Source organism: Streptomyces sp. NPDC001920 (assembly GCF_053594495.1).
Genome location: NZ_JBSFEP010000005.1, coordinates 110451 through 334548 on the forward strand (window position 1 = coordinate 110451; position 224098 = coordinate 334548).

General features: G+C 72.3%; 202 protein-coding genes and 4 pseudogenes (2 of these 206 only partly in view). 89 read left to right on the top strand and 117 right to left on the bottom strand.

Annotated elements, in window-relative coordinates:
- The 3 genes from ACWCPI_RS10100 to ACWCPI_RS10110 form a co-directional block, all read right to left on the bottom strand.
- A protein-coding gene (locus ACWCPI_RS10100) for a thiolase domain-containing protein (protein ID WP_451037674.1) crosses the window boundary here: on the bottom strand, positions 1 to 838 show its 5' portion. 212 nt of this gene lie to the left of the window's left edge; only the first 838 of its 1050 coding nucleotides appear in the window; the start codon lies at positions 836 to 838; the stop codon falls past the left edge of the window.
- Entirely contained in the window at positions 835 to 1815 is a 981-nt protein-coding gene (locus ACWCPI_RS10105) for a Zn-ribbon domain-containing OB-fold protein (RefSeq protein ID WP_451037675.1), read from the bottom strand. The genes ACWCPI_RS10100 and ACWCPI_RS10105 overlap by 4 nt, the downstream gene beginning before the upstream one ends.
- A gap of 189 nt (positions 1816 to 2004) precedes the next feature.
- Positions 2005 to 2805 (bottom strand): crotonase/enoyl-CoA hydratase family protein, encoded by an 801-nt coding sequence (locus ACWCPI_RS10110; RefSeq protein WP_451037676.1) that lies wholly within the window; start codon positions 2803 to 2805, stop codon positions 2005 to 2007.
- Between the two features lie 177 nt (positions 2806 to 2982).
- Between ACWCPI_RS10110 and ACWCPI_RS10115 the strand changes: the two genes are divergently transcribed.
- Together ACWCPI_RS10115 and ACWCPI_RS10120 are read left to right on the top strand one after the other, a co-directional pair.
- A complete protein-coding gene (locus ACWCPI_RS10115) occupies positions 2983 to 4611 on the top strand; it encodes an acyl-CoA synthetase (RefSeq protein WP_451037677.1) in 1629 nt (542 codons plus the stop codon).
- 116 nt (positions 4612 to 4727) lie between these two features.
- Complete coding sequence (locus ACWCPI_RS10120) at positions 4728 to 6878, top strand: sulfatase (protein ID WP_451037678.1); 2151 nt, start codon at positions 4728 to 4730, stop codon at positions 6876 to 6878.
- A gap of 283 nt (positions 6879 to 7161) precedes the next feature.
- On the opposite strand, the gene ACWCPI_RS10125 is transcribed toward ACWCPI_RS10120, so the two are convergent.
- The 3 genes from ACWCPI_RS10125 to ACWCPI_RS10135 form a co-directional block, all read right to left on the bottom strand.
- Complete coding sequence (locus ACWCPI_RS10125; protein ID WP_451037679.1) at positions 7162 to 8436, bottom strand: cation:proton antiporter; 1275 nt, start codon at positions 8434 to 8436, stop codon at positions 7162 to 7164.
- Positions 8437 to 8442: 6 nt separating this feature from the next.
- Positions 8443 to 8928: a cation:proton antiporter regulatory subunit gene (locus tag ACWCPI_RS10130; RefSeq protein WP_451037680.1), complete on the bottom strand. Its 486-nt coding sequence runs from the start codon at positions 8926 to 8928 to the stop codon at positions 8443 to 8445.
- Positions 8929 to 9060: 132 nt separating this feature from the next.
- On the bottom strand, positions 9061 to 9918 hold the full coding sequence (locus ACWCPI_RS10135) for an alpha/beta fold hydrolase (RefSeq protein WP_451037681.1): 858 nt from the start codon (positions 9916 to 9918) through the stop codon (positions 9061 to 9063).
- Between the two features lie 198 nt (positions 9919 to 10116).
- On the opposite strand from ACWCPI_RS10135, the gene paaK reads away from it, so the two are divergent.
- A complete protein-coding gene (paaK, locus tag ACWCPI_RS10140; RefSeq protein ID WP_451037682.1) occupies positions 10117 to 11457 on the top strand; it encodes a phenylacetate--CoA ligase PaaK in 1341 nt (446 codons plus the stop codon).
- Between the two features lie 210 nt (positions 11458 to 11667).
- Here paaK and ACWCPI_RS10145 read toward each other — a convergent pair whose 3' ends face one another.
- Positions 11668 to 13167 carry an acyl-CoA synthetase gene (locus ACWCPI_RS10145; protein ID WP_451037683.1) on the bottom strand — a complete coding sequence of 500 codons (1500 nt, stop codon included), beginning with the start codon at positions 13165 to 13167 and terminating at the stop codon, positions 11668 to 11670.
- A 445-nt stretch (positions 13168 to 13612) separates the two neighbouring features.
- Here ACWCPI_RS10145 and ACWCPI_RS10150 point away from each other — a divergent pair, with 445 nt between their 5' ends.
- From ACWCPI_RS10150 to ACWCPI_RS10160, 3 genes are all read left to right on the top strand, one after another.
- The gene (locus ACWCPI_RS10150; RefSeq protein ID WP_451037684.1) at positions 13613 to 15052 is read left to right on the top strand and encodes a cytochrome P450; all 1440 of its coding nucleotides are present in this window, start codon (positions 13613 to 13615) and stop codon (positions 15050 to 15052) included.
- Positions 15036 to 16079 carry a (-)-alpha-amorphene synthase gene (locus ACWCPI_RS10155; protein ID WP_451037685.1) on the top strand — a complete coding sequence of 348 codons (1044 nt, stop codon included), beginning with the start codon at positions 15036 to 15038 and terminating at the stop codon, positions 16077 to 16079. Before ACWCPI_RS10150 ends, ACWCPI_RS10155 begins: the two co-directional genes overlap by 17 nt.
- A gap of 187 nt (positions 16080 to 16266) precedes the next feature.
- Positions 16267 to 19176, top strand: a complete 2910-nt coding sequence (locus tag ACWCPI_RS10160; RefSeq protein WP_451037686.1) for a helix-turn-helix transcriptional regulator — start codon at positions 16267 to 16269, stop codon at positions 19174 to 19176.
- A 48-nt stretch (positions 19177 to 19224) separates the two neighbouring features.
- Here the strand turns inward: ACWCPI_RS10160 and ACWCPI_RS10165 are convergent, their stop codons facing one another.
- Both ACWCPI_RS10165 and ACWCPI_RS10170 read right to left on the bottom strand, forming a co-directional pair.
- Positions 19225 to 20778 (bottom strand): acyl-CoA synthetase, encoded by a 1554-nt coding sequence (locus ACWCPI_RS10165; protein WP_451037687.1) that lies wholly within the window; start codon positions 20776 to 20778, stop codon positions 19225 to 19227.
- Positions 20775 to 21884: a nitronate monooxygenase gene (locus ACWCPI_RS10170; protein WP_451037688.1), complete on the bottom strand. Its 1110-nt coding sequence runs from the start codon at positions 21882 to 21884 to the stop codon at positions 20775 to 20777. Before ACWCPI_RS10170 ends, ACWCPI_RS10165 begins: the two co-directional genes overlap by 4 nt.
- Before the next feature lie 166 nt (positions 21885 to 22050).
- Between ACWCPI_RS10170 and ACWCPI_RS10175 the strand changes: the two genes are divergently transcribed.
- The gene (locus tag ACWCPI_RS10175) at positions 22051 to 23820 is read left to right on the top strand and encodes a serine hydrolase (RefSeq protein WP_451037689.1); all 1770 of its coding nucleotides are present in this window, start codon (positions 22051 to 22053) and stop codon (positions 23818 to 23820) included.
- 76 nt (positions 23821 to 23896) lie between these two features.
- On the opposite strand, the gene ACWCPI_RS10180 is transcribed toward ACWCPI_RS10175, so the two are convergent.
- The 4 genes from ACWCPI_RS10180 to ACWCPI_RS10195 all read right to left on the bottom strand — a co-directional run bounded on the left by ACWCPI_RS10180 (position 23897) and on the right by ACWCPI_RS10195 (position 30085).
- On the bottom strand, positions 23897 to 25471 hold the full coding sequence (locus ACWCPI_RS10180; RefSeq protein ID WP_451037690.1) for a phytoene desaturase family protein: 1575 nt from the start codon (positions 25469 to 25471) through the stop codon (positions 23897 to 23899).
- Between the two features lie 78 nt (positions 25472 to 25549).
- Positions 25550 to 27790, bottom strand: coding sequence for a tetratricopeptide repeat protein (locus ACWCPI_RS10185; protein ID WP_451037691.1), 2241 nt, complete (start codon positions 27788 to 27790; stop codon positions 25550 to 25552).
- Positions 27791 to 27853: 63 nt separating this feature from the next.
- Positions 27854 to 28651: an oxygenase MpaB family protein gene (locus ACWCPI_RS10190; protein WP_451037919.1), complete on the bottom strand. Its 798-nt coding sequence runs from the start codon at positions 28649 to 28651 to the stop codon at positions 27854 to 27856.
- 264 nt (positions 28652 to 28915) lie between these two features.
- Positions 28916 to 30085 carry a PucR family transcriptional regulator gene (locus ACWCPI_RS10195; protein WP_451037920.1) on the bottom strand — a complete coding sequence of 390 codons (1170 nt, stop codon included), beginning with the start codon at positions 30083 to 30085 and terminating at the stop codon, positions 28916 to 28918.
- A 165-nt stretch (positions 30086 to 30250) separates the two neighbouring features.
- Between ACWCPI_RS10195 and ACWCPI_RS10200 the strand changes: the two genes are divergently transcribed.
- Positions 30251 to 31774 carry a long-chain-fatty-acid--CoA ligase gene (locus ACWCPI_RS10200; RefSeq protein ID WP_451037692.1) on the top strand — a complete coding sequence of 508 codons (1524 nt, stop codon included), beginning with the start codon at positions 30251 to 30253 and terminating at the stop codon, positions 31772 to 31774.
- 456 nt (positions 31775 to 32230) lie between these two features.
- On the opposite strand, the gene ACWCPI_RS10205 is transcribed toward ACWCPI_RS10200, so the two are convergent.
- Positions 32231 to 33313, bottom strand: coding sequence for an acetate/propionate family kinase (locus tag ACWCPI_RS10205; RefSeq protein WP_451037693.1), 1083 nt, complete (start codon positions 33311 to 33313; stop codon positions 32231 to 32233).
- Positions 33314 to 33903: 590 nt separating this feature from the next.
- Between ACWCPI_RS10205 and ACWCPI_RS10210 the strand changes: the two genes are divergently transcribed.
- A complete protein-coding gene (locus ACWCPI_RS10210) occupies positions 33904 to 34440 on the top strand; it encodes a phosphate-starvation-inducible PsiE family protein (RefSeq protein WP_451037694.1) in 537 nt (178 codons plus the stop codon).
- On the opposite strand, the gene ACWCPI_RS10215 is transcribed toward ACWCPI_RS10210, so the two are convergent.
- Positions 34414 to 36588, bottom strand: a complete 2175-nt coding sequence (locus ACWCPI_RS10215; RefSeq protein WP_451037695.1) for an FUSC family protein — start codon at positions 36586 to 36588, stop codon at positions 34414 to 34416. The genes ACWCPI_RS10210 and ACWCPI_RS10215 overlap by 27 nt on opposite strands.
- A gap of 334 nt (positions 36589 to 36922) precedes the next feature.
- Positions 36923 to 38098: a glutathione-independent formaldehyde dehydrogenase gene (locus ACWCPI_RS10220; protein ID WP_451037696.1), complete on the bottom strand. Its 1176-nt coding sequence runs from the start codon at positions 38096 to 38098 to the stop codon at positions 36923 to 36925.
- A 796-nt stretch (positions 38099 to 38894) separates the two neighbouring features.
- Here ACWCPI_RS10220 and ACWCPI_RS10225 point away from each other — a divergent pair.
- Positions 38895 to 39995: an NAD(P)/FAD-dependent oxidoreductase gene (locus tag ACWCPI_RS10225; RefSeq protein WP_451037697.1), complete on the top strand. Its 1101-nt coding sequence runs from the start codon at positions 38895 to 38897 to the stop codon at positions 39993 to 39995.
- 80 nt (positions 39996 to 40075) lie between these two features.
- Here ACWCPI_RS10225 and ACWCPI_RS10230 read toward each other — a convergent pair whose 3' ends face one another.
- Positions 40076 to 41197, bottom strand: coding sequence for a hypothetical protein (locus tag ACWCPI_RS10230; RefSeq protein ID WP_451037698.1), 1122 nt, complete (start codon positions 41195 to 41197; stop codon positions 40076 to 40078).
- Between the two features lie 109 nt (positions 41198 to 41306).
- The gene (locus ACWCPI_RS10235; protein WP_451037699.1) at positions 41307 to 41468 is read right to left on the bottom strand and encodes a hypothetical protein; all 162 of its coding nucleotides are present in this window, start codon (positions 41466 to 41468) and stop codon (positions 41307 to 41309) included.
- Positions 41469 to 41667: 199 nt separating this feature from the next.
- On the opposite strand from ACWCPI_RS10235, the gene ACWCPI_RS10240 reads away from it, so the two are divergent.
- Positions 41668 to 42117 carry a DUF1931 family protein gene (locus tag ACWCPI_RS10240; protein ID WP_451037921.1) on the top strand — a complete coding sequence of 150 codons (450 nt, stop codon included), beginning with the start codon at positions 41668 to 41670 and terminating at the stop codon, positions 42115 to 42117.
- Positions 42118 to 42587: 470 nt separating this feature from the next.
- On the opposite strand, the gene ACWCPI_RS10245 is transcribed toward ACWCPI_RS10240, so the two are convergent.
- The 11 genes from ACWCPI_RS10245 to ACWCPI_RS10295 all read right to left on the bottom strand — a co-directional run bounded on the left by ACWCPI_RS10245 (position 42588) and on the right by ACWCPI_RS10295 (position 53220).
- Positions 42588 to 42980, bottom strand: coding sequence for a DUF2267 domain-containing protein (locus ACWCPI_RS10245; RefSeq protein ID WP_451037700.1), 393 nt, complete (start codon positions 42978 to 42980; stop codon positions 42588 to 42590).
- 439 nt (positions 42981 to 43419) lie between these two features.
- Complete coding sequence (locus ACWCPI_RS10250) at positions 43420 to 43599, bottom strand: hypothetical protein (RefSeq protein ID WP_451037701.1); 180 nt, start codon at positions 43597 to 43599, stop codon at positions 43420 to 43422.
- Between the two features lie 46 nt (positions 43600 to 43645).
- Positions 43646 to 45427: an FAD-dependent oxidoreductase gene (locus ACWCPI_RS10255; protein WP_451037702.1), complete on the bottom strand. Its 1782-nt coding sequence runs from the start codon at positions 45425 to 45427 to the stop codon at positions 43646 to 43648.
- Positions 45427 to 45690: a UBP-type zinc finger domain-containing protein gene (locus tag ACWCPI_RS10260; RefSeq protein ID WP_184907154.1), complete on the bottom strand. Its 264-nt coding sequence runs from the start codon at positions 45688 to 45690 to the stop codon at positions 45427 to 45429. Before ACWCPI_RS10260 ends, ACWCPI_RS10255 begins: the two co-directional genes overlap by 1 nt.
- A 6-nt stretch (positions 45691 to 45696) precedes the next feature.
- Positions 45697 to 46155, bottom strand: coding sequence for a thioredoxin (trxA, locus tag ACWCPI_RS10265; RefSeq protein WP_451037703.1), 459 nt, complete (start codon positions 46153 to 46155; stop codon positions 45697 to 45699).
- On the bottom strand, positions 46152 to 48791 hold the full coding sequence (gene clpB / locus ACWCPI_RS10270) for an ATP-dependent chaperone ClpB (protein WP_451037704.1): 2640 nt from the start codon (positions 48789 to 48791) through the stop codon (positions 46152 to 46154). The genes trxA and clpB overlap by 4 nt, the downstream gene beginning before the upstream one ends.
- Positions 48782 to 49189, bottom strand: a complete 408-nt coding sequence (locus ACWCPI_RS10275) for a chaperone modulator CbpM (protein ID WP_451037705.1) — start codon at positions 49187 to 49189, stop codon at positions 48782 to 48784. Before ACWCPI_RS10275 ends, clpB begins: the two co-directional genes overlap by 10 nt.
- The gene (locus ACWCPI_RS10280) at positions 49186 to 50136 is read right to left on the bottom strand and encodes a DnaJ C-terminal domain-containing protein (protein ID WP_451037706.1); all 951 of its coding nucleotides are present in this window, start codon (positions 50134 to 50136) and stop codon (positions 49186 to 49188) included. Before ACWCPI_RS10280 ends, ACWCPI_RS10275 begins: the two co-directional genes overlap by 4 nt.
- A 6-nt stretch (positions 50137 to 50142) precedes the next feature.
- The gene (locus tag ACWCPI_RS10285; RefSeq protein ID WP_451037707.1) at positions 50143 to 50760 is read right to left on the bottom strand and encodes a nucleotide exchange factor GrpE; all 618 of its coding nucleotides are present in this window, start codon (positions 50758 to 50760) and stop codon (positions 50143 to 50145) included.
- Positions 50761 to 50769: 9 nt separating this feature from the next.
- Positions 50770 to 52680 carry a molecular chaperone DnaK gene (gene dnaK / locus ACWCPI_RS10290; protein ID WP_451037708.1) on the bottom strand — a complete coding sequence of 637 codons (1911 nt, stop codon included), beginning with the start codon at positions 52678 to 52680 and terminating at the stop codon, positions 50770 to 50772.
- Positions 52681 to 52731: 51 nt separating this feature from the next.
- A complete protein-coding gene (locus ACWCPI_RS10295) occupies positions 52732 to 53220 on the bottom strand; it encodes a general stress protein (protein ID WP_451037709.1) in 489 nt (162 codons plus the stop codon).
- A gap of 659 nt (positions 53221 to 53879) precedes the next feature.
- Between ACWCPI_RS10295 and ACWCPI_RS10300 the strand changes: the two genes are divergently transcribed.
- Positions 53880 to 55217, top strand: coding sequence for a PucR family transcriptional regulator (locus ACWCPI_RS10300; protein WP_451037710.1), 1338 nt, complete (start codon positions 53880 to 53882; stop codon positions 55215 to 55217).
- A 308-nt stretch (positions 55218 to 55525) separates the two neighbouring features.
- Here the strand turns inward: ACWCPI_RS10300 and ACWCPI_RS10305 are convergent, their stop codons facing one another.
- Both ACWCPI_RS10305 and ACWCPI_RS10310 read right to left on the bottom strand, forming a co-directional pair.
- Positions 55526 to 56737 (bottom strand): acyl-CoA dehydrogenase family protein, encoded by a 1212-nt coding sequence (locus ACWCPI_RS10305; RefSeq protein ID WP_451037711.1) that lies wholly within the window; start codon positions 56735 to 56737, stop codon positions 55526 to 55528.
- A 124-nt stretch (positions 56738 to 56861) separates the two neighbouring features.
- The gene (locus ACWCPI_RS10310; protein ID WP_451037712.1) at positions 56862 to 57236 is read right to left on the bottom strand and encodes a four-helix bundle copper-binding protein; all 375 of its coding nucleotides are present in this window, start codon (positions 57234 to 57236) and stop codon (positions 56862 to 56864) included.
- A 127-nt stretch (positions 57237 to 57363) separates the two neighbouring features.
- Between ACWCPI_RS10310 and ACWCPI_RS10315 the strand changes: the two genes are divergently transcribed.
- The 3 genes from ACWCPI_RS10315 to ACWCPI_RS10325 all read left to right on the top strand — a co-directional run bounded on the left by ACWCPI_RS10315 (position 57364) and on the right by ACWCPI_RS10325 (position 58618).
- Complete coding sequence (locus ACWCPI_RS10315; protein ID WP_451037713.1) at positions 57364 to 57768, top strand: ChaB family protein; 405 nt, start codon at positions 57364 to 57366, stop codon at positions 57766 to 57768.
- Between the two features lie 38 nt (positions 57769 to 57806).
- Positions 57807 to 58163, top strand: a complete 357-nt coding sequence (locus ACWCPI_RS10320) for a DUF6479 family protein (RefSeq protein WP_451037714.1) — start codon at positions 57807 to 57809, stop codon at positions 58161 to 58163.
- Positions 58164 to 58267: 104 nt separating this feature from the next.
- Complete coding sequence (locus tag ACWCPI_RS10325) at positions 58268 to 58618, top strand: hypothetical protein (protein WP_388795674.1); 351 nt, start codon at positions 58268 to 58270, stop codon at positions 58616 to 58618.
- 402 nt (positions 58619 to 59020) lie between these two features.
- On the opposite strand, the gene ACWCPI_RS10330 is transcribed toward ACWCPI_RS10325, so the two are convergent.
- Positions 59021 to 61405, bottom strand: a complete 2385-nt coding sequence (locus ACWCPI_RS10330) for a phosphoketolase family protein (RefSeq protein ID WP_451037715.1) — start codon at positions 61403 to 61405, stop codon at positions 59021 to 59023.
- 61 nt (positions 61406 to 61466) lie between these two features.
- Between ACWCPI_RS10330 and ppk2 the strand changes: the two genes are divergently transcribed.
- Positions 61467 to 62270, top strand: coding sequence for a polyphosphate kinase 2 (gene ppk2 / locus ACWCPI_RS10335; protein ID WP_451037716.1), 804 nt, complete (start codon positions 61467 to 61469; stop codon positions 62268 to 62270).
- A gap of 14 nt (positions 62271 to 62284) precedes the next feature.
- Here ppk2 and ACWCPI_RS10340 read toward each other — a convergent pair whose 3' ends face one another.
- From ACWCPI_RS10340 to ACWCPI_RS10355, 4 genes and pseudogenes are all read right to left on the bottom strand, one after another.
- Entirely contained in the window at positions 62285 to 63145 is an 861-nt protein-coding gene (locus ACWCPI_RS10340) for a universal stress protein (protein WP_451037717.1), read from the bottom strand.
- 146 nt (positions 63146 to 63291) lie between these two features.
- A pseudogene (locus ACWCPI_RS10345) lies at positions 63292 to 63495 on the bottom strand (alcohol dehydrogenase catalytic domain-containing protein); the annotation flags it as partial.
- Between the two features lie 25 nt (positions 63496 to 63520).
- Positions 63521 to 64426 carry a universal stress protein gene (locus ACWCPI_RS10350; protein ID WP_451037718.1) on the bottom strand — a complete coding sequence of 302 codons (906 nt, stop codon included), beginning with the start codon at positions 64424 to 64426 and terminating at the stop codon, positions 63521 to 63523.
- A gap of 322 nt (positions 64427 to 64748) precedes the next feature.
- Entirely contained in the window at positions 64749 to 65681 is a 933-nt protein-coding gene (locus ACWCPI_RS10355) for a carbamate kinase (RefSeq protein ID WP_451037719.1), read from the bottom strand.
- A 191-nt stretch (positions 65682 to 65872) separates the two neighbouring features.
- Between ACWCPI_RS10355 and ACWCPI_RS10360 the strand changes: the two genes are divergently transcribed.
- Together ACWCPI_RS10360 and ACWCPI_RS10365 are read left to right on the top strand one after the other, a co-directional pair.
- Positions 65873 to 66337 (top strand): cyclic nucleotide-binding domain-containing protein, encoded by a 465-nt coding sequence (locus ACWCPI_RS10360; protein WP_451037720.1) that lies wholly within the window; start codon positions 65873 to 65875, stop codon positions 66335 to 66337.
- Positions 66338 to 66386: 49 nt separating this feature from the next.
- Entirely contained in the window at positions 66387 to 67046 is a 660-nt protein-coding gene (locus ACWCPI_RS10365) for a CBS domain-containing protein (RefSeq protein ID WP_451037721.1), read from the top strand.
- 154 nt (positions 67047 to 67200) lie between these two features.
- Here the strand turns inward: ACWCPI_RS10365 and ACWCPI_RS10370 are convergent, their stop codons facing one another.
- The 4 genes from ACWCPI_RS10370 to ACWCPI_RS10385 all read right to left on the bottom strand — a co-directional run bounded on the left by ACWCPI_RS10370 (position 67201) and on the right by ACWCPI_RS10385 (position 72420).
- The gene (locus ACWCPI_RS10370) at positions 67201 to 68079 is read right to left on the bottom strand and encodes a universal stress protein (RefSeq protein ID WP_451037722.1); all 879 of its coding nucleotides are present in this window, start codon (positions 68077 to 68079) and stop codon (positions 67201 to 67203) included.
- Positions 68080 to 68402: 323 nt separating this feature from the next.
- Positions 68403 to 70772 carry a glycoside hydrolase family 65 protein gene (locus ACWCPI_RS10375; RefSeq protein WP_451037723.1) on the bottom strand — a complete coding sequence of 790 codons (2370 nt, stop codon included), beginning with the start codon at positions 70770 to 70772 and terminating at the stop codon, positions 68403 to 68405.
- A gap of 11 nt (positions 70773 to 70783) precedes the next feature.
- The gene (locus ACWCPI_RS10380; RefSeq protein ID WP_451037724.1) at positions 70784 to 71542 is read right to left on the bottom strand and encodes an HAD family hydrolase; all 759 of its coding nucleotides are present in this window, start codon (positions 71540 to 71542) and stop codon (positions 70784 to 70786) included.
- 2 nt (positions 71543 to 71544) lie between these two features.
- Positions 71545 to 72420, bottom strand: coding sequence for a universal stress protein (locus ACWCPI_RS10385; protein WP_451037922.1), 876 nt, complete (start codon positions 72418 to 72420; stop codon positions 71545 to 71547).
- 763 nt (positions 72421 to 73183) lie between these two features.
- Between ACWCPI_RS10385 and ACWCPI_RS10390 the strand changes: the two genes are divergently transcribed.
- From ACWCPI_RS10390 to ACWCPI_RS10420, 7 genes are all read left to right on the top strand, one after another.
- The gene (locus tag ACWCPI_RS10390) at positions 73184 to 74353 is read left to right on the top strand and encodes an NAD(P)/FAD-dependent oxidoreductase (protein WP_451037923.1); all 1170 of its coding nucleotides are present in this window, start codon (positions 73184 to 73186) and stop codon (positions 74351 to 74353) included.
- A 151-nt stretch (positions 74354 to 74504) separates the two neighbouring features.
- The gene (locus tag ACWCPI_RS10395; protein ID WP_451037725.1) at positions 74505 to 75890 is read left to right on the top strand and encodes a rhodanese-like domain-containing protein; all 1386 of its coding nucleotides are present in this window, start codon (positions 74505 to 74507) and stop codon (positions 75888 to 75890) included.
- A 92-nt stretch (positions 75891 to 75982) separates the two neighbouring features.
- On the top strand, positions 75983 to 76174 hold the full coding sequence (locus ACWCPI_RS10400) for a hypothetical protein (protein ID WP_451037726.1): 192 nt from the start codon (positions 75983 to 75985) through the stop codon (positions 76172 to 76174).
- The gene (locus ACWCPI_RS10405) at positions 76171 to 77127 is read left to right on the top strand and encodes a sulfite exporter TauE/SafE family protein (protein ID WP_451037727.1); all 957 of its coding nucleotides are present in this window, start codon (positions 76171 to 76173) and stop codon (positions 77125 to 77127) included. The genes ACWCPI_RS10400 and ACWCPI_RS10405 overlap by 4 nt, the downstream gene beginning before the upstream one ends.
- Positions 77128 to 77379: 252 nt before the next feature.
- A complete protein-coding gene (locus ACWCPI_RS10410) occupies positions 77380 to 77670 on the top strand; it encodes a hypothetical protein (protein WP_451037728.1) in 291 nt (96 codons plus the stop codon).
- A gap of 124 nt (positions 77671 to 77794) precedes the next feature.
- The gene (locus tag ACWCPI_RS10415; RefSeq protein ID WP_388795632.1) at positions 77795 to 78082 is read left to right on the top strand and encodes a metal-sensitive transcriptional regulator; all 288 of its coding nucleotides are present in this window, start codon (positions 77795 to 77797) and stop codon (positions 78080 to 78082) included.
- A gap of 284 nt (positions 78083 to 78366) precedes the next feature.
- Positions 78367 to 79392: a 6-phosphofructokinase gene (locus tag ACWCPI_RS10420; RefSeq protein ID WP_451037729.1), complete on the top strand. Its 1026-nt coding sequence runs from the start codon at positions 78367 to 78369 to the stop codon at positions 79390 to 79392.
- A gap of 10 nt (positions 79393 to 79402) precedes the next feature.
- Here the strand turns inward: ACWCPI_RS10420 and ACWCPI_RS10425 are convergent, their stop codons facing one another.
- From ACWCPI_RS10425 to ACWCPI_RS10435, 3 genes are all read right to left on the bottom strand, one after another.
- Positions 79403 to 80293: a universal stress protein gene (locus ACWCPI_RS10425; protein ID WP_451037730.1), complete on the bottom strand. Its 891-nt coding sequence runs from the start codon at positions 80291 to 80293 to the stop codon at positions 79403 to 79405.
- Positions 80294 to 81134: 841 nt separating this feature from the next.
- A complete protein-coding gene (locus ACWCPI_RS10430) occupies positions 81135 to 81575 on the bottom strand; it encodes a pyridoxamine 5'-phosphate oxidase family protein (RefSeq protein ID WP_451037731.1) in 441 nt (146 codons plus the stop codon).
- Positions 81576 to 81768: 193 nt separating this feature from the next.
- Entirely contained in the window at positions 81769 to 82839 is a 1071-nt protein-coding gene (locus ACWCPI_RS10435) for a zinc-dependent alcohol dehydrogenase family protein (RefSeq protein ID WP_451037924.1), read from the bottom strand.
- 259 nt (positions 82840 to 83098) lie between these two features.
- On the opposite strand from ACWCPI_RS10435, the gene ACWCPI_RS10440 reads away from it, so the two are divergent.
- From ACWCPI_RS10440 to meaB, 4 genes are all read left to right on the top strand, one after another.
- Positions 83099 to 83449, top strand: coding sequence for an STAS domain-containing protein (locus ACWCPI_RS10440; RefSeq protein WP_451037732.1), 351 nt, complete (start codon positions 83099 to 83101; stop codon positions 83447 to 83449).
- A 435-nt stretch (positions 83450 to 83884) separates the two neighbouring features.
- Positions 83885 to 85696, top strand: coding sequence for a methylmalonyl-CoA mutase family protein (locus ACWCPI_RS10445; RefSeq protein ID WP_451037733.1), 1812 nt, complete (start codon positions 83885 to 83887; stop codon positions 85694 to 85696).
- Positions 85693 to 87885: a methylmalonyl-CoA mutase gene (gene scpA / locus ACWCPI_RS10450; RefSeq protein WP_451037734.1), complete on the top strand. Its 2193-nt coding sequence runs from the start codon at positions 85693 to 85695 to the stop codon at positions 87883 to 87885. Before ACWCPI_RS10445 ends, scpA begins: the two co-directional genes overlap by 4 nt.
- A complete protein-coding gene (gene meaB / locus ACWCPI_RS10455) occupies positions 87882 to 88880 on the top strand; it encodes a methylmalonyl Co-A mutase-associated GTPase MeaB (RefSeq protein WP_451037735.1) in 999 nt (332 codons plus the stop codon). Before scpA ends, meaB begins: the two co-directional genes overlap by 4 nt.
- 460 nt (positions 88881 to 89340) lie before the next feature.
- On the opposite strand, the gene ACWCPI_RS10460 is transcribed toward meaB, so the two are convergent.
- Positions 89341 to 90885, bottom strand: coding sequence for a carboxylesterase/lipase family protein (locus tag ACWCPI_RS10460; protein WP_451037736.1), 1545 nt, complete (start codon positions 90883 to 90885; stop codon positions 89341 to 89343).
- A gap of 742 nt (positions 90886 to 91627) precedes the next feature.
- On the opposite strand from ACWCPI_RS10460, the gene dhaK reads away from it, so the two are divergent.
- Genes dhaK through ACWCPI_RS10475 form a run of 3 tightly spaced genes read left to right on the top strand, consistent with a single transcriptional unit; the run spans position 91628 to position 93696 of the window.
- Positions 91628 to 92620, top strand: a complete 993-nt coding sequence (gene dhaK, locus ACWCPI_RS10465; RefSeq protein ID WP_451037737.1) for a dihydroxyacetone kinase subunit DhaK — start codon at positions 91628 to 91630, stop codon at positions 92618 to 92620.
- Between the two features lie 55 nt (positions 92621 to 92675).
- On the top strand, positions 92676 to 93278 hold the full coding sequence (dhaL, locus tag ACWCPI_RS10470) for a dihydroxyacetone kinase subunit DhaL (protein WP_451037738.1): 603 nt from the start codon (positions 92676 to 92678) through the stop codon (positions 93276 to 93278).
- Between the two features lie 7 nt (positions 93279 to 93285).
- On the top strand, positions 93286 to 93696 hold the full coding sequence (locus tag ACWCPI_RS10475) for a PTS-dependent dihydroxyacetone kinase phosphotransferase subunit DhaM (RefSeq protein WP_451037925.1): 411 nt from the start codon (positions 93286 to 93288) through the stop codon (positions 93694 to 93696).
- A 248-nt stretch (positions 93697 to 93944) separates the two neighbouring features.
- Here the strand turns inward: ACWCPI_RS10475 and ACWCPI_RS10480 are convergent, their stop codons facing one another.
- Positions 93945 to 94640 (bottom strand): glycoside hydrolase family 75 protein, encoded by a 696-nt coding sequence (locus tag ACWCPI_RS10480; protein ID WP_451037739.1) that lies wholly within the window; start codon positions 94638 to 94640, stop codon positions 93945 to 93947.
- A 412-nt stretch (positions 94641 to 95052) separates the two neighbouring features.
- Here ACWCPI_RS10480 and ACWCPI_RS10485 point away from each other — a divergent pair, with 412 nt between their 5' ends.
- Complete coding sequence (locus ACWCPI_RS10485; RefSeq protein WP_451037740.1) at positions 95053 to 96030, top strand: fibronectin type III domain-containing protein; 978 nt, start codon at positions 95053 to 95055, stop codon at positions 96028 to 96030.
- A gap of 168 nt (positions 96031 to 96198) precedes the next feature.
- Positions 96199 to 96735 carry a hypothetical protein gene (locus tag ACWCPI_RS10490; protein WP_451037741.1) on the top strand — a complete coding sequence of 179 codons (537 nt, stop codon included), beginning with the start codon at positions 96199 to 96201 and terminating at the stop codon, positions 96733 to 96735.
- Between the two features lie 9 nt (positions 96736 to 96744).
- Here ACWCPI_RS10490 and ACWCPI_RS10495 read toward each other — a convergent pair whose 3' ends face one another.
- Both ACWCPI_RS10495 and ACWCPI_RS10500 read right to left on the bottom strand, forming a co-directional pair.
- Positions 96745 to 97296 carry a PadR family transcriptional regulator gene (locus tag ACWCPI_RS10495; RefSeq protein WP_451037742.1) on the bottom strand — a complete coding sequence of 184 codons (552 nt, stop codon included), beginning with the start codon at positions 97294 to 97296 and terminating at the stop codon, positions 96745 to 96747.
- 31 nt (positions 97297 to 97327) lie between these two features.
- Positions 97328 to 99343 (bottom strand): oxidoreductase, encoded by a 2016-nt coding sequence (locus tag ACWCPI_RS10500; RefSeq protein WP_451037743.1) that lies wholly within the window; start codon positions 99341 to 99343, stop codon positions 97328 to 97330.
- A gap of 162 nt (positions 99344 to 99505) precedes the next feature.
- On the opposite strand from ACWCPI_RS10500, the gene ACWCPI_RS10505 reads away from it, so the two are divergent.
- On the top strand, positions 99506 to 100666 hold the full coding sequence (locus ACWCPI_RS10505) for a M20 family metallopeptidase (protein ID WP_451037744.1): 1161 nt from the start codon (positions 99506 to 99508) through the stop codon (positions 100664 to 100666).
- Between the two features lie 14 nt (positions 100667 to 100680).
- On the opposite strand, the gene ACWCPI_RS10510 is transcribed toward ACWCPI_RS10505, so the two are convergent.
- Both ACWCPI_RS10510 and ACWCPI_RS10515 read right to left on the bottom strand, forming a co-directional pair.
- Complete coding sequence (locus ACWCPI_RS10510; protein ID WP_451037745.1) at positions 100681 to 101058, bottom strand: hypothetical protein; 378 nt, start codon at positions 101056 to 101058, stop codon at positions 100681 to 100683.
- 127 nt (positions 101059 to 101185) lie between these two features.
- Positions 101186 to 102058 (bottom strand): hypothetical protein, encoded by an 873-nt coding sequence (locus ACWCPI_RS10515; protein ID WP_451037746.1) that lies wholly within the window; start codon positions 102056 to 102058, stop codon positions 101186 to 101188.
- A gap of 277 nt (positions 102059 to 102335) precedes the next feature.
- On the opposite strand from ACWCPI_RS10515, the gene ACWCPI_RS10520 reads away from it, so the two are divergent.
- Positions 102336 to 104417 carry a SpoIIE family protein phosphatase gene (locus ACWCPI_RS10520; protein ID WP_451037747.1) on the top strand — a complete coding sequence of 694 codons (2082 nt, stop codon included), beginning with the start codon at positions 102336 to 102338 and terminating at the stop codon, positions 104415 to 104417.
- A 199-nt stretch (positions 104418 to 104616) separates the two neighbouring features.
- Here ACWCPI_RS10520 and ACWCPI_RS10525 read toward each other — a convergent pair whose 3' ends face one another.
- Positions 104617 to 105444, bottom strand: coding sequence for a putative protein N(5)-glutamine methyltransferase (locus ACWCPI_RS10525; RefSeq protein ID WP_451037748.1), 828 nt, complete (start codon positions 105442 to 105444; stop codon positions 104617 to 104619).
- A 346-nt stretch (positions 105445 to 105790) separates the two neighbouring features.
- On the opposite strand from ACWCPI_RS10525, the gene ACWCPI_RS10530 reads away from it, so the two are divergent.
- From ACWCPI_RS10530 to ACWCPI_RS10555, 6 genes are all read left to right on the top strand, one after another.
- Positions 105791 to 106429, top strand: coding sequence for a sulfite oxidase-like oxidoreductase (locus ACWCPI_RS10530; RefSeq protein ID WP_451037749.1), 639 nt, complete (start codon positions 105791 to 105793; stop codon positions 106427 to 106429).
- A gap of 10 nt (positions 106430 to 106439) precedes the next feature.
- On the top strand, positions 106440 to 107222 hold the full coding sequence (locus tag ACWCPI_RS10535) for a ferredoxin reductase (protein ID WP_451037750.1): 783 nt from the start codon (positions 106440 to 106442) through the stop codon (positions 107220 to 107222).
- Between the two features lie 84 nt (positions 107223 to 107306).
- Positions 107307 to 107891 (top strand): Rv1733c family protein, encoded by a 585-nt coding sequence (locus ACWCPI_RS10540; RefSeq protein ID WP_451037926.1) that lies wholly within the window; start codon positions 107307 to 107309, stop codon positions 107889 to 107891.
- Between the two features lie 301 nt (positions 107892 to 108192).
- Positions 108193 to 109161 (top strand): acetylxylan esterase, encoded by a 969-nt coding sequence (locus ACWCPI_RS10545; protein ID WP_451037751.1) that lies wholly within the window; start codon positions 108193 to 108195, stop codon positions 109159 to 109161.
- A gap of 142 nt (positions 109162 to 109303) precedes the next feature.
- Positions 109304 to 110470 (top strand): serine hydrolase domain-containing protein, encoded by a 1167-nt coding sequence (locus tag ACWCPI_RS10550; RefSeq protein WP_451037752.1) that lies wholly within the window; start codon positions 109304 to 109306, stop codon positions 110468 to 110470.
- A gap of 129 nt (positions 110471 to 110599) precedes the next feature.
- Complete coding sequence (locus tag ACWCPI_RS10555) at positions 110600 to 111343, top strand: GntR family transcriptional regulator (protein ID WP_451037753.1); 744 nt, start codon at positions 110600 to 110602, stop codon at positions 111341 to 111343.
- A gap of 9 nt (positions 111344 to 111352) precedes the next feature.
- On the opposite strand, the gene ACWCPI_RS10560 is transcribed toward ACWCPI_RS10555, so the two are convergent.
- Both ACWCPI_RS10560 and ACWCPI_RS10565 read right to left on the bottom strand, forming a co-directional pair.
- Positions 111353 to 112084, bottom strand: a complete 732-nt coding sequence (locus ACWCPI_RS10560; protein ID WP_451037754.1) for a class I SAM-dependent methyltransferase — start codon at positions 112082 to 112084, stop codon at positions 111353 to 111355.
- Between the two features lie 5 nt (positions 112085 to 112089).
- Positions 112090 to 112647 carry a PadR family transcriptional regulator gene (locus ACWCPI_RS10565; protein ID WP_451037755.1) on the bottom strand — a complete coding sequence of 186 codons (558 nt, stop codon included), beginning with the start codon at positions 112645 to 112647 and terminating at the stop codon, positions 112090 to 112092.
- 70 nt (positions 112648 to 112717) lie between these two features.
- Between ACWCPI_RS10565 and ACWCPI_RS10570 the strand changes: the two genes are divergently transcribed.
- From ACWCPI_RS10570 to ACWCPI_RS10585, 4 genes and pseudogenes are all read left to right on the top strand, one after another.
- On the top strand, positions 112718 to 113116 hold the full coding sequence (locus ACWCPI_RS10570) for a nuclear transport factor 2 family protein (RefSeq protein ID WP_451037756.1): 399 nt from the start codon (positions 112718 to 112720) through the stop codon (positions 113114 to 113116).
- 71 nt (positions 113117 to 113187) lie between these two features.
- Complete coding sequence (locus ACWCPI_RS10575; protein WP_451037757.1) at positions 113188 to 114015, top strand: class I SAM-dependent methyltransferase; 828 nt, start codon at positions 113188 to 113190, stop codon at positions 114013 to 114015.
- A 247-nt stretch (positions 114016 to 114262) separates the two neighbouring features.
- On the top strand, positions 114263 to 115399 hold the full coding sequence (gene rho, locus ACWCPI_RS10580; protein ID WP_451037758.1) for a transcription termination factor Rho: 1137 nt from the start codon (positions 114263 to 114265) through the stop codon (positions 115397 to 115399).
- Between the two features lie 92 nt (positions 115400 to 115491).
- Positions 115492 to 116325: pseudogene (locus tag ACWCPI_RS10585) on the top strand (D-alanyl-D-alanine carboxypeptidase family protein); the annotation flags it as partial.
- Positions 116326 to 116411: 86 nt separating this feature from the next.
- Here ACWCPI_RS10585 and ACWCPI_RS10590 read toward each other — a convergent pair.
- The 12 genes from ACWCPI_RS10590 to ACWCPI_RS10645 all read right to left on the bottom strand — a co-directional run bounded on the left by ACWCPI_RS10590 (position 116412) and on the right by ACWCPI_RS10645 (position 128034).
- A complete protein-coding gene (locus tag ACWCPI_RS10590) occupies positions 116412 to 117782 on the bottom strand; it encodes a glycosyltransferase 87 family protein (RefSeq protein ID WP_451037759.1) in 1371 nt (456 codons plus the stop codon).
- Positions 117779 to 119173 (bottom strand): polyprenol phosphomannose-dependent alpha 1,6 mannosyltransferase MptB, encoded by a 1395-nt coding sequence (mptB, locus tag ACWCPI_RS10595; RefSeq protein ID WP_451037760.1) that lies wholly within the window; start codon positions 119171 to 119173, stop codon positions 117779 to 117781. The genes ACWCPI_RS10590 and mptB overlap by 4 nt, the downstream gene beginning before the upstream one ends.
- Positions 119174 to 119385: 212 nt before the next feature.
- The gene (locus ACWCPI_RS10600) at positions 119386 to 120327 is read right to left on the bottom strand and encodes a glutaminase (RefSeq protein WP_388795533.1); all 942 of its coding nucleotides are present in this window, start codon (positions 120325 to 120327) and stop codon (positions 119386 to 119388) included.
- 46 nt (positions 120328 to 120373) lie between these two features.
- Positions 120374 to 121786, bottom strand: coding sequence for an aspartate ammonia-lyase (gene aspA, locus ACWCPI_RS10605; protein WP_451037761.1), 1413 nt, complete (start codon positions 121784 to 121786; stop codon positions 120374 to 120376).
- A gap of 164 nt (positions 121787 to 121950) precedes the next feature.
- Positions 121951 to 122967: an asparaginase gene (locus ACWCPI_RS10610; RefSeq protein ID WP_451037762.1), complete on the bottom strand. Its 1017-nt coding sequence runs from the start codon at positions 122965 to 122967 to the stop codon at positions 121951 to 121953.
- A gap of 47 nt (positions 122968 to 123014) precedes the next feature.
- Positions 123015 to 124454 carry an amino acid permease gene (locus ACWCPI_RS10615; protein ID WP_451037763.1) on the bottom strand — a complete coding sequence of 480 codons (1440 nt, stop codon included), beginning with the start codon at positions 124452 to 124454 and terminating at the stop codon, positions 123015 to 123017.
- A complete protein-coding gene (locus ACWCPI_RS10620) occupies positions 124451 to 125128 on the bottom strand; it encodes a FadR/GntR family transcriptional regulator (protein WP_451037927.1) in 678 nt (225 codons plus the stop codon). The genes ACWCPI_RS10615 and ACWCPI_RS10620 overlap by 4 nt, the downstream gene beginning before the upstream one ends.
- A 274-nt stretch (positions 125129 to 125402) precedes the next feature.
- Positions 125403 to 125777, bottom strand: coding sequence for a fluoride efflux transporter CrcB (crcB, locus tag ACWCPI_RS10625; protein ID WP_451037764.1), 375 nt, complete (start codon positions 125775 to 125777; stop codon positions 125403 to 125405).
- Entirely contained in the window at positions 125774 to 126154 is a 381-nt protein-coding gene (locus ACWCPI_RS10630; protein WP_451037765.1) for a DUF190 domain-containing protein, read from the bottom strand. The genes crcB (ACWCPI_RS10625) and ACWCPI_RS10630 overlap by 4 nt, the downstream gene beginning before the upstream one ends.
- The gene (crcB, locus tag ACWCPI_RS10635) at positions 126151 to 126612 is read right to left on the bottom strand and encodes a fluoride efflux transporter CrcB (RefSeq protein ID WP_451037766.1); all 462 of its coding nucleotides are present in this window, start codon (positions 126610 to 126612) and stop codon (positions 126151 to 126153) included. The genes ACWCPI_RS10630 and crcB (ACWCPI_RS10635) overlap by 4 nt, the downstream gene beginning before the upstream one ends.
- 162 nt (positions 126613 to 126774) lie before the next feature.
- A complete protein-coding gene (locus ACWCPI_RS10640; RefSeq protein WP_451037767.1) occupies positions 126775 to 127737 on the bottom strand; it encodes an SMP-30/gluconolactonase/LRE family protein in 963 nt (320 codons plus the stop codon).
- 9 nt (positions 127738 to 127746) lie between these two features.
- Complete coding sequence (locus ACWCPI_RS10645; protein WP_451037768.1) at positions 127747 to 128034, bottom strand: ArsR family transcriptional regulator; 288 nt, start codon at positions 128032 to 128034, stop codon at positions 127747 to 127749.
- Positions 128035 to 128236: 202 nt separating this feature from the next.
- Between ACWCPI_RS10645 and ACWCPI_RS10650 the strand changes: the two are divergent.
- Together ACWCPI_RS10650 and ACWCPI_RS10655 are read left to right on the top strand one after the other, a co-directional pair.
- A pseudogene (locus ACWCPI_RS10650) lies at positions 128237 to 128588 on the top strand (substrate-binding domain-containing protein); the annotation flags it as partial.
- A gap of 115 nt (positions 128589 to 128703) precedes the next feature.
- On the top strand, positions 128704 to 129093 hold the full coding sequence (locus ACWCPI_RS10655) for a MarR family winged helix-turn-helix transcriptional regulator (protein ID WP_388795488.1): 390 nt from the start codon (positions 128704 to 128706) through the stop codon (positions 129091 to 129093).
- 107 nt (positions 129094 to 129200) lie between these two features.
- On the opposite strand, the gene ACWCPI_RS10660 is transcribed toward ACWCPI_RS10655, so the two are convergent.
- Positions 129201 to 129602, bottom strand: a complete 402-nt coding sequence (locus tag ACWCPI_RS10660; protein WP_451037769.1) for an SseB family protein — start codon at positions 129600 to 129602, stop codon at positions 129201 to 129203.
- A 388-nt stretch (positions 129603 to 129990) separates the two neighbouring features.
- Here ACWCPI_RS10660 and ACWCPI_RS10665 point away from each other — a divergent pair, with 388 nt between their 5' ends.
- The gene (locus tag ACWCPI_RS10665) at positions 129991 to 131310 is read left to right on the top strand and encodes a phosphoribosyltransferase family protein (RefSeq protein WP_451037770.1); all 1320 of its coding nucleotides are present in this window, start codon (positions 129991 to 129993) and stop codon (positions 131308 to 131310) included.
- Positions 131311 to 131428: 118 nt separating this feature from the next.
- Entirely contained in the window at positions 131429 to 132340 is a 912-nt protein-coding gene (locus tag ACWCPI_RS10670; protein ID WP_451037771.1) for a peptidoglycan-binding protein, read from the top strand.
- Positions 132341 to 132344: 4 nt separating this feature from the next.
- On the opposite strand, the gene ACWCPI_RS10675 is transcribed toward ACWCPI_RS10670, so the two are convergent.
- From ACWCPI_RS10675 to ACWCPI_RS10695, 5 genes are all read right to left on the bottom strand, one after another.
- A complete protein-coding gene (locus ACWCPI_RS10675) occupies positions 132345 to 133106 on the bottom strand; it encodes a Type 1 glutamine amidotransferase-like domain-containing protein (protein WP_451037928.1) in 762 nt (253 codons plus the stop codon).
- On the bottom strand, positions 133085 to 133633 hold the full coding sequence (locus tag ACWCPI_RS10680; protein WP_451037772.1) for a cysteine hydrolase family protein: 549 nt from the start codon (positions 133631 to 133633) through the stop codon (positions 133085 to 133087). Before ACWCPI_RS10680 ends, ACWCPI_RS10675 begins: the two co-directional genes overlap by 22 nt.
- On the bottom strand, positions 133630 to 135078 hold the full coding sequence (locus tag ACWCPI_RS10685; RefSeq protein WP_451037929.1) for a purine-cytosine permease family protein: 1449 nt from the start codon (positions 135076 to 135078) through the stop codon (positions 133630 to 133632). The genes ACWCPI_RS10680 and ACWCPI_RS10685 overlap by 4 nt, the downstream gene beginning before the upstream one ends.
- Before the next feature lie 244 nt (positions 135079 to 135322).
- Positions 135323 to 137245 carry a collagenase gene (locus ACWCPI_RS10690; protein WP_451037773.1) on the bottom strand — a complete coding sequence of 641 codons (1923 nt, stop codon included), beginning with the start codon at positions 137243 to 137245 and terminating at the stop codon, positions 135323 to 135325.
- Positions 137246 to 137432: 187 nt separating this feature from the next.
- Entirely contained in the window at positions 137433 to 138392 is a 960-nt protein-coding gene (locus tag ACWCPI_RS10695) for a LysR family transcriptional regulator (RefSeq protein ID WP_451037774.1), read from the bottom strand.
- 158 nt (positions 138393 to 138550) lie between these two features.
- On the opposite strand from ACWCPI_RS10695, the gene ACWCPI_RS10700 reads away from it, so the two are divergent.
- The 4 genes from ACWCPI_RS10700 (at position 138551) to ACWCPI_RS10715 (ending at position 142588) form a co-directional block, all read left to right on the top strand.
- On the top strand, positions 138551 to 139996 hold the full coding sequence (locus ACWCPI_RS10700) for a glyceraldehyde-3-phosphate dehydrogenase (RefSeq protein ID WP_451037775.1): 1446 nt from the start codon (positions 138551 to 138553) through the stop codon (positions 139994 to 139996).
- A 239-nt stretch (positions 139997 to 140235) separates the two neighbouring features.
- Complete coding sequence (locus ACWCPI_RS10705) at positions 140236 to 140493, top strand: hypothetical protein (RefSeq protein ID WP_451037776.1); 258 nt, start codon at positions 140236 to 140238, stop codon at positions 140491 to 140493.
- A 38-nt stretch (positions 140494 to 140531) separates the two neighbouring features.
- Positions 140532 to 142163: a cellulase family glycosylhydrolase gene (locus ACWCPI_RS10710; RefSeq protein WP_451037777.1), complete on the top strand. Its 1632-nt coding sequence runs from the start codon at positions 140532 to 140534 to the stop codon at positions 142161 to 142163.
- A 170-nt stretch (positions 142164 to 142333) separates the two neighbouring features.
- A complete protein-coding gene (locus ACWCPI_RS10715; RefSeq protein ID WP_388795458.1) occupies positions 142334 to 142588 on the top strand; it encodes an EF-hand domain-containing protein in 255 nt (84 codons plus the stop codon).
- A 380-nt stretch (positions 142589 to 142968) separates the two neighbouring features.
- Here ACWCPI_RS10715 and ACWCPI_RS10720 read toward each other — a convergent pair whose 3' ends face one another.
- The 3 genes from ACWCPI_RS10720 to ACWCPI_RS10730 all read right to left on the bottom strand — a co-directional run bounded on the left by ACWCPI_RS10720 (position 142969) and on the right by ACWCPI_RS10730 (position 146032).
- The gene (locus tag ACWCPI_RS10720; protein WP_451037778.1) at positions 142969 to 144153 is read right to left on the bottom strand and encodes a hypothetical protein; all 1185 of its coding nucleotides are present in this window, start codon (positions 144151 to 144153) and stop codon (positions 142969 to 142971) included.
- 320 nt (positions 144154 to 144473) lie between these two features.
- On the bottom strand, positions 144474 to 145355 hold the full coding sequence (locus tag ACWCPI_RS10725; protein ID WP_451037779.1) for a PhzF family phenazine biosynthesis protein: 882 nt from the start codon (positions 145353 to 145355) through the stop codon (positions 144474 to 144476).
- A gap of 80 nt (positions 145356 to 145435) precedes the next feature.
- A complete protein-coding gene (locus ACWCPI_RS10730; RefSeq protein ID WP_451037780.1) occupies positions 145436 to 146032 on the bottom strand; it encodes a TetR/AcrR family transcriptional regulator in 597 nt (198 codons plus the stop codon).
- Positions 146033 to 146181: 149 nt separating this feature from the next.
- On the opposite strand from ACWCPI_RS10730, the gene ACWCPI_RS10735 reads away from it, so the two are divergent.
- The 5 genes from ACWCPI_RS10735 (at position 146182) to ACWCPI_RS10755 (ending at position 150049) form a co-directional block, all read left to right on the top strand.
- The gene (locus tag ACWCPI_RS10735; protein WP_451037781.1) at positions 146182 to 147090 is read left to right on the top strand and encodes an NAD(P)-dependent oxidoreductase; all 909 of its coding nucleotides are present in this window, start codon (positions 146182 to 146184) and stop codon (positions 147088 to 147090) included.
- Between the two features lie 120 nt (positions 147091 to 147210).
- Positions 147211 to 148137: a helix-turn-helix transcriptional regulator gene (locus ACWCPI_RS10740; RefSeq protein WP_451037782.1), complete on the top strand. Its 927-nt coding sequence runs from the start codon at positions 147211 to 147213 to the stop codon at positions 148135 to 148137.
- Between the two features lie 249 nt (positions 148138 to 148386).
- Positions 148387 to 148788 carry a hypothetical protein gene (locus ACWCPI_RS10745; protein ID WP_451037783.1) on the top strand — a complete coding sequence of 134 codons (402 nt, stop codon included), beginning with the start codon at positions 148387 to 148389 and terminating at the stop codon, positions 148786 to 148788.
- 58 nt (positions 148789 to 148846) lie between these two features.
- The gene (locus ACWCPI_RS10750) at positions 148847 to 149257 is read left to right on the top strand and encodes a hypothetical protein (RefSeq protein ID WP_451037784.1); all 411 of its coding nucleotides are present in this window, start codon (positions 148847 to 148849) and stop codon (positions 149255 to 149257) included.
- Positions 149258 to 149533: 276 nt separating this feature from the next.
- Entirely contained in the window at positions 149534 to 150049 is a 516-nt protein-coding gene (locus ACWCPI_RS10755) for a MarR family winged helix-turn-helix transcriptional regulator (RefSeq protein ID WP_451037785.1), read from the top strand.
- Between the two features lie 9 nt (positions 150050 to 150058).
- Here ACWCPI_RS10755 and ACWCPI_RS10760 read toward each other — a convergent pair whose 3' ends face one another.
- The 6 genes from ACWCPI_RS10760 to ACWCPI_RS10785 all read right to left on the bottom strand — a co-directional run bounded on the left by ACWCPI_RS10760 (position 150059) and on the right by ACWCPI_RS10785 (position 155864).
- The gene (locus ACWCPI_RS10760; RefSeq protein ID WP_451037786.1) at positions 150059 to 151801 is read right to left on the bottom strand and encodes a PP2C family protein-serine/threonine phosphatase; all 1743 of its coding nucleotides are present in this window, start codon (positions 151799 to 151801) and stop codon (positions 150059 to 150061) included.
- Positions 151798 to 152871 (bottom strand): SpoIIE family protein phosphatase, encoded by a 1074-nt coding sequence (locus tag ACWCPI_RS10765; RefSeq protein WP_451037930.1) that lies wholly within the window; start codon positions 152869 to 152871, stop codon positions 151798 to 151800. Before ACWCPI_RS10765 ends, ACWCPI_RS10760 begins: the two co-directional genes overlap by 4 nt.
- Positions 152871 to 153317 carry an anti-sigma regulatory factor gene (locus tag ACWCPI_RS10770; RefSeq protein ID WP_451037787.1) on the bottom strand — a complete coding sequence of 149 codons (447 nt, stop codon included), beginning with the start codon at positions 153315 to 153317 and terminating at the stop codon, positions 152871 to 152873. Before ACWCPI_RS10770 ends, ACWCPI_RS10765 begins: the two co-directional genes overlap by 1 nt.
- The gene (locus ACWCPI_RS10775; protein ID WP_451037788.1) at positions 153314 to 153727 is read right to left on the bottom strand and encodes an STAS domain-containing protein; all 414 of its coding nucleotides are present in this window, start codon (positions 153725 to 153727) and stop codon (positions 153314 to 153316) included. The genes ACWCPI_RS10770 and ACWCPI_RS10775 overlap by 4 nt, the downstream gene beginning before the upstream one ends.
- Positions 153728 to 153732: 5 nt before the next feature.
- Entirely contained in the window at positions 153733 to 154632 is a 900-nt protein-coding gene (locus tag ACWCPI_RS10780; protein ID WP_451037789.1) for an STAS domain-containing protein, read from the bottom strand.
- A 62-nt stretch (positions 154633 to 154694) separates the two neighbouring features.
- Positions 154695 to 155864 (bottom strand): PP2C family protein-serine/threonine phosphatase, encoded by a 1170-nt coding sequence (locus ACWCPI_RS10785; protein WP_451037790.1) that lies wholly within the window; start codon positions 155862 to 155864, stop codon positions 154695 to 154697.
- A 156-nt stretch (positions 155865 to 156020) separates the two neighbouring features.
- Here ACWCPI_RS10785 and ACWCPI_RS10790 point away from each other — a divergent pair, with 156 nt between their 5' ends.
- On the top strand, positions 156021 to 156500 hold the full coding sequence (locus tag ACWCPI_RS10790; protein ID WP_388795400.1) for a MarR family winged helix-turn-helix transcriptional regulator: 480 nt from the start codon (positions 156021 to 156023) through the stop codon (positions 156498 to 156500).
- A 216-nt stretch (positions 156501 to 156716) separates the two neighbouring features.
- On the opposite strand, the gene ACWCPI_RS10795 is transcribed toward ACWCPI_RS10790, so the two are convergent.
- Positions 156717 to 157118 carry an STAS domain-containing protein gene (locus tag ACWCPI_RS10795; protein ID WP_451037791.1) on the bottom strand — a complete coding sequence of 134 codons (402 nt, stop codon included), beginning with the start codon at positions 157116 to 157118 and terminating at the stop codon, positions 156717 to 156719.
- 346 nt (positions 157119 to 157464) lie between these two features.
- Here ACWCPI_RS10795 and ACWCPI_RS10800 point away from each other — a divergent pair, with 346 nt between their 5' ends.
- Entirely contained in the window at positions 157465 to 157935 is a 471-nt protein-coding gene (locus tag ACWCPI_RS10800; protein ID WP_451037792.1) for an ATP-binding protein, read from the top strand.
- Between the two features lie 84 nt (positions 157936 to 158019).
- On the opposite strand, the gene ACWCPI_RS10805 is transcribed toward ACWCPI_RS10800, so the two are convergent.
- The gene (locus tag ACWCPI_RS10805) at positions 158020 to 158895 is read right to left on the bottom strand and encodes an RNA polymerase sigma factor SigF (protein ID WP_451037793.1); all 876 of its coding nucleotides are present in this window, start codon (positions 158893 to 158895) and stop codon (positions 158020 to 158022) included.
- A 350-nt stretch (positions 158896 to 159245) separates the two neighbouring features.
- Between ACWCPI_RS10805 and ACWCPI_RS10810 the strand changes: the two genes are divergently transcribed.
- The 4 genes from ACWCPI_RS10810 (at position 159246) to ACWCPI_RS10825 (ending at position 161514) form a co-directional block, all read left to right on the top strand.
- Complete coding sequence (locus ACWCPI_RS10810) at positions 159246 to 160109, top strand: SigB/SigF/SigG family RNA polymerase sigma factor (protein ID WP_451037794.1); 864 nt, start codon at positions 159246 to 159248, stop codon at positions 160107 to 160109.
- A gap of 88 nt (positions 160110 to 160197) precedes the next feature.
- Positions 160198 to 160485, top strand: a complete 288-nt coding sequence (locus ACWCPI_RS10815) for a DUF5133 domain-containing protein (RefSeq protein WP_451037795.1) — start codon at positions 160198 to 160200, stop codon at positions 160483 to 160485.
- A 56-nt stretch (positions 160486 to 160541) separates the two neighbouring features.
- The gene (locus ACWCPI_RS10820) at positions 160542 to 160913 is read left to right on the top strand and encodes a PRC-barrel domain containing protein (protein ID WP_451037796.1); all 372 of its coding nucleotides are present in this window, start codon (positions 160542 to 160544) and stop codon (positions 160911 to 160913) included.
- Between the two features lie 160 nt (positions 160914 to 161073).
- Positions 161074 to 161514: an ATP-binding protein gene (locus ACWCPI_RS10825; protein WP_451037797.1), complete on the top strand. Its 441-nt coding sequence runs from the start codon at positions 161074 to 161076 to the stop codon at positions 161512 to 161514.
- Between the two features lie 8 nt (positions 161515 to 161522).
- On the opposite strand, the gene ACWCPI_RS10830 is transcribed toward ACWCPI_RS10825, so the two are convergent.
- Positions 161523 to 161960, bottom strand: coding sequence for an ATP-binding protein (locus ACWCPI_RS10830; protein WP_388795373.1), 438 nt, complete (start codon positions 161958 to 161960; stop codon positions 161523 to 161525).
- 445 nt (positions 161961 to 162405) lie between these two features.
- A complete protein-coding gene (locus tag ACWCPI_RS10835) occupies positions 162406 to 163008 on the bottom strand; it encodes a DUF2867 domain-containing protein (RefSeq protein ID WP_451037798.1) in 603 nt (200 codons plus the stop codon).
- 95 nt (positions 163009 to 163103) lie between these two features.
- Here ACWCPI_RS10835 and ACWCPI_RS10840 point away from each other — a divergent pair, with 95 nt between their 5' ends.
- A complete protein-coding gene (locus tag ACWCPI_RS10840; protein WP_451037799.1) occupies positions 163104 to 163664 on the top strand; it encodes a TetR/AcrR family transcriptional regulator in 561 nt (186 codons plus the stop codon).
- 78 nt (positions 163665 to 163742) lie between these two features.
- On the opposite strand, the gene ACWCPI_RS10845 is transcribed toward ACWCPI_RS10840, so the two are convergent.
- From ACWCPI_RS10845 to ACWCPI_RS10860, 4 genes are all read right to left on the bottom strand, one after another.
- Positions 163743 to 164465: a maleylpyruvate isomerase family mycothiol-dependent enzyme gene (locus tag ACWCPI_RS10845; RefSeq protein ID WP_451037800.1), complete on the bottom strand. Its 723-nt coding sequence runs from the start codon at positions 164463 to 164465 to the stop codon at positions 163743 to 163745.
- Between the two features lie 78 nt (positions 164466 to 164543).
- Complete coding sequence (locus ACWCPI_RS10850; protein WP_451037801.1) at positions 164544 to 165533, bottom strand: acyl-CoA dehydrogenase family protein; 990 nt, start codon at positions 165531 to 165533, stop codon at positions 164544 to 164546.
- On the bottom strand, positions 165533 to 166699 hold the full coding sequence (locus ACWCPI_RS10855; RefSeq protein WP_451037802.1) for an acyl-CoA dehydrogenase family protein: 1167 nt from the start codon (positions 166697 to 166699) through the stop codon (positions 165533 to 165535). The genes ACWCPI_RS10850 and ACWCPI_RS10855 overlap by 1 nt, the downstream gene beginning before the upstream one ends.
- On the bottom strand, positions 166699 to 167556 hold the full coding sequence (locus tag ACWCPI_RS10860; protein ID WP_451037803.1) for an enoyl-CoA hydratase: 858 nt from the start codon (positions 167554 to 167556) through the stop codon (positions 166699 to 166701). The genes ACWCPI_RS10855 and ACWCPI_RS10860 overlap by 1 nt, the downstream gene beginning before the upstream one ends.
- A gap of 110 nt (positions 167557 to 167666) precedes the next feature.
- Here ACWCPI_RS10860 and ACWCPI_RS10865 point away from each other — a divergent pair, with 110 nt between their 5' ends.
- Genes ACWCPI_RS10865 through ACWCPI_RS10875 form a run of 3 tightly spaced genes read left to right on the top strand, consistent with a single transcriptional unit; the run spans position 167667 to position 170279 of the window.
- Entirely contained in the window at positions 167667 to 168458 is a 792-nt protein-coding gene (locus ACWCPI_RS10865) for an SDR family oxidoreductase (protein WP_451037804.1), read from the top strand.
- Positions 168459 to 168509: 51 nt separating this feature from the next.
- Positions 168510 to 169097, top strand: a complete 588-nt coding sequence (locus ACWCPI_RS10870; RefSeq protein ID WP_451037931.1) for a TetR/AcrR family transcriptional regulator — start codon at positions 168510 to 168512, stop codon at positions 169095 to 169097.
- A 24-nt stretch (positions 169098 to 169121) separates the two neighbouring features.
- Positions 169122 to 170279, top strand: coding sequence for an acetyl-CoA C-acetyltransferase (locus tag ACWCPI_RS10875; RefSeq protein WP_451037805.1), 1158 nt, complete (start codon positions 169122 to 169124; stop codon positions 170277 to 170279).
- Positions 170280 to 170340: 61 nt separating this feature from the next.
- Here ACWCPI_RS10875 and ACWCPI_RS10880 read toward each other — a convergent pair whose 3' ends face one another.
- The 5 genes from ACWCPI_RS10880 to ACWCPI_RS10900 all read right to left on the bottom strand — a co-directional run bounded on the left by ACWCPI_RS10880 (position 170341) and on the right by ACWCPI_RS10900 (position 174763).
- Positions 170341 to 171177, bottom strand: coding sequence for an NAD(P)H-binding protein (locus ACWCPI_RS10880; protein ID WP_451037932.1), 837 nt, complete (start codon positions 171175 to 171177; stop codon positions 170341 to 170343).
- Between the two features lie 106 nt (positions 171178 to 171283).
- Positions 171284 to 172348 carry an NAD(P)H-dependent flavin oxidoreductase gene (locus ACWCPI_RS10885; protein WP_451037806.1) on the bottom strand — a complete coding sequence of 355 codons (1065 nt, stop codon included), beginning with the start codon at positions 172346 to 172348 and terminating at the stop codon, positions 171284 to 171286.
- Entirely contained in the window at positions 172345 to 173100 is a 756-nt protein-coding gene (locus tag ACWCPI_RS10890; protein ID WP_451037807.1) for a CoA-transferase subunit beta, read from the bottom strand. Before ACWCPI_RS10890 ends, ACWCPI_RS10885 begins: the two co-directional genes overlap by 4 nt.
- Positions 173097 to 173972, bottom strand: coding sequence for a CoA transferase subunit A (locus tag ACWCPI_RS10895; RefSeq protein ID WP_451037933.1), 876 nt, complete (start codon positions 173970 to 173972; stop codon positions 173097 to 173099). The genes ACWCPI_RS10890 and ACWCPI_RS10895 overlap by 4 nt, the downstream gene beginning before the upstream one ends.
- A gap of 14 nt (positions 173973 to 173986) precedes the next feature.
- The gene (locus ACWCPI_RS10900; protein ID WP_451037808.1) at positions 173987 to 174763 is read right to left on the bottom strand and encodes an enoyl-CoA hydratase family protein; all 777 of its coding nucleotides are present in this window, start codon (positions 174761 to 174763) and stop codon (positions 173987 to 173989) included.
- Between the two features lie 78 nt (positions 174764 to 174841).
- On the opposite strand from ACWCPI_RS10900, the gene ACWCPI_RS10905 reads away from it, so the two are divergent.
- Both ACWCPI_RS10905 and ACWCPI_RS10910 read left to right on the top strand, forming a co-directional pair.
- Positions 174842 to 175684 (top strand): SDR family oxidoreductase, encoded by an 843-nt coding sequence (locus ACWCPI_RS10905; protein WP_451037809.1) that lies wholly within the window; start codon positions 174842 to 174844, stop codon positions 175682 to 175684.
- Entirely contained in the window at positions 175681 to 176592 is a 912-nt protein-coding gene (locus tag ACWCPI_RS10910) for an SDR family oxidoreductase (protein ID WP_451037810.1), read from the top strand. Before ACWCPI_RS10905 ends, ACWCPI_RS10910 begins: the two co-directional genes overlap by 4 nt.
- 374 nt (positions 176593 to 176966) lie before the next feature.
- Here the strand turns inward: ACWCPI_RS10910 and ACWCPI_RS10915 are convergent, their stop codons facing one another.
- The gene (locus tag ACWCPI_RS10915; RefSeq protein ID WP_451037811.1) at positions 176967 to 177359 is read right to left on the bottom strand and encodes a VOC family protein; all 393 of its coding nucleotides are present in this window, start codon (positions 177357 to 177359) and stop codon (positions 176967 to 176969) included.
- Positions 177360 to 177641: 282 nt separating this feature from the next.
- Here ACWCPI_RS10915 and ACWCPI_RS10920 point away from each other — a divergent pair, with 282 nt between their 5' ends.
- The 9 genes from ACWCPI_RS10920 (at position 177642) to hypE (ending at position 186332) form a co-directional block, all read left to right on the top strand.
- The gene (locus tag ACWCPI_RS10920; protein WP_388795325.1) at positions 177642 to 177935 is read left to right on the top strand and encodes an ArsR/SmtB family transcription factor; all 294 of its coding nucleotides are present in this window, start codon (positions 177642 to 177644) and stop codon (positions 177933 to 177935) included.
- The gene (locus ACWCPI_RS10925; protein ID WP_451037812.1) at positions 177932 to 178318 is read left to right on the top strand and encodes a VOC family protein; all 387 of its coding nucleotides are present in this window, start codon (positions 177932 to 177934) and stop codon (positions 178316 to 178318) included. The genes ACWCPI_RS10920 and ACWCPI_RS10925 overlap by 4 nt, the downstream gene beginning before the upstream one ends.
- Before the next feature lie 124 nt (positions 178319 to 178442).
- On the top strand, positions 178443 to 180152 hold the full coding sequence (locus ACWCPI_RS10930; RefSeq protein WP_451037813.1) for an enoyl-CoA hydratase-related protein: 1710 nt from the start codon (positions 178443 to 178445) through the stop codon (positions 180150 to 180152).
- Positions 180149 to 180736, top strand: coding sequence for a hydrogenase maturation protease (locus ACWCPI_RS10935; protein WP_451037814.1), 588 nt, complete (start codon positions 180149 to 180151; stop codon positions 180734 to 180736). The genes ACWCPI_RS10930 and ACWCPI_RS10935 overlap by 4 nt, the downstream gene beginning before the upstream one ends.
- Positions 180737 to 180786: 50 nt before the next feature.
- Complete coding sequence (hypB, locus tag ACWCPI_RS10940; RefSeq protein ID WP_451037815.1) at positions 180787 to 181515, top strand: hydrogenase nickel incorporation protein HypB; 729 nt, start codon at positions 180787 to 180789, stop codon at positions 181513 to 181515.
- Positions 181512 to 183845 (top strand): carbamoyltransferase HypF, encoded by a 2334-nt coding sequence (gene hypF, locus ACWCPI_RS10945; RefSeq protein ID WP_451037816.1) that lies wholly within the window; start codon positions 181512 to 181514, stop codon positions 183843 to 183845. The genes hypB and hypF overlap by 4 nt, the downstream gene beginning before the upstream one ends.
- Before the next feature lie 3 nt (positions 183846 to 183848).
- Positions 183849 to 184130 carry a HypC/HybG/HupF family hydrogenase formation chaperone gene (locus ACWCPI_RS10950; protein WP_451037817.1) on the top strand — a complete coding sequence of 94 codons (282 nt, stop codon included), beginning with the start codon at positions 183849 to 183851 and terminating at the stop codon, positions 184128 to 184130.
- Entirely contained in the window at positions 184127 to 185269 is a 1143-nt protein-coding gene (gene hypD, locus ACWCPI_RS10955; RefSeq protein ID WP_451037818.1) for a hydrogenase formation protein HypD, read from the top strand. Before ACWCPI_RS10950 ends, hypD begins: the two co-directional genes overlap by 4 nt.
- Positions 185262 to 186332 (top strand): hydrogenase expression/formation protein HypE, encoded by a 1071-nt coding sequence (gene hypE / locus ACWCPI_RS10960; protein ID WP_451037819.1) that lies wholly within the window; start codon positions 185262 to 185264, stop codon positions 186330 to 186332. The genes hypD and hypE overlap by 8 nt, the downstream gene beginning before the upstream one ends.
- Positions 186333 to 186386: 54 nt before the next feature.
- Here the strand turns inward: hypE and hypA are convergent, their stop codons facing one another.
- The 10 genes from hypA to ACWCPI_RS11010 all read right to left on the bottom strand — a co-directional run bounded on the left by hypA (position 186387) and on the right by ACWCPI_RS11010 (position 197337).
- Positions 186387 to 186737, bottom strand: coding sequence for a hydrogenase maturation nickel metallochaperone HypA (gene hypA, locus ACWCPI_RS10965; protein WP_388795298.1), 351 nt, complete (start codon positions 186735 to 186737; stop codon positions 186387 to 186389).
- Positions 186738 to 186744: 7 nt separating this feature from the next.
- The gene (locus ACWCPI_RS10970) at positions 186745 to 186894 is read right to left on the bottom strand and encodes a hypothetical protein (RefSeq protein ID WP_388795295.1); all 150 of its coding nucleotides are present in this window, start codon (positions 186892 to 186894) and stop codon (positions 186745 to 186747) included.
- 73 nt (positions 186895 to 186967) lie between these two features.
- Positions 186968 to 187174 carry a hypothetical protein gene (locus tag ACWCPI_RS10975; RefSeq protein WP_388795292.1) on the bottom strand — a complete coding sequence of 69 codons (207 nt, stop codon included), beginning with the start codon at positions 187172 to 187174 and terminating at the stop codon, positions 186968 to 186970.
- Between the two features lie 39 nt (positions 187175 to 187213).
- Complete coding sequence (locus ACWCPI_RS10980) at positions 187214 to 187810, bottom strand: DUF5947 family protein (protein ID WP_451037820.1); 597 nt, start codon at positions 187808 to 187810, stop codon at positions 187214 to 187216.
- Positions 187807 to 188370 (bottom strand): NifU family protein, encoded by a 564-nt coding sequence (locus ACWCPI_RS10985; RefSeq protein ID WP_451037821.1) that lies wholly within the window; start codon positions 188368 to 188370, stop codon positions 187807 to 187809. Before ACWCPI_RS10985 ends, ACWCPI_RS10980 begins: the two co-directional genes overlap by 4 nt.
- Positions 188363 to 190156 (bottom strand): nickel-dependent hydrogenase large subunit, encoded by a 1794-nt coding sequence (locus ACWCPI_RS10990; RefSeq protein WP_451037822.1) that lies wholly within the window; start codon positions 190154 to 190156, stop codon positions 188363 to 188365. The genes ACWCPI_RS10985 and ACWCPI_RS10990 overlap by 8 nt, the downstream gene beginning before the upstream one ends.
- Before the next feature lie 69 nt (positions 190157 to 190225).
- Entirely contained in the window at positions 190226 to 191314 is a 1089-nt protein-coding gene (locus tag ACWCPI_RS10995) for an NADH-quinone oxidoreductase subunit B family protein (protein ID WP_451037823.1), read from the bottom strand.
- 1 nt (position 191315) lies between these two features.
- Positions 191316 to 192842 (bottom strand): hypothetical protein, encoded by a 1527-nt coding sequence (locus ACWCPI_RS11000; protein WP_451037824.1) that lies wholly within the window; start codon positions 192840 to 192842, stop codon positions 191316 to 191318.
- A 147-nt stretch (positions 192843 to 192989) separates the two neighbouring features.
- On the bottom strand, positions 192990 to 193796 hold the full coding sequence (locus tag ACWCPI_RS11005; RefSeq protein ID WP_451037825.1) for an aminoglycoside adenylyltransferase domain-containing protein: 807 nt from the start codon (positions 193794 to 193796) through the stop codon (positions 192990 to 192992).
- Between the two features lie 166 nt (positions 193797 to 193962).
- Positions 193963 to 197337 carry a pyruvate carboxylase gene (locus ACWCPI_RS11010; RefSeq protein ID WP_451037826.1) on the bottom strand — a complete coding sequence of 1125 codons (3375 nt, stop codon included), beginning with the start codon at positions 197335 to 197337 and terminating at the stop codon, positions 193963 to 193965.
- 140 nt (positions 197338 to 197477) lie between these two features.
- Between ACWCPI_RS11010 and ACWCPI_RS11015 the strand changes: the two genes are divergently transcribed.
- The 4 genes from ACWCPI_RS11015 (at position 197478) to ACWCPI_RS11030 (ending at position 205374) form a co-directional block, all read left to right on the top strand.
- Positions 197478 to 199553 (top strand): SpoIIE family protein phosphatase, encoded by a 2076-nt coding sequence (locus tag ACWCPI_RS11015; protein ID WP_451037827.1) that lies wholly within the window; start codon positions 197478 to 197480, stop codon positions 199551 to 199553.
- A gap of 167 nt (positions 199554 to 199720) precedes the next feature.
- Entirely contained in the window at positions 199721 to 202195 is a 2475-nt protein-coding gene (locus tag ACWCPI_RS11020; protein WP_451037828.1) for a SpoIIE family protein phosphatase, read from the top strand.
- Positions 202196 to 202525: 330 nt separating this feature from the next.
- On the top strand, positions 202526 to 203581 hold the full coding sequence (locus ACWCPI_RS11025) for a DUF1611 domain-containing protein (protein ID WP_451037829.1): 1056 nt from the start codon (positions 202526 to 202528) through the stop codon (positions 203579 to 203581).
- Positions 203578 to 205374 (top strand): ATP-binding cassette domain-containing protein, encoded by a 1797-nt coding sequence (locus tag ACWCPI_RS11030; RefSeq protein ID WP_451037830.1) that lies wholly within the window; start codon positions 203578 to 203580, stop codon positions 205372 to 205374. Before ACWCPI_RS11025 ends, ACWCPI_RS11030 begins: the two co-directional genes overlap by 4 nt.
- A gap of 130 nt (positions 205375 to 205504) precedes the next feature.
- On the opposite strand, the gene ACWCPI_RS11035 is transcribed toward ACWCPI_RS11030, so the two are convergent.
- The gene (locus ACWCPI_RS11035; protein ID WP_451037831.1) at positions 205505 to 205798 is read right to left on the bottom strand and encodes a hypothetical protein; all 294 of its coding nucleotides are present in this window, start codon (positions 205796 to 205798) and stop codon (positions 205505 to 205507) included.
- A 173-nt stretch (positions 205799 to 205971) separates the two neighbouring features.
- Here ACWCPI_RS11035 and ACWCPI_RS11040 point away from each other — a divergent pair, with 173 nt between their 5' ends.
- The gene (locus ACWCPI_RS11040) at positions 205972 to 206595 is read left to right on the top strand and encodes a glyoxalase (protein ID WP_451037832.1); all 624 of its coding nucleotides are present in this window, start codon (positions 205972 to 205974) and stop codon (positions 206593 to 206595) included.
- A 23-nt stretch (positions 206596 to 206618) separates the two neighbouring features.
- Here the strand turns inward: ACWCPI_RS11040 and ACWCPI_RS11045 are convergent, their stop codons facing one another.
- The 13 genes and pseudogenes from ACWCPI_RS11045 to ACWCPI_RS11105 all read right to left on the bottom strand — a co-directional run bounded on the left by ACWCPI_RS11045 (position 206619) and on the right by ACWCPI_RS11105 (position 221367).
- Entirely contained in the window at positions 206619 to 207005 is a 387-nt protein-coding gene (locus tag ACWCPI_RS11045; protein WP_451037833.1) for a hypothetical protein, read from the bottom strand.
- Positions 207006 to 207009: 4 nt separating this feature from the next.
- Positions 207010 to 208440 carry a hypothetical protein gene (locus ACWCPI_RS11050; RefSeq protein WP_451037834.1) on the bottom strand — a complete coding sequence of 477 codons (1431 nt, stop codon included), beginning with the start codon at positions 208438 to 208440 and terminating at the stop codon, positions 207010 to 207012.
- 402 nt (positions 208441 to 208842) lie between these two features.
- A complete protein-coding gene (locus ACWCPI_RS11055) occupies positions 208843 to 210603 on the bottom strand; it encodes an ABC transporter ATP-binding protein (protein ID WP_451037835.1) in 1761 nt (586 codons plus the stop codon).
- Positions 210600 to 212339, bottom strand: coding sequence for an ABC transporter ATP-binding protein/permease (locus tag ACWCPI_RS11060; protein WP_451037836.1), 1740 nt, complete (start codon positions 212337 to 212339; stop codon positions 210600 to 210602). Before ACWCPI_RS11060 ends, ACWCPI_RS11055 begins: the two co-directional genes overlap by 4 nt.
- On the bottom strand, positions 212336 to 213553 hold the full coding sequence (locus tag ACWCPI_RS11065; protein WP_451037837.1) for a SagB/ThcOx family dehydrogenase: 1218 nt from the start codon (positions 213551 to 213553) through the stop codon (positions 212336 to 212338). The genes ACWCPI_RS11060 and ACWCPI_RS11065 overlap by 4 nt, the downstream gene beginning before the upstream one ends.
- Positions 213554 to 213562: 9 nt before the next feature.
- The gene (locus ACWCPI_RS11070) at positions 213563 to 214942 is read right to left on the bottom strand and encodes a YcaO-like family protein (protein ID WP_451037838.1); all 1380 of its coding nucleotides are present in this window, start codon (positions 214940 to 214942) and stop codon (positions 213563 to 213565) included.
- Complete coding sequence (locus tag ACWCPI_RS11075) at positions 214939 to 216420, bottom strand: CocE/NonD family hydrolase (RefSeq protein ID WP_451037839.1); 1482 nt, start codon at positions 216418 to 216420, stop codon at positions 214939 to 214941. The genes ACWCPI_RS11070 and ACWCPI_RS11075 overlap by 4 nt, the downstream gene beginning before the upstream one ends.
- Positions 216417 to 217238, bottom strand: a complete 822-nt coding sequence (locus ACWCPI_RS11080) for a hypothetical protein (RefSeq protein WP_451037840.1) — start codon at positions 217236 to 217238, stop codon at positions 216417 to 216419. The genes ACWCPI_RS11075 and ACWCPI_RS11080 overlap by 4 nt, the downstream gene beginning before the upstream one ends.
- Positions 217239 to 217335: 97 nt before the next feature.
- Positions 217336 to 217449, bottom strand: a complete 114-nt coding sequence (amiA, locus tag ACWCPI_RS11085) for a streptamidine family RiPP (protein WP_451037841.1) — start codon at positions 217447 to 217449, stop codon at positions 217336 to 217338.
- A gap of 59 nt (positions 217450 to 217508) precedes the next feature.
- A pseudogene (locus ACWCPI_RS11090) lies at positions 217509 to 218328 on the bottom strand (ABC transporter ATP-binding protein).
- A 17-nt stretch (positions 218329 to 218345) separates the two neighbouring features.
- Positions 218346 to 219353 (bottom strand): FecCD family ABC transporter permease, encoded by a 1008-nt coding sequence (locus ACWCPI_RS11095; protein ID WP_451037842.1) that lies wholly within the window; start codon positions 219351 to 219353, stop codon positions 218346 to 218348.
- Entirely contained in the window at positions 219350 to 220441 is a 1092-nt protein-coding gene (locus ACWCPI_RS11100; protein ID WP_451037934.1) for a FecCD family ABC transporter permease, read from the bottom strand. The genes ACWCPI_RS11095 and ACWCPI_RS11100 overlap by 4 nt, the downstream gene beginning before the upstream one ends.
- A gap of 80 nt (positions 220442 to 220521) precedes the next feature.
- Entirely contained in the window at positions 220522 to 221367 is an 846-nt protein-coding gene (locus ACWCPI_RS11105) for an ABC transporter substrate-binding protein (protein WP_451037843.1), read from the bottom strand.
- Between ACWCPI_RS11105 and ACWCPI_RS11110 the strand changes: the two genes are divergently transcribed.
- The 4 genes from ACWCPI_RS11110 to ACWCPI_RS11125 all read left to right on the top strand — a co-directional run.
- The gene (locus tag ACWCPI_RS11110; protein ID WP_451037844.1) at positions 221351 to 221554 is read left to right on the top strand and encodes a hypothetical protein; all 204 of its coding nucleotides are present in this window, start codon (positions 221351 to 221353) and stop codon (positions 221552 to 221554) included. The genes ACWCPI_RS11105 and ACWCPI_RS11110 overlap by 17 nt on opposite strands.
- A gap of 43 nt (positions 221555 to 221597) precedes the next feature.
- A complete protein-coding gene (locus ACWCPI_RS11115; RefSeq protein ID WP_451037845.1) occupies positions 221598 to 222797 on the top strand; it encodes a hypothetical protein in 1200 nt (399 codons plus the stop codon).
- 54 nt (positions 222798 to 222851) lie between these two features.
- Positions 222852 to 223277, top strand: coding sequence for a Fur family transcriptional regulator (locus ACWCPI_RS11120; RefSeq protein WP_451037846.1), 426 nt, complete (start codon positions 222852 to 222854; stop codon positions 223275 to 223277).
- Positions 223278 to 223722: 445 nt separating this feature from the next.
- On the top strand, positions 223723 to 224098 hold the 5' portion of the coding sequence (locus ACWCPI_RS11125) for a hypothetical protein (protein WP_451037847.1). 1082 nt of this gene lie beyond the right edge of the window; the window shows 376 of its 1458 coding nt (coding positions 1-376); it begins with the start codon at positions 223723 to 223725; the stop codon falls past the right edge of the window.

A 224098-nucleotide genomic window follows, 5' to 3' on the forward strand; every position in this document is an offset into this window, starting at 1 on the left:
GCAGGACGACCTCCTGGGACGTGAACGGCGCGTGCAACTCGGCGGTGTCGACGGGCTGTTCGAAGACCCCGGCGTTCTCGGCGGCCAGGCGCGTCGAGGGCGAGTCGGTCAGGTCACGGACGCCCAGGCCGTGAGCCTCGATGCGGTGGTCGATGCCGCGGATCCAGGCGGGCCGTGCGCACAGCTCGCGGGCCCGCTGCCCCGCCGCGAGGATCACCGCGGCGGCTCCGTCACCGATCGGTGGGCAGTCTCCGGTGCGAAGCGGCCGTACGACGTACTCCCCCTGCGGCACCGGACCTCGTAGTTGGGCATGGGGGTTGGTGGTGGCGTCGGCGCGGCTGCGGGCGGCGACCGCCGCGAGCGCGGGCTCGTCCGTGTCGCCCGCGTCGACGAGGGCGCGCGCCTGGAGGGCGGCCAGGGCGACGGAGTCGGGCCAGAGGGGGGCCACGTAGTAGGGGTCGAGCTGGCGGGTGAGGACGTCTCGGAGGGGGCCGGGTGACGACTTGCCGTAGGAGTAGACCAGTGCCGTGTCGGCGTCCCCCGTCAGCAGCTTGGTCCATGCCTCGTACAGTGCCCAGGCTCCGTCCATCTCCACGTGCGACTCGGAGATCGGCGGCCAGGCGCCGACGCCGTCGAGGGCCAGGGTGAAGGAGAAGGCGCGGCCGGCGAGGTAGTCGCTGGAGCCGGAGCAGGTGAAGCCGATGTCGGCGGTCTTCAGGCCGGTCTGCGCGAGCACGTCGTGCAGAACGGGCATGAGCATCTCGACCTCGGAGAGCTCCTCGCTGGTGCGCCGGTGGTCGGTCTGCGCGAAGGCGACGACGGCGATCTCACGGCTCACAGCAGCTCCCGGTAGGTGTCGTAGTCCGCGTCCGGCTCGCCCGTGGGCCGGTAGTGGTCGGGGTAGCGGGCGCCTTCCGTCCACACGGGCTCGACCCGCAGACCCATGCGCACCTGGTCGTAGGGGATGCCGCCGATCCGGCCGTGCAGGGCGAGGTCGGCGCCGTCGAGAGCGATGTGGGCGTAGACGTAGGGGACTTCGATGTCGAGGTTCTTCGCTTTGATGTTGACGATGCAGAAGGTGGTGACCGTGCCGTGAGGACCCACCTCGACCTGTTCCGATGTGGGGACCCCACATGTGGGGCACGCACCCCTCGGCGGGACGTACACCTTTCGGCAGGACGGGCAGCGTTCGCCGACGTTGCGGTTCTCGGCGAGGGCGTTGATGTAGGCGGACTGGGCACGGCCGGGTGAATAGGTGTAGTCGAGGCGGGCGGGGGCGACCGTCCCGGTGACCGGGTCGTCGAACTCGTCGGTGTGCGGCATCGCTTCGGCCCGGCCGCCGTCGCCGGGACCGTCGCTGCCGGGGTCGCCGGGGGCGTCCTGGTACGGCTCGAAGCAGGCGATGTCCGTGATGGCACCGGTGCGTTCCGCGGCCCAGCGGACGCGTACGCGCATGCCGGTGCGGACGGCGTCGGGGCCGGGGGCGTCGAGGGCGTGCAGGAGGGCGGTGTCGGCGCCGTCGAGGCGGACGAGGACCCAGGCGAAGGGCGTGTCGAGGGGCTGGTCGCGGCGGGGGGCGGGGTTCCAGGCCCAGGTGGTGACGGTGCCCGTGGGGGCCACCTCGACCAGGTCGTGGATCTCCTCGGCGGTGACGGGGTCGTACTCGACGGGCGGGACGAGCGTGCGGCCGTCGCCGGTGCGCACCCCGAGGACGACACGCTCGCGCAGGCCGGTGAGGAAGGCGCTCTGGACGGGGCCGAGGGAACGGGTGAAGGGGAACTCGACGACGAGCGGCGCTTTGAGGACTTCGGGCATCGCGGGCTTGCCTCCTGCGAAGGTCAGGGTGCGTGGGGTGGACGGCAACCGAGCGGAATCGGTACGGCGCGCCCCCTGCGGTCGCCCGTGGGCGGGCGGGCTTCGCGGACGGGCCAGGAGCGGAGGGTCTGCGCCACCGGCCGCGAGACGGCACGCGGTTTTTTGAACCGGACCCGGCCGGCGCAGCGCCTACGCACGCTTGTAGACCGGCGGCCGCTTCTCCGCGAAGGCGCGGGCGCCTTCCTTGGCGTCGGCGGTGTCGAAGACCGGCCACCCGCGTTCGAGTTCGGCGGCGAGCCCGTCGGTCTCGGTCATCTCGGCGGCCTCGTAGACGGACGCCTTGACGGCCTCTACGGCCAGCGGACCACAGGCGTTGATCTGTTCGGCGATCTCCAGGGCCTTGGCCAACGCTGTGCCGTCGGGGACGACATGCCCGATCAGGCCGATGCCGGCGGCCTCCCGGGCGCTGTAGGGGCGGCCGGTGAGCAGCATCTCCAGAGCGTGGGTGCGGGGGATCTGGCGCTGGAGGCGGACCGTGGAGCCGCCGATCGGGAAGAGCCCGCGTCTGACCTCGAACAGGCCGAAGGTGGCGGACTCGCCGGCGACGCGGATGTCGGTGCCCTGGAGCATCTCGGTGCCGCCCGCGACGCAGTACCCCTCGACGGCGGCGATCACCGGCTTGCGCGGGCGGTGGTGGCGCAGCATGGCCTTCCAGTGCAGGTCCGGATCGGCCTTGAGGCGGTCGCGGTACCGCTCCCCGGCCATGCCGTCGCCCGCGAGTGCCTTGAGGTCCATTCCGGCGCAGAAGCAGCCGCCCGCGCCGGTGAAGACGATCGAGCGGATCGAGTCGTCGGCGTCGGCCTCGACCCAGCCGTCGTACAGACCGACCAGCATCGGCAACGAGAGCGCGTTCTTCGCCTGCGGCCTGTTGAGCGTGAGCACCAGCGTGGCGCCCTCGCGCCGCACCGTGAGGTGTTCCGTCCCACCCATGAGCCGTCTCCCCTCTGACAGAACGAGAACAGGTTGCAGTAGGCGGGAGAGCACTTCAAGGGTTTTCTGACAGGCAGTCAGATTCTTTTGCGCAGAGCCTTCACAGTTGTGCCGCCCTTTGCTCTGATGACCGGCGAACCGTCAAGGAGCCAGGCCCTGCCGAGGTCAGGAGGAGCGGTGGAGTACAACCTTGCCGACCTGTTCGAGTCGGTGGTCGACGCGGTTCCCGGCCGTGAGGCGCTCGTGTACGTCGACCACCCCGGCACGGGCGCGGAGCGCCGGCTGACGTACGCGGAGCTGGACGAGGCCGCCAACCGCATCGGCCACCACCTGATCGACAGCGGGATACGCCCCGGCGAGCACCTCGGACTCCACCTCTACAACGGCGTCGAGTACCTGCAGACGGTGCTGGCCTGCCTCAAGGCGCGGATCGTTCCGGTCAACGTCAACTACCGCTACGTCGAGGAGGAGTTGGTGTACCTCTACCGGGACGCCGATCTGGTGGCCCTGGTCTTCGACACCGAGTTCACGGACCGGGTGGCGGCGGCGCTGCCCCGGGTGGAGGGGCTGCGGCATCTGGTGCGGGTGGGCGCCGCGGCGACGGACGCCCCGGATGCCCCGTCCGTGCCCGCCGTCGCGTTCGAGGACGCCGAGGCCGGCGGGTCGCCCGAGCGGGGGTTCCCGGCCCGGTCGGGCGACGACCAGTTCATCATCTACACCGGCGGCACCACCGGGATGCCCAAGGGCGTGATGTGGCGCCAGGAGGACCTGTTCTTCTCGGGGCTGGGCGGCGGTGCCCCCACCGGGGAGCCGGTGAAGAGGCCGGAGGAACTGGCCGAGCGGGTGGCCGCGGGCGGCGACGGGATCACCTTCTTCCCCACCGCCCCGCTGATGCACGGGACGTCCACGCTGACGGCCTTCATCGGCTTCAACTTCGGCCAGCGCGTCGTGATCCACCGCAAGTTCGCGCCGCATGAGGTCCTGCGCACGGTCGAGAAGGAGAAGGTCACCAGCATGTCGCTGGTCGGCGACGCGATGCTGCGACCGCTGGTCGACGCCCTGAACGGGGCCATGAAGGGCACGGACTGCTCGTCGATGTTCAGCGTGTCGTCGTCCGGGGCGATCATGTCGGACACGGTGCGCCGGCAGTTCCAGGAACTGGTTCCGAACGTAGTGCTGCTGAACAACTTCGGCTCGTCGGAGTCCGGTTTCAACGGCACCGCCACCGAGGACTCCGGCCCTGAGCGCGGCTTCCGTATACGCGTCAACTCCCGTACGCAGGTCGTGGACCCGGCCACGCACGAGCCGGTCGCGGTGGGTGAGGTGGGGCGGGTCGCGCAGTGCGGTCACGTTCCGCTCGGCTACTACAACGACCCTCGGAAGACCTCCGAGACGTTCTTCGAGAAGGACGGCGAGCGCTGGGTGCTCCTCGGTGACATGGCCACCGTCGACGAGGACGGTGTCGTCACCGTGCTGGGCCGGGGCTCACAGTGCATCAACACCGGGGGCGAGAAGGTGTACCCGGAAGAGGTCGAGCAGGCGCTCAAGTCCCACCCCGACGTGTACGACGCGCTGGTGGCGGGGGTGCCGGACGCCACGTGGGGCCACCACGTGGCGGCCGTGGTGCAGTTGCGCGCCGGTGCGCTACGGCCGTCCCTGGAGGACATCCAGTCACACTGCCGCTCCCATCTCGCGGGGTACAAGATCCCGCGCCAGCTGGTGATCACGGACTCGATCCGGCGCTCCCCCAGCGGCAAGGCGGACTACCGCTGGGCGCGGAAGGTGGCGGTGGCGGCGGACCGGTGAATTCCGGTCAGCCCCGATTGAACCTAAGGTGACGTGCGGACGTACCTGTGGTGGCAGGCCCGCTCGACGGGCGCTGTTCGCCATGCCATCGCAAGACCGCACAGGAGGACCTCCGGGTGTCGCAGGAGGCAACGCAGCACGCAACGCAGTCGTCGCAAGGAGCGAGGCCGACAGGGGCGGCCGACGGGGCCGACGCCGGGGCGGTCGAGGCGGGCGACACGACAGCGGCGGCCGAGGCCGGCGACACGGGCGAGGTGCGTGAGGGGCCCGGCAGCGGGGCTGCGGTCCGGGCGGACGATCCCGGGGACAGGGGCGGCGCGGCGGTCCCGGGCGGCGCGGGCGGCACGGGCGGCGCGGCGGTCCCGGGCGGGGCGGGCGGCACGGGCGGTGGTGCCGATGCCGCCGCCGATGGCGGTGAGGCGGCTGGGACAGACGGCCCCCGCAAGGAGAGCGAAGGCGCCGACGGCGGCCGGCCGGCCGTCGGGGCGGTCGACGCAGACCGCCCCGGCAAGGCGGTGGAGCCGGACGACGCCGCCGCGGCCCCGGAGACCTCCGGTCACGCCGAGACGGCCGAGGCCACCGGCGGCTCCGAGGCGGCCCCACCCGCGGAGCGGTCCGGCTGGTTCGGCTGGCGGCGCCGTCACCCCCGTACCGCCCGCGGCGTCACCGTCGGCACGACGGTCCTGGCCGGTGCGCTCCTGCTCTTCGCGCTCCTCGTACCCAACCGCCTCGAACGGCTCGGCCCCGAGGCGTTCTTCCGTCTGCCGGCCGAAGGGATCCTGCTGGCGGGCCTGCTGCTGGCGCTGCCCGCGCGAGCACGGCGCCCGGTGGCGGTGGTCGCCGGGGCGCTCCTCGGGCTCCTCACCGTTGTGAAGTTCGTCGACATGGGCTTCTACCAGGTGCTCGCCCGCCCCTTCGACCTCGTCCTGGACTGGATCCTGCTCGACGACGCGGCGGAGTTCGTCCGGGAGTCCTTCGGGCGGACCGGTCAGGTCCTCGCGGTGGTCGGGGTGATCGTCCTGATGGCCGCCGTACTCGTCCTGATGACGCTGGCGATGGTGCGGGTGACGAACCTGATGGTCCGGCACCGCGCCGTCGCCACCCGCACCACGTTGATCGCCGGCACCGCCTGGATCACCTGCATGACCCTGGGCATCCAGATCACCGGCGTGCCGCTGGCCACCAAGGGCAACGCCGAGTTGGTCGACAACCGTGTCGAACAGGTGCGCGCGGGCCTGGAGGACGGACGCGTCTTCCAGAAGCAGGCGGCCGTGGACGCCTTCGCCAAGACACCGCCGGACCAGTTGCTGACGGGGCTGCGCGGCAAGGACGTGCTGTTCACGTTCATCGAGAGCTACGGTCGTGTCGCGATCGACGACCCGGCGATGGCCCCGCAGATCGACGCGGCGCTCAAAGAGGGCACCAGCAACCTCAAGGCCGCCGGGTTCCAGTCACGCAGCGCGTGGCTGCGGTCCCCGGTCACCGGGGCCGGCAGCTGGCTGGCGCACTCCACCTTCCTGTCCGGTCTCTGGATCAAGAACCAGCAGCGGTACCGGAGCCTGACCACGAGCGACCGCGCCACGCTGAACAGCTATTTCCGCAAGACCGGCGCGTGGCGCACGGTCGGCATCGTGCCGGGCGTGCGACGGGCGTGGCCGGAGGGGAAGTACTTCGCCCTGGACCACATCTACGACTCCGAGCATCTGGGCTACCACGGCCCGTACTTCAGCTGGACGCCCGTGCCGGACCAGTTCAGCCTGGAGGCCTTCCAGCGTCTGGAGCACGGCAAGAAGAACCGCGAGCCGATCATGGCGGAGATCATCCTGGCCTCCAGCCACAACCCCTGGTCCCCCATCGCCAGGATGATCGACTGGGACGACCTCGGTGACGGGTCGGTCTTCCACCAGATCAAGAAGGAGGGAACGAACCCCGCCGAGGTCTGGAAGGACCCCGAGCGGGTTCGCACCGAGTACCGCCGGGCCATCGAGTACTCACTGCACAGCCTCACCGAATGGGTCGAGCGCTACGGCACCGACGACACGGTCCTCGTCTTCCTCGGCGACCACCAGCCCGTCCCGACCGTCACCGCGGGCAGCACGAGCAAGGACGTTCCCGTCACCATCGTCGCTCGGGACCAGAAGGTTCTGGACAGGATCGCCGACTGGAACTGGACCGACGGTCTCAAGCCCGCCCAGAACGCCCCGACCTGGGGCATGGACCGCTTCCGCGACCGCTTCATGACGGCGTACGGACCAGCGACGGGTTGAGCCGGGTGTCGCGGAGCCCGCGGACCGTCGTCGCCGCGGTACGAGCGTCGCCGCGGTATGAGCGTCGCGCGGTATGAGCGTCGCGCGGTTTGAGCGGCGCCGCGGTTTGAGCGGCGCCGCGCACGGCTCTGTCCGCCGCGCGCCACGACCACCACTGGTGCCACTCCCCACCCGCCTGTTCCGGCGGACAGCCGGGGAGACGACGCGACGCACACCCGGCTGTCCGTTCGCCACGTACCCGACGGCCTGTCCGACTCGGAGCGAAGCGGAAGCGACGGCCCTGTCAGGGCCTGCCGACCACGCCCTGGCCCTCCACCGCTTCGTGCGGCGGGTCCACCGGCAGCGCGACCTCGGGCTCGCCTCCCTCCCCCACCGTCCGGTCCGTCGGCGCGGGCTTGCGCAGACGATGCGTCAGACGCATCGCCACAGGCTCCGTGTAGCGGGCGGTCAGCGGGCCGAGGATCACCAGGACGAGGACGTAGGCCGTGGCCAGGGGACCCAGTGACGGCTCGATGCCGGCGGTGACGGCCAGCCCGGCGATGACGATGGAGAACTCGCCGCGGGCCACCAACGTGCCGCCCGCGCGCCAGCGTCCCTTCACGGAGATCCCGGCGCGCCGGGCGGCCCAGTAGCCGGTGGCGATCTTCGTCATGGCGGTGACCACACCCAGGGCGAGCGCGGGCAGCAGCACGGGCGGGATGCTCGCGGGGTCGGTGTGCAGTCCGAAGAAGACGAAGAAGACCGCGGCGAACAGATCCCGCAGCGGCGCAAGGAGGTTGTAGGCGCCCTCCGCCACCTCGCCGGACAGGGCGATGCCGACGAGGAAGGCCCCTACGGCGGCGGAGACCTGGAGTTGCTGCGCGAGCCCGGCCACGACCAGGGTGAGGCCGAGTACGACCAGCAGCAGCTTCTCGGGGTCGTCGCTGGAGACGAAGCGGGAGATGTGCCGGCCGAAGCGCACCGCGAGCAGCAGGACGAGTCCGGCGACGCCGAGCGCGATGGCGAGGGTGGCACTGCCCGCGGCGAGACCGGCACCGGCGAGCAGGGCGGTGACGATCGGCAGGTAGACGGCCATGGACAGGTCTTCGAGGACCAGGATGCTCAGTACGACCGGGGTCTCGCGGTTCCCGAGCCGCCCGAGGTCGCCGAGGACCTTGGCGATGACGCCGGAGGACGAGATCCAGGTGACGCCGGCCAGGACGACGGCGGCGACCGGGCCCCAGCCGAGCAGCAGGGCCATGGCGGCACCCGGCAGCGCGTTCAGCGTGGCGTCGACGAGCCCGGCCGGGTACTGGGACTTGAGGTTGGAGACGAGGTCGCTCGCCGTGTACTCGAGGCCGAGCATCAGCAGGAGCAGGATCACCCCGATCTCGGCCCCGATGGCGACGAACTCCTCGCTGGCGCCGAGGGGAAGCAGCCCGCCCTTGCCGAAGGCGAGCCCGGCCAGCAGGTACAGGGGGATCGGAGAGAACCGGAACCGCGCGGCGAAGCGGCCGAGCAGGCCCAGGCCGAGGATGATCGCGCCGAATTCGATGAGGAAGACCGCGGAGGAGTGCATCGTGGCTCACTCCCGCCCGAGTATCGCGGCGGCGGACTCCACGCCCTCGCGGGTGCCGATCACGATGAGGGTGTCGCCGCCGGCCAGCCGGAAGTCGGGCGTCGGTGAGGGGATGGCCTCGGCGCGGCGCAGCACGGCCACGATGGACACGCCGGTCTCGGTGCGCATGCGGGTCTCGCCCAGCAGCCGTCCGTTCCAGTGCGAGGTGGCGGAGAGCTCGATCCGCTCGGCCACGAGGCCCAGTTCGGTGGTGGACAGCAGGTTGGGGCTGTGGTGAGCCGGCATCAGCGCGTCGATCAGGGTCGCCGCCTCACCCGAGCTGAGCCGTACCGACAGCGCGCACGCGTCCGGGTCGTCCTTCCGGTAGGCGCTGAGCGTCCGCGTTCCGTCCCGGTGGGCGACCACGGAAAGGCGGCGCTGTTCGCGTGTGGTGAGGTCGTAGCGGACTCCGATGCCGGGCAATGGTGTGCTGCTCAGGCGTGGCGCGCTCACGGTCGTCCCCTGTCTCGTTCAGGTGTCCGGTTCCGCTCCGAACCCTAACCATCCGCCGGGGAACCGGACGAACGCGGGCCTTGGGGGATGCTTCGCAACATTCCCTGGAGGATCGCACCCGTCGATCCCGGTTCACCGCCCCGGCTTCGAACGCTCTCCGCCCAGGAACCCGACGACACACCGGACGAACCACTCGGCGTCGTCCAGCCAGGGATGGTGCCCGGCGCCGGGCTGCACGGCCAGTTCGGCGTTCGGGAAGACGTCGGCGGTGCGGCGGGCGAGGTCCGGGCTCGGGCCCCCGTCGAGCGCACCGGCCAGGACGAGGACCGGTGCGCCGAGCCGGGCGAGCGCGTCGCGGGTGGCGGGCGGGTCGTAGGCGCCGCCGGAGCCGTAGATGCCGGCGGCCTCGTCGTTGTACTCGTGGTCGCCACGTGCGTCGTGGTCCCGCGCCACGTCGTCCCACCGTCCGTAGAAGAAGGGTGCGAGGGAAGCTGTGAAGTCGCCCGTCCCGTTCAGCCATGCCTCGAACGCCGGGAACACCTGCGCGAACCACGGCTCGCCCTCCCTGAGCCGAGCGGCGGTCAGCCGGTCCTCAGCGGTGGCGGGCATCCCCAGTGCCCAGGGGATGGCGGTGACCAGCGCCAGCCGTGACACCCGCCGTGGGTACCGGGCGGCGTACAGCATGGCCAGGCTCCCGCCCGCGGAGTGCGCCAACAGGTCCATGTGTGTCAAACCCATGTGGTGCCGCAACATCTCCACGTCGTCCACCAGGTGGTCGCAGCGGTACGTCGCCGGGTCCGCGGGCACGGCCGAGTCCCCGGTGCCCCGCAGGTCGAGCAGCACCAGCTGCCGGTGTGCGGTGAGCCCTCCCAGGTCCCCGAGGTAGGCGGAGGCCCGCATCGGGCCCCCGGGCAGCACCACAAGTGGTGCGCCGCGCCCCCGGAGGCGGTAGGCGATCTCGGTCCCGTCGGCGGCGGTGAAGGTCGGCATGGCGTCGATCTTGGCCACCCCGCCGCCGCCATGGCAACGGGGTTCCGGACGCCGGGACGGACGAGCCGGAGTTCTCGGTGAGTGAAAGTGCAGGCCACCCTCTTGCCTGATCAACTCCCACCTGGATTACTGATCCCGGACACCCTGACCGAATGATCGGTCGTCCGGATTGGTGCGGTCGGCGAGGGAGAAGCCCCCATGGCGGATGCGACGGAGCTGCTGGACGCGGGGGAACGGCTCACCCCAAAAGCCCTGCGGGCACTGCAGTTGGAGCGGCTGCGCACGTCGCTGCGGCACGCCTATGACAACGTGCCCTTCTACCGGGAATCCTTCGACAAGGCCGGCGTACGGCCCGAGGACTGCCGTTCACTCACCGACCTGGCCCGTTTCCCGTTCACCACGAAGGCCGACCTGCGCGAGAACTACCCGTACGGCATGTTCGCCGTACCCCAGGACCGTATTCGCCGCATCCATGCCTCCAGCGGCACCACCGGACGTCCCACGGTCGTCGGCTACACGGACGCCGACCTGTCCGTGTGGTCGGACATGGTGGCGCGCTCCATCCGGGCGGCGGGCGGCCGTCCCGGGGACAGGGTGCATGTGGCTTACGGCTATGGGCTGTTCACCGGTGGGCTCGGCGCACACTACGGGGCGGAGCGGCTGGGCTGCACGGTCATCCCCGCGTCCGGTGGCATGACCGCCCGTCAGGTCCAGCTGATCCAGGATCTCGGGCCCGAGGTCATCATGGTGACGCCGTCGTACATGCTCACGATCCTCGACGAGTTCGAGCGGCAGGGCGTCGATCCGCGCAGCACGTCCCTGCGTGTCGGCATCTTCGGCGCCGAGCCCTGGACGGAGCGGATGCGTCAGGAGATCGAGGAACGCTTCGCGATCGACGCCGTCGACATATACGGGTTGTCCGAGGTGATCGGGCCGGGGGTCGCGCAGGAGTGCGTGGAGAGCAAGGACGGGCTCCATGTGTGGGAGGACCACTTCTTTCCGGAGGTCGTCGATCCGATCAGCGGTGAGGTGCTGCCCGACGGCGAGGAGGGGGAACTGGTCTTCACCTCGCTCACCAAGGAGGCGATGCCGATCGTGCGGTACCGGACCCGGGACCTGACGCGGCTGCTGCCGGGCACGGCGCGGGTGTTCCGACGGATGGAGAAGGTGACCGGCCGCAGCGACGACATGGTGATCCTGCGCGGGGTGAACCTCTTCCCGACGCAGATCGAGGAGATCGTGCTGCGCACTCCGGGAGTCGCGCCCCACTTCCAGCTGCGCCTCACCCGCGAGGGCCGGCTCGACGCCCTGACCGTACGGGCGGAAGCCCGCCCCGACGCGACACCCGAGACCCGGGACGCGGCCGCGCGGGCCATCACGGCCGCGGTCAAGGACGGCATCGGGGTGTCGGTCGCCGTGGAGATCGTCGAGCCGGAGTCCCTGGAGCGTTCCGTGGGAAAGATCCGACGGATCGAGGACCTGCGGCCGCGCGGGACCGACCGTGGCCGGCACAGCTCGGGTCCGTCCAGGACGGTCTAGGTGTGCTGTTCGCGGCAGTCCCGTGCGGTGCCGAGCCGCGGTGCCTGCGGTGTCCGGTGCGTGCCCTCGGCGTGCCGGACGAAGACCCTCGTACCGGATGTGCTCGGGTCTTCGCCCGGTGCGGCCGGTGGGGGCACCTCCCACGCCCTTCAGGCAGCGGGGGAGCGTGCCGGGCGCCGCGGGTGCTGAGCGGGACTTTCGCAGCACCCCCTAGCCGCCTGCGAACCGGTCCCGCAGTTCCCTCTTGAGGATCTTCCCGCTCGCGTTGCGGGGGAGCTCGTCCACGAACACCACCCGCTTCGGCGCCTTGAAGTGGGCGAGCTTCTTTCTGGCGTGGTCGATCAGTTCGGGCCCGGTCACCTCACCGCGCGCGACGACGACCGCCGTGACGGTCTCGATCCACCGCTCGTCGGGCAGCGCGATCACGGCGGCCTCGGCGACGCCCGGGTGCGTGTACAAGGCGTCCTCGACCTCGCGCGAGGCGACCAGGACGCCACCGGAGTTGATGACGTCCTTCACCCGGTCGACGATGGTGAAGTAGCCGTGCGCGTCCCGCACGGCGAGGTCGCCGGAGTGGAACCAGCCGTCCCGGAACGCCTCGGCGGTCTCCTCGGGCTTGTCCCAGTAGCCCTCGCACAGTTGCGGGGAGCGGTACACGATCTCACCCGGTGTGCCGTCGGGTACCTCTTGGCCGTTCTCGTCGACCACCCGGGCGTCCACGAAGAGGACGGTACGGCCGCAGGAGTCCATGCGGCCCTTGTGCTCGTCGGGGGCCAGAACCGTGGCGAGCGGGCCGACCTCGCTCTGGCCGAAGCAGTTGTAGAAGGCCAGCTTCGGCCACCGCTCACGCAGCCGCTCCAGGACCGGCACCGGCATGATCGAGGCGCCGTAGTACGCCTTGCGCAGCCCGTCGAGGTCGCGGCTCGCGAAGTCGGGCCGGCCCGCGAGCCCGATCCACACCGTCGGCGGGGCGAACAGGCTGTCCACGCGGCCCGTCTCGATCAGGTCGAAGAGCCGGTCGCCGTCGGGAGCGTCCAGGATGGTGTTCGTCGCACCCACTGCCAGGTACGGCATGAGGAACACGTGCATCTGGGCCGAGTGGTACAGCGGCAGTGCGTGGACGGGGCGGTCGCCGGCGCTCAGGTCGAGGGCGGTGATCGCGCTCAGGTACTCGTGGACCAGGGCTCGGTGGGTCATCATCGCGCCCTTGGGCAGGGCCGTCGTGCCCGAGGTGTAGAGCAGTTGCACCAGATCCTCGCCGCGCGGCTCCGGGCCGTCGTGCACGGGGGCCGTGACCTGCCGCGCCAGCAGTGAGTCGTCGGCGTCGCGCAACGGCAGCGCGGGGACTCCGTCCGGGAGCCGGTCCGACAGATCCGGGTCGGCGAGGATCAGGGAGCTGCCGGACTGGCCGACGATGTAGGCGAGATCGTCGCCGGTGAGGTTCTGGTTGACGGGGACGTGGACCAGTCCCGCGCGGGCGCAGGCGAGAAAGGCGATCAGGTAGGCGTCCGAGTTGTGGCCGTAGGCGCCGATCCGGTCGCCCGGGGCGAGCCCCTGGTCGAGCAGGACGCTCGCCGCACGCGAGACGGCCTCGTCGAGTTCCTCGTAGGTCCAAGAGCGGTCGCGGTAGTCGAGCGCGACGCGCGCCGGGGTGCGACGGGCGGTGCGGCGCAGCACCCCGTCGACCGTGCTGCCGTGTGCAGGCGTCATGGCACATGATCCTCGGTGCGGCGCCGGGGACAGGTCAAGCACGACGCAGGACACCACGGCGGTGGCTCGGGCGGGACCGCATGGGGCGCGACCACATGGGGTCGGGCCACATGGGGTCGGGCCACATAGGTTCGGGCCACATGGAGCGCAGCCACCTGGAGGCGGGCGACATGAGGGCGGGCGACATGGGCTTGTGCCACATGAGGCGGAATCACATGTGAGCGGTGAACGGCGATCACTGTCAACTCACGTGGCGACCGAGCCCGTTCGTCGAATGCTCCATCCTGCTTCTTCTTGCCGATTTCGCTTCGCCGTGCTCCCTTGCGCCCCTCTGGAGAAAGGTCTCCCGAAACCGAGCGCCGCTTGAACTGGGCAGGACTGTCTCAAGCGTCAAGTCCGTGACACGCCCCGCCCTTTCACGTGTCACGTCCGGCAGGAGGTTCCCATGAGTCGTGCTGTGCCTGAACAAGAGCGAGCGTGGAGGACAGGTACTGCTCCCGGCATATTCCCATTCCTCGGCCACGGTATCGCTTTGTTCCGTCAACCGCTGACGTTTCTCAATTCTTTGCGCGCGTACGGAGATCTGGTCGAGATACGACTCGGCCCACAACGCGCCTGGATGGTGTGCCATCCGGAGCTGACCCATGAGGTGCTCAGGAATTCACGCACCTTCGACAAGGGGGGCCCGCTCTTCGACCGGCTCGGGACGCTGATGGGCGACGGTCTCGTCACCTGCCCGCACCAGACGCACCGGGACAAGCGCAGGCTGCTGCAACCGAGCTTCCGTCCCTCCCGTGCCGCCGCTCACACTGAGCTGATCACCGAGGAGGCGGAGTCGGCGTGCCGTGCCTGGACGCCCGGGCAGGAGGTACCCGTCAGTGAGGCGATGATGGCGCTGACGACACGGGTGATCAGCCGCGTCCTCCTCTCCGGCTCGCTCGACGACGCGACCTGCGCCGAGGTGCGGGACTGTCTCACCGTCATCGTCCGCGGCCTGTTCGTCCGCACGGTCGTACCGATCGACGCCCCGTTCCGGCTCCCCACCCGGGCCAACCGCCGCTATCGGCGAGCCGTGGCCCGCGTGCACGCCGTCATCGACGCAGCGATCGCGCAGCGGCGCCTAGACGGCTCCTCCCACGACGACGTGCTGGAGGTCCTGCTCGCGGCCACGCGCGGCGAGGCCGGGGAGGCGGCGATCACCGACCAGGAGGTTCACGACCACCTGATCACGTTGCTGCTCACGGGCGTCGAGGCCCCGGCGCTCTGTCTGGCCGACGCCTTCAGCCTGCTGGCCCGCCATCCGCAGGCGGAGCGCCGTCTGCACGCCGAACTCGACGCCGTACTCCCCGGCGGCCGGCGGCCCGGTCCCGAGGATCTGCCCGCGCTCGTGTACACCCGCTGCGTCGTCTCCGAGACGCTGCGCCACACGTCACCGGGCTGGCTCTTCACCCGCGTCACCACCAGGGAGACGGAACTCGCCGGGTGCCGCCTGCCGCGCGGGGCAACCGTGCTCTACAGCCCCTACCTCCTGCACCACGATCCGTCGTCGTTCCCCGAACCCGAACGGTTCCTCCCCGAGCGCTGGCTGCCGGATCAGGTCACCGCCGAGCAGCGGCGCGCGATGATGCCGTTCTCCGCGGGCAGCCGCAAATGCCTCGGCGACGAGTTCGCCATGGTGGAGGCCACCCTGGCGCTCGCGACGATCGCCGGCCGTGTGCGGCTGCGCCATCTGCCGGGCCATGTCGACGACACGCCGCGACCCACGATCACCCTCGGGCCGCGTTCCCTCGTCATGAGCTGCGAACGGCGTTCGCCCCTGCGGACAGCCGCACTTCACGCACCGGATCTTCGGACGGCAGGTGACAACGGTGTCGACGACGCATGAGGACATCCCGGTCGGCGTACGGGTCGGCGTACCGGCCGGCCCACGGGACGACGTACCGGGCGGCACCCCGCCGTCGACTCTCAAGGAGCTGATCGACACCCGACTGCACATGCCCTTCCCGGCCCGCCGCAATCCCCACGAGCCCGCGGCGGCGGCCGGTGTGCAGGCATGGCTGACCGCGTGGGGACTGACCGACGAACCGGGGGTGGCCGCGATGATCGCCCGGACCCGCCCCGCCGAGCTGGCGTCCCGCACCAGCCCCGCCGTCGATCAGGGGCTCCTCCAGATCGTGGCCAATCAGATCGCTTACCAGTTCGTCTTCGACGACCGGGCGGAGGACGTCGGCCGGCGTTCTCCGGGCGCGCTGCTGCCCATGCTGTGCGAGAGCGTCTCCGTCCTGCGGGACGGCACCCCGCCCAGCACACCCCTCGGAGCGTCGCTGGCCGACCTCTACCGCCAGGTCAGGGAACGCTGCACGCCCGCGCAGGCCGCGCGCTGGGCGGGGAAGAGCCGTGAGTACGTGCACGGTCTGCTGTACGAGGCGGTGGCCCAGGCCCGTTCCGGTGCGCTGCGGACCGCGGACTGCACCTCGATACGGTCGCTGACCGCGGGCGTCGAGCCGTTCTTCCCGCTGTACGAGGCCGCCCAGCCTCAGGAGGTGCCCGACGCCGAACTCCACCATCCCGTCGTACGGCGCCTGAGCGGGCTCTCGGCGAACGCCGCGGTGTGGACGGCCGACCTGTTCTCCGCGGTGAAGGAGCAGCGCGCGGGCGAAATGATCAACCTGGCGCTCGCGCACCAGCGGGAGCGCCGGTGCTCCCTTCAGACGGCCGTCGTCCTGGCCATCGAGGAGATCAACGACACCATCGAGGAGGTCCGCAAGCTCCACGCCGAGATCGAACCGGAGCTGAGTCCCGCGGGCGCCGGCTACGCGCGGGGCGTGATCAGCTGGATCCGCGGGTGCTACGACTGGTCCCGTACCGTGCCCCGCTATGCGGATGTGACGTCCGTGCCGGCGGTTCCCTGATGACGCCCGGCGTGCTCGTGCGGCAGGGCCACCGGCAGGTGTCCATCCGGACCTCCTACCCGCGGGACGGCCCTTCTCCCACCGGAAGTTCATGATTCACCCTTTGGTGCCCGATCCGCCCTGCGACAGGTCCACGCGGCGTACGCTCGGCCCACCCGAGGCCGAACGACAGGAAGCGGTACGGCGCATGGCGATGGAGCCGCGGCACCCGATCACCGAACAACGGACGTTGATCGAGCGCCGACGGGAACTTCAGGCCCTCGACGCCGCGTTCAAGGAGTTGCGACGCACCACGGACGGTGTGCCGCGGGCGCGGCGCAGGGGGCTGCTCGCCTTCACCGGGTCGGCCGGACTGGGCAAGACCGCGCTCATCACGGAGGCACGTGTCCGCGCCGCGGCACACCGGTTCACGGTGCTTTCCGCGAGGGGTGGGGAGAAGCAGCAGGGGTTGGCGTTCCGTGTGGTGCGCCAGCTGGTCCAGCCCTCGCTGGCACGGATGGACGAGGCGCAACGGCGGGCCTTCCTGGGCAGTTGGTACGACATCGTGGCCGCGGTGCTCGGTCTGGAGGCGCGGGGGCCGGCCCCCGCGCCGGACCCGACCGGTGTCCGTGAGGGTCTGGACTGGGTCATGACGCGCCTGACGGTGGAGAAGGCTCCGGTCGTCCTGCTCCTGGACGACCTGCACTGGGCCGACGCCGAGTCCCTGACCTGGCTCACCTCCTTCGCGCCGCGGGTCGACGACCTTCCGCTGCTGATCGTGGTCGCCTACCGGCCCGGCGAGCTGCCGCCCGAGGCGGACGAACTCGGCGGGCTTCTCGGGCGTCACGGGGGCCGCCCCCATGAGCTGGCGCGGCTCTCCGCCGACGGCGTGGCGCGGATCGTCAGGGACGAGGTCGGGCAGGACGCCGAGGAGCGGTTCTGCAAGGAATGCTGGGCTGCCACCGGTGGCAGCCCCTTCGAAGCGGTGGAGCTCGCCATCGGGTTGGGCGAGCGGCGGCTCGCAGGCACCGAGGAGGACCTGCCGGCGATGCGTGAGCTCGCCGCGGCGGTGAAGGGCCCGGGACTCATCGAGCGTCTGGAAGGGCTCGATCCGGCGACCGTCCGTTTCGCGCACACGGCGTCCGTGCTGGGGTCGCCCTTCTCACCGCAGCTGGCCGCGGCCATCGCGGTGCTCGGCGACGAGGCGGTCGCCGAGGCGACCCAGGAGTTGCGGGGCGCCCGGATCCTGGCCGAGGGCCAGGTGGCCGGCGGTGAGTTCGAGTTCGTCCACCCGCTGATCGCGACGACGATCTACCGTTCCCTCCCGAAGGCGTTCCGCGCCGGTCTGCACAACGCCGCCGCGGTGGCCCTCCTGGAGGCGGGGTACGGCCCCACCGCGGCCGCCCGGCATCTGCTGGAGGTCCCCTGCGAGGGCAACCCCGAGACCGTCGACTGCCTGCGCGAGGCCGCCCGCGAGTATCTCCGGGCCGGGGCGACGGAGGCCGCCCGGCGGCTGCTGACCCGCGCTCTGCACGAACCGCCCCTGCCCGAGGACCGCGCCGTGGTCCTGCACGAACTCGCGTGCTCCACGTTCCTGATCGAGCCCACGGCCACGGTGCGGTATCTCCGCCAGGCACTCGCCGAACCGGACGTCGATCCCGATCTGCGCGCGTCCATCGTCTATCGGCTGACGACGGCGCTGGCCCACACCGATCAGCTGGCCGAAGCCGTGGCGGTGGCCGCGCAGGAGGCGAGGCAGGCCACGAACCCGCGCGTCAAACTGCGGATGCAGGCCGATCAGTTCGTCTGGAGCATGGTCCGCGCCGAGGACTCCGACTCCGCGGCCCGTTCCCGGACGCTGGCGCGGCTGGCCGAGCAGTTGCCCGGACGCAGTCTGGAGGAGCGCTACATCCTGGGGCTGCGGGCCTGGGACGCCGTCAAGCGCGGAGAGCCGCGGAAGACCGCCCTCGCCCATGCCGACAGGGCGCTGCGCGGCGGTATGAGCTGGAGCGACGAGAACCGGGGCTTCGAGGTACCTCTGTCGGTCGCCCTCGTCTACATGTACGGCGATCAGCCCCGGCGGGCCGAGGAGTTGTTCCACAGGGGCATCGCCGACTGCGCGGCCAAGGGCTGGCGGGGCTCCCACCTGGCCTTCGGGCAGACCATCGCCGCCTACATCCGCTACCGTCGCGGCTGTCTCGCCGAGGCCGAGGACTTCGTACGGGAGGGCCTGCGCATCGCCGACAAGGTGGAGGGGGTGGTGGCCGCCCGGTGGTTCGGCGTCGCCATCCTCATCGAGATCCTGCTGGCCCGTGGGCGGATCACCGAGGCGCGTGCACTCGCCGACGAACACCACTTCGGTGAGACGGTCCCGAGCGCGGTCGTCTATCCCGACCCGCGCACCGTGTACGCGGAACTGCTCCTGGCGGAGGGACGGCACGCCGAGGCGGTGCCGGTGCTGTCCGCGGTCGGCGACTGGCTGGACGAACGAGCCTGGCGCAACCCGGCCTGGTGCCCGTGGCAGCTGCGGCTCGCCTCCGCGCTCGCCCCGACCGCCCCGGACGAGGCGGTCCGCCATGCCCGGGACGCCGTCGAGCGCGCCCGGGGCTTCGGCGCCGCCTCCGCCCTGGGGCAGGCCCTTCACACCCTCGCCGAGGTGACCGGCGGACCGGCGGCGCTCGACCTCTACGCGCAGGCCGTCGACCAGCTGGAGCAGTCGCCCTCGTCGTACGAGCTCGCCCGCGCCCTGGTCGGCCACGGCGCCGCGCTGTCCCGCAACGGGCAGCTCCAGGAGGCCGCCGACCGGCTCTACCGGGGCCTGGAGGGCGCGGTCCACTGCGGGGCCGAGGCGCTGGCCGGGAGGGCCAGGGAGGAGCTCTCGGCGGCCGGACTGCGCCCGCTGCCGCTGCGCTACGCCCCGGCCGAAACGCTGACCGCCCAGGAGCACCGTACGGCCGAACTGACCGTTCGGGGCCACCCGGTGGCGGTGATCGCCAAGGACCTGCACCTCACCGAGCAGGGTGTGCGGTCGCTGCTGTCCAGTGTGTACCGCAAGATCGGCACCGATGCGACCGGCCTGGCCAGTGCCCTGGAGGCCCTTCCTCGCCTGCGTCCCTGAAGCCGTCGGTCACCTCGGGCCGCCGCCGCTGCCGTCACCGGGCGGGGGTCACAGCGCTCGGTCTCGCCCCTCCCAGTAGGGGTCCCGCAGCCGCCGCTTGTACAGCTTGCCGTTGGGATCGCGCGGCATCTCGGCGGTGAAGTCCACGCTCCTCGGCCGTTTGTACCCGGCGAGCCGCTCGGCGCAGTGATCGAGGACGGTCGCGGCGAGCGCGGGGCCGGGCTCGTGGCCGGGGGCCGGTTCGACGACGGCCTTGACCTCCTCGCCCCAGTCGTCGTGCGGGATGCCGAAGACCGCGGCGTCCGCCACGGCCGGGTGCGACAGGAGCACGGACTCTATCTCGGCCGGGTAGATGTTCACCCCACCAGAGATGATCATGTCGATCTTGCGGTCGCGGAGGAAGAGGTAGCCGTCCTCGTCCAGGTAGCCGAGGTCGCCGACGGTGAAGAAGTCACCGATGCGGTTCTTGCGGGTCTTGGCCTCGTCCTTGTGGTAGGCGAATCCGCCGGTGTTCATCTTCATGTACACGGTGCCCAGTTCGCCCGGCGGGAGCCGGTTGCCGTCGTCGTCGAAGACGGCCAGTTCACTGATCGGCCAGGCCTTGCCGACGGTGCCGGGCTTCTTCAGCCAGTCCTCGGCGGTGGCGAACGCGCCGCCGCCCTCGCTGGCCGCGTAGTACTCCTCCACGCACGGCCCCCACCAGTCGAGCATCGCCCGCTTCACATGGTCGGGGCAGGGCGCGGCGCCGTGGATGGCGTGCCGCATCGAGGACACGTCGTAACGCGCCCGCACCTCCTCGGGAAGTGCCAGCAGCCGGTGGAACTGGGTGGGGACCATATGGGTGTGGGTGCACCGGTGGGTGTCGATGAGACGGAGCATCTCCTGCGGTGTCCACTTGTCCATGAGGACCAGCCGGTGACCAATGTGCAGGGACGCGCCCGCGAACTGCAGGACGGCGGTGTGGTACAGCGGTGAGCAGACGAGGTGCACGTTGTCGTCGAACGGGCGGATGCCGAAGATGCCGAGGAAACCGCCGAGGTACGCCTCCTCGGGGGCCTTGCCCGGCAGGGGGCGCCGGATGCCGCGGGGGCGTCCGGTGGTGCCCGAGGTGTAGTTCATGACCCAGCCGAGGGTCCGGTCGCCGGGCGCCGACTCCGGTTGCCCGTCGAGGAGTTCGGCGTACGGCCGGAAGCCCTCGACCGTGCCGATCGCGTACCGGTGGCTGCCGGGCAGGCCGGCTTCGTCGGCGGCGTGGCGTGCGGGGGCGGCGAAGCGTTCGTGGGCGAGGAGCACCTTGGCGCCGGAGTCGGCCACGATCCAGGCGATCTCGGGGCCGACGAAGTGGTGGTTGATCGGCACCAGGTAGAACCCGGCCTGGGCGGCGGCGAGGTAGGCGGTGAAGAACTCGGCGCTGTTGGGCAGGACGACCGCGAAGGCGTCCCCGCGCTCCATACCGGCCGTGCGCAGGCCGTGGACGAGGCGGTTGGCGTCGGCGTGCAGCCGTCCGGCGGTCCACGCCTCGCCGTCGGGGGCGACGAGGACCGTGCGGTGGGGGTCGGCCGCGGCCTGGGCCCAGAAGCCCACGGGCGGTGTGTTCGTCACTGGCCGCTCCTTCCGGCGATGCGGTTGATGCGGTCGACGGCTCGTTCGAAGCCGCTGGTGAGGTCGTCGAAGACGGCCTGGACGCTGCGCTCGGCGGTCATCCGGCCGACGATCTGCCCGACGGGGGTGCCGAGCAGCGGCTCGACCTCGTACTTCTGGATGCGCGAGACGGCGTCGGCGACGAGCAGACCCTGCAGGGGCATGGGGAGGGTTCCGGGCCCGTGCGCGTCGTCCCAGGCGTCGGTCCACTCGGTACGCAGCTGGCGTGCGGGCTTGCCGGTCAGGGCGCGGGAGCGGACCGTGTCGCCGGAGCCGGCGGCGAGCAGTTTGCGGGTCAGGGCCGGTGAGTGGAGGTCGGCCTCCGTGGTGGTCAGCCACAGGGAGCCCAGCCACACCCCCTGGGCGCCGAGGGCGAGCGCGGCAGCCACCTGCCGGCCGCTTCCGATGCCGCCGGCCGCCAGCACGGGCAGCGGGTCGACCGCCTCCACGACCTCGGGTGTGAGCACCATGGAGGCGATGTCGCCGGTGTGGCCGCCCGCCTCGTACCCCTGGGCGACGACGATGTCGATGCCGGCCGCCTTGTGCTTCTTCGCGTGTCGGGCGCTGCCCGCGAGGGCGGCGACGAGGACGCCCTGGTCATGGGCGCGCTCCACCACGTCCGCGGGCGGTGAGCCGAGAGCGTTGGCGAGCAGCTTGATCGGGTAGTCGAAGGCGACGTCGAGCTGGGTGCGGGCGACCTGCTCCATCCATCCGGTGATGCGCCAGCCGGACGCCTCCCCCTCGGCGAGTTCGGGCACGCCGTACTTGGCGAGGGTGTCCTTGACGAACTGCCGGTGTCCCTCGGGGATCATCGCCTCGACGTCGGCCTCGGTGACGCCTTCCACCTTCTTGGCGGGCATGACCACGTCCAGGCCGTAGGGCCTGCCCTCGACATGGGCCTCGATCCAGTCGAGGTCGCGTGCGAGGTCGTCGGGGGCGGTGTAGCGGACCGCGCCGAGCACTCCGAAGCCCCCGGCCCGGCTGATGGCCGCGGCGACGGCGGGGAACGGCGTGAAGCCGAAGACGGCGTGCTCGACTCCCAGTTTCTTGCTCAGCTCCGTCTGCATGGGCGCAGGATGCCGCAGTCCTCCGGACGACGGAAGGGCTTTTCTGATACACCGTCAGATCAGTTGTGACGCACGCCCGTTGACACCGTCCACACCTGACACGAAAGTTTCACCACGCAAGGTGATCCCGGAAAGATTCTTTCAGGCGGAGCCACGGGAGGCCTCGATGACCGACGACCGAAGCGGACTGACCCGGCGGCACCTGGGCAGAGCCACCATGGCCCTGGGTGGCGCCCTGGCCCTCGCGCCCTGCCCCGCCGGTCCGGCCCGGGCGACCGCGTCCCTGGGCCGCAGCACACTGCGCCACGGCTCCCCCGAGCGGGCCGGTCTCCTCGCCGCCCACCTGGGCCGCCTGGTCACCGACGCCGAGGCGTTCCTCGGCCCCTCCCCCACGCACCCCTGGTACGCGGGCGCCGTCCTTCTCGCCGGGCGCGGCCACATCGTGGCCCTGCACCAGCCCATCGGGATGGCGGTGCGCTATCAGGCGTACGACGAACGGACCGGCACGGGCGTCGAGTTCCCGGCGAAGAGGCAGATCGCGACGGCCGAGGACACGGTCTTCGATCTGGCATCGGTGTCCAAGCTGTTCACCTCCGTCCTCGCCGTCCAGCAGATCGAGCGGGGTGCGCTCGCGCTGGAGTCGACGGTCGCCTCGCACCTCCCGGACTTCGGCCGCGCGGGCAAGCAGGACATCACGATCCGTCAGCTCCTGACGCACACCTCCGGGTTCCGCGCGTGGATCCCGCTGTACAACGCGCCGACGTACGAGGCCAAGCTCCAGCTCATCTGGAACGAGGCCCCGCTGAACCCTCCGGGCACCGCCTACCTCTACTCGGACCTGAACCTCATCTCCCTCCAGCTCGTCCTGGAGAAGGTCACCGGCCGCACGCTCGACACCCTCCTGCGCGAGGAGATCACCGCCCCGCTGGGCATGCACCGCACCCGCTACAACCCGCCGGCCGCCTGGAAGCCGATGATCGCGGCCACCGAGGACGCCCGCAGGCCCTGGTCCGGCCTGGACCGTGGGCTGGTGTGGGGAGAGGTGCACGACGAGAACGCCTTCAGCCTCGGCGGCGTCGCGGGCCACGCGGGCGTGTTCTCCAACGCCTGGGACCTCGCGATCCTCGGCCGCACACTCCTCGACGGCGGCGCCTACGGCAGGGCCCGCATCCTTCGGCCGGAGTCGGTGGAGCTGATGTTCACCGACTTCAACACCGCCTTCCCCGGCGACGAGCACGGCCTCGGTTTCGAGCTCCACCAGCACTGGTACATGGGTGCGATGGCCACCCCGCGCACCGCGGGCCACACCGGCTTCACCGGCACCTCGCTGGTCCTCGACCCGACGACCGACTCCTTTCTGGTGATCCTCGGCAACTCGGTCCACCCGGTGCGCAGTTGGCGCTCCGGCTCGGCGCCCAGGGTGGCCGCCGCCAACCACCTGGCCCGCTCCGTCCCGGTCCGCCCGCGGCACGGCCGTACCGCCTGGTTCTCCGGCATGGCGAGCGCCACGGCCGCCACCCTCACGCTGCCCCCGCTGGACACGTCCGTGGGCGGCACCCGGTTGCACTGCGCCCTGTGGTGGGACACCGAACCACGGACGGACGTCCTCGCGCTGGAGGCGACGACCGACGGGGGCGCCACCTGGCAGCCGCTCCCCTTCGCCACGGCACGTCGCCGTGAGCCGTCGCAGGACCACCCGACCGGTACCGTCACGGGCTGGTCGGGCCGCGTCTGGCACCGGCTCACGGCCCGGCTGCCCACGCATCGGCAGCTGCAGCTCCGCTGGCGATACACGACCGATCGGCTGTACGTGGGCCGTGGGGCCTACGTCGACGGACTGCGCGTGGACGCGGCGGACACCGTCCTCTTCGACGAGGCCCGGCCGGCGGACGCGGCGCGGATCACGGCGACCGGCTGGAGCCGCTCCTCGGACTGATTCCCCGGGCCCTCACATCGGTGTCAGGCGGGCCGCGCACGGCTCCGGCCGTGCTCGCGCACAGTGGACCTGGGAATCATGCGTCTGCTTGAAGGACGGCCATCGCCGCGTTGTGCCCCGGCACTCCGCTCACCCCTCCCCCGCGCACCGCACCGGCGCCGCACAACAGCACGTTCGGGTGCGGTGTCTCGACGCCCCAGCGCCCGGTGCCCTCCTGGGCGTACGGCCAGGCCAGCTCGCGGTGGAAGATGTTGCCGCCGGGCAGGCGCAGGTCGCGCTCCAGGTCCAGCGGGGTCTTCGCCTCGATGCAGGGACGGCCTTCGGCGTCGGTCGCCAGACAGTCGGCGAGCGGCTCGGCGAGCTGGGCGTCCAGCTGGGCGAGGGTCGACTTCAGCAGCTCCTCGCGGACGGCGTCGTTGTCCCGCGCGAAGAGGCGGGCCGGGGTGTGCAGTCCGAAGAGGGTGAGGGTCTGATAGCCCTTCTCGACGAGCTCGGGGCCGAGGATGGTCGGGTCCGTCAGCGAGTGGCAGTAGATCTCCGACGGCGGCGCGGCGGGGAGTTCCCCCGCCGCGGCCTGGGCGTGGGCGGTGGCCAACTGGTCGTAGCCCTCGGCGATGTGGAAGGTGCCGGAGAACGCCTCGCGGGGGTCGACGGAGCTGTCCCGCAGCCGGGGCAGGCGCTTGAGCAGCATGTTCACCTTGAGCTGGGCACCCTCGGCGGGGTCCGGGGGCGTGTCCCCGGTGAGCGCGGCCAGGTCCTGCGGGGAGGCGTTCACCAGGACGTGCCGGGCGGCGGTGACGCCCTCGCCGTCGGCCGTCCGGTAGGTGATCTCCGCCGTACGTCCGTCGGTGCGGATGCCTACCGCCTCGTGCCCGGTGGCGAGGACCGCGCCGGCCGCGCGTGCCGCCGCGGCCAGGGCGTCGGTGAGCGCGCCCATCCCGCCGACGGGGACGTCCCAGTCGCCGGTGCCGCCGCCGATGACGTGGTAGAGGAAGCAGCGGTTCTGCTTGAGCGACGGATCGTGGGCGTCGGCGAAGGTACCGATCAGGGCGTCCGTGAGGACGACGCCCCGGACCAGGTCGTCCGCGAACCGGTCCTCGATCGCCACGCCGATGGGCTCCTCGAAGAGGGTCCGCCAGGCCTCCTCGTCGTCCACCCGGCGGCGCAGTTCCGCACGGCTCGGCAGGGGTTCGGTGAGGGTCGGGAACACCTTCTTGGCGACCTTGCCGGTCATGCCGTAGAAGCGCCGCCAGGCGGCGTACTCGTGCTCGCCGCCGGTCAGCCGGGCGAACGCCTCCCGGGTGCGCCGCTCGCCGCCGCCGACGAGCAGTCCGGTCGGCCGACCGTCGCGCTCCACGGGGGTGTACGAGGAGACGTTGCGCGTGCGGACCCGGAAGTCCAGGCCGAGATCGCGGACGATCTTCCTGGGCAGCAGGCTGACCAGGTACGAGTAGCGGGAGAGCCGAGCGTCGACACCGGCGAACGGCCGGGTGGACACGGCGGCGCCCCCGGTCCGGTCCAGCCGCTCCAGCACCAGCACGGACCGGCCGGCGCGGGCCAGGTAGGCGGCGGCGACCAGGCCGTTGTGGCCGCCACCGACGATGACGGCGTCGTACGTACGGTGTCCCGGGTGTCCCTCGTGTGCACGCATGGTTCTTCGTAACACGTGATGATCTAGGTCGGCCATAGGTGGGGCGCGCCCGGGTCACGGGCCAGGGACGCGCCCGCTTCACCGCCCGCCGGTGCTCCCGCGCTGCCGCAGCGCCGCCACCCTCCGGTACAGCTCGGCCGCCTCGGTGCCGCGTCCGAGTTGCTGAAGGCAGTGGGCCTCGTCGTTGCGGCTGGCCAGGGTGTCGGGGTGGGCGGGGCCCAGGACGTGTTCGCGGGCGGCGGCGACACGGCGGTACTCGGTGAGCGCGTCGGGCCAGCGGCCCAGCCAGCCGAGGCTCACGGCGACCTCGCGGCGGCTGACCAGGGTGTCCGGGTGATCCGGGCCCAGGACGCGCTCGCGGATCGCGCACACGTCACGGGACTCGGCGAGGGCCTCCTCCCAGCGGCCGAGGCGGCCGAGGTTGACGCCGAACCCGTGGCGAGCGCGGAGGGTCTCGGGATGGGCGGGACCGTGCACGCGGGTGCGGTCCTCGATGAGGTCGCGGTAGAGCCGGAGGGCTTCCGCGCTGCGGCCGAGGCGGCCGAGGCTGATGCCCACCTCGTAGCGGGCGGCCAGGGTGTCCGGGTGGTCGGGGCCGAGGGCCTGGGCGCGGGCCTCGGCGACCTCCCGGTAGGTCCGCAGGGCTTCCTCCCAGCGGCCCAACTGGCCGAGGGCGTACGCCACCTCGTAGCGGGTGACCAGGGTGTCGGGGTGGTGCGGGCCGAGGACGCGGGCGCGGGCGACGGCGACCTCGGCGGCCATGCGGTAGGAGTCCTCCAGACGGCCGAGTCTGCTGAGGTTGAAGGCGAGGTTGTGGCGGCAGCGCAGGGTGTCGGGGTGGTCGGCGCCCATGGCGTGCTCACGGGCGGTGAGTACGGACAGGTAGACCTGGTGCGCGTCGAAGTGGCGGCCCAACTGACCGAGTACGTAGGCCATTTCCTGCCGGGCGGCGAGGGTGTCGGGGTGATCCGGGCCGAGGGCGAGGCTGCGGACGCGGGCGACGTGCTTGTACTCGCGCAGGGCGTCGGCGGCGCGGCCGGTGCGGCTGAGGGTGAAGGCGACCTCGTAGCGGCTGGCGAGGGTGTCCGGGTGGTCGGGGCCGAGCAGGTGCTCGCGCTCGGCGGCGACGGCCCGGTGCACCTCACCGGCTTCCGCCCAGCGACCCAGCCGGCCGAGGCTGAGGCCCGCGTTGTGCCGTCCCGCCAGCGCGGAGAGCGTAGCGGCGGACGGGGCGGGCGGTTCGTGGGGGGCCGCGGTCTCCTCGGGCCGGCCGGTGGCCGGCCGGGGGATCCACTCGCCGGTGAGGCCGGCGGCGGCGTCGGGGGGCGTGGTGCGCAGTCCGGCGCCGGTGGCCTTGTGACCGGTGGTCATACCGCGGGTCCAGGACGGCAGGCGGGGCTCCCGGGCCACGGGCTCGGGGGGCCGCAGGTCGGGTCGCGGGCTCACCACGGTGGGCACGTACGCCGGTGTGGTACGGCCCAGATCGATCCGGCGGCCCAACTCGCGTCCGTCGTGGGGGCGTTCCTCGGGTCGCTTCGCCAGCAGGTCGAGGATGATCTTCTCGAAGTACTCGGGCAGCTCGGCCCGGTGGACGCGGGGCGGCCGGGGCGGGGTGTCCCGGTGGCCGACGAGGATCGCCCAGGGGTCGTCGAGGTCGAACGGCGGTACGCCGGTGGCGATCTCGTACAGCACGCATCCCAGCGAGTACAGGTCGCTGCGCTGGTCCACCTCCTCCCCGCCGATCTGCTCCGGCGACATGTAGTGCGGGGTGCCCATGGCGATGCCGGTGCCGGTCAGCCGGGACGTGAAGCCGATGTCATGGCCGAGGCGGGCTATGCCGAAGTCGCAGATCTTCACCGTGCCGTCGGCGAGCCGCATGATGTTCGCGGGCTTCAGATCGCGGTGCACGATGCCCTGCTGATGGGTGTAGGCGAGGGCGGCGGCGACCTGGTCGGCGATCTCGACGACGTCGGGGACGGGCAGCGGATGCTGCTTGTTGTCCTCCAGCAGCTGGCTGAGGTTGCGGCCCTGAAGCAGTTCCATGACGAGGAACAGGACGCCGTCGGACTCGCCGAAGTCGTGCACGACGGTCACCCCGCGGTGCTGGAGCGCGGCGGCGACCCGGGCCTCGCGGCGGAACCGCTCCCGCAGGACGCGGGTGAAGGACTGGTCGTGGTGCGGTCCCAGCGGCTTGAGGCACTTCACGGCGACCTGCCGGCCCAGCGACTCGTCGCGGGCGCGCCACACCTCGCCCATGCCGCCGCGCCCGATCGGTTCCAGCAGCCGGTACCGGCCCTGGATCAGCCTGCTGTCCCCCATCTCCCGCGATCGCCCCCCGTGACGGTCCGCCCCACCCTCCCCCGGCCCGTCCAGTATGGCGGGCTATCGCCCTGGTTTGTACGGCGCCGGGCGGGTCCCCGGGCCGAGCCGGGCCATGGCGCGCAGGATGTGTTTGGGCGGGAGTTGCCAGCGCAGACGTGCGGGAACGCAGCGCAGCAGGGTGCCCGTGGCACGCAACTGGCGGGTGACGGTGGTGGGTTCGGGCGCCGGTCTGCCGTACAGCTCGTGGGCGTACGGCGGCAGAGCGGCGTACGCCAGGTTGGCCACGCGCCGCCAGAGGGCCTCGCGCGCCGGGACGAGCAGGGGGTGGGTCGGTGGACGGAGCAGGAAGTCGTCCACCGCGCGTGCCTCGGGTCCGCAGGCGAGCTCGGGCCGCACCTTGTCGAAGTAGGCGGCCATCTCCTCCTGGTTCGCCGGTACGGCGTCCGGGTCGAGGCCCACCAGGCGGGCGCTGACCCGGTGTTCGGCGATGTAGCGGTCCGCCTGGGCTTCGGTGAGGCGAAAGCCCGAGCGCCGCGCGACCCGCAGATACGAGTCGATCTCGGCGCAGTGCACCCACAGCAGCAGTCCGGGCTCGTCCACGCCGTACCGCTCCCCCGTGTCCGGGTCGGTGGCCCGCAGCCTGCGGTGGATCCCGCGCACCCGGGCGGCCGCCTTCTCGGCGGCCTCGGTGGTGCCGTACGTCGTGGTCCCGACGAAGTCGGCCGTCCGCAGCAGCCGGCCCCAGGCGTCCCGCCGGAAGTCGGAGTTCTGCATGACACCGCGTACGGCACGCGGGTGCAGGGCCTGGAGGTAGAGCGCGCGGATGCCCGCGACCCACATCATCGGGTCGCCGTGCATCTGCCAGGTCACGGAACGGGGCCCGAACAGACCGGGGTCACCTCTGTGTATGGCGTCCACCTCAGCAGTGTGACCAGGATCGCTGGTTGGCACCAGGCAACGTTCATGACCTCTGCTGTTGTCGACCAGGTGAAGCGGCTGAAGGTACGGAGTCACAGAGACCGGTGGCGCTGTGGTTCAGCGCAGGTCGCGAGGTGTACGGGCGCCCGCGCGGCCCGGGGCGCCGAGCCTCACCGCACGCCGTGTGCGCAGTGCGCAGCCGAGTCACTGAATGACGTCGCTGAACGACGCGCTCGCCCGGCGTGCCGCCAGGAGCGCGACGCGGATGTCCGCCGCCGCCCGTGGATCGGACAGCGAGCGGGCCGTGAGCTCCTCGACCCGCCGCAGCCGGTAGCGGACGGTGTTGGGGTGGACGAACAGGCTGCGCGCCGCGTCCGCGGCGGAGCCGGCGGCGGCGTACCAGTGCTCCATGGTCTCCAGGAGCCGGGCGCGCTCGGCGGCCGGGAGATCGAGCAGGGGCTGGAGGACCACCTCCACCAGGTGCGCTGCCTCGGTCGGGGCGGCGGCAACCACCATCGCCAGCGGGTCGTCGTCGAACCGCGCGACGCCGGGGCCGGTGCCCGGCAGGCCGGCCAGAGCAAGCCGGGCGAAGCGCAGAGCCCGTGGGGTGTCCCGCAGCGAGTCGAAGCACGGGCTGACGCCTACGCGGGCGCCCGCGCGACGCAGGATGCGCAGGCAGGTGTCCTCCGCGGCCGCGGTGGGCAGGGCGGCCAGACCGATCTGCTGGTCGGGCAGCAGTCGCCAGGCGAAGCGGACCTGGGCCTGACGCAACGCCGTCTCCGTTCCCGCCAGCGGCTCCTCGCCGGGAGCGTCGGCCGCCGCCGCGGCGACCACGTAGGGCCCGCGGTCGGGCAGTCCCAGCTCGCGGGCGGCCTCCCACAGCGTGCGGTCGGCGATGGCGCCGGTGAACAGCGCCTCCACCAGTGCCGAGCGGCGGGCCTGACGCCGCGAGGTCAGTTCGGCGGTGGTCTCCCGGTACGCCGCCGCCACCGCCTCCGCGTAGCGGCCGAACAGCGCCCAGATCTCGGCCGACTGGGACACCAGTCGGGCGTCGGAGACCTCGGGATGGGTGCGTGCCTCCATGAGGATCTCGGTCCACACGAGCTCGAAGCCGATCCGGTACGCGTGCAGGGTGTCCGCCAGTGGCACGCCCTGCTCGGCGCGGATGCGGCCGGTGTCCCGGGCCGGGCTCGGGTCCTGCTCGCCCGCGCGGCCGAGCTGCTTCAGGAGCAGGTCCGCGTTGGCGGTGCACGAGCGGCGCAGCGAGTCGAAGGGGATCAGCGACTCGTCCCTGTAGGCATCGACGTCCGAGCGAATGCGCTGCGCCATCCGCTCGCCCAGTTCCGGCAGCCTCGCATGAAGCGCCGAGACCACCCCCGAGATGTCCATTCCAGCAGCTTAATGCCCGTGTTTTGTCATCGGGAACAATCCTGCAGGGCACGCGCTGTCCCACCGCACATAGGCCGTCGGCGCGGACATCAGCACCATGTCGTCAACGTGAACAACGGATTTCAACGGTGACGTTCGTGGAGGCGGGGCATGGCCAATCTGGCTCATTTTCTGGTGGAGACGGCACGGCGGCAGCCGGATCGCCCCGCGCTGCGACTCGGGGACCAGGTCATCAGCTACGCGGAGCTCGACGGGCGTAGCGCCCGCGCCGCCGCGCTGCTTCGGGCCGAGGGCGTACGACCGGGAGACCGGGTCGCCCTGATGCTGCCCAACGTTCCCGAGTTCGTCGTCCTTTACTACGGCGCGCTGCGCGCCGGCGCGGTCGTCGTCCCGATGAACCCGCTGCTGAAGACCCGGGAGACCGAGTACCACCTGAGCGACTCCGGCGCGGTCATGCTCTTCGAGTGGCACCAGGCGCCGGGCGAGGGCGCGCGGGGCGCGGCCGCCGCCGGTGTGCGGCACATGGCCGTCGAGCCCGCCGCCTTCGCGGAGCTGCTGGCCGGTCACGAGCCGCTGCCGGAGGTTAGCGAGCCGGACGGCGAGGACGTGGCCGTGCTGCTGTACACCTCCGGTACGACCGGCCGCCCCAAGGGAGCGACGCTCACCCACGCCGGGCTGCGGCACAACACCGACGTCAACGCGGTCCACGTGCAGCAGGTGACGCCGGACGACGTGGTGGTGGGCTGTCTGCCGCTGTTCCACATCTTCGGCCAGATCTGCACGATGAGCGTGACCCTCCGCGCCGGTGCCTCCCTCACCCTGATCCCCCGCTTCGACCCGCAGAGCGTGCTGGACGCCATCGCCCGTGACCGGGCGACGATCTTCGAGGGCGTGCCGACCATGTACGCGGCGCTGCTCCAGCACCCCTCGGAGGCGGACGTGTCGAGCTTGCGGATGTGCGTCTCCGGCGGGGCCTCGCTGCCGGTGGAGGTCCTGCACGGCTTCGAGCGCCGCTTCGGCTGTGTGGTGCTGGAGGGTTTCGGCATGTCCGAGACCAGTCCGGTGGTCACGTTCAACCACCCCGACCGGCCGCGGAAGGCCGGGTCCATCGGCACCCCGATCAAGGACGTGGAGGTGCGGCTCCTCGACGCCAAGGGCCAGGACGTGGCCCAGGGCGAGATCGGCGAACTGGCCGTCCGCGGGCCGAACGTGATGAAGGGGTACTGGAAACGCCCGGAGGAGACGGCGGCCACCATCCAGGACGGCTGGCTGCGCTCGGGCGACCTCGCGCGCCAGGACGAGGACGGCTACCTGTACATCGTCGACCGCAAGAAGGACATGATCATCCGCGGCGGCTACAACGTCTACCCGCGCGAGATCGAGGAGGTCCTCCACGAGCACCCGGCCGTCGCACTGGCCGCGGTGGTGGGCGTGGCCGACGCGCATCTGGGCGAGGAGATCGCGGCCGCGGTGGTGCTGCGCCCGAAGGCGCAGGCCACACCCGACGAGCTCCAGCAGTTCGTCAAGGAGCGCGTGGCGGCGTACAAGTACCCGCGCCGGGTGTGGCTCGTGGACACACTGCCCACGGGCCCCAGCGGCAAGATCCTGAAAAGGGAGATCACCGCGCCGGCCCACCGGGAGGACTCCGTCACGTCGAGCGACCGGGTGGGATGAGCTGCTGGGGCCGTCGGCCCCATCTTGCTCCGGGGCCGCGGCAGGCTCGCTCACTCTCCCGCGCCCCGGGAGGCCGGTCGCGGCTCCTGGCTTCCGCGACCGGCCCGGGGCGTGCCCATCGGGACGTCCGTCAGCTGGTCTTCCACTTCTGGTTGCCGCCGCCCCAGCAGATTCGGACACGTCGACGGCGGACCGCCGGACAAGCACATGAAGCCTTTGGCGGAGACGGATTTCAGGGCCTGGGCCAAGTCGCCGCCGCTTGCGGCCCCCGCCCGCCCGGCCGCCGAGGTCAACCGGTGGCTGGCACTCGCCGACGTTCCCTTGCACCGGTGTCCGAGTGACCCCAGCGGGAGGCGGCCAGGGGCTGCAAGCCGTGGCCCTGGTCAACGCCAACCGACGCCGCAGAACGGCAGGTTGAAGTACGGGCGACAGCCACTGGCGCCGCCCTGGTGACAGCTACCGCGTCTCGTCAGCAGCGCCGAGCAACCGTCGGGTCTCGGCGGCGATCTGCTGTATCTCGCCGGTGCTGACCACGAGGACCGGGACACCTCTCACCGCCTGATCGATGCGTCGGAGGCCTTCCCGCATCAGATCTTCCAGTTCGGGAACGAGCAGCCCGCCTCGTACACCGAGAACAGTCAGGGCCGAGCAGATCTCCTCGCGTACCTCGGGTTGATCCTCGCCGATCTCCCCGGTGAAGACCAGCGCGTCCAGCCGGTCCAGCGAGGCGGCCATCGAGGCGATGCCCCTGCGGCAGCTGAGGGTGAACGTCGCCAGCGCCAACGCGGCCGCGGCGTCGCCCTCCGCACGGGCGCGCACCAGGTCCCGGGTGTCTCCCGAGGTACCGGAAAGGCCGAGCAGACCGGAATGCCGGTGGAGTGTGTCATCCAATTCTTCCGTGCTCAGACCGTGCCGCCGCTGCAGCCACAGCAGCGCGCCGGGGTCGAGGCTGCCGCTGCGCCGGCTCATCACCAGGCCTTCCAGCGGAGTGAGGCCCATGGTGGTGTCCACGCTGCGTCCGTTCCGGACGGCGCAGGCCGAGCAGCCGCCGCCCAGGTGCACGAGCACGACCTGGAGGTGGTCGACGGGTCGGCCCAGGGCGTGCGCCGTCCTCTGCAGTGCCCACGAGTAGGAAAGCCCGTGGAAACCGTACCGGCGCAGCCCGTATTCGGCTCGCCATCGCTCCGGCACGGCGTACGTGCGCGCTTGTGCCGGCAGATCCTTGTGAAACACGGTGTCGAAGCAGGCGACATGAGGAACGTCGGGCAGGAGTTCTCGTGCGGCATCGACCATGTGCAGGGCAGGGGTCACATGCAGCGGCGCGAGACCGGCGACGTCCGCCAGCAGAGCCCGTACGCGCGCGTCGATCAGCGTATGTCCCGTCAGGTGCGGACCGCTGTGGACGATGCGGTGACCGACCGCAGCAGGAGCGGGCACCTCGCTGAGGAGGTCCCGCAGTTCCGCCACCGCAGCGGGCCCCGGGGGCTGTGAGGCGCCTCGATCCGCCACCCGTTCACCGTCCGCCGCGAACAGAGCCATATGAAGGCTCGAAGAGCCGGCGTCGAGGACCAGTACGTGACCATCACGGCTTCCGAGGGAGCGGTCGGTACTCATCACACACCTCCAGTGCACCTGCGTCCTCCGGCACGGTGCGCCCGCCACGGAGTGCGACCCGGTGCTCAGGGTCGGCCTCGGCGCGGACGGGTTGCGCTCCGCCCGGCTCGGCAGGTCGATGAGGAAGACACTGATGTCCCGGTCGCCGTCCTCCGGGCGGGTGCCGACGTCGCGGCCACGTCGGACTTCGACCTGTTTCGTTGGCCGCCAGGGGCGCCGTCGGTGTCCGTCTGCCAGGGGATGCCCCTGGTGGTGCGGTGGCGCGGTTCCTCCCGCTGGCTGGAGACGAGGTCCCGGGCCGTCTCGGGGGCAGACCCCAGGTCGGCGCCAGGACGGGCCGCAGGTTCCTGCCGTTCGTGTCCGCGTCGGGCTGCCTCATGACCCCTGTCCTGCCGCCTGGTAGGCCTCGGTGATGTCGCGCCTCGCCGCTTCCCCCAGGCTGCCACCACAGGGAGGGATCCGCTTGTCCACCCGTTCGGCAGCACGCCGCGCCTGCGGGCCGGGGCACCCCTAGCATGCTGAATGTGCGACCCATTCTCCCGAAGATCGAGGGCGGCCGGGTACAGGGCCTCCTGCAGCTCATCGAGGACGGCATCCACCTCGTCGTCGCGGCCCTCCTCGTACTGCTCGCGGGAATCCTGACCGTCGGGGTCGTCCATGACGTCATCCGGTCGGTCCAGGGGCCGTACCGCGAGGAGACGGTCGTTCTCTCCGCCCTGGACAGCAGCCTGGTGCTGTTCATCGTGGCCGAACTGCTCCACACCGTCCGCCTCACCATCAGGAACCGGACCCTCGACGCGGAGCCCTTCCTCGTCGTCGGCCTGATTGCCGGCATCCGCAAGGTGCTCATCGTGACGGCCGAGGCGGAGAAGTCCTTCCGGTGGAACGTCGAGGGGATCGAACTGCTCATCCTGGCGGGGCTGATCCTCGTGATGGCGACAGCTGTGTACGTGTGGCGGCGCTCGACGCGGCCGGGAGACTACTTCCCGCTCCAGGAGGCACGGCGCTCCCGGTCGCCGGAGCCGTCACCCACCCCGATGCGCGGGTCCTGATCCGTCACCTGCAGCTGCGGCCGCCCGCACCCGTTGCTCCTCGCGAGCGGAGCTGACGTCCCGTTCCAAGGGCGTGCGGCTCACAGCTGCCGCGAGGTCCTCCAGGGCCCGCTTCTGCAGTTCCGCCCCGCGTCGTAGCAGCGGGCTCCGGTCCCCGGCGGCGCCCTCCCACGCGTTGAGCGCCTCCTCCACACGTCGTCCCCAGCCCGGATTCCTGTGCTCGCGCACATCGTCTGCCGCCTGCGCGGTGTCCGCCTCCAGGGCCTCGGCGAGCCGCTCCGCCTCTGGGACGAGGGGGCTGTCGGCCCGCGGGACGTGACTCTCCATGAGCATCGCCGCCCGGTCAAGTCCCTTGAGCGCCTCCTGCGCCTCCTGCGCCTCACGCGATGTCAGACCTCTGGGGCCGACCGGTTCCTGCTTCGCCCGGTCATAGGCCTCCTGCCAGGCGGCACGTGCCTCCCTGCTCTCCAGCAGTGCCCTGCGCATGTCGGCGCGATGCTCCCGGTTCGGTTCGGCGTAGCCGCGGAGCACCGCGGCCGCGTAGCGGCCGTCGGCGGCGAGCCAGTCCGCCAGCCGGCCCGGCAGCCGGGGGGTCTCCCATGCGGGGAACACGAGGTACGCCAGCATGGCCAGGGCCCCGCCGAGCAGGGTGAGCACCACCCGTTCCGGGACCGTCTGCTCCCACGTCTGGCCGCCCATGCCGAGCAGGAAGACGACGTACGCGGCAGTGAAGCACTGGGAGTAGGCGTAGCCGGTACGGAGCAGCGTGTACGACAGGGCCGCCGAGACCACAGCCAGAGCGCCGAACACCGGGGCGTCCGGGCCCAGGGCCCGCACCATCCCGGTGGCGAGCGCGACCCCCGCCAGGGTCCCGGCGAGACGACCCACCGCACGCGCGTACGTCTGGTGGAAGTCCGGCCGCATCACCATCACCGAGGCGATGGGCGCCCAGTAGCCGTGTTCCAGGGGTAGCCGGGAAGCGATCAGATAGCCGAGCGTGGCCACCGCCGCCAGGCGGACGGCGTGGCGGAACACGGGCGAGTCCCGGCGGAGTTCACGGCGGACCGCCCGGAGGACGACCGGAAGCAGCCTGAACATGGTCGGGCGCACCAAGAACTGGGCGCTCGTGTGGCCTGGCGGCGTAGGCGTCCTGTTGCGCGCCCCGCCGCTCCGGGCGATCTCCAACGCCTCGGCGAGCAGTTCCACGAGCCGTTCGGCGGCCTGCCGGGCGGGCCCCTCCAGCACCTCGCCCTCCTCGTCGACGCGCAGGACGCCCGCGCTCCGGGGCGGTATCTCGGCGGGAGTGCCGCGGCGGATCGAACGGGCGGCCGCGTCCAGGACGTCGGCGGCCGCGCCGAGCAACTCCCGTGCGCGGTCCCGCCCGGGTCCCTCCGCCGGGGCGCCGACGTCCGGATCGGCGAGCCCGGCGACGACCGGCAGAATGCGCTCGGCGAGGCCCCGGGGGCCGTGGAGGACGGGCGGCCGGGTGCGGGCCTGTGAGGGCGTCACGGCGGCCGCGTCCCGGGCCGTCATCAGTGGCTCCGGGTCGAACGGCGCGGTCGGGTCGTGCCGCAGCCGGCGGGCGTGGTCAGCCACGGCGGCCAGAGCGTCGGCCAGCGCGTCACGATGCGCCCCCCAGCGGCGAATCGGGAACAGCAGGATCAGCACAGCCTGCGCCACGCCTCCGAGCGCGATGACCCCCGCGTGTTCCAGAGCTCGCCCCGCGCTCGTGGGCAGGGTGACGGTCACCAGCATGCTGCCGACCGTCGTCGCTGCGACGATCCCAGCGGTCGATCCGAGGGCCCACGCCATCCCCGCGGCAAAGGCCCATCCGGCCAGCAGCGGGAGGAACGTCACGAGTCGCCCTGCCGCCAGGTAGCCCACGTAGGTGCTGAGGGCCAGACCCACGCCCGCGCCGAGCGCGACCACCTTGCGCGGACGCCAGCTGCGCTGGAAGGTGGCCGCACCCGCAGAATAGGCACCGAGGGCAGCGGACGCGGCGTACGCAGGGGAGACCAGCCATAGCGCCGGCCCGATGACGAGCGCCACCCCAGCGGCCGTGCGCAGCGCGAGCAGGGGCTCCAGCCGCGTCTCCTCGATCGTGAGCCCGGAGCGCACGACCTCCCCGAAGGTCCGCAGCCACTTCACGGTGTGAGCCCGGTCGGAACGCGCTGCCGGGTCGCGGCGGCCTGGTCGAGGTGCGGCCGCCGGGCGAGGAGGCCTCCCGCTGGGCCCAAGAGCTGAGCTTCGGTGCATTCGCGACACATCAGCATGCGACCTCACCGGTCCCAGGGTCTGCCTCGCACCGTATGTCCGGCGGGGTCTTCGCCTCCGGCTTGGCGAGCACGCGGGGGCCGCGGTCCGTCCTACCGGGCCGAACTCCGGTGATCGCCGCTGGTTCAGCCCCTGCCGGAATCAGGGTGACTGCCACCCGTCACCCGGACTGGTCCGGGGAGGCAGACAGGCGGCGATCCCTGGGTTCCTATCGCTTGTGGCCGTTGCCGTGTCCGTTGGGATGCAGGACCACCTTGGTCCAGCCCTCGTCACGGGCGTCGAAGTGCTCGTAGGCGGTGGGGGCGTCGTCCAGGCTGAGTTCGTGGGAGACGACGAAGCTCGGCTTCGCCTTCTCACCGGCGATCAGATCCCGCAGAGCCCGGTTGTACCTCTTCACCGGCGCCTGCCCGGTGCCCATGCGCTGGCCCTTGAACCACATCATCCCGAAGTCGATCGGCACCTTGCCCTGTGCCTCCAGCTCGCCCTGCGCCTCTTCGCCGCCGGGGTCCTGGGGCAGGAAGACGCCCACCACGCCGATGTCGCCCGTGAACCTGACCGAGTCGATCAGGCCGTTGAGCGTGAGGCTGGCGTCCTCGTGGCCCTCATGGTCGTGGGCCTGGTAGCCGACGCATTCGCACCCGTTGTCGGCGCCCAGACCGAGGGTGGCTTCCTTGACGATCTCCGCCGGGTCCTGCTCGGCGGTGTTGATCGGGATGGCCCCGATCTCCTCCGCCTTGCGCAGCCGGTCGGGCTGGTGGTCGGCCACCCAGACGCGGCCGGCGCCCTTGAGCACGGCGGAGTAGGCCGCCATCAGCCCGACGGGACCGGCCCCGAAGACGATCGTCTGGTCGCCCGGTTTGACGTCGGCCATCTCGGTGGCGTGGTAGCCGGTGGGGAAGATGTCGGCGAGCATCACGTAATCCGTCTGCCGCTCGGCGGCGTCCTCGCCCAGGCGCAGCGCGTTGAAGTCCCCGTAGGGCACACGCAACAGCTCTGCCTGGCCGCCTTGGTAGGGGCCCATGTCGGCGAATCCGTAAGCGGCACCGGCGAGGGCCGGCTCCGGCTGCATGGTCAGGCAGTAGTTGGTCAGCCCCCGCTCGCACTGCTTGCAGAAACCGCAGGCGATGTTGAAGGGCAGGACCACATACTCGCCCACCTGGACCTTGCCGACGGCCGGGCCGACCTCCACGACCTGGCCCATGTTCTCGTGCCCCAGCGTGCGGCCGGACTCGAACGAGGTGCGGCCCTCGTACATGTGCAGGTCCGAACCGCAGATGTTGGTGGTGGTGATCTTGACGATGATGTCGCAGGGGTGCTCGATCCTCGCGTCCGGTACGTCCTTCACCGTGACCGTTCGCGGGCCTTCGTATACCGCTGCCTTCATGATTGATTCCCTGGATGTCGCGGCACGACCGCACCACGGCGGTGATGGAGACGGCGCGAAAGGCCTCACTCCCGGGCGTTGAACGAGGGGGGTGCGGGACGCGGTCCGTGGCTCCGGCGTGCCTCTACGGGTCGCTCACCCGGATCAGGTGCAACGGCGCGGCCGGCGGCTCGCGATGCGGAGTACCCGCGGCGTGCCGCCCGGGTCCCCGTCGGCCCTCGACGCGAAACGAGCACGCGCGCATCAATCAGGAAAATCTTGATGCCGGCCAGGACGAGTGAGCCGATAGGGAGTACACCGGCCGGGCATGTGTCGAAGAGGGGCCGTCCCTGGTGCCGATCAGGAGCGGCCGGTCGCAGTGTCACGCGGGCCGGACGAGAAACAGGGCGCGGTCGTAGGGGTCAGCGGCGTCCATGCCGACGCTTTGGCGGGCTGTCTCGGTGAGGCTGTGCAGGCCGGTGTCGAGGGTTCTGCTCGTTGTTCGATCAGGCAGTTCTGCTGAAAACCAGTGGATGGGACAACAGGATCTCGGCAAGGTCCCCCCCCCCCGCACGAAAATGAGGCCAGGGCGTCCGCCCCCGCGACTCTCCGGCGGTCGGTCAGGGCCGCCGTCCAGGTGGCCGCTTGACATATCTCAGACCGGTGTGACGCTGGAGAAGAGGCAGTTCCGCCGCTGTATCGCGTAGAGCCTGGCAGTGCCGTCCATCGGGTTCAGTCACCCACCAGTTCGCGGCGCAGCTGACCTGACCCCTGCCCCGTACGGGGAAGTCCCCGGGACACGAAGTGAGGCGATCGAATGGACCGGGTTCCCGACGTCGCCGTGGTAGGAGCCGGCATCGTCGGACTCAGCACCGCCTATGCACTGGCCGAACGCGGAACGACGGCGCGGGTCTACGAAAGCGGCCTTCCAGGCAACGGGCAATCCGGTGGCGAGTCCCGCATATTCCGTCACGCGCACGACGACGCGCGCCTGGTTGAATTCACCCGGCAGGGCCGCGCAGTCTGGGACGAGTGGGCCGACCGGTTGGGCGCCGAACTGATCTCCCAGGATGGAGTGGTCGCCCTGGGCGGTCCCGTTCCTGGGAGACTTCGCATTCTGCAGGATGTCGGCGGCATACCGGTCCGGACCGTGGACAGCGACGAGCTTCAGGCCAGCATGCCGCTGCTCGCGGACTACCGCGGCCCCGCGATGCTCGATGAGGACGGCGGTGCCATCCGCACGCGTGTGGCGGTCGAGTGCCTGGCCGGTGCACTGGGTGACTCTGTGGTCAACGACGAGGTCCTCTCGCTGCATCCCACGGGCCGCGGCACGGTGGAGGTGCTCAGCACCGTCGGCCGCGAAGAGTACTCAAGCGTCGTGGTATGCGCGGGCTTGGGCACCGCGCGGCTGGCGCGCAACGTGGGGCTTTCGCTCCCCATACGGTCGGCTGCCCACGTTCGCCTCACCTTCCAGGTCAGGGGAGCGCCCCCAAAACGGGTCGCCTGTCTGCAGGACAGCAGCGGCGACTTCGGGGAGGTTGGCGTCTACGCAGCCCCCTACCCGGGCAACAGCCGATATGCGGTGGGCCTCAGCCAAGCGGTCGAGGTGCGGGAGGACGGCAGCGTCGTGGACCCCGAAGCACTGGCGGCACTCAGCGACCGCGCCCGCGCGTACGTGTCCCGCGCATTGCCCCGTCTCGACGCCGAGCCCGTCGAGTACCTGCACTGCTGGGTGACAAGCCTGCCGTGGAGCGAAGACGGCATAGCGGTCTGGGAAGCCGACAGAATCTTTTTCGCTGCCGGGCACAACCTCTTCAAACAGGCACCTCGACTGGGACGGGCATTGGCCGGCGCGGCCATGGCCGAAGAACTCGAGGAGAACCTGCGTCCGGCGGCAGCACTCGGCCGGCCCCGCTGACTCCCCAACAGTTGGGGCCATGTCGATGGACGCCCTGCAGTACTCATTTGGCTGGCCGCCCGCGACTTCCAAATCACGGCCTAGTCATCGTGGCCGTTCTGAAGCTTGCGGCGGCGTTCCTGTTCGCGCTTGGAGTATGCGGCCGCCCGGATCGCCTCGTCGCTCTCCAAGCCTGATCCCAATGCGCCGCCCACGGTGGCGACCGAGGCGACGAACCAGGCCAGCGTCAAGTACTCCTCGGCGTGCAGCGGGGTTCGCGTCATGGATGCGAACACTTGGTCGTTGAGGATGAACAGCGCCCACACCCAGTTGATGAGCATCAAGCCCACGTAGCAGACGAGTACCCCGATACCCACGGTCGCGACCGTCGAGGCGTTGTAGAGCCGCGCCCTCTGCCTCGCTTCCGGCGAGCTCTCTGCTGATCGATGCCACAGCTCCGCGTCTATGATCAGCCAGCCGATCATGATCGCGACGGATCCGACGGTGGCGATCACAAGGCGTGGCGTGCCGAGGGACGCGGCCAGGCTCCAGACGGTGGAGTTCACGGTGGCGACTGCCCCCGTGGCGAGCGCGGCCGCCAGGGCTTTCGACAAGCCCGGCACCAACCGCCACGGCCGGTTGGCGCGGACCATTCCGGCGAGCACTCGCAGGTAGCCGCGCGGCCCGCTGACGACGTACCAAAGATCGTCGGTCTCCTTCTCGCCGGGTCGGCCCGGATGAACAGGCGCGAGACGATTGACGGAGGGCCCCGGAAGCGGCTGACTTCGTGGAGGTCCTTCAGCACCAGTGGTTTGCGGACCCGCCATGTCAAGCACGGCTTCTTCGACGGCCCGCCGGGCCCTCGTCTGCAGCCGCAGGCCTCCCAGTGAAGGAAGAGAGAGCAGAGCCAAGCCGTGCTCGTGATTCAGATTCACGGCGAGCCTGCGCCCGTGTGAGTGCAGCGGAAGGTCGGTGAGGGCCACGACGATGTCCCAGTTCTCCGCACTCCCACGGTCCTTGATCCGGCGCATCAAAGTGGGCGGGTCTTCCGCCCCCGCCGTGAAGGGCTCACTGACCACCTCGACGTCGAACCGTCGACCCTGGCCCGACTTGTCGGCGAGCCGAGCAGAAAGTGTCCGGGCCATGCGCTGCGCGATCTCCGTCGGCGCGTCCGGATCCGCCAGGAGAGCCACGACAGTAACGCCCTGAGAGGACACCTGCATGGCTGGACCCTCCTCACCGGCTGCCCCGCCGATCCCGAGTGCCCACAGACGCCGCCGAGGTAACGTCGACACCGCGTGACACGCCGACCCCACCTCCAGGTGGAGGCGGTCACACGGCCTGCTCCCACCGGTCCACGAGCGCGTCCGCCACCGCGAAGACCCGCTCCGGCATCACCCCGGCACGCACCGCACGCCGCGCCACCGACCGCCCCGCTCCGTGTCCGCCCTGGAGCCGGAGTCCGTGCGTCAACCGGCCCGGGCTGCTGCTCACCTGCCTCTCCCGAGAGCTCTCTGGCCCTCCGTCGGTCCGCACGCCCATCCAACGCCCCGGGCCCTAGGCCTGGCAGGGCAAGACCGAGAGGCCAATTGGGCCCGACATGGGCATGCGTTCGCGCGTCCGCGTCGGCCAGGCTGACTGGGAAGCCAGTGGGCCGGGAGCCACCCGGCTCCCGCAGCCGGAGGTTGCCACCATGACCGTGATGTCCATCGCCAGGTTCGAGAAGTTCTTCCGTGCGGCCGCAGGACTGGACGTCGACAAGAACGATCTCAAGCGATACAGCGACTTCGTCGACGCCAAGCTCTACGATCTGCTGACCGTCGCCCAGGCCACGGCCAAGGCCAACGGACGCGACGTCATCCGGACCTGTGACCTACCGATCACAAAAGGCCTGCAAGAGAGCATTCACCATTTCCGGAAGATCGACCAGGAAGTAGAACTCAAGCCGATCCTGGAACAGCTCGCCACCCATCCCGCTCTGGACCGTACGCCCGACGAGGAGACCGAGGCGGCCTATACGGACATCATCGGCGGACTCAGCCTGGCCCTTGCCCAGAGTTTCAAGATCCTCCACCCCGACCTGAAGAATCCCCAGACTCAGCACTGGGACGAGGCTCGAGCCGTCTTCGACCTCCTGCTGTGACCGGCGACTGTACCAAGGGGCGCAGGCCATGGGCAGGGCAAGCCCGCCAGCCGGGCTGACCTGCCACCGGTTCGAGTGTCGGAGAGCTCAGATCCGAACCGGTCAGGGCGGCCCAGCTGGCCTCACTGCGGAACCGTCCATGGTCCACCGGCATACCGAGGCCATGGGCTTGGGCAGGGCGTTGTCCATCTGGTCGCATCCAGCAAAAACTGCTGGTGCCGTTCGCCTGGTGCCGTTCGCCGAAGGCGAGCCGGAACTGGGGCTCGACGCGTCGCTGGTCGGCGGATGTTTTCGGTCGGCTTCCGGCCAGACGCCTCTGACGGGGCGAGGGTCTCGGCAGTTGAGCGCCGAACTGTACGGCCGTCTCAACCGGGAGACCCGAAGCGGCTGCAGCCCGACCCGCGCTGCCGCGTACGCCTGCTCACGCCGTTTCTTTGGGCCACTCGAAAGCCTCCTCGATGTCCCCGAGCTCAGTCCGCGAGGTCGGTCTTGCCGAACAGGACCGCGTAACTGGAGGGGAGTTGACTGATGATCTGATTCAGTTCTCCGCCGGTGACAGCGTCGGCCACGGTGGTCAGGACCGCGCTGGCGTCCCACTGCGCCGTTCGCGGCCGGGCATTGGTGCGCTCGGCGACCCGGCGGTAGAACTCTTCGATCCCGAAGCTCTGCGCGCGCTGCGGCGTGGCATGGTCCAGAACCTGTCCCAGCGGGCCGGGCAGCTGGGATGCGAGGTCCTTGACCTCTCCCGGGCTGATCCGTTGGGCCAGCACCTCCAGCACGGCGTTGGTGACGTCCGCGGCTTCATCCTGGTCGTTGTACTCGCCTCGCTCCCGTACACGGGCGAGGAATCCGTCGTATTTCATCGCTGTCTCCTTCTGCCGCGGTCACCGCTGGTCACGGGGTCGCCCGATGCGCTGTCGGGTCAGCCGTGTCCGTCCGTCGGCGCGCAACGGCCGCTGGCAGTGCTCTTGGCCCTGAACTCCCGTTCGGACTCACGCAAGGCACGGCGGAATCGACGGTGGTGGTCAAGCCAGGCCTCCTCGTTCAGGACCATGGGGCTGTTGTCAGGGGGCCATAACAGGTCGGCATGAGCCGTGTCCTCATCCTCCATGAGGGCGACAGTGCTCTGGCGCCGCGCGCGTGGGTGCGGAGCAGAGGAAGGCAGGCGTCAAGCACGGGCCTTCGACCGCGAAGACCAGGTGGGGGATGGGCCGGCGAGCACCGCTGGGGCTCTGCTCACCCTTCGGCTGCTGCGCGCCGGGCGGCTGCGGCGCCGCAGGGAAACCACCCAGCGTTCGCGTGTCAGCCGCTGCTCCCGGTGCTTTCACACGCGACCGCGGTCGCCGCGCCTCCCACCGTGGATTCGATCAGCCCGCTCATCTCGCTCAGCAGTTGGTCGAACTCCGTCAGCGGATTGCGCGCCCAGCCGAGCGGCCTGGCCGGCATTGCGGCACCCCGTTGGTGCCGGACGGGCGTGGTCATTCCCATCGCCTCCTTCTCCTTCTCGTGATCTCGTCGCTCTCTGGGGTCATGCGAGCCAAGCGGACTCCTTCGGACGGGTGTGCGGAGAGCTTTCGGTGCCGCCGGGCGCGGCCGTGTGGCCCAGGTAGCGGTGCACGAAGTGGATGCTCATCGCGCCTTCGCCGACCGCGGAGGCCACGCGCTTCACCGAGCCGCTGCGGACGTCGCCGGCGGCGAAGACGCCAGGCAGGCTGGTCTCCAGCGTCAGGCAGTCGCGGCCCTGGCTCTGCCAGACTTCGGGAACGGAGCGGGCCTGCGCCTCCGCGCCGGTGAGCAGGAAGCCGCGCGCGTCGAGGGCGAGCGCGTCGGACAGCCACTCGGTGTGGGGCTCGGCGCCGGTGAAGACGAACAGAGCCCGCACCGCGAGCTGCCGATGCTCGCCCGTGCGGTGGTCGACCACGGTGACCGCCTCCAGCACCTTGTCGCCGAGTGCCTCGGTCACCTCGGTGCGCAGCAGCACCCGCACCCGTGGGTGGCGCTCGACCTGATCGATCAGGTAGCGGGACATGCGGGCCTCAAGACTCGGCCCACGGACGAGCAGATACACCCGCGGTGCGTACCCGGCCAGGAAGAGTACGGCCTGGCCCGCGGAGTTGCCGCCCCCGACGACGGCCACCGGGTCGGTGCGGCACTGCTGGGCCTCGTGGAGGGTCGCCGAGTAGTGGACGCTCGTTCCCTCCAGGCGTTCGATGCCGGGCACGTGGAGGCGGCGGTAGCGGGCGCCGGTGGCCAGGACGACGGTGCGGGCGGTGATCTGGCTGCCGTCGGCGAACCCGACGGCGTAGTGGCCGTCCCGCGGTTCGAGGCGGGCCGCCTCCGCCGGGACGCTGATCCGGGCGCCGAACTTTCCGGCCTGGAGCACGGCGCGGTCGGTGAGTTCGGCGCCGGAGATGCCGGAGGGGAAGCCGAGCAGATTCTCGATGCGGGACGACGTCCCGGCCTGGCCGCCGGTGGCCATCGCCTCGACCAGGGTCGTACCGAGCCCCTCCGAGGCGGCGTTCACCGCGGCGGCGAGGCCGGCGGGTCCGGAGCCGACGATCAGGAGATCGCCGTGACGGTTTCCCGCGGGCAGCGAGGGCAGGCCCACGAGCCGGGCCAGTTCCGCGTTGCTGGGGTTGCGCAGCAGAGTGGTGTCCCGCCAGATGACGAGCGGTGTCTCCTCCGGGCCGACGCCGAAGCGGCGCAGCAGCGCCTCGGCCTCCTCGTCCGTCTCCAGATCGATCCAGCGGTACGGCAGCCGGTTGCGGGCGGCGAACTCACGCAGGCGCCGGGTGTCGGGCGAATAGTGCGAGCCGACGATGCGGAAACCGGCGCCCTGCCCGACGAGCAGGGCACGGCGGCCCAGGCAGGCGCGCAGCACCAGATCGCCAAGGACGGAGTCCCGGGTCACCAGGTCACGCAGCTGGTCCATGGACAGGGCGAGGACCTCACCGGGGTCCCTGACCGTAGCGGTGTAGAAGGCCACCTGCCCGTTCAGGAGGCCGAGTTCGCCGATGAAGCGGCCGGGACCGTGCACACGCAGCAGGCGTTCGTCGGGCGTGCCGTAGCCCTCGACGACGGCGACCGAGCCGCTGAGGACGACGTAGAACGTCTCGCACCGCTCCCCCTCCCGGATCAGCACATCGCCGGCGTCGACTTCGCGCCGCCGGCCACGCTGCGCCAGGCGGTCGATCTGGTCCTCCGGCAGGCGGGGATAGGCGCCGTAGATGTCGGCGGTCTCGAAGGGGACGCTCTCCTGCGTCTCGTCCGGCACCTGCGCCGCGCTGGGCCGTGTCCCGTCGCCGGACATCACACGAACGCCTCGTGGACGAAGCACCACCGCCAGTCCTCGCCGGGCTCCAGCGACGCCGCGATCGGATGGCCGTCGGCGGCGGCGTGACGGCGCGCGTGCCGGTTCGGCGAGGAATCGCAGCAGCCGACGTGGCCGCAGGTCAGGCAGAGCCTCAGGTGGACCCACGGGGAGCCGAGCAGCAGACACTCTTGGCACCCTTCGGGGGTCAGTGGCTGGACCGGCCGGACGAGCGCGAGGTGGGGGTCGGTTCGTACGGTCATGGCTGATCACTCTTTCCCGGCCGGTCCGCGGCCCGCGATCGACTGCTCCACCCACCGCCGCAGGGCCGGGGCGGGTGCGGCACCCGCCTGCCGGGCGATGGTCTGTCCTTTGTCGAGGACCAACAGTGTCGGTACCGCCTGGACCTCGAACCGCTGCGCCAGGTGCGGGTTCTTGTCGATGTCGACCTTGACCAGCTTGATCTTTCCTGCGAGATCGGTGGCGACCTTCTCCAGCGCGGGGCTCACCATGCGGCAGGGGCCGCACCAGGTGGCCCACAGGTCGACGACGACGGGGACGGTGGCCTGCTCGACGACCTCGGTGAAGTCGTCGTCGCCCGCGTCGGCCGTCCACGGGAGCGGCTGTTTGCAGTTGCCGCACGTGGGACGGCCCTCGGCGGCCACGGGTACCCGGTTGGTGCGCCCGCAGCGCGGGCAGGTGACGTTGGTGGCCTGCACAGTACTCATGCCGCCTTCGCTCCCTTGATGTCCTCGGGCTGGTCGTAGGTGACCACCAGCTCTCCGTGCTCGGCGTCGACGCGGACCTTCGCGCCGTCCTGTACGTCGCCGCGCAGCAGGGCGCGCCCGACCAGTGTCTCGACCTCGTGGGAGATGTAACGCCGCAGCGGCCGGGCCCCGTACACCGGGTCGTAGCCCTGGTGGGCGATCAACTCACGGGCTGCGTCGGTGAGTTCAACGGTGATGCGGCGCTCGGCGAGGCGACGGCGCAGTTCGTCGAACTGCAGCTCCACGATCCGCTCGATCTGCCGCTCACCGAGCGGCTTGAACAGCACGATGTCGTCGACGCGGTTGAGGAACTCCGGGCGGAAGTGCCCGCGCAGCTCGCCCATCACCAGGGCGCGGGCGTCCGGCTTGATCTCACCCTCGGCGGTGGCGCCGTCGAGGAGGTGCTCGGAGCCGATGTTGGACGTCATGATGATCACGGTGTTGCGGAAGTCGACGGTGCGGCCCTGGGCGTCGGTGATGCGGCCGTCGTCGAGGATCTGCAGCAGGGTGTTGAAGACATCGGTGTGCGCCTTCTCGATCTCGTCGAACAGCACGACCGAGTACGGCTTGCGGCGTACAGCCTCGGTGAGCTGTCCGCCCTCCTCATAGCCGACGTATCCGGGCGGGGCCCCCATCAGCCGGCTGACGGTGTGCCTCTCCTGGTACTCGCTCATGTCGAGGCGGACCATGTTCTCCTCGGAGTCGAACAGGGCCGCCGCGAGGGTCTTGGCCAGCTCCGTCTTCCCGACGCCGGTCGGGCCGAGGAAGATGAACGAGCCGATGGGGCGGCGCGGATCCCGGATGCCGGAACGGGCGCGGATGATGGCGTCGGCGACGAGCTGAACGGCCTCGTCCTGGCCGATGACGCGCTCGCGCAGGATCTCGTCGAGGCGCAGCAGCTTCTCGCGTTCGCCCTCCTGGAGGCGGGCGACGGGGACGCCGGTCCAGGCGGCGACGATCTCGGCGATCTCCTCCTCGGTGACGACCTCGCGCAGCAGCCTGTTCTGCCCCTGCTTGGCGGACAGTTGCTCCTCCTCGGCCTTCAGCCGCCGTTCCACGTCCTGGAGGCGGCCGTAGCGGAGTTCGGCGGCCCGGTTGAGGTCGTAGGCGCGTTCGGCCTCCTCCGCCTCGTGGCGGACCTGTTCCAGTGCTTGGCGCAGTTCCTGCACGCGGCGGATCGCCTGCCGTTCGGCCTCCCACTGGGCGTGTTTGGCGTCGGCCTCGCCGCGCAGGTCGGCGAGTTCCTTGCGCAGTTCCTCAAGGCGGGTTTTGCTTGCGGGGTCGGTCTCCTTGGAGAGGGCGGCCTCCTCGATCTCCAGGCGGGTGACGCGGCGGGTGATCTCGTCGAGTTCGGCGGGCATCGAGTCGATCTCGGTACGCAGCCGGGCGCAGGCTTCGTCGACGAGGTCGATGGCCTTGTCGGGCAGGAACCGGTCGGTGATGTAGCGGTGGCTGAGGGTGGCCGCGGAGACCAGTGCGGTGTCCTGGATCTTCACGCCGTGGAAGATTTCCAGGCGTTCGCGCAGTCCGCGCAGGATGGAGATGGTGTCCTCCACGCTCGGCTCGTCGACCAGGACCTGCTGGAAGCGGCGTTCGAGGGCGGCGTCCTTCTCGATGTGTTTGCGGTACTCGTCGAGGGTGGTGGCGCCGATCATGTGGAGTTCGCCGCGGGCGAGCATCGGCTTGAGCATGTTGCCCGCGTCCATGGCTCCTTCGGCGGCGCCCGCGCCTACGACGGTGTGGAGTTCGTCGACGAAGAGCAGGATGCGCCCCTGGGCTGCCTTCACCTCGGACAGCACGGCCTTGAGGCGTTCCTCGAACTCGCCGCGGTACTTGGCTCCGGCGACCAGAGAGCCCATGTCGAGAGCGAACACGGTCTTGTCGCGCAGTCCTTCGGGCACGTCGCCGCGGACGATGCGCTGGGCCAGACCCTCGACGATGGCGGTCTTGCCGACGCCGGGGTCGCCGATGAGGACAGGATTGTTCTTGGTCTTGCGGCTGAGGATCTGGGTGACGCGGCGGATCTCGGCGTCCCGGCCGATGACCGGGTCGAGCTTGCCGTCCCTGGCCTCGGCGACCAGGTCGCGGCCGTACTTCTCCAGGGCCTCGTACGCCACTTCGGGGTTGGCCGAGGTCACGCGCTGGTTGCCGCGGATCTGGGTGAGCGCGCTCAAGAACGAGTCCCGGGTGATGCCGTGCTCCTTGAGCAGGCGTCCGGCGGCGGTCGCCGAGCCCTCCTCGGCCAGGGCGAGCAGGAGGTGCTCCACGGACACGTACTCGTCCTTGAGGCGTTTGGCCTCCCGCTCGGCCGCGTCCAGCAGCCGGGACAGACGCTGGGTGACGAACACTTGCCCCGGCGCCGCACCCGGGCCGGTCACCTTGGGCCGGCGGGAAAGCTCCTCACGCACAGCCGCACGGAGTTCCTCGGGCTCCCTGCCCGCCTGTTGCAGCAGCCGCGGGATCAGGCCGTCCTCCTGGTCGAGGAGCGCGAGCAGCAGATGCTCACCGTCGACCTCGGTCTGGCCCATGCGGACGGCGGCGGTCTGCGCCTCCTGGAGGGCTTCCTGTGACTTCTGGGTGAGACGGTTCATGTCCATGGCGGTATGTCACTCCTCGTACCGGCGCGGCGCAGTGCGGCTTCGAGCAGGCTGATGCGGTCCAGCAGATCGAGCACCAGACCGATGGATGCGTAGTTGAGACACAGACCCGAGCGCAGCCGCTGGACGCGGGCGAGGACCCCTGGGGCCGCGGGGTCGAACACCAGGTGCCCCGCGGCGTCGCGTTCGGCGTCGACCAGGCCGAGGGCGACGAACCGGCGGACCAGGTCGGGGTGGAGGCCCGCGCGGCGGGCCACGGTGTCCAGGGAAAGCCTGGGCACGGGGACGAGCGCGTAGCGCACGGCCGTGGAGGTGGCGCTCGTCGGTACGGGACGCCCGCCCGCGTCGGTGCGGGCGGGCCGCGCACCGGTCGCCGCCCATGAGGGTCGGTCGCTCATCGCGTCCTCCTGGGGTCGTACGAAGAGGTGGCGGCGAGCTCCTCGAACAGCTCGCGCTCCCGGTCGCTGAGCTTGGGCGGCACCATGACGCGGAGTTCGACGTAGAGGTTGCCGTGGGCACCGCGCCGGTTCGGCATGCCCTCGCCGCGCAGCCGCAGCCGCCGACCGCTGGAGGAGCCCGCGGGCACCGTGACCTTGGCCGTGCCGCCGCCGGGGGTGGGCACTGGCACGGTCGCACCCAGGGCCGCCTCCCAGGGGGTGACGGGGACCTGTACGTGGACGTCGCGGCCGTCCAGCCGGAACCGGGGGTCGGGCTGGATGCGCACCCGCAGGTACAGATCGCCCGCAGGCGCGTCACCACTTCCCCGGCCGCCCTCGCCCGCGAGCCGGATGCGCTGCCCATCGACGACGCCGGGCGGTACGTCGACCTCGTACCGCCGCGGCTGTCCGGTGGGACCGGCGAGCGTGACGGTGCGGCGGCCGCCCCTGTAGGCCTCCTCGACGGTGAGCGGCAGCTCGGCCTCCTGGTCGGCTCCCGGTACACGGCCGGGGGCGGCGCCTGCTCCGAAGAGCGAGCCGAGCAGGTCCTCGATGTCGACGCCCTCCGCTGCGAAGTCGTCGCCGAAGCCGGTGTACCGGACACGGGGGCCGCCCGCGCCCGCGGTCCTCCGGGCGCGGAAGCCGCTGCCGGCTCCGGCCGCGACCCGTTCGTCGAAGTCCTCGGGGATCTTGCGGAAGTCCTCGCCGAAGCGGTCGTAGCGGGCCCGGGTCTTGGGGTCCGACAGCACGCTGTACGCCTCGTTGAGGTCCTTGAAGCGTTCCTCCGCCCCCGGGTCCTTGTTGACGTCGGGGTGGTATTTGCGGGCGAGTTTGCGATACGCCTGCTGAACCTCGTCCTGGCTCGCGGTCCGTGACACGCCGAGTACCTCGTAGAAGTCCTGGGCCATGACCGGTCACTCCCGCTTCGCGACCGTCACGGCGGCGGGCCGGAGCTGGCGTTCGCCGTCCCCGTAGCCCGGGCGGAGCACGTCGACGACCGTGCCCGGTGGGGCGTCGGGGTCCTGGACGACGCCGACCACCTCGTGCCGGGCCGGGTCGAAGGCGACGCCGGTCTCCGCGTGCCGCGGGTAACCGAGCAGTTCGAGGACGTTCACCCCCTGATCGCGGACCGCCCGGACGCCCTCCACGATCGCGCCGGGGTCGGATCCGGCATGGGTCAGGGCGAGTTCGAGGTTGTCCAGGACGGGCAGGAAGGCGGCGGCCGTGCGGGACCGCTCGGCCGTCCGCTCCCGCTCCAGTTCCCTGGTGTGGCGCTTGCGGAGATTGTCGAGATCGGCGAGCGCGCGCCGCCAGCGGTCCTCCAGTTCCTTGAGCTCGGCCGTGTGCTCGTCCTCGGACGGGGCGGGGCCGCCGGCCGCGTCGGGGCCGGGTTCCTCGTCCGTGCCGGGCCCCGGCCCGGTCGGCGGGCCCGAGCGGGGAAGATTCCGCCGGGGAGGGCGTACGGCGCCCTCCGGAGCCGGGTCGGCCGGGTCCGGCACGGCCGGGTCGGATTCCCTGGGGTGGATCGGCATGGCGGTTCCTCAGTCCTTGTCGAACTCGGCATCGATGACGTCGTCGTCACCGCCACCGCCGCTCGGGCCGCCGCCGGTTGCACCGTCCCCGGAGGTGTCCTGGTCGGGACCACCCGTGGTGGCGCCGCCCTGATGCGCCAGCAGCCCCGACAGCACCTGCTGGAGTTCGGAGGTCAGGGGCCGCGCCCGCTCCACGCCTGCCTCCTCCTTGACCGCCGCCCGGGCGTCCGACACCAGCATCTCGGCGCGTGCCTTCTCGTGCGCGGGTGCGGCGTCGCCCAACTCGGCGAGGCGCCTTTCGACCTGATAGGCGACGGCGTCGAGCGCGTTGCGGGCGTCGACGGCCTCGCGCAGGGCCTGGTCCTCGCCCTGGTTGCGCTCGGCCTCCTGGACCATGCGTTCGACCTCGCCGCGGTCCAGGTTGGAGCTCTCGGTGATGGTGATGCCCTGTTCCTTGCCGGTGTCCCGGTCTCGGGCCTTGACGTTGAGAATGCCGTTGGCGTCGACGTCGAAGGTGACCTCGATCTGCGGTTCGCCGCGCGGCGCCGGGCGGATGTCGGTGAGCTGGAAGCGGCCGAGCACCCGGTTGTCGGCGGCCCGTTCGCGCTCGCCCTGGAGGACGACGATGTCGACGGCGGGCTGGTTGTCCTCGGCGGTGGAGAAGGTCTCGGTGCGGCGCACGGGGATGGTGGTGTTCCGCTCGATGATCTTCGTCATCACGCCGCCCCGTGTCTCGACACCCAGCGACAGGGGCGTGACGTCGAGCAGCAGGACGTCCTTGACCTCGCCCTTGAGCACCCCGGCCTGGATCGCGGCGCCCAGGGCCACGACCTCGTCGGGGTTGACGCTCATGTTGGGTTCCTTGCCGCCGGTCAGCCGGCGCACCAGCGCCTGGACGGCGGGAATGCGGGTGGAGCCCCCGACCAGGATCACCTCGTCGATGTCGCTCTCGCCGACCTTGGCATCGGCCATGGCCTGCTGGACCGGCCCCAGGCACCGCTCCACCAGATCGCTGGTGATCTGCTCGAACGTGGACCGCATGACCGAGTCGGTCAGATGCTTGGGCCCCGAGGCATCGGCCGTGATGAACGGCAGGCTGACCTGCGTCTGCGTCACCGAGCTCAGCTCGGTCTTGGCCTTCTCCGCCGCTTCGAACAGGCGTTGCAGGGCCTGCGGGTCCTTGCGCAGATCGATGCCGTTCTCCTTCTGGAAGTCGTCCGCGAGGTGATCCACCAGACGCCGGTCGAAGTCGTCACCGCCCAGGTGACTGTCGCCCGCCGTGGAACGCACCTCCACCACGCCGTCGCCCACGTCGAGGATGCTCACATCGAACGTGCCGCCGCCGAGGTCGAAGACCAGCACCGTCTCGTGCTGCTTCTTGTCCATGCCGTACGCGAGGGCGGCCGCGGTCGGCTCGTTGATGATCCGCAGCACCTCCAGTCCCGCGATCCGCCCGGCGTCCTTGGTGGCGGTGCGCTGGGCGTCGTTGAAGTAGGCGGGCACGGTGATGACCGCCTCCGTGACCCGCTCCCCGAGCTGCTTGGACGCGTCGTCGGCGAGCTTGCGCAGTACCTGAGCGCTGATCTCCTCAGGCGCGTGGAGCTTGTCGCGCACCTTGAAGCGGGCGACGCCGCCCGGACCCTCGACGACGTCGTACGCCACCGCCCTGGCCTCGTCCGAGATCTCGTCGAAGTGCCGGCCGATGAACCGCTTCGCCGAGTAGATGGTGCCCTTGGGATTGAGGATCGCCTGGCGCCGGGCCAGCTGGCCCACCAGCCGTTCCCCGGTGTCGGTGAAGGCCACCACGGACGGTGTCGTACGGTTGCCCTCGGTGTTGGGCACGACGGAGGGCTCGCCGCCCTCCCACACGGCGATCACCGAGTTCGTGGTGCCCAGGTCGATGCCCACTGCCTTGGCCATGAGGAGCTCCTCCCGGTGCGGCGGCATGCGCCGCGGCCGCGGTCCGATCGTTCATGTATGGGCGGGACGTCCGCCGGCGCCGGTGGTCCGCAGCCCGACGAGCAGCTGTACGGCCTCGTCGGCGACCGCTTCGTCCACGACGACGTCGTACCGGCTGGGTTCCATCGAGCGGACCGAGGCGAAGTCCCGGCGGCCGCCCTGCAGCGCGTACAGCAGCAAACCGAACAGCGCGCCCACGAGCGCCCCGAAAATCAGGCCGTAGAGGGCGACGAGCAGGGCGGAGACGAGCGGGTCCACCCAGTCGACCAAGCCGAAGAGCCAGCCGATCAGCGCACCGGGAAGGGCACCGCTCGCCGCACCGTGCAGGGCGGCCCGGCCGTAGTCCATACGTCCGACGACCTGCTCGACGAGGCGGACGTCCTGGCCGATGATGGCCACCCTCTCCACGGGAAACCCCTGGTCCGAGAGGTGGTCGACGGCGCGTTCGGCTTCCTGGTACGTCTCGTACGTGGCAACGGGCCTACGAGGCTGCTCGGTCATCGCCCAGTCCTTCCTGCCGGGTACGCACGTCGGCCCCCGGCACGTTCCCCAGACTGGCGAACCGAGCAGCACTACGCCTGCGCCCGGCAGGTCAAAGAACGACACGGCCCGTCCCCCCGCGAGCACGAGGCGAAAATCCCGAAGACCTGGGGTGAGCCGGTCGCAGCGGGGTACGCGAAGGCCGCCCACCCCTCGGAGGGCTCGGGAAAGGGAGTGATCCCATGGTCGGCCGCTGGGCCCGGAACATGCACCGAAGCCGTCCCGGCCAGGAAGGCAGCCCTCACAGGAGCCGTCCGGGCAGCATTCGACGGCCTCGGGGAAAGGGGCCCGCCCACACCTTCCCAGCCCGGCCGACCCGGCTTCCCCACGAACTGCTGGCAGTCTTCCGCGCCCTGTTCGACACCCGGGACGAAGGCGAGATCCTGCGCCTGGCCATGGACCACGTGTCGGCGGTCGGCCCGTACAGAGCCGAGACCGGATACCTAAGGGTGCACGGCCGGCTGGTCCCCAGACCGCAGGGCAGGCCGGACCCTGCGTCAGCCGTCGACCGGACGGTGCGAGAGCTGACGGGGCGGGACGGCCCCGTGGCCGTTCCCGGCCGGTCACGGGGCCGGGCACTGGCTCTGCACGGACCCGGTGGACTGCACGGCTACCTCGTTGTGACGTCTCGCTTCCGACCCACCCGTGCCCAGCACCTTCTGCTCGCCGTGCTGGTACGCCTCACCGCCGCGGCCCTGTCGGTCGCCGTCGCGGACCACCGCCAGCAGGAAGACGCGCTGGAGCTGCACCGACTGCGACGAGAACGAGCAGCCCTCCAGCAGCGACTGATCTCCTTCGTGGTCGAGGCGGGATATCAGCGGGCCGTGCACGACGCGCTCGCCGAGGTCGCGGGCGGCGGCGAGGCGGCCATCACCGGCGCACTGCATGAGCTCACCGGATTTCCGGTGCTGGTGGAGGACCGCTTCGGCCGACTGCGGTCCTGGACCGGTCCCGGCAGGCCCGACCCCTATCCGGATCCGGACCCCGCACGCCATGAAGAGATGCTCCAGGAGGTCGCCCGAAGAGGCGGACCCGTGCGGATCAAGGACCGGCTCATCTCCGTGATACGCCCACGCGGTGAGGTCCTCGCAGTGCTGGCCCTGGTCGATCCCAGGGACGACGCCGACGAGCACACCGTGTTCGCTCTGGAGCACGCCGCCACGTCACTCGCCCTGGAACTGTCGCATCTGCGCCATCTGGCGGAGGTGGAGCTGCGACTGCACCGCGAACTGGTCGACGATCTTCTGGGGGGCACGGACGAGGCGAGCGCCTACGCCCGGTCCGAGGCGTTCGGACACGACCTGCACCGCATCCAGTACGTGGTCGTCGTGCACTGGAGGAGCCGGGCCTCTGACGACGCCTTCGCGGGGACCGTGGGCCGGGCGGCTTCGGCCGTGGGAATGCCGTCGCTGGTGACTCGGCGTTCCGACCACGTGGTCCTGGTCGCCGAGGGCAGACCCGACGATCACGCCCTGTACGAGAGGCTCGCCCGGGAGACCGGCACACCGGACGGGACGATCGGAGTGAGTTCCCGCTGCGACACCCCGGACGGTATTCCCGGCCGATACCAGGAAGCACTGCGTGCCCTGGAGGTACGCCGCCGGTCTCGAAGCCGATACGGCACGACGTTCTTCGACGATCTGGGCCTCTACCGCATCCTGGGACCTGGGAACGACTACCAGGAGCTGGAGGGGTTCGTTCGGGAATGGCTGGGACGGCTCGTCGACTACGACGGCCGGCACCGTGCGGCGCTCGTGGAGACTCTGTCCCGGTACTTCGAGTGCGGCGGCAACTACGCCGAGACCGCCGAATCCCTCACGATCCACCGCAGCACGCTTCGCTACCGGCTCCAGCGCATCCGCGAGATCAGCGGCCATGACCTCACGAATGTGGAGGACCGCCTCAACCTGCAGGTCGCGACCCAGGTGCGGAAGATCATGCTGGGCGGCCCCGGTTGAGGCGCCCACGCACCGCAGGGCCGGCTCCGCTGTCCCCATCGCCGTGGGAGCACTCTTCCGCTCCGCCGAATTGGCTCGCCAGGCATCACTCAGACGGTCGGCAGAGCTTCGGATGAGCCTCGCCTGGCAGCAGCCACCGATCACCACCGACGGCGGCATGAACCTCGGATCCCATATCCCCGGGACCGATCGAACGCGGCCCGAGCCACCTGCATCGAGGTGATGCGCCGGCACTTCTGCGAAAACCCGTGATCTTGGTGCCGGCTACCCCTCTTCTGTGTCAACTCGAAGTCATCGTCACACGCGGGCTAACGCCGGACCCGCGGCATCCCCAGGCCGATCCACGAGATGATCTCCCGCTGGATCTCGTTGTTGCCGCCGCCGAAGGTGAAGATGACGGCCGAGCGGTAGCCGCGTTCCAGTTCGCCGCGCAGCACCGCCCCCGCCGAGCCCTCCTTCAGCGCCCCCGGTGCCGCGACGACCTCCATCAGCCACGCGTACGCGTCGCGGCGCGCCTCGGAGCCGTAGACCTTGACCGCGGAGGCGTCCTGCGGGGTGAGGGTGCCGTCCTGGACGGCACCGACCATCCGCCGGTTGAGGAGCTTGAGGGCGTCGAGCCTGGTGTGCGTCTGCGCGAGGCGGCGGCGCACCCAGGGCAGGTCGATCACCCGGCGGCCGTCGGCGAGCTTGGTCTCCATGGCCCAGCGCTGGACGTCGTGCAGGGCGCGGATGGCCATGGTGCCGTGGGCGGCGAGGGTGACACGCTCGTGGTTGAGCTGGTTGGTGATCAGGCGCCAGCCCTGGTTCTCCTCGCCGACGCGGCGGGAGACTGGGACGCGGACGTTCTCGTAGTAGCTGGCCGTGGTGTCGTGCGAGGCGAGGGTGTTGATAAGGGTGCAGGAGTAGCCCGGGTCGGTGGTGGGGACGAGGAGCATGGTGATGCCCTTGTGCGGCGGGGCCGCGGGGTCCGTGCGCGTGGCCAGCCACACCCAGTCGGCGGTGTCGCCGTTGGTCGTCCAGATCTTCTGGCCGTTGACGACGTACTCGTCGCCGTCGCGTACGGCACGTGTCCGCAGGGCGGCCAGGTCGGTTCCGGCGTCGGGCTCGCTGTAGCCGATCGCGAAGTCGATCTCGCCGGAGAGGATCTTCGGCAGGAAGTACGTCTTCTGCTCGTCCGTGCCGTACTGCATGATCGTCGGTCCGACGGTGTTGAGCGCCATCAGGGGCAGCGGTACGCCGGCCTGGGCCGCCTCGTCGAAGAAGATGAACTGTTCCATCGCGGTCAGGCCGCGTCCGCCGTACTCCTCGGGCCAGCCCACCCCGAGCCAGCCGTCCGCGCCGAGCCGGCGGATCGTCGCCCGGTAGTGGCGCTTCTGGGCGCCCGGGTCGGCGACGGGGGTGCCTGCCGTGCCCTTCCGGTCCTGGGGCGGAGTGCGGTCGGGGTGCGGTGCGAGTCCCGCGAAGTAGGCGCGCAGTTCGCTGCGCAGCCGCTGCTGCTCGGGCGTGTATTCGAGGTGCACGGCGCCTCCAGGCTCCCCAAGGGCGGTCCTGACGGCGCACACCGTAGAACGTGTTTCAGAAATTGGGAATGGCGATGCCGGAACCGGCGTGCGGCCGCCCTCGCGGGCCGGTGGCGCAGGGCCCTCAGGCGAGCGTGCCCATGAACTCCGTACAGGCCTGCGCGCAGTCCCGGCAGGCCTGCGCCGCGTCCTCGGCACCCGGGTACCGGTCGAAGGCGTGGGCGCACTCCAGGCACACCGCCCGGGTCCACTCCAGCTGGGCGCGGAGCGCGGCCTCGTCCAGCTGGTTCTGCTCGGCGAGCACACGGCAGGTCGCATCGCACACCTCGGCGCACAGGATGCCCTTGCGCCGCACCTTTTCCTGCTCCTCGGTTCCGTCCGGATCCACCAGGCTGGCGCGCAGGGCGCAGGCCCGGGCGCAGTCGGTGCACGCCTGCGCGCAGGTGAAGCGGTCCTCCAGGAACTGGACGAGCTGCTGCTGGGACGTTGTCGATGTCACATCCGTCGGGTAGCCGGTCCGGGTGCCGCCAAACCCGGTGCCCGCAAGGGCTCGGGCCGGTTTTCCGGCCCACCGCGCCGGGCACTCGGACGGCCGGTCCGACCACGACGGAGGGGAGGTGGGCGACATGCCCGGACGACAGGAACTGCCGTCAACCCTGGAGCGCTCCCCAGAGGACGCCCAGCGGACCTGGATCAAGGCGCACGACTCGGCCGTCGAGACCTACGGTGAGGGGGAAAGGGCCCACCGGGTGGCGTTCGGCGCGCTGAAGCACACGTACGAGAAGGTCGGCGACCACTGGCAGCGCAAGGAGGGCGGTCGCAAGGGGCCCTCGGACCCGCGGTCGGCCCGGCCCCGCGGGCGGGGCGGCCGCAGCGGCGAGGGCGTCGACGAGAAGGCCTCCAAGCAGCACCTCTACGACCTGGCCCGTGACCTCGGTATCGACGGCCGCTCCCGGATGTCGAAGGCGGAACTGATCGACGCGATCCGGGGGGCGAACCGTTCCAGGACCCGCGCGGCACGATCAAGGTGAGCGGGTTCACCCGGGACGCCGGGGGTACTCGCGGGGCCATGAACATCGCATCGATGAACATCGCCGCGGAAGGTGCGCTCGGCATCGGACTGATCGTCGCCGGTCTGGTCGTCGTGGCGCTGCTCATCGGCGCCTTCGCGCTCGGCGCCCGCATCAGGCGCCGGGAGCCGGCGCCGCCACGCCCTGAGGAGCAGCCCCGTCTGCCCGCGGAGGGCCCGGTCCACGAGATCCGGGAGAACCGCGAACCGAACGAGATGCCCAGAAGCGACCACCGGCTGACCGCGCACGAGATGCCCGCCCACGGCAATGTCCCCTCGCGCCCCAGCGAGTCGAAGGAGCGGCGGCGCTGGGACGAGGGAAGCAGCGGGTCGTTCGGCAGCGGGGGCCCGGGCTGACACCCGGCGCCCGGCCGGCGGACCGGTCCGTCGTCCGCCGCCCCGCGCCGTCCCGCACCGTCCGGCCCTGTCCGAGGCCGTCGTCACACAGGGAAGTGAGAACCATGGCCGACCACGCGCGCAGCACGCTGCCACTGCCCGACTACGACCACCTGCCGATCGGCGGACTGGAGAGCCGCGTGCGGTCGCTGGACACCGGTGAGGTGGAGGAACTGCTGGCCTACGAGCGGTCGCACGCGGACCGGCTGCCGGTGACCGAGCTGCTGTCCGCCCGGCTGGAGCAGCTGAGGTCCGGTGCCGAGCCCACGTCCGGCGACCCCGGTGCCCTGCGTCCGGAGCAGAGCACGCGCCACGCCGGCTCCCCGGTCTCCCCCGCCACGTCGCCCCAGCCGTCCGGTCCGCCGCCGCACGGCACGCCGGACCAGCGCGGCAAGCCGAAGAGCGACCGTACGTGACCGTACGCCTCCCGGCGTCGGCACGGGGCCTGCCGTGATCCGCGCCGGGGAGGTTCGACGGGCCCGCGCTCCGGCGCGGGCCCGTCATGTCGTGCCCGGGGCGTGATGCCCCCGACGGGGGCGGCGGGGCGAGGTGTCGACAGGACGGTGCCGACGTCCCGGTGGATGCGGTCCGTGGGTGCCCGCGAGGGAGATCTCGGTGCGGGCCCGCCGGCGGCCGTCCCGGCGGAGCCGCGGCTCGCGGCGAGGAATCCGCGGCGCGAGACGCGGCTCGCAAGCACCGTCTCCTAGGTCGTGTCCGCAAAGTCCCGTCGTCCGCCCGGAGGGCGGGCCCCGCGGCGTATGGTGCGTGCTCTCGGCGTGCCAGGCGTCGCGGGGCAGGCGGGACTTTGCGGACACGACCTAGCGGAGCGCGAACGTCCACTCCGCGACCTCCGGCAGATCCGTGCCGTGCTCCCTGATCCACGCGTGGTGCCGGGTGCGGGCGTCGGCCATCTCCTGCCGGGCGGCCGCCGCGCGCACCGCGAGGCCGGGAACGCGGTCGATGACGTCCATGACCAGGCGGTAGCGGTCCAGGTCGTTGCGGACGACCATGTCGAACGGCGTGGTCGTGGTACCCGACTCCTTGTAGCCGCGCACGTGCAGGTTCGGGTGGCCGGTGCGCCGGTAGGCGAGCCGGTGGATCAGCCACGGATAGCCGTGATAGGCGAAGATCACCGGCTTGTCGGTGGTGAACAGGCCGTCGTACTCGAAGTCGGTCATGCCGTGCGGGTGTTCCTCACGCGGCATCAACCGGGTCATGTCGACGACGTTGACCACGCGTACGGCGAGGTCGGGCAGGAGGCGGCGCAGCAGCTGGGCGGCGGCCAGGACTTCCTGGGTGGGGACGTCACCGGCGCAGGCGAGGACCACGTCCGGTTCGCCGCCGTTCTCCGAGCCGGCCCAGTCCCAGATCCCGGCACCGCGCGCGCAGTGCGCGACGGCCTGCTCCATGGACAGCCAGTCGAAGCAGGGCTGCTTCCCCGCCACGACGACGTTGACGTAGTCCCGGCTGCGCAGCGCGTGGTCGGCGACCGACAGCAAGGTGTTGGCGTCCGGCGGCAGGTAGACGCGGACGACCTCGGGGCTCTTGTTGAGGACGTGGTCGACGAAGCCGGGGTCCTGGTGGGAGAAGCCGTTGTGGTCCTGGCGCCACACGTGCGAGGTGAGCAGGTAGTTGAGGGAGGCGACGGGGGCCCGCCAGGGCAGCTCGCGGGAGGTCTTCAGCCACTTGATGTGCTGGTTGACCATCGAGTCGACGATGTGCACGAACGCCTCGTAGCAGGAGAACAGCCCGTGCCTGCCGGTGAGGAGATAGCCCTCCAGCCAGCCCTGGCAGGTGTGCTCGGAGAGGATCTCCAGGACCCGGCCGTGCCGGTCGAGGTGCTCGTCGACCGGGAGGGTCCGCGCCTGCCACGCCTTGCCGCTGGCGCCGAACACGGCCTGCAGGCGGTTGGAGGCGGTCTCGTCGGGGCCGACGAGGCGGAAGTCGCGGCGGGCCGCGGTGTCCGCCATGACCTGTTCGAGGTAGTCGCCGAGGACCCGGGTCGGCTCGTGCAGGGTCGTGCCGGGCTTGTCGACCGGCACCGCGAAGCGGTCGAGGGACGGCAGCGGCAGCTCGCGCAGCAGGAGGCCGCCGTTGGCGTGCGGGGTGGCGCCGAGCCGTCGTGTGCCCTCGGGGACACAGGCGAGGACGTCCGCGACGGGCCTGCCGTCGGCGTCGAACAGTTCCTCGGGACGGTACGAGCGCAGCCACGCCTCCAGCTGCCGCAGGTGGTCCCGGTTCTCCCGGACACCGGCCAGCGGGACCTGGTGGGCACGCCAGGTGCCCTCCACGGGGACACCGTCGACCTCGGCGGGGCCGGTCCAGCCCTTCGGGGTGCGCAGGACGATGACGGGCCAGTGCGACCGCTCCCCGACGCCCTCCTCGCGGGCCGTGCGCTGGAGCAGGGCGATGCGGTCGAGCGCGTCGTCGAGGGCCCGTGCCATGGCCCGGTGGACGGTGGCCGGGTCGTCGCCGGTGACATGGATCGGTTCGTGGCCGTAGCCGCGCAGCAGGGCGTCGAGTTCTTCCTCGGGCAGGCGGGACAGCACGGTCGGGTTGGCGATCTTGTAGCCGTTGAGGTGCAGGATCGGCAGGACGGCACCGTCGTGCACCGGGTCGAGGAACTTGTCGGAGTGCCAGGACGCGGCCAGCGGCCCGGTCTCCGCCTCGCCGTCGCCGATCACACAGGCGACCACCAGGTCCGGGTTGTCGAAGGCGGCGCCGTACGCGTGCGACAGCGCGTACCCGAGCTCACCGCCCTCATGGATGGAGCCCGGCGTCTCCGGCGCCACATGGCTCGGCACGCCGCCGGGGAAGGAGAACTGCCTGAAGAGCCGTCCCATGCCGCTCGCATCCCGCCCGACGTCCGGGTACGTCTCGCTGTACGACCCCTCCAGCCAGGAGTTGGCGAGCACGGACGGGCCGCCGTGGCCCGGTCCCCACACGCACAGCGCGTTCAGGTCGCGGGCCCTGATCACCCGGTTGAGGTGCGTGTACACGAGGTTCAGGCCGGGCGAGGTGCCCCAGTGGCCGAGCAGCCTCGGCTTGATGTGCTCCGCCTTGAGCGGTTCGCGCAGCAGCGGGTTGGCCAGGAGGTAGATCTGACCGGCAGCCAGATAGTTCGCGGCCCGCCAGTGGGCGTCCAGGGTGCGCAGCTCGTCGTCGGTCAGTACGGTGCTGTCCTGGTGTTCGAACTCGGGCATCGGTGACTCCGGAAGTCGTCGAGTGGGTCGTCGACGGGGTCGACGGGCGGTGGGAGGCGGCATGGCCGGCAAACAGGCGGAGAAGCTGCCGCGCAAGGTGTACGAGAAGGAACTGCTCCGTCTGCAGAGCGAGTTGGCGAAGCTGCAGGAGTGGGTGCGTACCGAGGGTGCCCGCCTTGTCGTCATCTTCGAGGGGCGGGACGCGGCGGGCAAGGGCGGCACCATCAAACGGGTCACCGAGCACCTCAACCCGCGCGTGGCGCGTATCGCGGCCCTGCCGAAGCCGACCGAGCGCGAGCGCACCCAGTGGTACTTCCAGCGGTACATCCAGCATCTGCCGGCCGCCGGGGAGATCGTGCTGTTCGACCGCAGCTGGTACAACCGGGCCGGTGTCGAGCACGTGATGGGCTTCTGCACCAGGGAGGAGTACCAGCTCTTCATGCGCCAATGCCCGATTTTCGAGCGGATGCTGGTGGAGGACGGGATCCTCTTGCGCAAGTACTGGTTCTCGGTGAGCGACGAGGAGCAGCAGGAGCGCTTCCGCCGCCGCCTGGAGGACCCCTTGCGGCGCTGGAAACTGTCCGCGATGGACCTGGAGTCGATCACCCGGTGGGAGGAGTACTCCCGGGCCAAGGACGAGATGATGGTGCACACCGACGTCCCCGAGGCACCCTGGTTCGTCGTCGAGAGCGACGACAAGCGCCGGGCCCGGCTGAACATGATCGCCCACCTGCTGGAGTCCGTGCCGTACGAGGATGTGCTCCCGCCGGTGCTGGAGCTGCCGGAACGGCCGGAACCGACCGGTTACCGGCGGACGCCGCGTGATCTGCAGACCTACGTCCGGGACCACGCGGCGACCCTGTGAACCGGCCACGGCCCTCACCCCGGATGCGGGACGACGGCGACCGGGCAGGCGGAGTGGAGCAGGGCCGCGTGCGCGATCCGGCCGAGTTGCGGCCCGGGACGTCCGGTGCGGCGCCTCGATCCGACGATCAGGAGGTCGGCGCCGTGCGAGGCGTCCACCAGCGCGCGGCGGGCGGGAGCCTCGACGGTACGGCGGTGCACCTCCACGCCGGGCGGGGTGTCGCGAAGCGCCTCGGTGAGGGTCTCGTCGGCGTACCGCTCCTGCGGTCGGGCCGGGTCGTCGGCCGGCAGCGGGTGGTCGGTCATCTCGTGCGCCGGGCGGCGCCAGGCCCGTACGGCCTCCAGGGCGACACCTCGGCGCCGCGCCTCCTCGCGGGCGAACCGGACGGCGGCCGAGCCCGCGGCGTCCTCACCGACCCCCACGACGATCCGGCCGCGCACCGCAGGCGTGGCCTGGTTGTCGTGGCTGCCGCGCAGTACGACGACCGGGCAGTCGGCGTGCGCGGCGAGAGTCCGGCTGACGGAGCCCAGCAGCGCGGCGGCGATGCCGCTGCGCCCGCGGTTGCCGACGACGAGCGCGCAGGCGGCCCGGCTCTCGCGCACCAGGGCGTATGCGGGCTCCTCGAACACCACGTCGGCGGTCACCTTCAGGTCCGGGTGCCGGTCCTGGGCCCGGCGGACCGCGCCCGCGACGACGTCCCAGCCCGTGACCTGCTCGCCGGTCCGGGCGAAGCCGAGAGCTTGAGGGTGCTCCCGGCGGCAGGCGTACACCACGCGCAGCGGTACCCCGCGCAACGCGGCCTCGTCCGAGGCCCAGTCCGCGGCCCGCAGACTCGGCTCGGAACCGTCGACGCCGACGACCAGAGGCATGTCCATGGCCGTCACCGCCCGGCACCGAGATCGAAGACGATCCGGGCCTCGACCCGGTCGCGCAGCACGTCCTCGACGGCCTCGTTGACGCAGGTCAGCGGGCGGACCTCGCTGATGACGCTGGTGCGGCCGGCCGCGTGCCGCTGAAAGACCTCCGCGAGGCCGACGCCCTCGTGGCCGGGCACGAACGGCGGGTTCGGCCTGACGGGCCGGTCTCCGCGGGCGGCGTGGATGCCGGTGTGGCACAGCCCGGAGGCCTCGACCCGGATGCGGGCCTGGCCGGGGCCGGGTTCCGGGTCGGGGCGCTCCTCGATGACCAGGGGCTCGCCGAAGGCTCGTACGACCGCTGCCTTCATGGGTCAACTCCTCGAAGCCAGGCGATCAGTTGTGGGCGACGACCGCTACGGGGGCGGTGGCGTGGTGCAGGACGGCGTGGGTGACGGGGCCGATGTGGGTGCCGAAGGGGCTGCGGCGGATACGGCGGCCGACGACGACCAGGGATGCTTCCTTGGCGGCGTCCACCAACCGGATGCCCGGGCTGCCGGACGGGGTCTCCTCGGTGACCTCGACGTCCGGGTACTTCTTCCGCCAGGGCCGCAGGGCTTCCGCGAGAAGCGCGGCCTGCTGCCGGGCGATCTCGTCGTGGAAGCGGCTGTCGACCGCGAGGCCGTAGACGTAGTACGGCGGCAGGTTCCAGCCGTGGATCGCCCGCAGGCCGGTCCCGCGTCGGGCGGCCTCCTCGAAGGCGAACTCCATGACGGTGTCGTCGGGAGCTGCGGCGTCGAGGCCGAGGACGACGGGCCGGTAGGGCGTGGCGGCGGACGGGATGCCCGTGGGATCCGGCTCGTGCTCGTCGGCGGCCTGCTCGCCGGCGCGGACCAGGACGACCGGCCGCTCGGAGTGGGCCACCACGGACAGGCCCACCGAACCGACCATGAACCCGCCGAAGCCGCTGAGGCCACGCGAGCCGAGGACCAGCAGCTCCGCGTCCGCGGCGGCCTTGACCAGGGTGTCGCCGGTCCCACCGGTCACCTGCTCGGTGGTCACCTCGACACCGGGGTGACGCAGCCGGATCCCCTCGGCGGCCTCACGTGGAATGCGCTCGCTCCAGTGCTGCTGGGTCTCCGCGCCGAGCAGGGGGGCCTGGGCCATCGGTTCCGGTACGGGCTCCCAGACGTGGACGATCTTCAACGGCAGATGGCGCAGGTTCGCCTCGCGAGCCGCCCACTCGACGGCGGCCCGGCTCTCCGCGGAGCCGTCGAGACCTGCCACAACAGTGCGGACCATGGTTCTTCCTCCTCAGGGGGTCTGCTTCAAGCGTCGGATCCGGCGGGCCGTGTTTGCAGGGGCCGTTGGTCCCCGGCCGGGACCGACCGGCCCCACGGCCCCTCGCGGTCCGCGCGGCCAGGGGTGGCGCTCAGCGAGCCCTCGGCCGACGAGCCGCCACCGGTCGGGCCGCTGCCGGACCCGGTGGCGCACCGGGCCGAACGCGGGTGCGGACATGCCGCCGCCGGGAAGGCGGGGGGGGCCGGGGGCCGAACTTCCGCTTCGGAGGCCCCAGTCGGTGCCTGTCCTTTCCGGATGCGGCGCCGCTACCGGAGACGGCGCGTCAACTGACGTCGGTCGCCGGGAGGTCGGGCTGCACGAGGGTTCCGGAGCGGCCGTGCACGATCTCGTACGCCGCGTCCAGCGCCCCGATGCCGGCCAGCTGGCCGGTGTTCTCGACGAAGCGGGCGGCGGCTTCGGCCTTGGGACCCATCGACCCCTCGGCACAGTGGGCGTCACGCAGTTCCGCGGGCGTGGCGTCCAGGACCGGCCGCTGGTCGGGGGTGCCGTAGGCGGCGTACACGTTGGGGACGTCGGTGAGCACCAGCAGGAAGTCGGCCTTCACTTCCTCGGCCAGCCGGGCGGCCGCGAGGTCCTTGTCGACGACCGCGTCGACGCCGTGCAGCGCACCGGTGGCCCGATCGCGGACGACGGGAACGCCTCCGCCTCCCGCGCAGACGACCACGGTCCCCGCGTCGAGCAGGACGCGGACGATGTCGGCCTCCAGGATCCGCTCGGCGTCGGGTGCGGGGACCAGGCGCCGCCAGCCGTGCCGGTCCTGCGCCATGAGCCAGCCGTACTTCGCCGCCAGGAACCGGGCCGCCCGCTGCGGGTAGAGGGGTCCGACGAACGCGGAGGGATGCGCGAAGGCGGGATCGTCGGGCCGTACCCGGGTGTGCGTGAGCAGCGTGACGACCCTGCGCCCGGGCAGCACGCCCCGCAGGGTGCGCTCCAGGAGGCTGCCGATCATGCCCTGGGTCTGGGCGCCGAGCAGATCCAGCGGGTAGGGAGCGCTGAGGGCGGCGTCGGCGGTGCTCTGCGCGGCGAGGAGACCGAGCTGGGGTTCGTTGCCGTGGGTGATCACGAGTTCGTGTTCATGGGCGAGGGCGGCGGTCGCGGTGGCGACGCGGACGATGTTCGTGCGCTGCACGTCCGCGTCGGGGCGCTCGCCGCGGCGCAGCAGGGCGTTGTCCCCCAGTGCGACGACGATGCGCATGGCTTCGCCCCTCTCCGCGAGTGTCCCCGTTCTCATCATCGGACGGCGGGCGGTGGGCCGCCGCAGGGCCCGAAGGGCATCCGCGGCCCGCCGGTCGGCCCGTCCCTGGGGCCGGATGGCCCATGGCCACGCCCGCGGCGGGTGTACACGCTGGAGGTGGTAGCTCCCCACGCCCGACCTGGAGGCACGCCATGAACGCACCGGTAACTGCCAGCATGCCCCGGGCGCTGCCCGTGGAGCACCGGGACCGGCTGCTGCGGATCGCCCGTGAGGTGTCGTTCCCGCAGGGCGCGCGGCTCTTCGACGAAGGCGGTCACGCCGACCGGTTCTGGATCATCCGGACCGGCACGGTCGAACTCGACATGCGCGTGCCCGGCCGCCGGCCGGCCGTCATCGAGTCCCTGGGGCACAACGAACTCCTGGGCTGGTCCTGGCTGTATCCGCCGTACACCTGGCACCTGGGCGCCGAGGCGGCCTCGCCGCTGCGGACGTACGAGTTCGACGCGACGACGGTGCGCTCGATGTGCCAGGCGGACCCGGACTTCGGCCGCAGCATCGCCCGGTGGGTCGGCGAGGTCGTGGCCCACCGCCTGCAGGCGGCCCGTGGCCGGCTGCTGGACCTGTACGGCCCGTACGGCAGTGGGGGCCCGCGCTGAGGACACGGTCGCCCCGCGAACGAGTCCGCCGAGAGATGAAGGAGTCATCATGCCCGGGTCCCCGCACCTCGTGCGTGACGTGATGACCCGTGACGTCGCCGCCGTAGGACGGGACGTGGCGTTCAAGGACATCGTGCGGACGCTTCAGGACCGCGGGGTCAGCGCCCTGCCGGTGGTGGACGGCGCGGGACGGGTCCTCGGGATCGTGTCCGAGGCCGATCTGCTGCCCAAGGAGGAGTTCCGCGACAGTGATCCCGACCGGTACACGCAGCTGCGGCGGCTGTCCGACCTGGAGAAGGCCGGTTCGGTGACCGCGGACGAGCTGATGACGCGACCCGCCCTGACCGTCCTGCCCGACGCGACGCTCGCGCAGGCCGCCCGCACCATGGCCCGGACCAGGGTCAAGCGTCTGCCGGTCGTGGACGCGCAGGGCCGGCTGGAGGGCATCGTCAGCCGGGCCGACCTGCTCAAGGTGTTCCTGCGTGGCGACGAGGAGATCGCGGAAGAGGTCCGGCGGGAGGTCGTGGCCCGCCTCTTCCCGGCACCGGGGCCGACGGTGCGGGTCGAGGTCCGCGACGGCGTCGTCCGGCTGGGCGGCCTGATCGGGGACACCGCGCTGGTGCCGGTGGCCGCGCGTCTGGTGCGGGCCGTGGAGGGCGTCGTGGACGTGGACTTCGACCTGGACGGGCCGGGCGCCTCGGTGCCATGATCCGGCGGCGGCACGTGAGCGGGGAGGTCCTCGCACTGCTCGGCGACGGCCTCACCGGCCTTGCCGCGGTCCTCGCCACCCGTCCGGAACGGCCGGAAGCCACGGGTGAGCGCCCGGCGCGCTGACTGCGGGCAGGGCCGGGACGCCCCGCACGTCACTCCTCGCCCGTGCGGACGACGGCGACCGGGCAGTGCGCGTGGTGCAGCAGGGCCTGGCTGACCGAACCCAGCAGCAGCCCGGTGAAACCGCCGTGGCCGCGCGCGCCGACCACGACGAGCCCGGCGTCGGAGCTCGTCTCGATGAGCGAGTGCCGGACCCGGCCCCGGACCAGCTCGCGGTGCACGGTGACGTCCGGGTACTTCTCCCCCAGCCCGCCGAGCGCCTCGGCCAGCACCCGCTGCTCCTCGTCCCGCAGCCGGTCCTCGTCGTACGTCACGAAGGGCGGGTCGCCGGGGCCGTCGTAGGCGCGTTCGGTGCGCGGGCTCCAGGCGTGCAGCGCGATCAGGTCGGTGCCGTGCAGGGAGGCATGGGCGAAGGCGAACTCGACGGCTCCGCGGGCGGCGGGTGATCCGTCGACGGCGAGCAGGACGGGCCCGTGCGGGTTCGTCCGGCCCCGCACCACCAGCACCGGGCAGCCGGCGTGGGCGGCCAGATGACCGGCGGTGGAGCCGAGCAGCAGGCTGCCGAACCGGCTCAGACCCCGGCTGCCGACCACCGCCAGGGACGCGGTGCGCGACTCGATCTCCAGCACCATCACCGGTTCGCCGACGACGATCTCGCGCATCACCTCGGTGCCGGGCGCGGCCTGGTGGGCGCGCCGTTCGGCCTTGGCGAGGGTGCCGTCGACGAGTTCGCGCAGCCCGGCACCGCTCGGCTCCCAGGGCCGACCCGGCGGGACGTGCGCGGCCGGCCATCCGAAGGCGTGCACCAGCCGGAGCCCCACCCCCCGCAACCCGGCCTCGCGTGCCGCGGTCTCCACGGCCGCCATGCTCGACGGCGAGCCGTCCACCCCCACCACAACCGGGCCGTTCATCGCACTCCCCTTTCCGGGCGAGTTCCGTGGGCTGCCTGCGGTTTCCCCATGCCGGGACCGCCGGTCCTCGTAGGTCGGGGCGAGGGCGGCGCCGCGCGGCCGGGCCCGCGGTCCGGCGGGCCTCGGCCGGCCGCCGTCGTCTCGTCCTCCTCCCAGCCTCACTCCGCCGACGGCTTCCCGCACAGGGCCGTACGGCCCCGGGGCCCTCCCCGTCCGGCCTCGGGCCGATGCCGTTGCGGCTCCGGCCGCTCGCCGTGGGCCGGCCTCGGCCGGTGCCGGTCGCGTCGAGGCGGTCGTCCGCGTCGGCGTCCCCGGGGCGGGCGTCAGTCGCGCAGTTCCAGCCGGGCCGTCTCCCCGGGTTCGACGACGACCGCTCGGTCCGGCAGCCGTACGTCGATCGCGGACGCGTCCGACGAGGGCACGGCGATCTCCAGCTTGCCTCGTTCCAGGCGCAGCCGCACGCCCCAGTTCCCCTGGTAGCGCAGGGAGAAGCCGTAGGAGGACAGCTCCGGCAGCGGCACCGGGTCGAGCCAGAGGGCGCCGTCGCGGGTCTCCAGGCCGGTCAGTCCGCGCTGGACGAGGTCCAGGGTGCCGGCCATGGCGCCCAGGTGGATGCCTTCGCCGGTGGTTCCGCCCTGGACGTCGGCGATGTCGCCCTGGAGGGCCTCCTGGCAGAACTGCCACGCCTCGGCACGCCGGGCGCGGGCCAGGACCCAGCCGTGCACCAGGCCGCTGAGGGTGGAGCCGTGGCTGGTGCGGTGCAGGTAGTAGTCGACGGTGCGGTGCCAGGTCTCGTCGTCCAGGCGCAGCCCCAACCGGTCGAACAGGCCCCGCAGTTCGGTTGGTGAGAACAGGTAGCCGAGCATCAGGACGTCGGCCTGCTTGGACGCCTGGTAGCGGTTGACGGTGTCGCCCTCCGCCTCCAGGATCCGGTCCAGTCGGCGGATGTCGCCGTAGCGCTGCCGGTACTCGTCCCAGGGGAGCTCGGCGAGTTCGCCGTAGCCCTCGAACTGGCTGATCACGCCGCGGTGGAAGGGTATGTGCAGGGTGCGGGAGACGTCCTCCCACTGTTCGAGCTCGCCCCCGTCGAGCCCGGTGCGCTCGACGAGTTCGCGCAGGCGGGGCTCCGGGAGGGAGTGCAGCAGCTCCAGTGTGCGGGTGAGCACCCAGGCGGCGGTGACGTTGGTGTACGCGTTGTCGTCGAGGCCGGGCGCCGTGGCGCCGGGGTAGGCGTCGTGGTACTCGTCGGGACCGACCACGCCCCTGATGCGATGCCGGCCGATCCTCTCGTCGTAGGTGGCCGAGTCCGCCCAGAAGCGGGCGATCTGCAACAGCATCTCGGCGCCCTTGGTGTGCAGGAACTCCATGTCACCGCCGGCCTCGCAGTACTGCCACACGTTGTAGGCGATGGCCGAGCCGACGTGGTACTGCAGATGGGAGTGGTCGGGCAGCCAGCGTCCCGAGCGGGGGTTGAGGTGAAGCTGCTGGGTCTCCTCCCGGCCGTCGCTGCCGCTCTGCCACGGGTACCGCGCGCCCCTGCGGCCCACCGCCTGGGCGGCGTTGCGGGCCGGTTCGAGGCGCCGGTGGCGGTAGCGCAACAGGGCCCGGGAGACCTCGGGGAAGTGCAGGTTGAGGTAGGGCAGGACGAACAGTTCGTCCCAGAAGACATGGCCCCGGTAGGCCTCGCCGTGCAGCCCCCGGGCCGGTACGCCCACGTCTAGGTCGGCGGTGTGCGGTGAGAGCGTCTGGAGCACGTGGAACAGGTGCAGCCGCAGGATGCGGCCCGACTCCCCCTCGACGTCGAGTTCCGCCCGGCGCCAGAGCTGGTTCCAGGCGGTGAGGTGCGACTCCAGCAGGGCGTCGAAGCCGGGTGCCCGGCCGACCCGGTCGACGGCGGCGTGCAGGGGGTCGCTGATGGCCGGGTCGCGCGAGGTGTGCAGGGCGACGGTCTTGTCGACGGTCCTGGTGTCGCCCTCGCTCAGGTGCAGGCGCACGTGCTGGGCGGTGCGCGGGTTCTTGTTGCGGAACATGACGGGTGCGTCGGCGGTCAGCCGGGCGGCCATGCCGATACGGATGTCCGAGGTGCGGGTGCGGCAGCGCAGCCAGACCGTGTCCGGTCCGGCGATGCCCGCGTGCACATGGGTGAGGTGACGGCCGTCCAGGTCGCGGTAGCGCGGCACGCCGTCGTTGGTGACGCCCCCGTCCATGGAGGCCTCCACGTCGAGTTCGCCGGAGAAGTTGTCGGCGGTGAACTCGGTGCGCAGCGCGCCCAGATGCGGGTCGCCCATGTGCACGAGCCGCTGCTGGCGTACCGACAGCACCCGCCCCTCGCCCACGTCGAAGCGGGTGTGGCGTTCGAGGATGCCGGAGGACAGGCGCAGGCCCATGCTGTGCGTGAGGACCGGGGCGGTGTCGGGGCTGAGCCAGTGCCCGTGCCGCAGGCGGAAGCGCAGCGGCAGCCAGTTCGGCATGTTGACCATGTCCTCGTTCTCGACCTTGCGGCCCGAGACGTCGGAGGTGAGCCGGTTGTAGATGCCCGCGATGTAGGTGCCCGGGTAGTGGATGTCGTCGGCGTCGCACTCCGGGAGCGCACCCCGGGTGGCGAAGTAGCCGTTGCCCAGGGCGCACAGGGATTCCCTCAGCCGTTCGTCCGCGGGCTCGTAGCCCTCGTACTCCCAGGTCCAGCCCGTCACTTCGTCGCTCCTCACACCAGCAGTTCCGCGAGATCGCGTACGACGAGGTCGGCGCCGTGCCGCCGCAGCGCCGCCCCCGAGTCGCCGGTGCCGGCCCGGTCGACGCCGACGACGAGGGCGAAGCCGCCGTTGCGCCCCGCCTCCACGCCGGCGAGGGCGTCCTCGACGACGGCGGCCCGGCCGGCGTCTGCGCCGAGCCGCTCGACCGCGGTGAGGAACAGGTCGGGGCGCGGTTTGCCCGGCAGTCCCAGCCGGGCGGCCTCGCCGCCGTCCACCAGCACGTCGAAGAGGTCCAGCACCCCCGCCCGGGTGAGCAGTTCGCGGGCGTGCCGGGACGCCGAGGCCGCCGCCACGGATGTCCCCGCTCCGCGCAGGGCGCGCACCAGCCGGACCGTTCCCGGGAACGCGGCCACGCCGTGCTCGCGCAGCCGCTCGGTGAACAGCCGCTCCTTGTCGGCGGCGACCTGCCGCACCGTCTCCTCCGAGGTGTCGGCGCCGCGCGAGGCGAGGAAGGCGGCTGCCCCGTCGAGGCGGGACCTGCCGTCCACATGGCGCAGATAGTCGTCCCGCTCGTCGAACGGGCGCCGCTGGGCCGGGTCAGCGGGCGGATGCGCGCGCAGGAAGGCGTCGAACGCCGTCTTCCACGCGGCCGCGTGCACCCGGGCCGAGTCGGTGATCACTCCGTCGGTGTCGAAGACGACTGCCCGGATGTCCCGGAGCGCGGGTGCGAGCGCCGGGTGGGAGGTGGTCGGGGTGAGGGGAGGCTCCATGATCACTCCGGATGCGGTACGACGGCCACGGGGCAGTCGGCGTGGTGCAGCAGCGTGTGCCCCACCCGGCCGAGCTGAAGCCCGAAATGGCCCGATCGGCGGCGGGCACCGATCACGACGAGGTCCGCGGCGGCCGACCGGTGCAGCAGGACCCGGTGGGCCGGACCCTCCGCGGTGGCACGGCGCACCCGCACGCCGGGGTGGTCGGCCCCCGCGTCGTGGAGCACGGCGTCGAGCAGGGCGGACGCCTGTTCCTCCTGGTGGTGGGCCGGCTCCCCGGTGAGCAGGACATGGTCGGCGCTCCGGTGCGCGGGTGCCCGCCAGGCACGTACGACGTCGAGCGTGCAGCGGCGCGTCTCCGCCTCCCGGAAGGCGAACCGCGTCGCTTCGCCGGCGACGGCGGGATCGGCGGCACCGAGCAGGATCCGCTCGTGGATGCCTTCCAGGCCGGCCCTGTCACCGCGGACGACGATCACCGGCCCGTGCGCGCGGGCGGCCACGGTGAGGCCGACCGACCCCAGGAGCAGGCCGCTGAGCCCGCCGCGGCCCCGGGACCCGGTCACCACGGCGAAGGCATGGGGGGCTTCGTTCAGCAGCGCGTTCACCGGCTCGTCGGGTACCACGTGGACGGAGACCTGCACACCGGGATCGCGTCGGCGGGCGCGTTCCGCCGCACGGGTGACGACGGTGTCCGCCGTCACCTGCTCGGACGGGCCTCGCGGGCCGCCGTACGGCTCGCCCTGCTCGTAGCGCTCCCACAAGGATGCGTACACCAGGCGCAGGGCCAAGGCGTGCCGGGCCGCCTCGTCCACGGCCCAGTCGACCGCCCGCAGGCTCGGCTCCGATCCGTCGACCCCCACGACCACGGGCAGCTCCATCGCGGCCACCGCCTTCCTCGGGCCGCGGCGTGGTGCGGCGCGGCTCCCACTCCACCGTCGCACGCCCGTCCCGGGTTCGGCGTGGGGCCGTTCGGCCCCGGCCCGGGTCCGTCGGGAGGGTTGCGCTCCGCGGCGCTGTGCGCGGCCTGTCTTCGCGTCACGCGCCTGGGGCCACGGCGGTGACCGTGCTCCCGACCGGGCGGGCCGTTCGTCTCCCGCCGCAGGGCGCACCGGCCCTGGTCGTGCCGTGCCGTGTGTGGTGTGCTGGAGGTGACGGAAAGGGCCCGCGCCCCAGGCGCGGGGAAGCGGCTGCGGGCCGCGCACCGCGCAATCAGGATCCGCGAGAAGTGGATGGGTCCTTTCCGCCCCTTTCTCCTGTCCTTCCATCTGCCGTGCTGGGCTTCGAGCCCGCGCGGTCGTGCGAGGGGTCGCGCGCGTTCGCCGCTGCTCCCCCTCCTCACGCCGGTCCGCATTCCGCCTGTCGGTCCTCGCCGGTGGTCGGTACCGCCTTCCGAGACGCGCACCATTTCGGACATTGCCTGACAGGCAAATACCCCGCTGGGTATTTGACGACCTCCAAGACCCGCCCTACTCTCCCGAACAGGAAACCCCCGGGGGTATTTGAGGAGGCAACGAAATGCCTCAGCCGGAGAGGAGCACCGCCTTGCCCGCCACTCCCCCACCCGCATCCGAGCACCCGACGTCGCCGACACCCCGAGGCGGCGACACCGAGCCGGCCTCCGGCCGTCACCGCGTCGTCGTCATCGGTGGCGGCAGTGCCGGGATCAGCGTCGCCGCCCGCCTGCACCGCGCCGGCGTCACCGGCATCGCCCTGGTCGAGCCGTCCGACACGCACTGGTACCAGCCGCTGTGGACCCTGGTCGGCGGCGGCCAGGCCCCGCTGCGCACCAGTCGTCGCCCGGAAGGCTCCCTCATACCCGACGGCGTGCGCTGGATCCGCCGCCGCGCCCTGGGCGTCGACCCCGAGGCCCGTACGGTGAGCCTGGCCGGCGGCGCCGTACTCGCCTACGAGTACCTGGTCATGGCGCCCGGCCTCCAACTCGACTGGGACGGCGTGCCGGGCCTGGCCGAGGCCGTCGGCCACGACCGGGTGAGCAGCAACTACTCACCCGAGTACGCACCGCGCACCTGGGAGCTGATCAGGCGGATGCGTTCGGGCACGGCGGTCTTCACCCACCCGGCGACCCCGCTGAAGTGCGGCGGCGCCCCGCAGAAGATCGCCTACCTGGCCGCCGACCACTGGCGCAGGCGGAAGGTGCTCGACGACATCCGGGTCGTCCTCGTCATCCCCGATCAGGCCCTCTTCAAAGTGCCCGCCTGGTCGGAGGTCCTTCAGCGGGTGGCCGAGCGCTACGGCATCGAGGTGCGACTGCGCTCCGAGATGACCGCGGTGGACGGCGGCGCCCGCGAGATCACCGTCACCGACCACGCGACGGGCACCGCGCAGACCATCGGCTACGACCTCCTGCACGCCGTGCCCCCGCAGCGCGCCCCCGACTGGGTCGCTACGAGCCCGCTCGCCGACCCGGCCAGCCCGCAGGGGTTCGTCGCCGCCGACCAGCACACCCTGCAGCACCCCGCGCATCACGACGTCTTCGCCCTCGGCGACGTGGCCCACCTGCCTACCTCCAAGACCGGTGCGGCGGTCCGCAAACAGGCCCCCGTGGTGACCGGAAACCTGCTCGACGTCATGAACGGCCGCGTTCCGTCGCACCGTTACGACGGATACACGTCCTGCCCGCTGGTGACCGCCCGGGACCGGATGCTGCTCGCCGAGTTCGACTACGACCTGCGACCCGCCCCCACGTTCCCGTTGCTCGACCCCTTCAAGGAGCGGCGTTCGATGTGGCTGTTCAAGCGGTACGCGCTGCCGCGGGTGTACTGGCACGGCATGCTCCGCGGCCGCCTCTGACCGGCCGGCCCGGGCCTCCCCCGACCGGGCCGGCCTCCCTTCCCTCGCGGACACCCTCGGGCAAGGAGGACCCGACCCGGGTCCATGAATACCCCCCAGGGTATAGGTCGCCGTGAATCCCCCATCCCTCTCCCACGGAGGTGACCCGACCATGCTCTTCGCCCAGTACTACCTCGACTGCCTCTCCCAGGCGTCGTACATGATCGCCGACGAGGAGACGGGCAGGGCGGTGGTCGTCGACCCGCGCCGCGACATCTGCGACTACCTCAGCGACGCCGACGCACACGGTCTCACCGTCGAGGCGGTCGTCAACACCCACTTCCACGCCGACTTCCTCGCCGGCCACCTGGAGCTGGCCGCCCGCACCGGCGCCTGGATCGGCTACGGGCGGCACGCCGAGGCCGAGTACCCCGTCCGCGCTCTGGCGGACGGCGAGCGGATCAGCCTCGGGGACGTCCAGCTGGAGATCCTCGAAACCCCGGGCCACACACCGGAGTCGATCAGCATCCTGGTGTACGAGCACGCCGCCGACCGCGTCCCCTACGGCGTCCTCACCGGCGACACCCTCTTCATCGGCGACGTGGGCCGACCCGATCTGCTCGCCTCGCTCGGCGCGACCGCCGACGCACTGGGCCGGATGCTCCACCACAGCGTCCAGCGCAAGCTGATGGCGCTGCCCGACGCGGTGCGGGTCTTTCCCGCCCACGGCGCCGGCTCCGCCTGCGGCAGGAACCTCTCCACCCGGCGGCAGTCCACCATCGGCGAGCAGCGCGCCACCAACTACGCCTGCCGGCCCATGAGCGAGCAGCGGTTCGTCGAGCTGGTCACCGCGGGACAGCCGGCCGCGCCCGCCTATTTCGCCCACGACGCCACGCTCAACCGCAAGGAGCACGGCCTGTTCGATCCTTCCGCCGCGGCCCGGCCGTTGTCCGTCCAGGAGTTCACGCGACGGCGGGCCGCAGGCGCGGTCGTGATCGACGCCCGCTCACCGCGGGAGTTCGCCGCCGGTCACCTGCGCGGGTCGGTCAACGTGCCCGCCGAAGGCCGCTTCGCCGAACAGGCCGGCATGGTGCTCGCCCCCGGGCAGGAGGTCGTCGTGGTGGCGCCCCAGGGCCGTGAGGAGGAGCTCGTCACGCGGCTCGCGAGGATCGGCTTCGACGAGGTCGGTGGCTGTCTGCGCGACCCCGAGGGCGCGTTCGTGCTGCTCGCGGACGAGATGCGGCAGGCGAGCCGGCTGACGGTGGACGAGTTGCGCCGGACGCTGGCGGGCGACGAGCCGCCGCTGGTCCTGGACGTACGCAACCTCGCCGAACGCGAGGCGGGCTTCATCGCGGGCTCGCTGCACATCCCCCTGGCCGAACTCACGCGCCGGAGCAGGGAGATACCCGCCGACCGCCCTGTCGTCGTCCACTGCGCGGGCGGCCACCGCTCGTCCGTAGCCGCCGCCCTGCTCCGGCACCGGGGACGCACCGATGTCTCCGACCTCTTGGGCGGCTACGGCTCCTGGGCCGCCCGGACCGCCCCGGCCGACGCCTGACCAATCGCGCTCCGGGCGGCGGGCCGAGTCGACCGCCCGCCGCCCGCCGCCCGCCGCCCGCCCAGCCACTTCCCCGACAGCGAGGACTTGTCATGACCGCCAGACCGTCCGTCGGCACCTCGCTCCTCGCGGCCGGGGTCACGGGGGCCGAGCCGACCGGCACCGGCACCGGCACCGGCACCGGCACCGGCACCGAGAGCCTGCCGTCGCCGAGGCCGCCCCGGGACCCGCAGCCGCGTGCCGGTCTCGCTTCGCGCGTGACCGCGTCGCGGAGCGTCGCGTGATCACCCTCGTCGTCGCCGCTTCGCTGCTCATCGGGGTCAGCCTCGGCGTCCTGGGCGGCGGCGGGTCCATCCTCACGGTGCCCGTGCTGGTCTACCTCGCGGACGTGGAGACCAAGGAGGCCATCGCCACCTCGCTGCTCGTCGTCGGCGTCACGAGCGCGGCCGGAATGGTCTCGCACGCCCGCGCCGGGCGGGTGCGGTGGCGTACGGGGCTGCTGTTCGGCCTGGCCGGCATGACCGGCGCCTACGGGGGCGGACGGCTGGCCGCCTTCGTCCCGGGCCCGGTCCTGCTGACCGCGTTCGCCGCGATGATGATCGGCACCGCGGTCGCGATGATCCGCGGCCGCCGCCCCGCGCCGGGGCAGCGCCGTCGGGAACTGCCCACCGCGCGCCTGCTGGTGGACGGCGTCGTCGTGGGTCTGGTCACCGGACTGGTCGGTGCGGGCGGGGGCTTCCTGGTGGTGCCCGCCCTCGCCCTGCTCGGCGGGCTTCCGATGAACGTCGCGGTCGGCACTTCCCTGCTGGTCATCGCCATGAAGTCGGCTGCCGGGCTGGCCGGTCATCTCGCCGACGCGCACATCGACCCGGCTCTGGCCGCTGTCGTCACGGCGTCCGCCGTCGTCGGCGGCCTGCTGGGCGGGCGGATCGCCGGACGGATCCCGCAGGACGCGCTGCGCCGGTCCTTCGGCTGGTTCGTCGCCGTCATGGGTGCCCTCGTCCTCGCCCGGCAGACCAGCTCCGGGCTGCGGCAGATGCTGCTGACCAGCCCCTGGAGCTGGGGCTGCGCGGCCGCGGTCGCGGGCATCGTGGTCGGCCGGCTCGTGCCGCGCCGCTTCGGTCGAGGGCCCAACCGCCCCGGCGACCCGGCCCGTCCCACGGGCGGCGAGGAGGGGCGCGTGTTCTCGCCGCCGTCGCGCGGGAGCGGATCAGCTCCGTCGCCCCGCGACCCATGAGGGCGTGCCCGTCGTCAAGGCTCTCGTGCTGACGCCGCCCGCTGGGTCGTGCTGACGGCATCCCTGGGTTCGTGCTGACGGCACCCCTGGTTCGTGCTGACGGGGCCCCTGCCGGTCCGAGGACCACCGAGCGCCCCTCGGGCGGGAACATTCCAGGTCCGCCCGGTGCTGACACTCGTACCCCTCCCGGTATCAGTTCCCCGGGCGACGCCGGTCCATGGCCCGCCGCCCGTTCACAGGAGTGTGAGCACCATGCAGCAGGCAGGACAGGACCGAACCGCCGCGGCCGAGGACGCGTCCCTGGTGACCACCTGCGGGCGCCGGATCGCCGTGCGGTGCCTGCGGCTCGCGTCCGCGGACCGGCCCGTCAGCCGGATCGCCCTGGACGTGGGCCGGGATCAGGGCGGAGAACCGGGAGTGTGGGCGGCGCTCACCGCCGACGAGGCACGTGACCTGGCCGGCCTCCTCCTGCTGCACGCGGGACTGGCGGAACGCGGCGCCGCGGCGGGTGGACAGCCGCGAAAGGCCCCCTCCCCGCTCTGACTTCGGCGCTCCGCCCGGCGCTCGCGAGGACGCTGACCGCACGCGGATGGTGAGCCTTGACGGTCGACGCCGTCCCGAACCGGGACGTACAGTACCCCTAGGGGTATTTCTTCGAGGAGTGAACGTGGAACTGGAGCTCGAAGGCGCGGAGCTGAAGGCCGTGCTGAACCGGCTGCGCCGCGCACAGGGCCAGATCTCCGGTGTGATCCGGATGATCGAGGAGGGGCGGGACTGCGAGGACGTCGTCACGCAGCTCGCCGCCGCATCCCGGGCTCTGGACCGAGCGGGCTTCGCGATCATCGCCACCGGTCTGCAGCGGTGTGTGACGGACATCGAGTCAGGTCGCAGGAACGGCGAGGACACGGACGCGATGCGCGCCCGGCTGGAGAAGCTCTTCCTGTCGTTGGCGTAGTGCGCGCAGCGGCCGTGGTCCTCGTCCGACCGGACCCCGAGGCGGGTCGCCGCCGGGGCCGTCGGCGCTCATGATGGAAGGAGAGCCACCCGGCGCGCGGCGCGACCCGTCCGCTCTCGTACGGGCCGGCAGCGCGGAGCGCTCGCAGTGACGGCGCCGCCGCCCGTGCCGTACCGGCCGAGGCCGTGGACGCCCCTCTCGCCGAGGGCGACCTCATCGTCACCATCCCTTCGACCACCGTCCCGACGGCGCGCAGTGGCTCCGCGCCGACAAGGGAGGAAGCCATGAAGGTCGCAGTGCTGACCGGCGGCGGTGACTGTCCCGGCCTCAACGCCGTGATCCGCAGCGCCGTCCGCAAGGGCGTCCAGGAGTACGGCTTCGACTTCGTCGGCCTGCGTGACGGCTGGCTCGGTGCGCTTCAGGACATCGTCGTGCCGCTGGACATCTCCAGCGTGCGCGGGATCCTGCCCCGCGGCGGAACCATCCTCGGCTCCTCCCGCACCAATCCCTTCAAGCACGAGGACGGGGTGCGGCGCATCAAGGACACCCTCGCCAAGCACCAGGTGGACGCGCTCATCGTGATCGGCGGGGAGGACACCCTCGGCGTGGCCACCGAGCTGAGCGCCCAGGGGGTCAGCTTGGTCGGCGTACCGAAGACGATCGACAACGATGTGTCCGGCACCGACTACACGTTCGGCTTCGACACGGCCGTCGGTATCGCCACGGAGGCCATCGACCGTCTCCACACCACCGCGGAGTCGCACATGCGCACCCTGGTCGTGGAGGTGATGGGGCGGCATTCCGGTTGGATCGCCCTGCACGCCGGCGTCGCCGGAGGCGCCAACGTGATCCTCATCCCCGAGCGGCCGTTCGACATCGACCAGGTCTGCGCATGGGTGGAGAACCGCTTCCGGACCAACTACGCGCCGATAGTCGTCGCCGCCGAGGGCGCCGTTCCCAAGGAAGGGCAGATGGTCCTCAAGGACCAGTCGCTGGACGAGTTCGGCCATGTGCGCCTGTCGGGCATCGGGGAGTGGCTGGCCCAGGAGATCGAGGAGCGCACGGGCAAGGACGCCCGCACCACGGTCCTCGGCCACATCCAGCGCGGCGGCACTCCGAGCGCCTTCGACCGGTGGCTGGCCACCCGTTTCGGACTGCACGCGGTGGACGCGCTGAAGGACGGCGACTTCGGCATGATGACGGCGTTGCGCGGCACCCGGATCGTCCGGGTCCCGCTCACCGAGACCAGGACCACGACGAAGGTGGTCGATCCGTCGCTGTACGACGAGTTCGAGGTGTTCTTCGGCTGATCCCGCGCTGTCATCCGGTGTGCGGTACGACCGCCACCGGGCAGCGGGCGTGGTGCAGCACGGCATGGGTCACCGGTCCCAGCCCGGTCCCGGCCGCGTCCGGGCGGGTGCGCCGCCCCACCACCAGCAGGTCCGCTCCCTGGGACGCGTTGACGAGCGCCTCAGCGGGGTGCAACAGGACGACGTCGGCGCGCACGGCCACTTCCGGGTACTTGTCCTGCCAGGCGCGCAGGGCGTCAGCCATGAGCAGGACTTCCTGGTCCTCCCAGGTGGCACGGTCCTCCTCGGTCACGAACAGCGTGCGGGGAGACACCGCCTCGGCGGGAAGCCGCCAGGCCTGGACGACCCGCAGCGGGACCCCGCGCGCCCGCGCGCCCGCGAACGCGAAGTCCGCCACCTCACCGACCGGACGGTGTGCGTCGAAACCCGCCACGATCCCGGCGGCACCGGCCGCCGCACCGGTCCCCCGGCCGAAGGCCGCCAGCGGCCGCTCGGGCACCAGCACCAGGGGGCAGGCTGCCGCGGCCGCCACCCGCAGGGCCACCGAGCCGACCGCCAGGCCTTCGAAGCCTCCCGAGCCTCGTGCGCCGACGACGAGGAGTCCGGCCTCATGGGCCCTGGCGAGGAGCGCGTCGGGCGGGGCGTCGGCGGTCTGCTCGCCCCGCACCTCCAGGTCCGGGTGGCGCGTGCCGAGGTCGGCGGTCACCCGCTGCAGCATGCGCTCCCCCACCTGCCGCAGCGTCTGAGCGGCCGGGCCCGGGACGACACCGCCCAGCAGCGGCGGCGAGGCATGCACGACATGCAGGGGGACGCCACGCGACACCGCTTCCCGCGCCGCCCAGTCGGCCGCGGCCAGGCTGCGCTCGGATCCGTCGACACCCGCCAGCACAGGACGACTCATCGCGCCCTCCTTCGCCCGCCGCGCATGTCCGCGAGACCGTCCCGCGACGCCTCGGTCCCTTCCTCCACTGTTCCACGGCGGGCCTCGGAGATCTCGGCGAGAGGACCGGCGGGCCCTCCTCCGCCAGTGCCTCGCACCGCCGCGACGGGCCGCGCGCCACGGGTCGAAGCACTGGTCCTGATTCGCCCGCCGGTTGGGGTTCTTCCGCGGCCGCGAGGTGGTTACGCCGGGCTCGGCGCCACACGCCGCCGCCCGTTCGACAGCCCACGGCGACCACCGACCGTGCCGGAATGGTGCCGGACCCGCCGAGCGGACGGATCACACGTCCCCGGCGTGACCGCTGTCGGCCTGACGCGGGTCCGGCACGGGCAGGCCGCTCTGCCCTTCCCCGAGAGGCCGTACGAGGCGTTCCCCATCCGCCGACGCTCCTCACGGCCGGCATCCAGCCTGGCACCGCGGCCACGGGAGCGACAGGACCGAAGGGCCTACGACAGGGTCCGTCCGGCCCCATGCCCTTGTCCCCCCACGGCTCCACAGCCGACAGCGGCACCCGCCGCTCCGGCGCGCTGCCGCCGCCGTCGGGTGTCAGCGGTACGAGTGCGCCGCCCGACCGCCGGTCGCCCGGCTGCGCTGATCGGGCGCGGCAGGGGCCGTACGGGGAGGTGCGGTACCTCCGGCCCGTCCGCGGCCGGCGCCGTCGCTCAGGTGCCGTGCTGCTTCGACCGGTCCTGGACCGGCTCCTCCTCCTTGCCGTGCGAGCCCCGGACCTGCTGGTGGCCCCGCACGGGGGCCGTTCGGCCCGGCGAAGGGGCGCTCGGCCGAGCGCTAGCGGCAAGGGGGTTCAGGACGAGACGTCCAACCCGTACACGCTGCGCCCGCCGGCCACCGCACGGCCGGTCACCAGGTCGGGCTCGATGCGGACGAACACCTCGTCGGGCGAGGGCACCCAGGAGCGCGGGCCGACACGCGACAGGCGCTCCCGCTCGTCAGGATCGCCGACGACCGCGGCGGCTCCGGTCACGATCACACTCCAGCCGGAGTGCGCGGCCGCATCGACCTCGTCGGCCTCGAACGCGACGATCGCGCCGTCGATCGCGCGTACCAGTTGCGAGTCGGCCGCGGTGCGCAGCAGGACCGCGCCGTCGTGGTCCAGGGAGAAGTTGACCGGCAGCACCGCGGGCAGGGCCTGGCGCGTGTACACGATCCGGCCGACGGGCGCCTTCGCCAGCAGGCGCAGGCACTCCTGTCGTTCCAGTTCGCGGAATCCGTCGTTGCGGTACATGGACCAGTCCGTCTCTCAGTACGCGGTCGGTGGGTCGTCTCTCCACGATCCGGTGGCCGAGGGGTCTGTGCGAAGGGCCATGGGTCCCGGTCCCGCCGCGCAACGGCCCTCATCACGGGGTGGCCCGCCGCCCGTGACGCCGAGGTGGTGCCGGAGCGGTCCGGTCACGGCCCGTTCCCTCCGGTCGCGTTCGTCAGGCCCCGCGGACGGCGACCGTGTCGTGCCGCTCTCCGCCGAGGGCGACCTTGAGGGCCCCGGTGTCCGCGGCCCGGCCGAAGACGTCGTACGCCTCCTCCATGAGGTCCAGCGAGAACGTGTGCGTGACCAGCTCCGCGGTGGGCAGCCGGCCTGCGGCCGCCATGCGCAGCAGGGTGGGGGTGGAGTGGGTGTCGACGAGGCCGGTGGTGATGGTCACGTTCTTGATCCACAGGTCTTCGAGGTGCAGCGTGGCGGGCCGGCCGTGCACGCCGACGTTGGCGACGTGTCCGCCGGGCCGCACCATGCGCGTGCACATCTCGAAGGTCTCCGGGACCCCGACGGCCTCGACGACGACGTCGGCGCCCAGTCCGTCGGTGAGGTCGGCGATCAGCTGCTCGGGGTCCTCTCGGGCGTCGGCCACGGCGTCGGCGCCGAGCCGCCGGGCGGCCTCCAGCCGGGCGGCGGCCAGGTCCACGGCGACGATCCGTTCCGGGGCGAACAGCCGGGCCGTGGCGATCGCGGCGAGCCCGATGGGGCCTGCGCCCACGACGGCGACGGTGTCGCCGGGGCGTACCCGCCCGTTGAGCACGCCCACTTCGTAGGCGGTGGGGAAGATGTCGGCGAGCAGGACGGCGTCCTTGCCGTCCAGGGTGCCGGGCAGCGGATGGACGGAGAGGTCGGCGTGCGGCACGCGCACGTACTCGGCCTGGGTGCCGTCGATCAGATGGCCGAGGATCCAGCCCCCGCCGCCCCGGCACTGGCCGTACATGGCCGTGCGGCAGTAGGCGCAGCGTCCGCAGGCGGTGATGCAGGAGACCAGGACCCGGTCCCCCGGCCGTACGGTGCGTACGTCGGCGCCGGTCTCCATGATCTCGCCGACCGCCTCGTGCCCCAGTACCGTGCCGGGACGCACCTCGGGCACGTCGCCCTTGAGGATGTGCAGGTCGGTGCCGCAGATGGTGACGGTGTCCACGCGCACGATCGCGTCTGTGGGGTCCTTGACGGCGGGATCCGGGATCTCCTCCCAGGAGGCGTTACCGGAGCCGTGGAAGACGAAGCCCTTCATGGCGATCCTCTCCTCCTCGGTCGCGCCCGGCGCCCGCCCCACGCTGTCGCTGCCGACCAGATGACGGACGCGAGCCGGATTCACGGGGCATCTACCAGCTTGTCCGCTTCCTCCATTGTCCGACTTGGGCCGATCGGCCCCGATCGGCCGACCGGAGGGGGCATACGCGCCTGCAGGGTCCGCACGGCCCCGGCAGGATCGCCGAGGATGGGCCGTTCGGCCCTTCCGACCGACCGGAACCATGGGCTTTCCTCGCACCATGGCCGAGAACCTCACCGAGACAGCTCCCCCCTTGGCGGTGCGCGTCGCCACCGGCACGACCGTTGCGGAGCTCAGCGGTGAGATAGACCTCCTCGTGGCGCAGTCACTGACGGCCCGGCTGGATGCACTGACCGCCGCCACGTGCCCTGATCTGGTGCTGGACATGAGTGCCGTGTCCTTCATCGACTGCCAGGGCCTCGGCGTCCTGTGCCGGACCCGCAACCGCGTCCTGGCCCGACAGGGCCGGCTCCGGCTGATCACGCGTGACGCGTGCTTCTTGCGACTGCTGCGCGTCGTCGGACTGGCCGGCGTCTTCGAGATCCACCCCCGTCTGCCCCGACTCTCCTGACGGCGGACGTGACCGTGAGGCGGACCGTGGCCGTCACATGGGGCCGGCGGGGGCGCGGGGCCGGTGGCCCCTGCCGGACATCCGGCTGAGCGCACGCGGCGGGCCGGCGCCGGACTCGGCAGCGCCGGACGGTGCCGCCGGAACCGGGACCCCTGGGCGGGCCCGGAGCGAGCGGGCATCGGCGCCATCGTCGCCGCGCCGCGTTCAGCACTGCGACGTCACGGAACTGACGCGAGGCCATACGCTCACCCCGTCCTCCTCTCCGGGAGCGTGCGGGCCCGCCGATGGACGGGCCGGTCGCGGGCGGCGCTGCGGCGGCGCGCGCGGCAGCCCCTCAAGATCGGCGCGAGGAGGGCCAGGTCACAGCGGCGGCGAGGGCAAGGTCACAGCCATGCCCCCTGCTGCTCCTTTGCGCTTGTGGCCTAGCATCCGAGCATGACGGTCCTGCCTGACGACGGGCTTGAGCTGGCCGCCGAGTTCCCTGACGTGACCCACGAGCAGTGGCAGCGCCTCGTTGCGGGCGTGCTGCGCAAGTCGGGCAAGGACGTCGAGGGGGCGGAGGCCGAGGAAGCCCTGTCCACCGCGTTCGAGGACGGGTTGCGCACCCGGCCTCTGTACACCGCGCACGACACCGCGCCCGAGTCGGGCCTGCCCGGGTTCGCCCCCTTTGTGCGCGGCAGTCGGGCGGAGGGAAACACGGTCGGCGGCTGGGACGTACGTCAACGGCACACCACCGCCGACGACGGCGCGATCCTCACGGACCTGGAGAACGGCGTCACCTCGCTGTGGCTGGTCGTCGGCGACAGCGGCATCCCGGTGTCCTCGCTGAGCGGGGCCCTGGAGGGCGTCTACCTCGACCTCGCCCCCGTGGTCCTGGACGCCGGGCGGGATGTCGAGCCCGCCGCCCGCGCGTTGCTGAGCCTGTACGAGCAGCGGGGCGTCGCCAAGGGGGCGGCGCGCGGCAACCTGGGTGCCGATCCGCTCGGCTTCGAGGCCCGCACGGGACAGGGTCACGACTTCGCGCCGGTGACCGCGCTCGCGCGGCGGTGCGCCGAGGAGTACCCGGGGCTGCGGGCGCTGACCGTGGACGCGCTGCCCTACCACGAGGCCGGCGGCTCGGCCGCGCAGGAGCTGGGCTGCTCGCTGGCCACCGGCGTCGCCTACCTGCGGGAGCTGACCGGGGCCGGTCTGAGCGTCGAACAGGCCTGCGCGCAGCTGGAGTTCCGGTACGCGGCGACCGCCGACCAGTTCCTGACGATCGCCAAGCTGCGGGCCGCGCGTCGCCTGTGGGCCCGGGTCGCCGAAGTCTGCGGCGCCCCGGCCGCCGGGGCGCAGCGCCAGCACGTGGTGACCTCGCCGGTGATGATGACGCGCCGCGACCCGTGGGTGAACATGCTGCGCACGACCATCGCGACCCTGGCCGCGGGGGCGGGCGGAGCCGACTCGGTCACGGTGCTGCCCTTCGACCACGCGCTGGGTCTGCCGGACGGGTTCGCGCGACGCATCGCCCGCAACACCTCCACGATCCTCATCGAGGAGTCGCACCTGTCGCGGGTCATCGACCCCGCGGGCGGTTCCTGGTACGTGGAGCGCCTCACGGACGAACTCGCCCACGCGGGCTGGGAGTTCTTCCAGCGGATCGAACGGCTCGGCGGCCAGGCGGCCGCCCTGCGTGCCGGGGACCTCGCACGGGACCTGGCCGACACCTGGCAGGCGCGCACCGAGCGGCTGGCCAGGCGCCGCGAACCCATCACCGGTGTCAGTGAGTTCCCGCACCTCGCGGAGAAGCCGGTCGACCGCGCGAGCACCCCCGAACAGCCGTCCGGCGGCCTGCCGCGGGTCCGCCGCGACGAGGCGTACGAGGAGCTGCGCAGCCGTTCCGACGCCCACCTCGCCGCGACCGGCTCCCGGCCGCGGATCTTCCTGGCCGCGCTCGGCCCGGCCGCCGCGCACACCGCCCGCCTCACCTTCGCCTCGAACCTCTTCCAGGCGGGCGGCATCGAGCCCGTCACCGAGGGCACCTTCGAGGAGAGCGGTGCGACGGAGGCCGTGCTGTGCTCCAGTGACACGCTGTACGAGGAGCAGGCCGAGGCGGTGGCCGCGCAGCTGAAGGCCGCAGGCGCCGCGCACGTGTTCCTCGCCGGGCGACCCGGGCAGTACGCCGCCGTCGACTCGTACGTCTTCGCGGGCTGCGACGCCGTGGCCGTGCTGTCCGCGACCCTCGACCGCATGGGAGTGTCCCGATGACCGCCCCTTCCGGCCCCGCCGTCCCCGACTTCTCCGGGATCGAGCTGGGCACCCCGGCCGCCGGCGGCGGCCCCGACGAGTGGCGTACGGCGGTCAAGAACGCGGCCGGCGGGGACGACCTGCTCTGGGAGACCCCGGAAGGCATCCCGGTCAAGCCGCTCTACACCGGCCAGGACCTGGAGGGCCTGGACTTCCTGGAGACGTATCCGGGCGCGGCGCCCTATCTGCGCGGCCCGTACCCCACGATGTACGTCAACCAGCCCTGGACGATCCGCCAGTACGCGGGCTTCTCCACGGCCGAGGAGTCCAACGCCTTCTACCGGCGCAACCTGGCGGCCGGCCAGAAGGGCCTGTCGGTCGCCTTCGACCTGCCCACGCACCGCGGCTACGACAGCGACCACCCCCGGGTGACCGGTGACGTCGGCATGGCGGGCGTGGCCATCGACTCGATCTACGACATGCGCCAGCTCTTCGACGGCATCCCGCTGGACAGGATGACCGTGTCGATGACGATGAACGGGGCCGTGCTGCCGGTGCTGGCCCTGTACATCGTGGCGGCGGAGGAACAGGGCGTACCGCCCGAGAAGCTGGCCGGGACCATCCAGAACGACATCCTCAAGGAGTTCATGGTCCGCAACACCTACATCTATCCGCCGAAGCCGTCGATGCGGATCATCTCCGACATCTTCGCCTTCACCTCGCAGCGGATGCCGCGCTACAACTCCATCTCCATCTCCGGCTACCACATCCAGGAGGCCGGTGCGACGGCCGACCTGGAGCTGGCGTACACGCTCGCGGACGGCGTGGAGTACATCCGGGCGGGCCGCGAGGCAGGCCTGGACGTGGATGCGTTCGCGCCCCGGCTGTCGTTCTTCTGGGCGATCGGCATGAACTTCTTCATGGAGATCGCCAAGCTGCGCGCGGCCCGCCTGCTGTGGGCGAAGCTGGTCAAGCAGTTCGACCCGAAGAACACCAAGTCCCTTTCCCTGCGCACCCATTCGCAGACCTCGGGCTGGTCGCTGACCGCGCAGGACGTCTTCAACAACGTCACACGCACCTGCGTCGAGGCGATGGCGGCGACCCAGGGCCACACGCAGTCGCTGCACACCAACGCCCTCGACGAGGCGCTCGCGCTGCCCACCGACTTCTCGGCGCGCATCGCCCGCAACACCCAGTTGCTCATCCAGCAGGAGTCGGGGACGACCCGCGTCATCGACCCGTGGGGCGGCAGCGCCTACGTGGAGAAGCTGACCTACGACCTCGCGCGCCGGGCCTGGCAGCACATCCAGGAGGTCGAGGCCGCGGGCGGCATGGCCAAGGCCATCGACGCGGGCATCCCCAAGCTGCGCATCGAGGAGGCCGCGGCGCGCACCCAGGCCCGGATCGACTCGGGCCGCCAGCCGGTGATCGGCGTGAACAAGTACCGCGTGGACAGCGACGAGCAGATCGAGGTCCTCAAGGTCGACAACTCCTCCGTGCGGGCCCAGCAGATCGCCAAGCTGCGGCGGCTGCGCGAGGAGCGCGACGAGAGGGCCTGCCAGGACGCGCTGGACGCGCTGACCCGCGCGGCCGGCGGCGACGGCAACCTGCTGGAGCTCGCGGTGCACGCGGCCCGCGCCAAGGCGACCGTCGGGGAGATCTCGGACGCCCTGGAGAAGGTGTACGGCCGGCACGCGAGCCAGATCCGTACGATCTCCGGTGTGTACCGCAACGAAGCAGGCGAGTCCCCGTCCGTGGACCGCACCCGTGCTCTGGTCGACGCCTTCGACGAGGCCGAGGGACGCCGTCCGCGCATCCTGGTCGCCAAGATGGGCCAGGACGGCCACGACCGCGGCCAGAAGGTCATCGCGACCGCCTTCGCCGACCTCGGCTTCGACGTGGACGTCGGCCCGCTGTTCCAGACGCCGGCCGAGGTGGCCCGTCAGGCCGTGGAGGCGGACGTGCACATCGTCGGCGTGTCGTCGCTGGCGGCCGGGCACCTGACCCTCGTACCGGCGCTGCGCGAGGCGCTGGCCGAGGAGGGGCGCGAGGACATCATGATCGTGGTGGGTGGCGTGATCCCGCCGCAGGACGTGCCGACGCTGCTGGAGATGGGCGCGGCGGCCGTCTTCCCGCCCGGGACGGTGATCCCGGACGCGGCGTACGACCTCGTGAAGCGACTGTCGGACGACCTCGGGCACGACCTGTGATCGATGTCGACGCGTATGCGAAGGGCGTACTCGACGGCAAGCGGGCGGTCATCGCCCGCGCCATCACGCTCGTCGAGTCGACCCGGCCCCAACATCGGGCGCTCGCCCAGGAGTTGCTGACCGAGCTGCTCCCGCACAGCGGCCGGGCCCGGCGGATCGGTGTCAGCGGGGTGCCCGGCGTGGGGAAGTCGACGTTCATCGACGCGTTCGGCACGATGCTGACCTCGCTCGGACACCGGGTGGCCGTGCTCGCGGTCGACCCGTCCTCCAGCCGGACGGGCGGATCGATCCTCGGCGACAAGACCCGTATGGAACGTCTGGCCGTGGACCCGGCGGCCTTCGTGCGCCCCTCCCCCACGGCGGGCACGCTCGGCGGTGTCGCCAAGGCGACCCGTGAGTCGATCGTGGTGATGGAGGCGGCCGGTTACGACGTGATCCTGGTGGAGACGGTCGGCGTCGGCCAGTCCGAGACCGCCGTCGCGGGCATGGTCGACTCCTTCCTGCTGCTCACCCTGGCCCGTACCGGCGACCAGCTGCAGGGCATCAAGAAGGGCGTCCTGGAGCTGGCCGACGTGATCGCCGTCAACAAGGCGGACGGCCCGCACGAGCGCGACGCCCGCGCCGCCGCGCGCGAACTGGCGGGCGCGCTGCGGCTGATGCACGGCAAGGACGCGGTGTGGACGCCGCCCGTGCTGAGCTGCAGCGCGCGGCAGTCGACCGGTCTGGACACCGTCTGGGAGCGCCTGGAACAGCACCGCACCCTCCTGGACTCGACCGGGCGCCTCGCCGACAAGCGCCGTGACCAGCAGGTCGACTGGACGTGGAGCATGGTCCGCGACGAGCTCCTCGGGCGTCTGCACGCCGACCCGGCGGTACGGGCTCTCGCGCCCGCCCTGGAACAGCGGGTGCGGGACGGCGAGTTGACCCCCACGCTGGCCGCCGAGCGCATTCTGGGGGCCCTCGGGGGCTCCGGGACGGCGCCGGACGCCTCCTGAGAGCGGGCGGCGCGCAGGTCCCCTCCGGGGGCGGGGCGTGCCGCGCCGGGGGGCTCGCACGGGCCGCGGGCCGCCGTCGAGAGCGCCGTACGTCCGGGCCGTGGCCCGCCCCGCAGGTCCGGGCCTCTCCGTCCGCGGCGGACGAGGACGCCGTCCACCAGGCCGTGTTCCAGCGGCCGGCCGACGTTCGGGGCCCCACCCGGCGTGCGTGGCGCCAGGCGGACGGCACCGGCTCGATCGACTGCCACCGGGCATCGGGGGCGCCGCCTCTGCAGAGCCGGCGCCGCCGGGAGTACCGAAGGCCGACCTCAGAGCGGCCCTGAGGGTGGAAGACGTCGACTCGGCCGACAGGTCGTCACATGCGCGCGGCTCGCGACCAAGCGACGTGCACTCCCTGCCCCGCACCGGCCTCGCGCAGAAGCCACACCGTGTCCGCCCGGCGGAGGCGGAGCCTGCCCGGTCACTTCAGCAGAGGCAGAACCGGAAAGTCGTACCCGTCCCACAGGCGTCGTGAGACCTCCTCCGGGTACGGCCGCACCTCCGGCACCCCGTCCAGGACCTGCGTCAGCCGGCTCTCGCTGTCGTACGCCGGCCAGCCCGGGTCCCCGCTGCGTGCGAACGCCGTCCACGACGCCCGGAAGCGGGCGCCCAGCGCCTCGGCTTCCGGCGGTACGCCGGTGCCCGCGAACAGCAGCCGGCCGAGGTCCGCCTCGTAGGTGCCGAACAGCAGGGGGACGTCGAGGCCGTGGCAGGCGCCGAGCACGCCGCCGTATCCCGGGGCCTGCCAGGTCAGCTCGTAGACGTGGGCCCGGCCGCCGCCCGCGGTCTGCGCCTCGGCCAGGTGCAGCGAGGGCCGGTTGAACAGCCAGTCCGTCTGGACGCGTTCGTACAGCTCGCCCGGCGTGGCGTCCGGGAAGGCCGCGCGGTAGGCCCGTTCGCCGTCCGGGCCGGGCGCGAAGGTTCGCAGCGCCCAGGCCGCCTGCTCCTCGTCGATCTTGTCGAGCTGGTCGGCGAGGACGAGGAACAGCCGCCACTCGTCGCGGTTGTGTCCGACGAGCAGCTCCACGTCCCGGGCCGCGCCCTCGGTCAAGGCCTGCCAGGGTGTGCGGGGCAGCACCTCTCCGTCGACGACCGGTGAGAAGGGCGTGACGGTGGGGGCGGCTCGCCCCCACCTGTCCTGGTACTGCCGCATTCTCGCGCTCAAGGCCGTGTCGGCGGACGTGAGTCGACGCGGGTCGACGGCGGACAGTGCGGCTGCCGTCGGCGGCAGTCCGACCTCCGCCGCGATCGCGTGCGCGATGTCCCGGGCGAGTTCGTCGGAGAAGAACGTGCCGGGCACGCTCTGCGCGATCGCCCGCCGGAACAGGCCCCGTGCGGCGGGCATGGCGAGCAGCGAGGCGACGGATCCGGCTCCCGCCGACTCCCCGAAGACCGTGACCTGCCCCGGGTCGCCGCCGAACGCCGTGATGTTGTCCCGCACCCACTCCAGCGCCGCGACCTGGTCCAGCAGGCCGCGGTTCGCGGGCGCCCCGTCGATACGGGCGAACCCCTCGACGCCGACGCGGTAGTTGAAGGAGACGACGACCAGGTCACCGGCCCGCGCGAGATGCTGCGCGTCGTAGCCGGGGCTGCCTGCGTGCCCCAGCTTGTAGGCGCCGCCGTAGATCCACACCATCACCGGTCGGCGGGCCGCCGGGTCCGCGTCGGGCGTCCAGACGTTGACGGTCAGCCAGTCGTCACCCGTGGGCGCGTCGAGTTCGCCTCCGAGGCCCTGGAAGACCGCCTCCTGCGGGGGCGGCGGGCCGAAGCGGTACGCCTCCCGGACCCCGTCCCAGGCGCGCGCGGGACGCGGGGCGGCGAACCGGGCCTCGCCCACCGGGGGTTGTGCGAACGGGATGCCGCGGAAGACGGCGAGACCCCCCTCGCCCCGTCCTCGCACCGCACCGGCCGTGGTGCGCACGACGAGGTCTTCGGCTGTGGAGTTTCGGGGTCCGGCTGTCGTCATCGTCCGTCCTCACCTGTCGGGCGGCTGAGCATCCTTGAGTCACTCAAGCACGCTCCGCTTGCCTCAGGCAATCATTCGGACCGCTCACCGGCCGTAGACAGGCTCCGTCAGGGTTCACGGGCCGGGCGTGACACCCGGACCTCCCGACCGGTCTCGGCGCGGACCCAGTGTGCCCGCCTCCGCGCGTGGCACTCGGTGCCGGAAAGCGAAGCATCCGCCACGTACAGGTCAGCTCACCGCGGCGGACGTGCCGGCCGAGAGCCGGTCCGACAGGGGGCCGGCGCCGCCGGTCGCGCGGCCGCCCAGGCCGGCCCACCGGCCGCCCTCGCGGTGTGCTCCGGGCCGGCCCACCGGCCGCCCCCGGGGTGTGCCGTGCGGCCGATGGCGACGGGGGAAGGCGGTCGCGGGGCCATGTGGAACGACGAGGCGCCGACCGGACGCCCGGTCGGTGCCTCGCGCCGGTGGCCGGGCCGGGGTCGGGCGTGCTCGCGCCCACCGACTCCGCGGTCACCCGCACGTCGGGCAGCTCCAGCCCGGCCGCGGCCCGCCGGCCTCGCGCTGCCCGGGAGCGGCCGCCCACGTGACCTCCGCTGCCGCAAGGTCGATACTGCCGACAGCAGCATTTGTGTCCGACACCACCGCCGACCCCCGCGGACCATAGGATCGACTTACCGGCCCGACCCAGTCCGACCCGCTGACACGCAGAGCACGAGCCCTCTGCCAGCCGCACCGGGAGGTACCCATGAAGATGCTGATCAACGTCGCGGAAACCGTGGTCGCGGACGCGCTGCGCGGTATGGCGGCCGCCCATCCCGAACTGGTCGTCGATGTGGCGAACCGGGTGATCGTACGGCGGGACGCCCCCGTGGCGGGGAAGGTCGCGCTGGTCTCCGGCGGCGGCTCGGGGCACGAGCCGCTGCACGGTGGATTCGTGGGCCCGGGGATGCTGTCGGCGGCCTGTCCGGGCGAGGTGTTCACTTCACCGGTGCCCGACCAGATGGCGCGGGCCGCGGCCGCGGTGGACAGCGGCGCGGGTGTGCTGTTCATCGTCAAGAACTACACGGGCGACGTGCTGAACTTCGACATGGCCGCCGAGCTCGCCGAGGACGAGGGCATCCGGGTCGCCAAGGTCCTCGTCAACGACGACGTGGCGGTCACCGACAGCCTCTACACGGCGGGGCGGCGCGGTACGGGCGCGACGCTGTTCGTGGAGAAGATCGCGGGCGCCGCGGCCGACGAGGGGCAGCCGCTGGAACGGGTGGAGGCGATCGCGCGGCAGGTCAACGAGAACTCCCGCAGCTTCGGTGTCGCCCTCAGCGCGTGCACCACGCCCGCCAAGGGCACGCCCACCTTCGATCTGCCGCCCGGTGAGCTGGAGTTGGGCATCGGCATCCACGGCGAGCCCGGCCGGGAGCGGCGGGCCATGATGACCTCGGGCGAGATCGCCGATTTCGCGGTGAGCGCCCTCCTGGACGACATGCCCCCGCGCAACCCGGTTCTCGTCCTCGTCAACGGTATGGGCGGCACACCGCTGTTGGAGCTGTACGGCTTCAACGCCGAGGTGCAGCGGGTGCTCACCGAGCGCGGTGTCGCCGTCGCCCACACCCTCGTCGGCAACTACGTCACCTCGCTCGACATGGCGGGCGCCTCGGTCACCCTGTGCCAGGTCGACGAGGAGTTGCTGCGGCTGTGGAACGCGCCGGTGAAGACGCCGGGGCTGCGCTGGGGCGTGTAGAACCTCGCGACCTGCGACACCGAGGTGCCGACGACCGACCACGCAAGGAGATTCCGTGCTCGACGCCGATTTCTTCCGCCGTTGGATGACGGCGACCGCCACTGCCGTCGACCGCGAGGCGGAGCGGCTCACCGCCCTCGACTCGCCCATCGGGGACGCCGACCACGGCAGCAACCTGCAACGCGGGTTCCGCGCCGTGACGGCGGCGTTGGAGAAGGAGGCCCCGCAGACGCCCGGCGCGATCCTCACGCTCGCCGGGCGGCAGCTCATCTCGACGGTCGGCGGGGCGTCGGGGCCGCTGTACGGGACGCTGCTGCGCCGGACCGGCAAGGCCCTCGGGGACGCCGGCGAGGTGAGCGAGGAGCAGTTCGCCCGGGCGCTGCGGGCGGGGGTGGACGCGGTCATGACCCTCGGGGGTGCGGCGCCGGGCGACAAGACCATGATCGACGCGCTGGTGCCGGCCGTGGACTCCCTCGAAGAGGAGGGCTTCGTCGCGGCGCGGGCCGCTGCCGAGGAGGGCGCCCTGGCCACGACGCCGTTGCAGGCCCGCAAGGGCCGGGCGAGTTATCTCGGGGAGCGCAGTATCGGGCACCAGGATCCCGGGGCGACGTCCTCGGCGCTGTTGATCGCGGGACTGACGGAGGCCGGCGGTGAGTGAGGACAAGGTGAGCGGCGAGCGGCTCGTCGGCATCGTGCTGGTCTCGCACAGCGCGCAGGTGGCGGCGTCGGTGGCCGAACTCGCGCAGGGGCTCGCGGGCGGCGGGAAGGCCGTGCCGGTGGCCCCTGCGGGTGGCAACGAGGCCGGCGGGCTCGGCACCAGCGCGGAGCTGATCGCGGCGGCGGCCGCCTCCGTCGACCGAGGAGCCGGGGTCGCGGTCCTCACCGACCTGGGCAGCGCGGTGCTCACGGTGAAGGCCCTGCTGGCGGAGGGCGACGAGTTGCCGGACGGCACCCGGCTGGTGGACGCCCCGTTCGTCGAGGGCGCCGTGGCCGCGGTCGTCACGGCGGGCACCGGCGCCGACCTGGCGGCGGTGGAGGCGGCGGCCGCGGAGGCGTACGCGTACCGGAAGGTGTGAGGGGGGCCGGGCGGCCGGTCCGACAGGGGCCGGCGCCGCCGGTCGCGCGGCCTCGTGGCCGCGCCTTCGTGCCACGAGGTCTTCGGCCGCGCTCCCGGCGTCATCGCCCCGGGGGTGCGCGGACCGGCATCGTCGTGGACGCCGCTCAGGACGTCCACGGGCCGACGGCACCAGGGGGTTGTTTCGTCGACCTCGGCAAGCCGGGCCCGGCCCGAGGAGCAGCGGCTGGTCGGCGGTCACAGGCCCGCTCACCCGCGGTTCACGAACTCCCTCGCCATCCTCTCCCCGGCCGCCGCCGCGGCCGCGCGGTTCTCGACGGGTGTCACCGGGTCCTGCTTGAAGACGATGTAGGTGACTCCGGAGGGCGTGCCGCCGCTGTGCGGGTCGGCCGGGATGCCGAGGGCCTTGGCGGTGGCGTACGACGCCTCGCCGATCATGTCGCGCGGGCCGACGTCGCCGACGACCGCGTACCGCACCCGGTCCCGGTACACGACGGCCGCGACGGACCCGCCTCGAACACCGTCCTCACGGTGGTTCCAGAGGTGACTGGGCGCGGGCACGACGATGTACGGGAGGCGTTCGGCGTCCAGGTACCGGCCGTCGGACTGCTGGTACGCCGTCGCGGCGGAGAAGTAGGGGTCGGTACGGCGGTTGCAGTGGCGGGTGGGCCGCCCGTCGCAGTCGATGTCCATGTCGGCCTTCCAGAACACCGCCCCCCGCATCGAGCAGACCGGAATCCGGGCGGGCGCACCTCGGTCGGTGCGGTAGCGCCCGCGGGAGACGGCGTCACAGTCACGCACCTTCGACAACAGGTCAGCGGCGCTGACATCGGTCTCGCGGCGCGCCGGGGGCCCTTCCTGCGGGGTGGGCGGGGCGGTGGACGGCGTCGTCGGAGCGAGCAGGGCGGCACTCGCCACCGCCAACGTCAGCGACTGGACTCGCACTACAAGGGGCCCTCTCCTCGGGGACACTGACCGGCATTCAGCCCGAACGGCAACCCATAGGGACATACGACCCATGTGCGCTGTTTCGGTCATGCTGCCATCAGTGGGCCCCGTACGGCGCATCCCGACTTGACAGCGGCGCGTCCCCGAACTACCGGCGGGAGCCGGGAGCCTGAGTCCGTGTCGGACCCGAGCCCCCGGCCACCCGTGTCCGGCGCGGGTTCAGCGACGACAGCGGTCCCGCGTCGGCAGCATGAACTCCTCGCCCCCCGTGGAGAGTTCAGCCGTGAGGAGCTTCAGCATACGTAACTCCCCGAGGACGCCGGCGACGACCACCCTCTTGATGTGAGCGCGCCAGCCACGCCATATTGGTCCGGACCATTGCCGCGAGGCCGCCCCCGGAGGCAGAGTCGTGCGACGTGTTCTCGTTCTCGTTTCCGTCCTGTGCGCAGCGCTCGTATCGCTCTGCGCCTGCGCGTGGGACGGGGCGGACGAGGGCGGCGGCCGGTCACCGGGAGCGCCCACCGGCGTCACGGCCGCCGCGGGCAGCGCGACCAGCGTGCACGTCATGTGGAACGCGGTCCCCACGGATCAGGGTGTTCGCGTCTACGAGGTGTATCGGGGCCCCACAAAGATCAAGGAAGTGCCGGGCTCCGCACACATGGTCGATGTCACCATGCTCAAGCCGTCCACCTCGTACGCCTTCACCGTCCGGGCCCGTGACACCGAGGGGCGTCTCGGGCCGCCGAGCAAGGCGGTGCGGGCGACGACCCCCGCGGCCGCGGCCGCCGACCACTCGGCGCCCACGCGCCCCGGCAGGCTCCGCGGACGGGCGGTGGGCAGCCGGGCGGTCCAGCTGTCGTGGTCGGGGGCGACGGACGACCGGGCTGTGGTGTCGTACGACATCCATCAGGGCGACACGAAGATCCACAGTGTGGGCGGGAACCAGACGGCGACGGTGGTCACCGGGCTGCGGCCCGGCACCCGCTACTCCTTCACCGTCCGGGCCCGGGACGCGGCCGACAACCTCTCCGCCGCCACCGGGACCGTCCGTGTCACCACGCCGGGCACCGACGACGGGCGCGGCACCGCGCCGACCGGCTTCCGGGCGGCCACCCATCGCGAGGACGGGGCCCACCACCTCGACCTGAGCTGGGTGCCGCCGCGGACGGACGGGGTGGTCGTCGAGTACGAGGTGCACCTCGACGGCCGCAGGGCCACCTCACTGGTGTACGGCGGGAGCGCGCCGCGCGAGCGGGCCACCTACAGCTTCTACCTGGGGCCGGAGAGCGGGGCGGTCCACCGGGTGCGCATCCGGGGCAGGCTGCCGGACGGCACTTGGGGCGGTTTCTCGCCGGAGCGGACGGTGACGACCGGGGCGCGGGACTGACCAGGTGTCCGGGCCCCTCGAATGCAGCAGTCCGTCACCTGTCCGGGTGAGGCCCGCATGCGGGGCGGGCCCGGGGCGCGTTGGCTGCCCCTGAGGCAGCACGGGCGTTCCCGATCCCCGGCGGCGCACCGGATGTACCGCCGACCGTGCCGCCGGAGGGCAGTCCACATGCGCAACTCATCGCTATCGCTCCTCCTCCGCTCGGGTCTGACCGTGGCAGCCGCCTCCGCTCTCCCCCTCGCCCTGGCGGCCGGTTCGGCCGGCGCGGTCTCGGGGATCTCCGTGAGCACGACCGGGTCCACGGTCTCGGTCACGACGAGCGCCTGCACCAACATCAACGGCAGTTGGGGCACCGCCTCGCTGCTCACCAGCAGACAGGCGAACTTCGCCCAGGGCCGGCAGGTCTCCCTGTCGGGTACCGCCAACCTGCAGTCGGCGGCCTGGTCCGGGGTGAGCCCGGGCACGTACACCGTCATCGTGGTGTGCTCCAACGGCTCGACGGCGGGCACCCAGTCCGTCATCGTCACGGCACCCCCGACGCCCAGGCCCTCCCCCACCCCCTCGCGCGGCGTCATGGGCGGCGTGGGCGGTGCCACCAAGGACTACGGCACCCTGACGCTGGTGGGAGGAGGCGCTCTGGTCGGTACGGGCGCCCTGGCCACGGTGTGGTTCCTGCGCCGCAAGTCGAAGCCGCACCGGCTCTGAGGACCGGGGTCAGACCGTCTCGGGTCCCGGCATCCCGGCGAACTCCTCCAGGGCGTGCGTGAGCCACTGGATCCAGAAGGTCTCCAGATCGATGCCGGCACGCAGCACCAGGTGCCGCAACCGATCCTGGGAGCTGTCCCGGTCCGGCGGGAAGTCGCGCTGCTCGATCTCCTCGTACTCGGCCAACTGCCGCCGATGGAGGTCGAGATGGCGTCGCAGATCGTTCTCGATGCCCTCCGTCCCCACGACGGCCGCGGCACGCATCCGCAGCAACAGCGTGTCGCGGTGCGGCCGGGGGTCCTGGGAGGCGGCGGTCCACCGGGCCAGTTCGGCGCGCCCCGCGGGCAGGACCTCGTAACTCTTCTTCTGCCCGCGGGCCGGCTGATCGCTCGGCAGTGCGCGGATGAACCCCTCGGTCTCCAGCTTCCCCAGCTCGCGATATATCTGCTGATGCGTCGCCGACCAGAAGTAGCCGATCGACTTGTCGAACCGGCGGGTCAGCTCCAGCCCCGAGGACGGCTTCTCGAGCAGGGCGGTGAGGATCGCGTGCGGGAGTGACATGGGCTCATCCTAGGGACGCGCTGCTGAGCCCCTACAGGGCCGCCGCCAGCTCCGTGCCCTGCTTGATGGCACGCTTGGCGTCCAGTTCGGCGGCCACGTCGGCACCGCCGATGAGGTGCGCGCTGCGGCCCGCGGCGAGCAGCTCGTCGTACAGGTCGCGGCGCGGCTCCTGCCCGGTGCACAGCACGACGGTGTCGACTTCGAGGACCGTGCTCTCCTCACCGACGGTGACATGCAGCCCGGCGTCGTCGATACGGTCGTAGCGCACGCCCGGAACCATGGTGACGCCCCGGTGCTTGAGCTCGGTGCGGTGGATCCAGCCGGTGGTCTTGCCGAGGCCCGCGCCGACCTTGCTGGTCTTGCGCTGGAGCAGGTGGACGGTCCGGGGCGGGGCGGGGCGCTCGGGGGCGGCGAGACCGCCGGGGCCCGTGTAGTCCATGTCGACACCCCAGAGGCGGAAGTACGTCTCGGGGTCCTCGCTCGCCTTGTCGCCGCCGTCGGTGAGGAACTCGGCGACGTCGAAGCCGATGCCACCCGCGCCGAGGACGGCGACGCGGTCGCCGACGGGGGCGCCGTCGCGCAGCACGTCGAGGTAGCCGACGACGCTCGGGTGGTCGACACCGGGGATGTCCGGGGTGCGCGGGGTGACGCCGGTGGCGACGACGACCTCGTCGTACGCGGCCAGGTCCTCGGCCGACACCCAGGTGTTCAGCCGTACGTCGACGCCCTGCCAGTCCAGCTGGTGGCGGAAGTAGCGCAGCGTCTCGTCGAACTCCTGCTTGCCCGGCACCTTGCGGGCGACGTTGAGCTGGCCGCCGATCTCGCTCGCGGCGTCGAACAGCGTGACGGCGTGGCCGCGTTCGGCCGCGCTCACCGCGCAGGCCAGCCCGGCGGGTCCGGCGCCGACCACCGCGACCCGCTTGCGCAGCCGGGTCGGCGAGAGCACCAGCTCGGTCTCGTGGCAGGCGCGCGGGTTGACCAGGCAGGACGTGATCTTGCCGCTGAAGGTGTGGTCGAGGCAGGCCTGGTTGCAGCCGATGCAGGTGTTGATGGCTTCCGGTTTGCCGGCCGCGGCCTTCGCGACGAAGTCGGGGTCGGCGAGCATCGGGCGGGCCATCGACACCATGTCCGCACAGCCGCCCGCCAGCAACTCCTCTGCCAGCTCGGGGGTGTTGATGCGGTTGGTGGTGACGAGCGGGACGGACACCTCGCCCATCAGCCGCTTGGTGACCCAGGTGTACGCGCCGCGCGGCACCGAGGTCGCGATGGTCGGGATGCGTGCCTCGTGCCAGCCGATGCCGGTGTTGATGATGGTCGCGCCGGCGGCCTCGACGGCCTTGGCGAGCGTGATCACCTCGTCGAGGGTCGAGCCGCCGGGGACGAGGTCCAGCATGGACAGCCGGTAGACGATGATGAAGTCCTCACCGACGGCCTCGCGCACCCGGCGCACGATCTCGACCGGGAAGCGCATGCGGTTCTCGTACGAGCCGCCCCAGCGGTCGGTGCGCCGGTTGGTCTGCGTGGCGATGAACTCGTTGATCAGGTAGCCCTCGGAGCCCATGATCTCCACACCGTCGTACCCCGCCTGCCGGGCGAGGCGGGCGGCGCGCGCGTAGTCGTCGATGGTCCGCTCGACGTCGGCGTCGGTGAGCTCGCGCGGCGGGAAGGGGCTGATGGGCGCCTGGAGCGGACTCGGGGCGACCAGGTCCTGGTGGTAGGCGTACCGGCCGAAGTGCAGGATCTGCATCGCGATCCGGCCGCCCTCGCGGTGCACGGCCTGCGTGATGACCCGGTGCTGCTCGGCCTCCGCCTCCGTGGTGAGCTTGGCGCCGCCCTCGTAGGGCCGTCCCTCGTCGTTGGGCGCGATGCCCCCGGTGACGATCAGGCCCACTCCGCCGCGTGCCCGTTCCGCGTAGAAGGCGGCCATGCGCTCGAAGCCGCGCTCGGCCTCCTCCAGACCCACGTGCATGGAACCCATGAGGACGCGGTTGGGCAGCGTGGTGAAGCCCAGGTCCAGCGGGCTCAGCAGGTGCGGGTAACGGCTCATCGGGGCCCCTCCGTGCGCGGTGTCGTGCCTGACGTAGTTGTAGAGGACCGCACCGGCTTTATGCAACTAGTTGCACAACCGTCGAGGCGTGACTCCGGCCACTGACACCGCCCCCCTGGCACCGGCCCCTGGCACCGGCTGCATTCGGGCACAGTGATCCCCATGACCGCACACGCCGACGTGATCGCCCTCGCCCGGCGACTGGTCCGCTGCCCGAGCCGCGCAGGGATCGACGACTACGGGCCCGTCCTCGGCATCCTTGAGGACTGGCTCGCGGAGCACGGGGTGCCGTGTCGCCGGCTCCGCGGCGCGGCAGGCGCCGCCGTCGGCCTGCTGGTCGAGGTCGCGGGCGGGCGGCCGGGCCGCTGGTGGGCGCTGGACGCCTGCGTCGACACCGCGCCCTACGGCGACGAGACCGCCTGGTCGTTCCCACCGGACTGCGGGGAGGTCGTCGGAGGGTGGCTGCACGGCAGGGGCGCGGCGGACTCCAAGCTCGCCGCGGCGATGTTCTGCGGGATCGCCGCCGAGCTGCACGCCCGCGCCGACGCCCTGCACGGCGGGCTGGCGGTGCTTCTCGACGTCGACGAGCACACGGGCGGCTTCGGCGGCGCCCGCGCCCTTCTGGCGGATCCGGAGGCGGCCCGTCCGGCCGGGGTGATGATCGGCTACCCGGGACTCGACGAGGTCGTGGTCGGCGGGCGCGGCCTGTGGCGGGCCACGATCGCCGTGCACGCGGCCTCGGGCCACTCGGGATCCCGCCGCGCAACGCCCGGTGCCGTCTCCCGTGCGGCCCACCTCGTACGCCTGCTGGAGGAATCCGTGCTGCCGGGCGCCGAGGGCGGGTTCCCCCTGCCTCCGCGGCTGACGGTGACCTCCTGCCACGGCGGCCAGGGCTTCTCGGTCGTGCCCGACCGGTGCGAGGTGGGCGTCGACGTCCGCACGACCCCCGCCTTCGACGCCCGTGCCGCCGAGCGGCTGGTCCGCGCGGCGGTGGACGACCTGGACGTACGTGCACCCGCGCCACGGCCCACCACGATCACCCCGGTGGCCACGTGGCCGCCGTACCGGCTGGCCGAAGACCGGCAGCCCGCCGCCGCGCTGCTGGAGGCCGCCGCCGAGGAGGGTCTGGACGTCCGGCCGAAGGTCGCCGGACCGTCGAACATCGGGAACCTGCTGGCGGGCGAGGGCGTCCCGGCCACCGCCGGCTTCGGGGTCCGCCACGAAGGGCTGCACGGCGTGGACGAACGGGCCTGCCTGGAGGACCTGCCCGCGGTCCACGCCGTCTACCGGCGTGCCGTGCTCAGCCTGCTGGGCGCCCCATGAGACACCCGGACGGCTCAGGCCCCGGGACGGCTCTCCAGCACCACGTGCAGCTCCCGCTCCTGGTCGCCCGACGCCGATGTGAGGTCGTGCACCGTGAACAGGGAGTCCAGCGTCGTGCGCAGCCGCTCGATGGCCCAGTAGCCGCCCTGCGCGTCGGCCTCGACGGACGACGAGAGCCGGGCAGGGGGCGGGCACTCCTGCGCGTCCGTGACCTCGAACGTGCCGAGCCACACCATGGGCCGGGTCTCATGGAGCTGCTGCGGCACGTCCTCGGGCTTCCGGTCGGACTCGAAGCAGGTGCACAACGCGTCGAACACGATCCGGGCGTCCTCCTTGCTGCACCCGCTGATCTCGACGGAGACGGGTTCCTCGTGCAGTCGTTCACGGTCCATCGTGATCGCTCCTCTCGTGGCCGCACCGCGGTACCACGGGTTGCCCGCGAAACGGACCCCAACCCAAGAAAAGCACCCCGGAGGGCCCCGCACTACCGGCGGAACAGTGCCGTCCGGCCGCTCGGCGTCAGCTCCGGGTGAAGCGGTACGTCTTGCTGTCGGTCAGCACGCAGAAGCCGGGCGAGAGCACGATCACGCGCAGGGTGCCGGTACGGCGGTCGTAGTCGATGCCCTCCGTCTCGAACCGTCCGGAGCAGGAGCTGCGCAGCGGCAGCTGGCGCAGCGCCGTGACACGGCCGGTCACGTCGGTGGCACCCGGCTCCGCGGAGAGGTCGATCCGCAGCAGCGGCTGGGTCATGCCGAAGAGGGTGCCCGCGGGGTCGTCGGAGGAGCACAGCAGGGCCGTGCCGGTGAGGAAGTCGCAGCCCTGGACGTCGCGCACGGCGCGGTCGAGCCGGATGGTGGACGACCAGGGCAGATTCGCCGAGGGCGAGGTGTCGGGGTGCACGCCCGGTGTCGGATGGACCAGCAGGCGGGTCATGGTGCCCCACTCGCCCGAGACCATCCACCGGCCGCCGGGCGTGACGGCGACGAAGGAGTTGTTCAGCGCCTCCCCGGGGCCGAGCGTGTGGACGTACTCCGACCAGGTCCCGTCCGGCGCCTGCACCCGGAACATCTTCGCGCCGCCCGAGTCGGCCTGGTACGGCTCGATGTAGTGGCCGTCGTAGGAGGCGTCCGGGTCACCCACATGGTTCCAGCCGCGGCCGGAGACCGAGAGGGGGATGGTGCCGATGCCGGTGTAGCGGTTGGCGCTGTTCGCGGGCACCTCCACGGAGGCGAGACCCTGGCTCTCGGTCAGCGGGTCGGCTCGGTCGGAGCCCACCTCCGTCCAGGTCTCGGCGGCCCGCGCGGGCGCCGCGGTGGCCAGAGCGGCCGCGGACGCGAGGGCGAGGAGGCCGGTGAGGGCGGTGTGACAACGTTGCCGGGCACGCAGGGGCATGGAGTGACTCCTCGGGGGAGGTGGGGGCGTGTCGGTCGGGCGACAGTCTGACGGGACAGCACAGTCATGTACAGGCCAACCAGACGGAAACCCGTGCTGTCATGTCGGCCACGGACACGTGCCCGCACGGCGACTTCGGCGGACGTTCCTCCTCGTGTTGAGAGATGGTGGAGGAGGACGAGCGAGGGGGGCCCGGAGACGGTTGAGCGCGGTACAACAAGGGGAGTCGGCACGGGGGAACGGCGTGCCGCGACAAAGGGTGAAGGCGGTGCGTGGGATGGCTGCAGCCGAACGCCCCGTGCCCGACGATGACGAGCGGGTGCGCGGGCCGGTGGGTCCGAGCGGGCTGCTCGACGTCCTGGGCGTGGCCTCGGTGGTGCTGGACACCGACGGGCGCATCGTGCTGTGGAGCCCTCAGGCCGAGGAGCTGTTCGGATATCCGGCGCAGGAGGCGCTCGGCCAGTACGCCGCCCGGATCATGGTCCACGAGCAGTACCTGGATCTGGTCGTCAAGCTGTTCGCCGACGTCATGGAGACCGGTGAGGGCTGGGCCGGGGCCTTCCCGATCCGGCGCAAGGACGGCAGCACCCGCCTGGTGGAGTTCCGCAACATGCGGCTCCTGGACGACCAGGGGGACGTCTACGCACTGGGCCTGTGCGCCGACCAGGCGACGGTCCGCCAGGTGGAGCGGGACGTGGCGCTGTCCACGCGGACCATCGCGCAGGCTCCGGTCGGACTGGCCGTCCTGGACACCGAACTGCGGTACGTCTCGGTCAATCCCGCGCTGTCCCGGCTGAACGGGATCCCCGCCGAGGACCACGTCGGCCGTACGCCGCGTGAGCTGCTGCCGGACTCCGAGGCCGCCGCGGCCTTCGAGGAGGGCCTGCGCGAGGTGCTGCGGACCGGTGACCCGCTCGTCAACCAGCGCATCGTGGGCCGCACGCCGGCCGACCCCGACGAGCAGCACTTCTTCTCCATCTCGCTGTACCGCCTGGAGGACACGGCGGGGACGGTGCTCGGCGCGGCCGGCATCGCCGTGGACGTCACCGAGCAGCACCAGGCCGCCGTCGAGGCCGAGACGGCACGGCGGCGCCTGGCTCTCATCGCCGACGCCTCCGCGCGGATCGGCACCACGCTGGACCTGGACCGGACGGCGCGCGAACTGGCCGACGTGGCCGTGCCGGAACTCGCCGACGTGGCGGCCGTCGACCTGCTGGAAGCCGTGGTCGAGGGCAGAGCCAGCAGCCTGCAGCCCTCGGACCCGGCCGTGATCCGCGCCCTGGCCGTACGGGCCGGCCATGCCACGGAGGCCCTGAGCGCCGCCGACCCGCCCGGGCAGGTCGCCCGCTACGGCCCCGACCGCCTCGTCACCGAGTGCGTGCGCACCGGTGGGCCGGTCATGATCACCCACGTCGCGGACGAGGACCTGCCCCGCATCGCCCGCTCCCCCGAGGCCGCCGTGCAGCTGGGCCGTGCGGGGGTGCACTCGTACCTGGCGGTGCCGTTGATCGCGCGCGGCGAGGTGCTCGGCGCCCTCGACCTCAAGCGCACCCGCAATCCGCTGCCGTTCAGCGAGGACGACCTGCTGCTCGCCCGTGAACTGGCCGCCCGCGCGGCGGTGCAGATCGACAACGCCCGCTGGTACCAGAACGCCCGCGACACCGCGCTCACCCTCCAGCGCAGCCTGCTGCCCAGCCATCCGCCGGTGACGGGCGGCCTGGAGGTGGCCTCCCGCTACCAGCCCGCCGGGGCCGCCGCCGAGGTGGGCGGGGACTGGTTCGACGTGATCCCGCTGGAGGACGGCAAGACCGCGCTGGTCGTGGGCGATGTGATGGGCAGCGGCATCGACGCCGCCACGACCATGGGCCGCCTGCGCACCGCGACGCACACCCTGGCCTCCCTCGACCTGGAACCGACCCGCCTCCTGGAACACCTCGACAAGATCACCGAGAACCTCGACCACTCCATCGCCACCTGCGTCTACGCCGTCCACGACCCGCGGCTGCGGCAGTGCCGGATCGCCAACGCCGGCCATCTGCCACCGGTCCGCGTCCGTCCCGGACGTCCCCCCGAGCTCCTCGAACTGCCCACGGGGGCACCCCTGGGCGTCGGCGGCGTCGCCTTCTCCACGACGACCGTCGATCTGGAGCCCGGCGACCGGCTGGTGTTGTACACGGACGGCCTCGTCGAGACCCGTCAGCACCCGCTCGACGAACGTCTCGACGCGCTCCTGGAGCTGCTCGACGGCCCCGCCCGCCCCCTGGAGGAGTGCTGCGACCTCCTCCTGCGCACCCTGCACCGGCCCGACAACTCCGATGACGTCGCGCTGCTCATCGCCCGCGTGCTGACGCCGAGTTGACGGCCGGGCCGGAGCCGTCGGGGACGGGGAGTCGACGGCCGGGCCGGAGCCGTCGGGGACAGGGCGCCCGGTCGCGTCCGTCCCGGTGGCGGAGCCCCGGCACCTCGCCCCACGGTCCATGTGAACGGTGATCCGCCCCTCGGACGATCCGTCGAAGGGCGCCGCGGCCCCCTGATCCGATCCTGTACGTTCCCGCGGATCAGTCCGCCGTCGACGGAGCCTGGCGGAAGCCGATCACGACATGCGCGTGCAGTTCGTCGCAGAAGGCCAGGCGAGCGGAGAGTCCACTGCTGGTGAAGGCCTCCAGAGCCGTCCGCGCCTGGCGTTCGCTCGTCTCGACCAGGAGACAGCCGCCCGGTGCCAGCCATCGGGGTGCCTCGGTGGCGACCCGGCGCAGGACATCCAGCCCGTCCGGACCGCCGTCCAGGGCGACGTGCGGCTCGTGGTCGCGCGCCTCCGGCGGCAGCAGGGCGACCTCACCGGTGGGAACGTACGGCACGTTCGCCGTGAGGAGGCCCACCCGGCCGCGCAGGCCGTCGGGAAGCGCCCCGAACAGATCGCCCTCGTGGACCTGACCGCCGAACGCGGTCACATTGCGGCGGGCGCAGCGCACCGCCGCCGGGTCGATGTCCGCGGAGTGCAGCTCGACCGGGCCGACCGCGGCGGCCAGCGCGGCGCCGACCGCGCCGGAGCCGCAGCACAGGTCGACGACGACGGACGCCCCGGACGCGTGCGCGAGTGCCTGCTCCACCAGGAACTCGGTACGGCGGCGGGGCACGAAGACGCCTGGTTCCACCGTGATGCGCAGCCCACGGAACTCGGCCCAGCCGAGGACCAGTTCGAGGGGCAGGCCGGTGACACGGCGGTCCACCATGGCGGCCAGTTCGTCCGGGGTGCGGGCGGCGGCCAGGATCAGCCGGGCCTCGTCCTCGGCGAACACACAACCGGCGGCGCGAAGTGCGCGCACGACGGCGTCAGGTGGCAGCGGCGAGGGGGACGCGGGCGAGGAAGCGGAGAGAGAGGGCATGGAAGCCGAGAGCCTTTCGGAAGCCGAAGGGTGCTCTCGCGGTCGCCTAGTGGCGGTGGTCCGCGCCGATACGGAGGGAGAGCACCCGACCTGACACAGCGGTAATGGGTCTCACCTCCTGGATTCGGCACGCCCGGGACCGTCCCGGACGGACGGCCACCCTACCCCAACGATCACGCAGCGCTCTTGTGCGTCGACGAAGCGATACGCGTCGACGAAGCGATGCGGCGGCACCCACCGGCCCCCGGTCGGTCCGTTCGCGGGCACGCGTACGGTTGTACGGACAGGTACAGATCACACGCGACCCGCGGGCCGTCAGCGACGGCGGTCTGGAGGCACCACCCGCATGAACGTCACCCGAGGCTTCACCGGCCGCCCACGCGCCCTGCCCCGCCGCGAAGACGGCGTGGGAGGCGCCCCGGCCCCCGCGCTGCCACCCGGTCAGTACGACGCGGGTGACGACTGGCCCGTTCTGTCCGCGGAGGTCACACCCGGGCTGACGCCCGCCGAGTGGTCCTTCCGCATCGACGGGCTCGTGGCACAGCCGCGCGGCTGGACCTGGGAGGAGGCGCACGAACTGCCGGCTTCGGTGTACGAGGGCGACATCCACTGTGTGACGAGCTGGTCCAAGTTCGGTGTCCGCTTCACAGGCGTCTCGCTGGACGCCTTCCTCGACGTTGTCCGCCCCCATGTGTCGGCCACCCACGCCGTCGCCTATTCGCACACGGGGTACACCACCAACCTGCCGCTCGCCGACCTGACCGGCGGGCGGGCGTGGATCGCCTGGGAGTACGACGGGAAGCCGCTCGCCCCCGAGCACGGCGGCCCGGCGAGGCTGCTGGTCCCGCACCTGTACTTCTGGAAGAGCGCGAAGTGGATCGCGGGCCTGCGGCTCCTCGACCACGACGAGCCGGGGTTCTGGGAGCAGAACGGCTACCACGCCCGCGGCAACCCCTGGGAGGAGCAGCGGTATTCCGGTGACTGAGGTGTTCGACGTGACTGAGCCGGCCGACTCGGCCGGGTCGGCCGAAAGGTTCACTCCCCCGACGCGGTTCGCCGTGCCCGGGAGGATCGCCGTGAGCGACCAGGCCGCGGCGGTGTGGCAGATCGCCACGATCGCCGGGATCCGGCGCGAGACCGCGCGGGCCACCACCTTCCGTCTCGCGGTGCCCGGCTGGACGGGCCATCTGCCGGGTCAGCACCTGCTGCTGCGGCTGACCGCCGAGGACGGTTATGTGGCCCAGCGCCACTATTCGATCGCGTCCGCGCCGGACGAGTCAGGCCACATCGAGCTGACCCTCGACCATGTGGAGGGCGGTGAGGTGTCGGGCTGGTTCCACACGGTGGCGGAGGTGGGTGACACGGTCGAGGTGCGCGGCCCGGTCAGCGGCTTCTTCGCCTGGCCCGGCGACCGGCCGGCGCTGCTGGTCGGCGCCGGCTCCGGTGTCGTGCCGCTGATGTCGATGGTGCGGCACCACCGGGCACGCGGCCTGGACGTACCGCTGCGGTTGCTGGTGTCGGCGCGCGGTCCCGAGGAGCTGATCTACGCGAGCGAGTACGGCGCGGAGACGACGCCCGTCTTCACGCGGAACGCACCGGACGGTGTGCCGGTGGGACGTATCGCCGCGGCACATGTGGCGCCCCTCCTGGCCGAGCGGCCACCGGGTGGGTGGGAGGCATATGTGTGCGGCTCCAACGGGTTCGCGGAGCACGCCTCGCGGCTGCTGGTGGCGGCAGGTCAGCCCGTGGACCGCATCCGGATCGAGCGCTTCGGCTGACCGACGCCCGAAGGGGCGGGCGCCAACGCGTGTCCGTGCGGGCTCGTCATGAACGATGTCTCCCGTACGGGGTACCTGACCGCCATGCGAAGCCGGGTGCGTGGGTGGCGTTGGCGACGCGGTCCGCTGCGACGCCGGTCCGATGTCGTCGAGTCGTGGGTGATGCCGGCGGTGGCCGTGCTGTTGTTCGTCGGTGCGCCCCTGGTCGGGCTGGCGACCGCCGTCTGGGCCCATGACGAGGCCCGGCACATGGTCCGGGAGCAGCGGGCCGACCGCCGTTCCGTGCGGGCGGAGGTCGTCGGCAAGGCGTCCGGCACGCTCCCCGTGGCGGAGAGCGGACGGCACCCGGCAGCCAAGGTGACGGTCCGTTGGACGGAACCGGGCGAGGCTCCCCGTACGGCCGCGGTCCGTGTCCCGGCCGGGACACGGACCGGTGAGACCGTCGACGTGTGGCTCGACTCCCGGGGCCGGACGGTCGGCCCGCCGCCGGGCGGCGCGGCGGTCTGGCAGAACACCGTCATCATCGGCGTCTGCGCCACGGGCGGTGCCATCGCCGCGATCCTGGCCGGCCACGGTGTCGTGCGACGTGCCGCGATGCGTCGTCGTCTGGACGAATGGGAACGGGCGTGGGCCCGCACGGAGCCGCAGTGGACGGGCCGCCGGGCGTGACCCTCCGGCCCCGCGGCAGCCGTGCTCGCAGAACTTGTTCGCGTTTGCTCCGGCGTTCATGTCCCTGGACCGGTGACCAGACCTCCGATGACGGCCGACCAGCCGCCCGGGATCTCAAGTCCGCCGCCCAGGACGGCCAGTTCAGCGCCCTGGCCAGCAATGGCGCATTCCAGACGGGTCCATGGACGGCGAAGGCCATGACTCCTTCGTGCGGGGTCTGCACGGCGAGCCCTGGCGAGACCTCCGACCTTCCGCGTACGGTGTGATCATCCGCAGTCACTCGAGGCAAAGGCGGTCCCAGATGGCTCTGTTCGACCTTCCGCTCGACGAACTGCGCGGCTACCGCAGCAGGTCCGTGGAGCCCGAGGGCTTCGACGCGTTCTGGTCCAAGACCCTCGACGAGGCCCGCGCGCATGAACTGGACGCCCGCTTCGTGCCGGTCGACGCAGGGCTGTCCACCGTGCAGGTGTACGACGTGACGTTCTCCGGGTTCGGCGGTCACCCGGTGAAGGGCTGGCTGCGGCTTCCCAGCGGGACCACAAAACCTTTGCCGCTGGTCGTGGAGTTCGTCGGCTACGGCGGTGGGCGGGGCCTTGCGCACGAGAACCTGCTGTGGGCTTCCACGGGCCGTGCGCACTTCATGATGGACACACGCGGTCAGGGCAGCGCGTGGGGCGCCGGCGGCGAGACCGCGGACCCGGTCGGGGCCGGACCCGCATACCCCGGGTTCATGACGCGGGGCGTGGACGCGCCCGAGAACTACTACTACCGCCGGGTGTTCACGGACGCCGTACGTGCCGTGGAGGCCGCCCGCTCGCATCCGCTGACCGACGCCTCGCGCACGGTCGTGACCGGGGCGAGTCAGGGCGGCGGGATCGCCCTCGCCGTCGGCGGTCTGGTCCCGGACCTCACGGCGGTCGCGCCGGACGTGCCGTTCCTGTGCGACTTCCCGCGTGCGACGACCGTCACGGACCGCAACCCGTACCGCGAGATCGCCCTCTACCTCAAGACGCACCGGGGCCGCGGCGAGGACGTCCTGCGCACCCTTTCGTACTTCGACGGCGTCCACTTCGCGTCCCGCGGCCGGGCGCCCGCCTTCTTCTCGGCGGCCCTGGAGGACCAGACGTGCCCGCCGTCCACGGTGTTCGCGGCCTACAACGCCTGGGCGCACCACGAGAAGGCCATCGAGGTGTACGAGTTCAACGACCACGAGGGCGGCGGCCCGTTCCACGAGGCGGCCAAGCTGGACTGGCTGCGCGCCCACGCCTGAGAGGTCCGGCGCCGGCCTGTGCGGGCGCGCCCGTTCGGCGCGTTCCGCACCTTCCACCTGGTCCGACCAGTCGGTACGTTCGGTGCGGCTCGGAGCGCGGTGGCGCGGCCCGGGTCTTTCCGGTGACGACGGAGGGCGGCCCATGGCGGAGCACGAGGCTCAGGTGCACGGTCACTGCGATCCGCGGTTCGCGGCCGTGCGGACGGCGTTCGAGGCGAACTTCCGGGAACGCGGGGAGCTGGGTGCGGCGGTCGCCGTCACGGTCGGCGGCCGGACGGTGGTCGACCTGTGGGGCGGGTGGGCCGACGGGGCGCGCGGCCGCCCCTGGGAGCGCCGCACGCTGGTCAACGTGTGGTCGACGTCGAAGGGACCGACGGCGTTGTGCGCGCACATCCTCGCCGACCGGGGACTGCTCGACCTGGACGCGCCGGTGGCCGCGTACTGGCCGGAGTTCGCCGCCGCCGGCAAGGAGCGCATCCTCGTACGGCATCTGCTGTCGCATCGCGCCGGCCTGTCCGGGCTGCGCGAGCCGCATTCCCTTCAGCAGCTGTTCGACTGGGAGTTGACGACGCAGCGGCTGGCGGCGATGGAACCGTGGTGGACGCCGGACAGGGGGTCCGGCTACCACGCGTTCACGTTCGGCTTCCTGGTCGGGGAGGTGGTGAGGCGGGTGTCGGGACTGCTGCCGGGGGCCTTCCTGGAGCGGGAGGTGACCCGGCCGCTCGGGATCGACTTCGGGATCGGGCTGCCGCCGAAGGAGGCCGCGCGGGCGGCCGAGCTGGTGCAACCGCCGGTCGGCGCGACCGGTGGACAGGCGGCGGTCTTCGGCCGGTTGACGCCGGTCGCACTGGCCGCGCTGGCCAACCCCGCCGTGGGGGCCGCGCAGGCCAATTCGCCCGAGTGGCGGGCCGCGGAGATACCCGCGGCCAACGGGCACGGCACGGCGCGCGCGGTCGCCGCCCTGTACGAGATCTTCGCGGGCGGCGGGACCTTCGACGGCCTCCGGATCCTCTCCGGAGAGGCGGCCGAGCGGGTGCGCGAGGGGCAGGGCAGCTGCCGCGACCTGGTCCTCGGAGCCGGGTTCGAGCACGAGACCGAGATCGGGCTCGGCCTGTGGCTCAGCGGGCCGAACGGCTCGTACGGCCCCAACCCGCGGGCTTTCGGACACGACGGATTCGGCGGCTCCTGTGGCCTGGCGGATCCGGACGCCGGCGTGTCGCTGGGCTACGTGATGAACCGCATGGGCCCTCATATCGCCGACGACCCGCGGAAGACGGCGCTGATCGACGCCCTGTACAGCGCTCTGTGACGACCGGTCGACGCGGACCGTTTCGGCCGAAGTGACAGACCACCCTTCCTTGTTGGTTTAGACCAATGCTAGACCTGGTGGCGCAACGAACCCGCACGACTACCACACGTCACCAACAGGAGGCGCGGCATGGCCCGCACCACCCCGCACGACCGCCCGCTCGCCGAAGCTCAGCCGCTGTACGGGAGGATCGCCACCCAGCTGCTCGGCGAGCTGCGCGACGGAAGCATTCCACCCGGTGAACGGCTGCCGGGGGAACGGCAGTTGGCGGAGCACTTCGGCGTCAGCAGGGAGACCGTACGGCAGGCGCTGGAGGTGCTGCGCCGCAGCGGCCTGGTCGCCACCGACCGGCGGGGCAGCCATGCCACCCTGCCCGGCCTGCCGGTCGAGACGCCGACGTCCCTCACCTTCCCGGTCGGCGCCCGCACGTCGCCGCCGGGTGCGGCGGACCGGGCCACGGTCGCCTGGGAGACTCCCCCGCGCGAGCACGCCGAGGCGCTGGGGCTCGCCCCGCACCGGCCGACCCTGGTGCACCGCTACGAGTCCGCGGGTGCCGACGGGCACGGCCGGCGCACCGCCGTGACGTCGTTCTCCGCCGTCGCGCTCGCCGAGGTGGCGGAGTTGGGCCGCTACCGCGGCCGCGCCGACGGCACCGGGGCGGCCCAACTGCGGCGCGCCTACGACTGGATGCGCAGGGCGGGTCTCACCCTGCATCACCGCGACGCCATCACCCGGCTCCCCGGCGCACCCTCGGTGCGGGTCACCCGGCGCGTGCACGACCAGTACGCCCGCCCGCTGGAGATCACCGATCTCGTCGTGGACGCCCAGCGGGACGCCCTGGTCTACGAGTTCACCCTGCCCGCGGCGGGGTGAGCGCCGACTTCAGCAGGCCCCCGGGCGTCGTGCCACCACCATCCGTACGTGCGGGCTCCCGTCGTGCCGCCTGCCGAATTCGGTCAGCGCCCGCAGCTCCACCCGGAAGCCGGCGCGCTCCAGTTCACCCCGTACTTCCCCGAGCCGGAAGGCGCGGTAGTACATGACGAACGGCGGCCGCCACACGGCGTTGCGCACCCGCATCGCCGCGTCGAAGCCCAGCAGCATCCAGTAGGCCGGGGACGAGGGGCGGGGCGGGGCCACGACGGGGAAGACGAAGCGTCCCCCCGGCCGCAGAACGGAGTGGACCTGGGCGAACAGCCCCGGCAGCTCCCGCGGCAGGAAGTGGCCGAACGCCCCGAAACTCACCACGAGGTCGAAGGCGGGTGCGAACGGCAGGGCACGCGCGTCCGCACGGACCCAGGCGAGACGTGGCTCCTGCCCCCGCACCCGCCGCCGGGCGACCTGAAGCATCCCGGCGCTGAAGTCGACGCCGGTGACGCTCCGCCGGCAGACCTCGGCCAGCACCTCCACGCCCGCGCCCGTGCCGCAGCACAGGTCGAGGCCGTCGTCGTACGGACCGGTGCGGGCGAGCGCGGAGGTGACGGCGGAGAGCACCGAGTCGGGTGTACGGAACGGGGTGTGGTCGAACTTCGGGGCGAGCAGGTCGTATCCGCGCTCGACGGACGACAGCGCCTGGACGACGAGCTCGCGCAAGGAGGGGCCCTGCGGACCGAACATCCCCCTCACCCCGCGGCCACGCGCTGCTTCAGCACGGTCAGGACACGCTCGCACCAGCGCAGGTTCTCCTCCTCGAAGGAGATGCCGCGCAGCAGCGTCAGATAGGGCCCGACGCGGGCGGACTCGCGCAGGTACCGCTCCTCGGTCCGCCCGTCCAGGAGGCGGTCGCGGACGCGTTCGTACCGGTCGAGTTTGGCGCGCGCCCATGCCCTGCGTTCCTCGATCAGGGCGCGGGTGGCCTCGGGGTCCTCCATGGCCTGGAGCTTGATCAGGAGCTCGTCGCGGACGGCGGTGGGCCGCCGGGGCGGCTCGGCCGCGTAGGCCCCCAGGTCAGCCCGGCCGGCCTCGGTGAGCGTGAACATCCGCTTGTTGGGGCGCCGTTCCTGCCGCACGACGCGGGCCGCCACGAGACCGTCGCCCTCCAAGCGCTCCAGCTCCCGGTAGAGCTGCTGCGGAGTCGCGGGCCAGAAGTTGGCGAACGAGACGTCGAAGACCTTGGACAGTTCGTAGCCCGAGGCCTCGCCGTCGAGGAGCGCGGCGAGAACGGCGTACTTGAGGGACATGTGGACACGGTAACAGCAGGTGATTATTGTCATCCGCACCTACTCAACTAATTGACTATGGGGTGATCCGATGCGCGCGTTCCGCGAGGCGGTCGAGGCGGGCGACGCCGACGCCATGGAGGCTCTGCTGGCCGAGGACGTCGTCTTCACCAGCCCGGTCGTGTTCAAGCCGTACGCCGGCAAGGCGATGACGGCGGCCATCCTGCGCGGTGTCGTGCGGGTCTTCGAGGACTTCCGCTACGTACGCGAGATCAACGACACGGGCGGCCGCGATCACGCGCTGGTCTTCACCGCGCGGGTCGGCGACCGGGAGATCACCGGCTGCGACTTCCTCCGGCTGAACGCGGACGGCCTGATCGAGGAGTTCATGGTCATGGTCCGTCCGCTGTCCGGCGCGCAGGCGCTGGCCGAGGCCATGGGGGCGCGGTTCGACCAGATCCTCAAGGAGGCCGAGGCACGGTCGGCGTAGCGCCGCCGACAGGACGGGTCTGTCCGGAATCTCTGCCGCGGCGCTGCCCGCGTGCGCGGTTGGATGTCCTCATGACCAGCGACGAGCACGCCCGGATGATGTCGGCCAACCAGGCGAACTGGGACGCCCGCACCCCCGTCCACCTCGCCAGCCGCTTCTACGGCCTCGACGAGGACCTCGATCCCGGCCGCTGGTTCGCCTCCTTCGAGTGGGACGACCTCGGTGAGCTGGCGGGCCGGGACGTGCTCCATCTGCAGTGCCACCTCGGCACCGAGACGATCGCCTTCGCCCAGCGCGGGGCCCGTGCCGTCGGGCTGGACTTCTCCGCGGCCTCGGTGGCCGCCGCGCGCGGCATCGCCGAGAAGGCCGGGCTCGACGTCGGCTACGTACAGGCCGATGTGTACGACGCGGTGCAGGCCCTGGGCGGCCGGCAGTTCGACGTCGTGTACACCGGCAAGGGCGCGCTGTGCTATCTGCCGGACCTGGAGCGGTGGGCGGGCGTGGTCGCCCGACTGCTGCGCCCCGGTGGCCGGTTGTACGTCGTCGAGTTCCATCCGCTGCTCAACTCGCTCGGCCCGAAGCCCGCCCCCGGCGAGGGCCCCGAACTGCTGCTGCGCCACGACTACCTGGGCGGCCGCGGTGCGGTCCACCGGGACGCCACGCACACCTACACCGACGGGCCGGCCGTCGAGGGCGCCACGGACAGCTTCGAGTGGATGCACGGAACAGGCGAGGTCGTGAACGCGTTGGTGAGTGCGGGCCTCACCATCCGGCGACTCACCGAGAGCGACGAGCTCCCCTGGCCGCGCTGGCCGCAGATGGTCCGCCGGCCGTCCGGCTGGTGGCGGCTGCCGGAACCGCGCATCCCGCTGCTCTACGCACTGCTCGCCACGCGCTGAACCCGCGTGGTACGGTCCTGACAGCACATGTGTACGCCCGACTGCGGGCGCCGGTGCCAGTTCCTCCTCAGTTCGCCGGTCGGTGCACCGGCTTCTCGTCACCACCTCGTGATCAGCGGTTCCGCCCTCTCCGAGGTGCTGTTTTCCCGCCGCCCGAAGGCACCTTTCGTCCGCCTTCCCGATGTCCGCGGCACCCCCCTTCCTTCCGCATGTCCCATGCCTTGCGTCCGTGAAAGGACCGACCACCATGACCACCACACTCGAACGCCCCCCAGTCCGACAGCAGCCCGCAGCCCCCGCCCTCACCGGTGTGCTCGACATCGACGCGAGCGGGAAGGGGTACCTGCGCGCCGAGAACCTCCTGCCCTCCCCCTCCGACCCCCAGGTCCCGCCCGCGTTGATCCGCCGCCACGGCCTGCGCAAGGGCGATCTCGTCGACGGGGTGCGCGGCGACCGGCGCACCCTGACCGAGGTCGCCCGCGTCAACGGCCGCACGCCCGGGCGCAACCGGCCCGTCTTCGGCGAGCTGACGCCCCTTCACCCGCGGGAGCGGATCCGGCTCGAACACCCCGCGTCCGGTCCGGCAGGCCGGGTCACCGACCTCGTCGCCCCGGTGGGCAAGGGGCAGCGGGGTCTGATCGTGGCCCCGCCCAAGACCGGCAAGACCGTACTGCTCCAGCAGATCGCGGCGGCCGTCACCGGCAACCACCCGGAGTGCCGACTGATGGTGGTGCTCCTCGACGAGCGCCCCGAGGAGGTCACCGACATGCGGCGTTCGGTGCGGGGCGAGGTGTACGCCTCCACCTTCGACCGGGCGCCCAAGCAGCACATCGCGCTGGCCGAACTGGTCATCGAGCGGGCCAAGCGGCTCGTCGAGGCCGGTGCGGACGTCGTCATCCTGTTCGACTCCCTGACCCGGCTGTGCCGCGCGTACAACAACGCGGCCGGATCCGGCGGCCGTACCCTCAGCGGCGGTGTCGACGCTGCCGCGCTGCACGGGCCGAAGCGGTTCTTCGGCGCCGCGCGCTGCGCCGAGGAGGGCGGCTCGCTCACCATCCTCGCCACGGCACTCGTGGAGACCGGCTCCCGGGCCGACGACTTCTTCTTCGAGGAGCTCAAGAGCACCGGCAACATGGAGCTGCGCCTCAGCCGGGACCTCGCCTCCCGCCGCGTCTTCCCCGCCGTGGACATCACCGGCTCCGGGACCCGCCGCGAGGAACTGCTGCTCGATCCGGCCGAGTTGACGGCCGTGCGGGGGCTGCGCCGGGTGCTGCGGGGGCGGGACGGCCAGAGCGGCCTGGAGACCCTGCTGGAGCGCATGCGTGAGACGCCGGACAACGCCGCGTTCCTGCGGCGGATCCGGCCGACCCTGCCCGGTGACTGACCGCCGGCCGGCCCTCGCCCGTCCGGGTGCAGGCGCGCCGCGTGCGGCCCGGGCAGCGCGGTGTACGGCGGCGCACTTCCTACGTTGACGGTATGAAGATCGGTTTTAACTCCCGGGTCCTTGTGTCCACCTGGGCGCTGTGCGCGGCCGGCCTGCTGGCGCTCGCCCCCGCCGCCGCGGCCGCCCACGCCGGGCACGCCCCCGACGGCACCGGCGCACCGCGGGCGGCGACCCCCGAGCCCGCGCTGCTGTACCGGTCCGGCACCCTGGTGCGACCGCAGGGCGGGGCCCCCCGGGTCCCACGCGTCTCGGCGCTGTCCTGGCTGGTTGCCGACGCCGACACCGGCGAGGTCCTCGCCGCGCGCGAAGCGCACCGGCAGCTCCCGCCGGCCAGCACCCTCAAGGCGCTGTTCGCCCTGACCGTGCTGCCCGCTTTGCCCGGTGGCATCCGGCACCGGGTGAGCGAGGAGGAGCTGGCGGGGATCGGGCCCGGCAGCAGCCTGGTGGGGATCGCCGAGGGGCGGGTGTACCAGGTGGCCGATCTGTGGCGCGGGGTGTTCCTCAGCTCCGGCAACGACGCGGTGCGGGTACTGGCCGCTCTGAACGGCGGGTGGCGCTTCACGGCCGCACGCATGCAGGAGAAGGCCCGTGCGCTGGGTGCCCTGGACACGAAGGTGCTGTCGCCGGACGGCTACGACACCCCGGGCCAGGTCTCGTCGGCGTACGACCTGGCGGTGTTCGGCCGGGCGGGGCTGCGCAGAGCCGACTTCTCGCGGTACTGCGGCACCGCCCAGGCCTGGTTCCCCGGGCGTGACGGCTCACCGTACGAAATCCGCAACACCAACCGGCTGCTGACCGGAGCGAACGGCGTGGAGCGGTATCCGGGGCTGATCGGGGTCAAGAACGGCTACACCAGCAAGGCGGGCAGCACACTGATCGCCGCCGCCCGCCGGGGCGATCGCACCCTCGTCGTCACGGTGCTGAAGCCTCGGGCGGGCGGCGGGCTCGCGGTCTACGAGGAGGCCGGCGAGCTGCTCGACTGGGGGTTCGCCGCGGCGGGACGGGTGGAGCCGGTGGGGTCGCTCGACGCCTTGCGGGCCAGGCCGAGACCGGGACCGGTGCCGGAGCCCGCCTCGCAGGCGGCCGCACGTGGTGGAGCCGGCGGGGTGGCCAAAGCGGGCTGGGCGGAGGCCTGGGCGATCGCGGGCGCCGCCGGAATGGGAGCCGGCGCCACATCACTGGTGCTGCGCGGCAAGGGCGTCGAACGCGCCGAGCAGGACTGAGCGACCGGCAGGCGCAGCAGCAGGCCGAGGGTGATCCACACATAGATGTTGCTGCCGACGAAGCCGTCGGCCCCTGAGGCGTCGTCGAACCAGAGCCACACCACGCTGGTGCACAGCACGGCGTACAGGGCGCCCGCCACCCAGGGGCGCCCGGCGCGGACCAGGACGGCGAAGGACGGCAGCAGCCACACCAGGTGGTGGACCCAGGTGATCGGGCTGATCAGGCAGGCGGCAAGTCCGGTCAGGGCGAAGGCCGCCGTCCAGTCACCCGCCGCCACGGCCCGGCGGGTGCGCGCCGCCCAGACACCCAGGGCCACCAGGACCAGCGCCGCCCACCAGCCCCGGTCCATGACGCCGAGCCGGGCCAGGACACCCTGGAGCGACTGGTTGGAGACGTAGTCGAGACGGCCGACCCGGGTGGTGTCCCACATCGCGTGCGTCCAGTAGAAGCGGGACGCCTCGGGGACCGTCCAGGCCGCCAGTGCCGTCGCGGCGGTGGCGACGGCCGTCGCCACGGCGGCGGTTCGCCCTCGTCTCGCCACCAGCAGCAGGCCGATGAAGGCGGCGGGCGTCAGCTTGATCGCGGCCGCGAGGCCGATGCCCACCCCCGCCCAGCGGTGCCGTCCCGTGGTCAGGAGCCGGCAGTCGAGGAGCACGAGGGCCAGCAGCAGGATGTTCACCTGGCCGAAGCTGAAGGTGTCCCGGAGCGGTTCGAAGAGAGCCAGTGCGCAGACCGCGAGCGCGCAGCCGTACCACCCGTGGCGCCGCCACACCCTGTCCGCCAGTACGTACAGCACGAAGGCCAGGGCGGCCACGTCGAGCAGCAGCGCCACCGCGATCGCCGTGTGCAGCTCGACCAGAGCCATGGGCAGCATGACGACCGCGGCGAACGGCGGATAGGTGAAGCCGTACGTCGTGCCGGGCACCCGGTAGTCGTAGATACGGCCGCCGTGGTGGATCCAGCTGTCGACGGTGCCGTGGTAGACGCGCAGGTCGAACCAGTCGCGCAGCAGCGGCACGGTCGCGGTGAAGACGGTCACGGCGGCGGCGAGGACGACCAGCAGCGCGAGCCTGCGGCGGTCGGTGTGCGCGAGCCTCATGCCGTGCGCTCCGGCGCCGGGGCCTGCGCGGCCAGCTGGGCCTGCCACAGGACGGCCACGGCGAGGGCGCCCCCGGACAGGGCCAGGACCAGCTGGCCGGTGTCCGCCGGCCCACCGCTGGGCAGGACGGCGAGCGCGAGCAGGCCCGTCAGGGCCGCCACCCGGTGCCGTACCCACGTGCTGGGTGCAGCCGCGGCGATCAGGAACAGGCCCCACAGCGCGTACCAGGGGCGGATCGCCGGCCCGAAGGCCGCCACGGCCGCCAGGCTCAGGCCGAGCGCGTACACGGGGCTCGGTCGCCGCCGCCACCATATGAGCACCACGAGGACCGCCGTCAGCACCAGTCCGAAGGTGTGCCACGCCGGGACGGCCAGCGGTGCCAGATCGCTGCCCGCCTCGTCGAGCAGTGCGGCGGTGCCTCGGCCGAGCAGGCTGGTGAGCGCCCAGTTCTGCGAGGAGACCGGGGTGTCCAGGGCGCCTGTCCAGCCGTATCCCGTGCCCGCTGCGGCCGTTGCGGCGACCGTGGTGGCGGCGGATGCGGCCGCCGTGGTCAGCACGGCCTTCGCCGGGCGGTGGCCGGCCCGTATCCGTAGCGCCACCACCGCGGCGATCCCCAGCGCGGCGGGAGCCTTGACCAGGGCGGCGAGGGTGACGAGTACGGCGCCCAGGACGGGCCACCGGCCGAGGGCCGCGACCAGGCCGGCGCCGAGCAGGCCGAGCATGACGGCGTCGTTGTGGGCGCCCGCGACCAGGTGCAGCAGCACGAGCGGGTTCAGGGCGCCCAGCCACAGCGCGGCGGCCGGGTCGGCGCCGCTGTGCCGGGCGAGGCGCGGCAGCACGGCCGCCATCAGCGCCACCCCGAGGAGCGCCACCGCACGCATCCCGAGGAGCCCGGCGGGCAGTTCTCCCCTGGTCAGGCCGGACAGTGCGGAGGCGAGGCCGAGGAAGACCGGGCCGTAGGGGGCCGGCGTCTGCCGCCACAGCGGGGCGACCTCGTCCGCGAGGGGGCCGCCGAGGTGGGAGGGGCCGTACACGTACACGTCGATGCGGGCGTCCACCATCGCCCCCTGGGCCAGGTAGCTGTAGACGTCCCGGCTGAACAGGGGCGGTGCGATCAGCAGCGGGGCGGCCCAGACCGCCAGCACCAGCAGCAAGGCGCGCGGGGTCGGCGGGTCGGCGCTGCGCACCAGCCGACCGAGCAGCAGCCAGGCCGCTATCAGCAGGACCAGTCCGAAGTACACGGCGACCAGGCCCAGGGCGGCGTGGGCCGAGTCGGGGGCGAGTAGTTCCCGGACCGGCAGCGCGCCGGACGTCTCACCGCCCAGGGCGAGGAAGGCGGTACCGGCCAGGCCGAGTACCTGGCAGCGGCGGAGATCGACGGGGAAAGCCATGGCCAACACTGGGTCAGCGTGTCGACGCCGGGTGGCCGGGAAGCGACGCCGGGACCTCGGGGCGGCGGCCTGTGCGTGACCGCCGTGTGAGCCGTCCGGGCCGGGGTCTTCGGTCGGCGATTCCCGCGCGAGAACATGGGGAGGATCTTCATCGACGATTCCGCATCCCGGGCAAGCGCATCACGCAACGGCGACAGCCCGCGCAGGGCCGTTCAGAAGACCGACAGGCCGGTGAGCGTCGTGAAGCGGTCGAGGGCCGCCACGCCGGCCACCGAATTGCCTCGCTCGTCCAGGCCGGGGCTCCACACGCACAGGGTGCAGCGGCCCGGTACGACGGCGATGATCCCGCCGCCGACGCCGCTCTTGCCGGGAAGCCCGACCCGGTAGGCGAAGTCGCCGGCCGCGTCGTACGTGCCGCAGGTCAGCATGATCGCGTTGACCTGCTTGGCCTGGCTGCGGGTGAGGAGCCGGGTGCCGTCGGCGCGTATGCCGTGACGGGCGAGGAAGGTGGTGGCCAGGGCGAGGTCGGCGCAGGACGCCGTGACGGAGCACTGGCGGAAGTACTGGTCGAGGAGGGCGGGGACGGGGTTGTCGATGTTGCCGTACGACGCCATGAAGTGGGCGAGGGCGGCGTTGCGGTCGCCGTGCGCCGACTCGGAGGCGGCGACGTCCTTGTCGAAGTCCAGGGCCGCGTTGCCGCTCTCGGCACGCAGGAAGGCCAGCAACTCGCCCGCCGCGTCGCCGGTACGGGTCTGGAGGCGGTCGGTGACGACGAGGGCGCCCGCGTTGATGAACGGGTTGCGCGGGATGCCGTTCTCGTACTCCAGCTGGACCAGGGAGTTGAAGGGGTTGCCGGAGGGCTCGCGGCCCACGTGCTCCCAGAGTTCGTCGCCCTCGCGGGCCAGGTCGAGCGCGAGGGTGAAGACCTTGGTGATGGACTGCGTGGAGAACGGCTCGCGCCAGTCCCCCACGCCGTACACCGTGCCGTCCAGCTCGGCGACGGCCATGCCGAAGCTGCGGGGGTCGCGGGCCGCGAGTGCCGGGATGTAGTCGGCGGGCCGGCCTCGGCCGGGAGTCCGCCCCATCTCGTCCGCGATGCGCTCCAGGATCGGCTGGAAGGTCAGTGACGACGTCGACGCTGCCATGATCACCATTGTGCCTCCGTGCCGGTCCCGGTGCGCGTCCGCGGATGAGGGCCGGTCAGGCCGGGGCCCGGCCACTGCCCGCGAGGACCTCCGGGCGGAGCAGGTCGGCGAGGGTCTCGGCGGGCAACAGGCCCTTCTCCAGGACGAGTTCGGCCACACCCCGGCCGCTGACGAGAGCCTCCTTGGCGATGTCGGTCGCCGCCGTGTACCCGATGTGCGGGTTGAGGGCCGTGACCAGACCGATGGAGTTCTCCACCGACCGGCGCAGCGCCTCGGTGTTGGCGGTGATGCCGTCCACGCACCGCTCGGCCAGGGTCAGACAGGCCGCCCGCAGATGAGTGATCGACTCCGACAGGGAGTGCAGGATGACCGGCTCGAAGGCGTTGAGCTGCAACTGCCCGGCCTCGGCGGCCATGGTGATGGCCACGTCGTTGCCGATCACCTCGAAAGCGACCTGGTTGACGACCTCCGGGATCACCGGATTGACCTTGCCCGGCATGATCGACGAACCCGCCTGAACCGGCGGCAGATTGATCTCACCCAGACCCGCGCGCGGCCCCGACGACAACAGCCGCAGATCGTTGCAGCTCTTGGACAGCTTCACCGCGATCCGCTTGAGCACACCCGACATCTGCACGAACGCCCCGCAGTCCTGCGTCGCCTCGACCAGGTTGGCCGCGGTGACCAGCGGCAGCCCCGTGATCCCGGCGAGGTGCCGGCGCACGGACTCCGCATATCCGGCAGGCGCGTTCAGGCCGGTACCGATGGCCGTGGCACCCAGATTGATCTCATGGATCAACTCGACGGCCTCCGCCAGACGGGACCGGTCCTCCTCGATCATCACGGCATACGCGGAGAACTCCTGCCCCAGCGTCATCGGCACCGCGTCCTGCAACTGCGTACGGCCCATCTTCAGCACATCACGGAACTCCACCGCCTTGCGCGCGAAGGAGTCCTGCAGCACGGCCATCGCCCTCAGCAGCTCCCGCACCGCGAACACCGTCGCGACCTTCACAGCCGTCGGATACACGTCGTTCGTCGACTGACCGAGGTTGACGTCCTCGTTCGGGTGCAGATACCCGTACTCGCCCTTGGCATGACCCAGCAGCTCCAACGCCCGGTTCGCCACGACCTCGTTGGCGTTCATGTTGGTCGACGTCCCGGCACCGCCCTGGATGACATCGACCACGAACTGCTCGTGCAGCTTCCCGGAACGGATCTCCCGGCACGCGGCCACGATCGCCGCCGCCTTCTCGGGCGCCAGCAGCCCCAGCTCCTCATTGGCCAGAGCCGCCGCCTCCTTCACAGCCGCGAGGGCATCGATCAGATGCGGGTACGCGGAGATGGGCGTGCCGGTGATGGGGAAGTTCTCCGTGGCGCGCAGGGTGTGCACACCCCAGTAGGCGTCGGCGGGGACGTCACGGTCGCCGAGCAGATCGTGTTCGCTTCGGGTGACGACGACAGTCATGAGGGAACGGTTCCTCTTTCAAAGGAGTTGAGGGTGAGCGCCCCGACAGGGGCGCGGGGAACTGCGCGACCAGCCACAACCGGCCCGCAGCCGCCGAACGACAAATCCGCCCGGAGCACCAGGGCCTGTCGTTTGGATCATGTCGGCGTCGCAAACGACAGACCCTAGGCGCAAGCCGAGACCACGACCGGCTCCAACGATCGAACGGGCCGCACACTCCCGACCTCCCGGCCGCCTCCGAGAAGCGCCTCGCCCTGGAACTCGGTGAGCAACTCCGGGTCAACCCCGGCCCACGCAAGAGCCGCGGCGGCAACCGGCACACGCGCCCGATTGGCCCCGTCGGCAATCTTCACCGCCACGGCACGCCCGTCCGGCAGCGCGGCGACCTGCACGCCCTCGAACCCGTCCTTGGTGAGCAGCCCCGGCACGGCCCGCATGAGTGCGGCCACGTCCCGCCCGGAGCCGGACGCCATCTCGGCGTGCTCCCGCATCGCGTCGGCGACCCGCGCCTCGGGCGTTCCGGGCGCCGCCGTGGTGATGCGCGCGGCCGCCCGGGCGAGACCGTGCAGGGAGACGGAGAACAGCGGCGCCCCGCAGCCGTCGACGGTCACCCGCGCGATCCGCTGCCCGGTGAGGTCCTCGACGATCTCGGCGATCGCCTGCTGGAGGGGGTGCCCGGGGTCGAGGTAGTTCTCCAGGGGCCAGTCGTTGAGGGCGCAGGTGTACAGCATCGCCGCATGCTTGCCGGAGCAGTTCTGGGCGAGCCGGGAGGGCATGCGGCCCTCCCGTACCCAGCCGTCCCGCACGACCGGGTCGAACGGCATGTCGGGGACGTTGCGCAGGTGGTCCTCGGTGAGCCCGGCGAGTTCGAGGATGCGCCGGCTCCCGGCGAGGTGGCGTTCCTCGCCGGAGTGGCTGGCCGCGGCGAGCGAGAGCAGCTCGCCGTCGAGCGGGAGCCCGGCCCGCGCCATGGCGACGGCCTGGACGGGCTTGAGCGCCGAGCGCGGGTAGAAGGCGGCCTCGATGTCACCGAGCTGGAACCGTACGTCGCCGTCGGTGCCGAGGACGACGACGGAGCCGTAGTGGGTGCCTTCGATCATTCCGCCGCGTACGAGGTGGGCGACGGGGGCGTGGAGAGGTTCGCGGACAAGGGGTGCGTCCGCTGCGGAGCTGCTGTACATCACTGCCTGGTGGTGGGTCGATGAGGGGTCGTCGACCGACGCGGATGTCACGCGTCGGCCTTGCCGGCGGCGCGCCGGGCACGGCTGCGGATGCCGTACCAGCCCGCGACCAGCGCTGCGACGATCAGCGGCAGGCACAGCACGGTGGTGCGGCCGGCGCCTCCGTCGGCGTACATCAGGACCAGGACGGAGGCGAGGAAGGCCAGCGTCACGAGTTCGGTCCAGGGGGAGCCCGGCAGTCGGTAGCCGGGGCGGGTGAGCTCGCCCTTCTGGGTCTTCTGCCAGAAGAGCAGGTGGCAGAGCATGATCATGCCCCAGGTGGCGAGGATGCCGATCGCCGCGAAGTTCAGCACGATCTCGAACGCCTCGGCGGGGACGACGAAGTTGAGACCGACGCCGAGGACACAGATACCGCTGGTGAGCAGGATGCCGCCGTACGGGACCTGGCTGCGGCTCATCACCGAGGTGAACTTCGGTGCGGAGCCGGACATCGCCATGGAGCGCAGGATGCGGCCGGTGGAGTACAGGCCGGAGTTGAGCGAGGACATGGCCGCGGTGAGGACGACGAGGTTCATGATGCCGCCGGCCGCCGGGACACCGATGTTGGACAGCACGGTGACGAAGGGGCTCTCGCCCGCCTTGTACGACGACCAGGGCAGCAGCATCGAGAGCAGGATGACGGAGCCGACGTAGAAGAGGCCGACGCGCCACATGATCGAGTTGATCGCCTTCGGCATGATCTTCTCGGGGTTCTCGGTCTCGCCGGCGGCGACACCGACCAGCTCGACGGAGGCGTACGCGAAGACGACACCCTGGACGATCAGCAGCATGGGCAGCAGGCCGTTGGGAAAGACGCCGCCGTTGTCGGTGATCAGGGACGGGCCGGGGGTGTGGCCGTCCACGGGCTGCTGGGTGACCAGCAGGAAGATGCCGATCAGCATGAAGACGACGAGCGCGCCGACCTTGACGATGGCGAACCAGAACTCCAGTTCGCCGAAGATCTTCACCGAGATCAGGTTCACGGTGAGGACGACCGCGAGGGCTATGAGTGCGATCACCCACTGCGGGATGTCGGAGAACATGCCCCAGTAGTGCGTGTACGTGGCCACCGCGGTGATGTCGGCGATGCCGGTGGTGGCCCAGTTGAGGAAGTACATCCAGCCCGCGGTGTACGCGCCCTTCTCCCCCATGAACTCCCGGGCGTACGACACGAAGGCCCCGGAGGACGGGCGGTACAGGACGAGTTCGCCGAGGGCGCGGACCACGAGGAAGGCGAAGACGCCGCAGACCGCGTAGGCGATGAACAGGGACGGGCCGGCGTCGGCCAGGCGGCCGCCGGCGCCGAGGAACAGGCCGGTGCCGATGGCACCGCCGATGGCGATCATGTTGACGTGCCGGGACTTCAGCGACTTGCTGTAGCCGAGGTCTCCGGCGTCGACATGACCGGACGAGGGGCGCGTCTCTTCTTTGAGGTGCTGCTCGCTCACGCCTCGGGTCCACCTTCCGTGGGGATGTCCGTGCGCGCGGGGCGCACGATGTCGGTGAGGGTCGTCTCGACGCGGTCGAGGTGGTGCGCCATGGCGTCGGTCGCGTCGAGTTCGGAACCGTCGATCAGCGCCTCGACGATGGCCCGGTGCTCCCGGTTGGACTGTTCGCGGCGACCGCCCAGCTCGTTGAGGAAGGCCGACTGACGCGCCAGTGCGTCACGGATCTCCTCGATGACCCGGCGGAAGACCGGGTTCTGGGCGGCCTCGGCCACGGCCAGGTGGAAGAGGGTGTCCATCGCGACCCACGCGGTGGTGTCCGTCTCCCGCTCCATGCGGTCGAGCAGGTGAGCCAGGTGGTCCAGGTTCTCCGGGGTGCGGCGCAGCGCCGCGTACCCGGCGACCGGGATCTCGACGTGGCGGCGTACTTCCAGCAGATCGCTGGCCGCGTAGTCGCCGAAGGTGGGGTCCTCGACGGCGTTGGCCACGACGAAGGTTCCCTTGCCGGTCTTGGAGACCGTCAGGCCCATGGTCTGCAGGGCCCTGAGGGCCTCGCGCAGCACCGGGCGGCTGACCTCCAGGGTGCGGCAGAGCTCCGCCTCGGAGGGGAGCTTGTCGCCGATGGCGTACTCCCCGCGTTCGATCGCGCTGCGCAGGTGCGCCAGGACGGCTTCCATGGCGCTGACGCGTCGCGGCGGCTGTCCGGCTGTCCGGCTGTCTGACAGGTTCACGGGAGAGATACTCCGGGTGAGCCAGGCGTGGTGTCAAGGGAGTCCGGCGGAGAGATTCACCGGGGGTGACGCATGAAGGCGGACCTCACCCGCTCCCTGCTCAGCCGTGGAGGACGCCCGCATCCAGCAGCCCGGGCATCGGTACGGAGACGACGGTGGCGCGCACCGTCCGACCAGCCCCCGGTGTGACCCCAGGGGCCCCGGCGAGGCGGCCGGCCGGCTACGACCACGCCGCCTGCGCCAGCGACACGCCCAGGAACGCGGCGCCGAGGCCCGCCGTCACGCTGCCCGCGATGTTGGCGAGGGCGTAGAGCCCAGCCCCCGTCTCGGTCAGCCGCAGGGTCTCGTAGGAGAAGGTCGAGTACGTGGTCAGCGCCCCGCACAGCCCGGTGCCCAGCAGCAGCTGTACCTGGGAGTTCGCGGCTCCCGCCGCCGCGGCGCCGGTCAGCAGGCCCAGGATCAGGCAGCCGGTGACGTTGACCGCGAACGTGCCCCAGGGGAACACCGAGTCGTGCCGGGACTGCACCGCGCGGTCGGTGAGGTAACGCAAGGGGGCGCCGACCACGGCGCCCGCGATCACCAGGAGCCAGTTCACGTCGGCTTCTCACCTTCCGGGTCCGGTGCGGGCGGGGATTCGCCGGGGCCGAGGTAGCGGACGACCTCGCAGTGGTCGAGGGTCACGAGCCCTTCGGTGATCAGTTCGTCGAGCTGCGGCAGGAAGGCGCGTACGCGTTCCTCCACGTCGACGATCACGACGGCGACCGGCAGGTCCTCGCTCAGGGACAGCAGCCGCGAGGTGTGGACCAGGCAGGAGGCGCCGAAGCCCTCGATGCCGTGGAAGACGCTGGCACCCGCGAGGCCGGCCGTGTGGGCGCGGTGCACGATCTCCGAGTGGAGGGGCTTGTGGTGCCAGGTGTCGTGCTCGCCGACGTACACCGTCAGGCGCAGGGCGCTGCCGGTCAGTCTCGTCATGGCTGCCTCCACTTCAGGACGCGGCGGGTCGCCGCCGCCGCGAGCCAGACCGCGGTGAGCGCCGCGACGAGGGTGGCGGCGAGATAGGCCAGGCCCGTGCGCGGATGGCCGCTGTCCACCAGCTTCTGGATGTCGACGGCATACGTGGAGAAGGTGGTGAAGCCGCCGAGCACTCCGGTGCCGAAGAAGGGGCGTACCAGGCGGTGGGCGGCCCACACCTCGGTGATGACCACCATGAACACGCCGATCACGGCACAGCCGACGACGTTGGTCCAGAAGGTCGCCCAGGGGAAGCCGCCCGGCTGGACCGGCCACCGGAGCGTGGCCGCGTAGCGGGCGGTCGCGCCGACGGCTCCGCCGAGCGCCACCACCGCGACGACCGGCGTGCGGCCCCGCCGGTCGGGCCGGCGCCGGGCGGGCGCGGCGACGCGCAGGCTGTCCGTCTCAGGGGCTGTCATGGTCGTACGACTCCTACTCGCCGGGGCCCGGGCATACGGGCGCGGATCGCAAGTAGGGACCGTTGGCGGCGGGTGCCGCGGTTCTGGTACGGCGGGCCCCACCGCCGCGCCGCGAGGACGGTCGCGGCCGGTGAAAAGCCTAACTCCGCGGGTGTGGGCGGGTCACTTCGGGTCGGGCAGCTCGCAGACCGCCACGCCCCGCTCCCACAGGCTCCCGAGGACGAGCCGGCCTCCGGTCTCGCAGACGCTGGTGACCATGCGGAACCCGGAGTGGCGGCGGGCCAGGTGGTGGACGACCGTCCCGGTGTCGTCGACCGCGAGCACGCCGATCGTGCCGGTCGGGCGGAAGGGGGCGCGCACGGCGACGCGTGCGGCGGCTCGGCGCACGGCCGGGGCGGTCCGGTGGAGCAGGTCCAGCGCGGGGACGCGCGGGCCGGCCAGCGCGACCCTGATGGGGCCGTCCGGGCTGCCCCGCCAGACGTTGTCCGGCATGCCCGGCAGGTTCTCGACGAAGGGTTCGCTCCGGCCGGCCCGCGGTCCGGTGAGCCAGTAGCGGGTGAGGCGGTACGCGCTCGTCTCGGCCACCACCAGGAAGGATCCGTCGCCGCTCACGGCGAGGCCGTTGGCGAACCGGAGCCCGTCCAGGAGCACTTCGGGAGTGTCGCTGCCGGGGGCGAGCCGCAGCAGGCGGCCCGTCGCGGTGTGCTCGACGACATCGCCGATCCAGTGCTCCAGGGGATGGCGGCGACTGCTGACGGTGAAGCAGACGCTGCCGTCGGCCAGGGCGACGACATTGCTGCAGAACCGCAGCCTCTCCCCCGCCACCGAGTCGGCGAGGACGTCCACGGTGCCGTCGGTGAGGTCGACGCGGAGCAGTCCGCGCTCAGCGTCGCACACCAACAGGGCGTCGTCCGGGAGGAGTTCGAGGCCCAGCGGCCTGCCGCCGGTGTCGGCGAGCACCTCGACGCGGGGCTCGGCCGGCTCCGTCAGGCCGTCGAGGCGCAGGACGCGGCCGTCCTCGACGCCGGTGAGGACCCGGCCGCGCGCGTCGGCGACCACATCCTCCGGGCCTCGGCCGCCGATCGCGACGTAGCGGACGGGGACGAGAGCGGTGGGTTCGTGCATGTGCGCCTGTTACCAGCCCTTCTCGAACATGCGGGCCACTTCGGCGATCCGTACCTCGTCACGCCGGTAGTACAGACGCCGCTTGATGCGCTTCGTGCGCAGCAGGCCGATGGTCACGAGGAGACCGAGGTGGGTCTCGGCGACGCCACGCGGTACGCCCAGCTTCACGGCCACGGCGTGCGCGGTGACGCCGTCGTCGGTCAGGTCGCCGTGACGCTGCGCCGGGAAGTGCGCGACCGGGTCCTTCAGCCATTCCAGGATGTCCAGCCGTCGCTCACCGACGGGAGTCCTCAGCATGTCGCCCCCCTTCGGTCTCCGGCCTCCTCGTGCCGCGTCTTCCCACTGTCCCGCAGTCCAGGCCCCGGCGTACGGACTTCGCGGCGGCTTGTCCGATACCGGCCCCACCGCGGGGGCGTCCGCGCCAGACCCTCGGTCGTCGGTCGCTGATCACGGGGCCGCGGTGCATCGACGCGCCGCACGGTGCCGCTGGGTACGCGAAGGCGGCGCCGGGCACCGGAGGGTGGTCGACGGGCCGCACGCCCGGCAGGCGGTCGGTGCCTCCGACCTGATGGCGCAGGGCGCGCTCGCTGCGCCGGGCCGGGCGGGCCGCCGGGTGCCCGAGGACGTGTCGGTGGGCGGTTTCGACGACTCCGCCGCGGCGACCGAGGCCGGCCCGGCACCGGACGGCTCCCGCGCCTGACGCCCACATGCGCCGTGCCCTCACGACGATCCGCCGGCCGTGGGACCGCATCAGCGACGAGATGGTGCGGTTGCTGCTCGCGCAGACCGGCGGCGAGGACCCGGCGGCGGTGGTCCTGCCGACGGAGCTGGTGAAGCGGGACTCCACCTGACGAGTGGGCTGCCGCGCTTCCCTGGGGACCGGCCCGGAGCGGCCGGGTCGGCTCCTTGTTGTACGCACATTAGTTGCACAGTCAACAATGGCCGGATCGGTGCTACCGTGCCGGTATGGCAGCGAAGACGGCCGGCGCGGGGCTGGAGGAACGGTGGCGGGACATCCTGTCGCTGCATGCGCGCACGATGTGCGAGATCGACCGCGCCCTGCACCCGCACGGCCTGGGCGCGAGCGACTTCGAGGTGCTCGACATCCTGGCGTCCGCCTCGCCGGAGGAGGGCGACCAGTGCCGGGTGCAGAACCTCGTCGGACGCGTCCATCTCAGCCAGAGCGCGCTGTCCCGGCTCATCGGCCGCCTGGAGAAGGACGGCCTGGTGGAGCGTTCGGTGTGCGCGGAGGACCGGCGCGGGGTGTTCGTCGCCCTGACCCGCAAGGGCCGCGATCTGCACGCGGAGGTCCTGCCGTTGCAGCGGGACGCGCTCGCCCGGACTCTGGGCGGCTGACGGCGGCGGACGCCGTGGCGTCACGAAGGGGATGAGCGGCGGCTCGGGTGCCGTCGCCCATCCCCTTCGCGTTCTCGCCGTTCCTCGGCGCTGCCTCCCCTGCCGGGTTACGGCCGCGCCAGCAGCGTCCGCACACCCTCCGACGTCAGCGTCAGCGGGTGGGTGGAGCCGGCGTCTATGGTCAGGGCCAGTTCGTCGGCCGGCCACTGCGAGGCGAGCGCGCCCAGCGGCACCAGGCGGTAGCGGGAGACGTACGGCAGCAGTTCGGCCATCGCGGGTTCGGAGGTGAACACGGGGACGACCGGCTCGCCGCCCGGCCGCTCGATGACCGGCAGGGCCACGGCGCCCGGGTCCATGGCATCCTCCCCCACCGCGTCGTCGGGTACGGGGACAAGGACGTCGCTGCTCGCGAGCGTGTCCATCGCCGCCCTGTCCTCGGTGTTTCCGGCCAGCGCGTCCAGCGCCTGCCGTGCCGGTGTGGCGGTGTTGTCGTTCGCGGGTGTCTCCATGGCGAATCCCCTGGTAGCGGCGGTCGTGCGGCCCGCCCGGGGCGTACTGGTCCCCGTGGCGGTCCTGCTCGCCTACCCGATCCGGAGTGGAGCATTCCTATGGCCGTCCAGGGGATGGGCCGATGGGCGCGCCCCGATCGACGCAATGCGGGCGAAGGGCAGCCCCAGCCGGCCCGGCGGACGAGCGGCTCCGCCCTGCCGGGGCTCGCATGGGCCCGGTACGTGGCCGGGTCCCGGAAGCAGCGCCGCATCCGCTCGCCGTCGCGCGCGTGCCGGGAACCGGCCGCCCGCAGCAGAAGCCCTGGAGGAGACGGCGGGCGCACGCACGAACAGTCGTAGCCTGAAGAGGAGGGACAGGCTCCCGTCCGTAGGGGCGCGGGAGGCGTGTATGCGTTACGACGACCGCAGGATGGCAGGGCGGCTGCTGGCCGAGGAGCTTGAGCAGCTGAGCGGCGCGGAAGTGGTGGTGCTGGGGCTGCCGCGGGGCGGGATGCCCGTGGCGGCCGAGGTGGCCCGGCGGCTGGGTGCCCCGCTGGACGTGCTGGTGGTGCGCAAGCTGGGCGTGCCCCACCAGCCCGAGTGGGGCTTCGGGGCGATCGGCGAGCACGGGGTCCGCGTCCTCAACCTGGACGTGATCGACGAGGCCGGGCTGGACGTCGCCGAGCAGGAGGCCGTGGAGACGGCGGAGCGGGCCGAGCTGGAACGGCGGGTGAGCAGGTACCGGCAGGACCGGCCCGCGGTGCCGGTCGCCGGGCGTACGGCCGTCGTGGTGGACGACGGGCTCGCCACCGGGGCCACGGCCGAGGCGGCCTGCCGGGTCGTGCGCGGCCGGGGCGCGGCCCAGGTCGTGCTCGCCGTGCCCGTCGGTGCGGCCCGCAGCGTCGCCCGGCTGCGGGAGGTGGCCGACGCGGTCGTCTGTCCGCAGCCGCACCGCATGCTCGGCTCGGTGGGCGCCTGGTACCGGGATTTCACCCAGGTCACGGACGCCGAGGTCACGGCCCTGCTCGCGGCGGCCGCGCCGTCCCCGCCCCGCTCCCCCACCGCCGCGCCGTCCGACGGCGAGGTGCTGATCCCGGCCGCGGGGGCGCAGGTGGGCGCCCGGCTGGTCGTGCCGGACGGGGCGCCGGAGGTGGTGGCGTTCGCGCACGGCAGCGGGAGCAGCCGGCACAGCCCGCGCAACCAGTACGTAGCCACCGCCCTCAACCGCGGGGGCCTGGCCACCTTGCTGCTCGATCTCCTCACCGACGACGAGGCGAACGACCGGCACAACGTCTTCGACATCCTCCTGCTCGCCCGGCGCCTGCACGCCGCGTCCGTGTGGCTGCGCCGGGAGACCGGCCTGCCCGTCGCCTACTTCGGAGCCAGTACCGGAGCGGCCGCCGCGCTGGAGGCGGCGGCGCTGTCCGGTTCCGAGATCCGTTCGGTCGTCTCGCGCGGCGGCCGGCCCGACCTGGCCACGCCGGCGGCGCTGAGCCGGCTGCGGGCCCCGACCCTGCTCATCGTCGGCAGCCGCGACACCCAGGTGCTCAGCCTCAACCGCCTCGCCGCCGACCGGATGCACTGCGAGCACCGGATCGCCGTGGTCCCGGGTGCCACGCACCTGTTCGAGGAACCCGGCACGCTCGGCACCGTCGCCGAGCTGGCCCGCGACTGGTTCACCGCCCACCTCGGCCGGCCCACCTCGACGACACCCCGGCGGTCCGCGTAGCGGGGATCGGCCGGTTCTCGAACGAGGTCGTGGTTCCGCCGTTTTCCCGGGCACGTGGAGATCCCGTGCAGGCCATCTGTTTAAATTTCTACCACCTGCACAGAGAGGGACCTCCCGCGTGAGTGAACCGAACGGCCCCGTCTGCCCCGAGTGCGGCACGCCCCGGGCGCCGGACGGTACACCGGACTGCTCGTGCGGCCGCCTCGCCTCCGACGCCCACCGCGAGACCCGCACGGCCGAGGCGGCGGCCGCGGAGGACTTCGATCCGGTGCGGATACGGCCGTTCGTGGAGCTCGACGGCGGCCCGGCGGACGACGGACAGCCGGAGGGCACCCGCCTCCTGTCGTCGACGGCGCCTTCCACCGTCCCGCCGGACCGCACGCCGGCCCCGCGCATCACCGAAGCCGAAGGGGACACGGAGGTCGGGGACACCGGGGTGAGCGGCCTGCGGGGCCGCCCCCTGCTCTTCGCCGGGGTGGGCGCCGCGCTGGCCGCCCTGCTGACGGGTGCCTTCGTCAGCGGCCTCTTCTCCTACGACAGCCCCGCGCGGGAGGCGGCGCCGCCCGACGGGGTGCGGGCTCCCCTGCCCGGCGGTTCGGCCCCGCGGGACAACTCCCCCGGGCAGCAGGCGCACGGTACGTCCTCCCCGTCGGTCTCCCCTGGTCCGACCGCGTCGCCTCGTACGACCCCGACGGCCGGCCCCGGCGCCCCGTCCCGCTCCGCCCCGCCCACCGGCACCCCGTCCGGTCCCGCCGTCACCGCGAGCACCTCCCCCACCGCCGGGTCGAGTGCCCCGCAGGCACCACCCCCGGTCCTGCGCTTCGGCGACCAGGGGCCCGAAGTGACCGAGCTCCAGCTCCGCCTGCGACAGGTCGGCCTCTACGCCGGGGAGGGCGACGGCGACTACGACCGCGAGGTCGAGGGCGCGGTGCGCACCTACCAGCTCACCCGCGTCGTTCTCGCCGACGAATCGGGCGTCTACGGTGGGGCGACCCGAAAGTCCCTCGAATCCGAGACCAGGACGCCGTGAACGATCACCGCCCGTCCACGGTGCCGGTGCCGCTCTCGTGGGACAGCGTCCGGCACGCGAGCGCGCGCTCCCCGGCTCGTCCGGCCTCGTCCCGCGCCACCCGGTAGACGAGGGCGCGCGGCGCCCGGGACACCGTCTCCGTGAGCCGGCCGTCCGTGAAGAGGGCGCCGGTGCCGTCTTCGAGGGCCCAGCCGCCGGGCAGGTCGCCGGCTGCCACCGCCGACCGGTAGGAAGCGCGGCGCCCGGGTTCGCCGTCGTAGTGGGGGCACACCGATCCCGGCAGCAGGCCAAGACCGTCCGGCAGGAAGGTGAGCGGGCCGAAGGAGTCGGTGTGCGAGGCCTCGGCCAGGCAGTTGGCGCCCGCGCTGATCCCGCACAGCAAGGTTCCCTGGTCGTAGGCCTGCCGCAGCAGCCGGTCCACACCGTGCACGCGCCACACCGCGAGGAGGTTCGCGGTATTGCCACCGCCGATGTGGACGACGTCCTGCGCGAGCACGAACGCGCGCAGTGCGTCGTCGTCGAGGCTCCTGTCGAACAGGCGCAGCACGGAGGGTCGGCGATCCGGCCGATCACCGAACGCGGCGAGGAACTTCTCGACGTACGCGGGGGCGTCGCCGCTCGCGGTGGGCAGGAAGCACACCTTGGGGCGAGGCGTGCGCGCCTGTCCCAGCACCCAGTCGTCCAGCAGCCCGTCCTCGTCGGTGGAGAAGCCTCCGCCGAGAAGGGCCAGCCGGCGCGGAGGGCTCACGGCGCCTCCCGAAGCAATTCGGCGACCGTCGTCACCCGGATCAACGGCCGGTACGCATCCAGGATCCGCAGTGCCCTGACGTGCGAGTCGTCGTTCGCGCCGGCACAGGCGTCGGCGGCGACCAGCACCTCGACGCCCGCGTCGGCGGCCGCGAGCGCCGTCGACAGGACGCAGCAGTCGGTGCTGACGCCGGTCAGGACCAGGCGGCCCTCCCAAGCGGCGCGCCGGGCCAGTTCCGGCGACCATTTACCGAACGTGGCGGCGTCCAGGACATGCCGTGCGTCGCGGGCGAACTCGTCCGTCAGCTCCCAGAGTTCGGAGTCGGGGGGTCGCAGCGCGAAGTGCCAGCGCTCGTAGTAGGCGCGCCACGCGCCCTCGGGTGAGCCGGGTGCCACGAAACGGGTGAACGTGACCCGGTCCCCGAAGGCCGGCAGCAGCAGCCGTACGCCCGCCGCCGCCTCGGCGAACCTCGGGACGGCCCACGGGCTGCCGGGGTCGGCGAAGACGCGCTGCATGTCGATGACGGTGAGCAGGCCGGTGGTCATGCGCTCACCCCTTCGTCCGCCGTGGGGCTCGCCGCCCGCCCCTCCTGCGCACGGACGTGAGCGCGCCGCGCGACGAGCGTGCCGAGGAAGCCGAGCGCGAGGGCCGCCAGAACGCCGACGTTGGCGTACGCCCAGTCGCCGGACCTGCCGCCCAGGCCGAGTGGGCCGAGCAGATAGCCCTGCCAGTCGAGCCAGCCCGCCGCCGAGTTGGTGACCAGGCCCCACCCGAGGGCCGTGGCCGTGAGGGTCAGCAGCAGCGGAGTGGGCGGCACGTCGCCGTAGCGGCCGTCCGGGCGGTAGAGGTCGGGCTCGTCGTAGTCGCGGCGGCGCAGGGTCAGGTCGGCGAGCATGATGCCGCACCAGGCGGCGATGGGGACGCCGAGCGTGGTGAGGAACCCCGTGAACGGGCCGAGGAAGTCGTCGGCGACGAACACGATGCAGACGGCACCGGCGATCATCAGGACGCCGTCGACAAGTGCGGCCACCGGGCGCGGCACGCGCACGCCCGCGGCGAGCAGGGCCAGCCCGGACGAGTAGATGTCGAGGACGGCGCCGCCGATCAGGCCGAGGACGGCGACGACGGCGAACGGCACCAGGAACCAGGTCGGCAGGATCGTGGTCAGCGCGCCGATCGGGTCGCCGGCCACGGCCGTGCTCAACTCGACGGAGGAGCCGGCCAGCAGGAGTCCGACGACGAGCAGGAGCAGCGGCGCCAGGGAGGCCCCGAAAGCGGTCCAGCCGACCACGCCCCGGCTCGATGCGGTGCGCGGCAGATAGCGGGAGTAGTCGGCGGCGGCGTTCACCCAGCCGAGACCGAAGCCGGTCATCATGAAGACGAGCGCGCCGATGAACTCCTGGGTGGATCCCGCCGGTACGGCGCTGACGGCGGACCACTGGACGTGGTCGGCGACGAGGGCGACGTAGACGACGGTGAACACGCCCGTGACCACGGTGATCACAGTCTGCAGCCGCATGATCAGGTCGAAGCCCATCACCCCGACGACGACGGTCAGCGCCGCGACCAGGACCAGCGCCAACACCTTGGTACCGGTGCCGCCGCCCCAGCCGAGCCGGCCGAACACGGTCGCGGTGGCCAGGGTGGCCAGGGCGCACAGCACGGTCTCCCATCCGACGGTGAGCACCCAGGAGATCACCGACGGCAGACGGTTGCCGCGCACCCCGTACGCGGCGCGGCCGAGCACCATCGTCGGTGCGGAGCCCCGCTTGCCGGCCACGGCGACGAATCCGCACAGCAGGAAGGAGAAGACGATGCCGGCGGCCCCGGCGGCCAGCGCCTGCCAGAATGAGATGCCGAAGCCCAGCGCGAACGCCCCGTAACTCAGCCCCAGCACGGACACATTGGCCCCGAACCAGGGCCAGAACAGGGTGCGCGGTGTGCCTTTGCGTTCGGCGTCGGCGATCACGTCGAGGCCGTGCGTCTCCATCTGCGGTATCCGGCTCGGGGGTGTGCCGGTGAGCGGGTCCGGGGATGCGATCACCCCGGCATCGTCGCACCGCTCACCCCGCCGCGGAAGATCCCGCCGGCGAGGCCGGGACGCGCGCGAACCGCCAACTCCCCCGCGCTCAGACCGAGTCGGGCCGTTGACGTGGCCCACGCCCGGCGCCCCACCTGCTGAGCCGACCGCCGCTGTGGCCGCCCGGACGAACCGGCGCGGCCACGTGGCGTGTTCAGCGCTGCTGCTGCGCCGCGCAGGCGCCGGCCGCGCAGGCGGTGAGCCACTCGTCGAAGTCGGCGTCGTAGCGGGTGCCGATGTCGGTGGCGTAGACGGCGTGCCCGCCGGCGTAGTCGCCGACGCGGAAGCGGGCGAGCATGCGCTGGACGTCGTCCGGGTGCCGCTCGACCATGTACCGGACCGCGAGGTAGCCCCAGGGGTAGGTGCGGGTCACGTCGCTGTTGGCGTAGGTGTTCCGGAACAGCGTGCTGAGCCGGTACGTGTGCCTGCCCGCCTCGGTGACCGCCTGGTCGTAGGTGATGCCGCGGTAGCCGTAGGAGACGTACTCGGCCAGGCCCTCGATCCACCAGACGTCCGGCACCGACGTCTGCTGGGCGAAGTCACCCTTCATGTTGAACCGGGCGTCGAGGTAGTGGGTGTACTCGTGGTTGAGGTTCCAGATCCTGGCGGCGTGCCCGTCGTCCCGGCTCTTCTGGTACATGACCGCGAACGGAGCGTTGGCGGGGTCGGCCGGGTCGCCGATGAGGGTCATGCCGCCGTTGTCCGTGCTGATGCCGAAGATGGCCCCGGCGTAGGTCCGGTAGTCGTCGCGTCCGGCGAAGACGACCAGTTCGAGGGTCGACAGGTACTGGCCCGGAATGGGTCCGTCGTCCTTGACCAGGTCATGGACGTACGCGTCCTGGCCCAGCACGCTGGCGCACGCCGCGGCGAGTTCGGCGGGGGTGAGCGACTGGGCCCTGATCGTGCGTGTGGCATCGCACTTGTGGCTGATCGGCAGCGCCGCGCGCTTCAGTTGGCCGGTGAGGTCACATACGCCGTAGTAGGCGCAGTCGGCGCCGTCGTAGGCGTCGGCCTGCGTGGCCACGGCGACCCAGAGGGCCGCGGTGGGCCCGGTGATCCGGGTGATGTCCAGCAGGTGCTTGACCCGGGGGCGGACCGTGGCCCGGAGCGGGGCGTGCTCGACGTGCCGGGCCAGGGTCATCCCGGCGTTGGAGGTGAGGTAGGCGCGATCGGTGCCGAGCAGGTCCAGGTGACCGCGCGCGAAGGAGTGCAGGGTCCGGGTGACGGACGGGTCGGCGACGACCGCCCTGACGTACTCGGGGTTCCAGTTGCCGCGCCAGAGCGGGGTGTGGACGGCGTTGACGGCCGCCAGCATGCTGCGGATGGTGTCGTAGGAGCTGTCGTAGTCCTTCAGTACGCGCTCGTAGACCCGCAGATAGCGGGCCTGCTGGTCGGCGCTGTCGGTGAGGACGAGGACCTCGCTCAGCACGTCGCCGTTCGCGGCGCTGACGTCCCTGGAGTGCGGGCGGGCGAAGAAGGTGTCCAGGCCCCGGACGGTGTTCCGGGCCAGGGACGGGCCGTACGTGCCCACGTCGGCCGGGTTGTTGAACTGCACGTAGTAGCCGGCCCTCAGGAACAGGACGAGTTGCCACACACGCAGGGCGTTGTCGCCCCGGTAGTGCCGGGCCGCGCTCGTGAACGCCTGCGCGACCGTGACCATCTGGGACTCGCGGAAGACTGCGCGCGCGTCCGTGCCGGTGACCGCGAAGAGCGTGTTGACGCAGTCCGTGGTCGAGGCCTTGACGAAGGCCACCAGCGCGGCGCCGGTCCTGCTGCCGAAGTCGGCCGGTGTACAGGAGGCGGCCCGGGCACCGGGTGCCGCGTTCGGCGGGGTCGGCAGGCGCGTCGGCGTGAGGGGAGGCACATGGGCCCGGACGAGCGGCCGTTCCTGCACGGCGGGGCGGGCTGCGGCGGCCAGGGTCGGGCCGGTCGGGGAGGGTGTCGTGGTACGGGACGCGGTGGTGGGGTTGGCGTCGGGCGGTGCGGCGAGTGCCGGGGTCGACGGCAGGCCTATGAGCGCGACACAGGCGGCGAGCACGGACGCCATGTGTCTGGGCAGCACGATGCGGTAGCGCATCTGGGTTCCTCCACGGACGGATGCGCCTCGGAGATGGGGTGCTGAGGCGTGTGAGGCACTGTCTCAACGGCGCCCTCCCCCAACAATGGTGTGTGACATAGCACATGACGCCGGGGGGTCATAACGTCCTCGGCCGTGTCCGCACCGTCCTGCCGTCGGCCCGGCGGGGCCTGTGCGGACAGCGCACCTAGACGCCGGGCGCGCTCCAGGTCCGTGCTGCCCAGGTCCTCAAGTGGGGCGACCGGGCTACGAGTTGGCGGTGGGCTTCGGCGGCGGACTGGAACAGGGCGTCGGCCAGTTCCTCCGAGACCGCCGAGCGCCGCCAGGCGAGCACGTACCGGCACCACAACGGCGTGCCGGTCAGCGGCTTGACCACCACCTGCGGCATCGGCCGCATCGTCGGCTGCACGACGGCCACCCCCAGACCGTCGGCGATCATTCCCTGCAACTGCTGCTGGTCACCGAGGAACTCGTGCGCGACCGCGGGAGTGAACCCGGCCGCCGCGCAGGCCGAGTAGAACACGCCCGGCCAGCCGGCTCCGTCGTCCGGCGTCACGAACCACGCCTCCTCAGCCAGGTCCGCGAGCGCGACCTGGGCGCGCTGCCCGAGCGGATGCCGGGCCGGGAGCGCCACGAACGTCGGCTCCGTGACGATCCCGCGGTGGGCCACCGCCTCCGAGTGCTCCAGCTCCCTGCCGGGGTAGTCCGCGGCGATGGCGGCGTCCGCCGCGCCCTCCTCCAGCAGTTCGACGATCCGCGAGGAGGCGTACACGCTGCTCACCGCGAGCGAGACGTCCGGCAGGCGGGTGCGCACGCCCGACATCATGCCCGCCAGCATCGGCGAGTTGGTCGCCGCCACCCGCAGCGTCCGGCGCGCGGCCCCGGCGCCGGAGGCGGGACGGCGGCCGATCGCGTCGGCACGGGCCAGCACGTCGCGGGCCTGCGCCACGACCTCGAAGCCGTAGGGGGTCAATCGCACTCCGGAGGGGCCGCGTTCGAACAGTGGCTCGCCGAAGTACCGCTCGATCCGGCGGAGTTGGGTACTGATGGCGGGCTGCGAGTACCCCAGCTCCGCCGCCGCCCGGCCCACGCTCCCCGCGTCCGCGATCACGCACAGGACGCGCAGATGCCGCAGCTCCAGCTCCACCCCTTCATCCCTTCTTCACCCGGGTACGACCACCGCCGGCCCATCGCCGCAAACCCCTGCATTATCGGGCGTTCTCGTACTGCACAGACCCCCCCTTTGAACGATCGTCGCACCCTGCGGTTAGCATATGAGCGCCACCTAGCTCGAAAGATAGGCCCGTGACTGTCAACGACGACTCGTTCACCAATTGGAAGAACCGCGAGGAGATCGCGGAGTCGATGATCCCGCTCATCGGGAAGCTGCACCGGGAGCGGGACGTCACCGTCCTCCTCCACAGCCGCTCCCTGGTGAACAAGTCGGTGGTCAGCATCCTCAAGACCCACCGGTTCGCCCGGCAGATCGCCGGCGAGGAGCTCTCGGTCACCGAGACGCTGCCCTTCCTTCAGGCCCTCACCTCGCTCGACCTCGGCCCGTCGCAGATCGACATCGGCATGCTGGCCGCGACGTACAAGAGCGACGACCGCGGGCTGTCCGTGGAGGCGTTCACCGCCGAGGCCGTCGCCGGTGCCACCGGCGCCAACAAGATCGAGGGCGGCGAAGGCCGCGACGTCGTCCTGTACGGCTTCGGCCGCATCGGCCGCCTCGTCGCGCGGCTGCTGATCGAGAAGGCCGGCTCGGGCAACGGACTGCGCCTGCGGGCCATCGTGGTGCGCGGCGGCGGCGAGCAGGACATCGTCAAGCGGGCCTCGCTGCTGCGCCGGGACTCCATCCACGGCCAGTTCCAGGGCACGATCACCGTCGACGAGGCCAACAGCACGATCAACGCCAACGGCAACGCGATCAAGGTGATCTACGCCAACGACCCCAGCGAGGTCGACTACACGGCGTACGGCATCAAGAACGCCATCCTCATCGACAACACCGGCAAGTGGCGTGACCGCGAGGGCCTGTCCAAGCACCTGCGTCCGGGCGTCGACAAGGTCGTCCTGACCGCGCCGGGCAAGGGCGACGTCCCCAACATCGTGCACGGCGTCAACCACGACACGGTCAAGCCGGACGAGCAGATCCTGTCCTGCGCCTCCTGCACCACCAACGCCATCGTCCCGCCGCTGAAGGCGATGGACGACGAGTTCGGTGTCCAGCGGGGCCACGTGGAGACCGTCCACTCGTTCACCAACGACCAGAACCTGCTGGACAACTACCACAAGTCCGAGCGCCGCGGCCGCAGCGCGCCGCTGAACATGGTCATCACCGAGACCGGTGCCGCCTCGGCCGTCGCCAAGGCGCTGCCGGACCTCAAGGCGAAGATCTCCGGCAGCTCGATCCGCGTCCCCGTGCCGGACGTCTCGATAGCGATCCTGAACCTCCAGCTCGCCCGCGAGACGACCCGCGAGGAGGTCCTCGACTACCTGCGCGACGTGTCGCTGACCTCGCCGCTGCGCCGCCAGATCGACTTCATCTCGGCCCCCGACGCGGTCTCCAGCGACTTCATCGGCTCGCGCCACGCCTCGATCGTCGACGCCGGCGCGCTCAAGGTGGACGGCGACAACGCCATCCTCTACCTCTGGTACGACAACGAGTTCGGCTACTCGTGCCAGGTCATCCGCGTCGTACAGCACGTCTCCGGGGTGGAGTACCCGACCTTCCCGGCACCGGCGGTCTGATCCCGCCCGGCCAACGCCGACCCGTCTGCCGGCAATGCGGTGCCGACAGCCGGGTCGGCGTTCGGCCTTCCCGCTGTGGTCGATGTCCTCGATCGAGCCACCCCGCAATGCAATCCGCTCACCACCGCGCAACCCGCTCTCCAGCGCGCAAGGGCCGCCCCACCTCTTGACGCGTCAATGACAACGATGGCTTCATGTCCGATGGGAGCGCTCCCACCTCACTCAGGGAGGGGACCACCATGCGCGACACCCGCCACGTGCCCTTACGGATCACCCCCGCTGCTCCCGGCGACGCGAAGATCGCCGCCCGCTGGTACCCGGCGCTGGCGGCGCTGCTCGACGCTGATCCCGGTGACACGGGAGATCCCGGTGATCCGGCCTCGTGGAACGGCACCCTGGCATCCGGCGCGAGCACCGCCTTCGGCTTCATCGCCCGTACCCAGGCCTCGACCGGCGCCCCCTACGCGGCCGTCACCCGCACCACGAGAACCGCCTGACGCCACTCCCCCCTCCCCTCCGTCCTCCTGGAGCCGCCATGAGACCCCGCGCCACGGCCCTCCCACGCACGACCATCGTCGTCACCGCCCTGCTGGGGCTGCTCCTGCCGTTGCTCGCCCTGGTCACGCCCGCTCAGGCCGCGCCGGCGGGCTTCCGTGTCGTCGACGGCCGGCTGCTGGAGGCCAACGGGAACGATTTCGTCATGCGGGGCGTCAACCACGCCCACACCTGGTACCCGGACCGCATCAGCTCCCTCGCGCACATCAAGGCCAAGGGCGCCAACACGGTCCGGGTGGTCCTCTCCAGCGGTGACCGCTGGACGCGCAACGACACCGCCGACGTGACGAACGTCGTGCGCCAGTGCAAGCAGAACCGGCTCATCTGCGTGCTGGAGGTCCACGACACCACGGGCTACGGCGAGCAGAGCGGCGCCGTCACCCTCTCCCGCGCCGCGGACTACTGGATCGGCGTGCGGGACGCACTGCGCGGCCAGGAGGACCACGTCATCGTCAACATCGGCAACGAGCCGTACGGCAACACGAATTTCGCGGCGTGGACGGCCGACACCAAGGCCGCCGTCCAGAAGCTGCGCGGCGCCGGTTTCCAGCACACCCTCATGGTCGACGCGCCCAACTGGGGGCAGGACTGGGCGTTCACGATGCGCGACAACGCCGCCTCGGTCTTCGCGGCCGACCCCGACGCCAACACGGTCTTCTCCGTCCACATGTACGGCGTCTTCGACACCGCCGCCGAGATCAGCGACTACCTGAACCGCTTCGTCGCGGCGAGACTGCCCGTCGTCGTCGGGGAGTTCGGCCACGACCACTCGGACGGCAACCCCGACGAGGACGCCGTCCTGGCCGTGACCCGGCAGTTGCGCCTGGGGTATCTGGGCTGGTCGTGGAGCGGCAACAGCGGCGGGGTCGAGTACCTGGACATGGTCACCGGATTCGACCCGGACCGGCTCACGCCGTGGGGGCAGCGCCTCTTCAACGGCGCGGACGGCATCGCGGCCACCTCCGAAGAGGCCGCGATCTACTCCTCCGGAGGCGACACCACTCCCCCGACGGCGCCCGGGACGCCCACCGCCTCCGCCGTGACGTCCTCGTCCGTCACCCTGAACTGGTCCCCCTCCAGCGACGCCCACGGCGTCACCGGCTATGACGTGGTCCGGGTCAGTGGCGGGACCGAGACCGCGGCCACCTCCACGCCCGGCACCTCCGCCACGGTCACCGGCCTCGCCCCGGCGACCGCCCACACCTTCGCCGTGTACGCCCGCGACGCGGCCGGCAACCGCTCGCAACGTTCCGGCACGGTGACGGTGACCACGTCCTCCGGCGGTTCACCGACGACGTGCGCGGTCGCCTACCGGGTGGCGAACGAGTGGCCCGGCGGTTTCCAGGGCGAGGTCGTCCTGCGCAACACCGGCAGCTCCGCGATCAACGGCTGGACCCTGCGCTGGACCTTCCCGGGCGGCCAGCACGTCAGCAACCTGTGGGGCGGCACCGTGGCGCAGAGCGGCGCCGACGTCACCGTCACCTCCGCGTCGTACACGGCGACGATCGCACCGGCCCTCTCGGTCACCGTGGGCTTCACGGCCACCAAAGGCACTGCGAACCCCGGCCCCGCGGCCTTCTCGCTGAACGGCTCCGCCTGCTCGTCGGCCTGAGCAGCGCCGCGCGCCGCGTCTCCCCGGCGTCCCGTCGGCCGGGCGGGTGGCCGCGTTCACCGTCCGGTCGGCATGACCGGGCGGAAGAGGGAACCTGAGAGGTGGGACAGACGTCTTCTCCTGAGGATGCGGCGGGCGCCCCGCTCGCCGACGGGAACGAGGGTGACACGATGAGCGACAAGGCCCGGAAGTTGTTCGAGGCACTCGACCTCGACCACAACGGGACCCTGACCCGCGTAGAGGTGATCACCGCCTTGCGGACGAAGGGCCCGTCGCTGGCCGCGTCCGGCGATCTGCCGTTCTGGGCCCTGGGGGACGAAGAAGCCTCCTCGGCACTGTTCGACGCCGCTGACCAGAACGGGGACGAGGAACTGACCCTGGAGGAGTTCGCGGCGGTGGTCGACCGCCGGTTCGGCTGGTCCTGAGGTTCGGCACCGCGGCCGGTGACATCCGTGTCCGGCCGGCCCTCGGCGCCGCCCCGTCGGCGAGCAGCCGGCCCAGCTCGGGCTGAGGCCGTGCGCGGCGCGGGGGACGAGGCTGTCCGAGATGGCATCCGCTTGACGAGGTCACCTCATGCGACGGATACGTCAGTCCAGGCCGGTCGGCGGAAGCGGACGCCGAGACTTGTCGAGGGCTCGTCCGGCACGACGCCCGGCACGCCGCCGCAGCACCTCGGCAAGGCCGTACGCTCCGTGCGTCCGGGTCGTATGTCAGCGGCAGGGCATCCCGGGTGCATGCCCCCACTGACCGATGGGGGCATCCCGGGTGCGTGCCCCCACCGCAGAGCCCAGAACAGCGGCGCGACTCATGACCGCTGCGGTGCCGTCCCCGAACCGGCGGGCGTCCGGACGGGAGCCGGCTCGTCGGTGTCCTCGGACCCGCCGGCCGTCGCCCGCAGGGTCACCGCGGCCGCGGCGCCCCCGATCAGGCCCCAGAGCAGGGCGGCGGGGACGCCGCCGCCGATGCCGGCCGACAGGTACATCAGGTCCCACCGCAGGCTGGACCCGTCCAGGAGCACCCTCACCACCTGGCTCGCCAGCAGTGCGAGGACGGTCGCGCAGACCGTGCCGACCGCCATCGCCGGGACGGTGGCCCGGGTGAGCAGTCCGGGCAGGCCCCGCAGGGCCCACCACACCAGCGCGAGCAGGAACACGTCGACCGCCCGGTACAGCAGCCAGTCCCCGAGCGGGGCGCCCACCGGGCTGGTCCAGGCGCCGAGCAGCAGCCAGTGGCGCAGCAGGTCGCCCGGTTCCGCGAACAGTCCGTCCCCCGTGAAGCTCGTCTGGATCGCGGCGGCGACCGACTGGTACGAGAGGACCACGAGGGACAGCGCGACCACCGCGGTCCCGACGGTGGCGGCCAGGCGGGCGGACCGGGCCGGGACGTGCCGCCGTGGCAGCGGCTCGTCGCCCTTGGTGACGACCCGGGCCACGAGCACCGTCGCCACCGCCGCGACCAGCGCGGTGAGCACGACGATCTGCCGGCCGGCGGCCATCGCGCTGGCCAGCTGCGGCAGGAAGCGGTAGCTTCCGTGCCCGGCCGAGGCGATCACCCAGGGCGCGGAGACTGTCACCGCCAGCATTCCGGCGACCAGGCCCCAGGCCCACACCGCGAGCAGCGCGGCGGGCGTCCGGCCGTTGACCGGCGGCAGTCTGCGGATCAGAAGCAGTGCGCCGGGCACGAAGAAGGCGAAGACCGCGACGAACCGGATCTGCAGCGCGGTCTCGTACAGCGAGAGATAGCGCGAGCCATCGGCCCCCGCGGGTTCGCCGATCTCTCCGATCACCCCGGTGCCGAACCGTACCGAGGTCGGAGGGTCGTACGACCAAGGGGTCAGCCATCGCTCGAACTCGGCGGCGACGCGTCCCCCGAGCGCACCCGAAGTGCCGGGCAGACGCAGCGCGTTCGCGCTCTCCCCGGCCCACCACAGCAGTGCCGTGAGGAGCACCCCTCCGACCAACGCCGGTATCGCCGCACGCCGGTATTCCATGTCCTGTCCCCCGTTTGGTCCATCATTCCGTCAGCCCCCTGGTCGAGCAGAGCCTACGGCGTACTGATCACGCACGGGTCACGACCCTGCGTCGCCCCGCCGGAACTGCCTTGCCGGACAGAGGGGTTGAGGCCGCACCCCCGACGCGAGCCCTCTCCCTCTTGAGCCCGCCCCGGCCGGCGCGGAGCGCTCGGCTCGGCGGCACCGGGGAGCAGCTGAGCCAAGACCCGCTCAGCCCCGGGCCGTCCGGATTCCCCGCGAGCGGGGTCGCCGTGGCAGGACCGCTCGGCGTCCCGGCCGGCACCCGGTCGACCGCTCGGTCACCGGGGCATGCGTGCGCCCGCGCCGCCGACCCGCACCTTCGGGTCACCGGCGTGCAGGGTCACGGTCAGCACGCTCGGCCGGCCCATGTCCTCGCCCTGGTGCAGGGTGAGGACCGACTCCGGGGGAACCAGGGCGAGTTCCCGCGCGTAGGCCCCGAACGCGGCGGCCGCGGCACCGGTCGCCGGGTCCTCGACGACACCCCCGACCGGGAAGGGGTCCCGGACGTGGAAGACGGTGTCCGAGGCACGCCACACCAGCTGCACCGTCGTCAGGTCCAGCTTCCCCATCAGGGCGGCGAGCCGGTCGAAGTCGTAGGACAGGTCCGCGAGCCGCTCCCTGCTGCCGGCACCGAGCACCAGGTGCCGGGCACCCGCGAAGGCGATACGGGCCGGCAATCGCGGGTCCAGGTCGGCCGACGGCCAGCCCAGGGCCGCGAGGGCCTCGGCAAGTTCCTCCGGGCCGATCTCCTCGACCTGGGGCTCGACACTCGTCAACGTCGCCCGGAGCGCGCCGTCCGCCTCACGCGTGACCGTCACCGGCACCGTGCCCGCGCGGGTGGCGAAGACCAGGTCTCCCGGGCCGATCCGCTCGGCCAGTGCCACGGCGGTCGCGATGGTGGCGTGGCCGCAGAAGGGCACCTCGGCCCGCGGGCTGAAGTAGCGGATGGTGAAGGCCCGCCCCGGCGTCCCGGCCAGACCCTCGGGCGGGCCGGTCAGGAACGCCGACTCGCTGTACCCCACGTCGGCGGCGATGGCCGCCATCGCGGTGTCGTCGAGACCGGAGGCGTCCAGCACCACGCCCGCCGGGTTGCCGCCGTCCGGGTGGGACGAGAACGCGGTGTAGTGGAGCACGTCCCCGAGTCGATCATTCGTCGTCATGCCGTACGACAACACCGGTGCCGGGACGCCGATTCCCGGCCGCGGGGGGCGGTCACCGGCTCTCGCCCCGCGGTGGACGGTCAGCGGTCCCGCTCCACCGCCGCGTCGAGCAGGGGCCCGAGTTCGCGGGCCACGGTCGTCAGGGCGCGGACGTCGCGCTCGGCCCGGGCGAGCAGGATCGCCCCCTCCAGGGCACTGATCATGACCGTGGCGAGCGGCGCTGCCCGCTCCCGCGGCACGCCCATGCCCGACAGTGCCCCGGCCACCGCGTCGTTCCAGGTGCCGAAGGCGGCGGACGCGGCCTCCTGGGCGGAGACCGTGCTCTGCGAGCAGTCCACGGTGGCGGCGGCGACCGGACAGCCGCCCGCGAAGCCACCCCGCTCGTACTCGTCGGTCCACTGCCGCACCATCTCGGCGAACAGCCCGCTGGGCGTCGGCTCGTCCAGCGCGGCCAGGAACCGCTCGACCCGCCTGGCCGCGTACCGCCCGGCCCAGCCCACGGCCTCGTTGACGAGTTGCTCCTTGCCGCCGGGAAAGTAGTGCTGGAGCGAACCACGCGGTGCCCCGGCGTGGGCGGCGACGTCACGCATCCCGGTGGCGGCGACGCCGTCGCGCCGGATGAGCTGGGCCGCGCTGAAGACCATCCGCTCGCGCGGCCCCCGCTCGGACGCTGCCATGTCCCGGCCTCCCACTGCTCGGACGTCGCGGCGCCACTCTATGACCGCCGTCATAGCGGCGGCTACTATGACCGCTGTCATAGCCGGGCGGCGGCTGGGCCTCGGCCTCCCGGAACAGACGGCGCACGAGGCGGAAACGGCGGTGCACGGTGGCGTACGTGGGTTTCATCGGTCTCGGGGTCATGGGCCGCCCCATGGCGCTCAACCTCGCCCGCGCGAGCACACCCCTCGTGGTCTGGAACCGCACCCCGGCGGGATGCGAACCCCTGCGCGACGCCGGTGCCGTGGTGGCGGCGAGCCCCGGTGAGGTCTTCGAGCTGGCCGGCACGGTGATCCTCATGCTGGCCGACGAGACCGCCCTGGACGCCGTGTTGGGGCGCGGTACGCCCCCATTCGCCGCGCGCGTCGCCGGACGCACCGTGGTCCACATGGGCACGACCTCGCCGGAGCACTCGGGCCGTCTGCGTGACGACATCCGGGACGCGGGTGGCAGGTACGTGGAGGCCCCGGTGTCGGGGTCTCGCATCCCGGCGGAGCAGGGGCAGTTGGTGGCGATGCTGGCCGGGGAAGCGGCCGCCGTGACGGCCGTACGGCCACTGCTCGCGCCGATGTGTCGTGAGGTGTTCGACTGCGGTGGCGTCCCCGGCGCCCTGTTGATGAAGTTCGCGGTCAACCTGTTCCTGATCACGCTCGTCACCGGTCTGACGGAGGCGTTCCATTTCGCCGACCGGCACGGGCTCGACCAACGCCTGCTCCGGGACGTCCTGGACGCGGGCCCGATGGCCAGTGCCGTCTCCCGCGTGAAGGGGCCGAAACTGGTGTCCCGCGACTTCGCCGTGCAGGCGGCGGCCAGGGACGTCCTGAAGAACAACCGGCTGATCGCCCGGGCCGCCCGCCAGGCCGGCCTGGCCTCTCCCCTCCTCGACGTCTGCCACTCCCTCTTCGCCGAGACCGTGGCACAGGGCCACGGCGGCGAGGACATGGTGGCCGTGCTCCGAGCCTTGGAAACCCGCACCGCCTGCCTGGAACCCGAGGTCAGCCGCCATGGAACGGTGTGACGGCGACTGGTGACGAACGGTCATGGTCCGGTCACATGTGCCGGACGGACCGGTCATGGACCGATGTGAGCCTCCTGTGTGTCCCCGTCCCAGGTCCGGGGAGAAGGAGAGGCTCAGACTGTGTCAGCGCTGTTCGTGCCGCCCACCCGCGCGTGCCAGGCAGGGAGATGGGGCTTCGCCCTGCCCACCGTCACCGCGGAGACGTATGACGCCTTCTGGGGGCCGGGCCCGGGGGCCGGCGCGCTGACGGGCGTGACCCTGGTGGTGCTGCGTCAGACCAACGCGCCGTGGCCGGTCGCCGGGTGCGGGATGGCCCTGGGCGCGTCCCTGTCGGCCGGGGCGGACACCCTCATCCTGTGTCTGCCGCGGGCGGCGGTGCCCGACGCGCTCCGCTGGCAGACCGGTGAACCGCCCGCAGCCTTGCGGTTCACCCCCGTCCTGCGGTTCGCATCCGCCCTCGCGGACGGCGACCTGGCGAAGGCCGTGTGCTCAGGCACCGCGCGGGTCTTCGCTCGGATCACCGCGCCACCGCTCGCGCCCCGCTCACCGCTGCCCGGCACACACTCCGAACAAGCCCTCGCGCACGACCTGCAGGACCTCCAGCGGCACGACCACTCCACCGCCCGCCCCACGCACGACCACTCCACCGCCCACCCGTCGCAAGCCCGTCCGGCGCCGCTGTGTGCCGTGCGGCGGGCCATGGCCCACTGCGAGCGACACGCGGGTGAGCCGGTGTCGGTCGCGGACATCGCTGCGGCGGCGCGGGTCAGCCCCCGTACCCTCCAGGACCGCTTCCGGACTGAACTCGGGACCACCCCGTCGGCCTACCTGCGGCGCGTACGGCTGGACCGGGCACACCAGGACCTGCTGCGCATCGCGGACGGTTCCGCGTCCGGGACGGTCGCCGACGTGGCGACGCGCTGGGGCTTCACCCACCTGAGCCGGTTCGCCGCGTACTACCGCGAGGCGTACGGGCAGGTGCCGTCTCACACCGCCAGAAGGCCGCAGAGCCCGCCGGCTCGGGGCGTACTCAGCGCCCTTTCATGAACGGCCCCCGGAGAATTCGGGGTCCGCCCTTTCCGAGGAACCCGGGCCGTTCCGGCCATCCGATTCGCGCGGACCACTCGGCGGAGAACGGATAGACCGTGGTCTTCCGCCATTCATACGCTGCAACCAGCCCAGATCACGGCATTCGCCGGCGGGTTTTCTCCTGCCCTCATTCCCGAAAGGAACAGCATGTCCTTGCAGAAAAGCCAGAGTAAGACGACACGGTGGAACCGGGGAGGCCGGCTTACCTTGCGCGGTCTCGCCGTGGCGGGCGCGGCCGCAGTTCTGACCACCGTGATGTCCGCCGCGCCTGCATCCGCCGCCGAAGGATCAGGCCTCCGCCGGATTCAGTGGGGCACGGGCGTCCTGGCCGTCAACTGGCACGCCCAGTCGCCGAGGTTCCTCGACACGATCGGCGGGAGCTTCACCTCTGCCACGGGCGTGGGCAATCCACGCATCCACGTCCGCGTCCTGGACGCCCAGAACAAGGAGATGTTCAGCAGGGACCGCTCGTGGGGCGGCAACCGGCGCCAAGAGGAAGCCACGTTCGAGGTCACGGTCCTCATGCCCCGCGACGCCGCGCGCGTCTGCGCCACCCTCTACGAAGCGGGCGGCTACATGGACACGGCTTGCTCCCCGGTCTACTTCTGAGCCCGGCACGCATCGGCCCGGATACTCCGTCTCCCTCTCCGAAAGGAAGAACGACAGTATGAAGCGCATAGCCGCCGCGTTGGCCGCGGGAATCGTCCTGGCGGGAACCGCGTCCGCCTCCGCCACTGCCGCCGAGAACGGTCGGCCGAGGAAGTGCCAGTCGACCACGCTGTTCGTTTCCCACGAGTTGTGTGTGACCTTCGAGAACACGACCGACGCCGACGTCGTGGGAATGGAGGTCCGGGCCTCCACCCGCACGGGCATGGGTCACTGGGAGCTGTTCGGCCCGCGCGGCACCATCAAGAACAGCCTGGACGGGGAATGGAAGGACCGCACGCACGACTGGTCCGGATACCAGGACGGCGCCTACCGTGACCTCTGGTGCGCGGTCTTCTGGAAGGACATGGGCGGCGGGAGCGGCTACATCAAGGGCACCCAGCCGCTGTGCGTGAGGGGGGACGGCTACTGACCCTCCCGCCCACGGCCGCTCCCGGCACCTCCGCACGCGTGAGGGCCGGGAGCGGTCCGCGTCGGCCGTACCGCTCACATGTGCGGTCGACGGTCGGAGTGGGGATATCGCGGACGTCCCCTCATCTCCGTGTAGTCTCCGTCGCTTCGGGTAGGGCGATGCGTTGATGGAGCCCTGGCCGGAGTCGACCGAGAGAGAAGTGTTCGTGCGTATCGCTGCAAGGCTGTCCGGGCGCTCGGGTGGGGATTCGACACCGGCCTTCGGAGGATGACGGCCATGCGGCGGGAACCTGATCCCGAGATCCCTTCCGAAGTCGTGGGCCGGCAGATGGTCGAAGCCGTGGAGAACCTGGTGACGCTGTGGTTCGCGGCCGTCGACGACGTACGTCCGCGCCTGCCGCCCCGACAGGTGCGTGCGCTGCGGGCCGTGCGGCGTCAGCCCACGCTCAACGTCACCGCCCTCGCCGAGCATCTGCGCATCGGGCTGCCCACCGCCAGCCGTCTGTGCGACCGTCTCGAAAGCGCCGGGCTGCTGCGGCGCCGCGCACAGCACGACGACCGGCGCGAGGTACGCCTGGAGGTCACGCTCCAGGGGCAGCGGTTCCTCGCGGACATCACCGAGCGGCTGTCGCTGAACCTGGCCGATGTCTTCGACGGCGTCGCCCCCGCCCAGCGCCTGCGGCTGGAGCAGATGCTGCGCGCCTTTCACGAGGAAGGGCTCCCGGCCGGCCCGGCCCCCGGCGCCGAGAGCGAGAACCCCGAGCCCGGTGCGGACGCCGGCGGCGAACGCTGAGGGTCCCGCTCAGGGCTCCGGCGTCCCCGGCCGCCGCGCGTCGCCGCGCACATGGCAGAGCAACAGGCAGACGTCGTCGTCGTGTTCGGAGTCGTGCAGCAGCGGATGCAGAAGGCGGTCGGCCGAGGCCTCCAGGTCCTCGTCGAGTTCGGCCGGGCCGAACTCGCCCAGCACCTCGGCGAGACGCTCGATGCCGGGGTCTATCCCGCGGGAGCGGCGCTCCACCAGCCCGTCGGTGTACAGCGCCAGCGTGGATCCGGGCGGGAGCGGCTCCGTGTGGTCGCGGATCTGCTGCTTGAGCGGGATGCCGAGCATCGCGCCGGGCTTGGCGTCCAGCGTCCGCACCCGGCCGTCGGCTGAGCGCAGCACCGGTGGCGGATGACCCGCGGCGGCCCAGGTGAGGGTGGCCTCGTCCGGGTGGACGCGGGCGATGACCGCCGTGGCGTAGAGGTCGAGGCGCAGCCGGTGCAGGAACTCGTGCAACCGGGTCAGGAGGTGACCGGGGCTGCTGCCGTCCACGGCGTAGGCGCGCAGGGCGGTGCGCAGCTGGCTCATCATCACGGCGGCGTGCAGCCCGTGCCCGGTGACGTCTCCGACGACGGTGATGAGGCTGCCGTCGGGCTGGCGGAAGGCGTCGTACCAGTCGCCGCCGATGTTCAGGCCCCGGGTGGCCGGGAGATAGCGCGCCGCCAGGCTCAGGCCCGGTGTGGTGGGCAGCTCGGTGAGCAGGGCGCGTTGCAGCGTCTCGGCGATGTCCCGGTTGTGCTCGAAGCGCCGGGCGTTCTCCAGGGCGATACTGGCCCGCCGGGTCAGTTCGATCAGCATGACGGCGTCGTCCGCGTCCCAGCGCTCGTCGGGCGGCGAGAGCGTGAGGACACCCTGTGAGGCCCGGCGGCTGAGCAGGGGGATGCACAGCAGGGGGCGGCCGGGGTCGAGGGCCGAGGGCGGCTGGTCGTCGACGCCGGGGAGATTGCCGGGGTGGTCGGCGGCGTACTGGGGGCGTCCGCGGCGGGCCGCGACAACGGCGGCGGCCGGACGCGGACCGCTGCGCCGCGCCTCGTCCACACCGTCGAACAGCCAGACGTCGACGGTGCGCGCGTACCGCGGCACCAGCAGCGTGGGCAGCAACCGCACGATGGCCTCATGGTTGAGCGAAGCCGTCAGGGCCGCGCTGGCGTCGGCCAGGAAGGTCAGCCGGCCGCGGGCGTTCTCCGCCTCCTTGCGGGCCTTCTGCTCGGCGGCGAACAGCTCGCGCTGGGCGCGCCCGGCGGCGTCCAGTTCGGCGTGCAGCGCCAGTACGCCCTGGTTGGTCTGGTGCAGTTCCTCGCGGTGGAACGCGACCAGGGCCTCCTGCTCGTCGAGCCGCTCCAGCAGCAGTGCCGCGTCCTCGTCGGCGCCGAACAGGGCTTCCGCCAGCGTCGCCGGGTCGTCGTCGGCGTGTTCGTCGCCGGAGAGGCCGGCGTCCTCGGCGCAGGGGACACAGACCCGCCACGGCGGCCGGCGGTCCTCCGGCCGCCGTTTGGCCGGTGTCACCTCGACACGGAACTCGCCCCCCGGAGGTGATACGACCACTTCCACGTCGACCCGCCACTCGCCGCCCTTGGTGAGGCACTGCCGCAGCTGCGCGGTGAGCGCCGCCACCAGCCGGGTGCGCTCGATGGTGGTCACCGCGCATGCGGCGGCCAGCCGGGCGGTGACGATACGGGCCTGCGCGGCGTCCGTGATGGTGCGGACGTACCAGGTGCGGATCATGAGGAGCGGTCCCAGGGGAAGGGGCTCAGCACGACGACGGCGGTGTCGTCACGTACCGGCCGGGCGGGGCTGCTGGCGTCCCGCACGATCGAGGCGGCGATCACGGCGGGGTCGAGGGACGAGGAGGCGTGGACGGCCGGGCCGGGGCTCCAGCGGCTGGGCAGTCCGTCGCTGTGCAGGACCAGGAGGCAGTCGTCCGTCCAGGGGTGCCGTTGCGGCGGCAGGTGCGCGGGGAGGTGGGCGCCCACGATGCCGGGGCGCGAGACGAGTCCGTGCCAGCTGTCGCCGCGGAGCAGCCGGGCGCCGATGTTGCCGACCCCGGCGAAGGACAGCTGCCCGGTGTCGAGGTCGAGCTGGGCCACGGCCACGGCCGCGCCCCTGGTCCCGCGCAGGGCGCCGTTCAGCCGCCGCAGCAGGTCCGCCGGCGGCAGGTGGGGAGCGGACCGCACCTCCTCCACCGCCGCGGAGGAGGCCCGCGCCGCCTGGGGGCCGTGACCGAGGCCGTCGGCCAGCATCAGTGTCACGCGGTCCCCCGTACGGACGGCCGTCCAGGCGTCGCCGGAGAACTCCGCTTCCGCGAGCGGCAGGTTGACTCCGCCGACCCGTACCGGGAACGGCGCGGAGCGCGGGCCCGGGGCGCGGCGGTTCGGGCGGGAGGTGATCCTGGCCAGGGCGACCGTTCCCCGCCCGGGTGCGCTGTGCAGGCCGAAGTCGTCGGCCGTGCGCAGACAGGTGCCGAGACCGGCACCGAGGGAGGCGGTGGTCGAGTAGCCGTCGCGCAGGGCCACGGAAGTGTCACGTATGCCCGGCCCGTGGTCGATCGCCATGATCTGCACCACGGGCGTCCTCTCGTCGCCGTAGGCCGGAACGACCGGCTCCACGAGGTCGAGCAGTATCCGCCCGCCACCGGCGTGCTTCAGCAGGTTGGTGGCGAGTTCGGTGGCCACGAGCTCGGCGGCGGCGACCCGGTCCCCGGCCAGCCCGGCGTGCCCGGCCGCGTCGGCGGCCGCCACCCGGACCTCGCGGACCCGGGTCGAGTCGTGCACCGGCACCTCCCAGACGCGCGGCATCAAGGCGCCTCGCGCGGGCGGGGTGGCCGGGACGTCCATGAGGTCACCGTAACGGTGGTGCCCATGCCACGTCGGCTGTCGACGGAGAACTCGTGGACCAGGCGCCGGGCACCGGGCAGGCCCATCCCGAGGCCCTCACCGGAGGTGTAGCCGTCGGACAGGGCCTGGTCCAGGTCGGCGATGCCGGGTCCCTCGTCGCTGAAGACGAGACGCAGTCCCTGTGCCCCGCTGCCACTGGTCACCGGCGTGCACTCCATCTGGCCGCCGCCGCCGTGGACGAGGGCGTTGCGCGCCAGCTCACTGGCGGCGGTGACCAGCTTGGTCTGCTCCACCAGACCGAACCCGAGTTGGGCGGTCATCTGCCGCACGTGCTGCCGCACTCGCACCAGGTCCAGGTCCGAGTGGATCGGCAGGCAGGCGGAGACCCTGCCGGTGCTGTGGGTCACGGGCTCTCCCGGCGTGCGCGCCCGTTGCGGGGCAGGGCCGACACCTCGGCGCCGAGCAGGCGCATGGCGTCCTCGGTGTTGAGCGCGGTCCGCAGCCCCGGCAGGGTCAGGCCGAGTTCCACCAGGGTGATGGCCACCGCCGGCCGCATCCCCGCCACCACGGTCTGGGCCGCCAGCAGCTTGGTCATGGCCGCGACGTCGCTGAGCACCCGGCCCATGAACGAGTCGACGATCTCCACCCCGGAGAGATCGATGACCACCCCGGTGACCGCGCTGTCGGAGACGGTCTCGCCGATGTCCTGCTGGAGCCGTTCCGCCGTACTGTCGTACAGGTCTCCCTGCAGGGTCACCAGCAGGATTCCGCCGAGCCTCAGGACGGGAACGTGCCCTTCGTGGGGAGGGACCGACACGCCGGTCACCGGGGCTCCGCGGCCGCGGCGGGGCTCGGGACGATGTGGGCGCCCTGCTGCTGGAGGGCGTAGGCCAGTGCGTCCGCGAGGCTGGCGCGGGTGAGCACCGAACTGAGGTCGATCCCGAGGTGGACGATGGTCTGCGCGATGGCCGGCCGGATCCCGGAGACTATGCACTCCGCTCCCATCAGGCGCGCCGCCGCCACCGTCTTCATCAGATGCTGCGCCACCAGGGAGTCGACCGTCGGAACCCCCGTGATGTCCAGGATCGCGATCCGGGCGTTCTGCTCGACGACGGCGTCCAGGAGCGTCTCCATCACCACCTGGCTGCGGGCGCTGTCGAGCGTCCCGATCAGCGGTACGGCGACGATGCCCTCCCACAGCTTGATCACGGGGGTGGCGATCTCCAGCAGCTCCAGTCGCTGGCGGTTGATGAGTTCCTGCCCGGCGACCGTCGTCGTCTCCAGCATGACCAGGCGCAGGGTGCCCATCAGCACGGTCAGCGCCGTGGTGCACTCCCGCAGGCGCTCGGCGGACGTGTCGGAGAGCTCGTCCAGCAGGAGGTCGGTGACGGACGGTCGCAGCGCGTCCATCTCCGCCGAGATCTGCGCCATGGTGGCACCGGCGCGGGCCCGCGCCTGCGCCATGCGCGCCAGCTGCTCGCGCACGACCGCGAACCCGTCGGCCTCCGCGTCCTCCACGCGTCCCGCGGCGGCCACCGCGGCCAGCGCCTCCACCACGGTCCGGCCGGCTTCCACCGCCTCGTCCCGGGACACGGTGAACACGGTGCGGAACAGCGCCGCGTCGGCCCACCGCTGAGCGATCTGCTCGCGCCGCTCGCGCAGGAAGGCAGCCACCTCCTGCGCCAAGTCCGTCTGATGTGCTGCCGATTGCTGCTCCGGCACGTACTTCCCTCCTCCTGCGTGATGGCGCCGCCCCGGCCGTCGGGGAGCGCCGGACGGTACGGTCAAGGGGCCTGCCGCGGCCCGAACCAGTCGAGACAGGCCACGAGCGCGTCGTCGTCGGCCACCGGTGTGCCGCGGTGTCCGGACAGTTCCCTCAGGACGGCTCGGGGGACCTCGGCGGCGGGCAGCAGGCTGGTGGAGACGATGGCCCGGGCCAGCGCGCGTTCCCCGTACTGCTCACCGCCGGGCGCGGCGACGGAGTAGACCCCGTCACTGGCGAAGACGAGCCGGTCGCCGGGCTCGACGTCGAACTCCTGGGCCACGTAGTCGGTCTCCTCGAACATGCCCAGGGGGAGCTGCGCCTCGAAGTCCACGGACATCACACTACGGCCCCGCAGCCGCAGCATCCGCGGGGAGCCGGCATCGACGACCTGCAGCCGGCCGGTACGCAGGTGGAGGTCGACCAGGAGCACGGACAGGTGGGCCTCTCCGCGGTACTGGGCGTAGAGGGCCTGGTCGGCGAGGGCCGCCTGGTCCGCGAGGGACAGGCCGGCCCGCCGGGCGTTGCGCAGCGCGTTGATGCCCAGGTTGGTCAGGAGTGCGGCCTCGATGCCCTGACCCATCCCATTGGTGATGTAGAGCATCAGGTGGTCGGCGCTCGCGGACCAGTCGAAGTTGTCGCCGAAGATCGCGTAGGCGGGCTCCAGCTGGGCACCGAGTGCGTACTCGGGGCGGCTGCAGGACCGGCCCGGCAGCAGTTGCCACTGCATCTCCGCCGCCAGGGTGAGACGGTCGGCCCGGCGGGCCCGGCGGTACAGATCGGTGTCCCGGTCGGCGACGATCACCTCATGGCCCAGCACCTGCGCCACCTCGGCCAGTTCGGCCAGGTGCTCCTCCGCCCGGTCCGCGGGCATCGTGAGGGTCAGTACGCCGAGCCGGTCGCCGCGTACGCTCACCGGCAGGTGCAGGCGTACCTCGCCGCCGGCCGGCGTCTGGACGAAGGGTTCCTGGGATCCGAACGCCCGTCCGGCGGGGCTGCCGTGCACGGACACCGACTCCTGCGGGCCGGGAGCCGGTTGCACGGGCTGGAGTGTGGCGAGGCCGTAGTCGGCCAGGAAGAGCTGGACGGTCTTCGCCCCGTAGGTCTCGCGCAGTACCTCGCGGACCGCGTCCACCAGCTGGTGCGGGGCGGCAGAGCGAAGCGCCCGCTCGGCTGCCACGAATCTGTTCACGATGTTGGATACGCCATTCTCGTCACGGTGACGGCGCCGGCCCCACGCTGCCGCGGACGCCGTCCGTCGGTACCTTCTTGCCGGTATTTAACGCTGTGTGCGTATTGTCCGAACCGGTGGGCTGACAGTGTCCGCGAAGCCTGAAAGAGTGGGAGCGTGACTTCCTCCTACTCGCATCCGCGACCGGACGAGGTGGCGCGTGTGACATCGGAGGCCGCTGAGCTGCTGGAGGTCTTGTGGGGTCGGGCCTCGACGGCACCGGTGTCCGCCTCCCAGATCCGTGTGCTGTTCATCCTGGAACACAGTGACGGCATCAATCTGCGCAACCTCGCCGAGGCTCTCGGCTCCACACCGCCGTCGACCAGCCGGCTGTGCGACCGCCTCCAGGCGGTGGGTTTCGTGGAGCGCGGACCCAGCGCCTCCAGCCGCCGCGAACTGCGCCTGCGCCTGAGCCGACGCGGACGGACCTTCCTGACGGAGCTGCGCGCCCGGCGCGAGGCCGCGCTGCAGTCCGTCCTGGAGCAGATGCCGGCCACGAAGCGGACCGCCCTGCTGGAGGGCCTCGAAGCGTTCTGCGCGACGGCAGCCGCTCAGATCCACGAGGGCGAGGACGCCTCCGACGCCAGGACCGCCTGAGGCGCTCGTTCTCGCTGGCGCGACGGCGGGACGAGGTCGCGCCCGGGCCGCCGCGCGGCGACGCAGACCGTCGTCGTTGCCGATCGGCACGTTCCACACCCCTCCCGCTCTTGGACTCGCTCACTCTGTTGCCTCATGGCCATAGTTGTCAAACGGCAACTGTTGCACTGTGGGCGCGGTACGCGATCTTCGAACTACCTCTTCAGCAAGCGGTCTTCACTCCTGCACCGGGGTCGTCGGCCCGGGATCCACCGGTCCGGCGTCCGCGACTTCGAGCGCCTCCTCGACACTGCCCACGATCGGGACGGTGATACTCACCCCGGTGAGATCCAGGATCCGCCGAACGGCCGGCGTCGGCGAGATGACGTACACACCGCCCGGAATCTCCCGCACCTCCTGGTAGGCCCGCAGGACGATGTTCATACCGGACGAGTCCATGAAGGGAACGCCGGCGATGTCGAGCAGGAAATGCCGTCGGCCGTGATGCAGCTGGTTGGCCAGATGGTGCTGCAACTCGGTTGCCGTATCCATGTCCAGGTCACCCTCGACCGTCAGCAGCACGGCGTCCTCCCGGGGCAGTTCCACCTTGATCGACAAGGGATTCTGGGCAACGGACACAAGTACCTCCCACAGATGTTGGCGACCGGGACGGGTGCCCCGGCGGACGGATTCGATGCATCGCCGAGCGAAGAATCTTCAGAACCCGCGTTTCGCGTTCGGCCGCCTACCCCCGAATCCCCTCAGCACACGGCGCTCGCGCGAGCGGCGGCACGCGCTGCCACTTCTGGCCGCTTTTGCGCGCCTCGGCCCCCGGGGCCGGTTTGACGGCTCGCCGACTGGTCACGCGAAGAGGAGGAAGGCATCACGGGAAGTGGAGAAGGGATGGGAGACCAGGTCCGACCGTGGTCCGTCACGGATGTACGGCGGGTTCTCCGTTCCCTCGCCTGTGTCAGGGAGCGAAAGGATGAGTGAGACATACCGGACGGACGCGATCAGGGGCTCGACGGCCGCGGGCAGTGCGCGCCGCGGCCCGCGGAGTCCGGCCGAGGCGCGCGGAACCGTGCGGCAGGTGCTGTCCGAGCAGTCACGTGTCCAGGGCGCGACCTGCGCGCCGGACACGCTCTCGGACGCGTTGCTGGTGGCGTCGGAACTGACGACCAACGCGATGCTGCACGGTGGCGGCGTCACCGACTTCGATGCCGAGGTCGTCGGCGAGAACCTGTATCTGTCCGTCAGTGACCGGGAACGCCGCAGGCCGGTCGTCAAGAGCCCGGTCGACCGGCACGGTCGGTACCGCTGCGGAGGCCGCGGCTGGCCGATCGTCTGCCGGCTGGCGCGCGACGTACTCGTGTCGGACCTCCCGGCCGGCGGGAAGCGTGTCACCGCGGTGATCCCGCTGTCGGCGGAGTGGGGGCACCCGGTCGGCAGAACCTGACCGGACGGCCGGGTGGGCCGCGACCGTACGGCCGCGGCCCACCCTTCGGCTCCGCCCTTCGGTTCGGTCGTTCGTCGCCGCCGCTCAGGCCACCCCGGGCTCCAGCAGACCGGCGCGCAGCTGCTTGAGGATGCGGCTGATGAGCCGCGAGACATGCATCTGGGAGACACCGATCCGCTCGGCGATTTGTGCCTGGGTCAGCTCCTCGACGAAACGTAGGTGGATGATCCGCCGCTCACGCTCGTCCAGGCCGGCGATCAGGGGCGCCAAGGAGTGGAAGTCCTCCACCAGTTCCAGCGCGGGGTCCTCCTCCCCGAGGAGGTCGGCCAGGACGGACTCGCCGTTCTCTGCGTCCGCGGAGACCGCGGCGTCGAGGGAGGCGGACTGGTAGCAGTTGGAGGCCTTGCGGGCCTCGATCACCTCTTCCTCGGACAGCGACATCAGCTCCGACAGCTCACGCGTGGTCGGCGTGCGGCCAAGACGGGAGCTGAGTTCCTCCGTCGCCTTGGCCAGTTCCGCGCGGGCCTCCTGCAGTCGGCGCGGGACGTGGACCGCCCAGCTCGTGTCGCGGAAGAAGCGCTTGATCTCGCCGACGATGTACGGGACGGCGAACGTGGTGAACTCGACCTCCCGGGAGACCTCGAAACGGTCGATGGCCTTGATCAGCCCGATGGTCCCGACCTGGACGATGTCCTCCAGCGAGTCCCCGCGGGAGCGGAAGCGCGAGGCCGCGTACCGCACCAGCGACAGGTTCATCTCGATCAGCGTGTTGCGGACGTACTGGTATTCGTGCGTGCCCTCTTCCAGCATGACCAGTCGGTCGAAGAACTGACGCGACAACTCCCGCGCGTCTTTGGGGCTCACCCTTGTCGGATCGTCGATCAGCGGCAGCGCCGCCCCGTCCGTCCTGACCGTCTCCTGTGCCGTGGCCGTTGCCTGCGCCACCGTCACGGCTGCCATGCCGCCCTCCCGATCGCCGAAGCCTGTTGTCGTCCCCCGCGTGCCCCGACTCGCGCGAGTCATGCCTTTCACATCGCGGGGAACTCGGTACCGGGCCGGGTTCTGACCTGAAGTCGCCCTTTGGCGCGATCGGCGCGGCCGTTCGTCGGCCGCTCCCCTCCCCTACCGGACCTCGTGTCAACTCTCTTCGACTCGCGCTCGTTTGCGGGCCGGGTCGTGGGGCATGCGGGATTTCGTGCTTCGGACCAGAGGCGCACCGGTGCTACAGGTGTGACCGTTCCGGGGCCTCAGTGCCCCGTGCACCGTTTCCCACGGCAACCCCCGAGAACGCTGTTCTGGAGCTGTTCTACATGCTGGTTGAGACGTCCGCACATGGTTCCGACATCTCCGCCCGTCCCCGCGTGTCCGGCGGCCGCGTCCACGACGACGCCCCCGACACCGCGGCCGACTTCACCCGCCTGGCCGCTCTGCCCGAAGGGCCCGAGCGCGACGCGGTACGCGACCGACTGACCAAGGCGTGGCTGCCCATGGCCCACCGCATCGCGGGTCGGTTCCGCAACCGCGGTGAGTCGCTGGAGGACCTGCGCCAGGTCGCGGCCCTGGGTCTGGTGAAGGCCATCGACCGCTACGAACCCGGGCGGGGTGCCTTCGAGAGCTACGCCGTGCCCACCATCACGGGCGAGATCAAGCGCCACTTCCGCGACCGTATGTGGGCCCTGAGGGTCCCGCGCCGGATCCAGGAACTGCGCAACAAGGTACGGGTCGCACGCCGCGAACTCGCCGCCGGCTCGGGCGGCGAGACACCGTCGGTCGCCGAGATCGCCGCCCACGCGGGGCTCACCGAGGAGGAGGTCAACGCGGGCCTGGAGGCCCTGGAGAGCTTCAGCACCCTGTCCCTCGACGCCGAGATGTCCACGAGCGACGACGGCTTCAGCCTCGCCGACACGATCGGCACGTGCGACGAGGCGTTCGACGTCGTCGTCGACCGTGAGGCGGCGAAGGAGGGGCTGCGGCGGCTGCCCGAACGTGAGCGCGCCATCCTCTACATGCGCTTCTTCGAGGACATGACGCAAAGCCGTATCGCCGAGCGTCTGGGCATCTCCCAGATGCATGTCTCGCGTCTCATCAGCCGGTGCTGCGCACAGGTGCGGGAGCAGGCGCTCGACCAGGGTTCCCGGCCGGGAAGCCGCGCGGGCGACGGCCGGACCCGATGACGCGGAAGGGCCTCGTCCCTCACCCGTTCCACCCAGGCCCGACCGCCCCGGCCGGCGGGCACGACCACTCACCCAGGAGCGAGGACACATGCTGATGCCCCATCCGGCGATGCTGCGCAGGCTCGTCGACGAGTACGAGACGCTCATGGCCCACGAGGGCGGCGGAGAGGAGGACAGGAGCCGGCGGGACCTGCGCGCACAGGACCTGGCGTACACGCTGTGCGTGTCGACCGGGACGCGGGACGTGGGGCAGGCCCTGGAAACGGCCCGCCGCCTGCTCGCCGCGGCGCCCGACCCCGTCGTGCCGGTGAAGCGGCGGGTGATCACGTCCGACGTGAAGGAGCATGCGGCGGAGCGGCCGGCGGCCATCGGCTGAGCCGCGCAAGGACGAGAGCAGCAACGACGTCAGTACCTGAGGAGGCAGGAAGCGCCGTGAGCACCGACGGACTCTGGTCGTACCCTCCCGGCAGCGGTCACCAGGAGGGCCGGACGCTGACCGGGTTCACGGTGCAGGCGACCGACGGGGTCATCGGCCATGTGGACCGCCAGGCCGATGACCCTCCCCGGCCGCATCTGGTCGTCGACACGGGCGCTTGGGTGTTCGGCAGGAGCCTGCTGATACCGGCGGGCGCCGTCACCGGCATCGACACGGAATCCCGCGTGGTCACCGTGGCGTGCACCCGCGAGGAAGCCAAGGCGGCTCCCCGCTTCCGGACCGATCGCGAGACGCTCGATCCCGAGTACCTCTCCGCCGTCGGTGCCTACTACGCCTCTTTGAGCCATGGTTCGGGCGAGAGCGGGTAGCGGAGGCATCATGAGCCCCTCATGAACCTGGACGTGACGACGAGGAGCGGAGACCACAGCGTGCGAGGAATGGTGAAGTGACGGCAGTCGCAGTCCTCTTGATGCGCGCCTGCGATGCCCGGCCGGTCATGGGCATCTCGCGGGCGACGAACGAGCAACCGTGAAGCCGGCGGAGCGCCGACCGGCCGGGGTCAGTGATACGGCGAGCACCCGACCGGCCCCGATCAGCAGTGCGGCGACCGCTCGCAGCTACGTACGGTCCCTGGTGGCGGAGCACTGGCGTGCCCCGTCCGGGCCGGCGAACGACAGAGCCGTCACGGATCTTCTGCTGGTCGTGTCGGAACTGGTGACCAACGCCATCCGGCACGGCCGCGGCCTCGCGGGGTTCGACGTGACCCTCCTCCCGGAGGGCGTGCGGCTGAGCGTGCACGACTACAGCGACTCCGTCCCGTCCGCCGCCTACGGGCCGGGCACGCTGCCCCAGACGCACGAGGGCAGCGGATACGGGTGGCCTCTGATCATCCGCCTGGCCCGGGAGATCCACATCGAGCGCCGCCGGGAGGGCGGCAAGACGGTCAGCGTGCTGGTTCCGCTGATGTGAGTCCGCGCTCACCAGGGCAGGAACGTGTGCACGTCCTTGCCGTCCTCCCGCACCACCACGCTGACCTGGTCACACAGCGTGTGGATCAGATACCAGCCGATGCCGCCGCCGCTGCCGGTGCCGGGATGGAAGGGGCGCGGCGCCGGCGGGGTGGTGCTCGTGTCGCTGAGCGTCACGTGCACTCCGTCGAACGCCCTGCGCATCGTGAGCGTGAACGGCCCCGGAGCGTACTGGATCGCGTTGGCGGCCAGCTCCGCGACCACCAGCAATATGTCGTCGCGATACTCAGGCGTCGCGGGCGGTGACGACCGCGCCAGCGTGGTCAGATACTCCTCCGCGCTCAGGCGCGCTCCCGTCACGTCACCGAAGCCTCCGTCAAACCTGACCTCGCAGTCCTTGATCTCCTCGGAGGACGGTTTACCGTCTCCGCGCGATTCGGTCCCCATCACACCTTCTCCGGCCGCCTGGCATCGGCCGTGGTGAGTCGTCGTGCTACTTCCACCGCTGCTGGTTCCCAGACAGCGCTCAGATACGCGTCCGGGATGGCAGGAGCCGACGGGACATCGCGGAGCGGAGAGACCCCAGGGCCTGCCGTGCCGGTCGGTGCCGGGCCGGCACGGCAGGCCGCACCAGGAGTGCACGACCAGTGCGCCGGACCGTGAAACACCTGGTCACAGGCTCACCGGGAGCCCGGCGAGAGCGGTTCGGACCGAGACACGGAACGCTATGCGCGTAGTGCGGTCGGCAGAGCCCTGCGGCGCTTGCCACATGTGCACGATCCGAGGCGTCTTTGAGTCTTTGTCGACTTCTACGGCCTTGCCCCACGACCGCCTGTCCTACGGCCGCCGGCCCTCTGGGGCCGCGGGACAGGGACCGTGAACGCCGAGGCCGTCACCGCGCGCCCCGCGCCGCGGCGCCGGCCTGCCACTCGCGGCCGATGGACCGGATCAGCGCCGGGTACACACCGACGTACCGGAAGGGCTTGATGGCGGCCATGTAGAGGGTCCCGAAGAACCCGTTGGGCTTGACCAGGACGGCCATCCGGCCGCGGTAGCCCCCGGAGCCGTCCGGCACCCAGCCGATGTGCATCACCCCGTGCACGGTCCTGTTGCCCATCTCGGCGGCCCACTCGTCCCTCGTCTGGTAGAGCGAGGTGAACGGGGACCCTCCGAGGTCCGGACCGCGGGGCCCGTCACGGAGGTCGGCCGGCAACCGGTCGCCCAGGGACGGCAGCCGGGCCCCGAGACCGGCCTCCGCCTTGTCCCAGCCGAGCAGTGCCCCGAGCTTCCATCGGACGGCGAACAGCGCCCGGGAGACGAAGCTGTCGCCGTTCACCCCGCCTCCCATACCGCCGGCGAACTGGCGGACCAGCCACACCAGGTCGTCGCGTCCGCCGGGGGTGGGCAGCTCCCACACGTCCTCGACCGTGAAGTCGCCGGCGATCTCGTGGATCCGCCAAGGGCGGTCGGTGTGGGCGGTTCGGGGAAGTCGCATGAGCAGACCCCTGTCTATACGGTGGCGTATATATCGAGCGTAGAGCCATCTGTACGCCTCCGTATACTCGGCGGTGACGTGAGGAGGCACACACCATGGGCGCGACCCGCACGCCACGGGGCAAGTGGATCGAGGAAGGTTTGCGGGCACTCGCCGCGGGCGGCCCCGAGGCCGTGCGGATCGAGGTGCTGGCGCAGGAACTGGGCGTCAGCAAGGGTGGTTTCTACGGCTACTTCCGCAACCGTGCCGCGCTGCTCACGGAGATGCTCGACACCTGGGAGCACGAGGTCACCGAGAGTGTGATCGACCACGTGGAGAGCGGTGGAGGGGATGCGCGGGCCAAGCTCGGACGACTGTTCGACCTCGTCGCCGAGACCACCGACGGGCCGGTGCGGGGCATCACCGCCGACCTCGCGGTCCGTGACTGGGCCCGCCGTGACCCGGGCGTCGCCGAGCGGCTGCGCCGGGTCGACAACCGCCGTATGGACTACCTGCGTTCCCTGTTCGCCGCCTTCTGCCCCGACGAGGCGGAGGTCGAGGTCCGCTGCCTGCTCACCGTGTCGGTGCGCATCGGCCACCACTTGTACGCCTCGGACAACGGCAGTCGCAGCCGTGCGGAGGTGCTGGGGCTGATCAGGCGGCGGTTGCTGGAGTAACGGGCCCGGGGCGCCCCTGCGCCGGTTCCCGCCCCGGGGGGTGTGCGACCGCGCCGCCCGGCGAGCGCGCCGCCCGGCTCAGTCCGCGGGATCGGGTGGCCAGGGCCCCGGTTCCGGCAGCGTTCCGGTCGAGGACCGCAGCTGCCCGGCCGGGGCGCGCCCCGCCATCCACGCCGCCAGATCGTGTGACGCCCCGCTGACTTCCACCAGGTCCCCGGTGCCTGTGGTGCGGGTGAAGGCGATGTCGTCCGCCCGCAGGACGAGCCGGATGCCCTCGGGTGTCCTGGGGGCGAGGAAGTCGAGGGCGTGGAGCGCGAACCGGGCGGACCAGTCACGGGGTGAGTAGCCGACGCGGAGGTCCACCGCGTGGATCTCCGCCTCCCGCCACCGCGCCTGCACGGTATCCAGCACGGTGGCATGGCGGAAGCGGACCGGTCGGGCCCAGTCGTCGGCCGTGCACACGTCCCAGACGGCTTCGAGGCTCTTCTGCGCGCTCCGCAACTCCTCCCGCAGCTCGACCGCGGTTCGCGTGGCGCCCCGGGCGATGGCCCGGTCACGCTCGCGCGGGCCACCGTCGTACAGGTCGACGAGCGCGCCGCGCAATGCCCGGCGCGCCTGCCGTGCGAAAGCCCTCGCATTGTCCGCGAGGTGCGCCAGCACATGGCCCCGTGTCCAGCCGGGCAGGTCGGCGGCCTGGCCCACCTGCTCGTCGTCGAGACCGGTGAGCAGTTCCAGCAGCCGGGCGTGGGAGACACGGACCTGCGCCACGAACTGGTCCGCGGACGAAGGAGGGTTGGTCATCGATCCACGTTCTCCTGCCCGGCTGTCGGCACGCAACCCGAGGGCGAGGGCCCGTGCCGGGTATCTGCGCGGCGGCGGTCACGTCATGAGGACGCGGGCACGGCAGTCGGCCGGCGTTCCCCAGGCGGTGCGCAGGGCGCGCGCCTTGCGGATCCACAGGGACAGGTCGAGTTCCTCGGTGTAGCCCAGCGCACCGTGGCAGCGCAAGGCGGTGCGGGCGGCGCAGCAGGCCGCTTCGCCCGCCGTCACCTTCGCCGCCGCGATGTCACGGGCGCCGTCCGACCGGCCCGTCGCCAGGGCCACCGCCGCCGCGTGGACGAGCGGCTCGGCGAATTCCAGTGCGATCAGGGTGTCGGCGAGGCGGTGCTTGAGCGCCTGGAAGGACCCGATGGGCCGGCCGAACTGGGTGCGCCGCTTGACGTGGGCGACGGCGCCGCCGAGCAGGGCCCGGCCGAGCCCCAGGGCTTGGGCTGCGGTGGCCAGCGCTGCGAGGTCGGCGGCGTGGGCCGCGGCCGTCCGCACCGCCGGCCCGCGCGCCACGACCGTGCCGCCGAGCGGCCGGGCCAGCCTGCGCGCCGGGTCGGCCGAGGGCTGCACGGGCCCCGTCGACTCGGCCACTCGTACGGTGTCATCGGTCACGACGAAGACCACGTCGGCGGCGTCCGCGTCCAGGGCGAACGGGACACCGGACGCCGTCAGGCACAACGAGGCGACCGTCTTGCCGGAGGCGATGCCGGGCAGCCGGTCCGCGGCGAGCGTCCGGTCACCGAGTCCGTCGAGCAGGGCGGCGACGGCCACCGTCTCCACCAGGGGGCCGGGCACGGCGTGCCGCCCCGACTCGGTGAAGGCGACGGCGAGTTCGACGGGACGCGGACCCAGCCCGTCGTACGCCTCCGGGACGGCCAGGGCGAAGACGCCCGCCTCCGCCAGACGGGTCCACAGCGTGCGCCCGGGGCCGTGGTCCCCGGCCGACCAGGCGCGTACGACCGCCGGTGTCCCGGCCGCGGCCAGCATGCCGTCCAGCGAGCGGGCGAACTCCCGCTGCTCGTCGTCCAGTCGGAACCGCATCAGCGGCGTCCTTTCGGGAGCCCGAGCAGCCGCTCGGCGATGATGTCGCGCTGGATCTCGTTGGTGCCGGCGTAGATCGGGCCGGCGAGGGAGAACGTGTACCCCTCGGCCCAGCGCCCGTGCGCGGGCGACTCGGCGGCGGCGTCGGCGAGTTCGCCGTAGGGCCCGAGGAGGTCCAGGGCGGTCTCGTGCAGGGCGATGTCCAGTTCGGACCAGAAGACCTTGTTCAGGCTCGCCTCCGCCCCGATCGAGCCGCCCGCCGGCCGGGAGGCGGTCGCGTAGGCGAACAGCTGATAGGCGCGGGCTGCGATGACCGCGTCCGCGACCCGGTCGCGCAGTGCCGTGTCCGACGGACCGGCGGCGGTGCGCCACAGAGCGGTGAGGCGGGCGGCGGCGGCCGTGAAACGGCCGGGGCTGCGCAGGGTGAGGCCTCGCTCGTTGCCTGCCGTGCTCATCGCGACCCGCCAGCCGTGCCCGGGCTCGCCGATGACGTCCTCGTCGGGTACGAAGACGTCGTCGAGGAAGATGTCGGCGAAGGCCGGCTTGCCGTCCAGGCGCCGGACGGGGCGTACGGTCACGCCGTCGGCGTCCAGCGCGAACATCACGTACGTCAGGCCCTGGTAAGGCTTGTCGGCGTGCGGGTCGCTGCGGAACAGTCCGAAGGCCCGGTCGGCGAAGGCGGCACGGGAGGACCAGGCCTTCTGTCCGGACAGCAGCCAGCCGCCCTCGGTCCGGCGCGCGGTGGAACGCAGCGAGGCGAGGTCGGAACCGGCCTCCGGTTCGGACCATGCCTGGGCCCAGACGACCTCGCCGCTCGCCATGGGCGGCAGGACACGGGCCAGCTGCTGCGGTGTGCCGTGCTCGAAGAGGGTGGGGGCCAGCAGGTTGATGCCGTTCTGGCCGACCCGGCCGGGTGCGCCGGCCGCGTAGTACTCCTCCTCGAAGATCAGCCACTCCAGCATCGAGGCTCCCCGGCCGCCGTACTCCTCGGGCCAGGACACCACCGACCAGTGGTCCGCGAAGAGGGTGCGCTCCCATGCGCGGTGGGCCGCGAAGCCCGTCGCCGTCTCCAGGGAGGGCAGCGGGACGCGGGGCACATGGGCGGCGAGCCAGGCACGCGCCTCGGCGCGGAAGGCGTCCTCGGAGGGTGAGAAGGAGAGGTCCATCAGGACCCCGCCTTCTTCATGGCCCGGACGTCCATGCCGCCGAGGGGGTCGGCGGAGGTCTCGGCGTTGTGCGCGTGGGCCAGGTGGTGCAGGCCGAAGACGGAGTCCATGCCGGCGTGCAGGCCCTGGAGGTCCTCCGCCTGGTTGACGGCGCGTTTGGTCAGGGCCAGCCCCATCCGGGGCATCTCGCAGATCCGCTCCGCCAGTTCCATGGTGCGGTCGGTGAGTTCGGCACGCGGTACGACCCGGTTGATCATGCCGATCTCGTAGGCCCGGCGGGCGCTCATACGGTCTCCGGTGTAAAGGAACTCCTTGGCGATCCTGGGCGGCATCGCCCAGGGGTGGGCGAAGTACTCCACGCCGGGGATGCCCATGCGGACCACCGGGTCGGCGAAGAAGGCGTCCTCGGAGGCGACGATCAGGTCGCACACCCAGGCCAGCATCAGCCCGCCCGCGACGCACGCGCCCTGCACGGAGGCGATGGACGGCTTCGGGAGCTCCCGCCAGCGCCGGCACATGCCCAGGTACACCTCGGACTCCCGGGCGAAGCGGCTCTCCGCGCCCTGTTTGTCGGAGTGGTCCCACCACAGCCCGGCCCTGCGCTCGAACGGGAGGTGGGCGTCGCGCTCCGGGGTGCCGATGTCGTGTCCGGCCGAGAAGTGCCGCCCCTCCCCCGCGAGGACGACGACCTTGACCTCGTCGTCCTCGGCCGCCCGGTAGAAGGCGTGGTCCAGGGCGTAGGTCATGGCCGAGTTCTGGGCGTTGCGGTACTCGGGGCGGTTCATCGTGACCACGGCGACGGGTCCGCGGCGTTCGTAGCGCACCGGCTCCTCGGGGGCCGTCGGGGCGGTCGGCATCGACCCCTCCTTTCCCTAACAAGTGTTTGGTAGATTATCTGGCGGGGCGTCAGCCGTCGAGAGCCGCCCTGGGACCGCCGGGAGCTCGACCTGCCGAAGGAGGAGGCGCGTTGACCACCACACCGCCGCCGTACGTGCCCGGCCACGAGCTGCTGAGCGGGCGCGGTGCCGTCGTCACCGCCGCGGCGGGCGCCGGGATCGGTGGCGCGACCGCGCGGCGGCTGCTGGAGGAGGGCGCGCGGGTCGTCGTGTCCGACGCGCACGCCCGCCGGCTGAAGGCGTCCGCGGCGGAGCTGGCCGACGCCTTCGGCGCGGACCGGGTGGCGGCGCTCCCCTGCGACGTCACCGACGAGGGGCAGGTCGCCGCGCTGTTCGACCTCGCGCAGGAGCGCTTCGGCCGGCTGGACATCGTCGTGAACAACGCCGGGCTCGGTGGCACGGCCGATCTCGTCGACATGACGGACGAGCAGTGGGCGAAGGTCCTCGACGTCACGCTGAACGGCACTTTTCGCTGCACCCGTGCGGCTCTGCGCCGTATGAAGGCCGGCGGCCCGGGCGGCGGGGTGATCGTGAACAACGCCTCGGTGGCCGGCTGGCGGGCCCAGAAGGGGCAGGCGCACTACGCCGCCGCGAAGGCCGGGGTCATGGCGCTCACCCGGTGTGCGGCGCTGGAGGCCGCCGAGTTCGGTGTCCGCGTCAACGCCGTCGCGCCGAGTCTCGCCATGCATCCGCACCTGGTGAAGGTGACCACCCCCGAGCTGCTGGAGGAGCTGACCGCCCGGGAGGCGTTCGGACGGTACGCCGAGCCGTGGGAGGTGGCCAACGTGATCGTCTTCCTCGCCTCCGGCTACTCGTCGTACATGACCGGCGAGGTCGTCTCGGTCAGCAGCCGGCATGCGTGAGGCGACAATGATCCGGTGCCGAACAGCAACAGTGACCGCAAGAAGACGGCGATGAGCGCCGCGCCCGAACGACGCGAGGAGATCCTGGCCGCCGCCGCCGAGGTCTTCGCCGCGCAGGGCTACCGCGCCACCACGGTGCGCAGGATCGCGGACGAGGCCGGGATGCTCGCGGGCAGCCTCTACTACCACTTCGACTCCAAGGAGTCGATGCTCGACGAGATCCTCTCCGGTTTCCTGGACGACCTGTGGGCCCGCTACGACGCCGTGCTCGCCGCCGGTCTCGGTCCCCGGGAGACGGTCCAGGCCCTCGTCACCGAGTCCTTCCGGGAGATCGACCGGCACCATGCCGCCGTCGCCATCTACCAGAAGGAGTCCAAGCACCTGCGGAACCAGCCGCGCTTCGCCTATCTCGTCGAGTCGCAGGTGAGGTTCGAGAAGGCGTGGCTGGGCACTTTGGAGCGCGGAGTGGCCGAGCGGGCCTTCCGCGCCGACCTCGACGTCCGGCTCACGTACCGCTTCCTGCGCGACACCGTCTGGGTGGCCGCGTCCTGGTACCGGCCGGGCGGACAGCACAGCCCGGAGGAGATCGCCCGTCAGTACCTGTCGATGGTGCTGGAGGGCATCACGCTGCGCGAATGACACGGTGAGGGAAGAGGAGTGGTCATGGCCGAGGCATACATCGTCGAAGCGGTCCGCACCCCGGTCGGCAGGCGGGGCGGCGGACTGTCCGCCGTGCATCCCGCCGATCTCGGCGCACACGTGCTCAAGGCCCTGATGGAGCGCTCGGGCGTCGACCCGGCGGCCGTCGAGGACGTCGTCCTCGGCTGTCTGGACACCGTCGGACCGCAGGCCGGTGACATCGCCCGTACCTGCTGGCTGGCCGCCGGCCTGCCCGAGGAGGTGCCGGGCGTGACGGTGGACCGGCAGTGCGGCTCCTCGCAGCAGGCCGTGCACTTCGCCGCCCAGGCGGTGCTGTCGGGCACGCAGGACCTGGTCGTCGCCGGCGGCGTGCAGAACATGTCGATGATCCCGATCGCGTTCGCGACCCGCCAGGCCGCCGAGCCGCTCGGTCTGACAAAGGGCCCCTTCGCCGGCTCGGAGGGCTGGCGAGCCCGGTACGGTGACCGGCCCGTCAACCAGTTCGCGGGCGCCGAGATGATCGCCGCGAAGTGGGGCATCTCCCGTACGGACATGGAGGAGTTCGCGCTGCGCTCGCACCGGCGGGCCGTCCGCGCCGTCGACGAGGGGCGCTTCGACCGCGAGACCGTGCCCTACGGGGACATCACGGCCGACGAGGGGCCGCGCCGCGACACCAGCCTGGAGAAGATGGCCGCCCTGAAGCCGGTCATCGAGGGCGGCAGCATCACCGCCGCGTGCTCCTCCCAGGTCTCCGACGGCGCGTCCGCCATGCTGCTGGCGAGCGAACGGGCCGTACGGGAGCACGCTCTGACCCCGCGCGCCCGCGTCCACCACCTCTCGGTGCGCGGCGAGGACCCGATCCGCATGCTGACCGCGCCGATACCGGCGACGGCGTACGCGATGAAGAAGTCCGGGATGACGCTCGACGCCATCGACCTGGTCGAGATCAACGAGGCGTTCGCGCCGGTGGTGCTGGCCTGGCTGAAGGAGACCGGCGCCGACCCGGAGAAGGTCAACGTCAACGGCGGGGCCATCGCGCTGGGCCACCCCTTGGGTGCCACCGGCACCAGGCTGATGACGACGCTGCTGCACGAACTGGAGCGCACGGGCGGCCGGTTCGGCCTGCAGACGATGTGCGAGGGCGGCGGCCAGGCCAACGTCACGATCATCGAACGGCTCTGATCCGGTCCGTGGGCCTGCGTGGCGCGTCGTCCGGCGGCCGGGGCGCGGGCGGGGAGCCGGCTCAGCGGAAGGCGGCACCGTTCTCCGCGGCCCACTGCTCGAACGGCCTCGCCGGGGAGCCGGTGATCCGGGGCACCGTGTCGCGCACCTTCAGCAGGTCGTCGTTGACGTCACCGCCCATCAGGTCGAGCACGGCGCTCGCGGTCGCGTCCCCCATGAAGGAGGCCATCCACGTGTGCGCCTCCTCCCGGCCGATCTCCGCGAAGGAAATGTCCCGGCCCGTGGCGACGGCGATGGCCGCGCTCTGCCGCCGGGCCGTGACGCGTTCGGGTCCGGTCAGTGCGTACGTCCGGCCGCGGTGGCCCGGTTCGGTCAGTGCCGTGGCGGCCACCGCGGCGACGTCCGCCGGGTGGATGGCGGGCAGTCCGACGTCCGCGTACGGCGCCCGCACCTGTCCGTGTTCCCGGATCGACGGGGCCCACCACAGGGTGTTCGAGGCGAACTGCGTCGGCCGCAGGATCGTCCAGTCCATGCCGCTGCCGCGAAGTGCGCGTTCGGCGGCCAGGTTCTCCCGGGCCGCGGGCAGGTGCGGATGCGTCTGCACCGTGATCGAGGACACCAGCACCACATGGTCCACACCCGCCTGCCGGGCCGCGGTCACGACCTCCTCCGTCCCGCCGCCCGTGCCCGACAGCAGGAACAGCGAACGCACCTTTTCCAGCGCGGGTCCCAGTGACTCCGCCTGCCCGAGATCTCCCTCGACGGCCTCGACGCCCTCGGGGAACGAGGCCCGTGCCGCGTCACGCGTGAGGCCCCGGACCGGCGCGGCACCCCGCCGGTGCAGTCGCCTCAGCAGAGCGCTGCCGATGTTTCCGGTCGCCCCGGCCACGAGGATCATCATCGTCTTCTTCCTGTCGCGGGCCGTTGATCACGCCGATGTCACCGCACGCTAGAACCTCGACTTCGCTTCAGGTCAAGGAAGGAGAAGGCAGGGCCCGCGGCGCTCACGCCGATCGGGGCAGCCGGTTGAGCGTGGCATGCGCCTCGGCCATGATCCGGTCCACGAGTTCGGCGCAGGACGGCAGGTCGTGGATCACCCCGGCGACCTGTCCGGAGGCCATCACGCCGAGGTCGGTGCGGCCGTCGACCATCGCGGCCCTGAGCAGCATGGGGGTGTTGGCGGCGAGCAGGACCTGACTCCACGTCAGCTGCCTGCCGTGCTTCATCGCCAGGCCGTCGCGGACCATCGCCGCCCAGGTCATGCCGGTCTCGTGCCGGAAGGCGGCGGCGTGGCGGACCGCGCGCCACAGGGACGCGGCCCGGCCGGAGCGCTCCAGCGCGTCGACGAGTTCGGTGCGCAGCATCCGGTGGGGCAGGCCGTCGACCTCGCTGGTGACGGTGACGTCCTGGACGGCGGCGGCCAGGTAGCGGGCCTTGACCGGGTCGGGGACGGTGCTGTCGGAGGTGAGCAGGAAGCGGGTGCCCATGGCGATGCCCGCGGCTCCGTACGCGAGCGCCGCGACCAGGCCGCGCCCGTCGTGGAAGCCGCCGGCCGCGATCACCGGGATGTCCACCGCGTCCACGACCTGCGGGAGCAGGACACTGGTGGCGACGCCGCCGGTGTGCCCGCCCCCCTCCGCCCCCTGCACCACCACCGCGTCCACGCCCCACTCCGCGACCTTCTCCGCGTGCCGCCGCGCGCCGACGGACGGGATGACGACGACACCGGCGTCCTTGAGCCGGGCGATCAGCTCCCGCGAGGGCGCCAGCGCGAACGAGGCGACCTTCACGCCCTCGTCGACGATGATCCGGACCCGCTCGGCCGCGTCGCAGGCGTCCGCCCGCAGATTGACCCCGAAGGGCGCGTCGGTACGGGACCGGACCTCACGGACCGCCGCGCGGAGCCGTGCCACGGTCATGGTGGCGGAGGCGAGGATGCCGAGCGCGCCGGCGTTCGCGGTGGCGGACACCAGGCGGGGGCCGGCCACCCAGCCCATGCCCGTCTGCACGAGCGGGTGCCGTACGCCGACCAGCTTGGTCAGCGCCGTGTCGAGGGCCGGGCCGGTCATGCCGCCGGCACCTCGCCCTCGCGCAGCCCTCCGGGGTCGACGACCTCGCGGATCAGCCGCAGCTCCTCGGACGTGGGCTCACGGGTGCGGGGTGTCTCCCGCGGCACGGTCAGTGCGAAGCCGGTGGCCGTGGTGACCTGTTCGGCGGTGACACCGGGGTGCAAGGAGCGTACCCGCATCGTCCGATCCGGTGTCCGGAAGTCGAACACGCCGAGATCGCTGACGACTTGAGTCAGGTGGTGGTAGCGGGTCGCGGAGGGTCCGGCCTCGGCGGCACGGTCGTGGCCGACACCGCAGACCATGTCGACGCGCGCGACGAACACCCTCGTGGAGTGCCGGGGGATCCAGTAACTGGTGGGGTTGTTGAGGGTGTTGACAGGAGCTCCGCGCACTCCCAGCAGCTGCCGTTTCGGGCGGGCCCAGTCGCCGATGCAGGAGATGTTCTGGTTGCCGTGCCGGTCGATCTGGGCGGCGCCCATCATCACGTGCCGACGCCCGGTGGCGACCAGGGCCAGGTGCCGGCGGTACGGCAGCCAGCCCTCGATCCTTTGGGCCCTTGCGCCCATCGCCGGGACGTCAGCCGTCAGCAGCGCCTCACCGTCGGTCAGGAGCAGGTCGGGGGCGAAGGTCAGCTTCGCCAGCCGGGCCGCGATCGCCGGGACGGTGCCCATCGGCGCGGCCAGGATCTCACCGGCGTCCCGCCAGGCTTCGGCACAGGCCACCACGCAGTACTCGGCCCGGGTGACCGTCATCGGGCCACCTCCCCGGCCGCGTCCTCGGCTGCCTCCTCGTGGAATGCCGCCACCGCCGCCTGATAGGCGTCCTCGTCACCCGAGAGGAAGCGCTCGGTGAAGTCCCGCCAGGACCGCGGGTCGCGGGCGGCCCGCGCGTAGGCCCGCTGGAAGGACTCGTCGCGGTCGTGGTCGGGGACGCAGGAGGTGAAGTGCGCTCCGTTCGGTGTCTCCACCACCCCGGTCACGAAGGGCCGTTGCACCAGCAGGGTCTGCGGGCCGGCGTCCTTCAGCAGGTCCGCGGTGTCCACGATCCGCTCGCAGGAGACGTAGGCGGCATCGGCGGCCTGGCAGAACAGGTCGTCGAAGTAGGGGTCGGGACCCAGGTACTGGGCGTTGCCGTACGGGTCCGCACGGTTGAGGTGGACGAGGGCCGCGTCCAGCCGCAGGGCCGGGACCGCGACGAGTTCCTCTGCGTCCTCGTAGGGCGAAGTGACCGTACGCAGGCGGGGGTTGACCCGCATGACGTCCGAGCCGAGACCGGCCCGGATCGGCAGGAAGGGCAACCGGTGTGCCGCGGCCGTCAGGCCCCACATGAACATGGCCTCGTCCAGCTCCACCAGCTCCAGGTCGCCCTGCTGCCGGGCCGCCGTGAAGTGCGGCTCCAACGGGATGGAGTCCAGGGTCGCGAAGGCGGCGACAAGGGTGCGGATCCGCCCGGCGGCGGCGAGGAGGCCGATGTCCGGGCCGCCGTAGGAGACGACGGTGAGGTCTGTGATGCCGGAGCGCAGCAGTGCCCGCACCAGGGCCATCGGCTTGCGTCGTGATCCCCAGCCGCCGATGCCGATCGTCATGCCGCTGTCCAGCCGGCCGACGACCTGCTCGGCGGTCATCGTCTTGTCCCTGCTCACGTCCGCCGCCCCTTCCCGGAGGTCCCGGCGCCGCCGGTGGTGCCGAACGTGTCGCGTACGCGGTCGGCGACGCCGCTGAGGTTCGCCTCGAAGGTGAAGCCCTGCTCGAAGCGGTAGCTGCGGTGGACGTCGATCGGGTCGATGCCGTTGATCGCGGCCTTGGCGAGGCGGATGAGGGAGCCGTCCTTGGCGGCGACCTCACGGGCCAACTCCAGTGCCACCGCGTGCAGTTGCTCGCGCGGCACCACCCGCCACACCGATCCGTGCCGGTGCAGCTCGGCGGCGGTGACCGTGCGCGAGGTGTAGTACAGGGCCCGCATCAGGTGCTGCGGGACCAGGCGGGCCAGGTGGGTGGCCGCGCCCAGCGCGCCCCGGTCCAGCTCGGGCAGCCCGAAGGTCGCGTCGTCGCTCGCCACGATCGCGTCCGCGTTGCCGACCAGACCGATCCCACCGCCCAGGCAGAAGCCGTGGACGGCCGCGACGACCGGGACCTCGCAGTCGTAGACCGCCGCGAACGCCTCGAAGCAACCGCGGTTGGCGCCGACGAGGGCCCTCTTGTCGGCGCTGCGCTGCAGTTCCTTGATGTCGACACCGGCGTTGAAGCCACGTCCGGCCGCGGTGAGCACCACGCACCGCACGTCGGGGTCGGTCCCGGCGGTGCGGATCGCGGTGGCGAGGTCGTACCAGCCCCGCACCGGGAGCGCGTTGACGGGTGGGAAGTCCACGGCGACGACGGCGACGCCCTCTTTCGGGGCGGAGGCGGAGACACCCATGAGCGGATCAGCACCCTTCCCACCAAACGTTTGTTAGGTGGAAGATAGCAGCGGTCCACGCGCCGCGGGAGGTGTCCAATGGCATCGGTCATCGATCTGTCGGGGTCCGTCGCCGTCGTCACCGGCGGCACCCGGGGAGTCGGTGCGGGCATCGCCCGGGCCCTGCTCCAAGCGGGTGCCGAGGTCGTCGTCTGTGCCCGCCGCGCCCCGCGGGAACCGGTCGAGTCGGGTGGGCGCACGGCCCGGTACCTGCCGGTCGACCTGCGCGACCAGGAGGCGACCGTCGCCTTCTTCGACCGGATCCGGGAGGATCACGGCCGCCTGGACACACTGGTCAACAATGCCGGCGGCACCCCGTACCGCATGCTCGACGAGGGCGGGGCGGTCCGGCACGCCCGCGTCGTGGAGCTGAACCTGCTCGCCCCGCTCACCGCCTCGCTCGCCGCGTACGACGTGATGCGCGGCCAGTCCGGCGGGGGGTCGATCGTGATGATCGGCAGTGTGAGCGGCAGCCGCCCCTCCCCCGGTTCGGCGGCGTACGGTGCCGCCAAGGCCGGTCTGGAGAACCTGGCGCGGACCATGGCCGTCGAATGGGCCCCGCGGATACGGGTCAACACCCTCGTCGTCGGAATGGTCCGCACCGAGCTGTCCCCTCTGCACTACGGCGACGAGGACGGCGTCGCGGCCGTCGGGCGCACCGTGCCGCTCGGCCGCCTCGCCGAGCCGTCGGACGTCGGGGACGCCTGCGTCTTTCTCGCCTCCGCGCACGCCTCCTACATCAGCGGCGCCAGCCTCCTGGTGCACGGCGGCGGGGAGCGGCCGGCGTTCCTGGACGCGGCCACCGCCGCCGAGGAGCGCCACGGCCCGTCAGCCGGGCCGTCCCGTCACCTGCCCATCGTCGGAAGGACTTCGCCACCATGACCGGACTGTGCAGCGACCGTGTCGTCGCCGTCACCGGGGCGGGCCGCGGGCTCGGCCGCGCGCACGCCCTGGCCTTCGCCGCCGAGGGCGCCGAGGTCGTCGTCAACGACCTCGGCGTCGGCCTGGACGGCAGCGGGGGAGCCGCCGGGCCCGCACAGCGGGTCGTCGACGAGATCCGGGCGCTGGGCGGGAGGGCGGTCGCCCACACCGGCGACATCACCACGGCTGACGGCGCCGCCTCCCTCGTGCGCCTCGCCCTGGACACGTACGGCCGCCTCGACACGCTCGTCAACAACGCCGGGTTCCTGCGCGACCGCATGCTGGTCAACCTCGGCGAGGACGACTGGGACGCGGTGATGCGGGTTCATCTCAGGGGCCACTTCCTGCCGTTGAAGCACGCCGTCGCGCACTGGCGGGCCGAGGCGAAGGCGGGCCGCACCCCCTCGGCGCGGGTGATCAACACCAGCTCCGGTGCCGGGCTGCTCGGCAGCGTCGGCCAGGGCAACTACTCGGCCGCCAAGGCCGGTGTCGTCGGCCTGACCCTGGTCGCCGCGGCCGAGACGCGCCCCTACGGCGTGCAGGTCAACGCCATCGCCCCGGCGGCCCGCACCCGCATGACCGAGCGGACCTTCGCGGGCACCATGGCCGCCCCCGCGGACGGCGGTTTCGACGCCATGGCGCCGGAGAACGTCTCCCCGCTCGTGGTCTGGCTGGGCTCCGCCGCCTCGGCCGGCGTGACCGGCCGGGTCTTCGAGGCCGAGGGCGGCCGTATCACCGTCATGGAGGGCTGGCGCCCTGGGCCGACCGTGGACAGGGGCGCCCGCTGGAGCCCCGCCGAGGTGGGCGAGGCGGCGCTGAAACTGCTGGCACGGGCGGAGGCGCCGCAGCCGGTGTACGGGGCTCGGTAGCCTTCGGCCCGGTTCCCGGCCGGCTTCCGCACCGAACCCGGGGGACCCGAGGATCAGAACCGGGCCCCCGCGTCCGTGTCGTTGCCCGGACGCGGGAATGCGGGGACGCGAGGGAGCCGTCGGGGCCTCGCGCGGGCCGGTGACCGTGCTGGGGCCGGCGCTGAGGAGCGACCAGGTTCCCGCCGGTGTTCCACGAGGTGCCGCTGCGTGCGCGCGCAGCGCGGCGCCGGGGCCGTGGGCCACGGCAAGGCTCCTCGTCCGCGGGCCGGAGGAACGGCTGAGGTCGTCCCGGGCTCGGGGTGGTCCCGCGTCGTGCGGTGGCCGAGCCCTCACCCCGCCACGACGGCGGAGCGCGGCCCGCGCCGCTCGGCCGATCAGTCCTCCTGCAGTACGGCGAGCACGTTCCCGGCGGGGTCGGTGAACCATGCGATCGCCGCGGGACCTCCGTCGCCGACCCGGACGACGCCCTTGTCGTCGTGGTCGAACCCGGGGTAGCGCTCAAGGCCGACGCCCCGTCGCTCCAGTTCGGCGACGGCCGCCTCGATGTCGTCCACCGGGAAGTTCAGGATCGTGAACGTCGCGGGGGTGTGCCCCTCCTTGGGGTAGACGAAGACCCGTGCGCCACTGCCGAGCTTGAGGGTCAGCATCCGCATCTCCCCCTGCCCGGTCTCCTCCACGTCCAGGCCGAGGACCTCGCCGTAGAACCGGCGGGCCTCGTCGAGGTCGTCGACCGAGAAGCCGCTGAACGCCTGCGATTGTCCGAGCATGCCCTGTGCCTCCTTGGCGGGTGGACCTTCCTGGCGTCCCAGCGCACACCACACGTGACACGGCCGCACCACACGCCGCGCCGTCCGCGTCCGGATGGTCGTGCCGCCTTCACCCCCACGAAGCGGGGGCCGAACACGGTCACGGCTGCGACGGCGGACCGGGCCTCGGCCAGGTCCCGCGAGGCGGCCGGCGAGGTGAACGGTGTGCAGCCCTCCGAACCGAGCCCGCCACGACCGGGCAGACCCTTGATAGGCAAGCGGCTACTTGCCTATGGTGGTGGCGTGCCGGACGACATCTTCAAAGCCCTCGCCGACCCGACCCGCAGAAAGATCCTCGACGAGCTGACGGAGCGGAACGGTCAGACACTGTTCGAGATCTGCGCGCGGCTCACGACCAAGCACGGCCTGGGATCGTCCCGCCAGGCGATCAGCCAGCACCTCGCCGTGCTGGAGGCGGCGGGACTGGTCCGCACCCGGCGCCAGGGCCGCTACAAGTTCCACGACCTCACCACCGAACCGCTTGAGCGCCTCGTCACCCGGTGGCTCAGGCCCGAAACCCCGGAGAGCACCTCATGAGGATCCACATCACCAGCGTCTTCGTCGACGACCAGGAGCAAGCGCTGCGCTTCTACACCGACGTACTGGGCTTTGTGAAGAAGCACGACGTGCCGGTGGGCACGGACCGGTGGCTGACCGTGGTCTCGCCGGAGGAGCCCGACGGGACCGAACTCCTGCTCGAACCCTCGGGCCACCCCGCGGTGCAGCCGTACAAGACGGCGCTGGCCCAGGACGGCATCCCGGCCGCCTCCTTCGCCGTGGACGACGTGCGGGCGGAGTTCGAGCGGCTGCGCGCGCTGGGCGTGCACTTCACCCAGGAGCCGCTGGAGATGGGCTCCCTCACCGCCGCCGTCCTGGACGACACCTGCGGCAACCTGATCCAGATCGTGCACAGCAAGTAGGACGTACGCGAACGGCCCCCGCGTCCGTTCATGCAATCCGATTGGCGGAAGAGATGCCCTCATGGCCGGCGAAACGCCGCCGTGGTCCTTCTCGGCCCTCGGTAAACCGGCGAACATCCCCGTCATGGAGATCTTGCTCGTCGCCAGCGCGTTCAACAGCCTGTCCCAGCGCGTGTACGCGGAACTGTCGGACCAGGGGCACCGGGTGGACGTCGTACTCGCCTCGCACGGCGCCGATGCCGTGCGGGCCGCCGTACGCGCCTCCCGCCCGGAGCTGATCATCGCTCCCATGCTCAAGACGGCGTTGCCGGAGGACGTGTGGCGGGAGCACACCTGCCTCATCGTGCATCCCGGACCACCCGGTGACCGCGGCCCGTCCTCGCTGGACTGGGCGATCGCCGAGGAGGCCTCGCACTGGGGAGTGACGGTGCTCCAGGCCCAGGCGGCCATGGACGCGGGGGACGTGTGGGCCGCCCGCACCTTCCCGGTGCCGCCGGTCGGCAAGAGCGACCTGTACCGGGGCGAGGTGTCCGACGCCGCCTCGGCCGCGGTCCTGCTGGCCGTGCGGCGCTACGCCGAAGGATCGTTCAAGCCGCAGGCCCAGAGCGACCCCTCGATCCGCGTGGTGTGGCGGGACTTCCTGCGCCAGGAGCGGCGCCGGATCGACTGGGACGAGGACAGCACCGCGACGGTCCTGCGCAAGCTCCGGGGCGCCGACTCCCAGCCGGGGGTACTGGACGAACTCCTCGGCCAGGAGGTGTTCCTGCACGGCGGACACCCCGAGGACCGGCTGCGGGGACGCCCCGGTGACCTGCTCGCCACACGCGCCGGGGCGATCTGCCGGGCCACGGTGGACGGCGCGGTGTGGATCCCCGAGCTGCGCCCCCGCAAGAACTCCGGCGACCCGGCGCCGTTCCGCCGTCCGGCCGCCTCCGTGCTGGCCTCACTCCCGAAAGCGGCACAGCTGCGGCTCACCGAGGTCGCCGCGCCCCTCGAACTCTCCCCCGGCAGGCTCACCTGGTCCGACATCCGGTACCGGCAGCACGGCGATGTCGGCTTCCTCGCCTTCTCGTTCCCCGGCGGGGCGATGAGCACCAGTCACTGCCGTCGGCTGCTCGCCGCCTACCGGTACGCGCTCACCCGTCCGACCCGGGTGCTCGTCCTCGGCGGCAGCCGTGACTTCTTCTCCAACGGCATCCATCTGAACGTCATCGAGGCGGCCGCCGACCCGGCCGGCGAATCCTGGGCCAACCTCAACGCCATGAACGACCTGGTCGAAGCCGTGCTGCGCACCACCGACCGCCTGGTGGTGGCGGCGCTGGGCGGCAACGCCGCGGCCGGCGGCGTGATGCTGGCCCTGGCCGCCGACGAGGTGTGGTGCCGCTCGGGCGCCGTCCTCAACCCGCACTACCGCAGGATGGGCCTGTACGGCTCCGAGTTCTGGACGTACACGCTGCCGCGCCGCGTCGGAGCCGAGACGGCTGAGCGGCTGGTGACCGAGGCACTGCCGGTGAGTTCCGCGAACGCCCTGGAGATCGGCCTGGTCAACCGTCTGGTGCATGTGTCGGCGCAGGAGTTCGGCGCCGAGGTCGAGCACCTGGCGGCCGCGCTCGCCGACGAGCCGGACCTGGCGCGCCGGGTCGCCGCGAAGGCCGCGGTCCGCCGCGCGAGCGAGGAGCGGCACCCGCTCGCCGAGTACCGGCGGGACGAACTGGCCCGTATGCGCGCGATCCTCTTCGATCCGCACGCCCCCTACCACGCCCTGCGTTCGGCGTTCGTCCGCAAGCAGCCGGGCGGCTCCCCCGATCCGCTGGCCATCGCGGGCGCGCGATGAGCGCGCGGCTGCTGGTGGCGGGGGTCGGCAACATCTTCCTCGCCGACGACGCCTTCGGCCCCGAGGTGATCCGCGCCCTGGACCGGCGCCCGCTGCCTGCCGAGGTGCGGGTGCGGGACTTCGGCATCCGCGGGATGGATCTCGCCTACGAACTCCTCGCGGGCCACGACACGGTGCTCCTGGTCGACGCGGCGGCCCGGGGGCACCGGCCGGGCACCCTCACGCTGGTCGAGCCGGACCTCCCCGACCGTGCCGCGGGCGGCTGCCCGCCCGAGGCGCACGGTATGGATCCGGCGAAGGTTTTGGCCCTGGCGGCCCACCTGGGCGACGAACCGCTCCCCCGCGTCCTCGTCCTCGCCTGCGAACCCGAGGTGCTGCCCCGCGGTGACGAGGACATCGCCCCCGGGATGAGCGCGACGGTGCGCGACGCGGTGGAGCGGGCCGTCGCGGCCCTGCACCGCATGGTTCCGGTCCTGCTGGCCGACCCGGCGGCCACTGCTTCGTTGAGCCGCCCGGACGAATCCGCCGCCCTGTCCCCGGCCGGGCTCCGGGGCGCGGTCGGCGGTGGCACGCAGGATCGATAGCGGACCGGTATCCCGGTTCGTACCGCATTCGACCGCGAGGAGCAGCGCCCATGTGCGAGTCCGTGGACGAGGTCACACAGGCCGTCCTGGCGAAGAACGACGGCCTGGCCGCGAGCCTGCGTGCCGAACTGGCCCGGCGCGGGGTCGGCGTGGTCAACCTGCTGTCCAGTCCGGGCAGCGGCAAGACCGAGCTGCTCGGGCGGGTGCTGGCCCGGGCGGTGGAGCGGCACGTCCCGGTGGCCGCCCTCACCGCGGACCTGGCGACCGAGAACGACGCCCACCGGCTCGCCCGCTCCGGGGCGCCGGTGAAGCAGCTGCTGACCGACGGGCTGTGCCATCTGGAGGCCCGGCAACTGCGCGGCCACGTGGAGGACTGGCTGCCCGGGGACACCACGCTGCTGTTCGTGGAGAACGTCGGCAACCTGGTGTGCCCGGCCTCCTACGACCTCGGCGAGAGCATGCGGATCGTTCTCATGGCGGTGACGGAGGGCGAGGACAAGCCGCTGAAATACCCCACGGCGTTCGGCTCCGCCCACCTGGTGGTGCTCACCAAGACCGATCTGGCCGGGCCCGCCGGCTTCGACGCGGCGGCCTTCGAGGCGAGCGTGCAGCGCGTGAACCCCGGCGTACGGGTGCTGCGGTCCTGCGCCCGCAGCGGTGAGGGCGTCGACGCGCTCCTGGAGCTGGTGCTCGCCGTACGCGACGGTTCCCCCGTCCACCGGCCCCCGCTCGCGCCGCACCCGCACGGACACGTCCACGCGGCGAGCCCCGTCTCGTGACGGCGCCTGTCGACCAGGCGGTACGCCGCCGGGTCACGGTGCGCGGCACGGTGCAGGGAGTGGGGTTCCGCCCGTTCGTGCACCGGCTGGCCACCGAGCTCGCGCTGGCCGGGTTCGTGAGCAACACCGCGAGCGGTGTGGTCGTCGAGGTGGAGGGCCCGCCGGACGGTGTCGCCCGCTTCTGTGCGCGGCTGTCCACGGAGCCGCCACCGCTGGCCGCGGTCACCGCCGTCGGGTTCGAGGACCTGCCCGTCATCGGAGCCGACGACACCTTCACGATCCGGTCCACCGACCGCTCCCCCGGCCGCACGCTCCTGCCGCCGGACACCGCGACCTGCGCCGACTGCCTGCGCGAGCTGGCCGATCCGGCCGACCGCCGCCACCGGCACCCCTTCATCACCTGCACCCACTGCGGGCCCCGCTTCACCATCGCCACGGCCATGCCGTACGACCGGGCGGTCACGACCATGACCGGCTTCCCGATGTGCCCCCGCTGCGCCCGTGAGTACGGCGATCCGGGCGACCGCCGCTTCCACGCCCAGCCGGTGGCCTGCCCGCACTGCGGTCCCCGGCTGCGCCTGGTGCCCGCCGCCGGCGGCGATGTCCGCGCCGCGCGGGACACCGAGGCGGTGGCCGCGGCCCGGGAGCTGCTGGCGGCCGGTCGGATCGTCGCCGTCAAGGGGCTCGGCGGCTACCACCTGGCGTGCGACGCCACCGACGCACGGGCCGTCGACACGCTGCGCACCCGCAAGGCGCGCGGCGGCAAGCCGTTCGCGGTGATGTGCGCGGACCTCGACGCCGTCCGCCGGATCGCCGCACCCTCCCCCGCCGAACTCGCCGCGCTGACCGGCCCCCGGCGCCCCATCGTCCTGCTGCGCCGAAGCGCACGGCACGAGGTGCTCGCCCCCGGTGTCTGTCCCGGCAGCCCGCACCTCGGCGTGATGCTGCCGTACACCCCCGTGCACACCCTGCTCTTCGGGCTGCCCGGCGATCCGCCGGGCCCGCGGGTGCTGGTCATGACGAGCGGCAACCGCTCGGGGGAGCCGATCGTCACGGACGACGACGAGGCGCTGACCCGGCTGGCCGGGCTGGCCGACGCATGGCTCGCCCACGACCGCGTCATCGCCTCGCCGTGCGACGACTCCCTGCTGCGGGTGCGCGCCGACGGCGGCGAGCAGGTGCTGCGCCGCTCACGCGGGTACGTGCCCCGTCCGCTGCGGCTGCCGGTGGCGGTGCGGCCGGCGCTCGCGGTGGGCGGCGACCTGAAGAACGCCCTGTGCGTGGGTGAGGGCGACCAGGCCTGGTTCGGGCCGCACATCGGCGACATGGGCGACCTGACCACGCTGGAGGCGGTCCGGCGGGCGGAGTCCCATATGAGCAGCCTGACCGGCGTGAGCCCGGAACTGGTCGCCGCGGACCGGCACCCGGGATACCACTCGGCGCGGTGGGCGCGGCGGCGGGCGTCCCGGATGCCCGTGGCCACTCCGGTGTTCGTCCAGCACCACCACGCGCATGTCGCCTCGGCGATGGCCGAGCACGGCCTCGACGGCACCACCCCCGTCATCGGTGTCGCGTTCGACGGCACCGGCTACGGCGACGACGGCACCGTGTGGGGCGGCGAGATCCTGCTCGCCGACTACGCGGGCTTCCGGCGCTACGGCCGTCTGACCCCTGCCCCGCTCCCCGGCGGGGACGCGGGTGTCGCCAACCCCTGCCGGCTGGCGCTGGCCCGGCTGTGGACCGCCGGCCTGCGCTGGGACCCGGACCTGCCCTGCGTGGCCGCCTGCGAACCCGGGGAACTCCTGCTGCTGGAAGCGCAGTTGAGCCGCTCGGTGGCGACAGTGGCGACCTCCAGCATGGGCCGGCTCTTCGACGCCGTGTCGTCCCTGGTGGGCGTCTGCCATCGCGCCGAGTACGAGGCCCAGGCGGCCCTGGAGCTGGAGTCGGCGGCCGTGACGGCCTGGGACGCGGACGGGCCGGCGTACACCTTCGGTCTCTCGGACGGCGCCTGCGACCCGGCACCCGTGCTCGGCGCCCTCGTCGCCGACCTGCGCCGAGGCACCCCGGCCCCCGTCCTCGCCGCCCGTTTCCACCGGGGCGTCGCGCGGGCCGTTCAGCAGATCTGCCGGCGGGCGCGCCGGGACACCGGTCTGATCACCGTCGCCCTCACCGGCGGGGTCTTCGCCAACGCGCTGCTGGAGCAGGAGTGCACCCGGCTGCTGACCGGGGACGGCTTCACGGTGCTGCGGCACGGCGAAGTCCCGCCGAACGACGGCGGGTTGGCCCTCGGCCAGCTGGTGGTCGCGGCGCACGGACGACAGAAGGAGTGACCCATGTGTTTGGCAGTGCCCGGCAAGGTCGTGGCCATCGAGGCCGGCGCCGACCCGCTCACCGGGCTGATCGACTTCGGCGGAGTGCAGAAACAGGCGTGCCTGGAGTACGTCCCCGATGTGCGGGTCGGTGAGTACGTCATCGTGCACGTCGGGTTCGCGCTCCAGCGTCTGGACGAGGAGTCGGCCCTGGCCTCGCTGAAGCTCTTCGAGGAACTGGGGCTGCTGGAGGAGGAGTTCGGGGACGCCTGGGAGCAGGCGGCGAAGGAGGCGGGAACCGCGTGAGGTACATCGACGAGTTCAACGACCCCGAGCTGGCCCGCCGGCTGCTGGAGGAGATCCGCGCCACCGCCACCCGGCCCTGGGCCCTGATGGAGGTGTGCGGCGGGCAGACGCACTCGATCATCCGGCACGGCATCGACCAACTGCTTCCGGAGCAGGTGGAGTTGATCCACGGACCCGGCTGTCCGGTGTGCGTCACGCCCCTGGAGGTCATCGACAAGGCACTGGAGATCGCCGCGCGGCCCGGGGTGATCTTCTGTTCCTTCGGCGACATGCTCCGGGTTCCGGGCACCGACCGCGACCTGTTCCGGGTCAAGGGCGAGGGCGGTGACGTCCGGGTGGTCTACTCACCGCTCGACGCCCTGGAGCTGGCCCGCCGCAACCCGGACCGCGAGGTGGTGTTCTTCGCCATCGGCTTCGAGACGACGGCCCCCGCCAACGCCATGGCCGTGCACCAGGCGCGCCGTGAGGGCCTGCCCAACTTCAGTCTGCTGGTCTCCCACGTGCGGGTGCCCCCGGCCGTCGAGGCCATCATGACGGCACCGAGCTGCCGGGTTCAGGGCTTCCTGGCCGCCGGGCACGTGTGCAGCGTGATGGGCACCGCCGAGTACCCGGAGCTCGCCGAGCGGTTCCGCGTCCCGATGGTGGTGACCGGCTTCGAACCGCTGGACATCCTGGAGGGCATCCGCCTGGCGGTCCGCCAGCTGGAGCGCGGGGAGCACCGGGTGGAGAACGCCTACCCGCGTGCCGTGCGCGCGGAGGGCAACCCGGCCGCGGTGCGCATGATCGAGGAGGTCTTCGAGGTCACCGACCGCAACTGGCGCGGGATCGGGCGCATCCCTAAGAGCGGCTGGCGGCTGACGGACGCCTTCCGCGCCTACGACGCCGAGCACCGCTTCGACGTCTCGGGCATCCGTACCGAGGAGCCCGCCGAGTGCCGCAGCGGCGAGGTGCTGCAGGGGCTGATCAAGCCGACCGAGTGCGCCGCGTTCGGCACCACCTGCACCCCGCGCACCCCGCTCGGCGCCACCATGGTCTCCAGCGAGGGCGCCTGCGCGGCCTACTACCTGTACCGCCGGATGAGCGCGACGACGCCGAGGGCCGACCGGTCCGCGCGTGAGGAGATGAACCCCGTTGCCTGAACGACTCGCCGATGTGGTCGACCCGGCCGGCTGGACCTGCCCCGCTCCCCTGCGCGACCAGCCGGTCGTGGTGATGGGGCACGGTGGCGGAGGGGCCCTGTCGGCCGAGCTGATGGAGCAGGTCTTCGCCCCCGCCTACGGCAACGCCACCCTCGCCGCGCTCACCGACTCCGCCGTCCTGGAGCTGGGCGGGGCGCGGCTGGCGTTCTCCACCGACTCGTACGTGGTCCGGCCGCTGTTCTTTCCCGGCGGCTGCCTCGGTGACCTCGCGGTCAACGGCACCGTCAACGACCTGGCGATGAGCGGTGCCAGGCCCGCGTACCTCTCCGCCGCCTTCGTGCTGGAGGAGGGCGTGGAGCTGACCGTGGTCGAGGGGGTCGCGCGGGCCATGGGGGCGGCGGCCGAGGCCGCGGGGGTCACGATCGCGACGGGTGACACCAAGGTGGTGGAGTCCGGGCACGGTGACGGGGTGTACGTCACCACGGCAGGGGTGGGGGTCGTGCCCGACGGGGTGGACATCCGGCCGCAGCAGGCGCGGCCCGGGGACGCCGTCATCGTCAGCGGGCCGATCGGGCTGCACGGAGTCGCGATCATGAGCGTCCGGGAAGGGCTGGAGTTCGGGGTGGAGGTCGCCAGCGACACGGCGCCGCTGGCGGATCTGGTGGCGGCGATGCTGGCCGTCACCGCGGACATCCATGTGCTGCGGGATCCCACCAGAGGTGGTCTGGCGGCGGCCCTCAACGAGATCGCCCGTGCTTCCGGGACCGGTGTGCGGCTGCGCGAGCGGGACGTTCCGGTGCCGGACGCGGTGGCGAACGCCTGCGGGTTTCTTGGGCTCGACCCCCTGTACGTGGCCAACGAGGGTCGGCTGGTCGCCTTCGTGCCGCCGTCGGCCGCCGAGGAGGTCCTCGCGGCGATGCGCGCCCATCCGCAGGGCGCCGGGGCCGCGCTGATCGGCGAGTGTGTCGCCGACCACCCCGGCATGGTCGTGGTCGCCACCGGCCTCGGCGGCACCAGGGTGGTGGACCTGCCGCTGGGCGAGCAGTTGCCGCGCATCTGCTGACGGGCGTGACGGGGCCCCGCCGGTGCGTGCGTGCACCGGCGGGGCCCCGTCGTATCAGGGCATGGCCGGTTCGATCGCGGTGATCTCCAGTTCCCGGCCGCTGCGCAGCTCGGTGGAGGGCCGGTCACAGCGCGGGCACCAGAAGAACGGTGGCATGCCCACCGCGAACTCCTCGGTGCACGGCTCGCACCACGCCTGCGCGGGCACCTGCTCGACCACGAGGCGGGCCGTGGCGAGGGCGGTGCCGTCGCGGGCCACCTCGAAGGCGAAGTCCAGGGCGTCGGGGACGACCCCGGCCAGTTCGCCGACTCTGACGGTCACCGCGGCAACGGTGTCCGTCCCGTCGGCCCGGGCCAGTTCCCCGGCCCGCTCGACGATCGCGGTCGCGACGGACAGTTCGTGCACGGCCGGCTCACGGGTAGCGGTGGCCGGCGCGGAATCCGCCGGCCATGCGCCAGATCCGCATCTCCCGCCGCAGGCTGGGCAGTTCCCAGGCCAGCAGGGCCAGCGCGGCGGCGCCCATCACGACGGCCTCCGCCTTCAGCACCCGTCGGCCGCTCATCGCGGCTCCTCTGCCCGCGGTGGCGGACGTACGTGCCAGTTGGACGTTCATTGCGGCGACTCCCAGCTGTGTGTCATCCCGGCGAGATGTTCGGCATGGACTCCGCGAGGGCGTCGTGCCGCTTCCAGTGGATCCCGGTGGACCGGCGCGCGTCGGAGGTGCCGTCCGCGTGGTGACCGGTCTGGTCCTTGTACCGGCCCCTGTTGCCCTGGTGCATTCCGGTCACGTGCCGGGGGGTGTCGGGCCTTGCCTGGGCCTTGCCCACTCTGATGGTGCCCATGGGTGATCTCCTTCCTCGTCTCCGCCGCGCGCGGTACGCTCACGGCCGCTCGGCGAGCTCCCCGAAGAACTGTTCGACGGCCGGCCAGATCCGGCCGCCGCCGGACAGGCCCCGCCATTCCCGCCGTACGACGGCGACCATCCGGTAGCAGTCGTCGATCGGGACGATCCAGTGGTGGTCGAGGCCGTGGACGGTGTTCACCAGCAGTGCCTCCACCTCGGGTTCCACGCCGGCGAGCTGTGGACACGTCTCGGCCAGCCGCTGCCAGGCCGAGGCGTCCACCTCCCACCGCATGGCACCCGCCGGGCTGGGCCCCTGGGCGGTGACCGTGCCGTCCGCCCGGGGCACGAAGAAGACCAGTCCGACGGGTACGCCCAGGACGGCCGTGTCGACCCGGGGCAGCCGGGTCCGGCGCCGGGGCACCAGCCGGTAGTGGCCGTCGCCCGCTCCACCCCGGTCGAACAGCACCGAGCAGGGGCCGCAGGCGCAGTGCACCTCGTCCTTCGCGGTGTCGTAGAGGTGGGCGTGGTCACCGGCCACCGGCGCGGCGCACAGGTCGCACACTTCCGCCTCGTCCGTCGCGGTGCGGTCGGCCGAGGAGCGGATGAGGCGGGCCAGGGCGCCGTCCGTGGTCACGGTGTGCCCCGGTGCGTGAGGGTGGCCAGCGGGACGAAGGCCGGCGCCTGGCGCCGGCCGGGGGCGGCCGGCAGCGGTTCCACGGCCGTCAGTTCCGGAGCGGCGGCGAGCACGGCCGCCCGTACCGCGTCGGTGACGTCGACCGCGCCGGAGCCGCACCCCGAGCCGCACCCGCCGCCGGAGCTGAGGCGCACCCGGGCCACCTGGCCCTCGACACCGGCCCACTCGACGTCGCCGCCGCGTTCGCGCACCGCGGGGCGCAGCCGCTCGACCGCGCGGGCCGCCCGGCGCTCGGCGGGCTCGGGGTGGATGTCGTGCAGGACCAGCAGGTGGTCGAGCAGCTCGTCGTCGGCGAGGCGTTCGGCCAGAGCGGCGTCCGCGAGGTCCAGGACGCGGGCCAGTGCCTCGCCGTAGACCTCGGTGAGCAGCCGTACCGCCTCGGTCGCCGGGCGGGTGGTGGGGCCGGGCGCGGACTCCAGGCTCTCCAGGACCTCGTCGAGGCGGGCGAGCCGGGCCTCGACGTCCGGGGCGGCCAGTCGTGGCGCGCCGGACTCAGCCATGGTTCGCTCCGTACGTCGGTGAGTGCAGGGTGGTCAGGGTCTTGCCCTTGCCGACGTACATGTGGACACCGCACGGCAGGCACGGGTCGAAGCTGCGGACGGTGCGCATGATGTCGACGCCCTTGAAGTCGTCGGGGCCGTTCTCCTCGAAGATCGGCTGGCCCTGGACGGCGTCCTCGTACGGGCCGGGGGTGCCGTACATGTCGCGGGGGCTGGCGTTCCACGGGGTGGGCGGGTACGGGTGGTAGTTGGCGATCTTCTTGTCCTTGATCACCAGGTGGTGGGAGAGGACACCGCGCACCGCCTCGTGGAAGCCGCAGCCGATGGCCTCGTCGGGTACCTCGTAGTTCTCGAAGACCTTGGTGTCGCCGGCGCGGACCAGGCCCATGGCCTCTTCGAGGAACTGCAGGGACATGGCGGCCGCGTAGGCGATGAAGTAGGGGCGGGCGCGGTCCCGTTCGAGGGTGTTGCTCCACCTCGGGATGTGCCACTCCAGGGTGGTCTCCGGCAGGCTCTCGCCCTTCGGCAGCGAGATGCGGACGCTGCTGCCGGTGGCCTTGACGTAGGGGGTGTCGACGATGCCGCTGAGCGCGGTGGACCACAGCCGGGCCAGCGGGCCGCCGCCGGTGTCCAGGGCGAGGTGGTCCCCGGTGCGCGGGTCGAGCCAGCGCGGGCTCATCACCCAGCTGTACTTGTCGTCGAAGTTCCGCTTCTGCGGCACCGGGACGGTGGTCTGGTTCCACGGGTGGCGCATGTCGACGGGGTTGCCGAGCGGGTCGTGGGTGACGAACGGGTCCTCGTTCACCCAGTCCTCGTAGAACGAGCTGCCCAGCATGATGCGCAGACCGAGGTTGATGTCGACGAGGTTGTTGGTGACCAGTTCGCCGTCGACCACGATGCCCGGGGTGACGTACATCGCCTTGCCCCAGGTGTTCATCGTCTCGTAGCGGTAGTCGACGACCTTGGGGTCCTGGAAGGCGCCCCAGCAGCCCAGCAGGACGCGGCGGCGGCCGACCTCCTCGTAGCCGGGCAGGGCCTCGTAGAAGAAGTCGAAGACGTCGTCGTTGAGGGCCACCGCCTTCTTGATGAAGTCGATGATCCGCATGAGCCGGCTGAGGTAGTCGGTGAAGACGGTGGGTGTCGGCATCGTGCCGACGCCGCCCGGGTACAGCGTGGACGGGTGGACGTGCCGGCCCTCCATCAGGCAGAACATCTCGCGCGTGATCCGGCTGACCTTCAGGGCTTCCTTGTAGATCTCGCCCTCGAAGGGGTTGAAGGCCCGCATGATGTCGGCGATCGTCCGGTAGCCGTGGATGTCGCCGCGGGGGGCCTCGGTGCGTTCCGCGCGGGCCAGTACCGAGGGGTTGGTGGCCTTGACCATCGCCTCGCAGAAGTCCACGAAGACCAGGTTGTCCTGGAAGATCGTGTGGTCGAACATGTACTCGGCCGCCTCGCCGAGGTTGACGATGTGCTCGGCGAGCAGCGGCGGCTTCACGCCGTACGCCATCTGCTGGGCGTAGTCGGAGCAGGTGGTGTGGTTGTCACCGCAGATGCCGCAGATGCGGGAGGTGATGAAGCCGGCGTCGCGCGGGTCCTTGCCCTTCATGAACACCGAGTAGCCGCGGAACAGCGACGAGGTGCTGTGGCACTCCACGACTTCCCGGTTGGCGAAGTCGATCTTCGTGTAGATGCCCAGGTTCCCGATGATCCGGGTGATCGGATCCCAGGACATGTCCACGAGCTGTGGTGGTTTGCGCTCCGTGGGCCGGGCCTCGGTGGTCGTCATCTGCGGTACTGCCCCTCGCTGTAGGTGTTCGGTGGCCGGGTGGTGGGTGGGGTGGCTGGTCGTCCGGTGTCAGGGACGCCAGCGCGGGTTGTAGCCGCTGGTGAGCTTGCGCTTGTTGTGGCGCCACCTGGGCTCGTGGTTGACCAGCTCGTTCGTCATGCCGCGCAGGCGGCGGATGACGGCGCCGTACGGCTTGATGGCGAGCGACGACAGGGTGCCGCCGGGCGGCTCGTCCATGAACGGCATGAACGCGTCGGGGAAGCCGGGCATGGTGCAGCCGATGCAGATGCCGCCGACGTTCGGGCAGCCGCCCAGGCCGCCCATCCAGCCGCGCTTGGGCACGTTGCAGTTGACGACCGGACCCCAACAGCCCGTCTTGACCAGGCATTTGGGCGAGTTGTAGTCCTTCGCGAAGCTCGCCTGCTCGTAGTAGGAGCCGCGGTCGCAGCCCTCGTGCACGGTCTTTCCGAACAGCCACTGCGGGCGCAGCATGTGGTCCAGCGGTGGCGGGGGCGCGGAGCCGGCCGCGTGGTAGAGGACCCAGACCAGGGTCTCCATGAAGTTCTCGGGCTGGATCGGGCAGCCGGGCACGTTCACCACGGGCAGGCCGGCCCTGGACTTGAAGTCCCAGCCCAGGTAGTCCGCGAGGCCCATGCAGCCGGTCGGGTTGCCGGCCATCGCGTGGATGCCGCCGAACGTGGCGCAGGTGCCCGCGGCCACCACCGCCCACGCCTTCGGGGCGAGCTGGTCGATCCACCAGTTCAGGGTCTGCGGTTCGCCGGTCTCCGGGTCGTTGCCGAAGGATGTCCAGTAGCCGTCGCCCTTGATGATGTTCTGGTTGGGGATCGAACCCTCGATGACCAGGATGAACGGGGACAAATCGCCCCGAGCCGCCGCTCGGTAGGGAACGAGGAAGTCCTCGCCGCCGAGGCTCGGCGACAGCACCTTGTTGACCAGGTTCACCTTCGGCAGGCCGGGGATGAGACCGAGCACCAGGTCCTCGATCGAAGGCTGGTCGGCGGCGGTCAGGGAGACCGTGTCGCCGTCGCAGCTCATCCCCTCCGAGATCCAGAGGATGGTGATCTCGTCGATGCCCTGCCGGTCCTCGGCGCGACTGGGTTCGCCGCTGACCTCCGTGGTGCTGCTGTGCGTCGTCATGTCATCGGCCTCCGGCTGCGGGGGATTCGGATGGGGCGGACTTCGGGGCGGGGTCCAGGGGCTCGACTTCGTCGGGCCGGAAGTAGTGGAAGCGGCCGTACCAGGTGTGCAGTTCGGCCGCGGGATCGTCGTCGAGCGTGACCGCGAACTGCACGCTGCCGTCCACGTCGTGGAAGACGGCAGCGATCTCGGCGGTCCGCCCGGCCAGGAACATGTCCTGGGCGTCGGCGTTGCGTCGCGGGCGAAGCCGCACCCGGCTGCCGCCGCCGAGGGGAACGCCGTCGACCAACACCGTCTCGGTGGACGGGGAGAGCCCGTCGTCGGCGCCCTCCTGCCACCAGGCCGGGCGCTCGGGCGGGGCGGACGCCGGCGCGGCCGGGGCCAGGGAGCGGACGGCGCCGTGCAGGCGTGCGAAGACCTCCGGGGGCATGGTCTCGACCCGGTCGAGGATCGCGGCGGCCCGTGCGTCGGTGGCGCGTGCCTCGCGCTTCTCCTCGTCGGTCAGCAGCATCGTCCGCAGGGTGAGGATCTCGTCGATCTCGGCCGCGTCGTGCAGGTCACCGGGGCTCTCCGGGGCCACCTGGGGGTGGTCGGGGAGGATGATCGGGGCCGACAGGACCACGGGGCCGGTACCGGGTTCGCCGTCGGGCGAGGTGGCGGGTTCAGGACCGGGGAGGGTGCCGCCGAGGACGGGGAAGGTGAACTCGTTGCGGCAGGCGCCCACGTGGGCGGCCAGGTCCTCGGGCGGGTCGATCAGCGAGACGAACTCCACTCCGTCACCGCCGATCAGGGTGTGGGTCGCGATGAGCGCGCGGCGCAGCGCCTCGTCGCGCGCGGTGCCCGGCCGCGGCGCGGGCCCCGTGTTCGTGGTGCGCACCTGGAGCCGGCAGATTTCCGGCGTCAGCGGTTCGGCGGTGACGGTGACGCTCGCCCGCACCTCTTCGCGACACCGCTCCACGCGCCCGGCGTGTCCCGGCAGCGGCTCGGTCTCCGCACCGGCCGCCGACACCACGGGAACCGTGTGCTCACCGTGCAGCAGACCGGCCAGGGGGACGGTGACGTCGGCCTCACGCGGCACCGCTTCGTCGAACGTCAGGTGCACGGTGCCGTCGTCGGTGCGCAGCGACTCGACGGCACGGTGGTCCCCGTCCCGGCCGTCCGTCTCCCACACCTGCTTGCGCTGCATCTGCAGGTACCGGAGCCTGACCCGCACTTCGGCGTCGGACCGCAGGATCCGCACCAGGCACTCGGTCCGCTGGTACCAGGAGTCGGCGGAACCGGAGAGACCGGGGACCACCGGGCCGTCGGCCTCCACCCAGTCCCGGGGGAAGAGCACACCGAACTGCCATCGCACCCGGTTCTTCGCCGAGGAGCGGCGGTACGGGTAGAGCAGATACCCCTCGTAGAGGACGGCGTCGGCGACGGCACTCACCTGCTCGAAGGCGCGCAGGGCCGGATCGGACGGCAGGTCGGTGCCGCCGCTCGGGGCGGCACAAGCCGTGCCGCGTTCGGCCAATCCCTCGGACATCGCGCCTCCTCGCCGCCGTGTGCACGCCGATCCCTTCCACCACGGTCACACCCTTCACTCCTCCTCGCCCCTCCGGCGCAGCCTCACTGAGCCGTTCGGGCGGCGGGACCGCGCGGGGCCGGGAGGCGGGAGGCGGGAGCCGTTGCCTCAGCGGGCCCGGTACGTCCCGGCGGTCTCGTCGACGCGTTCGGCCACCCAGGCCAGGAAGGCGCGCACATCGGCGGTGGGCAGAGCGGCCGCGTCGCCGCGGGAGGGGCGTTCATAGCTGCGCAGGGCGGCGGTCACGAGCGCCCGGAACGGCTCCTCGGCCGCCGCGACCGCCTCCGCCGCCCGGCGCTTGGCCTGCCAGCGGCCCGTACGGCAGAACTGCACGGATCGGCAGCCGTTGAGGACCCGGTTGTCCGCGAGATGGCCTTCGCCGGCGCTGTGCTCGCGCACCGAGGCACGGATCGCGCTCAGCACGTCGGCACGGTCGGGCTCGGCGATCACCTCCCCCGCCGGCCTGCCGTACAGCACACGCCCCGCCCGGTGCGCGACGGAACGGTCGATGACGTACCAGAACGCCGGGGACTCGGCCGGGTCGAAGCTGACCTTGCCGGGCAGCGACGGGCCGGTGTTGAGGTCCAGCAGGTATCCGGCCTCGCCGGACGGCCGGGCCGCGAAGTCCGCACCGTAGACCACCAGCTCCAGGCCCGCCGCGGGGCAGGGCAGCGCGGGGTGCGCGAGTACGGCGGCCAGTTCGGGCAGCGCGGACCCGGGAAGCGCCCCGTCCACGACCACGGTCACGTCGATGTCGCTGCGCCCGTGCCGGTAGTCGCCGAGCGCGACCGAGCCGACGGCGATGACGCTCACCAGGTGAGCTCCGCACACGGCCCGCGTGCGGTGGACGAGTTCCTGGAAACAGGGGCGGAGTTCGGCCGGTACGGAGTTCGGGTCCACGGGAGTACGGGTCATACCGTCAGTGTCGGCCCCGGTGCGCGGCGGGGCATGCGGTCCGCGGCGGGGACCCCGCGGGCGGACCCGGCGACCACTGCTGACACCTCGTCAGAACGCCTGCGCCCCGCGGAGGTTCCTCCCCGCGGGGCGCAGGCGGCGTTCGGCAACTCGGGCAGCGGCGGCCTCAGGCGAGTTCCACGAGCAGATCGCCGCCCTCGACCTGCTGGATGGGGTTGATGGCCAGGCGGGCCACCGTGCCGGACTTCGCGGCGGTGATCGACGCCTCCATCTTCATCGCCTCGATGGTGGCCACCGTGTCCCCGGCCGACACCTCGTCCCCCTCGGCGACCGTGAGGGTCACCACGCCGGCGAACGGCGCCGCGACATGGCCCGGGTTCGCCCGGTCGGCCTTCTCGGTGACCGGGACGTCCGAGGCGGCCGCCCGGTCGCGGACCTGGATCGGCCGCAACTGGCCGTTCAGGGACGACATCACGGTCCGCATGCCGCGCTCGTCCGCGTCGCCGACGGCCTGCAACTCGATCAGCAGCCGCACGCCGCGTTCCAGGTCGACGCCGTACTCCGTGCCGGGGCGCAGCCCGTAGAAGAAGTCCTTGCTGTCCAGCACGCTGGTGTCGCCGTAGGTGTCGCGGTGCGTCTCGAACTCCCGCGTCGGGCCCGGGAACAGCAGCCGGTTGAGCGTCGCCCGCCGGTCCTTGGCCAGGCCCTCGCGGTCGTCGCCGTTCAGTTCCTGCACCGGCTTGGCCTCGGCGCGGCCTCGCAGCGCCTTGCTCCGCAACGGCTCGGGCCAGCCGCCGGGCGGGGTGCCCAGCTCGCCGCGCAGGAAGCCGATGACGGAGTCGGGGATGTCGAAGCGGTCCGGCTCCGCCTCGAAGTCGGCCGGGGACACGCCGGCACCCACCAGGTGCAGGGCCAGGTCGCCGACCACCTTCGAGGAGGGGGTGACCTTCACCAGGCGGCCCAGCATCCGGTCGGCGGCGGCGTACATCGCCTCGATCTCCTCGAAACGGTCGCCCAGGCCCAGCGCGACCGCCTGGGTACGCAGGTTGGACAGCTGCCCGCCGGGAATCTCGTGGTGGTAGACGCGGCCGGTCGGCGAGGCGAGGCCCGCCTCGAAGGGGGCGTAGACCTTGCGGACGCTCTCCCAGTACGGCTCCAGGTCGCCGACGGCCTGGAGGTCGAGGCCGGTGGGCCGTTCGGAGTGGTCGGTCGCGGCGACGATCGCCGACAGCGACGGCTGCGAGGTCGTGCCGGCCATGGAGGCCACCGCCCCGTCCACCGCGTCCGCGCCGGCCTGGATCGCGGCGAGGTAGGTGGCGAGCTGGCCGCCCGCGGTGTCGTGGGTGTGGATGTGCACCGGCAGGTCGAACTCCCGGCGCAGCGCCGACACCAGCTTCGCGGCGGCCGGCGCCCGCAGCAGGCCGGCCATGTCCTTGACGGCCAGGACGTGGGCGCCGGCGTTCACGATCCGCTCGGCCAGGCGCAGGTAGTAGTCGAGGGTGTAGAGCTTCTCGGACGGGTCGGACAGGTCGGAGGTGTAGCACAGGGCCACCTCCGCGACGGCCGTCCCGGTCTCCCGTACCGCCTCGATGGCGGGCCGCATCTGGTCGACGTCGTTGAGGGCGTCGAAGATGCGGAAGATGTCGATGCCGGTGGCCGCAGCCTCCTGCACGAACGCGTCGGTCACCTCGGTGGGATACGGCGTGTAGCCCACGGTGTTGCGGCCGCGCAGCAGCATCTGCAGGCAGATGTTCGGCGCGGCCTCCCGCAGCGCCGCCAGGCGCTCCCACGGGTCCTCGGCGAGGAAGCGCAGCGCGACGTCGTAGGTCGCGCCGCCCCAGCACTCCAGGGACAGCAGCTGCGGCAGGGTGCGGGCCACCACCGGGGCGACGGCGAGCATGTCCTTGGTGCGCACCCTGGTGGCGAGCAGCGACTGGTGGGCGTCGCGGAAGGTGGTGTCGGTGACGCCGATGGTCGGCGAGGCACGCAGCCAGTTCGCGAAGCCCTCCGGGCCGAGTTCGGCGAGCCGCTGCCGGGAACCGGGGGGCGGATCGCCTGCCGGGAGCGCGGGCAGCTTGGTCAGCGGGTCGACCAGGTCGGGCCGTTCCCCGTGCGGCTTGTTCACGGTGACGTCGGCCAGGTAGGTGAGCAGCTTCGTGCCGCGGTCGGCGGAGTGGCGGGCGGTGAGCAGGTGCGGGCGCTGCTCGATGAACGACGTGGTGACCCGGCCGGCCTGGAAGTCGGGGTCGTCCAGCACGGCCTGCAGGAAGGGGATGTTGGTGGCCACGCCGCGGATGCGGAACTCGGCCACGGCACGCCGGGCGCGGCCCACCGCGGTGTCGAAGTCGCGGCCCCGGCAGGTGAGCTTCACCAGCATCGAGTCGAAGTGCGCGCTGATCTCCGTACCGGCGTGGGTGGTACCGCCGTCGAGGCGGATGCCCGAGCCGCCCGGTGAGCGGTAGGCGCTGATCCGGCCGGTGTCCGGGCGGAATCCGTTGGCGGGGTCCTCGGTGGTGATACGGCACTGGAGGGCGGCGCCGCGCAGGGTGACCGTCTCCTGGGCCAGGCCGAGGTCGGCGAGGGTCTCGCCGGCGGCGATGCGCAGCTGCGACTGCACCAGGTCGACGTCGGTGACCTCCTCGGTCACGGTGTGCTCGACCTGGATGCGCGGGTTCATCTCGATGAAGACGTGGTTGCCGTCGCGGTCGAGCAGGAACTCCACCGTGCCGGCGTTGCGGTAGCCGATCTGCCGGGCGAAGCGCACGGCGTCGGCGCAGATGCGGTCGCGCAGGGCGGGGTCGAGGTTCGGCGCGGGGGCGAGTTCGATGACCTTCTGGTGGCGCCGCTGCACCGAGCAGTCCCGCTCGAAGAGGTGGATGACGTCGCCCTGGCCGTCGGCGAGGATCTGCACCTCGATGTGGCGGGGCTCGACGACGGCCTTCTCCAGGAAGACGGTGGGGTCACCGAACGCGGACGCCGCCTCGCGGGACGCCGCCTCGATGGCCTCGCGCAGCTGGGCGGGCTCCTCGACCCGCCGCATGCCGCGCCCGCCGCCGCCCGCCACCGCCTTGACGAAGACGGGGAACCCGATGCCGTCCGCGGCGCGGACCAGCTCGTCCACGTCCCTGGACGGCTGCGAGGAACCCAGGACGGGTACGCCCGCATCCCGTGCGGCGGCCACCGCGCGCGCCTTGTTCCCGGTCAGCTCCAGGATGTCCGCGCTCGGTCCGACGAAGGTGATGCCGGCCTCCTCGCACGCGCGGGCCAGGTCGGGGTTCTCGGACAGGAAGCCGTAGCCCGGGTAGACGGCGTCCGCTCCCGCACGGCGGGCCGCGCGGACTATCTCCTCCACGGACAGATAGGCGCGCACCGGATGCCCCGGCTGGCCGATCTCGTAGGCCTCGTCCGCCTTCAGCCGGTGCAGGGAGTTGCGGTCCTCGTACGGGAAGACGGCGACGGTGCGTGCGCCCAGCTCGTAGCCCGCGCGGAACGCACGAATGGCGATCTCGCCGCGGTTGGCTACCAGCACCTTGCGGAACATCTTGATCCCTTCAGCCTGCCGGTGACGGAGCACCCATGGTGTCGGTGGGACTGCGTTCACGCCATGTGAGCCGGGCCACTTGCGGCCTAGGCTGTCCTTGAGCCCGATGTGGTCAAGGGTGGTGTGAGCGAGGTGCCCTCATGACCGGCGCGAGTCACCGCGGTGCACGTGCCCCCGATGCGACCGGCGAAACGCCGGACCGCCGCACGTTCGCGATGGGTCACGCCGGGGTGTTCCAGGACCTGCTGCCGCTCGCCCTGTGGGTGGTCGACGCCGACGGGCTCCTCGTGCAGTGGTCGCTCGCCGCGCAGGACCTGCTGGGTCACACCCCGGAGCAGATGCTGGGGCAGGACGCCAGGCGCGTACTGGTGCCCGAGGAGAACCGGGAGCTGGCCGACCGGCTGGCCCGAGCGGTGTCCACGGGGGCGGCGGTGGTCGCCCGGCTGCCGGTCCGGCATCGCGACGGGACCCTCGTCGACATGGAGATGTGGCACTGCCCGATCGCGGACGGGCGGGGCGGTACCGGCGTGCTGGCCATCGCGGCGGAGACATCCGCGGTGGAGCGGATGCGGGACGCGCTGGCCGCCCTGGAGGGGCTGTTCACCCAGTCCCCGATCGGACTGGCCATGCTCGGCCCCGACCTGCGCTTCCTCCGGGTCAACGAGGCACTGGCCCGGATGGACGGCGTCCCGGTGGCGGCGCACGTCGGCAGACGGGTCACCGACGTCGCCCCCGGCGCCGGCGCGCTGGAGGCGGTGATGCGGCGGGCCTTCGACCGGGGTGAGGCGGTGGTGGACTTCCGCCACACCTCCGGCGCGGGTGACCCGGAGCGGCAGCGGACGTGGTCGTGCTCGTACGCCCCCTTGCTCGGCGGGGCCGGCCAGCGCATCGGGGTGATCGCCTCGCTGATCGACGTCACGGAGGGGCAGCGGGCCCACCTGGAGGCCGAGCGGGCACGGCGGCGGCTCGCCCTGCTGGCGGAGGCCGGTACACAGATGGGCTCCACGCTGGATCTGGCGCAGACGGCGCGGGAGGTGGTCCGCGTCCTGGTGCCGCGGCTGGCCGACTCCGCCGACGTCCAGCTGCTGGAGGAGGCGGTGGCACCGGACGAGACCGCCGCGTCGGCACACGGCGTGGTGCGCCGGGTCGCGGCGGTCTTCACCGATCCGGACGCGCCGGCCGACGACCTCGCGGTGGGCATGACCTTCCAGCTTCCGCGCGGCTCGGTGTACGAGCAGGTGATGAGTGCGGGGCGGCCCATGAACCTGTATCTGGCCGACATCGGACCGCTGATCCACACGCCCGGCGCCGACCGGCTGCGCGGGTATCTGCGTGCCCGTGTGGGCGCGGCGCGCCTGATCCCGCTGGTGGCCCGGGGCACGGTGCTGGGAGCGGTGGTGGTCACCCGGACCCGCGACCGGGAACCGTTCGACGACCAGGACGTCCTGCTGATCGACGAGCTGGTCGCCCGGGCCGCGCTGAGCATCGACAACGCCCGCATGTACAGCCGCGAACGTGATGCGGCCCTGACGCTCCAGCGCAGCCTGATGAACACCTCCCTGCCCACGGTCGGCGGACTGGAGCTCACCGGGCGCTATCTGCCGGCCGGTGACCACGAGGTCGGCGGAGACTGGTTCGACGCCGTGGCCCTGCCGGACGGCCGGACCGCCCTGGTGATCGGGGACGTGATGGGGCACGGCATCCACGCCGCGGCGGTCATGGGCCAGCTGCGCACGGCGGTGCGGACCCTGGCCCGCCGGGACACCGCGCCCGACCAGGTGCTGCGCTCCCTGGACGCCGCCGTGGCCGACCTGGGCGACAACGAGATGGCCACCTGCCTGTACGCCGTCCACGATCCGGTCGCCGGCCACTGTCTGATCACCAGGGCCGGCCACCCGCCTCCCGTGGTCGTCGACGAGCGGGGGACGGTCGCCTTCCTGGACGGACCGGCGGGACCGCCGCTCGGCGTGGGCCGGCAGGACTGGGAGGTGGAGCGGCTGGTCCTCGCGCCGCACAGCCTCCTGGTGACCTACACCGACGGTCTGATCGAGACCCGGGGCACGGATCTCGACCAGGGCATGCGCCGGCTGGCCCACGCGGTGCGGCAGCCCGGCCGTCCTCTGGAACAGGTCTGCGACGACCTCCTGGCCCTCGTCATGCCCGAGGTCGCGGACGACGACGTGGCGGTGCTCCTCGCCCGGGCACTGCCCCGGTGACCGGGTCCCGGACCGGCGGCGGCATCACCCGGGGGACCGCTCCGGTCGCGCCGACGAGGCACCCACAGCCGATACTGGAATGAGCCACTGCAAAGGCAGCATGCGGAACGGCAGGAGCGCCCGGGGCGCTTACCACGGCCCCGTGAACGGCGCGAGATGGGTGGGCGATGCACAAGACACCCCCGACGTCGCTCAGCGAGAGCCCGGAGGATCCGTTCTCGATCCACCGGTCCGCGTCGGCCGTGCTGGACGGCCGCGGGCGGGTCGTCGCCTGGAGCGAGCAGGCCACCACGCTCCTGGGGTACCGGGCCGACGAGGTGCTGGGCCGCCCGGTGCGCGACGTCCTGGTCGACAGCCACGACGAGCATCTGATCGCCGAGGCGACCGAGGCGTGTCTGGAGGAAGGCGGCTGGTACGGGCTGCTGCCGGTCAGCGACCGCACGGGACACCGCGTGTACGTGGGGTTCAGGGCACGCAGGGTGCAACGGCTGGACTCCACCGTCGAGTGGCTCCTCGTCGGCTCCCTCGCCGAGGACATCGTCCAGTGGCACATCGACCGGGCCGTGCTGGACGGGTTCTTCATCCGCTCGCCGGTGGGTGTCGCGGTGCTCGGCCCGGACCTGCGCGTTCTGCGGGTGAACCGGGCGATCGCACGGTTCGGCGGTCTGCCGACCGAGGCGTACCACGGGCATCGCACCTCCGACTTCCTGCTCGGCCCGGACTCGGAGCTGATCGAGGAGCGGCTCCGGCGGGTCCTGGAGACCGGTGAGCCCATGATCTTCGCCGAGCAGACCTGCCGGTTGCTGCGGGACCCCGGTAAGGAACTGATCGTCTCCGTGTCGGCGTTCCGCATGAAGGATCCCTCCGGCAAGGTGCTGGGGGTCACCGAGATCGTCGAGGACGTCACCGACCGCCATCGGGCCCGTCGGCGGCTCGCGCTGCTCAGCGAGGCCGGTGCGAGCATCGGCAGCACCCTGGACGTGGCGAGGACCGCGCGCGAACTGGCCGAGGCGGCGGTCCCCACCCTGGCCGACGCCCTCTCGGTGGATCTGCTGGAACCCGTGCCCCGCGGGGAGGAGCCCGCTCCGGACGCCATGGGCCCCTTGCGCCGCATGGCGGTACGCAGCGTCCGGCCGGAGGCGCTGCAGGTGATGTATCCCGTCGGCCATCTCTTCACGTTCCCCGAGGACACCGCGCCGACCCGCTGCCTGGCCGAACGGCGGGCGGTCCTGGAGCCTCTCCTGGAGGCCAACCGCGGGTGGTTCACGGCCGACGCGGAGCGCGCCGAGCGGGCCCTGGCGCTGGGCGTCCACTCGCTGATGGTCGTACCGCTGGCCGCCCGCGGGGTCATCCTCGGGCTGGTCTGCCTGTGGCGCTCGCAGCGGGCCGAGCCGTTCGAGCAGGACGACCTCACCCTGGCGGAGGAGTTCGCGGCACGGGCCGCGGTCTGCATCGACAACGCCCGCCGCTACACCCAGCAGCACAACGCCGCCGAGGCGCTCCAGCGCAGCCTGCTGCCGAGCGAGGTGCCCGATCACCCGGCGGTCGAGACGGCCCACCGCTACCAGCCCGCGCAAGCCTCCACCGGGGTCGGCGGTGACTGGTTCGACGTCATCCCGCTGTCGGGGCTGCGTGTCGCACTGGTCGTCGGGGACGTCGTCGGGCACGGCATGCACGCCTCGGCGACCATGGGCCGACTGCGCGCCGCCGTGCAGACGCTGGCCCACCTCGACCTGGCCCCCGAGGAGGTCCTCGCCCGGCTGGACGACCTGGTGGACCAACTGGCCCTCGAACAGCAGGCAGCCGACGGAGGCACTCCCCGGATCGTCGGCGCGACGTGTCTGTACGCGATCTACGACCCGGTCTCCCGGCACTGCGCCGTGGCTCGCGCCGGGCACCCGCCGCCGACCGTGCTGGGCCCGGACGGCCGGGTGCGCGCGATCGACATCCCCGCGGGGCCGCCGCTCGGCGTGGGCGGGCTGCCGTTCGAGACGGCCGAACTCGAACTGGACGAGGGCAGTCTGATCGCCCTGTACAGCGACGGCCTCCTCAGGGCCGAGACCCGCGACATGGATCGGGGCCTGGCGGTGCTGCGTGCCACGCTGGCCGGTCCAGCCAATTCCCTGGAGCACACCTGCAAAGCGGTCGAGGACGCCATGCTGCCCGACCGCCCCGCCGACGACGTCACGCTGCTGCTGGCCCGGACCCGGGTGCTGCCGGCGCAGAACGTGTCCACCTGGCAGCTCTCCGCCGAGCCCACCGCCGCCGGCCGGGCCCGGGCGCTGGTGCGGGACCAGCTGGCGCAGTGGGGCCTGGAGGACCATGCCTTCACCACCGAGCTGATCGTGAGCGAACTGGTCACGAACGCCTACCGGTACGCGGGGGGACCGGTCCTGCTGCGACTGATCCGGGACGGTCACCTCATCTGTGAGGTCTCCGACACCAGCAGCACCTCGCCGCACCTTCGCCAGGCCCGTGGCACGGACGAGGGCGGCCGGGGCCTGTTCCTGGTGGCCCAGTTGTCCGAACGGTGGGGAACCCGTTATGGCCGCGAGCGAAAGACCATCTGGGCCGAACAGCCGCTGGCGGCACGTCAGGAGGACCTGGGCGTCCGGCGTTTCACGACCGACGAACCGAGCTGACGGCGCCGCAGCGCAAGGCCGTCCTCGCCGCGCGAACGGCACGAACGGCTCTCCCGTCGTCCTTCACCCGGATGGCTGGCGCTCATGAGAGCCGGGGGGATTCCGGATTGCCGCATATGACGGAGGCCGGAGTGCGCGCTCTGCGAACGCGGCGGATGCTGGTGCTCCGCGGGACCTCGGGACAAGGAGAAATCCATGCAGAGCGTGCGGTTCGATTCTTCCGGTCGACAAGAGGTGGCGAAGGTTTCCTACACGGCCCGCCGCCTTGTCGAACTGGGTTACGGAAGCACGAGAACACTGGGGCTGAGCACGGGAAATGAGCCTCCACGGATGGGTGACCTGGTGCTGTGCAGGGTGGCCGAGATCGGTCAGCACCGATTCCTCGGGCAGGTGCACGGAAAGCGGAACCGGCTGTTCGTCGGCGACCGGATCGTCGTCTCCTACGGCGCGCGCTACGCCCCTGACCAGTTCGAGGCGGAGGTGCCCGCCGACCTCGGTCCCTGCGACCTGGTCGCCGGTGGCGGCATAGCGGGACGGGTCGTGTCCTCCCACTCCCGGATGAAGTCCCCCACCCGGGTGGAGCCCCTGGGCCTGGTCTGCGACGAGGACGGCGAAGTCATCAACCTCGCCCGCCTGGCCCGGCCCGTGGTGCCCGCCCTCGCTCCGCGCCCGCGCACCATCGCCGTGCTGGGCACCTCGATGAACGCCGGCAAGACGACCGTGGCGGCCGCCCTCATCCGCGGGTTGAGCCTGGCCGGCCACCGGGTCGGCGCGGCGAAGGTGACCGGTACGGGTGCGCCAGGGGATCCGACGCTGATGGCGGACGCGGGCGCGGCGCGGGTGATCGACTTCACCGATATGGGCTTCCCCACCACGTACCAACTGCCGATGCCGCAGGTGATCCGCATTCTGCGCAGCACCATCACGGATCTGACGAGTCACCAGGCGGACGCGATCGTGCTGGAGGTCGCGGACGGGATCCTGCAACGGGAGACGGCGGCGCTGATGCGGACGCCGGAGTTCCGAGCCGGCGTGGACGCCATCGTGTTCGCGGCCGGTGATTCGGTGAGCGCGGTGGCGGGGGTACGGCTGCTGCGTGAGGAAGGTCTTCCCGTCGCCGCCCTGAGCGGGGTGCTGACGGCCTCGCCGCTGGCCACGGCCGAAGCGCTGACCGGCGTGGACATCCCCGTGTACGCGGCGGCTGCACTCTCCGACCCTGCCGTCGCCACTCATGTGCTCGCGGGCGGCGTCACAGGCGGGAGCGTCGTGGCGGGCGGCGGTCTGTGCGAGGACGCCGGCCGGCTGACGGACCTCGGCGGACTGCCGCAGGAGCACGGGCGGCTTGCGGACCACGACGGCCCTCTGACGGCCGAAACCGTGGCGTGACGGCGGCGGGACGGCAGCGCGTCCGGATGCCGCACACGCTCGGCGGTGTGCGGCGCCGTCTGATGCTGCTGCTGGTACTCGCGGGTTTCGGCCAGGCGGTGTGCGTGGTCGGTTTCGCTCTCCTGGTGCACGGTGCGGCCTACCGCATCACGCACGGCGGGGAGGCGGGCTCCGGCCACGACCGCAACGCCTTGTACACGCACGTCGCCGGTTACCCGCCCACCGCGCTGGCCGTCGGGCTGGTCACGTCGGCCTGCGCGACCGTGTTGCTCAAGGCGGCGGGTGAACCGCTCGCCGAGCGACTGGCCCAGAGTTACGTGCACAGCATCAGGATGCGGCTGTTCGACCATGTCGCCGGCAGCGAGGCGGGTGGACCGTACCGGCGCACGGTCGGTGTGACCGTGCTGCGCTTCACCGGGGACGCCTCCGCGCTGCGGTTGTGGATCAGCAAGGGTGTGGCGCCGATTCTGGTGGACGGGGTGTTCGTGGCGTGCGCCCTCGGCGTCCTGGCGGTCGTGGCGCCGGTGGTCGGCGCGCTGTCGGCGGCGCTGGTCCTGCTCGCCGCGGCCACCGTCGCGGTGCTGGGGCGGCGGCTGCGCCGACGGGTAAGCGAGACCAGACGGTACAACGGCCGGCTGGCGGCCTTCGTCAACGAACGGGTCACCCACACCGCCGTCATGCAGTCCCTCGGCCGGGTCGAGCAGGAGCGCCGGGTCATGCGCCGGCGCAGCCGTGAGTACGGTCGGGCGATGGTGTGCCAGGCCCGTCTCACCGGAGCGATGTCGGCGACGGCCGAGGCGTGCGGCATCGGGATCCTGCTGATCGTGGTCACGGTGGGCCTGCTGGCGGGCACCGGGTGGGAAGCCCTCGCCTCGCTGCTGACGGTGGCGAACTTCCTCGGCGCACCCTTGTCGTCGCTGGTCCGGGTGCAGGAGCACTGGCAGCTGTCGCGCGTCGCGCGGCGGCGTATCGCCGAGGTCCTCGCGGCACCGGCGCCACTGGGCAGACTGCGCGGAGCCGAGCCGCTCGCGGACGGGCCCGGTCAGCTGGAACTCGCGGACGTACGCGTGGACGGTGTCCTTGAGGCGTCGGCCGTCGCACGCCCAGGGCAGCGGATCGTGCTGCAGGGCCCTCCCGGCTCGGGAAAGTCACTGCTGCTGCGTCTCATCGCGCGACTGCAGGATCCGCACGCGGGGGCCGTGCTGCTCGACGGCCAGGACCTCGCCCGGCACGACCCGGAATCGGTACGCCGGGCGATCAGGCTGACCAGCCCCGAACTGCCCCTGCTGCGCGGCACCGTGGATACGAACCTGAGGCTCGGTGAACCCAGGGACGAGGGCGGGGACGCGGGCCGGGGGCATGCGGACGACGAGTTCGTCGAGGCCCTGGAGGAACTCCTGCCCGAGGGCCTGGGCACCCGCGTGGGCGAGGGCGGGCACGGGCTTTCCATGGCCGCTCGCTACCAGGTGGCGATGGTTCGGGCGCTGCGCGGCGGGCCGCGGGTCCTGCTGCTGGACGAGGCCCGGTCCGAGGAGGCGCTCGGTTCCGATCTGGCGGAACGCCTGTTCCGGCGGTATCCGGGCACGGTCATCTACGTCACCGACGAACCAGCGCTCGCCGCGCGCGCGGACGTGGTCTGGCGCATGGACGACGGCAGGCTGACCGTGCACGAGCCGGTGGGGCGCATCGACGACACGGTGGGGCCTCCGAGGGAGCCGGACACATGTCCTCGCGTCACGCGCGACGACACGCCTGTGGATCACGCTCGGCACACCGCTCGCCCGCCCGGCTGACACCGTAGGACACCGGTGGGTTCCCGACGGCCGGGACGCACAGGACGGCGTGCGCAGCAGCGGGCGGCCAGCCGTCGGCTGACCGCCCGCCCCCTCCGTCACTGACAGAGGGCGTGTCTGAACTGCAGGCTCAGAACGCGCTGTTGTTGCAGCCCATCGTCGAGCCGAGGTGGGTGCCCTGGCTGCCCGCGTCGCCTTCGCCGTTGAGCGCGTTGCCCAGCGCACCGTTGAGCAGGCCGACCACACCGAGGATGCTGATGTTCAGGTCGTGCGACTTGCACTGGGTGCTCTGCTGGACGTGGTAGCTGTTGCCCGGACGACCGTCGCCCCGGCCCCAGCCGTCGGCGTGGGCGGTCCCGGCCGTCAGGAGCCCGACGCTGCCGAGGGCGGCGGCGAGGACAGCGGCCTTGCGAAGCTTGTGCATGCCATCTCCGAGGAAGTGAGGTGAATACTGCTCGTAAAGGAGCAAATTCTTACGACTCGGGAAGATTAAGTAAGAATTGCCCAAATCTCCCTTTGGCGCGCCGGGTTCGGTGATCTTGCATCCGGTCAGGAATCGAGAAGCGCGGTGTCACCGCCCTGACTAGCGTCCTCTTCATGACTTCCATCGAATTCGTCACCCTTGAGGTGACCGACGCCACCGCCGCCGCCCGGTTCTACGCCACCGCCTTCGGTCTGGCCGACGAGGTGCGGCTGCGGGCCTCGGACGCGCCGACGACCGGCTTCCGCGGGTTCACCCTGTCACTGGTGGTCTCCCAGCCGGCGGATGTCGACGCACTGGTCGACGCGGCGGTGAACGCCGGCGCCACCACGCTGAAGCCCCCGTCCAAGTCGCTGTGGGGCTACGGCGGCGTGGTGCAGGCCCCGGACGGGACGATCTGGCAGATCGCGTCGTCGTCGAAGAAGGACACCGGCCCCGCCACGGGGCGGATCGACGAGATCGTGCTCCTGCTCGGCGTGGAGGACGTGAGGGCCGCCAAGCAGTTCTACGTCGAGCACGGCCTCACCGTGGCCAAGAGCTTCGGCGGCAAGTACGTCGAGTTCGCCACCGAGTCGGGATCCGTCAAGCTGGCGCTGTACAAGCGCCGGGGCCTGGCCAAGGTCGCCGGCGTCGCTCCCGAGGGCAGCGGCTCGCACCGGCTCTCGATCGGCGGTGATGCCGGGCCGTTCACCGACCCCGACGGTTTCGCGTGGACCGCGTCGCGGACCGCCTCGCTGTGAACCGCCTCCGGACCGGAACGGGACTAGAACAGGGCGTTCACGCTCTCCTGGATGGTCGTCACGTCCGACGCGAGCGAGGCGGTGGCCTGGACACCGGGGGCGATGAAGCCGAGCCAGCGCAGCAGGATGTTGCGGCGCGGCTCGTCGCGGGTGAGCTCCGTCTGCACATGCTCGGCGGCCTCGACCAACTCCGCCCCGTCCTCGTAGTGCTCCTCGTTGCGGCGGAGTTCGTCCAGCAGCAGTTCCACCGCGGTACGCAGTTCCGCGACCGCCTCGGCATGCTCGGCCTGTGACTGGGTCCCGGTCAGTGTGGCGTGCCCGAGGGCGACCATGCTCTGCTCGATCCGCACGTCCCGGCCGGCCTGGATGCCGGTGTTCCCCTGCGGCCTGTGCACCCCGTGATCCGACATGACGTCACCTCTGTTTCACCGGCTGTGCCGGGTTCTTCGGGCCGCCTCCTCCTCCGGCGCGCACGCTGGACCCCTTGATGGAGATGTCCCGTCCCGCCATCAGACCGGAGTTGTAGATGGTGGTCTGCCGTTGGATGAGGTCGCTGGAGTCGATGTCGTGGTCCTCCAGGAACTGCACGAGGGCGTCCAGAACCCGGTGTTCGATCGTCTTGGAGTACAGCTCCTTGTCCAGTTCCTGGAAGTACCGGTAGAAGAGCCAGTCGCTGGCCTCCTCCCGGAGGCTGAACCGGGCGCCGTAGTCGAAGGTCCGCAGCCGGATCTCGCGCTCCTGTCTGCGCTGGTCACGGTGTCCGGCGAGCGGCTCGAAGAGGTCTTTGACGATCACGAAGGGCGCGCGGACCAGAAGGAAGGGGGTGCGCACGCCGGCATCGGCGGCCAGCCGGCACCACTGCCGGAAGGTGGGGGCGTCGAGGAGCCGGTCCACCGCCCGGTACTTCTCCCGGACGGGCGCGAGCAGACAGCTGGTGCCCTCGATGAACGCGGTGTCACCGCCGGACAGCAGCGCGCATCGCAGGAACAGGGTGCTGACCACTTCGCCGCTCCAGCCGGTGACCCGTATCGCCAGATAGGGCCGGGCCCTGCCCTTGGCGTCCTCGCGCAGCTCGCGCAGCAGGGCGCTCGAGACCTGTGCCCCGGGTGGTCCGGCCGGGTTGCGCAGAACCTCGGCGCGGGTGCGGTCGTCGATTCCGATCAGCAGGTCGGCCCCGTTGACCAGGAGCACGTCGGCGATGTCCATACCGGGCAGTTCGAGGGCCCGGACCCTGGCGGAGACATGGGCGTTGAGCTCGTGGACGGTGAACGGGATGACCTGCTTGCCCGCCTCAGGACGCCCGGTGTTCAGGGCGAACGACCACGTTCTGTAGGTCCCGCCGTGCCCCACGAAGGGCTCGTAGACCGAGGAGACCATGACGTTGCCACGGTCACGGAGTTCGATGGCCTCAAGACGCGCGGCGTCCTTGCGCCTCGGCTCCCGGGGGACGTACCTCGGGTCGAAGTTCTCCCGCTTCAAGTTCCGGGAGACGATGCCGTAGTGCACCGAGACCATCTCGGTGAGCACGACCACCCAGGCCACGAAGAGAGCCGGGAGGAGCAACGCCCCGTACGTGAGCGGCGCGGTGATCAGGACGGCGAGCAGCAGGAGGAGGAGAACGACGTCCCTCAGTCGCTGGCGGGCGCAGGCCGCGAGGGCATGTCGCAGCACGCAACCGAGGTCCACCCCGGGTGACGAGGCGGCGGCACGCCGCGGTTCGTGGACGATCCGGGCGACCGCCTTGCGAGCGAGCCCGAGGTCGGTGTACATCGCCGCGCACAGGTACCGGGTGACGTCATAGGAGAAGTGAGCGGGCGTCAGCCCCGGGGACGGCGACTGCGGCATGGGCGGCGGAGGCGGGGGTGGAGGTGGCGGAGGCGGGGGAGGAACCGGCGCACGCGCCCTGTCGGGCACGGACCAGTCGGGCCGCGGGGGCGGTGGAGGAACGGGAGGGCGGCCGTGAGGTGCGCCGCCCTGAGGGTCGACGGACGGGTTCATCGCTTCTGCCTTGGGATGCGTTCGCTTGCGGCACGGGTACGTCGACGCACCGTGCGTGATCGGCAGATCACCCGGGCAGTGTCTATTTTACTACGATTTACTCCATTGGCCTCCGTCGGCTTGTGCGGGGCGGGGGCGCCGCGGGACCCGGTCTCCGGTGCACTTCGGGTTGCGTGGTGGAGCGTCAGCCCACCCACCTCTACGGCCGCCCGACCCGCGGCGGACGGCCGTCGCCCGTGGTCGGCGGCGTCAGGACGGGGTGGTGGTGGCCAGTACGCGGTTGAGCGCGCTGTCGGGGCGGGCGGTGAGTTCCTCCCAGGTGCCCTCCTCCGCGATACGGCCGGCGTCGAGGACGGCGATGCGGTCGGCGCGGCGCATGGTGGCGGGGCGGTGGGCGATCACGATCGTGGTGCGGTGTCCCTTGCCGAGGGCGGTGGCCAGTTCGGCGTCTCCGGCGTTGTCCAGGTGAGCGGTGGTCTCGTCCAGTACGAGGACCTCGGGATCCGCCAACAGGGCACGGGCCAGAGCGATACGGGCCCGCTGGCCGCCGGACAGGGTGGCGCCGCGTTCCCCGACGCGGGTGTCCATGGGGGCGATCCGGTCGACGCCGCACAGCCGGGCCGTCGCGGCCAGGAGGTGTTCGTCCGCGTCCGGTGCGCCGAGGCGCAGGTTCTCCGCGAGCGTGCCGTGGAAGAGGGGGGTGTCCTGCCCCACCACGGCGACGGCGGCGCGGAGTCGGGCGTCGGCCAGGTCGCGCAGATCGACCGGGTCGCCGCCCTCGGGCAACAGGTGGATCGCTCCCGTGGACGGGTCCCAGAAGCGGGCCAGGAGGTGGGCGCAGGTCGACTTGCCGGCCCCCGAGGCGCCGGTCAGGGCCAGGGTCTGCCCCGCTGGAACCGTCAGATCGACTCCGTCCAGCACGGGCCGGCCTCCGTAGTCGAAGCTCACCCCCTGCAGTCGCACCCCCAGCGGGCCCGGCGGGAGCCGGCGGGGAGAGGCGGGCGGCGGGGCGAGTACGGGCGCGTTCAGGGCGGCGTCCACGCGGGTTGCCGCGGCACGCAGCCCCACGGCCTGGCTCAGTGCCCGAGCCGACTCGGCGACCGGGCCCAGCACCGACAGGGCGAGCGTCATCGCCGCCGGAGCCCAAGGGCCGTGCAGCCGCCCGGAGGTCACCGACTGCGCCGCCGCGGCCACCACCCCGAGGACCGCGAGCACGATGAGCGCGTCACGGACGGCGGCGGCCATGGCCTCCCACACTGCCTCGGCGCGCTGAGCATCGCCGACCTTCCGGCCCTGGGCGGCGAGTTGACGGCGTCGCTCGGTGAGTCCGCCGAAGGAGAGCAGCTCGCGCAGGCCGTCGACGGTTTCCACGGTGTCGGCCGACAGCTTCGCGGCGGCCGTCCGGGTGCGGGCCCCCCGCACCGAGCGGCCCGACGCGTCGGCGAAGGGCGCCACGGCGAGCAGCGCGGCGACCGGCAGCACCGCCGACAACAGCCACGGCTCCACCATGGCCAGTGCCGTGGCACCCCCGGTGAACACCACGCCGGAGGCGAGGAGTTGGGCGGTGGTGTGGGCGTAGAAGAACTCCAGTGCCTCCACGTCGGCCATCGCGGTGGCTGCCAGGTCTCCGCTGCGCCGGCCGGCCACGCGCGCGGGTGCGCTGCGGGCGAGCCCGTCGAATATCCGCACGCGCAGCTCGGCCAGCACCCGGTAGGCCAGGTCGTGCGAGAGGTCCATCTCCCGCCAGGTCGTCAGGGCCCGTACCACGACGAGCAGAACGAGGGCGGTGACCGTACCGGCCGAGGGGGCACGGTCCTCGATGACGGCCGTGCCGACGGTGTGCGCGGCCAGCGTCGACAGCGCGACGAGGGAGCCCTGTTCGAGGAGGGCGGCGGCACAGGTGCGGGCCATCATGGCCCGGTGCCCGGCGAGGGCCGGCAGCAGGGCGCGCAGTGCGCCGCGCGCGGGCACGATGGCTACGGCGGTGCCGTCGGGGGTGGTGCTGCTCATGCGGCGAGCCCTTCCTCGTGAGTGCGGCCGGCCGCGACGAGTTCGGCGTAGAGGCCCCCCGCTGCGACGAGGGCGGTGTGCGAGCCGATGGCGTCCACGCGTCCGCCGTCGAGCACCACGATCCGGTCGGCGTGCCGTACGGCGGCCAGCCGGTGGGCGACCACCACGACGGTACGGCCGCCCGCGGCGTCGAGCAGCTCGCGCACGATGTCCGCCTCGCGTCGTTCGTCGACCGCGCTGGTGGCCTCGTCGAGGACGAGTACGGGCGCGTCCGCCAGCAGGGCGCGGGCCAGGGCCAGTCGCTGGCGCTGGCCGCCGGACAGGGTGGCGCCGCGTTCACCGAGGACGGTGTCGTAGCCGTCCGGGAGGGCGGCGATCTCGTCGTGGATGCCGGCCGTGCGCGCAGCCCGCACGAGCTCGTCGTCCGTGGCGGCCGGCCGTGCGAGGCGCAGGTTGTCGGCGATGGTGGCGTGGAAGAGGTACGTCTGCTGGGAGACGACGGCGATGCCCTGCCGCAGTGAGTCGAGCGTGTACTCGGACACGCCGCGACCGCCGATGCCGATCCGGCCCCGCTGCGGGTCGCGGTGGCGCTGCAGCAGGGCGAGCAGCGTGGACTTGCCCGCTCCCGACGGGCCGACGATCGCCGTGGTGCGCCCCGCCTCGGCGGTGAAGGTGACATCGCGCAGGGCGGGGGCGTCGGTCCCGTCGTAGCGGAACTCGACGTTGTCGAAGCGTAGTTGGGGCGGGGTCGGCCAGTGTGCCCGCAGCGTTCCGGTGTCCGGGACCGGGGGTTCGGCGGTGCGCAGTGCCGCGAGCCCGTCCGCGGCCGACACACCGAGGTACCCGGCGTGCCACTCGCGTGACAGGTCGCGGACGGGTCGGAAGCACTCGGACGCGAGGAGCAGCACCAGGTAGGTGCCCATCGCCGCGGTGGCTCCGGTGACGGCCGACCAGCAGGCGAGCAGTGCCGCGGCGACGACACCGCCCTGGATGGCCAGATCGGTCAGGCCGGTGTCGACCAGTGACACACGGAACTTGGCGACGGTCGCCCGGTGCAGCGCCGCCGAACGCTCCTGGAGCCGCTGCCGGGTGCGCCCGACGGCGCCCGCGGCCCGCAGCGCCGGCATGCCCTGCAGCGCCTCCAGATAGTCGGCACCCAGCCCCTCGTAGGTGTCCCAGTGTTCCTTGCCGCGCTTGGCGAGGGCCCGGTCCCAGGCGCGCGGCCCGGCCAGGGCGAGCAGCAGGGCGGGGACGAGGCCCAGGAGCGCGCGCGGTTCGACGACGGTCATGACGGCGAGCAGCAGGGGCGGCACGGTGAGGGTGATCAGGAGCTGGGGCAGGTAGCGGGAGACGTAGGCGTCGACACCCTCCACTGCGTCGACGAGCGTGGTGCGGACGGCTCCGGCGCGGGCGGTGGTGAGATGCGCGGGCCCGAGCCGTCCGAGGTGGGTGAGGAGTTCGTCCCTCAGACGCACCCTCACCTCCGCTCCGGCCCGGGTGGCGGTACGCCGCTGCGCGCTGCCGAGAACGGCCCGGGCGGCGACGACGCCGAGCACGGCCCCGAGGAGCAGGGGGAGCCGGGCCGTGGCACCCCGGGCCAGGTCGGCGAGGGCGAGGGCGAGGAGCACGGTCTGGGCGAGATGCGTGAGGGTGACGGCCCCCTGCAGGAGGGTGGCCGCGAGCAGCGGGCGCCGGGCGTGCCGCGCGGCGCGGCGGAGCTCGGGGTGGACGATCACGAGGTCTTCTCCTCGGGGTGGGTGGTGCCGAGGGCCAGGCCATGGACGATCCAGTCCTCGCCCGGCGCGGCACCGAGCGCGGCGCCGAGGTCGGCCTGTTGCCAGGAACCGACGGGACGGGCTGTCAGGCCGTGCCGTACGGCGGCCAGATGGGCGAGGTGGACGGCGAACCCGGCGCGCAGGTGTGTCCGCCGGATCCGGGGGGCGTCTGCGTCCGTCGGGCAGCCGTAGCCGAGCAGGACGGCACCGGTCTCCGCGATCCACGCCTGTCCCGCCGCCCAGGCGGCGAGCGTCGGCCGCGCCTCCCCCGCGGCGAGGCGCCGCAGCCTGCCGTCCGGGGTCGGCGCGACGAGCTGTGGCCGCGGTCCGCCGACGGCCGCGCACCAGGAGAGTTCACCGGCGCTGGCCTCCACGGCGGTGGCGAGCACCGTCGTGAGAGCGTCTGTGGGAGGCAGGCCCCGCAGCGGAGGCGGGGCACTGCGGCGGGCCAGCAGCTCGTGGGGCGCGGGACGGAACCCGGCCGGGGACGGGTCGGGCCGAGACACGGTGGCCGGGGACGGCACGGCCCGAGACGCGGCGGCCGCGCACGATACGGACCGAGACGCCACAGCCGAGTCGGATACGGCCGCGGACGCGCCCCTTCTCGGTGGCCGGTCCGGGACAGCGTGCTCGGGCGGGCCGAACCGCACCACGGCCAAGGGCGCTTCGGTGAGCCCGTCCAGGTGCGGGACGGCTTCCGCGACCCCGAGGGCGCGACCGGCGAGCAACAGCGCCGCCGCCGCGTGCCCGGTGTCCAGCAGCGTCAGCGGCCAGGCGCGGTGGCCGTAGTGGGAGACCGTGCGGCGCGCGGTGACGGACAGTTCCACGCTCGCTCCGGGCGGCGTGTCGTCGGGTGCCGGCCCCAGCCGGTGTACGCGATGGGCCAGCGGGTCGTAGCCGTAGCGCCCTGGCGGCACAGCGCAGTCGGCGCCCACGACGAGCTGGGCGTCCACCGGGTGCAGCGCACCCGCCGAGGGCGCGGGCCGAAGCCGCCCGGCAGTGTCCGATGCCGCCAGCGACAGCCGGAGCAGCTCACTCAGGTCCAGCTGCCCGGCACCGGCTTCCGGCAACGGGCCCGCCGGTCCCGGCCATGCGCGGACGGCGGGACCGGCGGGTGTGTCCGGGCCGGGCCGCTCCGGGGAACGGGCGCGCGCGAGGGCGCCGGCGAGATCCACGGGCCGGCCTCACATGTGCGGCGGAGGAGCGAGCGTGAAGTCCTCCGGCCCGGACGGCGCGGTCGTACGCCACCCCCGTTCGACCGCCGCCTCGCCGAGACGCGGGCAGCCGAAGTACCCGAAGGCGGCGGGGGCGTTGGGCAGGAGACCGGAGACGAGCACCCGGGCGACGCGCAGCGGGGTCTCGGCCACGTCCTCGGTGGTGACGTCGAAGGTCATGACGCGGTGGCCGCCGTCCTGGAGCGCACGGCGGAGCCGGTCCGGGCTGCCGGGCTCCACCGCGTCGATGGACACCACCCCGTGCGCGGGCTCGGTGAACCGCCGCGCCTGGGCCGCCATCCGCTCGTCCAGCCACACCTGCACATGCGCGCCCAGGTCCCTGACGTGCGCGAAGTGTTCGCCGCAGGAGTCGAGGTAGCGGCCGTCCTCGCGGTGGTCCAGATAGAGGCCGCGGGCGAGGAGCCCGGCCTCGACAGCCTGGAAGACCCAGCCGCCGGGGTCGGTGAGGCCCTGGGTGAACACCCAGGTGTGGACGGCCTCCAGGACGGCCTTGCGGGCGGCCTCGGCCGGGTCGTACTTGCAGGCGAACCCGGCGGCGTGGATGCCGAGCCGGGGATCGTGGACGAGTGCGGCGACGCACGGCGCGAACTCCGAGGGCATCGCGACGAGCCATACCTCGAGCCCGGATCCGGCGAGGTCGTCGGTGAGTCCGGGCACACCGGCCGGGTCGATGCCGTGGGTCGGGCCGTCGAGGTGCCACCACAGCTCCAGCGCGTCCCGTTCGACGATCTCCAGCAGGCCGCGCTCGACGGCGTCGTCGAACCCCTGCCCGGTGGCGATGCCCGCGTAGTTGAGGTGGTGGGTACGGGGCAGTGAACGCAGCTCCCCCTGGCGCCAGTTGAGGTGGGTGAGGGCCACCGGCGCCCAGACCTCGGCGGTCTCCCCGCCGGGCAGGCGTTCTCGGCCGCGCGTCCACAGGGACGGGGTGTCGGGGGTGAGCGGGCGGTAGGGGAACTTCTCACGGCCGTACTGCCAGTCTGCGTAGGCGGGCAGTTCGTCCGGCCCGTACAGCCGCAGGCCCTTGTCGGCCAGTTCGGCGGCGGTGGCGCGCAGCGGTGCGTCGGGGTGACCGGGCGGCGGTACGCGGTTGCCGCAGTACCGTTCGACGCCCTCGGCTATGGCGGCGATCCGGGCGCCCTCGGGATCACCGAAGGTGGTGCCGAGCGAGACCCGGTCGGCGGGCCACAGCCCGAGCTCGCGCGCGTCGGCGATCTCGGCGGTGAGCGCGGTGTAGCGGGGCGGGGCCCCGACGGGGTGCTCGACGGGCTCGACCTTGCGGACGATGCCGCAGACGGGGTCGACGAGAGCTTCCAACGGCAGTGCCGTCATCGCAGTATCTCCTCTGCGGGGTCGATGGGGACGGGACGGGCACGGAGCGCGGACAGCCGCAGCTCCACCCGTCCGGGGTCGACGGCCCGCCGGGAGGCGAGCAACCGGGTGGCGGTGACGGGGTCCTCGCCGGTGTGCGGATTGCGGGCGTGGGCCGGGAAGTGGTGCCCGGCGATCTCGACGCGGAGCCGCGTGCCCGCCGTCAGCCGCCGTGCGATCCCGCCGAGCGCCACGCCGAACTCCGCGGCCCGGCCGGGAGGGTCGGCACGCCGTACGGCGCCGACGGCCAGCCGCTCGGCCCCGCCCTCCGGGGTGAGCGCGACGAGTCTGGCGAACCAGTCCGCGGCGGGCGTGTCGGCGGTGGCCCGCAGCCGTACCTCGGCGGGGCCGACGAGGTCCAGCGGACGCGGCAGCGGCGCGGAGACGAGCAGGCAGCGGTCGGGCGTGCTCTCGGTGGGGACGCGCAACCCGTCGGAGGCGAGGGGGCGTTCGGGGTCGGCTGTGAAGGAGGCACCGTGGACCGTGCGCAGGTGCGGACGGCAGGGCTCGCCCTCGACGCCGGCGGGAATCCATACAGGGCTGCCGCCGAGCCCGACCGCACCGCGGCGCCCGTGCCCGAGTCCGCCGGCGAGGGCGAGGCGGGCCCAGCGGGCGTAGAGGTCGCCGAGGCTCACCCGGTGCGCCGGCGTGGCGTCGGGACCGGGCGCGGCGACGAGGCCGTGGCCCCAGGGACCGGTCAGCAGGCGTGCCGAGGGCCCGCCCCAGCGGTTCCACAGCGTGACGGTGTCCTCGGCGAAGTGGTCGTGGTGACCGCCGACCGCGAGCAGCGGTACGCGGGCGTCCGATGCCAGGGAGGCGAACCGGTCCCGCTGGTGATGGCGCCACAGGCCCGGCCAGGAAGGGAGGTCGCGGCCGAGGCGCGCGGGCAGGTCCGTCACCGGCAGGTGGGTGAGCAGTCCCGGGTCCGCGGCGAGGGCCTTCACCAGGGCCTCCTCGTCGCAGTCGGGTCGGTCGCCGTGGGCCGCCCACCACCCGGCACGGGCCGCCAGCCGCTCCACGCCCGAGGGTTCACGTGCCGTCTCGGCGATGCCCAGGGCCGGTACGGCCGCGATGACGGCGTCGGGGCGGGCGTCCTCGGGGGTGCCGAGCGCCAGCGCGAGCGCGCAGTGCGCCGCGTAGGACGCGCCGGCCGCGACCAACCGCCCGTCGCTCCAGGGCTGCCGGCGGATCCAGCGGGCGGTCGCCGCTCCGTCGGGGGCCTCGTTCTCGTACGGGTGCCACTGCCCCGCCGAGGCGTGTCGGCCGCGCACGTCCTGGGCCAGTGCGGCGAACCCGCGCCGGGCCCAGCCGCGCAGTTCGGCGCGGTGCCGTCGCCGGTCGTAGGGCGTGCGGACGAGTACGGCCGGGAAGGGGCCGTCTGCGTCCGGGAGGTGGACGTCGGTGGCAAGGCCGTCCACGGTCGCGGTGAGCAGGCTCATCCGGCTTTCCCGGGCATGGCCGCGACGTCGGGGACGGGCAGGACGGGGTGGTCGGTGACCGTGAGCGTGCGCAGGTCGATCCTGCGGAGCCGGCGCCTGGCGGGCAGTGAGCCGTGGCCGGGGGTGTCGGTGGCCCACCGGGTGAGGTCGTCGGCGAGCAGGGCGGCGAGCAGTCCCGCCGCGGCGGCCGTGAGACGCACGGCTTCGCCGGACGTACGAGGGCCGGTCCAGTAGGCGTCCAGCTCGCGGTGGGCGCGGGTGGCGGCCCGTCTGCGTGCCCGTACGTGGGCCGAGGTGACGTCTCCTGCGGCGGCCGCGAGGGGTTCGACGTACGCCTGCCAGCCCTCGCGGTGACAGCGCAGCCAGGCGACACCGCGCTCGGGCAGCCGGTCGGCCGCGTCCCACAGCCCTTCGGGCACGGGCCCGTCGAGGCACCACACCACGGCGGCGGGCCGGCCGTCCGCCGCTTCCTCGGGGGCCGTCGGCCGGGGCTCGGCGCCCTCGGCCCGCAGGTACGCGGCCAAGGGCCCGGTGACCGCGGGCTCGCCGACGAGCCGGACGTCCCGGCGCTCGGCCGGCCAGGTCGTGGGCCGTACGCCGTCGGTCAGGTATCCGGCGTCTTCGAAGGCCCCGACGATACGGGCGAGTTCGGCGTCGGGCTCGTCGCTCGCCGTGCCGGCGAGCCGGTCGAGCAGCGCGTCCTGGTGTGCCTCACCCGTCCGCACGCTGAGGAACTCCCCGTCGGCCGTACGGACGGCGAGACCGCGTCCGGGCACGGTGACGACCTCGACCCCGGGTGCGAGCTGGCTGCGGGACACGTCGATTCTCCTGTCAGGAAGGGCCGTGGGGAGGTGGGGGTGGGCCCGCCCCGGGCAGTACCGGGTGGGCCCACCGTCAAGAGCACTCAGCCCTTGTTCACTCCTCGGTGTCGTCGAAGGGGTTCTCCACGAGCGCGTTGGAGTGGGTGGCCGAGGCGTGGGCCAGCTGGCCCGGGTCGGCGATCGGTGCGAAGACCTGCTCGTTCTCCATGAACTCTCCTTGTTTCTCAGGGGAGATGCGGCGTTCGGACGAGCGCCGCAGAAGAGAACCTAATGAATATGATTATCATTTACTAGTCCGGAGAGGGTGATCCGGGTAACACACCGGCCAGCCACCCTCAGGATCCTCGCCGACCCGGCCCGCCACCTTGAGGACGTCCGCGAGCAGCCCGGGGGTGACGACCTCCTTCGGAGCCCCGTCGGCCACCACACGGCCGTCCCGCAGCGCGACGATCCGCTCGGCGAACCGGGCGGCGTGCGCCAGGTCGTGCAGCACCATCACCACCGTGAGGCCCCGTTCCGCGCGCAGCCGCACCACCGTCTGCAGCACATCCAGCTGGTGGTGCAGGTCGAGGTACGTGGTCGGCTCGTCGAGCAGCAGGATGCGGGTGTCCTGGGCCAAAGCCATGGCGAGCCGCACCCGCTGCCGCTCGCCTCCGGACAGCGCGTCGACGTCGCGCTCGGCCCAGCCCTCCACCCCGACGTCGCGCAGGGCACGCCGCGTCACGGGGTCGTCCCCCTCACGCAGCATGCCGAGCGGGCCGCGGGCCGCGTAGCGACCCTGCCGGACCAGCTGACGTACGGTCATGCCCGGGACGGCCGGCGCCGACTGGTGCAGCAACGCCACCCGCCGGGCGGTGGCGCGCCGGGACAGCCGGGCGGCATCGTCCCCGCCGAGCAGCACACGCCCCTCGTCCGGTCGCAGCAGCCCGGCGGACAGCCGCAGCAGGGTCGACTTGCCACAGCCGTTGAGCCCTATGAGGGCGGTCAGTTCACCCGGTTCGACGCTCATGTCGACGCCACGCAGCACGGGTCGGCCCGGATAGCCGAAGCGGACCCCCTCCACGCGGATCCCCACGGACTCGGTCATGCTTTCCTCCGTCGACTTCAGAACGTACGGTCCGGCGCGCGACGCACCACGACCAGCAGCAGCGCGGCCCCGAGGCAGGTGGTGAGCGCCCCGACCGGCAAGGTGAGCCGGCCGAAGTCCAACGCGACGGCAAGCAGCCTCGACAGCAGCTGCGCCGCCGCGTCCGCCCCGCACACCACGGCCGCGCCCACCAGAGCGGCACCGGGCAGCGAGACCCTCAGGTCCGCTCCGAACAGGGCCACGGCGACATGCGGAACGAGCAGTCCCACGAACCCCAGCGCACCGACGGCGGCCACCGCACCGGCCGTCAGGGCCACCGCGCACAGCAGGGCGAGGCTGCGGGCACGTGGTGTCGACAGCCCCGCCGCGGTGGCGAGTTCGTCCCCGCAGCGCAAGAGGGTCAGCGGCCCGGCGAGCAGCCACGCCACGGCACCCCAGGCCAGCGCCCACGGCCACAGCAGGTGCCAGTGCTGCCACACCCGGCCCTCCGTCGTGCCGACGAGCCACTGGACGACGCTGCCCAGCTCCCCCGGCGCGACCAGCAGGACCATGGCGGTCAACCCGCCCAGCACCGCCGACACCAGGACCCCGTGCAGGGCGGTCTGCGCCGGGTCGCCCCGGCCCCGCCCGGCGAGCAGCCACAACAGCGCGGCCCCCGTGCACCCGCCGACACATGCGGCGACGACCACGGCGAGGGGTGATTCCCACCCGGCGAGGCCGAGTCCGGTGGCGGTGACGGCCCCGAGCACCGCGCCCGGCGTCACACCCGTGACCTCCGGTCCGGCCAGGGGATTGCGCAGTGCGGACTGCAGCACCAGGCCCGCGACACCGAGGCAGGCACCGGCGCCGAGGGCCACCAGCACTCTGGGCAGCCTGAGTTGGAACATGATGTGCTGTTGCGTCGCGTCGCCGCCTCCGCCGAGGACGTCCAGGACCGCGGCCGGGGACATGCCCCGTCCGGCGACCAGCTCGGCACCCGCGCATACGGCGACGAGGGCGACCAGCGCCCGGATGCGTCGGCTCATCGGGCTTCCCCCGCCCCAGGCACCCCGTCGAACCGGGCCCCTGGCTGTCGTCGTCCTCGGCCGTCCCCGCACTCTTGCGGGAAAGACCCGTTGCCGTGCGGCTGGGCGGTTGCCGAGGCGCTCCGCGCTACGCGTTGCCGGCCGGCCGGCCTCCGGTGGCCCGACCGAAGAAGGGCGACGCCGACCGGTACGCCGAGCAGAGCCGTCCAGGCGCCGACCGGTGTCTCGACGGGCGCCAGGGCCAGTCGCGCCGGGACGTCGGCGACGGCCACCACGACCGCCCCCCAGGCCGCCGACCAGGGCAGCCAACGCACCGCGTCCGCAGCCGGATCGAACCGCCGTGCCAGGTGGGGCGCGAGGAACCCCACCCACGCCACCGGCCCGCACACCGCCGTCACGGGTGCGATCAGCACCACGGCGATGGCCAGCGCGGCCAGCCGGGCCCGCTGGGCGCGCACACCCAGCGCCTCGGCGTCCTCGTCCCCCAGCCGCAGCACCGAGAGCACCGGCGCGCACAGCACGAGAGCGGGGACCGCGACGAGCAGCCAGGGCCACAGTCCGGTGACGTCGTCCCAGGTACGGGCGGACAGCGAGCCGAGCAGGAACCGGTAGATCAGCTGGAGGTCGAGCTGGTCGGCCATCACCATGAGCACGAGCAGCGCGGCCTGCAACGCGGCGGCGACCGCCGCTCCGGTGAGCAGTACGGCCGACGGGCTGCGTCCCATCCCGGCCGCGAGCAGCGTGAGTCCGCCGCCCACCACCGCCCCGCCGATCGCCAGCATCGGCTGGACGACGGCGGGGACGGACACCGCGAGCACCAACGGCGCGGAGACCCCGAACGCGGCTCCCGACGAGACCCCCAGCATCTCCGGGATGGCCAGGGGGTTGCGCAGCGCCTCCTGCAACACCAGTCCCGCGGCGCCCAGGCAGGCACCGGCCACCAGGGCCAGCACCAGCCGGGGTACCCGGAGTTCGGTGACGACGATCCCGGCCAGGGTGGCATCGGCGTCCCGGAAGGCACCGGGCAGCTGGTGCGGCGGCACGAGAGGCGTGCCCAGACTGAGCGCACATCCGGAAGAAGCCGCCAACAGCACCGACACCACCACGAGTTGCCATGTCCGTACGGACAGCACGGCCCCCCGCCGTGCCCCTGCCGCAGGAGGTGCGCTCACCGCAGCGCGGCCGTGGCCTCGTCGAGCACGATGCCCAGCGAGCGGGTGCCACGCCCCTTGGCCCACACCTCGGAGTTCACCTCGTGGACATCGCCGTTCCGCACGGCCGGGATCTTCCCCCACAGCGGGTTCTCGGCCAGCTTCTGCGACAGCTTGCCGTCCGCATCGCCGAAGCTGATCGTCTCGGAGAAGATCACGTCGACGTCGGCCGCGAGGATCTCCTCAAGGCTGTAACTGCCCTCCACGCCACGCGACTTCCAGGGGTACTCGGCGAGCTTGGGGAAGAGGCTGGCCGCCACGTCCGTCTCGGGGGTGGCGACACCGAAGTTCTCGTCGCTGCCGTAGATGACCAGGGCGGTCTTGTCGCTCCTGGCCCGCTCGGCTTCGGCGAGCTTGGTCCGGAAGGTCTTCTCCGCCTTCTCGCCCTCGGCGGTACGGCCGGTCAGCGCGGCGGTGTCGCGCAGGTACCCCACACTGTCCTGCCATGTCTCCGGCTGCATGGGCCAGAAGGTGGTCGCGCCCTTCAGCGCCGGGGCGAGCTTGCCGTGCGTGTCCTGCAGGCCGATCACCAGATCGGGCTTGTGGGAGAGGATCGCCTCCACCTCGGGGGCGATGAAACCGCCGGGGACGATGTCGACTTCCTTGGCCTTCGCCGCGCCCAGGAAGCGGGGGTGGGCGAGCAGCGCGCTGTTCGTGGCCGTCGGGACGATGCCGAGCTCGGTCAGGATGTCGTCGCAGAGCGCGAAGAGGCAGACGACACGCTCGGGCTTCTTCTGCAACGAGATCTTGACCCCGTTGGCGTCCGTCAATTGCAGGGTGGCCTTGATGTTCTCGACGGTCACGTCGGTCCTGGGCCCGGCCGCGGCGGCACTCGGCTCGCTCGCCGACTCGGTGGACGCGCCGCATCCGACCAGTACCGATCCCACTACCGCTGCGGCGACGCAGCTACGAACGAATCTCGACGGTGAGCGCAGCATCGATGCCCTCGCTTCTTCCTTGATGTTCCCCGGACCCAGCGAACATACATGATAATCATTTTCACTCTGATCCCTTTTCGACGATGGAGGCACCGATGACCGCCGGCCCACTGCTGCTCGTCTCCGACCACATGGAGGGGTGTCTGCTTGTCCTGACCGTGCCGGACGGCACGGAGACCGCTCGCCTGACAGGACGTCACATCTCCGAGCACGCGGGCTTCCTGGCACTGCCCGGCGGACGGGTGGCATGCGTCGACGACCGCAGGGGCGAACTGCTGGTGCTCGACCCGTTCGGCCCGGAGCTGGTCGAGAAGTCCGTTGCGGTGGCCGTGCCGGCCGAGCATCTCGCCGTGGACCCGTCCGGCCGGTGGGCGGCCGTCACCACGGGCCTGGGCAAGAACAGCGAGCCTTGGTCGGATCTGCTGACGGTGGTCGACCTCGCCACGGGAGACGCGGCCCGCGTACGCACGCGCGCGGGCGAGCCGGGAGTGACCGTACTCGGCGACGGGGAGCCTCTCCTCGTCCTGCGGCACAGGGAGCCCGGCGCCCTGGCCGTCCACCGGTTCGCCGACCTGCTCGCCGCGCCGCCCGGCTGCCCCGCCGTGTCCGCCCACACGCACCTCGCACTGCCCGACGACGGACACGGAGACGCACAGGACCCGGACCGCGGCCTGGTGTTCGCGGCCACCGGCGAGGGGGTGCACCGGGCGCGCCGCAAAGGCGACGCTCTGGTCGCGGAGCCGGTGATCCCGTGGGGGTCGCTCGCCCGAGGCTGGTATCTGCGGCTCGACCCGCGGCGACCCGCACTGTGGTCGACCCTGCGGGGCGGCCCGGCGGATCCCCTGCGATGGCCGGAGTGGACCAACCAGGCATGGCACCACGACCTGGACACCGACCGTACGACCCTGACGGACCTCGGCCCCGGGCTGGTCTTCCGGCTGGCCTTCGCCGAGAACCACACCGCCTTCACCCGCATCCATCCGGACGGCGACGAACTGATCCTGCTGGACACCGACACCGGGACCGCGCACCGCGCTCCCCTCCCGGCGATGCAGGGCGCGCCCCGCCGCGGCGGCACCCCCTGGGAGGGCGTCCAACGCCGTGCGGTGGCGGCATCACCGGGCGCCCACTGGGTTGCCGTCACCCGCGGCGGCCACGGCGAGGTGCACCTCTTCGATACCCGAACGGGCAGCGAGGCGGCCCGGTGGCAGCTGGACACGCCCTTGCATCACGGCGGCCACACGATGATGCGCACCCGGACCGACAGGGCCGAAGCCGACCCCGTGGGCCGGTAGCCACGGCGCACTCGGCGATCCAACCGGCCGGCAGGACGATGGGAGTGACGTGGGGTGAGCCCCCGCAGCACGCGACAGCGGGCGGCCGTGGCCGCAGGACTGACCCGCTGCCAGGACTTCGTGTCCGCACAGGAGTTGCACCTGCTGCTGACAGCGGACGGGACGCGGATCGGCCTGACCACGGTGTACCGGGCGCTGCGCGAACTGGAGACGTCGGGCGGGGTGGACGTCGTGCGCGACGACTCCGGGGAGCGGCTGTACCGGCGGCGGCCCCCCGAAGGCCACCGCCACTACCTCATCTGCCGCCTCTGCGGCCACAGCCGGCCGGTGAACGCCGAGGCCGTCGAGCGATGGGCCGGACGGATCGCGGCGGATTCCGGGTTCGCGGAGGTCAGGCACACCGTGGAACTCACGGGCGTGTGCACCGAGTGCGGACCCTCGACGGACGACGGCGACGACGCGGGAGAAGGCGCACGGTAGCCCGTCGGCGGGCGCGCGGAGACACCGTCGCGCCCCGATATCTCCGGCCCACCATCCGATGCCTCAGCGAGCGGCGTGACGCCCGGCGGTACACGTGGCGAGGTCCGCGTCCGTGCCGGGGCGGACCACCCGGCAAGGAGCGCCGACCTCCACGGTCATCGGGGGGCTGCTGCGGCTCACGACACGGCCGGCGCCGATGACCGACCCGTGTCCGATACGGACGCCGGGGGCCGCGAGACCGGGACGAGGGCCGCCGGTGCGGGCAGACCCCGAGCCGGCGCCGAAAATCGCACCGAATCGCGTACAACCGCCGACCCACCTCGAGGGTCTGGCATATGCCAGACCCTCGAGGTCTGGCATATGCCAGCGCCGCGTCCGCGGACCATGGCACCCCAATGGCCCGGGACACCGCGCGGTGTCCCCCGCATGCTCGGGAGAACGCCGCATGCCCACACGTGTACGCATCGTCATGGCCACGGCCGTGGCGGTCGCGCTGACCGGCCCTCTGCTGGCGGTCGGTGCCGGAACCGCCGTCGCCGCCGGCTCCGGCCTGCAGGGCGACTTCAACGGCGACGGCTACCGTGACGTCGCCGTCTCGGCTCCGCTCGCCACGGTCGGCGGCAAGTCCCGGGCCGGCCAGATCGCCGTCATGTACGGCTCGGCGAACGGCCTCAAGGCCACCAACCGGACCCTCGTCAGCCAGAACTCCACCGGTGTCCCGGGCGGCGCCGAGACGGACGACATGTTCGGCGCCACCACAGCGGCCGGAGACCTCAACGGCGACGGGTACGCCGACCTCGCCGTGGGCACCCCCGGCGAGG

What these genes read in the sequence shown, in the direction of transcription:
- hypB (WP_451037815.1), top strand. Translation starts at nt 180,787, where the DNA reads ATGTGCGAGTCCGTGGACGAGGTCACACAGGCCGTCCTGGCGAAGAAC.
- ACWCPI_RS10495 (WP_451037742.1), bottom strand. Translation starts at nt 97,296, where the DNA reads ATGTCACTCCCGCACGCGATCCTCACCGCCCTGCTCGAGAAGCCGTCC.
- ACWCPI_RS10970 (WP_388795295.1), bottom strand. Translation starts at nt 186,894, where the DNA reads ATGAGCGGCCGACGGGTGCTGAAGGCGGAGGCCGTCGTGATGGGCGCC.
- ACWCPI_RS10590 (WP_451037759.1), bottom strand. Translation starts at nt 117,782, where the DNA reads ATGAGGCTCGCGCACACCGACCGCCGCAGGCTCGCGCTGCTGGTCGTC.
- ACWCPI_RS10320 (WP_451037714.1), top strand. Translation starts at nt 57,807, where the DNA reads ATGAACATCGCATCGATGAACATCGCCGCGGAAGGTGCGCTCGGCATC.
- ACWCPI_RS10765 (WP_451037930.1), bottom strand. Translation starts at nt 152,871, where the DNA reads ATGCCGCGCGTCTGGGAGGTGCCGGTGCACGACTCGACCCGGGTCCGC.
- ACWCPI_RS10875 (WP_451037805.1), top strand. Translation starts at nt 169,122, where the DNA reads ATGGCCGAGGCATACATCGTCGAAGCGGTCCGCACCCCGGTCGGCAGG.
- ACWCPI_RS10540 (WP_451037926.1), top strand. Translation starts at nt 107,307, where the DNA reads ATGCGAAGCCGGGTGCGTGGGTGGCGTTGGCGACGCGGTCCGCTGCGA.
- ACWCPI_RS10995 (WP_451037823.1), bottom strand. Translation starts at nt 191,314, where the DNA reads ATGACGACGCACAGCAGCACCACGGAGGTCAGCGGCGAACCCAGTCGC.
- aspA (WP_451037761.1), bottom strand. Translation starts at nt 121,786, where the DNA reads ATGACTGTCGTCGTCACCCGAAGCGAACACGATCTGCTCGGCGACCGT.
- ACWCPI_RS11015 (WP_451037827.1), top strand. Translation starts at nt 197,478, where the DNA reads ATGACCGGCGCGAGTCACCGCGGTGCACGTGCCCCCGATGCGACCGGC.
- ACWCPI_RS10830 (WP_388795373.1), bottom strand. Translation starts at nt 161,960, where the DNA reads ATGGGGACCGAATCGCGCGGAGACGGTAAACCGTCCTCCGAGGAGATC.
- ACWCPI_RS10725 (WP_451037779.1), bottom strand. Translation starts at nt 145,355, where the DNA reads ATGACGACGAATGATCGACTCGGGGACGTGCTCCACTACACCGCGTTC.
- ACWCPI_RS10220 (WP_451037696.1), bottom strand. Translation starts at nt 38,098, where the DNA reads ATGAAGGCAGCGGTATACGAAGGCCCGCGAACGGTCACGGTGAAGGAC.
- ACWCPI_RS10240 (WP_451037921.1), top strand. Translation starts at nt 41,668, where the DNA reads ATGACCGTGATGTCCATCGCCAGGTTCGAGAAGTTCTTCCGTGCGGCC.
- ACWCPI_RS10685 (WP_451037929.1), bottom strand. Translation starts at nt 135,078, where the DNA reads ATGGAGACGCACGGCCTCGACGTGATCGCCGACGCCGAACGCAAAGGC.
- ACWCPI_RS10170 (WP_451037688.1), bottom strand. Translation starts at nt 21,884, where the DNA reads ATGCAGACGGAGCTGAGCAAGAAACTGGGAGTCGAGCACGCCGTCTTC.
- ACWCPI_RS10610 (WP_451037762.1), bottom strand. Translation starts at nt 122,967, where the DNA reads ATGTACAGCAGCTCCGCAGCGGACGCACCCCTTGTCCGCGAACCTCTC.
- ACWCPI_RS10525 (WP_451037748.1), bottom strand. Translation starts at nt 105,444, where the DNA reads ATGCCCTCTCTCTCCGCTTCCTCGCCCGCGTCCCCCTCGCCGCTGCCA.
- ACWCPI_RS10910 (WP_451037810.1), top strand. Translation starts at nt 175,681, where the DNA reads ATGACCGGACTGTGCAGCGACCGTGTCGTCGCCGTCACCGGGGCGGGC.
- ACWCPI_RS10145 (WP_451037683.1), bottom strand. Translation starts at nt 13,167, where the DNA reads ATGACGCCTGCACACGGCAGCACGGTCGACGGGGTGCTGCGCCGCACC.
- ACWCPI_RS10400 (WP_451037726.1), top strand. Translation starts at nt 75,983, where the DNA reads ATGACCGCCAGACCGTCCGTCGGCACCTCGCTCCTCGCGGCCGGGGTC.
- ACWCPI_RS10805 (WP_451037793.1), bottom strand. Translation starts at nt 158,895, where the DNA reads ATGGCAGCCGTGACGGTGGCGCAGGCAACGGCCACGGCACAGGAGACG.
- ACWCPI_RS11050 (WP_451037834.1), bottom strand. Translation starts at nt 208,440, where the DNA reads ATGCCGCAGTCGCCGTCCCCGGGGCTGACGCCCGCTCACTTCTCCTAT.
- ACWCPI_RS10915 (WP_451037811.1), bottom strand. Translation starts at nt 177,359, where the DNA reads ATGCTCGGACAATCGCAGGCGTTCAGCGGCTTCTCGGTCGACGACCTC.
- ACWCPI_RS10225 (WP_451037697.1), top strand. Translation starts at nt 38,895, where the DNA reads ATGGACCGGGTTCCCGACGTCGCCGTGGTAGGAGCCGGCATCGTCGGA.
- ppk2 (WP_451037716.1), top strand. Translation starts at nt 61,467, where the DNA reads ATGGCCGGCAAACAGGCGGAGAAGCTGCCGCGCAAGGTGTACGAGAAG.
- ACWCPI_RS10230 (WP_451037698.1), bottom strand. Translation starts at nt 41,197, where the DNA reads ATGCAGGTGTCCTCTCAGGGCGTTACTGTCGTGGCTCTCCTGGCGGAT.
- ACWCPI_RS10510 (WP_451037745.1), bottom strand. Translation starts at nt 101,058, where the DNA reads ATGGACCGTGAACGACTGCACGAGGAACCCGTCTCCGTCGAGATCAGC.
- ACWCPI_RS11020 (WP_451037828.1), top strand. Translation starts at nt 199,721, where the DNA reads ATGCACAAGACACCCCCGACGTCGCTCAGCGAGAGCCCGGAGGATCCG.
- ACWCPI_RS10385 (WP_451037922.1), bottom strand. Translation starts at nt 72,420, where the DNA reads ATGGAGCTGCCCGTGGTCGTGGGGGTCGACGGATCGGAGCCGAGCCTG.
- ACWCPI_RS11010 (WP_451037826.1), bottom strand. Translation starts at nt 197,337, where the DNA reads ATGTTCCGCAAGGTGCTGGTAGCCAACCGCGGCGAGATCGCCATTCGT.
- ACWCPI_RS10985 (WP_451037821.1), bottom strand. Translation starts at nt 188,370, where the DNA reads ATGGCTGAGTCCGGCGCGCCACGACTGGCCGCCCCGGACGTCGAGGCC.
- ACWCPI_RS10660 (WP_451037769.1), bottom strand. Translation starts at nt 129,602, where the DNA reads ATGGAGACACCCGCGAACGACAACACCGCCACACCGGCACGGCAGGCG.
- ACWCPI_RS11005 (WP_451037825.1), bottom strand. Translation starts at nt 193,796, where the DNA reads ATGACCCGTACTCCCGTGGACCCGAACTCCGTACCGGCCGAACTCCGC.
- ACWCPI_RS10315 (WP_451037713.1), top strand. Translation starts at nt 57,364, where the DNA reads ATGCCCGGACGACAGGAACTGCCGTCAACCCTGGAGCGCTCCCCAGAG.
- ACWCPI_RS10705 (WP_451037776.1), top strand. Translation starts at nt 140,236, where the DNA reads ATGCGCGACACCCGCCACGTGCCCTTACGGATCACCCCCGCTGCTCCC.
- ACWCPI_RS11055 (WP_451037835.1), bottom strand. Translation starts at nt 210,603, where the DNA reads ATGAGCAGCACCACCCCCGACGGCACCGCCGTAGCCATCGTGCCCGCG.
- ACWCPI_RS10710 (WP_451037777.1), top strand. Translation starts at nt 140,532, where the DNA reads ATGAGACCCCGCGCCACGGCCCTCCCACGCACGACCATCGTCGTCACC.
- ACWCPI_RS10545 (WP_451037751.1), top strand. Translation starts at nt 108,193, where the DNA reads ATGGCTCTGTTCGACCTTCCGCTCGACGAACTGCGCGGCTACCGCAGC.
- ACWCPI_RS10840 (WP_451037799.1), top strand. Translation starts at nt 163,104, where the DNA reads ATGGGCGCGACCCGCACGCCACGGGGCAAGTGGATCGAGGAAGGTTTG.
- ACWCPI_RS10200 (WP_451037692.1), top strand. Translation starts at nt 30,251, where the DNA reads ATGGCCAATCTGGCTCATTTTCTGGTGGAGACGGCACGGCGGCAGCCG.
- ACWCPI_RS10870 (WP_451037931.1), top strand. Translation starts at nt 168,510, where the DNA reads ATGAGCGCCGCGCCCGAACGACGCGAGGAGATCCTGGCCGCCGCCGCC.
- ACWCPI_RS10515 (WP_451037746.1), bottom strand. Translation starts at nt 102,058, where the DNA reads ATGCCCCTGCGTGCCCGGCAACGTTGTCACACCGCCCTCACCGGCCTC.
- ACWCPI_RS10460 (WP_451037736.1), bottom strand. Translation starts at nt 90,885, where the DNA reads ATGACGACAGCCGGACCCCGAAACTCCACAGCCGAAGACCTCGTCGTG.
- ACWCPI_RS10160 (WP_451037686.1), top strand. Translation starts at nt 16,267, where the DNA reads ATGGCGATGGAGCCGCGGCACCCGATCACCGAACAACGGACGTTGATC.
- ACWCPI_RS10180 (WP_451037690.1), bottom strand. Translation starts at nt 25,471, where the DNA reads ATGCGTGCACACGAGGGACACCCGGGACACCGTACGTACGACGCCGTC.
- ACWCPI_RS10835 (WP_451037798.1), bottom strand. Translation starts at nt 163,008, where the DNA reads ATGCGACTTCCCCGAACCGCCCACACCGACCGCCCTTGGCGGATCCAC.
- ACWCPI_RS10395 (WP_451037725.1), top strand. Translation starts at nt 74,505, where the DNA reads ATGCTCTTCGCCCAGTACTACCTCGACTGCCTCTCCCAGGCGTCGTAC.
- ACWCPI_RS10905 (WP_451037809.1), top strand. Translation starts at nt 174,842, where the DNA reads ATGGCATCGGTCATCGATCTGTCGGGGTCCGTCGCCGTCGTCACCGGC.
- amiA (WP_451037841.1), bottom strand. Translation starts at nt 217,449, where the DNA reads ATGGAGAACGAGCAGGTCTTCGCACCGATCGCCGACCCGGGCCAGCTG.
- paaK (WP_451037682.1), top strand. Translation starts at nt 10,117, where the DNA reads ATGGCGGATGCGACGGAGCTGCTGGACGCGGGGGAACGGCTCACCCCA.
- ACWCPI_RS10885 (WP_451037806.1), bottom strand. Translation starts at nt 172,348, where the DNA reads ATGACCGGCCCGGCCCTCGACACGGCGCTGACCAAGCTGGTCGGCGTA.
- ACWCPI_RS10500 (WP_451037743.1), bottom strand. Translation starts at nt 99,343, where the DNA reads ATGAGCCGTTACCCGCACCTGCTGAGCCCGCTGGACCTGGGCTTCACC.
- ACWCPI_RS10750 (WP_451037784.1), top strand. Translation starts at nt 148,847, where the DNA reads ATGAAGCGCATAGCCGCCGCGTTGGCCGCGGGAATCGTCCTGGCGGGA.
- ACWCPI_RS10295 (WP_451037709.1), bottom strand. Translation starts at nt 53,220, where the DNA reads ATGACCGAGCAGCCTCGTAGGCCCGTTGCCACGTACGAGACGTACCAG.
- ACWCPI_RS10715 (WP_388795458.1), top strand. Translation starts at nt 142,334, where the DNA reads ATGAGCGACAAGGCCCGGAAGTTGTTCGAGGCACTCGACCTCGACCAC.
- ACWCPI_RS10620 (WP_451037927.1), bottom strand. Translation starts at nt 125,128, where the DNA reads ATGGAAGCCGTCCTGGCGCACCTGCGCAGCGCGATCGAACGCGGGGAG.
- ACWCPI_RS11095 (WP_451037842.1), bottom strand. Translation starts at nt 219,353, where the DNA reads ATGAGCCGACGCATCCGGGCGCTGGTCGCCCTCGTCGCCGTATGCGCG.
- ACWCPI_RS10360 (WP_451037720.1), top strand. Translation starts at nt 65,873, where the DNA reads ATGAACGCACCGGTAACTGCCAGCATGCCCCGGGCGCTGCCCGTGGAG.
- ACWCPI_RS10425 (WP_451037730.1), bottom strand. Translation starts at nt 80,293, where the DNA reads ATGAGTCGTCCTGTGCTGGCGGGTGTCGACGGATCCGAGCGCAGCCTG.
- ACWCPI_RS10760 (WP_451037786.1), bottom strand. Translation starts at nt 151,801, where the DNA reads ATGATCCGCACCTGGTACGTCCGCACCATCACGGACGCCGCGCAGGCC.
- ACWCPI_RS11035 (WP_451037831.1), bottom strand. Translation starts at nt 205,798, where the DNA reads ATGCACAAGCTTCGCAAGGCCGCTGTCCTCGCCGCCGCCCTCGGCAGC.
- ACWCPI_RS10445 (WP_451037733.1), top strand. Translation starts at nt 83,885, where the DNA reads ATGACGGTCCTGCCTGACGACGGGCTTGAGCTGGCCGCCGAGTTCCCT.
- ACWCPI_RS10135 (WP_451037681.1), bottom strand. Translation starts at nt 9,918, where the DNA reads ATGCCGACCTTCACCGCCGCCGACGGGACCGAGATCGCCTACCGCCTC.
- ACWCPI_RS10530 (WP_451037749.1), top strand. Translation starts at nt 105,791, where the DNA reads ATGAACGTCACCCGAGGCTTCACCGGCCGCCCACGCGCCCTGCCCCGC.
- ACWCPI_RS10420 (WP_451037729.1), top strand. Translation starts at nt 78,367, where the DNA reads ATGAAGGTCGCAGTGCTGACCGGCGGCGGTGACTGTCCCGGCCTCAAC.
- clpB (WP_451037704.1), bottom strand. Translation starts at nt 48,791, where the DNA reads ATGGACATGAACCGTCTCACCCAGAAGTCACAGGAAGCCCTCCAGGAG.
- ACWCPI_RS10855 (WP_451037802.1), bottom strand. Translation starts at nt 166,699, where the DNA reads ATGGACCTCTCCTTCTCACCCTCCGAGGACGCCTTCCGCGCCGAGGCG.
- rho (WP_451037758.1), top strand. Translation starts at nt 114,263, where the DNA reads ATGACCACCACACTCGAACGCCCCCCAGTCCGACAGCAGCCCGCAGCC.
- scpA (WP_451037734.1), top strand. Translation starts at nt 85,693, where the DNA reads ATGACCGCCCCTTCCGGCCCCGCCGTCCCCGACTTCTCCGGGATCGAG.
- ACWCPI_RS10185 (WP_451037691.1), bottom strand. Translation starts at nt 27,790, where the DNA reads ATGGGGGACAGCAGGCTGATCCAGGGCCGGTACCGGCTGCTGGAACCG.
- ACWCPI_RS10975 (WP_388795292.1), bottom strand. Translation starts at nt 187,174, where the DNA reads ATGGGCACCATCAGAGTGGGCAAGGCCCAGGCAAGGCCCGACACCCCC.
- ACWCPI_RS10350 (WP_451037718.1), bottom strand. Translation starts at nt 64,426, where the DNA reads ATGGTCCGCACTGTTGTGGCAGGTCTCGACGGCTCCGCGGAGAGCCGG.
- ACWCPI_RS10380 (WP_451037724.1), bottom strand. Translation starts at nt 71,542, where the DNA reads ATGGAGCCTCCCCTCACCCCGACCACCTCCCACCCGGCGCTCGCACCC.
- ACWCPI_RS10550 (WP_451037752.1), top strand. Translation starts at nt 109,304, where the DNA reads ATGGCGGAGCACGAGGCTCAGGTGCACGGTCACTGCGATCCGCGGTTC.
- ACWCPI_RS10410 (WP_451037728.1), top strand. Translation starts at nt 77,380, where the DNA reads ATGCAGCAGGCAGGACAGGACCGAACCGCCGCGGCCGAGGACGCGTCC.
- ACWCPI_RS10365 (WP_451037721.1), top strand. Translation starts at nt 66,387, where the DNA reads ATGCCCGGGTCCCCGCACCTCGTGCGTGACGTGATGACCCGTGACGTC.
- ACWCPI_RS10680 (WP_451037772.1), bottom strand. Translation starts at nt 133,633, where the DNA reads ATGACCACCGGCCTGCTCACCGTCATCGACATGCAGCGCGTCTTCGCC.
- ACWCPI_RS10730 (WP_451037780.1), bottom strand. Translation starts at nt 146,032, where the DNA reads ATGGCAGCGTCCGAGCGGGGGCCGCGCGAGCGGATGGTCTTCAGCGCG.
- ACWCPI_RS10435 (WP_451037924.1), bottom strand. Translation starts at nt 82,839, where the DNA reads ATGAAGGGCTTCGTCTTCCACGGCTCCGGTAACGCCTCCTGGGAGGAG.
- ACWCPI_RS10260 (WP_184907154.1), bottom strand. Translation starts at nt 45,690, where the DNA reads ATGACCGTACGAACCGACCCCCACCTCGCGCTCGTCCGGCCGGTCCAG.
- ACWCPI_RS10210 (WP_451037694.1), top strand. Translation starts at nt 33,904, where the DNA reads ATGCTGAATGTGCGACCCATTCTCCCGAAGATCGAGGGCGGCCGGGTA.
- ACWCPI_RS10600 (WP_388795533.1), bottom strand. Translation starts at nt 120,327, where the DNA reads ATGGTGATCATGGCAGCGTCGACGTCGTCACTGACCTTCCAGCCGATC.
- ACWCPI_RS10930 (WP_451037813.1), top strand. Translation starts at nt 178,443, where the DNA reads ATGGAGATCTTGCTCGTCGCCAGCGCGTTCAACAGCCTGTCCCAGCGC.
- ACWCPI_RS11025 (WP_451037829.1), top strand. Translation starts at nt 202,526, where the DNA reads ATGGGTGACCTGGTGCTGTGCAGGGTGGCCGAGATCGGTCAGCACCGA.
- crcB (WP_451037766.1), bottom strand. Translation starts at nt 126,612, where the DNA reads ATGACAGCCCCTGAGACGGACAGCCTGCGCGTCGCCGCGCCCGCCCGG.
- ACWCPI_RS10105 (WP_451037675.1), bottom strand. Translation starts at nt 1,815, where the DNA reads ATGCCCGAAGTCCTCAAAGCGCCGCTCGTCGTCGAGTTCCCCTTCACC.
- ACWCPI_RS10565 (WP_451037755.1), bottom strand. Translation starts at nt 112,647, where the DNA reads ATGTCCCTCAAGTACGCCGTTCTCGCCGCGCTCCTCGACGGCGAGGCC.
- ACWCPI_RS11000 (WP_451037824.1), bottom strand. Translation starts at nt 192,842, where the DNA reads ATGTCCGAGGGATTGGCCGAACGCGGCACGGCTTGTGCCGCCCCGAGC.
- ACWCPI_RS10880 (WP_451037932.1), bottom strand. Translation starts at nt 171,177, where the DNA reads ATGATCCTCGTGGCCGGGGCGACCGGAAACATCGGCAGCGCTCTGCTG.
- ACWCPI_RS10340 (WP_451037717.1), bottom strand. Translation starts at nt 63,145, where the DNA reads ATGGACATGCCTCTGGTCGTCGGCGTCGACGGTTCCGAGCCGAGTCTG.
- ACWCPI_RS10285 (WP_451037707.1), bottom strand. Translation starts at nt 50,760, where the DNA reads ATGCCGATCCACCCCAGGGAATCCGACCCGGCCGTGCCGGACCCGGCC.
- dhaK (WP_451037737.1), top strand. Translation starts at nt 91,628, where the DNA reads ATGAAGATGCTGATCAACGTCGCGGAAACCGTGGTCGCGGACGCGCTG.
- ACWCPI_RS10630 (WP_451037765.1), bottom strand. Translation starts at nt 126,154, where the DNA reads ATGACGAGACTGACCGGCAGCGCCCTGCGCCTGACGGTGTACGTCGGC.
- ACWCPI_RS11040 (WP_451037832.1), top strand. Translation starts at nt 205,972, where the DNA reads ATGACTTCCATCGAATTCGTCACCCTTGAGGTGACCGACGCCACCGCC.
- ACWCPI_RS10490 (WP_451037741.1), top strand. Translation starts at nt 96,199, where the DNA reads ATGCGCAACTCATCGCTATCGCTCCTCCTCCGCTCGGGTCTGACCGTG.
- ACWCPI_RS10895 (WP_451037933.1), bottom strand. Translation starts at nt 173,972, where the DNA reads ATGACCGCCGAGCAGGTCGTCGGCCGGCTGGACAGCGGCATGACGATC.
- ACWCPI_RS10110 (WP_451037676.1), bottom strand. Translation starts at nt 2,805, where the DNA reads ATGGGTGGGACGGAACACCTCACGGTGCGGCGCGAGGGCGCCACGCTG.
- ACWCPI_RS10800 (WP_451037792.1), top strand. Translation starts at nt 157,465, where the DNA reads ATGAGTGAGACATACCGGACGGACGCGATCAGGGGCTCGACGGCCGCG.
- ACWCPI_RS10575 (WP_451037757.1), top strand. Translation starts at nt 113,188, where the DNA reads ATGACCAGCGACGAGCACGCCCGGATGATGTCGGCCAACCAGGCGAAC.
- ACWCPI_RS10690 (WP_451037773.1), bottom strand. Translation starts at nt 137,245, where the DNA reads ATGCGCTACCGCATCGTGCTGCCCAGACACATGGCGTCCGTGCTCGCC.
- dnaK (WP_451037708.1), bottom strand. Translation starts at nt 52,680, where the DNA reads ATGGCCAAGGCAGTGGGCATCGACCTGGGCACCACGAACTCGGTGATC.
- ACWCPI_RS10205 (WP_451037693.1), bottom strand. Translation starts at nt 33,313, where the DNA reads ATGGCTCTGTTCGCGGCGGACGGTGAACGGGTGGCGGATCGAGGCGCC.
- ACWCPI_RS10755 (WP_451037785.1), top strand. Translation starts at nt 149,534, where the DNA reads ATGCGGCGGGAACCTGATCCCGAGATCCCTTCCGAAGTCGTGGGCCGG.
- ACWCPI_RS10255 (WP_451037702.1), bottom strand. Translation starts at nt 45,427, where the DNA reads ATGTCCGGCGACGGGACACGGCCCAGCGCGGCGCAGGTGCCGGACGAG.
- ACWCPI_RS10245 (WP_451037700.1), bottom strand. Translation starts at nt 42,980, where the DNA reads ATGAAATACGACGGATTCCTCGCCCGTGTACGGGAGCGAGGCGAGTAC.
- ACWCPI_RS10125 (WP_451037679.1), bottom strand. Translation starts at nt 8,436, where the DNA reads ATGCACTCCTCCGCGGTCTTCCTCATCGAATTCGGCGCGATCATCCTC.
- ACWCPI_RS10815 (WP_451037795.1), top strand. Translation starts at nt 160,198, where the DNA reads ATGCTGATGCCCCATCCGGCGATGCTGCGCAGGCTCGTCGACGAGTAC.
- ACWCPI_RS10850 (WP_451037801.1), bottom strand. Translation starts at nt 165,533, where the DNA reads ATGCGGTTCCGACTGGACGACGAGCAGCGGGAGTTCGCCCGCTCGCTG.
- ACWCPI_RS10665 (WP_451037770.1), top strand. Translation starts at nt 129,991, where the DNA reads ATGCGTTACGACGACCGCAGGATGGCAGGGCGGCTGCTGGCCGAGGAG.
- ACWCPI_RS10860 (WP_451037803.1), bottom strand. Translation starts at nt 167,556, where the DNA reads ATGCCGACCGCCCCGACGGCCCCCGAGGAGCCGGTGCGCTACGAACGC.
- ACWCPI_RS10190 (WP_451037919.1), bottom strand. Translation starts at nt 28,651, where the DNA reads ATGCACGGCGACCCGATGATGTGGGTCGCGGGCATCCGCGCGCTCTAC.
- ACWCPI_RS10555 (WP_451037753.1), top strand. Translation starts at nt 110,600, where the DNA reads ATGGCCCGCACCACCCCGCACGACCGCCCGCTCGCCGAAGCTCAGCCG.
- ACWCPI_RS10655 (WP_388795488.1), top strand. Translation starts at nt 128,704, where the DNA reads ATGGCAGCGAAGACGGCCGGCGCGGGGCTGGAGGAACGGTGGCGGGAC.
- ACWCPI_RS11110 (WP_451037844.1), top strand. Translation starts at nt 221,351, where the DNA reads ATGTTCTCGACGGTCACGTCGGTCCTGGGCCCGGCCGCGGCGGCACTC.
- ACWCPI_RS10990 (WP_451037822.1), bottom strand. Translation starts at nt 190,156, where the DNA reads ATGACGACCACCGAGGCCCGGCCCACGGAGCGCAAACCACCACAGCTC.
- ACWCPI_RS10640 (WP_451037767.1), bottom strand. Translation starts at nt 127,737, where the DNA reads ATGCACGAACCCACCGCTCTCGTCCCCGTCCGCTACGTCGCGATCGGC.
- ACWCPI_RS10430 (WP_451037731.1), bottom strand. Translation starts at nt 81,575, where the DNA reads ATGTACCGCAACGACGGATTCCGCGAACTGGAACGACAGGAGTGCCTG.
- ACWCPI_RS10890 (WP_451037807.1), bottom strand. Translation starts at nt 173,100, where the DNA reads ATGACGGTCACCCGGGCCGAGTACTGCGTGGTGGCCTGTGCCGAAGCC.
- ACWCPI_RS10570 (WP_451037756.1), top strand. Translation starts at nt 112,718, where the DNA reads ATGCGCGCGTTCCGCGAGGCGGTCGAGGCGGGCGACGCCGACGCCATG.
- ACWCPI_RS10355 (WP_451037719.1), bottom strand. Translation starts at nt 65,681, where the DNA reads ATGCGCATCGTCGTCGCACTGGGGGACAACGCCCTGCTGCGCCGCGGC.
- ACWCPI_RS10275 (WP_451037705.1), bottom strand. Translation starts at nt 49,189, where the DNA reads ATGAGCGACCGACCCTCATGGGCGGCGACCGGTGCGCGGCCCGCCCGC.
- ACWCPI_RS10950 (WP_451037817.1), top strand. Translation starts at nt 183,849, where the DNA reads ATGTGTTTGGCAGTGCCCGGCAAGGTCGTGGCCATCGAGGCCGGCGCC.
- ACWCPI_RS10935 (WP_451037814.1), top strand. Translation starts at nt 180,149, where the DNA reads ATGAGCGCGCGGCTGCTGGTGGCGGGGGTCGGCAACATCTTCCTCGCC.
- ACWCPI_RS10440 (WP_451037732.1), top strand. Translation starts at nt 83,099, where the DNA reads ATGGCCGAGAACCTCACCGAGACAGCTCCCCCCTTGGCGGTGCGCGTC.
- ACWCPI_RS10645 (WP_451037768.1), bottom strand. Translation starts at nt 128,034, where the DNA reads ATGCTGAGGACTCCCGTCGGTGAGCGACGGCTGGACATCCTGGAATGG.
- ACWCPI_RS11075 (WP_451037839.1), bottom strand. Translation starts at nt 216,420, where the DNA reads ATGAGCCTGCTCACCGCGACCGTGGACGGCCTTGCCACCGACGTCCAC.
- mptB (WP_451037760.1), bottom strand. Translation starts at nt 119,173, where the DNA reads ATGGCTTTCCCCGTCGATCTCCGCCGCTGCCAGGTACTCGGCCTGGCC.
- ACWCPI_RS10325 (WP_388795674.1), top strand. Translation starts at nt 58,268, where the DNA reads ATGGCCGACCACGCGCGCAGCACGCTGCCACTGCCCGACTACGACCAC.
- ACWCPI_RS10720 (WP_451037778.1), bottom strand. Translation starts at nt 144,153, where the DNA reads ATGGAATACCGGCGTGCGGCGATACCGGCGTTGGTCGGAGGGGTGCTC.
- trxA (WP_451037703.1), bottom strand. Translation starts at nt 46,155, where the DNA reads ATGAGTACTGTGCAGGCCACCAACGTCACCTGCCCGCGCTGCGGGCGC.
- ACWCPI_RS10280 (WP_451037706.1), bottom strand. Translation starts at nt 50,136, where the DNA reads ATGGCCCAGGACTTCTACGAGGTACTCGGCGTGTCACGGACCGCGAGC.
- ACWCPI_RS10845 (WP_451037800.1), bottom strand. Translation starts at nt 164,465, where the DNA reads ATGACCAACCCTCCTTCGTCCGCGGACCAGTTCGTGGCGCAGGTCCGT.
- ACWCPI_RS10900 (WP_451037808.1), bottom strand. Translation starts at nt 174,763, where the DNA reads ATGGGTGTCTCCGCCTCCGCCCCGAAAGAGGGCGTCGCCGTCGTCGCC.
- ACWCPI_RS10520 (WP_451037747.1), top strand. Translation starts at nt 102,336, where the DNA reads ATGGCTGCAGCCGAACGCCCCGTGCCCGACGATGACGAGCGGGTGCGC.
- ACWCPI_RS11115 (WP_451037845.1), top strand. Translation starts at nt 221,598, where the DNA reads ATGACCGCCGGCCCACTGCTGCTCGTCTCCGACCACATGGAGGGGTGT.
- ACWCPI_RS10810 (WP_451037794.1), top strand. Translation starts at nt 159,246, where the DNA reads ATGCTGGTTGAGACGTCCGCACATGGTTCCGACATCTCCGCCCGTCCC.
- ACWCPI_RS10925 (WP_451037812.1), top strand. Translation starts at nt 177,932, where the DNA reads ATGAGGATCCACATCACCAGCGTCTTCGTCGACGACCAGGAGCAAGCG.
- ACWCPI_RS10560 (WP_451037754.1), bottom strand. Translation starts at nt 112,084, where the DNA reads ATGTTCGGTCCGCAGGGCCCCTCCTTGCGCGAGCTCGTCGTCCAGGCG.
- ACWCPI_RS10330 (WP_451037715.1), bottom strand. Translation starts at nt 61,405, where the DNA reads ATGCCCGAGTTCGAACACCAGGACAGCACCGTACTGACCGACGACGAG.
- ACWCPI_RS10505 (WP_451037744.1), top strand. Translation starts at nt 99,506, where the DNA reads ATGACCGCACACGCCGACGTGATCGCCCTCGCCCGGCGACTGGTCCGC.
- ACWCPI_RS11070 (WP_451037838.1), bottom strand. Translation starts at nt 214,942, where the DNA reads ATGACGGCACTGCCGTTGGAAGCTCTCGTCGACCCCGTCTGCGGCATC.
- ACWCPI_RS10250 (WP_451037701.1), bottom strand. Translation starts at nt 43,599, where the DNA reads ATGACCACGCCCGTCCGGCACCAACGGGGTGCCGCAATGCCGGCCAGG.
- ACWCPI_RS10175 (WP_451037689.1), top strand. Translation starts at nt 22,051, where the DNA reads ATGACCGACGACCGAAGCGGACTGACCCGGCGGCACCTGGGCAGAGCC.
- ACWCPI_RS10150 (WP_451037684.1), top strand. Translation starts at nt 13,613, where the DNA reads ATGAGTCGTGCTGTGCCTGAACAAGAGCGAGCGTGGAGGACAGGTACT.
- ACWCPI_RS10370 (WP_451037722.1), bottom strand. Translation starts at nt 68,079, where the DNA reads ATGAACGGCCCGGTTGTGGTGGGGGTGGACGGCTCGCCGTCGAGCATG.
- ACWCPI_RS11045 (WP_451037833.1), bottom strand. Translation starts at nt 207,005, where the DNA reads ATGTCGGATCACGGGGTGCACAGGCCGCAGGGGAACACCGGCATCCAG.